This window comes from Serratia sp. PAMC26656, assembly GCF_016469055.2.
GTDB lineage: Bacteria > Pseudomonadota > Gammaproteobacteria > Enterobacterales > Enterobacteriaceae > Serratia > Serratia plymuthica.
Window position 1 is genome coordinate 3,189,659 of the sequence record NZ_CP150486.1, and the last position, 224,845, is coordinate 3,414,503.

The 224,845-nt window shown below is 56.5% G+C and carries 233 protein-coding genes, 1 pseudogene and 1 riboswitch (1 of these 235 only partly in view); of the genes and pseudogenes, 87 read left to right on the top strand and 147 right to left on the bottom strand.

Going from position 1 to position 224,845, the window contains the following annotated elements; genetic code table 11:
* Positions 1–67: 67 nt before the first annotated feature.
* From JEM67_RS16060 to JEM67_RS16130, 15 genes are all read right to left on the bottom strand, one after another.
* Positions 68–598, bottom strand: a complete 531-nt coding sequence (locus tag JEM67_RS16060) for a hypothetical protein (RefSeq protein WP_426406331.1) — start codon at positions 596–598, stop codon at positions 68–70.
* A gap of 94 nt (positions 599–692) precedes the next feature.
* Positions 693–1,166, bottom strand: coding sequence for a lysozyme (locus JEM67_RS16065; protein WP_199634965.1), 474 nt, complete (start codon positions 1,164–1,166; stop codon positions 693–695).
* An 8-nt stretch (positions 1,167–1,174) separates the two neighbouring features.
* Entirely contained in the window at positions 1,175–1,420 is a 246-nt protein-coding gene (locus JEM67_RS16070) for a phage holin (protein WP_126527897.1), read from the bottom strand.
* A gap of 630 nt (positions 1,421–2,050) precedes the next feature.
* Positions 2,051–2,329: a hypothetical protein gene (locus JEM67_RS16075; RefSeq protein ID WP_199634951.1), complete on the bottom strand. Its 279-nt coding sequence runs from the start codon at positions 2,327–2,329 to the stop codon at positions 2,051–2,053.
* Positions 2,330–2,433: 104 nt separating this feature from the next.
* The gene (locus JEM67_RS16080) at positions 2,434–3,126 is read right to left on the bottom strand and encodes a bacteriophage antitermination protein Q (RefSeq protein WP_233527543.1); all 693 of its coding nucleotides are present in this window, start codon (positions 3,124–3,126) and stop codon (positions 2,434–2,436) included.
* Positions 3,127–3,178: 52 nt separating this feature from the next.
* Positions 3,179–4,168, bottom strand: a complete 990-nt coding sequence (locus JEM67_RS16085; RefSeq protein ID WP_199634950.1) for a DUF968 domain-containing protein — start codon at positions 4,166–4,168, stop codon at positions 3,179–3,181.
* A complete protein-coding gene (locus tag JEM67_RS16090) occupies positions 4,156–4,536 on the bottom strand; it encodes a RusA family crossover junction endodeoxyribonuclease (RefSeq protein ID WP_199634949.1) in 381 nt (126 codons plus the stop codon). Before JEM67_RS16090 ends, JEM67_RS16085 begins: the two co-directional genes overlap by 13 nt.
* Positions 4,533–5,081, bottom strand: coding sequence for a phage N-6-adenine-methyltransferase (locus JEM67_RS16095; protein WP_199634948.1), 549 nt, complete (start codon positions 5,079–5,081; stop codon positions 4,533–4,535). The genes JEM67_RS16090 and JEM67_RS16095 overlap by 4 nt, the downstream gene beginning before the upstream one ends.
* The gene (locus JEM67_RS16100) at positions 5,071–5,304 is read right to left on the bottom strand and encodes a hypothetical protein (RefSeq protein WP_199634947.1); all 234 of its coding nucleotides are present in this window, start codon (positions 5,302–5,304) and stop codon (positions 5,071–5,073) included. Before JEM67_RS16100 ends, JEM67_RS16095 begins: the two co-directional genes overlap by 11 nt.
* The gene (locus JEM67_RS16105; RefSeq protein ID WP_199634946.1) at positions 5,301–5,648 is read right to left on the bottom strand and encodes a hypothetical protein; all 348 of its coding nucleotides are present in this window, start codon (positions 5,646–5,648) and stop codon (positions 5,301–5,303) included. The genes JEM67_RS16100 and JEM67_RS16105 overlap by 4 nt, the downstream gene beginning before the upstream one ends.
* Positions 5,645–6,703, bottom strand: coding sequence for a hypothetical protein (locus JEM67_RS16110; protein ID WP_426406332.1), 1,059 nt, complete (start codon positions 6,701–6,703; stop codon positions 5,645–5,647). Before JEM67_RS16110 ends, JEM67_RS16105 begins: the two co-directional genes overlap by 4 nt.
* On the bottom strand, positions 6,700–6,882 hold the full coding sequence (locus tag JEM67_RS16115) for a DUF4222 domain-containing protein (protein WP_072271402.1): 183 nt from the start codon (positions 6,880–6,882) through the stop codon (positions 6,700–6,702). The genes JEM67_RS16110 and JEM67_RS16115 overlap by 4 nt, the downstream gene beginning before the upstream one ends.
* Positions 6,854–7,096: a hypothetical protein gene (locus tag JEM67_RS16120; RefSeq protein WP_199634967.1), complete on the bottom strand. Its 243-nt coding sequence runs from the start codon at positions 7,094–7,096 to the stop codon at positions 6,854–6,856. The genes JEM67_RS16115 and JEM67_RS16120 overlap by 29 nt, the downstream gene beginning before the upstream one ends.
* Positions 7,097–7,294: 198 nt before the next feature.
* Complete coding sequence (locus tag JEM67_RS16125; protein ID WP_199634944.1) at positions 7,295–7,828, bottom strand: YmfL family putative regulatory protein; 534 nt, start codon at positions 7,826–7,828, stop codon at positions 7,295–7,297.
* Between the two features lie 27 nt (positions 7,829–7,855).
* Positions 7,856–8,053 (bottom strand): Cro/CI family transcriptional regulator, encoded by a 198-nt coding sequence (locus JEM67_RS16130; RefSeq protein WP_064290951.1) that lies wholly within the window; start codon positions 8,051–8,053, stop codon positions 7,856–7,858.
* A 99-nt stretch (positions 8,054–8,152) separates the two neighbouring features.
* Between JEM67_RS16130 and JEM67_RS16135 the strand changes: the two genes are divergently transcribed.
* Together JEM67_RS16135 and JEM67_RS16140 are read left to right on the top strand one after the other, a co-directional pair.
* Positions 8,153–8,803, top strand: coding sequence for a S24 family peptidase (locus JEM67_RS16135; protein WP_199634943.1), 651 nt, complete (start codon positions 8,153–8,155; stop codon positions 8,801–8,803).
* Between the two features lie 61 nt (positions 8,804–8,864).
* Positions 8,865–9,269, top strand: a complete 405-nt coding sequence (locus tag JEM67_RS16140; RefSeq protein ID WP_199634942.1) for a zinc ribbon domain-containing protein — start codon at positions 8,865–8,867, stop codon at positions 9,267–9,269.
* A gap of 40 nt (positions 9,270–9,309) precedes the next feature.
* Here the strand turns inward: JEM67_RS16140 and JEM67_RS16145 are convergent, their stop codons facing one another.
* The gene (locus JEM67_RS16145) at positions 9,310–9,513 is read right to left on the bottom strand and encodes a DUF2767 family protein (RefSeq protein ID WP_199634941.1); all 204 of its coding nucleotides are present in this window, start codon (positions 9,511–9,513) and stop codon (positions 9,310–9,312) included.
* A 229-nt stretch (positions 9,514–9,742) separates the two neighbouring features.
* On the opposite strand from JEM67_RS16145, the gene JEM67_RS16150 reads away from it, so the two are divergent.
* From JEM67_RS16150 to JEM67_RS16230, 17 genes are all read left to right on the top strand, one after another.
* Positions 9,743–10,225 (top strand): hypothetical protein, encoded by a 483-nt coding sequence (locus JEM67_RS16150; RefSeq protein WP_199634940.1) that lies wholly within the window; start codon positions 9,743–9,745, stop codon positions 10,223–10,225.
* A gap of 1,005 nt (positions 10,226–11,230) precedes the next feature.
* Positions 11,231–11,761 carry an HD family hydrolase gene (locus JEM67_RS16155; protein WP_199634939.1) on the top strand — a complete coding sequence of 177 codons (531 nt, stop codon included), beginning with the start codon at positions 11,231–11,233 and terminating at the stop codon, positions 11,759–11,761.
* A complete protein-coding gene (locus JEM67_RS16160) occupies positions 11,761–12,381 on the top strand; it encodes a 3'-5' exonuclease (protein WP_199634938.1) in 621 nt (206 codons plus the stop codon). The genes JEM67_RS16155 and JEM67_RS16160 overlap by 1 nt, the downstream gene beginning before the upstream one ends.
* Positions 12,378–12,815: a hypothetical protein gene (locus tag JEM67_RS16165; protein WP_199634937.1), complete on the top strand. Its 438-nt coding sequence runs from the start codon at positions 12,378–12,380 to the stop codon at positions 12,813–12,815. Before JEM67_RS16160 ends, JEM67_RS16165 begins: the two co-directional genes overlap by 4 nt.
* Complete coding sequence (locus JEM67_RS16170; protein WP_199634936.1) at positions 12,815–13,087, top strand: hypothetical protein; 273 nt, start codon at positions 12,815–12,817, stop codon at positions 13,085–13,087. The genes JEM67_RS16165 and JEM67_RS16170 overlap by 1 nt, the downstream gene beginning before the upstream one ends.
* Positions 13,084–13,368 carry a hypothetical protein gene (locus JEM67_RS16175; protein ID WP_199634935.1) on the top strand — a complete coding sequence of 95 codons (285 nt, stop codon included), beginning with the start codon at positions 13,084–13,086 and terminating at the stop codon, positions 13,366–13,368. The genes JEM67_RS16170 and JEM67_RS16175 overlap by 4 nt, the downstream gene beginning before the upstream one ends.
* Positions 13,365–14,072: a hypothetical protein gene (locus tag JEM67_RS16180; protein WP_199634934.1), complete on the top strand. Its 708-nt coding sequence runs from the start codon at positions 13,365–13,367 to the stop codon at positions 14,070–14,072. Before JEM67_RS16175 ends, JEM67_RS16180 begins: the two co-directional genes overlap by 4 nt.
* Positions 14,059–14,565 carry a class I SAM-dependent methyltransferase gene (locus JEM67_RS16185; protein WP_199634933.1) on the top strand — a complete coding sequence of 169 codons (507 nt, stop codon included), beginning with the start codon at positions 14,059–14,061 and terminating at the stop codon, positions 14,563–14,565. The genes JEM67_RS16180 and JEM67_RS16185 overlap by 14 nt, the downstream gene beginning before the upstream one ends.
* Positions 14,558–14,698: a hypothetical protein gene (locus tag JEM67_RS16190; protein WP_199634932.1), complete on the top strand. Its 141-nt coding sequence runs from the start codon at positions 14,558–14,560 to the stop codon at positions 14,696–14,698. The genes JEM67_RS16185 and JEM67_RS16190 overlap by 8 nt, the downstream gene beginning before the upstream one ends.
* Before the next feature lie 207 nt (positions 14,699–14,905).
* On the top strand, positions 14,906–15,388 hold the full coding sequence (locus JEM67_RS16195) for a hypothetical protein (protein ID WP_199634931.1): 483 nt from the start codon (positions 14,906–14,908) through the stop codon (positions 15,386–15,388).
* The gene (locus JEM67_RS16200) at positions 15,388–15,717 is read left to right on the top strand and encodes a hypothetical protein (protein WP_199634930.1); all 330 of its coding nucleotides are present in this window, start codon (positions 15,388–15,390) and stop codon (positions 15,715–15,717) included. Before JEM67_RS16195 ends, JEM67_RS16200 begins: the two co-directional genes overlap by 1 nt.
* Positions 15,710–16,153 carry a hypothetical protein gene (locus tag JEM67_RS16205; RefSeq protein WP_370576126.1) on the top strand — a complete coding sequence of 148 codons (444 nt, stop codon included), beginning with the start codon at positions 15,710–15,712 and terminating at the stop codon, positions 16,151–16,153. Before JEM67_RS16200 ends, JEM67_RS16205 begins: the two co-directional genes overlap by 8 nt.
* The gene (locus JEM67_RS16210; protein WP_199634929.1) at positions 16,154–16,408 is read left to right on the top strand and encodes a hypothetical protein; all 255 of its coding nucleotides are present in this window, start codon (positions 16,154–16,156) and stop codon (positions 16,406–16,408) included.
* A 9-nt stretch (positions 16,409–16,417) separates the two neighbouring features.
* Entirely contained in the window at positions 16,418–16,600 is a 183-nt protein-coding gene (locus tag JEM67_RS16215; RefSeq protein ID WP_199634928.1) for a hypothetical protein, read from the top strand.
* Positions 16,597–17,274, top strand: a complete 678-nt coding sequence (locus JEM67_RS16220; RefSeq protein WP_199634966.1) for a hypothetical protein — start codon at positions 16,597–16,599, stop codon at positions 17,272–17,274. Before JEM67_RS16215 ends, JEM67_RS16220 begins: the two co-directional genes overlap by 4 nt.
* Positions 17,267–17,605 carry a hypothetical protein gene (locus JEM67_RS16225; protein WP_199634927.1) on the top strand — a complete coding sequence of 113 codons (339 nt, stop codon included), beginning with the start codon at positions 17,267–17,269 and terminating at the stop codon, positions 17,603–17,605. Before JEM67_RS16220 ends, JEM67_RS16225 begins: the two co-directional genes overlap by 8 nt.
* Positions 17,606–17,661: 56 nt before the next feature.
* Positions 17,662–17,919 carry a pyocin activator PrtN family protein gene (locus JEM67_RS16230; RefSeq protein WP_064798931.1) on the top strand — a complete coding sequence of 86 codons (258 nt, stop codon included), beginning with the start codon at positions 17,662–17,664 and terminating at the stop codon, positions 17,917–17,919.
* 234 nt (positions 17,920–18,153) lie between these two features.
* Here the strand turns inward: JEM67_RS16230 and cutC are convergent, their stop codons facing one another.
* A complete protein-coding gene (gene cutC / locus JEM67_RS16235; RefSeq protein ID WP_199634926.1) occupies positions 18,154–18,912 on the bottom strand; it encodes a copper homeostasis protein CutC in 759 nt (252 codons plus the stop codon).
* 102 nt (positions 18,913–19,014) lie between these two features.
* Here cutC and JEM67_RS16240 point away from each other — a divergent pair, with 102 nt between their 5' ends.
* Positions 19,015–20,166 (top strand): MalY/PatB family protein, encoded by a 1,152-nt coding sequence (locus tag JEM67_RS16240; protein ID WP_199634925.1) that lies wholly within the window; start codon positions 19,015–19,017, stop codon positions 20,164–20,166.
* Here JEM67_RS16240 and JEM67_RS16245 read toward each other — a convergent pair.
* Complete coding sequence (locus JEM67_RS16245; protein WP_199634924.1) at positions 20,163–20,726, bottom strand: VOC family protein; 564 nt, start codon at positions 20,724–20,726, stop codon at positions 20,163–20,165. The two genes, JEM67_RS16240 and JEM67_RS16245, sit on opposite strands and share 4 nt — an antisense overlap.
* 921 nt (positions 20,727–21,647) lie before the next feature.
* Here JEM67_RS16245 and argS point away from each other — a divergent pair.
* Positions 21,648–23,378: an arginine--tRNA ligase gene (argS, locus tag JEM67_RS16250; protein ID WP_013813342.1), complete on the top strand. Its 1,731-nt coding sequence runs from the start codon at positions 21,648–21,650 to the stop codon at positions 23,376–23,378.
* A 73-nt stretch (positions 23,379–23,451) separates the two neighbouring features.
* On the opposite strand, the gene murJ is transcribed toward argS, so the two are convergent.
* From murJ to rimJ, 4 genes are all read right to left on the bottom strand, one after another.
* Positions 23,452–24,987 (bottom strand): murein biosynthesis integral membrane protein MurJ, encoded by a 1,536-nt coding sequence (gene murJ / locus JEM67_RS16255; protein WP_199634923.1) that lies wholly within the window; start codon positions 24,985–24,987, stop codon positions 23,452–23,454.
* 166 nt (positions 24,988–25,153) lie between these two features.
* Positions 25,154–26,074, bottom strand: a complete 921-nt coding sequence (locus JEM67_RS16260; protein ID WP_199634922.1) for a Gfo/Idh/MocA family protein — start codon at positions 26,072–26,074, stop codon at positions 25,154–25,156.
* Positions 26,067–26,711 (bottom strand): YceH family protein, encoded by a 645-nt coding sequence (locus JEM67_RS16265; protein ID WP_013813345.1) that lies wholly within the window; start codon positions 26,709–26,711, stop codon positions 26,067–26,069. The genes JEM67_RS16260 and JEM67_RS16265 overlap by 8 nt, the downstream gene beginning before the upstream one ends.
* A gap of 14 nt (positions 26,712–26,725) precedes the next feature.
* On the bottom strand, positions 26,726–27,310 hold the full coding sequence (rimJ, locus tag JEM67_RS16270) for a ribosomal protein S5-alanine N-acetyltransferase (protein ID WP_013813346.1): 585 nt from the start codon (positions 27,308–27,310) through the stop codon (positions 26,726–26,728).
* Between the two features lie 343 nt (positions 27,311–27,653).
* On the opposite strand from rimJ, the gene mdtH reads away from it, so the two are divergent.
* From mdtH to JEM67_RS16295, 5 genes are all read left to right on the top strand, one after another.
* Entirely contained in the window at positions 27,654–28,859 is a 1,206-nt protein-coding gene (mdtH, locus tag JEM67_RS16275; protein WP_199634921.1) for a multidrug efflux MFS transporter MdtH, read from the top strand.
* Positions 28,860–28,945: 86 nt separating this feature from the next.
* On the top strand, positions 28,946–29,194 hold the full coding sequence (locus tag JEM67_RS16280; RefSeq protein ID WP_199634920.1) for a hypothetical protein: 249 nt from the start codon (positions 28,946–28,948) through the stop codon (positions 29,192–29,194).
* A gap of 126 nt (positions 29,195–29,320) precedes the next feature.
* The gene (grxB, locus tag JEM67_RS16285; protein ID WP_013813349.1) at positions 29,321–29,968 is read left to right on the top strand and encodes a glutaredoxin 2; all 648 of its coding nucleotides are present in this window, start codon (positions 29,321–29,323) and stop codon (positions 29,966–29,968) included.
* A 30-nt stretch (positions 29,969–29,998) separates the two neighbouring features.
* The gene (locus JEM67_RS16290) at positions 29,999–31,639 is read left to right on the top strand and encodes an ABC1 kinase family protein (RefSeq protein ID WP_199634919.1); all 1,641 of its coding nucleotides are present in this window, start codon (positions 29,999–30,001) and stop codon (positions 31,637–31,639) included.
* 153 nt (positions 31,640–31,792) lie between these two features.
* A complete protein-coding gene (locus tag JEM67_RS16295) occupies positions 31,793–32,356 on the top strand; it encodes a lipoprotein (protein ID WP_004945593.1) in 564 nt (187 codons plus the stop codon).
* 82 nt (positions 32,357–32,438) lie between these two features.
* Here JEM67_RS16295 and yebF read toward each other — a convergent pair whose 3' ends face one another.
* The 4 genes from yebF to dbpA form a co-directional block, all read right to left on the bottom strand.
* Positions 32,439–32,798, bottom strand: a complete 360-nt coding sequence (gene yebF / locus JEM67_RS16300) for a protein YebF (protein WP_199634918.1) — start codon at positions 32,796–32,798, stop codon at positions 32,439–32,441.
* A 71-nt stretch (positions 32,799–32,869) separates the two neighbouring features.
* Positions 32,870–33,178 carry a N(4)-acetylcytidine aminohydrolase gene (yqfB, locus tag JEM67_RS16305; protein WP_013813352.1) on the bottom strand — a complete coding sequence of 103 codons (309 nt, stop codon included), beginning with the start codon at positions 33,176–33,178 and terminating at the stop codon, positions 32,870–32,872.
* Positions 33,179–33,217: 39 nt separating this feature from the next.
* Complete coding sequence (locus JEM67_RS16310; protein WP_013813353.1) at positions 33,218–33,541, bottom strand: YebG family protein; 324 nt, start codon at positions 33,539–33,541, stop codon at positions 33,218–33,220.
* An 88-nt stretch (positions 33,542–33,629) separates the two neighbouring features.
* Positions 33,630–35,012 carry an ATP-dependent RNA helicase DbpA gene (gene dbpA, locus JEM67_RS16315; RefSeq protein ID WP_013813354.1) on the bottom strand — a complete coding sequence of 461 codons (1,383 nt, stop codon included), beginning with the start codon at positions 35,010–35,012 and terminating at the stop codon, positions 33,630–33,632.
* 242 nt (positions 35,013–35,254) lie between these two features.
* On the opposite strand from dbpA, the gene purT reads away from it, so the two are divergent.
* A complete protein-coding gene (gene purT, locus JEM67_RS16320; RefSeq protein WP_199634917.1) occupies positions 35,255–36,433 on the top strand; it encodes a formate-dependent phosphoribosylglycinamide formyltransferase in 1,179 nt (392 codons plus the stop codon).
* A 33-nt stretch (positions 36,434–36,466) separates the two neighbouring features.
* Here the strand turns inward: purT and JEM67_RS16325 are convergent, their stop codons facing one another.
* Both JEM67_RS16325 and JEM67_RS16330 read right to left on the bottom strand, forming a co-directional pair.
* Entirely contained in the window at positions 36,467–36,715 is a 249-nt protein-coding gene (locus JEM67_RS16325) for a YoaH family protein (protein WP_013813356.1), read from the bottom strand.
* A gap of 63 nt (positions 36,716–36,778) precedes the next feature.
* Positions 36,779–37,786, bottom strand: coding sequence for a glycosyltransferase (locus JEM67_RS16330; protein WP_199634916.1), 1,008 nt, complete (start codon positions 37,784–37,786; stop codon positions 36,779–36,781).
* Between the two features lie 526 nt (positions 37,787–38,312).
* Between JEM67_RS16330 and pabB the strand changes: the two genes are divergently transcribed.
* The 4 genes from pabB (at position 38,313) to JEM67_RS16350 (ending at position 43,970) form a co-directional block, all read left to right on the top strand.
* The gene (gene pabB, locus JEM67_RS16335; protein ID WP_199634915.1) at positions 38,313–39,686 is read left to right on the top strand and encodes an aminodeoxychorismate synthase component 1; all 1,374 of its coding nucleotides are present in this window, start codon (positions 38,313–38,315) and stop codon (positions 39,684–39,686) included.
* Positions 39,683–40,261, top strand: a complete 579-nt coding sequence (locus tag JEM67_RS16340; protein ID WP_013813360.1) for a CoA pyrophosphatase — start codon at positions 39,683–39,685, stop codon at positions 40,259–40,261. The genes pabB and JEM67_RS16340 overlap by 4 nt, the downstream gene beginning before the upstream one ends.
* 446 nt (positions 40,262–40,707) lie before the next feature.
* Positions 40,708–42,072, top strand: a complete 1,365-nt coding sequence (gene sdaA, locus JEM67_RS16345; protein WP_013813361.1) for an L-serine ammonia-lyase — start codon at positions 40,708–40,710, stop codon at positions 42,070–42,072.
* Positions 42,073–42,353: 281 nt separating this feature from the next.
* A complete protein-coding gene (locus JEM67_RS16350; protein ID WP_199634914.1) occupies positions 42,354–43,970 on the top strand; it encodes an EAL domain-containing protein in 1,617 nt (538 codons plus the stop codon).
* 19 nt (positions 43,971–43,989) lie between these two features.
* Here JEM67_RS16350 and JEM67_RS16355 read toward each other — a convergent pair whose 3' ends face one another.
* A complete protein-coding gene (locus JEM67_RS16355; RefSeq protein WP_013813363.1) occupies positions 43,990–45,534 on the bottom strand; it encodes a TerC family protein in 1,545 nt (514 codons plus the stop codon).
* A gap of 642 nt (positions 45,535–46,176) precedes the next feature.
* Here JEM67_RS16355 and manX point away from each other — a divergent pair.
* The 5 genes from manX to mntP all read left to right on the top strand — a co-directional run bounded on the left by manX (position 46,177) and on the right by mntP (position 50,361).
* Entirely contained in the window at positions 46,177–47,148 is a 972-nt protein-coding gene (manX, locus tag JEM67_RS16360) for a PTS mannose transporter subunit IIAB (protein ID WP_199634913.1), read from the top strand.
* A 55-nt stretch (positions 47,149–47,203) separates the two neighbouring features.
* Entirely contained in the window at positions 47,204–48,004 is an 801-nt protein-coding gene (locus tag JEM67_RS16365; protein ID WP_004945641.1) for a PTS mannose/fructose/sorbose transporter subunit IIC, read from the top strand.
* A 15-nt stretch (positions 48,005–48,019) separates the two neighbouring features.
* Positions 48,020–48,862, top strand: coding sequence for a PTS mannose transporter subunit IID (locus JEM67_RS16370; protein WP_004945644.1), 843 nt, complete (start codon positions 48,020–48,022; stop codon positions 48,860–48,862).
* Between the two features lie 54 nt (positions 48,863–48,916).
* On the top strand, positions 48,917–49,375 hold the full coding sequence (locus tag JEM67_RS16375; protein WP_013813365.1) for a DUF986 family protein: 459 nt from the start codon (positions 48,917–48,919) through the stop codon (positions 49,373–49,375).
* A 221-nt stretch (positions 49,376–49,596) separates the two neighbouring features.
* Positions 49,597–49,780: riboswitch (yybP-ykoY riboswitch) on the top strand.
* A gap of 11 nt (positions 49,781–49,791) precedes the next feature.
* The gene (mntP, locus tag JEM67_RS16380) at positions 49,792–50,361 is read left to right on the top strand and encodes a manganese efflux pump MntP (protein ID WP_013813366.1); all 570 of its coding nucleotides are present in this window, start codon (positions 49,792–49,794) and stop codon (positions 50,359–50,361) included.
* Positions 50,362–50,429: 68 nt separating this feature from the next.
* On the opposite strand, the gene JEM67_RS16385 is transcribed toward mntP, so the two are convergent.
* Entirely contained in the window at positions 50,430–51,815 is a 1,386-nt protein-coding gene (locus JEM67_RS16385) for an MFS transporter (protein WP_199634912.1), read from the bottom strand.
* Positions 51,816–51,944: 129 nt separating this feature from the next.
* Between JEM67_RS16385 and JEM67_RS16390 the strand changes: the two genes are divergently transcribed.
* Entirely contained in the window at positions 51,945–52,682 is a 738-nt protein-coding gene (locus JEM67_RS16390) for an ArsR/SmtB family transcription factor (protein WP_199634911.1), read from the top strand.
* Here the strand turns inward: JEM67_RS16390 and rlmA are convergent.
* The gene (rlmA, locus tag JEM67_RS16395; RefSeq protein WP_199634910.1) at positions 52,679–53,497 is read right to left on the bottom strand and encodes a 23S rRNA (guanine(745)-N(1))-methyltransferase; all 819 of its coding nucleotides are present in this window, start codon (positions 53,495–53,497) and stop codon (positions 52,679–52,681) included. The genes JEM67_RS16390 and rlmA overlap by 4 nt on opposite strands.
* Before the next feature lie 132 nt (positions 53,498–53,629).
* On the opposite strand from rlmA, the gene pgeF reads away from it, so the two are divergent.
* Positions 53,630–54,343: a peptidoglycan editing factor PgeF gene (pgeF, locus tag JEM67_RS16400; RefSeq protein ID WP_199634909.1), complete on the top strand. Its 714-nt coding sequence runs from the start codon at positions 53,630–53,632 to the stop codon at positions 54,341–54,343.
* A 55-nt stretch (positions 54,344–54,398) separates the two neighbouring features.
* Here the strand turns inward: pgeF and cspE are convergent, their stop codons facing one another.
* From cspE to JEM67_RS16415, 3 genes are all read right to left on the bottom strand, one after another.
* Positions 54,399–54,608: a transcription antiterminator/RNA stability regulator CspE gene (cspE, locus tag JEM67_RS16405; protein WP_002221949.1), complete on the bottom strand. Its 210-nt coding sequence runs from the start codon at positions 54,606–54,608 to the stop codon at positions 54,399–54,401.
* 41 nt (positions 54,609–54,649) lie between these two features.
* Positions 54,650–54,766: a DUF2627 domain-containing protein gene (locus JEM67_RS16410; protein WP_002211058.1), complete on the bottom strand. Its 117-nt coding sequence runs from the start codon at positions 54,764–54,766 to the stop codon at positions 54,650–54,652.
* A gap of 872 nt (positions 54,767–55,638) precedes the next feature.
* Complete coding sequence (locus JEM67_RS16415) at positions 55,639–56,637, bottom strand: MBL fold metallo-hydrolase (protein ID WP_199634908.1); 999 nt, start codon at positions 56,635–56,637, stop codon at positions 55,639–55,641.
* Between the two features lie 224 nt (positions 56,638–56,861).
* On the opposite strand from JEM67_RS16415, the gene JEM67_RS16420 reads away from it, so the two are divergent.
* Entirely contained in the window at positions 56,862–57,152 is a 291-nt protein-coding gene (locus JEM67_RS16420) for a hypothetical protein (protein ID WP_199634907.1), read from the top strand.
* Positions 57,153–57,191: 39 nt separating this feature from the next.
* Here JEM67_RS16420 and JEM67_RS16425 read toward each other — a convergent pair whose 3' ends face one another.
* From JEM67_RS16425 to JEM67_RS16435, 3 genes are all read right to left on the bottom strand, one after another.
* Positions 57,192–58,559 (bottom strand): amino acid permease, encoded by a 1,368-nt coding sequence (locus tag JEM67_RS16425; RefSeq protein WP_199634906.1) that lies wholly within the window; start codon positions 58,557–58,559, stop codon positions 57,192–57,194.
* A 175-nt stretch (positions 58,560–58,734) separates the two neighbouring features.
* Positions 58,735–58,971, bottom strand: a complete 237-nt coding sequence (locus tag JEM67_RS16430) for a DUF4060 family protein (RefSeq protein ID WP_004945669.1) — start codon at positions 58,969–58,971, stop codon at positions 58,735–58,737.
* A gap of 67 nt (positions 58,972–59,038) precedes the next feature.
* Positions 59,039–59,353 carry a phage protein NinX family protein gene (locus JEM67_RS16435; protein ID WP_013813373.1) on the bottom strand — a complete coding sequence of 105 codons (315 nt, stop codon included), beginning with the start codon at positions 59,351–59,353 and terminating at the stop codon, positions 59,039–59,041.
* 170 nt (positions 59,354–59,523) lie between these two features.
* On the opposite strand from JEM67_RS16435, the gene fos reads away from it, so the two are divergent.
* Positions 59,524–59,931: a fosfomycin resistance glutathione transferase gene (gene fos / locus JEM67_RS16440; protein WP_013813374.1), complete on the top strand. Its 408-nt coding sequence runs from the start codon at positions 59,524–59,526 to the stop codon at positions 59,929–59,931.
* Positions 59,932–59,981: 50 nt separating this feature from the next.
* Here the strand turns inward: fos and JEM67_RS16445 are convergent, their stop codons facing one another.
* Positions 59,982–60,254, bottom strand: a complete 273-nt coding sequence (locus JEM67_RS16445; protein WP_199634905.1) for a YebO family protein — start codon at positions 60,252–60,254, stop codon at positions 59,982–59,984.
* Positions 60,255–60,353: 99 nt separating this feature from the next.
* Positions 60,354–60,497: a PhoP/PhoQ regulator MgrB gene (locus tag JEM67_RS16450; protein ID WP_006325944.1), complete on the bottom strand. Its 144-nt coding sequence runs from the start codon at positions 60,495–60,497 to the stop codon at positions 60,354–60,356.
* A gap of 178 nt (positions 60,498–60,675) precedes the next feature.
* Between JEM67_RS16450 and JEM67_RS16455 the strand changes: the two genes are divergently transcribed.
* On the top strand, positions 60,676–60,909 hold the full coding sequence (locus JEM67_RS16455) for a YobH family protein (protein WP_013813376.1): 234 nt from the start codon (positions 60,676–60,678) through the stop codon (positions 60,907–60,909).
* Between the two features lie 40 nt (positions 60,910–60,949).
* Here the strand turns inward: JEM67_RS16455 and JEM67_RS16460 are convergent, their stop codons facing one another.
* Positions 60,950–61,189 (bottom strand): DUF2766 family protein, encoded by a 240-nt coding sequence (locus tag JEM67_RS16460; protein ID WP_004945684.1) that lies wholly within the window; start codon positions 61,187–61,189, stop codon positions 60,950–60,952.
* Positions 61,190–61,388: 199 nt separating this feature from the next.
* Here JEM67_RS16460 and JEM67_RS16465 point away from each other — a divergent pair, with 199 nt between their 5' ends.
* Both JEM67_RS16465 and JEM67_RS16470 read left to right on the top strand, forming a co-directional pair.
* On the top strand, positions 61,389–61,601 hold the full coding sequence (locus JEM67_RS16465; protein WP_013813377.1) for a YccJ family protein: 213 nt from the start codon (positions 61,389–61,391) through the stop codon (positions 61,599–61,601).
* 513 nt (positions 61,602–62,114) lie between these two features.
* Positions 62,115–62,501, top strand: a complete 387-nt coding sequence (locus JEM67_RS16470; protein ID WP_013813378.1) for a helix-turn-helix domain-containing protein — start codon at positions 62,115–62,117, stop codon at positions 62,499–62,501.
* A gap of 28 nt (positions 62,502–62,529) precedes the next feature.
* Here the strand turns inward: JEM67_RS16470 and JEM67_RS16475 are convergent, their stop codons facing one another.
* The 5 genes from JEM67_RS16475 to lysM form a co-directional block, all read right to left on the bottom strand.
* Entirely contained in the window at positions 62,530–62,883 is a 354-nt protein-coding gene (locus JEM67_RS16475) for a DUF1304 domain-containing protein (RefSeq protein WP_199634904.1), read from the bottom strand.
* A 428-nt stretch (positions 62,884–63,311) separates the two neighbouring features.
* Positions 63,312–64,253 carry a pirin family protein gene (locus JEM67_RS16480; RefSeq protein ID WP_199634903.1) on the bottom strand — a complete coding sequence of 314 codons (942 nt, stop codon included), beginning with the start codon at positions 64,251–64,253 and terminating at the stop codon, positions 63,312–63,314.
* 96 nt (positions 64,254–64,349) lie between these two features.
* On the bottom strand, positions 64,350–64,514 hold the full coding sequence (locus tag JEM67_RS16485; protein ID WP_169800866.1) for a hypothetical protein: 165 nt from the start codon (positions 64,512–64,514) through the stop codon (positions 64,350–64,352).
* A 23-nt stretch (positions 64,515–64,537) separates the two neighbouring features.
* Positions 64,538–64,678: a hypothetical protein gene (locus JEM67_RS16490; protein WP_004945701.1), complete on the bottom strand. Its 141-nt coding sequence runs from the start codon at positions 64,676–64,678 to the stop codon at positions 64,538–64,540.
* 288 nt (positions 64,679–64,966) lie between these two features.
* Entirely contained in the window at positions 64,967–65,413 is a 447-nt protein-coding gene (gene lysM / locus JEM67_RS16495; RefSeq protein ID WP_004945703.1) for a peptidoglycan-binding protein LysM, read from the bottom strand.
* 228 nt (positions 65,414–65,641) lie between these two features.
* Between lysM and JEM67_RS16500 the strand changes: the two genes are divergently transcribed.
* A complete protein-coding gene (locus tag JEM67_RS16500) occupies positions 65,642–65,833 on the top strand; it encodes a YebW family protein (protein WP_006325949.1) in 192 nt (63 codons plus the stop codon).
* Between the two features lie 130 nt (positions 65,834–65,963).
* Complete coding sequence (locus tag JEM67_RS16505; protein WP_199634902.1) at positions 65,964–66,188, top strand: biofilm development regulator YmgB/AriR family protein; 225 nt, start codon at positions 65,964–65,966, stop codon at positions 66,186–66,188.
* A gap of 82 nt (positions 66,189–66,270) precedes the next feature.
* Here the strand turns inward: JEM67_RS16505 and JEM67_RS16510 are convergent, their stop codons facing one another.
* The 6 genes from JEM67_RS16510 to JEM67_RS16535 form a co-directional block, all read right to left on the bottom strand.
* Positions 66,271–67,353, bottom strand: a complete 1,083-nt coding sequence (locus tag JEM67_RS16510; RefSeq protein ID WP_304621735.1) for a porin — start codon at positions 67,351–67,353, stop codon at positions 66,271–66,273.
* Between the two features lie 650 nt (positions 67,354–68,003).
* Positions 68,004–68,987 carry a succinylglutamate desuccinylase gene (astE, locus tag JEM67_RS16515; RefSeq protein WP_013813384.1) on the bottom strand — a complete coding sequence of 328 codons (984 nt, stop codon included), beginning with the start codon at positions 68,985–68,987 and terminating at the stop codon, positions 68,004–68,006.
* 11 nt (positions 68,988–68,998) lie between these two features.
* Positions 68,999–70,339 carry an N-succinylarginine dihydrolase gene (astB, locus tag JEM67_RS16520; RefSeq protein ID WP_199634901.1) on the bottom strand — a complete coding sequence of 447 codons (1,341 nt, stop codon included), beginning with the start codon at positions 70,337–70,339 and terminating at the stop codon, positions 68,999–69,001.
* Positions 70,340–70,472: 133 nt separating this feature from the next.
* Positions 70,473–71,957, bottom strand: coding sequence for a succinylglutamate-semialdehyde dehydrogenase (gene astD, locus JEM67_RS16525; RefSeq protein WP_199634900.1), 1,485 nt, complete (start codon positions 71,955–71,957; stop codon positions 70,473–70,475).
* Positions 71,957–72,991, bottom strand: coding sequence for an arginine N-succinyltransferase (gene astA / locus JEM67_RS16530; protein ID WP_013813387.1), 1,035 nt, complete (start codon positions 72,989–72,991; stop codon positions 71,957–71,959). Before astA ends, astD begins: the two co-directional genes overlap by 1 nt.
* Before the next feature lie 52 nt (positions 72,992–73,043).
* Positions 73,044–74,258: an aspartate aminotransferase family protein gene (locus JEM67_RS16535; protein WP_126528244.1), complete on the bottom strand. Its 1,215-nt coding sequence runs from the start codon at positions 74,256–74,258 to the stop codon at positions 73,044–73,046.
* Between the two features lie 660 nt (positions 74,259–74,918).
* On the opposite strand from JEM67_RS16535, the gene JEM67_RS16540 reads away from it, so the two are divergent.
* The gene (locus JEM67_RS16540; RefSeq protein WP_199634899.1) at positions 74,919–75,893 is read left to right on the top strand and encodes an alpha/beta hydrolase; all 975 of its coding nucleotides are present in this window, start codon (positions 74,919–74,921) and stop codon (positions 75,891–75,893) included.
* Here the strand turns inward: JEM67_RS16540 and JEM67_RS16545 are convergent.
* The 6 genes from JEM67_RS16545 to JEM67_RS16570 form a co-directional block, all read right to left on the bottom strand.
* Positions 75,890–76,858, bottom strand: a complete 969-nt coding sequence (locus JEM67_RS16545) for an ABC transporter ATP-binding protein (protein ID WP_199634898.1) — start codon at positions 76,856–76,858, stop codon at positions 75,890–75,892. The genes JEM67_RS16540 and JEM67_RS16545 overlap by 4 nt on opposite strands.
* Positions 76,848–77,834 (bottom strand): ABC transporter ATP-binding protein, encoded by a 987-nt coding sequence (locus JEM67_RS16550; protein ID WP_013813391.1) that lies wholly within the window; start codon positions 77,832–77,834, stop codon positions 76,848–76,850. Before JEM67_RS16550 ends, JEM67_RS16545 begins: the two co-directional genes overlap by 11 nt.
* Positions 77,831–78,781, bottom strand: a complete 951-nt coding sequence (opp4C, locus tag JEM67_RS16555; RefSeq protein WP_199634897.1) for an oligopeptide ABC transporter permease — start codon at positions 78,779–78,781, stop codon at positions 77,831–77,833. The genes JEM67_RS16550 and opp4C overlap by 4 nt, the downstream gene beginning before the upstream one ends.
* 2 nt (positions 78,782–78,783) lie before the next feature.
* Positions 78,784–79,740 (bottom strand): ABC transporter permease, encoded by a 957-nt coding sequence (locus JEM67_RS16560; protein WP_199634896.1) that lies wholly within the window; start codon positions 79,738–79,740, stop codon positions 78,784–78,786.
* Between the two features lie 48 nt (positions 79,741–79,788).
* Positions 79,789–81,432: an ABC transporter substrate-binding protein gene (locus tag JEM67_RS16565; protein ID WP_370576128.1), complete on the bottom strand. Its 1,644-nt coding sequence runs from the start codon at positions 81,430–81,432 to the stop codon at positions 79,789–79,791.
* Positions 81,433–81,613: 181 nt separating this feature from the next.
* Positions 81,614–83,050, bottom strand: a complete 1,437-nt coding sequence (locus tag JEM67_RS16570; protein ID WP_013813395.1) for a PLP-dependent aminotransferase family protein — start codon at positions 83,048–83,050, stop codon at positions 81,614–81,616.
* Between the two features lie 144 nt (positions 83,051–83,194).
* Between JEM67_RS16570 and JEM67_RS16575 the strand changes: the two genes are divergently transcribed.
* Genes JEM67_RS16575 through JEM67_RS16585 form a run of 3 tightly spaced genes read left to right on the top strand, consistent with a single transcriptional unit; the run spans position 83,195 to position 85,769 of the window.
* On the top strand, positions 83,195–84,595 hold the full coding sequence (locus JEM67_RS16575) for a cytochrome ubiquinol oxidase subunit I (protein WP_013813396.1): 1,401 nt from the start codon (positions 83,195–83,197) through the stop codon (positions 84,593–84,595).
* A gap of 2 nt (positions 84,596–84,597) precedes the next feature.
* A complete protein-coding gene (cydB, locus tag JEM67_RS16580; RefSeq protein WP_013813397.1) occupies positions 84,598–85,605 on the top strand; it encodes a cytochrome d ubiquinol oxidase subunit II in 1,008 nt (335 codons plus the stop codon).
* Positions 85,606–85,619: 14 nt separating this feature from the next.
* A complete protein-coding gene (locus JEM67_RS16585; RefSeq protein WP_006325988.1) occupies positions 85,620–85,769 on the top strand; it encodes a DUF2474 domain-containing protein in 150 nt (49 codons plus the stop codon).
* A 10-nt stretch (positions 85,770–85,779) separates the two neighbouring features.
* Here the strand turns inward: JEM67_RS16585 and JEM67_RS16590 are convergent, their stop codons facing one another.
* The 29 genes from JEM67_RS16590 to JEM67_RS16730 all read right to left on the bottom strand — a co-directional run bounded on the left by JEM67_RS16590 (position 85,780) and on the right by JEM67_RS16730 (position 120,800).
* On the bottom strand, positions 85,780–86,046 hold the full coding sequence (locus tag JEM67_RS16590) for a hypothetical protein (RefSeq protein WP_013813398.1): 267 nt from the start codon (positions 86,044–86,046) through the stop codon (positions 85,780–85,782).
* Positions 86,043–86,267, bottom strand: a complete 225-nt coding sequence (locus JEM67_RS16595; RefSeq protein WP_013813399.1) for a hypothetical protein — start codon at positions 86,265–86,267, stop codon at positions 86,043–86,045. Before JEM67_RS16595 ends, JEM67_RS16590 begins: the two co-directional genes overlap by 4 nt.
* Before the next feature lie 122 nt (positions 86,268–86,389).
* Complete coding sequence (locus tag JEM67_RS16600; protein ID WP_199634894.1) at positions 86,390–87,481, bottom strand: fatty acid desaturase family protein; 1,092 nt, start codon at positions 87,479–87,481, stop codon at positions 86,390–86,392.
* The gene (locus JEM67_RS16605) at positions 87,478–88,560 is read right to left on the bottom strand and encodes a fatty acid desaturase family protein (RefSeq protein ID WP_199634893.1); all 1,083 of its coding nucleotides are present in this window, start codon (positions 88,558–88,560) and stop codon (positions 87,478–87,480) included. The genes JEM67_RS16600 and JEM67_RS16605 overlap by 4 nt, the downstream gene beginning before the upstream one ends.
* Complete coding sequence (locus JEM67_RS16610) at positions 88,553–89,686, bottom strand: sterol desaturase family protein (RefSeq protein ID WP_199634892.1); 1,134 nt, start codon at positions 89,684–89,686, stop codon at positions 88,553–88,555. The genes JEM67_RS16605 and JEM67_RS16610 overlap by 8 nt, the downstream gene beginning before the upstream one ends.
* Positions 89,683–90,300 carry a phosphatase PAP2 family protein gene (locus JEM67_RS16615; protein WP_199634891.1) on the bottom strand — a complete coding sequence of 206 codons (618 nt, stop codon included), beginning with the start codon at positions 90,298–90,300 and terminating at the stop codon, positions 89,683–89,685. Before JEM67_RS16615 ends, JEM67_RS16610 begins: the two co-directional genes overlap by 4 nt.
* Positions 90,297–91,583 carry a F390 synthetase-related protein gene (locus tag JEM67_RS16620; RefSeq protein WP_199634890.1) on the bottom strand — a complete coding sequence of 429 codons (1,287 nt, stop codon included), beginning with the start codon at positions 91,581–91,583 and terminating at the stop codon, positions 90,297–90,299. Before JEM67_RS16620 ends, JEM67_RS16615 begins: the two co-directional genes overlap by 4 nt.
* The gene (locus tag JEM67_RS16625; RefSeq protein WP_199634889.1) at positions 91,580–92,386 is read right to left on the bottom strand and encodes an MBL fold metallo-hydrolase; all 807 of its coding nucleotides are present in this window, start codon (positions 92,384–92,386) and stop codon (positions 91,580–91,582) included. The genes JEM67_RS16620 and JEM67_RS16625 overlap by 4 nt, the downstream gene beginning before the upstream one ends.
* The gene (locus JEM67_RS16630; RefSeq protein WP_199634888.1) at positions 92,379–93,395 is read right to left on the bottom strand and encodes an NAD-dependent epimerase/dehydratase family protein; all 1,017 of its coding nucleotides are present in this window, start codon (positions 93,393–93,395) and stop codon (positions 92,379–92,381) included. The genes JEM67_RS16625 and JEM67_RS16630 overlap by 8 nt, the downstream gene beginning before the upstream one ends.
* The gene (locus tag JEM67_RS16635) at positions 93,392–94,399 is read right to left on the bottom strand and encodes a 3-oxoacyl-[acyl-carrier-protein] synthase III C-terminal domain-containing protein (protein WP_199634887.1); all 1,008 of its coding nucleotides are present in this window, start codon (positions 94,397–94,399) and stop codon (positions 93,392–93,394) included. The genes JEM67_RS16630 and JEM67_RS16635 overlap by 4 nt, the downstream gene beginning before the upstream one ends.
* 437 nt (positions 94,400–94,836) lie before the next feature.
* Complete coding sequence (gene narI, locus JEM67_RS16640) at positions 94,837–95,514, bottom strand: respiratory nitrate reductase subunit gamma (RefSeq protein WP_199634886.1); 678 nt, start codon at positions 95,512–95,514, stop codon at positions 94,837–94,839.
* 2 nt (positions 95,515–95,516) lie between these two features.
* On the bottom strand, positions 95,517–96,239 hold the full coding sequence (gene narJ / locus JEM67_RS16645; protein ID WP_199634885.1) for a nitrate reductase molybdenum cofactor assembly chaperone: 723 nt from the start codon (positions 96,237–96,239) through the stop codon (positions 95,517–95,519).
* Complete coding sequence (narH, locus tag JEM67_RS16650) at positions 96,236–97,780, bottom strand: nitrate reductase subunit beta (protein ID WP_199634884.1); 1,545 nt, start codon at positions 97,778–97,780, stop codon at positions 96,236–96,238. Before narH ends, narJ begins: the two co-directional genes overlap by 4 nt.
* On the bottom strand, positions 97,777–101,544 hold the full coding sequence (locus JEM67_RS16655) for a nitrate reductase subunit alpha (protein WP_199634883.1): 3,768 nt from the start codon (positions 101,542–101,544) through the stop codon (positions 97,777–97,779). Before JEM67_RS16655 ends, narH begins: the two co-directional genes overlap by 4 nt.
* A gap of 292 nt (positions 101,545–101,836) precedes the next feature.
* On the bottom strand, positions 101,837–103,090 hold the full coding sequence (locus tag JEM67_RS16660; protein ID WP_199634882.1) for an EpsG family protein: 1,254 nt from the start codon (positions 103,088–103,090) through the stop codon (positions 101,837–101,839).
* 50 nt (positions 103,091–103,140) lie between these two features.
* Positions 103,141–104,043, bottom strand: a complete 903-nt coding sequence (locus JEM67_RS16665; RefSeq protein WP_199634881.1) for a glycosyltransferase family 2 protein — start codon at positions 104,041–104,043, stop codon at positions 103,141–103,143.
* Positions 104,044–104,144: 101 nt separating this feature from the next.
* A complete protein-coding gene (locus tag JEM67_RS16670; protein WP_199634880.1) occupies positions 104,145–105,131 on the bottom strand; it encodes a glycosyltransferase family 2 protein in 987 nt (328 codons plus the stop codon).
* 6 nt (positions 105,132–105,137) lie between these two features.
* Complete coding sequence (locus JEM67_RS16675) at positions 105,138–107,024, bottom strand: carbohydrate-binding protein CenC (protein WP_199634879.1); 1,887 nt, start codon at positions 107,022–107,024, stop codon at positions 105,138–105,140.
* Positions 107,021–107,764, bottom strand: coding sequence for a glycosyltransferase family 2 protein (locus JEM67_RS16680; RefSeq protein WP_199634878.1), 744 nt, complete (start codon positions 107,762–107,764; stop codon positions 107,021–107,023). The genes JEM67_RS16675 and JEM67_RS16680 overlap by 4 nt, the downstream gene beginning before the upstream one ends.
* Position 107,765: 1 nt before the next feature.
* Complete coding sequence (locus JEM67_RS16685; RefSeq protein WP_199634877.1) at positions 107,766–108,824, bottom strand: glycosyltransferase family 4 protein; 1,059 nt, start codon at positions 108,822–108,824, stop codon at positions 107,766–107,768.
* Between the two features lies 1 nt (position 108,825).
* On the bottom strand, positions 108,826–109,731 hold the full coding sequence (locus tag JEM67_RS16690; RefSeq protein ID WP_199634876.1) for a glycosyltransferase family 2 protein: 906 nt from the start codon (positions 109,729–109,731) through the stop codon (positions 108,826–108,828).
* Between the two features lie 141 nt (positions 109,732–109,872).
* Positions 109,873–110,721 (bottom strand): ATP-grasp fold amidoligase family protein, encoded by an 849-nt coding sequence (locus tag JEM67_RS16695; RefSeq protein ID WP_199634875.1) that lies wholly within the window; start codon positions 110,719–110,721, stop codon positions 109,873–109,875.
* Entirely contained in the window at positions 110,711–112,000 is a 1,290-nt protein-coding gene (locus JEM67_RS16700; RefSeq protein ID WP_199634874.1) for a flippase, read from the bottom strand. Before JEM67_RS16700 ends, JEM67_RS16695 begins: the two co-directional genes overlap by 11 nt.
* 6 nt (positions 112,001–112,006) lie before the next feature.
* Positions 112,007–114,184: a polysaccharide biosynthesis tyrosine autokinase gene (locus JEM67_RS16705; protein ID WP_199634873.1), complete on the bottom strand. Its 2,178-nt coding sequence runs from the start codon at positions 114,182–114,184 to the stop codon at positions 112,007–112,009.
* Positions 114,185–114,212: 28 nt separating this feature from the next.
* On the bottom strand, positions 114,213–115,346 hold the full coding sequence (locus tag JEM67_RS16710) for a polysaccharide export protein (RefSeq protein ID WP_199634872.1): 1,134 nt from the start codon (positions 115,344–115,346) through the stop codon (positions 114,213–114,215).
* Between the two features lie 46 nt (positions 115,347–115,392).
* On the bottom strand, positions 115,393–116,442 hold the full coding sequence (gene wecA, locus JEM67_RS16715) for a UDP-N-acetylglucosamine--undecaprenyl-phosphate N-acetylglucosaminephosphotransferase (RefSeq protein ID WP_199634871.1): 1,050 nt from the start codon (positions 116,440–116,442) through the stop codon (positions 115,393–115,395).
* A gap of 167 nt (positions 116,443–116,609) precedes the next feature.
* On the bottom strand, positions 116,610–117,566 hold the full coding sequence (locus JEM67_RS16720) for an NAD-dependent epimerase/dehydratase family protein (protein WP_199634870.1): 957 nt from the start codon (positions 117,564–117,566) through the stop codon (positions 116,610–116,612).
* A 182-nt stretch (positions 117,567–117,748) separates the two neighbouring features.
* Positions 117,749–118,654, bottom strand: coding sequence for a transcriptional regulator (locus JEM67_RS16725; protein WP_199634869.1), 906 nt, complete (start codon positions 118,652–118,654; stop codon positions 117,749–117,751).
* 751 nt (positions 118,655–119,405) lie between these two features.
* On the bottom strand, positions 119,406–120,800 hold the full coding sequence (locus tag JEM67_RS16730) for a NarK family nitrate/nitrite MFS transporter (protein ID WP_199634868.1): 1,395 nt from the start codon (positions 120,798–120,800) through the stop codon (positions 119,406–119,408).
* Between the two features lie 363 nt (positions 120,801–121,163).
* Between JEM67_RS16730 and narX the strand changes: the two genes are divergently transcribed.
* Both narX and narL read left to right on the top strand, forming a co-directional pair.
* On the top strand, positions 121,164–122,948 hold the full coding sequence (narX, locus tag JEM67_RS16735; protein WP_199634867.1) for a nitrate/nitrite two-component system sensor histidine kinase NarX: 1,785 nt from the start codon (positions 121,164–121,166) through the stop codon (positions 122,946–122,948).
* 11 nt (positions 122,949–122,959) lie between these two features.
* Entirely contained in the window at positions 122,960–123,610 is a 651-nt protein-coding gene (gene narL, locus JEM67_RS16740; protein WP_013813428.1) for a two-component system response regulator NarL, read from the top strand.
* On the opposite strand, the gene JEM67_RS16745 is transcribed toward narL, so the two are convergent.
* Together JEM67_RS16745 and JEM67_RS16750 are read right to left on the bottom strand one after the other, a co-directional pair.
* Positions 123,607–125,121, bottom strand: a complete 1,515-nt coding sequence (locus JEM67_RS16745; RefSeq protein WP_199634866.1) for a YchO/YchP family invasin — start codon at positions 125,119–125,121, stop codon at positions 123,607–123,609. The genes narL and JEM67_RS16745 overlap by 4 nt on opposite strands.
* Before the next feature lie 302 nt (positions 125,122–125,423).
* Entirely contained in the window at positions 125,424–125,603 is a 180-nt protein-coding gene (locus JEM67_RS16750) for a hypothetical protein (protein ID WP_199634865.1), read from the bottom strand.
* A 46-nt stretch (positions 125,604–125,649) separates the two neighbouring features.
* Here JEM67_RS16750 and JEM67_RS16755 point away from each other — a divergent pair, with 46 nt between their 5' ends.
* Entirely contained in the window at positions 125,650–126,324 is a 675-nt protein-coding gene (locus JEM67_RS16755; protein ID WP_199634864.1) for a prepilin peptidase, read from the top strand.
* A 165-nt stretch (positions 126,325–126,489) separates the two neighbouring features.
* On the top strand, positions 126,490–127,056 hold the full coding sequence (locus JEM67_RS16760) for a YbhB/YbcL family Raf kinase inhibitor-like protein (protein WP_199634863.1): 567 nt from the start codon (positions 126,490–126,492) through the stop codon (positions 127,054–127,056).
* A gap of 4 nt (positions 127,057–127,060) precedes the next feature.
* Here JEM67_RS16760 and cobA read toward each other — a convergent pair whose 3' ends face one another.
* From cobA to chaB, 16 genes are all read right to left on the bottom strand, one after another.
* Positions 127,061–127,876 (bottom strand): uroporphyrinogen-III C-methyltransferase, encoded by an 816-nt coding sequence (gene cobA, locus JEM67_RS16765; protein WP_199634862.1) that lies wholly within the window; start codon positions 127,874–127,876, stop codon positions 127,061–127,063.
* Between the two features lie 13 nt (positions 127,877–127,889).
* Positions 127,890–130,541: a nitrate reductase gene (locus tag JEM67_RS16770; RefSeq protein ID WP_199634962.1), complete on the bottom strand. Its 2,652-nt coding sequence runs from the start codon at positions 130,539–130,541 to the stop codon at positions 127,890–127,892.
* The gene (nirB, locus tag JEM67_RS16775) at positions 130,538–134,683 is read right to left on the bottom strand and encodes a nitrite reductase large subunit NirB (RefSeq protein WP_426406367.1); all 4,146 of its coding nucleotides are present in this window, start codon (positions 134,681–134,683) and stop codon (positions 130,538–130,540) included. Before nirB ends, JEM67_RS16770 begins: the two co-directional genes overlap by 4 nt.
* Positions 134,684–134,693: 10 nt before the next feature.
* The gene (locus JEM67_RS16780) at positions 134,694–135,482 is read right to left on the bottom strand and encodes an ABC transporter ATP-binding protein (protein ID WP_199634860.1); all 789 of its coding nucleotides are present in this window, start codon (positions 135,480–135,482) and stop codon (positions 134,694–134,696) included.
* A 10-nt stretch (positions 135,483–135,492) separates the two neighbouring features.
* Positions 135,493–136,377, bottom strand: coding sequence for a nitrate ABC transporter permease (ntrB, locus tag JEM67_RS16785; protein ID WP_199634859.1), 885 nt, complete (start codon positions 136,375–136,377; stop codon positions 135,493–135,495).
* Between the two features lie 8 nt (positions 136,378–136,385).
* On the bottom strand, positions 136,386–137,645 hold the full coding sequence (locus JEM67_RS16790) for a CmpA/NrtA family ABC transporter substrate-binding protein (protein ID WP_199634858.1): 1,260 nt from the start codon (positions 137,643–137,645) through the stop codon (positions 136,386–136,388).
* Positions 137,646–137,972: 327 nt separating this feature from the next.
* The gene (locus JEM67_RS16795; RefSeq protein ID WP_199634857.1) at positions 137,973–139,253 is read right to left on the bottom strand and encodes a nitrate regulatory protein; all 1,281 of its coding nucleotides are present in this window, start codon (positions 139,251–139,253) and stop codon (positions 137,973–137,975) included.
* Between the two features lie 54 nt (positions 139,254–139,307).
* Complete coding sequence (locus tag JEM67_RS16800; protein WP_199634856.1) at positions 139,308–140,882, bottom strand: ABC transporter substrate-binding protein; 1,575 nt, start codon at positions 140,880–140,882, stop codon at positions 139,308–139,310.
* Between the two features lie 135 nt (positions 140,883–141,017).
* Positions 141,018–141,689, bottom strand: a complete 672-nt coding sequence (locus JEM67_RS16805) for an ABC transporter ATP-binding protein (RefSeq protein ID WP_199634855.1) — start codon at positions 141,687–141,689, stop codon at positions 141,018–141,020.
* Positions 141,686–142,528 carry an ABC transporter ATP-binding protein gene (locus tag JEM67_RS16810; protein WP_199634854.1) on the bottom strand — a complete coding sequence of 281 codons (843 nt, stop codon included), beginning with the start codon at positions 142,526–142,528 and terminating at the stop codon, positions 141,686–141,688. Before JEM67_RS16810 ends, JEM67_RS16805 begins: the two co-directional genes overlap by 4 nt.
* Complete coding sequence (locus JEM67_RS16815; RefSeq protein WP_199634853.1) at positions 142,518–143,387, bottom strand: ABC transporter permease; 870 nt, start codon at positions 143,385–143,387, stop codon at positions 142,518–142,520. Before JEM67_RS16815 ends, JEM67_RS16810 begins: the two co-directional genes overlap by 11 nt.
* Positions 143,384–144,436, bottom strand: a complete 1,053-nt coding sequence (locus JEM67_RS16820) for an ABC transporter permease (RefSeq protein WP_199634852.1) — start codon at positions 144,434–144,436, stop codon at positions 143,384–143,386. The genes JEM67_RS16815 and JEM67_RS16820 overlap by 4 nt, the downstream gene beginning before the upstream one ends.
* Positions 144,436–146,004 (bottom strand): ABC transporter substrate-binding protein, encoded by a 1,569-nt coding sequence (locus tag JEM67_RS16825; RefSeq protein WP_199634851.1) that lies wholly within the window; start codon positions 146,002–146,004, stop codon positions 144,436–144,438. Before JEM67_RS16825 ends, JEM67_RS16820 begins: the two co-directional genes overlap by 1 nt.
* 388 nt (positions 146,005–146,392) lie before the next feature.
* Complete coding sequence (cbl, locus tag JEM67_RS16830) at positions 146,393–147,346, bottom strand: HTH-type transcriptional regulator Cbl (RefSeq protein ID WP_004945885.1); 954 nt, start codon at positions 147,344–147,346, stop codon at positions 146,393–146,395.
* A 301-nt stretch (positions 147,347–147,647) separates the two neighbouring features.
* Positions 147,648–148,343, bottom strand: coding sequence for a gamma-glutamylcyclotransferase (locus JEM67_RS16835; protein WP_199634850.1), 696 nt, complete (start codon positions 148,341–148,343; stop codon positions 147,648–147,650).
* A gap of 261 nt (positions 148,344–148,604) precedes the next feature.
* Positions 148,605–148,832: a putative cation transport regulator ChaB gene (gene chaB / locus JEM67_RS16840; RefSeq protein WP_199634961.1), complete on the bottom strand. Its 228-nt coding sequence runs from the start codon at positions 148,830–148,832 to the stop codon at positions 148,605–148,607.
* Between the two features lie 129 nt (positions 148,833–148,961).
* Between chaB and JEM67_RS16845 the strand changes: the two genes are divergently transcribed.
* Together JEM67_RS16845 and chaA are read left to right on the top strand one after the other, a co-directional pair.
* Complete coding sequence (locus tag JEM67_RS16845) at positions 148,962–149,780, top strand: siderophore-interacting protein (protein WP_199634849.1); 819 nt, start codon at positions 148,962–148,964, stop codon at positions 149,778–149,780.
* 372 nt (positions 149,781–150,152) lie between these two features.
* Positions 150,153–151,253 (top strand): sodium-potassium/proton antiporter ChaA, encoded by a 1,101-nt coding sequence (chaA, locus tag JEM67_RS16850; protein ID WP_004945895.1) that lies wholly within the window; start codon positions 150,153–150,155, stop codon positions 151,251–151,253.
* Between the two features lie 57 nt (positions 151,254–151,310).
* Here the strand turns inward: chaA and lpxO are convergent, their stop codons facing one another.
* The 7 genes from lpxO to putP all read right to left on the bottom strand — a co-directional run bounded on the left by lpxO (position 151,311) and on the right by putP (position 161,508).
* Positions 151,311–152,213, bottom strand: a complete 903-nt coding sequence (gene lpxO / locus JEM67_RS16855) for a lipid A hydroxylase LpxO (protein ID WP_199634848.1) — start codon at positions 152,211–152,213, stop codon at positions 151,311–151,313.
* A 232-nt stretch (positions 152,214–152,445) separates the two neighbouring features.
* Entirely contained in the window at positions 152,446–153,231 is a 786-nt protein-coding gene (gene phoH / locus JEM67_RS16860; RefSeq protein ID WP_004945903.1) for a phosphate starvation-inducible protein PhoH, read from the bottom strand.
* Between the two features lie 718 nt (positions 153,232–153,949).
* The gene (pqqU, locus tag JEM67_RS16865; protein WP_006326087.1) at positions 153,950–156,097 is read right to left on the bottom strand and encodes a TonB-dependent receptor PqqU; all 2,148 of its coding nucleotides are present in this window, start codon (positions 156,095–156,097) and stop codon (positions 153,950–153,952) included.
* Positions 156,098–156,311: 214 nt separating this feature from the next.
* Positions 156,312–157,610: an iron uptake transporter deferrochelatase/peroxidase subunit gene (efeB, locus tag JEM67_RS16870; RefSeq protein ID WP_199634847.1), complete on the bottom strand. Its 1,299-nt coding sequence runs from the start codon at positions 157,608–157,610 to the stop codon at positions 156,312–156,314.
* 10 nt (positions 157,611–157,620) lie between these two features.
* On the bottom strand, positions 157,621–158,751 hold the full coding sequence (gene efeO, locus JEM67_RS16875; protein ID WP_199634846.1) for an iron uptake system protein EfeO: 1,131 nt from the start codon (positions 158,749–158,751) through the stop codon (positions 157,621–157,623).
* Between the two features lie 18 nt (positions 158,752–158,769).
* Complete coding sequence (gene efeU, locus JEM67_RS16880) at positions 158,770–159,615, bottom strand: iron uptake transporter permease EfeU (protein WP_006321371.1); 846 nt, start codon at positions 159,613–159,615, stop codon at positions 158,770–158,772.
* A 408-nt stretch (positions 159,616–160,023) separates the two neighbouring features.
* Positions 160,024–161,508 (bottom strand): sodium/proline symporter PutP, encoded by a 1,485-nt coding sequence (gene putP / locus JEM67_RS16885; protein ID WP_013813454.1) that lies wholly within the window; start codon positions 161,506–161,508, stop codon positions 160,024–160,026.
* 555 nt (positions 161,509–162,063) lie between these two features.
* On the opposite strand from putP, the gene putA reads away from it, so the two are divergent.
* The 3 genes from putA to JEM67_RS16900 all read left to right on the top strand — a co-directional run bounded on the left by putA (position 162,064) and on the right by JEM67_RS16900 (position 166,827).
* Positions 162,064–166,035: a trifunctional transcriptional regulator/proline dehydrogenase/L-glutamate gamma-semialdehyde dehydrogenase gene (gene putA, locus JEM67_RS16890; RefSeq protein WP_199634845.1), complete on the top strand. Its 3,972-nt coding sequence runs from the start codon at positions 162,064–162,066 to the stop codon at positions 166,033–166,035.
* A 166-nt stretch (positions 166,036–166,201) separates the two neighbouring features.
* Complete coding sequence (locus tag JEM67_RS16895; protein ID WP_013813456.1) at positions 166,202–166,384, top strand: type II toxin-antitoxin system HicA family toxin; 183 nt, start codon at positions 166,202–166,204, stop codon at positions 166,382–166,384.
* A 29-nt stretch (positions 166,385–166,413) separates the two neighbouring features.
* Positions 166,414–166,827 (top strand): type II toxin-antitoxin system HicB family antitoxin, encoded by a 414-nt coding sequence (locus tag JEM67_RS16900; RefSeq protein WP_013813457.1) that lies wholly within the window; start codon positions 166,414–166,416, stop codon positions 166,825–166,827.
* Positions 166,828–166,859: 32 nt separating this feature from the next.
* On the opposite strand, the gene tcyN is transcribed toward JEM67_RS16900, so the two are convergent.
* The 7 genes from tcyN to JEM67_RS16935 form a co-directional block, all read right to left on the bottom strand.
* Positions 166,860–167,612, bottom strand: a complete 753-nt coding sequence (tcyN, locus tag JEM67_RS16905; protein ID WP_013813458.1) for an L-cystine ABC transporter ATP-binding protein TcyN — start codon at positions 167,610–167,612, stop codon at positions 166,860–166,862.
* A gap of 3 nt (positions 167,613–167,615) precedes the next feature.
* Positions 167,616–168,278 (bottom strand): cystine ABC transporter permease, encoded by a 663-nt coding sequence (tcyL, locus tag JEM67_RS16910; RefSeq protein WP_013813459.1) that lies wholly within the window; start codon positions 168,276–168,278, stop codon positions 167,616–167,618.
* Entirely contained in the window at positions 168,278–169,078 is an 801-nt protein-coding gene (gene tcyJ, locus JEM67_RS16915; RefSeq protein WP_013813460.1) for a cystine ABC transporter substrate-binding protein, read from the bottom strand. The genes tcyL and tcyJ overlap by 1 nt, the downstream gene beginning before the upstream one ends.
* Positions 169,079–169,192: 114 nt before the next feature.
* Positions 169,193–170,185 (bottom strand): D-cysteine desulfhydrase, encoded by a 993-nt coding sequence (locus JEM67_RS16920; RefSeq protein WP_199634844.1) that lies wholly within the window; start codon positions 170,183–170,185, stop codon positions 169,193–169,195.
* A 125-nt stretch (positions 170,186–170,310) separates the two neighbouring features.
* The gene (gene fliZ / locus JEM67_RS16925) at positions 170,311–170,820 is read right to left on the bottom strand and encodes a flagella biosynthesis regulatory protein FliZ (protein WP_013813462.1); all 510 of its coding nucleotides are present in this window, start codon (positions 170,818–170,820) and stop codon (positions 170,311–170,313) included.
* 56 nt (positions 170,821–170,876) lie between these two features.
* Entirely contained in the window at positions 170,877–171,599 is a 723-nt protein-coding gene (locus tag JEM67_RS16930) for an RNA polymerase sigma factor FliA (RefSeq protein ID WP_013813463.1), read from the bottom strand.
* 182 nt (positions 171,600–171,781) lie between these two features.
* Positions 171,782–173,023, bottom strand: a complete 1,242-nt coding sequence (locus tag JEM67_RS16935; protein ID WP_199634843.1) for a FliC/FljB family flagellin — start codon at positions 173,021–173,023, stop codon at positions 171,782–171,784.
* Between the two features lie 281 nt (positions 173,024–173,304).
* Here JEM67_RS16935 and fliD point away from each other — a divergent pair, with 281 nt between their 5' ends.
* From fliD to JEM67_RS16960, 5 genes are all read left to right on the top strand, one after another.
* Positions 173,305–174,708 carry a flagellar filament capping protein FliD gene (gene fliD / locus JEM67_RS16940; RefSeq protein ID WP_199634842.1) on the top strand — a complete coding sequence of 468 codons (1,404 nt, stop codon included), beginning with the start codon at positions 173,305–173,307 and terminating at the stop codon, positions 174,706–174,708.
* 27 nt (positions 174,709–174,735) lie between these two features.
* On the top strand, positions 174,736–175,146 hold the full coding sequence (gene fliS / locus JEM67_RS16945) for a flagellar export chaperone FliS (protein ID WP_199634841.1): 411 nt from the start codon (positions 174,736–174,738) through the stop codon (positions 175,144–175,146).
* Positions 175,146–175,514 carry a flagella biosynthesis regulatory protein FliT gene (gene fliT / locus JEM67_RS16950; RefSeq protein ID WP_199634840.1) on the top strand — a complete coding sequence of 123 codons (369 nt, stop codon included), beginning with the start codon at positions 175,146–175,148 and terminating at the stop codon, positions 175,512–175,514. The genes fliS and fliT overlap by 1 nt, the downstream gene beginning before the upstream one ends.
* 347 nt (positions 175,515–175,861) lie before the next feature.
* The gene (locus tag JEM67_RS16955) at positions 175,862–176,728 is read left to right on the top strand and encodes a helix-turn-helix transcriptional regulator (protein ID WP_199634839.1); all 867 of its coding nucleotides are present in this window, start codon (positions 175,862–175,864) and stop codon (positions 176,726–176,728) included.
* Complete coding sequence (locus JEM67_RS16960; protein ID WP_199634838.1) at positions 176,728–176,958, top strand: hypothetical protein; 231 nt, start codon at positions 176,728–176,730, stop codon at positions 176,956–176,958. Before JEM67_RS16955 ends, JEM67_RS16960 begins: the two co-directional genes overlap by 1 nt.
* Before the next feature lie 505 nt (positions 176,959–177,463).
* On the opposite strand, the gene JEM67_RS16965 is transcribed toward JEM67_RS16960, so the two are convergent.
* Both JEM67_RS16965 and fliE read right to left on the bottom strand, forming a co-directional pair.
* Complete coding sequence (locus JEM67_RS16965) at positions 177,464–178,036, bottom strand: hypothetical protein (RefSeq protein WP_233527540.1); 573 nt, start codon at positions 178,034–178,036, stop codon at positions 177,464–177,466.
* A 203-nt stretch (positions 178,037–178,239) separates the two neighbouring features.
* Complete coding sequence (gene fliE / locus JEM67_RS16970; RefSeq protein ID WP_199634837.1) at positions 178,240–178,554, bottom strand: flagellar hook-basal body complex protein FliE; 315 nt, start codon at positions 178,552–178,554, stop codon at positions 178,240–178,242.
* 317 nt (positions 178,555–178,871) lie between these two features.
* Here fliE and fliF point away from each other — a divergent pair, with 317 nt between their 5' ends.
* The 15 genes from fliF to JEM67_RS17045 all read left to right on the top strand — a co-directional run bounded on the left by fliF (position 178,872) and on the right by JEM67_RS17045 (position 191,374).
* Positions 178,872–180,572, top strand: a complete 1,701-nt coding sequence (gene fliF, locus JEM67_RS16975; RefSeq protein WP_199634836.1) for a flagellar basal-body MS-ring/collar protein FliF — start codon at positions 178,872–178,874, stop codon at positions 180,570–180,572.
* Positions 180,569–181,561 (top strand): flagellar motor switch protein FliG, encoded by a 993-nt coding sequence (fliG, locus tag JEM67_RS16980; RefSeq protein WP_013813473.1) that lies wholly within the window; start codon positions 180,569–180,571, stop codon positions 181,559–181,561. The genes fliF and fliG overlap by 4 nt, the downstream gene beginning before the upstream one ends.
* The gene (gene fliH / locus JEM67_RS16985) at positions 181,554–182,252 is read left to right on the top strand and encodes a flagellar assembly protein FliH (RefSeq protein ID WP_013813474.1); all 699 of its coding nucleotides are present in this window, start codon (positions 181,554–181,556) and stop codon (positions 182,250–182,252) included. The genes fliG and fliH overlap by 8 nt, the downstream gene beginning before the upstream one ends.
* Positions 182,252–183,613, top strand: a complete 1,362-nt coding sequence (fliI, locus tag JEM67_RS16990) for a flagellar protein export ATPase FliI (RefSeq protein WP_199634835.1) — start codon at positions 182,252–182,254, stop codon at positions 183,611–183,613. Before fliH ends, fliI begins: the two co-directional genes overlap by 1 nt.
* 21 nt (positions 183,614–183,634) lie before the next feature.
* A complete protein-coding gene (fliJ, locus tag JEM67_RS16995) occupies positions 183,635–184,081 on the top strand; it encodes a flagellar export protein FliJ (RefSeq protein WP_006326110.1) in 447 nt (148 codons plus the stop codon).
* Positions 184,078–185,307: a flagellar hook-length control protein FliK gene (locus JEM67_RS17000; protein WP_199634834.1), complete on the top strand. Its 1,230-nt coding sequence runs from the start codon at positions 184,078–184,080 to the stop codon at positions 185,305–185,307. Before fliJ ends, JEM67_RS17000 begins: the two co-directional genes overlap by 4 nt.
* A gap of 432 nt (positions 185,308–185,739) precedes the next feature.
* The gene (gene fliL / locus JEM67_RS17005; protein WP_199634833.1) at positions 185,740–186,222 is read left to right on the top strand and encodes a flagellar basal body-associated protein FliL; all 483 of its coding nucleotides are present in this window, start codon (positions 185,740–185,742) and stop codon (positions 186,220–186,222) included.
* Positions 186,223–186,227: 5 nt separating this feature from the next.
* On the top strand, positions 186,228–187,229 hold the full coding sequence (fliM, locus tag JEM67_RS17010; RefSeq protein WP_006321424.1) for a flagellar motor switch protein FliM: 1,002 nt from the start codon (positions 186,228–186,230) through the stop codon (positions 187,227–187,229).
* Positions 187,226–187,639, top strand: coding sequence for a flagellar motor switch protein FliN (fliN, locus tag JEM67_RS17015; protein ID WP_199634832.1), 414 nt, complete (start codon positions 187,226–187,228; stop codon positions 187,637–187,639). Before fliM ends, fliN begins: the two co-directional genes overlap by 4 nt.
* A complete protein-coding gene (fliO, locus tag JEM67_RS17020) occupies positions 187,639–188,043 on the top strand; it encodes a flagellar biosynthetic protein FliO (RefSeq protein WP_013813481.1) in 405 nt (134 codons plus the stop codon). Before fliN ends, fliO begins: the two co-directional genes overlap by 1 nt.
* Positions 188,044–188,090: 47 nt before the next feature.
* Positions 188,091–188,816, top strand: coding sequence for a flagellar type III secretion system pore protein FliP (gene fliP, locus JEM67_RS17025; RefSeq protein ID WP_013813482.1), 726 nt, complete (start codon positions 188,091–188,093; stop codon positions 188,814–188,816).
* Between the two features lie 42 nt (positions 188,817–188,858).
* Positions 188,859–189,128: a flagellar biosynthesis protein FliQ gene (gene fliQ, locus JEM67_RS17030; RefSeq protein WP_004946069.1), complete on the top strand. Its 270-nt coding sequence runs from the start codon at positions 188,859–188,861 to the stop codon at positions 189,126–189,128.
* A 2-nt stretch (positions 189,129–189,130) separates the two neighbouring features.
* On the top strand, positions 189,131–189,913 hold the full coding sequence (gene fliR, locus JEM67_RS17035) for a flagellar biosynthetic protein FliR (protein ID WP_199634831.1): 783 nt from the start codon (positions 189,131–189,133) through the stop codon (positions 189,911–189,913).
* A 353-nt stretch (positions 189,914–190,266) separates the two neighbouring features.
* Positions 190,267–190,401, top strand: coding sequence for a stationary-phase-induced ribosome-associated protein (gene sra / locus JEM67_RS17040; RefSeq protein WP_086016604.1), 135 nt, complete (start codon positions 190,267–190,269; stop codon positions 190,399–190,401).
* Positions 190,402–191,044: 643 nt separating this feature from the next.
* Entirely contained in the window at positions 191,045–191,374 is a 330-nt protein-coding gene (locus JEM67_RS17045; protein WP_199634830.1) for a hypothetical protein, read from the top strand.
* 191 nt (positions 191,375–191,565) lie between these two features.
* On the opposite strand, the gene flgL is transcribed toward JEM67_RS17045, so the two are convergent.
* The 11 genes from flgL to flgB form a co-directional block, all read right to left on the bottom strand.
* Complete coding sequence (flgL, locus tag JEM67_RS17050; protein ID WP_199634829.1) at positions 191,566–192,525, bottom strand: flagellar hook-associated protein FlgL; 960 nt, start codon at positions 192,523–192,525, stop codon at positions 191,566–191,568.
* A gap of 58 nt (positions 192,526–192,583) precedes the next feature.
* On the bottom strand, positions 192,584–194,230 hold the full coding sequence (flgK, locus tag JEM67_RS17055; RefSeq protein WP_199634828.1) for a flagellar hook-associated protein FlgK: 1,647 nt from the start codon (positions 194,228–194,230) through the stop codon (positions 192,584–192,586).
* Between the two features lie 274 nt (positions 194,231–194,504).
* On the bottom strand, positions 194,505–195,446 hold the full coding sequence (gene flgJ / locus JEM67_RS17060; protein ID WP_199634827.1) for a flagellar assembly peptidoglycan hydrolase FlgJ: 942 nt from the start codon (positions 195,444–195,446) through the stop codon (positions 194,505–194,507).
* Positions 195,446–196,546: a flagellar basal body P-ring protein FlgI gene (locus JEM67_RS17065; protein ID WP_013813489.1), complete on the bottom strand. Its 1,101-nt coding sequence runs from the start codon at positions 196,544–196,546 to the stop codon at positions 195,446–195,448. The genes flgJ and JEM67_RS17065 overlap by 1 nt, the downstream gene beginning before the upstream one ends.
* Positions 196,547–196,691: 145 nt before the next feature.
* Positions 196,692–197,393 carry a flagellar basal body L-ring protein FlgH gene (flgH, locus tag JEM67_RS17070; protein WP_199634960.1) on the bottom strand — a complete coding sequence of 234 codons (702 nt, stop codon included), beginning with the start codon at positions 197,391–197,393 and terminating at the stop codon, positions 196,692–196,694.
* Positions 197,394–197,468: 75 nt separating this feature from the next.
* Positions 197,469–198,251: a flagellar basal-body rod protein FlgG gene (flgG, locus tag JEM67_RS17075; protein WP_004946081.1), complete on the bottom strand. Its 783-nt coding sequence runs from the start codon at positions 198,249–198,251 to the stop codon at positions 197,469–197,471.
* An 18-nt stretch (positions 198,252–198,269) separates the two neighbouring features.
* A complete protein-coding gene (locus JEM67_RS17080) occupies positions 198,270–199,025 on the bottom strand; it encodes a flagellar basal body rod protein FlgF (protein ID WP_013813491.1) in 756 nt (251 codons plus the stop codon).
* Positions 199,026–199,037: 12 nt separating this feature from the next.
* Entirely contained in the window at positions 199,038–200,270 is a 1,233-nt protein-coding gene (gene flgE, locus JEM67_RS17085) for a flagellar hook protein FlgE (protein WP_013813492.1), read from the bottom strand.
* Between the two features lie 61 nt (positions 200,271–200,331).
* On the bottom strand, positions 200,332–201,009 hold the full coding sequence (gene flgD / locus JEM67_RS17090) for a flagellar hook assembly protein FlgD (protein ID WP_013813493.1): 678 nt from the start codon (positions 201,007–201,009) through the stop codon (positions 200,332–200,334).
* 12 nt (positions 201,010–201,021) lie between these two features.
* The gene (gene flgC, locus JEM67_RS17095; RefSeq protein ID WP_004946094.1) at positions 201,022–201,426 is read right to left on the bottom strand and encodes a flagellar basal body rod protein FlgC; all 405 of its coding nucleotides are present in this window, start codon (positions 201,424–201,426) and stop codon (positions 201,022–201,024) included.
* A gap of 5 nt (positions 201,427–201,431) precedes the next feature.
* Positions 201,432–201,845: a flagellar basal body rod protein FlgB gene (gene flgB, locus JEM67_RS17100; protein WP_013813494.1), complete on the bottom strand. Its 414-nt coding sequence runs from the start codon at positions 201,843–201,845 to the stop codon at positions 201,432–201,434.
* A 159-nt stretch (positions 201,846–202,004) separates the two neighbouring features.
* On the opposite strand from flgB, the gene flgA reads away from it, so the two are divergent.
* From flgA to JEM67_RS17125, 5 genes are all read left to right on the top strand, one after another.
* The gene (gene flgA / locus JEM67_RS17105) at positions 202,005–202,658 is read left to right on the top strand and encodes a flagellar basal body P-ring formation chaperone FlgA (protein ID WP_199634826.1); all 654 of its coding nucleotides are present in this window, start codon (positions 202,005–202,007) and stop codon (positions 202,656–202,658) included.
* Positions 202,659–202,780: 122 nt separating this feature from the next.
* Positions 202,781–203,107, top strand: a complete 327-nt coding sequence (gene flgM / locus JEM67_RS17110; RefSeq protein WP_199634825.1) for a flagellar biosynthesis anti-sigma factor FlgM — start codon at positions 202,781–202,783, stop codon at positions 203,105–203,107.
* Positions 203,108–203,190: 83 nt separating this feature from the next.
* Positions 203,191–203,625, top strand: coding sequence for a flagella synthesis protein FlgN (locus JEM67_RS17115; RefSeq protein ID WP_199634824.1), 435 nt, complete (start codon positions 203,191–203,193; stop codon positions 203,623–203,625).
* A 225-nt stretch (positions 203,626–203,850) separates the two neighbouring features.
* Positions 203,851–204,237, top strand: a complete 387-nt coding sequence (locus JEM67_RS17120) for a type II toxin-antitoxin system RelE/ParE family toxin (protein ID WP_199634823.1) — start codon at positions 203,851–203,853, stop codon at positions 204,235–204,237.
* The gene (locus tag JEM67_RS17125) at positions 204,218–204,520 is read left to right on the top strand and encodes a helix-turn-helix domain-containing protein (RefSeq protein ID WP_063201873.1); all 303 of its coding nucleotides are present in this window, start codon (positions 204,218–204,220) and stop codon (positions 204,518–204,520) included. The genes JEM67_RS17120 and JEM67_RS17125 overlap by 20 nt, the downstream gene beginning before the upstream one ends.
* Positions 204,521–204,524: 4 nt before the next feature.
* On the opposite strand, the gene JEM67_RS17130 is transcribed toward JEM67_RS17125, so the two are convergent.
* The 9 genes from JEM67_RS17130 to tsr all read right to left on the bottom strand — a co-directional run bounded on the left by JEM67_RS17130 (position 204,525) and on the right by tsr (position 214,995).
* Complete coding sequence (locus JEM67_RS17130) at positions 204,525–204,929, bottom strand: flagellar protein FlhE (RefSeq protein WP_199634822.1); 405 nt, start codon at positions 204,927–204,929, stop codon at positions 204,525–204,527.
* Complete coding sequence (gene flhA, locus JEM67_RS17135) at positions 204,929–207,007, bottom strand: flagellar biosynthesis protein FlhA (RefSeq protein WP_013813502.1); 2,079 nt, start codon at positions 207,005–207,007, stop codon at positions 204,929–204,931. Before flhA ends, JEM67_RS17130 begins: the two co-directional genes overlap by 1 nt.
* Complete coding sequence (gene flhB, locus JEM67_RS17140) at positions 207,000–208,151, bottom strand: flagellar biosynthesis protein FlhB (protein WP_013813503.1); 1,152 nt, start codon at positions 208,149–208,151, stop codon at positions 207,000–207,002. The genes flhA and flhB overlap by 8 nt, the downstream gene beginning before the upstream one ends.
* 175 nt (positions 208,152–208,326) lie before the next feature.
* A complete protein-coding gene (cheZ, locus tag JEM67_RS17145) occupies positions 208,327–208,971 on the bottom strand; it encodes a protein phosphatase CheZ (RefSeq protein ID WP_006326140.1) in 645 nt (214 codons plus the stop codon).
* 10 nt (positions 208,972–208,981) lie between these two features.
* Entirely contained in the window at positions 208,982–209,371 is a 390-nt protein-coding gene (gene cheY / locus JEM67_RS17150) for a chemotaxis response regulator CheY (protein ID WP_199634821.1), read from the bottom strand.
* 296 nt (positions 209,372–209,667) lie between these two features.
* On the bottom strand, positions 209,668–210,717 hold the full coding sequence (locus JEM67_RS17155; RefSeq protein WP_199634820.1) for a protein-glutamate methylesterase/protein-glutamine glutaminase: 1,050 nt from the start codon (positions 210,715–210,717) through the stop codon (positions 209,668–209,670).
* On the bottom strand, positions 210,717–211,589 hold the full coding sequence (cheR, locus tag JEM67_RS17160; protein ID WP_199634819.1) for a protein-glutamate O-methyltransferase CheR: 873 nt from the start codon (positions 211,587–211,589) through the stop codon (positions 210,717–210,719). The genes JEM67_RS17155 and cheR overlap by 1 nt, the downstream gene beginning before the upstream one ends.
* A 28-nt stretch (positions 211,590–211,617) precedes the next feature.
* The gene (locus tag JEM67_RS17165; RefSeq protein ID WP_199634818.1) at positions 211,618–213,243 is read right to left on the bottom strand and encodes a methyl-accepting chemotaxis protein; all 1,626 of its coding nucleotides are present in this window, start codon (positions 213,241–213,243) and stop codon (positions 211,618–211,620) included.
* 84 nt (positions 213,244–213,327) lie between these two features.
* Complete coding sequence (gene tsr / locus JEM67_RS17170) at positions 213,328–214,995, bottom strand: methyl-accepting chemotaxis protein (protein ID WP_199634817.1); 1,668 nt, start codon at positions 214,993–214,995, stop codon at positions 213,328–213,330.
* Positions 214,996–215,261: 266 nt separating this feature from the next.
* On the opposite strand from tsr, the gene JEM67_RS17175 reads away from it, so the two are divergent.
* Positions 215,262–215,465, top strand: a complete 204-nt coding sequence (locus JEM67_RS17175; protein WP_199634816.1) for a hypothetical protein — start codon at positions 215,262–215,264, stop codon at positions 215,463–215,465.
* Positions 215,466–215,555: 90 nt separating this feature from the next.
* On the opposite strand, the gene cheW is transcribed toward JEM67_RS17175, so the two are convergent.
* From cheW to flhD, 6 genes are all read right to left on the bottom strand, one after another.
* Positions 215,556–216,056 (bottom strand): chemotaxis protein CheW, encoded by a 501-nt coding sequence (gene cheW, locus JEM67_RS17180; protein ID WP_004946138.1) that lies wholly within the window; start codon positions 216,054–216,056, stop codon positions 215,556–215,558.
* Between the two features lie 173 nt (positions 216,057–216,229).
* Positions 216,230–218,200: a chemotaxis protein CheA gene (gene cheA, locus JEM67_RS17185; RefSeq protein WP_199634815.1), complete on the bottom strand. Its 1,971-nt coding sequence runs from the start codon at positions 218,198–218,200 to the stop codon at positions 216,230–216,232.
* A 4-nt stretch (positions 218,201–218,204) separates the two neighbouring features.
* Positions 218,205–219,170, bottom strand: a complete 966-nt coding sequence (motB, locus tag JEM67_RS17190; RefSeq protein WP_013813511.1) for a flagellar motor protein MotB — start codon at positions 219,168–219,170, stop codon at positions 218,205–218,207.
* The gene (gene motA, locus JEM67_RS17195) at positions 219,167–220,057 is read right to left on the bottom strand and encodes a flagellar motor stator protein MotA (protein ID WP_006326150.1); all 891 of its coding nucleotides are present in this window, start codon (positions 220,055–220,057) and stop codon (positions 219,167–219,169) included. The genes motB and motA overlap by 4 nt, the downstream gene beginning before the upstream one ends.
* Before the next feature lie 157 nt (positions 220,058–220,214).
* Entirely contained in the window at positions 220,215–220,799 is a 585-nt protein-coding gene (gene flhC, locus JEM67_RS17200; RefSeq protein WP_148259211.1) for a flagellar transcriptional regulator FlhC, read from the bottom strand.
* Positions 220,799–221,149, bottom strand: coding sequence for a flagellar transcriptional regulator FlhD (flhD, locus tag JEM67_RS17205; protein ID WP_004946152.1), 351 nt, complete (start codon positions 221,147–221,149; stop codon positions 220,799–220,801). The genes flhC and flhD overlap by 1 nt, the downstream gene beginning before the upstream one ends.
* A gap of 1,422 nt (positions 221,150–222,571) precedes the next feature.
* Between flhD and ydgT the strand changes: the two genes are divergently transcribed.
* The 3 genes from ydgT to JEM67_RS17220 all read left to right on the top strand — a co-directional run bounded on the left by ydgT (position 222,572) and on the right by JEM67_RS17220 (position 224,565).
* A complete protein-coding gene (gene ydgT, locus JEM67_RS17210; protein ID WP_004946155.1) occupies positions 222,572–222,787 on the top strand; it encodes a transcription modulator YdgT in 216 nt (71 codons plus the stop codon).
* Positions 222,788–222,938: 151 nt separating this feature from the next.
* Positions 222,939–223,358 (top strand): universal stress protein UspC, encoded by a 420-nt coding sequence (gene uspC, locus JEM67_RS17215; RefSeq protein WP_013813513.1) that lies wholly within the window; start codon positions 222,939–222,941, stop codon positions 223,356–223,358.
* A 172-nt stretch (positions 223,359–223,530) separates the two neighbouring features.
* Positions 223,531–224,565, top strand: a complete 1,035-nt coding sequence (locus tag JEM67_RS17220; RefSeq protein ID WP_199634814.1) for an NADP-dependent oxidoreductase — start codon at positions 223,531–223,533, stop codon at positions 224,563–224,565.
* Between the two features lie 242 nt (positions 224,566–224,807).
* Here the strand turns inward: JEM67_RS17220 and sbmC are convergent.
* Positions 224,808–224,845, bottom strand: a pseudogene (gene sbmC, locus JEM67_RS17225) (DNA gyrase inhibitor SbmC) (it continues 433 nt past the right edge of the window).

The window sequence follows — 224,845 nt, forward strand, 5'->3', positions numbered from 1 at the left end:
AAATAAGCGATAACCAGAATGGGCATTACCCAGCGGCGCAGCCTGACTTCACATACCAGATTGCATGTCATTGCTTTATCCTTTCCGCGTCTAACTGACGAATCGCCAGCAGTTGGTTGTTCGCCTTGTCGAGCGCAGCCAGCAGCGGATCAATCCACAGCACCGCCTGGCAATATGTCAGGGTGCCGGAGGCAGTGGTGCCAGCACCGGTTGCGTCAGCGTCGCCGGTATCGGCTGACATTGCGCGGGTACGTAAACTGTTCGTGTAGTCGAGCAGCCCACCAGCAATAGCAGCGGGAACAGCCAAATCGCACGTAGGCTGATTTTTGAGGATTGTCCGGTATTCAATTTCTTTCCCCTGGGTGGCCGCGTCGGTGGTTATTCCGTGCTGGCTTGCTGCGGTGCTGATTGCATTGGCACGCTGGAACTGAAACGACTGGGTAGCAATAGTGGTCGCCTGCAGGCTGTTATCGCTCTGAAGCTGCTTAACCTGCTCACCAGCCTTTACCGCGTTACCGTGGAAGTGAAAAGCCAGCCATGCCAGCCCCACGACGATAAGCAGTAGTACTCCTGAAATAGCTACGATTAAACGATTCATGATAGAAGCAACCCCACAGCCAGGAAGAAGGGCCATGCGTCAACTCCAGCCAAAGCCATAAAACCGGCAAATAAAAAACAGATGCAGTTCATGATTATCCCCAGTTGCAGATCTCGCGCTCAATCTCACGCCGGTTAATCAGCCCCTTCCAGACCTTGCCACCAGCTCTATTCCAGCGGCGCATTTCATCGCAAGCGCCAGCGCTATCGCCAGCATTAAGCTTTTTCAGCAACGTGGAGGACTCGAAGGCTTTAACACCGACGTTGTAGCTGAAGCTGATCAGCGCCGCCTTCTGGTGTTCACTGGTCGGCACCTTTACAGAACGCTCAACTGAACGGACGAAAGGCACAAGGTCTTTATTCAGCATCGCCTTGCATTCTGCTTCGGTGTACGTTTTGCCGGGTATGATGTCCGCCCCTGTATGCCCGTAGCAAACCGTCAGCACGCCAACAACGTCACGGTACGGCTTGTACTCCACGCCTTCCAGGGAAGGGATGAGAACCGCGGCGATCGCCATAGCACCACCAGCAACCGCACCTACGAGTTTTTTCTTTAACGACGCAGCAATCGCCATGCTTAGTCCTCCGCCGGCGGTGGTGTGACATATCCGGCCTTGAGGGCTTTCTCATAGGCTTTTGTCTGGCGATTCTTGAAGTAGAAGTTCATCACGGCGGTGATCGCACCGATCACGAAGCCGCCCACTACCGCAACCTGATTCCAGTCGAGGCCATGTAGCCATTGCAAAATGCCGCCTCCACACACCAACGTTGCAGAGGTGCAGTAAGAAATGAATGTGGTGATTTTCTCCGGCATGATTTTCATACCTCCCCCTTCCGGGGTTTAGTCCCGGTACCGGGTGATAGATAAGGATTAGCGCCGCGAATGCGTGGCGACATACGTCAGTGAGTGAGGCATTGGGCGCTAAATATGAGAAAGGCCACGCGGTAGCGCAGCCCTGTAATTGACGAGATTTATCATTTTTACAAATAATAAAGCAAAAATAACCACACATAAGCTAGGCTTAAATTACTGGATAAAATTCCAGAGCACTAAGAGAAAGCCAAGCCTTTCGCCCTGACTACCTTTGCTGGTTCGGGCGATTTTTTCTCTTGCAACAAGCCGTAAACGAGTCGGCTATCCGGGGTGTGTCGGATGTTGGCTGGGGCTGAAATGCAAAAAGGCCACGCATAAGCGCAGCCATTAATGATTGTTGTGACACCAGGGCGCTACCCCTGCTTACTTCCTGCCGCTCTGTTTTGGTATTGGCCGCCAGTTGCTGCGGCTCAGCCGATTTACAGGTCTTTGCGTCGGCCGGCGCTGCAGTGCGCTTACACACATCACAACGGAAAGAGCACTGCTTAATTCAACAGCTATCAGGCATATATGGTTTCTCAGGACCGCCCGATAGCGGCCCATACTCCAGCGCTTGCAGTGCTCTTACCTGTTGTACAGCTACCAGCAGCGCTTCTCTGATTCGAATTTCTCAGCTAGCTTATCTGCATCAGGCAGCAGAGCCCAGGTGATATAAAAATCATGCGGCAGCAGCTCGCTACCCATCCAAGGGTAAATACCAACGTGATAAACCTCGCCGTCCTCTTCTCTGGCACGGACAAATCCATCATGCCAACCATCGCAAGGATTGAACACAAGCACCGCGCGGCCATTCAGATCAGCGGTCGGTAATTCGCTGGCGGGTCGGAAAACGAGACTCTCGGTAACGTGTTTTGACATCCTACCTCCAGATACGAGAAAACCCCGCCGAAGCGAGGTTTTTATTTTGGTGCCGGTCATTACATTTGTGGCACGATATCAAATTAACGCTAAATATGGCCTATTTAATTAACTTTTGCAATACCTTGCTGCGAAAATGTCGATTTTTGTTGTGATCGTGATCTTGAAAGTGCCAAGAGCCCATCACGGTCAAGGCTTCGGAAGATGCCACGCATCAGTGTCCAGTAGGGGTTGTAGTTCTTCGACCAGTTTGGGGGCGAAACCTGAAGCAGCGCCGCGACATCCTGCAACTGGTACACCTCACCGCCTATTGTTTCCGACCGCACATCCTGAGCCGCCAGCCAAATGAGCGCCCTCAACCGCTCTATCGTTTTCCCAGCGATCTTCTTACCCTCTATGCCGGCTTTGAATTCTGACCAGGCCCACTGGGTGATTTCCACTTGGTGGCTAAAGGCCAAATCCCCCGTATAGCACCATGCGAGCCAGGAGCGCTGATGACCATTCAAGGGGTATACAGCCCGGCGCCACGATGTCGCTAAAAATGTCTCTGGCTCTATCAGAGCAATCGCGCCAGAACTTGGCCGCGTTTCTGTACCCGGCACCGGATTACTATGAACAACGATCCGGGTACCGTCTGGCTCTACAATGGTGCGACGCTTGCGCTTCACGCGCGTTGTGCTGACCTGTGTTGACTCAGTGAATGCCTGCAACTGCCCTTTCGTCTTTCCGCTTAGGTCAGCTGTTGCCATCATGAAGCTCTCGCGAATGTACTGCAGATATTGCTGCGTCACGATCATGCTTTAATCTCCAGGCGTCTGGCCCGCATGCCAGCTCGCCTATACTCCACACTTAAGAAATGGCACCGATGGACAACGAGTGGTCAATGAACCTGAACCACACCTCGATCTGAGTGCCGTACTCTTCTTCCCACCGTGACATGTCACGATGCAATTCATCGTGATGTTTTCGACAGAGCGGGATGGTAAAAAAATCGTGTGCCTTGGTGGCCATGCCGCCCTGCCCGTGGCCGATGATGTGGTGTGGGTCGTCTGATGGGTTGCCGCAGCACGCGCACGGCTGAGACTTAACCCAGCGAGTAAATTTTTCGCTCGTCCATCGCTCACGCTTGGGGATCTTGAACAATGCCTTTGGCGGCTCCGGATCGATTACCAACACCTTTGCAGCCTTCTTGGCTATCTCGGCCACTATCTGCCGCGCCGCCGGAGTATGCGTGATATCTGCCTCTCGTTTGACGCCACTCGGGACTGTGTGGGGCTTAATGCGAAGCGATGCCGCCGCCACGTCTTCCGGTATCAGATCGATAACCTCATGTACCCACGCCCACCAGCAAAGCTCTGGCAGCGTCAGTTGATGGCTTTCGTCGAACATGAAGTGGTGCCGGGCGCGGTACACCACAAAATCGGCAATATTCTGCTCTGCCAGCTGCTTCATCTCCGGCAGGCTCTTATCACCGTGGACATGGGAATGGTGCCAGCAAAGGCGGACTGCTCCGCCAAAGACGCGCAACGTATCCATGTTTTTATCGTGATAGGTATCCGGCCACTGGCAATCAAAACTGCGCCCAAGCCAGCTCTCCAGGCTGTTGATGCCACCAGCAGCGGCAAGAACACGTTCATGCATGAAGAACGACTTGAAGCGCGGATCGCTGGCCAGTTGCTGCTGTACCGCCGGCAGTGGGCCTGTTGGCATATCGCGAAACTCAGGTGGTACTGTGGCCACCAGCACCCGGTCACCGAACATCGGCAGCAGTTCTTCGTCTGGCTTCAGGATGACTTGCCCCAACTCGCGGACAACGATCCCTTTCATCAGTCCGCGCATGGCACCACCTCGCTGATCCGAAGTTCGACCTTACCGCCCTTGATTACTGGCCCCCACTTAGCGTCGATATGCTTAATTTGGCTGTCATCGATCCACACGCCAGCCTGCGTCATGGCATCAAACAGTGCCTTGAAGAAATTATCTAAGTCCCTGCGGGCTTTAGTCGGTGGGCAGAACACCACCTGCACTGAAATATCCGCGCTGATAGGCTTCGGTCGGCGGCGCAGTTGCTCCATCACCTGGGCGATAGCTTCTGCCTGAAATGCTCTGCCGCGCTCACTGACCAAAGTACGCCCTCTGGATGATCCTTTGTTCGGAGAACGCCAGTAGCCGTTTACGCTTGGCGGGAATGGCAATGTTAGAATCATGCTGCCACCTCGCGCAGTGCATCAGCGCCGATACTGAGCAGTTCAGCCCGGCTTATTGTCGTGAACTGGCAACGTGGCTTGATGAATGGACGCCAGATCAGAAACATGCTGCCCTTGTTGTTGCCGTTTTTCCCTGGCTGTCCAGTAGCCGCGTTGATGAACGACAGCCGGCCATCGGTGATCAGCCTTATCTCATCGACAGACTGCAGCGCCAGCGAGAACCAGCCCACCGAAATATCTGCCGGCAACAGCATGACGATCGGCTGATTTTGTACGCGGCACTGCTCTTCCGCTTTCTCAACCCATGGCGCCGGTGCGCTGTAAGGTGGATTGCACCAGATGGCGCCGTAGCTCTCCCAGTCAACCGTCAGGGCATTATCCTGCTCTGTCAGGTAACGAGCGCAGAGGGCGTTGCTATGGTCTGCTGCCGCGTCCAGGTAAAACCCAAATTCGACATCCAGCGCGCTGAATATCTCGATCGGGGTCTGCCAGCGGTCTTTGTGCTCTGCAGGTGTTTGGCTGGCGCCAAGGTAATCAGATTTCATTCACCCTCCCTGGCACAAAGCGCGCCCGCAGCTTGATCATGCGATAGTTGTAATCGAATGGAATTTCTCGACGAACAATCTCCCATCCATTTTTCCTGGCTAACCGTTGTAAATCCTGCCTTTCACACCAATCGCGGCGAATGCGACAGATCGACCACCAGCGCCATACCCGGTGTACCACCGCCAGCAGTGGCAAAACATCAATGCCTGATACACACTTCATGCGGCCTGCTCCTCTGCGGCTACCAGGCGGTAGAAATAAACCAGCTTGCCCGTGTCCGGATCCTTCAGCGTGCGTTTTTCTTTCACCAGCCCATGCACTTTAGGGTCTACTTCGCGCAGCCTGGCGCTAATTGCGGCCTGTGTGTCGGCCACGAAAAACATCATGAATACGGTTCGTTCAAGGTCGCGGAGCGTCATCCATGTAGGGCCAGCAGCGGCCTGAATCACACGGCCCATTTGATTTTCAGGGGTATCCTTCAGCATGCCAGCCAAAATTAAACGGCGGATGCCGCTGTTAACACGCTCGCTCTCGAACACGTCTACCGGAATCGATAATTTTCTCATTGTGCCAACCTCGCTAAGTCGTTCTCGCTGGCCTTCGACACTGCCTGCGCCCAGATACCAGTCCATGCCCGACGGGCATCGTAATCACTCATGCGCCCCAATGATCCGGCCATTTCCTTAGCCAGTGTTTCCACCTCGTTTTTTGGTTTACGGCGTTGAGATACCAGGCGGGTGTAGGCATCCTCACGGGCAGCGCTATCAAGCTTCTGAACCTTCGGCATGTCATTGGCTCGCTCCTCCTTGACCTTGAGATAGCATTTCTCGGTGATCAGGTAGTCGAAGTCCTTTTTGCGCCACGTCTTGCCAGTGTTGGTGTCTGGGCGGTCTTCCAGCATCCAGCGGCACTTTTTCGAGATGAAACGCAGGTAAGCGCCCCATTTTTCGAGGTTCAGTTCGTAGTCAGCCCAGAGTTTGCGTAGTTTCTTGCGGCGTTCGTCCGTGATTTTTAGAACGACTGGCAGTTCAGGCAGTGTGGTGTGGAAGATTTCCTGCACGGCCTTGTAATCGATTTTGAGAGAATCCTCTTGCGGGTCGGCTGGCGGAGCCGGCTGACGTACAGGTTTTTTCTCTGTAGTAATCTCTGAAGTATTCTCTGTGTAATCTCCTGTATGAATGAATGCGGGATTTCCCCCATCTGGCTCGGGGGTTTCCTGCAGACTTGTCGGCTGAACTTCCGCATTCTTGTCTGCTGGTTTGTCGCATTCTTGAATGCGGGATTTCCGCATACTGGATTGCTGGTTTTCCGCATACTGAATCAGCAGGGCTTCCAGCTGGTTTTTGTTAACACGGAAGTAGAGTTTTGCCGGTACCCCCCTGCGCTCCTCTTCCAGTACGCCAGCGGCAACCAACTTTTTCCGGGCACCTTCCTGCTCATAGCGTGACAGACCGGTTTCAGTCGTCAGCTCAGCCTGAGTTTTGTAGAACCAACCATCCATGCGGTTTTGCCAATACACCAACTGTGAAAGCAGTACAGCCCCGGTAACGCCAGCGCCCAGCCCAACAAAAGAAGGCTGAAACGCTATTGGGCGATCCAGTAACTGCATTAAGACGCTCATTCCTGCACCTTCTTGAATTTGGTACCAAAGTCTCTGCGCGGGCATGCGCAGTCATACGGATAGCCTGGACGCCGGAAAATGACGCGCTGATTGACCTGATCGACACCAATCACACGGACAATTACGCCGTGACTGTCACGACAATCCATTTCAAACGGCACGATTACCTCGTTTTCCATTGGATCCCCCTTTCAGGTGTTTTGGTGTGTGGAATCGGCAGTATTGCCGGGCTTGAGTGAGACAATCGTCGTAGATGCGCCCCTTCCTGCTGGCTTGAGACATACGGCGATACAGATCGACCGCCTCCTCTGCCCCCCTGGCGACATCCTCGGGGAAACCTTCGCCAACAAGCTGCGTCACGACGTTTTTGCGGATGAACTCGATAGGGTTCATAGGCACACTCCCGGAGCTGGAAGCGCCAAGTATTTGCAGCGGGCCACAACTTCCTGCAGCGCGCTGTGGGTGACAGGCAACCAGCCGCCCGGTATTCTCATCACATAACGCAGCGGCACTAACGGTTTGGCGCAGCTTGAAGCCACACAACGAAATTGCCCACGCAAACGAGATTCTGTTAATCTGTTCATGCGTTAATTACTCCACACGTTTAATTGATGCACTCGACGCCCGGGACCGCATATCCTGGGCGTCACCCTCTCCAAACATCATCACTGTCACGGCGTAGATTTCCGCCACCAGCGATTGGATCCGGTAACCCTTCGCTTTAAGCTTTTTACTTTCGTCGTTGTCCAGCACACCATCAGCTGTAAATTCGTTATGTGCCTTGGCGAACAAGCCCAGCGCAGACATCAGTTCGTTGAACTTCACCAGCAGCTCTTCATTGTCCACCTGCTCGATTTCCGGCAGCCTTACGAAGACTCCACCAGCCCGCTTACACATGGCCTCGGTGATATCACTACGGCCTGAGATTGACTCCATTTCTGCTGCCATACCCAACGGCACTACCTGCCCCGATACTTGACGAACGCGGTTACGTAGTGCGTTTTCAGTGCCGGCTACCGGATCCAACTGCTGCGCCATCGCGCTGTACTTGCCTGGGAACAGCGTGATCAGCTTGTGTATCGCTTCGCTGATGTCGTCCTGGGTGGGAAAGTCTTTGTTATCCACAAGGTTTCTCCGCTTCTGTGGTTTTGGTTAAGCCGCTGGGGCGGTAGACTTTTTGTAAAGAGAGAGATCGACTTTCAGTTCACCACCAGTAATAACTTGGATTTCGAATGCTCGACCTTTGGGAATAATTTTCCCCCAGCCCGATACGGAGGCATGTGACAGCCCTAATGCCTTGGCTGTTTTGCCCACCCCATCGAAGTACGAAATAACATCATCTTTTTTCATGGCTCACTCTTTGGTAAGGGAATGGAACACTTGGATAGTAGGATATCTTACATTAAAGAGTCAAGGAATCCTACATCACTAAATGGTAGGATTGCCTACATGGAAATGAATGACCGAATTCGATCAAGACGCAAAGAGTTAAAGCTAACTCAAGACACCTTAGCCAAGCGTGTAGGGGTCAATCGTGTCACCGTCACTGGCTGGGAGTCGGGTGACTACAAACCTGGTGGTGAGAACCTGCAGGCACTAGCTGCTGCGCTAAGCTGCAATCCACACTGGCTTCTTGAGGGTGGCGATATTGACGAAAACATCACATATGTAGGCAAGGTTCGACCAGGGCTTATCCCTGTAGTTGGTGATGCCGTTTTAGGAGTTGATGGCATGATCGACATGGTCGAATACCGTGGTGGATGGCTGAAAATTTACAGCGATGACCCGAATGCCTATGGGCTTCGTGTCAGGGGTGACAGCATGTGGCCACGTATCCAGTCAGGTGAGTTCGTTCTGATTGAACCTGGCACAACGGTGCATCCGGGTGATGAAGTTTTCGTTAGGACCAGCGATGGCCATAACATGATCAAAGTTCTGAATTACACTCGTGATGGAGAGTATCAGTTCACCAGCATCAACCAGGATCACCGCCCTATCACGATTGCCCGAGCAGAAGTTCAGAAGGTCGAGTATGTTGCCGGCATCCTGAAAGCTTCGCGTCATGTTGATAACGATGCAGTTACAGACGCAATGAACTGAAAGGGAATACGTCTACATAATGCTTTACAACTTATTGATAATTAATAGCTTGGAATAACTGATGGGATTTCTTGTCGTTGCTGCATTATTAGGTTTGATTACAGCGTTTATTGCCCAGAGCAAAGGAAGATCCTTTGCTGGATGGTGGGTGTATGGGTTCTTGCTTTTCATCGTCGCAATAATTCATGTGCTTATCATCCCATCGGAAAGAAAACACTCAACCACCAACTCACCATCATCTGGTGAATCAAGAGATTGTCCATATTGCGCAGAGCCTATTAAACGACAGGCGTCAAAATGCAAGCATTGCGGAAGTGACGTTGAGCCGCTACCTGTATCAATCTCGGTTATGGGCAATATAGAGGGCGATGGAACAAAAATTCATTGGAAGAGAGTGCTCGTCATAGTCCTTTCAGTGACCATTACCTACCTCATTATTACCAAGATTGGTCCGTTAATTAAGTAAAATCCTAAACTGATCTATCTTCCATATTGATTTTTATTACCTACCGTCCATCCTCCAACTGTTCGATCGCCAGCTTGATCGGCAAGTTCGATTCTCCAGTCAATTCCATAATTTTCCAATGCAACAGCTTTAGCTGATAAGCGACCTGTCCCCTGCTTATTTCCTCGCCGCTCTGAGCCTGCATCAAACAACACTGCCCTACAACCCTACACGCCTCGTCGTACGTCGGATCTGAATCTGACATGGTCACTTCCTCCTAGACGCTTTCCTGATAATACCCACACAAGCAAAACGACACACGTTAAAATTTAAATGTAAGACTACCTACCAAAACGCATTGACATAAAATGTCAGATATCCTACATTAAATCCATCGACAGCGAACAGGCAGGACGCCCACGAAGTAGCCGCCCGAGGCACACGAAGATCGGGATGATTCGCTTACCAGGTTCACAGCAGAGGGTTACACGACGATGGAAACAATCTGGAAGAAACCAACAGAGACGCCAGACATTAAGCGTGGCGATGACATTAAGGTGTGGGGACTGGTTGATTTTTACCAGTATTCGCAAAAATGGGGAGGCCTCGGCGCTGACGGTAAGGCCGAATGCAGCCTGACCCTTGAAAAAGTTGAACGCCGCGTTATCGAAATGCGGTTTGCGCTTACCGCCGCTACCAAAGAAGAGCTGGCTGAATTTAATGATAGTGGGGGATTCCCCGAAGGCGCTCCCGGCTGGCCTGATAACTGGGTAAGCGAAGACGGTGATTTCCTTGGCATAAATGGATTCTACCGCGATTACTTCGAAGAAGGCGGCATGTACTACGATTACCTGAAACCAGACGATAGCGGCAGGTTGGTGATTAAGCACACCTACGGACGGGACGAACCGAGCACCGTTTTTCTGGCTTGGGCCGACTTCATGCGCCCATCAGTTCCCGACGCACTACCGGAGTGACACCCAACGCGCCCTACGGGGCGTACTGAGGCAATCATGAGTGAACGAGGCGCATGGTGGTTGGCAGTAACTGTTTTGTGTCTGGATTTTTGGTTGGTTGTTGGTTTTGTCGTAGTGGTGGCAGTCGCCGGGTGACCGGCGCACATCGGAATGCTCACTCGCCCTTTCCCTCAGTTCTGGGAGCGGTGGAGAATCCTGAAACTCATGAGTGAGCAGCCCAATGTGGTTTAAGGCTGGGAACTTCGGGGGCGTTGTTTACCAGCCACCACACCTAATTTGGCGAAAGCCACACCGAGTGGAAGGCGGTTGCCCGGTTTGCGCGCTACACAATAGCGGGGGAAAACCGGGGCGGAGAGCAAACCCCGCGCATTGGGACTTGATATTCCTGATCAGACCAATAAGCCGACTGGCAGCGTTACTGCCCTTTGTTCCCACCCTGGCAAGGTAGCGCTGCCGAACCAGGGTGGGAATATCGCACACAACGTAAAGAGCACTGACGAGCAAGGCATAACGGTGTGTTCAATTCACGCCACCTAGACCAGAACGTTAGGCGATGGGCAACGAAAAGGTCCGTTCGATTCGGACACCGGCAGTGCTCTTTCCGTTGTGGTATCCGGTGATGGGCGGGCTACCTCTCCGCCTGTGGGTTCAACTCCCGCCACCACAACATGATGCGCCGCGCCGGCGGCACTGCAGCGAAAGCAAGCGCAGATATCCGGCGGGAATTTTGCTGTGTGTAGAAGCCTTATGCGGCTGTTCGCTGGTTGGTGTCAGCCGCACTTTTTTCACACATCAGGTGGCGTACTGTTCTGGGTTCCCCTTATCCCTTTACACAGTATAAAGCCCCGGCTCGGTGCGCCATCTGATGTGTGAGTAATTAACCGGGAGCCAGCGCTATGCGGGCGTCTGGCCTCCCTTCTTCAAACCCGATTTTCAATTTGCGGAAAATTGCCAATTTTTGGCAGGGATTCGCTTTGCCGAAAATCAGCGTGTGGGAATTAACGTATGAGCTGGATTACCACTTTTACAGGCCGTCACTTTGACTTTGCGGCGCCTGCAGCCGAAAGCATCTGCATTGAGGATATCGCCCAGGCGCTGTCCCATGAGTGCCGATTTGCCGGCCACCTGCCGAACTTCTACAGCGTTGCGCAACACTCAGTGCTGTGCAGCCAAATTGTGGAGCCAGAGTTCGCCCTTGAGGCGCTGATGCACGATGCCACCGAAGCCTATTGCAAAGATATCCCTGCCCCGCTGAAACGACTGTTGCCGGATTACCAGCGTATCGAAGAACAGCTCGACGCAGTGATCCGCCAGCGCTTCGGCCTGCCACTGCAGATGGATATCGCAGTGAAGTATGCCGACCTGGTCATGCTGGCCACCGAACGCCGGGATCTTGATATCGATGATGGCCAAGTGTGGCCAATGCTGGAAGGTATTTTCCCCGCTGACATCGTGATCACCCCGGTAATGCCGGAGCAAGCGCGGGCAATGTTCATTGCTCGATTCAATGAGCTGACAGAGTGGGGTGTGCTGTGATGATCAACACTATCACGATCGATACCGAAACCCTCGACGTTACGCCGTCGGCAGTACTCCTTTCTATCGGTGGGTTTGCTTTTGACATTGGTGATGTTCACCAGACACAGCAAAACATCCTCCAAGTGGCGCGTGATGGCGAGCTAGCAGACTTTTCAGCCAATGCTTTTTACTGCCTGGCCGATACCTTCGACCAGTTAATGAAGGGGCGTACCGTCAGCGCAGAAACCCAGGTCTTCTGGCGTAAGCAAGGCGAAGACGCGCAGGACGCGTTAACTGGCGACCGTGAACCGCTGCGACAATGCCTCGGGCTGCTGTCCAACTGGATTAAGCAGAATCCTGACGCTCGGATCTTCTTCCGTGGAACCGACTTTGACGGCTCGATCCTTGAGCATGCCTACCGCATGTATGAGATGGAATGCCCGTGGCACTGGGGCGGCAAGCGCGACGTGCGGACATATATCGACGCTATGACCAAGGGCACCAAAGGTTACCTGCCTAAAACCCACCAGCCGTGCTTCGCGATGGTTAAACATCATTCACTGCATGACGCTATGAACGACGCAGAGCAGATGGCCATTGCTTACCAGCTGAATAGCCAACAGGTAGGTGCAGCATGAGCGAAGTGTTGAGCTATGCAGCACTGAAGGAGTCGCACGACCGGCTGCTCGACGAGAACGTAGCGATGAAGGGTGCACTTACCTCCGGTAAGTATCTCGATTTCATCAAGCAGAACAACTGGAATCCAGCCGTGAAAACGGTCAACGGTAATTTTTCATGCTTTATGGATCCAGAAGTCGATTTCGGTTCGATGGTTTATTCGTTCGCAAAAGGGCTGATCGATACGGCTGCAACCCCAGCCACCTCCACTGCCCTTGCCGCTATCCGATCTCAAGCCGTAGATGAATTCGCAGATAGCCAAATTCAAAAAAGCTTAGAGCATAGAGCTATAGGCAATTCTGGTCTGGCCGATGTTTATAACGACAATGCTATGGATGCCAAAGTTTTCGCAATGCGTCTTCGTGAAGCCATCGAGCTGCGGGAGGCCAAATAATGGAAATCTACGACCTCGAAAACGTCTACGACGAGCAGATTAGCCCGCTGATGCAGCAAATCATTGCCATCTGCAAAGAAAATAACATGCCAATGATCGCCTCCTTTGCATTCGAAAACTGTGAAGAGAGAAAGCTTGGTTGCTGTACCACCATCCTGAACAGCTTCGATGACCGCGGGGTTGATAAGTTCGATCAGGCGCTGCGCATCATTCGGAACGAACCGAAGGTGTCCGGGTTCGCTATCACAATCACTTCCGGGGAGGCCAAATGAAACAGGTAATCGCGCAGAAACAGGCAATCGCGCACCTAACTCCTGAAGTGCTAAAGCAAGCTTTTGAAGGCACCAATTTCGGGCGCACTGACTTTGAAGTGATCCTTGCCGATACCATTTTAAAACGCGCAGCCGGGTACCACTCCGGTGGAACCGCGACAGCAATTGCTATGCGCCTTGGTTTACTCAGCATAAAAACCGAGAAGCCGACTCGGGCAGGTCATGAGTGGGCTCTGGAAGTGTTCTATTCCCGCCGCAAGCGCGTAGTGGAGGCCAAATGAAAGAGCGCCCTATCATTTTTAACGCTGAAATGGTTCGCGCCATTCTCGACGGACGCAAGACGCAGACGCGCCGGATAATTCAAGAGCGACATTTGTACAGTGGTGGGCGTGAAGCTGGTAACTGGCCGGTTCACATGCCTGAAGGTGATGAAGGAGAAAAAGCACGCCTGTGGGCTGCAAATAACTCCCCATTCGGACAAGTAGGCGATCGGTTGTGGGTGCGCGAAACATTCGCCATTCTCGGCAACGAAGACGGCTGTCCTATCGATTGGGACGGAAACCTGATTAAGGGCGACGAGAAGCATGCGGCGCGGATTTATAAGGCGTCGTGCTGGCAAGAGCCGGGGAACTACGGCCTGTGGTCGATACCTGATCGAGACATTCAATACGAAGGCACATGGCGCCCATCAATCCACATGCCGCGCTGGGCCAGCAGAATCACGCTGGAAATCACCGCCGTGCGCGTAGAGCGACTAAACAGCATCAGTGAAGAGGATGCCAAGGCAGAAGGCGTAAAACCGGCTGGCGAAATGCTGCCGGATTATCCAGACACATTCCTGACGCCAAAGGGCGACTTTGCTACAGCCAAAGTTGCATTCCAGCGCCTATGGCAATCCATTTACGGGGAAGAAAGCTGGGGCGCTAATCCCTGGGTGTGGGTTATCGAGTTTCGTCGTGTGGAGGTGCGTGATGCCAGCAAATGAACTGAGCCTCGAAGGCAAAAGCATTCTCGACATGTGCTGCGGCTCCCGCATGTTCTGGTTCGACAAGCAGGATGAGCGGGCCGTATTCAACGATAAGCGCAGCGAGAGCCACACCCTGTGCGACGGCAGAAAGCTGGTTATCTCTCCTGACCTGATCGCCGACTTCACCGCGTTGCCGTTTGCTGATTGCACCTTCCCGGTTGTCGTGTTCGATCCGCCCCACCTGGAGCGCGTCGGGCCAAATGGCTGGCAAGGCAAGAAGTACGGGAAGCTCGACCGTGAAACATGGCGCGACGAACTGCGCACCGGATTCGCAGAAGCTTTCCGCGTGCTGCGGCCACACGGCGTGCTGATCTTTAAATGGAACGAAACACAGATACCGGTTAGCCAGATCATCGCCCTAACTGACGAGAAACCAGCTATCTGGCAGCGCACCGGCAAGAGCGATAAAACGCACTGGATCATCTTCGTGAAGGAGGCCCAGCATGGCTAAGCGCAAACCGCGTCTGGTGCGCGGCATCGAATTAACGACAGAACAGGACATGTGGCAGCCGAGCAAGCACTACCGCTGGCGCACTGGCATGTACTACGGGCGAGTCAGATATGCGGAGGTGAGCTGTGGCTAAGCGTAAGAGCAACCCGGTAGAGAAAAATGACCAAGGATGGGGATTCCCGGCGCTAGCGAAGAAAGCGCACTACTTCGCTGACGGAAGCCCGACCAGTCTGTGTGGGAAATGGTTGTTCACAGGTATTCGGATAGACGAATTTCACTACCACCCTGAAAACTGCGTTAAGTGTATGCGTAGACGGGCTGAAGCCCAGGAGAAAGCATTATGACCGACAAAAAATATTGCTATCGCTATGTAGACGGTAATGACAGCCAGGGTCGCCCGATCGTCATGCTGTGGGAGCGCGTCATTCTTCGCGAGACTGAAAAGACCTTCTGGCACGTTCACGACATGCCATATACGTCACTTGAGGGAATGCGCTCATTTCTCTTAAAGCCTGGCAGCAAGCAGGTTAAACGTTGCCTGAAAAATGCGGCTCGCTCCGGATATCACCTGACCAAAGAACAGGCTATGCAGGCGTTCATCTACCGCAAGGCGTTCCAGCTCAACAGGCTTTGGCTGACCGCAGAAACTGTTGAACTTTGCCTTAAGGGGCTGCAAGACGCCGGGCATGTCAGCAATGTAAGCCTTGATGATGGGCTACAGATCAATCGGCGTGGAGAGGTTATCAGCGTTCCTAACGGTGAATTCCTTGCCGCTACGCAGCCTGGGCCGATCGCTTCAACTTATAGCTGGGGTGAGCACTGATGAACAATAAGCTGAGCGAACTGAGCAAGCCAAGGGCATTCGTTGTAACCGGCGGGACGCTGTATCAAGACCGAGCATTCACGGATAAATCAACAGCTGAACGTTCCAAAGCCGATCGGCATGATCGAGCAGTTGTTGAGCCCCTCTACTCGCAAGAGTACGTATCCGCCCTGCTTGTAGACCGTGATGCATGGCAGGCGGCAGCGCAGGCTCTACGTGATGAATTGCGGGTATCTCAAGCCATCGCAAACGAGTACCTGCAACTGGTGTACCACATGGACGCTGGCGGCGACTTCTTCGAATTTCAGCGGGATAAGAACAATGGATAAATTCAGCGAACTGAAAGAGCATCTTCCGGCGGCTATGGCGACTTGGCAGCAAACGAACGGAGGGAAAACAACTGTGGGCTGGCTGCATGTGGCAAACCCCGATGTTATCTCCGCCCTGCTGGCAGAGCTGGAAGAGGCAAAGGCCGAAAACACACTGTTACGCGAAACTGGTGAGTATCTCATTAAGACAGCCTCGGACGCGCAGCAGTGCGCTGATGTAGCCGAAAAGCGCATCGCCGAGTTAGACGCCAGCGAGACACAGCTGATTCAGGAACGGGATGAGGCGGAGATAGCGCTAGCGGACATGTACGAAGCCGCAACTGGCCGCCGTCCTGAGTGGAGTAACTGTTTCGGATTCGCCGATGCTGTAGAAGAGGTTGAACGAGTCTGTGCTTCTGACCTCACCTTCAACTTCACCGTAGAGGGGGATGAGTAGATGGCAAAGCTAACCAAAAAAGAGCAGGCGTGGCTGGACGAGTTGCAGGAGGTGCTGAACCGATGCCCGTCGAAACGGCTGGGGTTCTACACAATGGGTGATAACGACGTATTCGTTTATGACGTTAAAAAGGAAACCGAGATAAGCCGGATTATGGACCGCGATAATGATGATTTTGGTCCTGCGGTGGACAAAGCTAACGCGAACCTTGGTGGGTTATTCTTCCCGGCACAAGTTCACTCAACAGCAGGTTAAGGGGGATGCATGACACGCCTATTTAACTTCATTGGGAAATGGTTGCTCATCGCCGCGGTAATTCTTGGCATAAAGCAGGCGCTAATTTTTGCTGGACTGGCACCTGCTGGGCCCAGCTTGTCAGAGCTGATGAAGCCAGAACCCGCGCCAATTGTGTTTACGATTCAGGATTACAGAAGGAGCCAGCAATGACACAGAAACTAACGACCGAGGTGTTGGCACAAATTAAGGCCGACATTGCAGCACGTAAGGCAATGCCTGAATTCGGTGAAAGTATCGAGGGGAATATTAAGCGGCTGCACGTTATTGGGGCAACGCGTGACCATTTCTCAACCGAGGCAGTGGAGATGCTGGTAAATGCTCTTGATGCTCTCCTGGCTAACCGGGAGGCGCAGCCGGTGGCGTTGGTTGACCGCCGTTCAGCTGCAAGAGGTAGCATCTGTTGGCAAGGCGGTGGCAAAGACCTGCCGCATGGAACCGAACTGTTCACCGCCCCGCCAGCGCCAGCAGTGCCGGAGGAAATTTCCGTCAGCCTGGAAACAATCGCCAATGGATATCAGCTGTCGATTCCGCAAGCAGAGGCTTATCGCTTTGGCTGGAATGAGTGCCGCGCCGCAATGCTGAACCATGTTGGTGACGCCAACGAAAAGGCTCAACCTGTAAGCCAGGGTTACAAGTTGAACTCTCCGGAAACTCCGGATGGTTGCCAGTGGACTTTCGACGAGCACGATTCAAAGTGGGATAGCGGTTGCGGCGAAGCATGGATGTTCTGTGATGGCAGCCCGACTGAAAACGGCGTGAAGTTCTGCCAAAGTTGCGGCAAGCCTGTTTTGCTGGCAGCAGCACCGGAGGGCGGCAATGGCTAAGACAGATGCTGAACGTAAAGCTGCCCAGCGGGCGCGGCAGCGCAAAAGTGGGATCGTCATTCGTGAGTTGCAGTTGGAAGCAGAAGAAGAACAGATGATGCAGGTGCTTTTGTCAGGCCTGCGCCCTGGCCGGGAGCCGTACGAATTCAACGAGGTTGTCGGTCTGCTAATCCGCCGGTGCCATGCCGATTACCAGAAAACTTTAGCCCACCAGCAGAAACGATCATGTAAGAAATGTGGCGATCAATTGCCGGTTACCGAGTGCCCTTGTGTGGGTGAAAAAGCCTGCTGGCTTACCCTCGGATGGCACGAAACGAAATTAACAGTGTGACATGTCACGACTGGATTAATGCCCGTATGCGGCGGGCTTAACGTGTGGAGAAGATCATGAATACAATGTTTTTGTTAATGGCTGAGTTCAACACCGCTTCAATACCTCTTGCCGACGTGTGCGAAAAGTATTTTGGCATGAAGTCTGCCACCGCTGATAAGAAGGCCACTATGGGACAGCTTCCGGTTCCAACGTTCAGGGCTGGAGAAAGCCAGAAGGCACCGCGGATGATTCATATTCAGGACTTGGCAGAGTACATAGACAAACAGCGAGAGCAGGGAAAAGAGTACTTTAAATTGATGCAACACAACTAATCATGCCGGGCAATGTCCCGGCTTTTTATATCTTATTTTTGTTATTTTCTTACCTTTGCATCATCACTCAGCATCCCAATAGCACCCCACAAATAAATAACCGATTGATTAATAAAAAATAAACCCCGACAAAACATCGGGGCCTGGTACTCACGTAATCGCCGAAGATTCGGCGAAACGTTAAAGGGGCTTTTAGCCCGGAAACCGGTAATCAGAACACGGTTAGCTGCGTGTTTATGCGCTTTGCGCCAAAGGGTCAACCAAGGCCAGCGCGTTTTTCATCGCCTCTACCATTTCGCCATCCACGCAATAATGGCTAAATTCATCGAACTCATTGTCTGAACACATGGTCACGCCGGCTTTGCGATAGCGCATGGTCGAAGGCACCGCGTGTCCGGAGGAGCTGTGCACCTCCTGAACGCCAATGTCCACAAACTTGTGCAGATTACTGAGCCTTACGCCGGCACCGGCCATAATCACCGGCCCTTGATTGGCCTGCACCAGATCGCGCAGCAGCGGTAGCCCAAGCTCGGCATTTTGTTGTTGACCGGAGGTCAATATCCGCGCAACCCCCAGTTGCGTCAGTTGATCAAGTGCTACCATCGGGTTCTGACACATGTCGAAAGCGCGATGGAAGGTAACCGCCATATTGCCGCTCAACCGCATCACTTCACGCATGCGCGGCAGGTCGATATGCCCTTCTTCATCCAGCATACCCACCACTACGCCGGCAAAACCCATGTCGCGGATTTGCACGATATCCTGCTTGATCACGTCGAAATCCACCGCGCTGTAGCAAAAGTCCCCGCCGCGCGGGCGGACGATCGGATGCACCGGGATGGATACCCTGTCGCGCGCCAGGCGCAGCGTACCGTAGCTGGGCGTCAAACCGCCCTCGCTCTGGCTGGCACATAATTCTATGCGATCAGCGCCTGCCTGCTCAGCCGTCAGCGCGCAATCGACGCTAAAGCAGCAAACTTCCAGTTTAATCATTGTCACCCCCAGATGACGGCCAAAATGTGACGGCAGCTTGTTAACTTCAGAATTTCTCGCGTAGGCTCATTGATAGACATGAACCGGTTCAGGGTAATAACTATGGCATTCAATTTTGATCAATGGGTAGACCGTAGTCACAGTGGCAGCGTTAAGTGGGATAAATATCGCGACCGCGACATTATTCCTCTTTGGGTCGCCGACACCGACTTCCGCTCACCGCCCGCGATCATCGAAGCATTGCAGCGGCGCGTAGCGCATGGCGTGTTCGGCTACGGCCATCCATCCCCTGAACTTATTGAGGTTTTTACCCGCCGCATGGTAGAGCGCTATGGCTGGCACATCAAGCCCGAATGGCTGATTTTCCTGCCCGGTCTGGTTTGTGGGCTCAATCTGTGCGTCCGCGCCTTTACCGCTGAGGGTGAAGGCACTCTGGCGCCGTCCCCCATCTACCCGCCGTTTCGCAAAGCGGCGAAATTCGCCGGACGCCCACATCTGCCGGTACCGCTCAAGCTGCACGACCGGCGCTGGCTGCTGGATTTCGACGCGATAGCAGGCCAACTCAGCGGCAGCGAAAAATTGCTGTTGCTGTGCAACCCGCAAAATCCGGGCGGTACCGTCTACCGACGGGAGGAGTTGTTGCAACAGCATGAATTTGCCCGTAGCCATGATTTGATCGTCTGCTCGGATGAAATTCATTGTGATCTGTTGCTTGAACCGGGTTGCAAGCACCTCCCCTTTGCCATGTTGAATGAAGACGCCGCCCAGCACAGCATCACACTGATGTCGCCATCGAAAACCTTCAATATTGCCGGATTAGGGGCCTCAATGGCGGTGATTCCCAACGCCGGCCTGCGCCAAAAGCTGGCCCGGGCGCGCAGCGGCATAGTCCCGGAAGTTGACGTGCTGGCTCTGGTCGCTGCACAGGCCGCCTACCAGGACGGGCAAGACTGGCTGGACGCCCAGTTGGCGTATCTGCGCACAAACCGCGATTTGGTGACCGAGCGCATTAACGTCATGCCCGGCCTGTTGCTGCATCCGATCGAAGCCACCTATCTGGCCTGGATCGATTGCAGCCAACTGGCGACCGACAATCCGCACGCTTTCTTTGAGCAGGCCGGGGTAGGCTTAAGCGCAGGCCTGGATTTCGGTGACCGCCGGTTTGTACGTCTGAATTTCGGCTGCCGGCGCGAACTGCTTGATCAGGCGCTGGATCGCATGATGCTGGCCACCCGAGCGCTGATGGCAGGTTAACCTTGCTCGCTGGCAACGATTTCCCGGATGGAATACGGGTGAAACTTAATCGTTACGCTGCCGTCGGTGATCGCCAACGTCGGGTTCGGCAATCGTTCGCCCTCACCCTTCGGCGAGCTCTGTTTCAACTTGATCCCAGGGACCAACAGCGCCTCGTCGGGCAAATGGCTCAGCGCGCGCGCATACAGCGAGGCCGGTTCGCCGCTAAGCACCAATTCCACATGTTCCCATCCCTCGTGCGGATAGCGCTTATCCCCCGGGTAAGGCAGTTCCACGCAGTCAATTAGCCACGGCCCCACCTGCAGTGGCTGATGCAGATCGAACAGGTAAATCGGGCGGCCATTGATCGTCGCTTCAGACAACAACGAGCCGCACTGCTGCAACCCCTGCCGCCAGCGTTCAGCGGTGGTGTTTTGGTGGCAACGAACCGAAATGTGATCCGCGCTGAACTGCGACAAATCCAGATGCAGTTTTTCCGCAAACTGGCTCAGCGCCTGTTCAAAGCGCGGCAGGTCCAACGCCAAGTCATTAAGCTCGGCAATGGCCGGGAAGATCGTCATAGGGGCCTCGATACGAAGGAAAGCGAATTCAAGGGGGCTAATTTACACGGCTGAGACGCGGCTATCCACGTTTTGCCCAGGAAAATGAAACATATGTATCCGTCACATGACCGTCGCGTAAAATATTTTGACTAACGTTGATAAAGAGCACAAAAGAACAAGCGTTAATTACCCTTATTAAGAGCACCGTTAAAATCCGCACCTGATTAATTAAAGATCAGAATCTTCGCATGTCACAGATAGCTTTTTCTTATGACGGAAACATTTCGGAAATTATTAGCTTAACAAGCCGTACTGAATCCAAAAAATCACTCAACCCACTCGAGAACTCGCCATGAAAACAACAAAACTAACAACGCGATACGATGAAAACCAGTAAAAAAATGGCATCAGATTATTGTTTTTACTGGTTTTCACCCCACAAAAAAGTGAGACTTATCTTAAATGGAGTTTTAATAATTGCTTATAAAAACCAATTAAGCTACTTTGGGTAAAATCAAAATTTGAGATAACACCCATGTTTCTTTTAATCATATCTTTACTGTTGGTCGTTATTGCCGCATACGCAATTTACCGTCATTTCAAATCACGCAGCATTAACACCCTGGACTCCCGACGTCATAACAAAAAACGGTAGGCCTGCTTATTTCATTTCCTTATCATCTATTCCTTTTCACTCATCTTGGCCTTCTTGTACCGTACACTCCCCCCTTTGAAACACACCCTCTTTGTTGGCCCGGTATTTTCAAAGCTGCCCTTTCGCCTTCTCCCCCGCGCCAACTGCTGACGTAACACATCAGATCGGTTACAATTACAGGCTGTTTTGTGGTAGGCCGCCGTCTTGACGCGCAGCCAGAAAACCACCTTTGAATCCCGCAGGGGCATGGCATACGGCCCCTCGTTCGTCATTAAGGTAACCCGGTGAATATTCAGGTTCTTCTTTCAGATAAGGTCAGCCAGGCGCTGATTGCCGCAGGCGCGCCAGCCGATTGCGAAGCACAGGTCCGTCAGTCAGCAAAAGCACAATTTGGCGACTACCAGGCCAATGGCGTGATGTCCGTAGCCAAGAAACTTGGCATGCCACCACGCCAGTTGGCGGAAAAAGTGGTACAGCTGCTTGATCTCGGCGACATCGCCAGCAAAGTAGAAATCGCCGGCCCCGGCTTTATTAATATCTTCCTGAACGGCGAATGGGTTGCGCAACAGGTTGATCAGGTGCTGAATGCGCCGAAGCTTGGCATTGCACCGGTTAAACAACAAACTATCGTGATCGACTACTCCGCGCCCAACGTGGCGAAAGAGATGCACGTCGGCCACCTGCGTTCGACCATTATCGGCGACGCCGCTGCACGTACTCAGGAGTTCCTGGGCCATAAAGTGATCCGCGCCAACCACGTCGGCGATTGGGGCACCCAGTTCGGCATGTTGATTGCCTACCTGGAAAAAATGCAGAACGAAAACGCCAGCGACATGGGCCTGGCCGATCTGGAACAGTTCTATCGTGAAGCGAAGAAACACTACGACGAAGATGCGGAGTTCGCCGAACGCGCCCGCGCCTACGTGGTGAAATTACAGGGTGGCGATCAATACTGTCTGAAGATGTGGCGTAAGCTGGTCGACATTACCATGGCGCAAAACCAGCTCACCTATAACCGCCTGAATGTCACCCTGACCGAAGACGACGTAATGGGCGAGAGCCTGTATAACGCGATGCTACCGGGCATCGTCGCCGATCTGAAAGCCAAGGGGCTGGCGGTAGAAAGTGAAGGCGCCACCGTGGTGTTTCTCGACGAATACCAGAATAAAGACGGCGAACCTATGGGCGTCATCATCCAGAAGAAAGATGGCGGCTACTTGTACACCACCACCGATATCGCCTGCGCCAAATACCGCTACGAAACGCTGGGTGCTGACCGCGTACTCTATTACATCGACTCCCGCCAGCATCAGCATCTGATGCAGGCATGGACCATCGTGCGTAAAGCCGGTTACATCCCGGACTCCCTCTCGCTGGAACACCATATGTTCGGCATGATGCTGGGCAAAGACGGCAAGCCGTTCAAAACCCGTGCGGGCGGTACGGTGAGGCTGTCCGATCTGCTGGATGAAGCTATCGATCGCGCCGGCAAACTGATTGCCGAGAAAAACCCGGATATGCCGGCAGAAGAAATGCAGCACCTGGCAAATGTCGTCGGTATCGGTGCAGTTAAATACGCCGATCTGTCAAAAAGCCGTACTACCGACTATATCTTCGACTGGGACAACATGCTGGCGTTTGAGGGCAACACTGCCCCTTATATGCAGTATGCCTATACCCGTGTGGCCTCGGTATTCAAGCGGGCCGGTCTCGATGAGAGCAGCCTGACCCTGCCGCTGGTGATGACCGAAGAGCGTGAGATTGCGCTGGCGACTCGCCTGCTGCAATTTGAGGAAGTTATCACCACGGTAGCACGCGAAGGTACCCCGCACGTGATGTGTACTTACCTGTACGACCTGGCAGGCCTGTTCTCCGGCTTCTACGAACATTGCCAAATCCTGAATGCAGACAGTGAAGAAGCGCGTCAAAGCCGCCTGAAACTGGCATTGCTGACCGCCAGAACGCTGAAAACCGGTCTGGATACGCTGGGTATCGATACCGTCGAACGCATGTAAGCCAACGTCTGAAGACGAAAAAGGGTCGCCGAGGCGACCCTTTTTTTGTGCAGTGGCAGCAGGGAGTTCCCGTTTATGCCACCCGGCGCGCAAAGTCCCGCGGGCGGAAACCCAAACCGGCCAACACGCCAAAATAGGCGACCACGCCGGCCACCACGACCACCGCCAGTCGCAGCAGGCGCTCCAGCATATTGCCCTGATCCCACGCCGGCATCAGCCACATTACGCCAACCAATACCACTGACATCACGATTACCGCAATCACCAGTTTGGTGAGGAACTTTGCCCAGCCAGGCTGCGGGTGGAAAATCTTCTGTTTACGCAACTGCCAGTACAGCAGCGAAGCGTTAAGGCAAGCTCCCAGCCCAATCGACAGCGAAAGGCCGGCATGTTTTAGCGGGCCAATAAACATCAGATTCATCACCTGCGTCATGATCAACGTGATAATGGCAATTTTCACCGGCGTTTTGATGTCCTGTCGCGAATAGAAGCCCGGCGCCAATACCTTCACCACGATCAATCCCATCAAGCCTATCGAGTACGCCACCAGCGCACGTTGGGTCATGGCCGCGTCGAAAGCGCTGAACTTGCCGTACTGGAACAGCGATACGGTCAGGGGTTTGGCCAATATCCCCAAGGCAATAGCGCTAGGCAGCGCCAGCAGGAAGCACAGACGCAGCCCCCAATCCATCAGGTGCGAATACTCATCGTGATTACCGCTGGAAAAACTCCTGGCCAGCGACGGCAGCAGGATGGTCCCCAAGGCTACGCCCAGCACACCGGAAGGAAACTCCATCAGACGATCGGCATAGTACATCCAGGATACCGAGCCCGAGACCAGAAACGAGGCGAAAATGGTATTGATAATCAGCGATATTTGGCTTACCGAAACGCCAAAGATCGCCGGCCCCATCTGGCGCATCACACGCCATACGCCGGCATCGCCCAGCTTGAGGCGCGGCAATACCAGCATGCCGATTTTTTTCAGGTGTGGAAGCTGGTAGCCCAGTTGCAGCACGCCGCCCACTACCACCGCCCAGGCCAACGCCAGCACCGGCGGGTTGAAATAAGGTGCGGCAAACAGCGCAAAGCCAATCATGCTGACGTTCAACAGCGTCGGCGCAAAGGCCGGGATCGAAAAACGGTTCCAGGTATTGAGGATCGAGCCCACCAGCGAAGCCAGTGAAATCAGCAGAATATAAGGGAAAGTGATGCGCAGCAGCGACGACGTCAGCGCGAACTTGTCCGGCGAATCAACGAAGCCTGGCGCAGTAATGTAGATCACCCAAGGGGCAGCCAGCATCCCCAATACGGTGACCACCGCCAGCACCAGCGTGAGTAAACCGGAAACGTAGGCGATGAAGGTCCGAGTCGCCTCCTCACCCTGCTGAGTTTTATATTCGGCCAGGATCGGCACAAAGGCCTGAGAAAATGCGCCTTCGGCAAAAATACGGCGCAACAGGTTGGGCAGTTTGAACGCCACGAAGAAGGCATCCGTCGCCATACCGGCACCAAACACGCGCGCCACTATGGCGTCACGGGCAAAGCCCAGCACCCGTGAAAACATCGTCATAGAGCTCACGGCGGCCAGTGATTTTAGTAGGTTCATGTGGTTGTCTGATGTGTCCCGTAAATGTCGACGCCTGCATCAGCAGGCGTCCGTAAAACTAGCGGATAAGTTTACGCATCCACAGCAGAATAGCTACCGCCATATGTTACATAGAGTTATAGGCGCATTCCGCAATAGCGCGTGCGCCTCACGCGGGGGCGTCGCCTTACAAACCGGCATCCTGCAGCAACCGTTCGATCACCCGCTGAGCGGCGATGGCCTGTTCCCCGGCCGTTTCCGGCACGGTCTGGTTGCTGACAGACGCGATAAAGTGCCGAATAGCGCCATCGAAACCGCGCTGCGCCAGCGTGGTCTGCCAACCCGGGGCCGGTTGTTCTAGCACGCCCTGCGGATCTTCCCGCAACCATTGCCGCATATCGTTCACCTGATACACCGCCCCCTCGGCCACCGCCTGCACGCTTTCACGCTGGCTGCCGGCCCGACGATGCATGCTGGTAGTCACCAGCGTTTCGCCACAGGTAAAATGGTGTTCGGCGAACAGCAGTTCACCGGCGTCTGTGGCGCGCAGGTGGCCGCTGAGTAGCTGCCCCGCGCTTCCTCCCAGCCACAGCGCGGTATCGACCACATGCAAATAATCATCCAACAGGGTAAAGCGCAGGCCGTTTGGCCCTACGCTGTCCGCCCGGTGCTTATCCATGCGAATCGACGCCGGCTGCTGCATTTCCTGTTTCAACTGAAGATACAAGGGCGAGAAACGGCGGTTAAAGCCCACCATCAGCGTTTTGCCCTGCTTCTCCGCCAGTGCGATCAACAGTTCGCCCTGCTCCACGGTCTCCGCCAGCGGTTTATCGACATAAACATGCACACCATGACGCAGCAGCTCGCTTATCACCTGAAAGTGGCTGGCTGTGCTGCTGTGAACAAATACCGCGTCACACTGCTGCGCAAGTCTATCCAGACTGGAAAAACAGGCCATGCGATAACTGTCGCATATCGGCTGCGCTTTTTGCTGATTAGGGGAAAAGCCGCCGACCAGCGTCCAATCCGCTGCCTGAGAGAGGATTGGCAAGTAGGCTTTTTGCGCGATGCCGCCCAGCCCCACGACACCAACGCGTAACTTAGTCATGCTGCCCCCGGGCCAGTAATGCCTGCAACTGCCGTTTCAATTCTGCGACTTCGCTTTCCAGCACGCTGACGCGTTCACTCAAATCCGCATCATCAATCTGCGCAACCTCCGCTGTCGTCTCATCAATCTCGCCGCTGAACAGATGCATAAAACGGCTTTCTCGCTTGCCCGGCTCCCGCGCCAAACGCACGACGAACGGGCCATCCTCACGAGTGCTTAACTGCTGCAGCACCTGCTCCACTTCAGAAACATCGCTGAATTCATGCATGCGATTGGTACGGGTACGCAGTTCACCGGGGGTTTGCGCCCCGCGCAGCAATAACGTGGCTATCACCGCCAGTTCGGCGGCAGACAGTTTCAATTGGCCGAACTCAGAATTGCAAAAACGGTGTTCATACTTGACCACCCGGTTACCGAAACCGCTCAACGTACGCAGAAAATGTTTTTTTAACAGCAGGTCGAGAACTTGCTGCACTTCGCTTTCCGTCAGATCCATCACCGGGTCGCGGTTGGTTTTCTGGTTGCACGCCAGGGCGATGCCGTTCAGGGAAAGAGGATACTGATCGGGAGTGGTGACCTGTTTTTCCAGCAGGCAGCCAATCACTCTGGCTTCTTTAGCGCTTAATTCGTATTTCATTATTTGATTTGGCCTCAGCGTGGCGGTAGCCATTCTTTATTGGTGAATGCCGTCAGGACGTGATCCTGCCACTGCCCATCGATCAGCAGATAATCCTTGGCATAACCTTCACGTTCAAATCCCAGACGAGTGAGCAACGCGCCGCTGCGTTGATTGTGCGGCATATAGTTGGCCATAATGCGGTGCATGCGCTGCTGACGCAGCATGTAGCGGATCGCCGACTGCAGCGCTTCATACATCAGGCCCTGCCCCTGCCATTTTTCAGCCAACGAATAGCCAAGGAAACAGGCATAAAACGAACCGCGCAGCACGTTGCTGAAGTTGGCCACGCCCCGCACTTCATTTTCTTCCGGATCGAGCAGGATAAAATAGTACGCGCTGCCCTGCTTTTGCATTTCAGTGATCATCCCCAGCCGCGCCTGCCAGCCGGAAGGATAACAATGGCTTTCATCCCGCACCGGCTCCCAGGGTTTCAGGAAAGCCCGGTTCTCGGCATAGTATTCCGCCAGACGATAGGCATCGCGTTCATGAACTAAACGCACGACCTGTCGGTCGGTGATGAGACGTACTTTTGGTGATGCAGAGCGGTAGCCAAACATCATTTCCCCCGCAGTCAGAACGGTTCGATAAGAAGTATTTATTGGGGCGCGTCCGGATAATAATCCCGTAACGATCATATCCTGAGCCATTATTTTTCAACGACCGGCGCAGAACGCACTTACCCTCATTTAATATAACCGTAGCCTGCCCCGGAGGTAAAATCCCGACAGCTCAGTAAATAAGCGATTAGTCATTTTACGGCTATTTTCGTGCGGTTTTGCCGCGCAGGTAACGTATTGACGATAAAAAAATATTATCTACCCGGCCCCTATCGGTAGCCGGAGATTGGGTACAAACTAGACGGGTTGCACTCCTCTCCCTCTTAATTGCTCGTGGTGAAGCATGTCTCTGGTATCGCAAGCTCGGAGCTTGGGTAAATATTTCTTGTTACTCGATAATCTGTTAGTGGTTTTGGGTTTTTTTGTGGTCTTCCCGCTTATTTCGATCCGCTTTGTCGATCAACTCGGTTGGGCTGCGGTAGTGGTTGGCGTCGCCCTGGGTTTACGGCAGTTGATTCAGCAAGGATTGGGGATCTTCGGCGGCGCAATCGCCGACCGGTTCGGTGCCAAACCGATGATCGTGACCGGCATGCTGATGCGCGCGGCAGGCTTCGCCACCATGGCGATGGCCGATGAACCTTGGCTGCTGTGGTTCTCTTGCGCCCTTTCCGCACTCGGCGGCACCCTGTTTGATCCACCGCGCACCGCACTGGTGATTAAGCTCACCCGCCCGCATGAGCGCGGCCGTTTTTATTCTCTGCTGATGATGCAAGACAGCGCCGGTGCGGTGATTGGCGCCCTGATCGGCAGTTGGCTGCTGCAATATGACTTCCACTTTGTCTGCTGGGTTGGCGCGGCCATTTTCGTGCTGGCGGCAGGTTGGAACGCCTGGTTGCTGCCGGCTTACCGTATTTCCACCGTTCGCGCCCCGATGAAAGAAGGCATGATGCGCGTTCTGCGCGACCGCCGTTTCCTGACTTATGTGCTGACGCTGACCGGCTACTACATGCTGTCGGTTCAGGTCATGCTGATGCTGCCTATCGTGGTCAATGAAATCGCCGGCTCGCCGGCAGCGGTAAAATGGATGTACGCTATTGAGGCCGCGCTGTCGCTGTCATTGCTCTACCCGCTGGCGCGCTGGAGCGAAAAACGTTTTCGCCTGGAACAACGGCTGATGGCGGGCCTGCTGCTGATGACCCTCAGCCTGTTACCCGTCGGTCTGGCGACCAGTCTGCAGGGTGTCTTCACTCTGATCTGCTGTTTCTACCTGGGTTCCATCATCGCCGAACCTGCGCGGGAAACCCTCAGCGCCTCGCTGGCGGATCCGCGCGCGCGCGGCAGCTACATGGGATTCAGCCGCCTCGGGCTGGCTCTGGGCGGTGCGCTCGGTTACACCGGCGGCGGTTGGATGTACGACACCGGCAAGACAATGAACATGCCCGAACTGCCGTGGATATTGCTCGGGGTCGTCGGCGTTATTACGCTGTTCGCTCTGTACTGGCAGTTCAATCCGCGCAGTGCCGCGCCGGCGATCGTGCGCGGCGGCTGAGTTTTTTCTCTAAGTTGCCAGAAAATCAGCTAAATTATCCACAGCTGCTATCCTGATAGTAAAAATATAAACGGGAGAAGTTGGCGATGAGTGACGAAGATAAATTACCGCAACTGTTGGAACACATGGTACTGAACCTGCGCATGATCTACGCGCGCTCAACCCTGGTAGAAAAAGCCCTGGCCCACATCATTGCGGAAAATGCGACGCTGAAGAGTGACATCATCAAACAGTTGCAAATAGTCAACGCAGCCAACGACCGCGATAAAATCGATTTGGAAGAGGCGCGTACGCACCTGATAGACGTCCTCAACTCCGTGCCCACAAAAAAATAATCTCTGCCCCGGCCCGCGTGTAATGCGCGGGCCACGCCACAATAACGCACCTTCCAACACAACTCTTCGCGACAGCCCCAGTATGCTGTGATAACTATTGCTGTTCAAACCTAAACCGGAGCAAGCATGAAACTGTTTATCTACGATCATTGCCCATTCTGCGTTAAAGCCCGCATGATTTTCGGCCTGAAAAACCTGCCCGTCCGCCTCGTCACCTTGCTGAGTGATGATGAAGCCACGCCCATCAGCATGATTGGCAAGAAAATGGCGCCCATTCTGCAAAAAGATGATGGCAGCTACCTGCCGGAAAGCATGGATATCGTGCGCTATGTCGATAATCTCGACGGCCGGCCGCTGCTGACCGGCAAGACCAACCCGGCGATCGCCGACTGGTTGCAACGGGTCGGCGGTTACTCCGCAAAATTACTGTTGCCACGCATTGCCAACGCCGATTTCGAAGAGTTCGCCACTGACAGCGCGCGCCAATACTTTGCCCACAAAAAGCAGGCTTCGATAGGTGATTTCTCCGAACACCTGGCCAACAGCGCCGATCTCATTGCTGAGCTGGAAGCCGATCTCCAGGCGCTTTCCAGCCTGATCATCACCCCTGATGCGGTGAATGGCACGCTGTCGGAAGATGATATTCAGCTGTTTCCACTGCTGCGCTCTCTGTCGATTGTCGCCGGGGTCACGCTGCCGGAAAACGTGGAGGCCTACCGCAACCGTATGGCGCAACTCAGTGATATTCCACTGCTGCTCGATATGGAACAGTGAATCCTTTCGCAATAAGGATATAGCGCGCCTATGCTAAAAATGGTATTGGTCACCGCCCGCGACCGGGCGCGGCTGAAAGAGATTTCCTCGGTATTAATCCGCTACGGACTGCAGGATATCATTCGTCTGCTGGGCCTGGGCTCCCTGTTGAGCGGGGCCGAAAGTGGCGTTGCTCAACAAGACAATCAAACCCTGCCGGAACGTTTGCGCACCGCGCTGGAAGCGCTGGGCCCGACCTTTGTCAAATTCGGGCAAATTCTGGCTACCCGTTCGGACCTGCTTGACTCAAGTTGGACCGACGAACTTGATCGCTTGCACAGTCAGGCGTCTACCCTGCCATGGAGCGAGCTGGCAGCGCAAATCACGGTCGATCTGGGCAGCGATCCGCACAGCTTGTTTGCCGAGTTTGACAGCACGCCGCTGGCCGCCGCTTCGATGGCGCAAATTTACCGCGCACACCTGCATAGTGGTGAGGCGGTGGTAATCAAGGTACTGCGACCAAACCTTGCGAAAACCATTCACGCCGATTTGCGCCTGCTGACTTATCTGGCGGAAACCGTAGAACAGCAAAGCCCCGCGCTGGCCCGTTACCGCCCGCGCCAGATGGTGCGAGCGCTGGCGACCGCGCTCAATCACGAACTGGATCTGACCCACGAAGGCAATAACTGCGAACGCATTGCCGAATGCTTTACCCAACACCCTGAGGTAGCAATTCCAAAAATTTACTGGCAATGGTCGTCAAAACGCTTGCTGGTCCAGGAATTCTTACCCGGCACCGCGCCGGAGAACCCGCAACAGTTGGCAACTGCCGGTTTTGACGGCCCGTTGCTGGCCCAGCGCGGCGCACAAGCCTTTATGAAAATGGTGCTGGAGCATCGCCTTTACCACGCCGATCCTCACCCCGGCAACGTCATGGCGCTAGCGGGTAATCGCGTCGGCTTTATCGATTTCGGCATGGTGGGGCAACTTTCCGAACGGCGTCGCAACCAACTGTTACTTCTGTTGCAAGCCATCGCTGAACGCGAATCCGGCGGTATCGTCAATACCCTGATTGCCTGGTCGGACAGCGATCCGCTTGATCTGTTGGATCTGGAGTTGGCGGCGCAGAACTTCCTCGATAAGCAGGCTTCTTCCACCCTGACGTTAGGCAAGGCGCTGACAGATCTGCTGGTGATGGCACGTGAGCATCAGTTAGCGATGCCGCCGGACCTGGTGCTGCTGTTCAAGGCGCTGATCACCGCTGACGGCGTACTGCACCGGCTCGATCCCAACTTTGATATTATCGCCACGTTGAAACCCCTGCTTCAGCAGGTGATGTTGCAGCGTTACTCCCCTGACGCGGTACAGCGACGCATGCTGGCGCTGGGTGCAGAAGCGCTGGATGCCGGTGAAGAGATCCCGCAAACCCTGCGGCTGCTGATGCGCCGTTTGAAGCGCGGGCAAATCGGTGCCGACATCAACATCAAGAACATCGATCAATTGAGCAAGGCGCTGGAGCGAGCTGCTGTCACGTTGGCCATCGCCATTGTCACCGCAGCCTTCGCGCTGGGGCTGGCACCTTATCTGATGCACGCTTCGCCACGGCTTTGGGGCATTCCGCTGTTTCCCGCGTTGGGTGGGCTTGCCTGCCTGGGCGGCGTGCTGTTGCTGGCGCTGCGTCTGCGGCGCTGAGCAGTTTCAGCGTTATCCGATAGGTGATGCCCTCTTTCACGCGCACTATCATTCTGCTTGCCACCGTCAGCGATTTCCCTCGCAGGCGGTGGCCGTTTATAATGACAAATCAATTATCTGCAGCATGTTGTTGGCAGTAGCTACGAGGCACAAATGAAGAAGATTCTGATGGGCGCAGCCGCCCTGCTGTTCGCCGGCGTATTGGCCGGTTGTAATCAACTCACCCAATACACGCTCAGCGAGCAGGAAGTGAACGATTACCTGCAAAAGCACAACGATTATCAGAAGCAAATCGGCGTGCCGGGGCTGTTGGATGCCAATATTGTGCTGACCCAGTTAAAAAGCCAGATTGGCCGCAGTGAGCCGGGTAAGGTCACCCTTTCCGGCGATGCCAAGGTGAATATCAGCTCAATCCTCGGCCCGCAGACCGCGGACCTGAAACTGACGCTGAAGGCGCAGCCGGTCTATGACCGTGAACAAGGTGCAGTATTCCTGAAGGACATGGAGCTGACCGACTATAGCGTGCAGCCGGAAAAAATGCAGACGGTGATGAAGGCGCTGACCCCTTACCTGAATCAGTCGCTGAAATCCTACTTCGATCAAAAACCGGCCTACGTGCTGAACCCGGATAACAGCAAGACCGAAGCGCTGGCGAAGAAGCTGGCAAAAGGGCTGGAAGTGAAACCCGGTGAACTGGTTATTCCGTTCACTGACTAAGGCAAACCGCTAAAACTAAAAAACCCGCTGATAAGGCGGGTTTATTCGTTTTCAGGCAGGCGATAGCCTGAAAGCAGTGGCGTTACTGCGGTTCGCTGTAGGTGATTTCACCCGTATTGCAGTTAAGGGTAACGTTATAGGTTTTATCCTGTTTGGTGCCCCTTACCGTCAACGGGACCTGCCAGATCGCGTCCTTGCCGGTGATGGCTTCCGGGCTGATCCAGGCTATCGGGGTGGCTGTGCCCAGCAACTTTTTATCCGATGCCCAGCGCGTGATGCGGTTCTGCAGATAATCGCGTTTTACCTGAGCGGCGACGTCTGCAGGTTGCAGACCGATGCATTGCGCCACTTTGGCCGTGCGTTGTTCTTGTGCTTGTACCGCCGTCGTCAAACCTGCCATGGCCAACAGCGCTACGGCCAAACTCAGTCCCGTTCTTTTCATATGCCCTCCAGTTGTGATTGACACTATCCATGGGTATTTGCCCCCTGGCTCACAACAGGTCTGGCAAAGGATCAGCGTTTTACAAAGCTGATGACAAACAGCTCATCCAGCCCCGGATAGATTTCCTTGATCACCTGCTTCAGCTCGCTGAGCGACATATTTTCTTGTTTGGCATGCTGTTCGGTTAGCGCATCCAGGTGAACCGGTGTGACTGACAGCACTTCAATAAAACAGAAGAATACGTCGTCTTCATTACGGCTAACGCGCAATACCTCACCGGGCTGAAAGTGGGATTCACTGGCATCCCGGAGAGTTATGGTCTTGAGCCCGGCCAGAATGTCTTGCTCAAAGCGACTGAAGAAAGTTATTCCACGCGTCATTCTAGATCCTTTTTCATCACATTGCCGCAACATAAGTCATTATGCTGCCTGCTTTTCTGACGCAGATCCCTCTTTTGAGGTAGCGACGGATTTTTCCGTTTTCACTTTGGTCGGTTTCTTCGGTGCTTCCGCCGGCGCGGCGCCACGCAGAATCTGCCCCAGCACCTCTTTATGCTCCGCCAGGAAGAAGCTCAGCCCTTCACGTTGCTCGTCGTCCAGGTTCAGAGGCGCCTGCTGCAGCCATTCACCGAGACTGTCAGCCAGGTCCAGCATTTTGTCGTATGCATCGGCTTCTTTCTTGGTTGCGAAAGTCATCTTTTCCTCACCGTTTCTCACCACCACATATTTTACTTCGACCGCCATGTGTGCATTCCTCAAAGGTTAGAATACTGTATTTATATACAGTATACGGTGATTTTACGCAGGGATGCAAGCGCACCCCTGACGCGGATTATTTCAACAACCGCACCTTGCAGTTCTTGCCTTTGATTTTGCCCTGCTGAAGCTGTTGCAGCGCCTTGCGAGCACTGGCCTTGCGGATCGCCACATAGGCGTGTACCGGGAACATGTCGATTTTGCCCACTTCAGCGGCCGTCAACCCGGCGTCGCCGGTCAAAGCACCGAGAATGTCGCCAGGGCGAATTTTGGCTTTGCGCCCGCCGTCGATGCACAGGGTGACCATTTCGGCCTCCAGCGTGGTATTGGAAGCACCGCTCAGTTCAGACACTGGCGCCCAGTTGACCGCCTTGCGCTGGTACTCCTCGACCGCATGCGCACGCTCCATCTCCTGCGGCGTACACAGACTGATCGCCAGGCCGTTCAGGCCCGCGCGGCCAGTACGGCCAATACGGTGTACGTGTACTTCCGGATCAAACGCCAGCTCATAGTTGACTACCAGCTCCAGCTCTTTGATATCCAGCCCGCGAGCGGCAACGTCGGTCGCTACCAGCACCCGGCAACTGCGGTTGGCAAAACGCACCAGCACCTGATCGCGATCGCGCTGTTCCAGATCGCCGTGCAACGCCGATACGCTGATACCACGGGCTTCCAGCGCTTCATATACGCTCTGACAATCGCGTTTGGTATTGCAGAACACCACGCAGGAAGAAGGTTGGTAATGGCGGATGGCGGATACCAGCACCGCCGGACGCTGATCGCGGGTGGTTTCGTAGAAGCGTTGTTCAATGGAGGTTTGATCATCGCCATCGTCCACTTCCACATTCAAGGGTTCACGCTGCACGCGGGCGCTGATGCGCTCGATGCCGCTCGGGTAGGTCGCGGAGAACAACAGAGTCTGGCGCTGCGGCGGGGTGTAACTGATCACATCGTCGATGTCATCGGCAAAGCCCATGTCCAGCATGCGATCGGCTTCGTCCAGCACCAGCACTTTCAGTTCATCCAGCACCAGCGTTTTCTTGCGCAGATGCTCTTGAAGACGCCCCGGTGTGCCCACCACGATATGCGGCGCATGCACCAGCGAATCGAGCTGTGGCCCCATCGGTTGGCCGCCGCACAGGGTCAGAATTTTGATGTTCTGGGTAAAGCGCGCCAGCCGACGCAGCTCTTTGCTTACCTGGTCAGCCAGCTCGCGTGTCGGGCACAAGATCAACGCCTGTGCCGCCACCTGGGAAACATTGATTTTATCCAGCAGGCCGATACCGAACGCAGCCGTTTTACCGCTGCCGGTTTTTGCTTTGGCTCGTACGTCCTGCCCTTTCAGGATGGCGGGCAACGCGGCGGCCTGCACCGGCGTCATTTCGGCATACCCCAGTTCGTTGAGGTTGGCCAACTGTTCGGCTGGCAGCGGCAGGGAAGAAAAAGATACTGTGCTCACGGCGATAACTCTTATATGGCAAATGGAATGGCGGCGCGCCCACGGGCTGGCGCCGAATCAACCGCAGATGATAACAGAGATAGTAGGAATTACGGATTTCACGCATAAAAAAAGCCGACGGATGCATTTTTTTGGCAATAACATCGCCGGCCCCATCCCCCGCCTGCACGCGCAAACGTTTTCGTATATACTGCTCACCCGTTATCAGACCGCCTTAAATCCACAGATCCAGGTACGAGACTATGTTAACTATTGGAACCGCCCTGCGCCCGTCCGCCACTCGCGTTATGCTGCTCGGCGCAGGCGAGCTGGGTAAAGAAGTTGCCATCGAATGCCAGCGTTTAGGACTGGAAGTGATTGCCGTAGACCGCTATGCGGACGCACCTGCCATGCACGTGGCGCACCGCAGCCACGTCATCAATATGCTGGACGGCAACGCGCTGAAAGCCCTGATAGAACAGGAACGTCCCGATTACATCGTACCGGAGATCGAAGCCATCGCCACCAGCATGCTGGTTGAGTTGGAGCAACAAGGGCACCGCGTAGTGCCCTGTGCCGAAGCAACGCGCCTGACCATGAACCGCGAAGGCATCCGCCGCCTGGCCGCGGAAACCCTGGGCCTGCCAACCTCCAGTTACCGCTTCGCCGACGGTGAAGAAGCCTTCCGGCAGGCCGTCGCCGAAATTGGCTATCCGTGCATCATCAAACCGGTCATGAGTTCTTCCGGCAAAGGCCAGAGCCTGATCCGCAGCCCGGAACAGCTGAAAACCGCCTGGGATTACGCCCAACAGGGCGGCCGTGCCGGCGGCGGCCGAGTGATTGTCGAAGGTCTGGTGAAATTTGATTTTGAAATTACCCTGCTGACCATCAGCGCGATCGACGGTGTCCATTTCTGTGCGCCAATAGGCCACCGTCAAGAGGACGGTGATTACCGTGAGTCGTGGCAACCGCAACGGATGAGCGAACTGGCGCTGAACCGCGCGCAGGAGATCGCGCAAAACGTGGTGCAGGCATTGGGTGGATTTGGCCTGTTCGGCGTTGAATTGTTCGTCTGCGGCGATGAGGTGATCTTCAGCGAGGTGTCACCGCGCCCGCACGACACCGGCATGGTGACGCTGATCTCGCAGGATCTGTCCGAATTCGCCCTGCACGTTCGCGCCTTCCTTGGTCTGCCCATTGGCGCTATTCGCCAGTTCGGGCCTTCGGCCTCGGCGGTGATCCTGCCACAAATGACCAGCAGCGATCTGCGCTTCAGCGGTTTGGATCGCGCCTTGAGCGGCCACAATCAGTTGCGCCTGTTCGGCAAACCGGAAATTAACGGGCAACGTCGGATGGGCGTGGCGCTGGCAACGGCGGAAAATGTGGAAGAGGCGGTGGCGTTAGCCAAGCAGGCTGCCGCTGCGGTAGTGATTGAGGGATAACACGTTGGGGCCGGCTTGCCGGCCCCTGCAACATCAATAGTTTTCGTCTTCTTCCGAATCGTCGTCAGCCTGTTCGTCCGGCCTTTCCTGATAGTCTTCGTCGTCTTCGTCTTCATCATCAAACAGAACGGTAACCTGGTCGCCCTGGTGTTTTTCGCGGATTTCCTGCGCGACGCGCGCGATGGCTTCACCACTGCTCATGCCTTGTTCCATCAACAGATGGATACGGTCCGCAGCGTCCTGCTGCTCTTGGTGACTCAATGACGGCATACCTGCAAGCATGTGTTTCTCTCCGGCAAAATGGAGGGGGATTATACGCCTTAAACCGGCGGATCCCAACGCCTGTTATTCGGCAGCGGGCTGCGAGCAATGATCGCAGCCCCGCAACTGCTTCAGGCGATGCAACCACAACGTAACGTGCCAGAGCTGCTTGAGGCCGCGAGCGTTAGCCGCCATCGTTCGATCAATGCCACGCTGATAAAACTCACCGGTGATTTGGCACTGCGCCGCCAGCTCGGGCTCTCGCCGAATACTGTGGCAAATACCCAACGCCTCGCGGGCGATCTGCCAGTGGAAAGCCGGCCGAATAACCATTTTTCCGGCATAGCGTTGGTTAAGCACCACCAGCATTTCCACTATTTTCATATAGTGTCGCTGGTATTCCACGTTCGCCTTGCCGGTGCGGCGGCGATTGCTGATGGATTGATCGTGCACCCGTTGCCGGTACAACGCTTTGCTGAGGTACTTGACCCGCTGCGCATTAAACATCACCTCGGTAGTCCACGGAATATCCTGGTGATGTAAACCCGGTTCGAAATACAACTGATGCTGCTTAATAAAATCAAGACGATACACCGCCAACCAAACCACATGAATAAATTTTCTTGTTTTCAACGCCCGCTCTAGCCATTGCGCTCCGCTAATAACGCCGGTGTCGCCCAGTCGATTTTGCGGAATAATCGCTTGCAGTTCATTTTCTCGGGAAAAATAACGCTGACCGTTACACTGCATGACATCTAATTGTTCTTGCTCGGCCAAAGCCACTAACGTTGAATACATCTCAGGCACCAATAAATCATCCGCATCCGGAAACGCCACATATTTTCCCTGCGCAATGGCCAGGCCCGCATTGCGCGCGCAGGAAACGCCGGAATTAGGCTGATCGATCACGGTAATATGCGGGTATTGCCGCGCATAGCGGTGGGCGATAGCGCCAGAGCCATCGGTGGAGCCGTCATTAACGATGATCACCTCCAGCCGTCGCTCATCCTGAGCCAACAGCGACGCCATAAAAGGCTCAAACAGTGCTCCCGCGTTATGCAACGGGACAATGACACTCAACATTAAGGGCATAGGCAGCTCTTCGCAAAAAGTAACGAATAAATATTTCTATTTTCTAAAAAACAGTGCGCAGTTAAATGGGTCGACTCGAGGTTAAATAATCAAACCAGGCCCTCGAGTGCGTTTTTTCAACGACATTTATTTAATCTGCATTCCCCACAGATAGCAGGTAAAGGGGAACGCCACGACGGTGCGAGACATCAAAGTCTCGTATGTAACGTTGTTGGCAATAAAGCATATCGTCCCCACCATTTTTGATGACGCTCAGAAATAATAACAAGGTTAAAACAATAAATTGCTTTTCCTTCAATCAATGCCTGCAGATTAAAATTGATTTAACCTCGACCTGAATTTATTATTTTCTAACACATAAAATTATCGTTAATGGGGCAAAAAATGCTTCATTACAAAATCGTTTACTCACCGTTTATGTGAAGTGTGCTCTGGAACCCAACGCCAGAACATGCACCCGCCGGCCGAATATGGCAGAATAGCGGGCAGAAACAGCCGTTCCCGTCAGTCAGGTTTATTGAGGCCCATGAGCGCAACCGCACCGAATCTTAAGTCTTTGCCTTACACCCGTACCGCCCTGCTGGAGCATTTTACTCCGCTGGCACAGCAGCCGTGGGCGATGTTGCTGCACTCCGGGTTTGCCGAACACTCGCATAACCGTTTCGATATCCTGGTTGCAGATCCCTGCACAACGCTGACCACACGAGGGCAAATCACGGAGATCCGCCACTGCGAAGATTGCCGACAGTCGCGTGAAGATCCCTTCAGCCTGTTACAGCAACAGTTGGATCGTCAACAATGGCACCCTGCGGCAGATCCCAACCTGCCCTTTCAGGGCGGCGCGCTCGGGCTGTTCGGTTACGATTTGGGACGCCGAGTGGAAAAGCTGCCGCAATGGGCGCAGGCGGATATCGCGCTGCCGGATATGGCGATCGGCATTTATGACTGGGCGCTGATTGCCGATCACCACCGGCAGACGTTGACGTTACTCAGTTACGGCGACACGGAACAGCGCTTGCGGTGGCTTAACGGACAACGCTCGGAACCGCAGCAGGCATTTACCTTGACCAGCCGCTGGCAGACCAATATGACGCGCCAACAGTACGGCGAAAAGTTCCAGCGCATCCAGCATTACCTGCGTAGCGGTGATTGCTATCAAATTAATCTGGCGCAGCGCTTTTCCGCAAATTATCAGGGCGATGAATGGCAAGCCTTTCAACAATTGAACGCCAGCAACCGCGCGCCCTTTTCCGCCTTTTTGCGCCTGCCGGACAACGCTGTACTGAGTGTTTCGCCCGAGCGTTTTCTGTGGCTGGAGAACCGGCATATTCAAACCCGTCCGATCAAAGGCACCTTGCCGAGGCTGGCCGATGCCGATCAGGATGCGCAACAGGCGCATCGATTGGCGAATTCAGCGAAAGACCGTGCGGAAAACCTGATGATTGTCGACCTACTGCGTAATGATATCGGCCGTGTCGCCGAACCGGGCAGCGTGCGCGTCCCCGAATTGTTCGTGGTCGAACCCTTCCCCGCAGTCCATCATTTGGTCAGCACCATCACCGCCATCCTGCCGGAACGCACCGCAGCAACCGAACTGCTGCGCGCTTGCTTCCCGGGTGGCTCCATTACCGGCGCGCCAAAAGTGCGGGCGATGGAAATCATTGAGGAACTGGAGCCGCAGCGGCGCAATGCCTACTGCGGCAGCATCGGTTATATCAGCGCCTGCGGCACCATGGACACCAATATCACCATCCGCACGTTAATCACCGAAAACGGTCGCATTTACTGTTCAGCGGGCGGCGGCATCGTAGCCGACAGCCAAGAGCAGGCGGAATATCAGGAAACCTTTGATAAGGTCGACCGTATCTTGCCGCAATTGGGAGAGGTTACCCCGTCGTGAGCCAACCGATTTACCCGACCTCGCTTACCGCTTTTATCAGCCGCTTCCAACTGCAGTTGCCGCAGGCGTCGCAGATTTCGCACAATACCCGCCCGGCGGCGGTGCTGATCCCTATTATCTGCCGCCCCGAGCCCACGCTGCTGCTCACCCGCCGCGCCGACTCGCTGCGTAAACATGCCGGCCAAGTGGCGTTTCCAGGCGGTAAAACCGATGCCGAAGATGGCTCGGCGATTATCACCGCACTGCGTGAAGCGCAGGAAGAAGTGGCGATCCCGCCCCAATCGGTGACTGTGCTTGGCCAACTGGCGCCGCTTGACAGTAGCACCGGGTTCCAGGTCACGCCGGTGGTCGGCTTGATCTCGCCCGATGTGCAATTCAGCGCCAACGAAGACGAAGTGGCCGACGTTTTTGAGATGCCGCTGCATGAAGCGCTGACGCTGTCGCGCTATTATCCGCTGGATATCCACCGCGCAGGCCACTCGCACCGCATTTATCTTTCCTGGTATCAGAGTCAGTTTGTTTGGGGATTGACCGCCGCCATCATTCGCCGGCTGGCGCAGCAGGTCAGTATTTAACGCCAGATACGTGACACGGATCACAAGCCAAACGGTTACCTGCACAACAGGCGCGGGTAAAGCGATCGGCATCACTTCATTCATCTGCTTTTTCAACTACATTTCTGGCCATGAGAGTTTTAAAAAAACTGTAAACCCTCTCTTCAACCTTACGAAATACCTGTAAAATACTGCCGTCCGGAATAAACCACTATCAATATAGGGATTAAGCCGGCAGCGTCCCGCAACGGAAGCTGGCGCGATTGTCATTAACTGAGTTTGGGCAACGGAAGGTTCCACGGCTGACCGACTGCCAGAGACAATCAATAAGTGAGCTAACACCACGGATTATTTTATTTCATGCGAAAAAGGCAACCGAACCCGTACGGGCCTTTTACAATATCGCTGTTCCCTGCGCGGTTTTTAACCGATGCAGCCATAACAACATGCCTCTAAGGAGTTTTAGCGTGATTAGCGTTTTCGACATGTTTAAGATCGGCATCGGCCCGTCCAGCTCTCATACGGTTGGACCGATGAAAGCCGGCAAACAGTTTGTCGACGATCTGGTAAGTAAAGGCCTGATGCCTTCTATCACGCGTGTAGCTGTAGATGTTTACGGCTCACTCTCATTGACCGGTAAAGGTCACCATACCGATATCGCTATCATCCTCGGCCTGGCGGGCAATATGCCGGATACCGTTGATATCGATAGCATTCCGAGTTTTATTCGCGATGTAGAACAACGTCAACGCCTGATGCTGGCCAGCGGCCTGCATGAAGTCGATTTCCCGCGCGACGGCGGCATGGTTTTCCGCAGCGACAACCTGCCGCTGCACGAAAACGGCATGCAGGTTCATGCCTTCGCCGGCGATAAAGAAGTTTACAGCAAGACCTACTACTCCATCGGCGGCGGTTTTATCGTCGATGAAGAGAACTTCGGCAAAGCCGACGAACATGAGCTGACCGTTCCTTATCCGTTCAATTTTGCTCGTGAAATGCTCGATCACTGCCGCGAAACCGGGCTGTCTTTATCTGGCATGGTGATGCAGAACGAACTGGCGCTGCACAGCAAGCAGGAAATCGAAACCTACTTCGGCAACATCTGGCAGACCATGCGCGCCTGTATCGATCGCGGTTTGAACACCGAGGGCGTGCTGCCTGGGCCGCTGCGGGTGCCGCGTCGCGCTTCCGCGCTGCGCCGCTTGCTGGTTTCCTCCGATAAGCTGTCCAGCGACCCGATGAACGTTATTGACTGGGTCAATATGTTCGCGTTGGCGGTTAACGAAGAAAACGCCGCCGGCGGCCGTGTAGTCACCGCGCCAACCAACGGCGCTTGCGGCATCGTTCCTGCGGTACTGGCCTACTATGACCACTTTATCGAATCCGTCAGCCCGGACATTTACATCCGCTACTTTATGGCTGCGGGTGCCGTCGGCGCACTCTACAAAATGAACGCTTCCATCTCTGGCGCCGAAGTAGGCTGCCAAGGGGAAGTAGGCGTCGCCTGCTCTATGGCGGCGGCAGGCCTGGCTGAATTGCTGGGTGGCAGCCCGGAACAGGTTTGCATCGCGGCGGAAATCGGCATGGAACACAATCTGGGTCTGACCTGTGATCCGGTTGCCGGGCAGGTTCAGGTACCTTGTATCGAGCGTAATGCGATTGCGTCCGTGAAGGCGATCAACTCGGCGCGCATGGCGTTGCGCCGCACCAGTGAGCCACGAGTTTCTCTGGATAAGGTGATCGAGACCATGTACGAAACCGGTAAAGACATGAACGCCAAATACCGCGAAACCTCGCGCGGCGGCCTGGCAATAAAAGTGCAGTGCGATTGACCCCACACCCCGCCTTCACGGCGGGGTTTTTCTTTGTATAAAATCTTGATAATCAACTCCCTACTCACCATACGTGACGCTGTCACTCAAAAAAACCTTTACAATATCGCGCCGATCCACCGGTTAACCTGCAATTTAGCCCTTTGTTTCGCCAAATTTAAATAATTTACTGGGTTACCATCACTCTTGTATAACGACAGGCTAGAATTAGCCGAGTATCATCCCATGGCAGTTTGGCCTGACGAGGATTCTGGGCTAGCTTACCGAACAAGGATTTACCGATGTTGATGACCCAACTTGCCGTGACTAAATACCGCTATTACCGTTGGCTTCTGGCCGGGGCGGTTGGGTTGGCTATTCTGCTGCTCTCGCTGTACACCCGCTACTATCAGGAACTCGGCACCATTGAGCAAAGCCAGCGGGTGCTTGCCACCCGTACCGTCACCAAGATCAATAACCTGCTGGCGCCTGCGGAGCTCCAGGCCGGACGCTCCATGTCGTTGCTGGACCAACCCTGCCAGACCGCAATGCCGACGCTGCGCTTTCGCGCTGCGCAAAATCAGGCGCTACGGGCCATGCTGTTGGTCAAAGACGGGGTTATTTACTGTTCCAGCCTGTTCGGCGTGCGTAACTATGTTTTCAGCGCCATTTTGCCTACCCTGGCAGACGGTAGCGCGAAGTTAACCCTGCGCCCTTCTCTTTCGGTCGCCAAAGGGGTGCCAACGCTGATCATGTGGACGCCGGGAACGGCCGACAACAATCTCAACGGCGTGCTGCATGTTTTCAATATTGAGCTGTTGGCCAATTTCCTGCTGGAACCGCAAGAACCCTATGCACAACGGGTAGTGCTGAACGTCGGTGACAACAGCCTGGAATACGGGCGACGAGAGATCCTGCGCAGCGATTCCCTGACTACCGGCCTTCTCTATACCGCAAAATCAGCGCAATACCCTTTCTCCATCTCGCTGTTTGGCCCGCAGGCAAGCCGGCTCGCCCTGGCTGCGCTGCCGCGCCATATTCCGCTGGCATTGCTTATCAGCCTGCTGGCAGCCTATGTCGTGTACCTGCTCACAGCCAACCGCATGAGCCTGTCCTACCATATTGGCCATGCCATTACCCACCGCGAATTCCGCGTTTACTGTCAGCCGATCATCAACGCCGAAACAGGCCGCTGCATCGGAGTGGAAACCCTGCTGCGCTGGAAAAACAAACGCCAGGGGTGGATCTCGCCGGACGTATTTATTCCCCTCGCGGAGCAACATGGGCTGATCATCGCCCTGACCCGCTACCTGATGGGCACCGTGGTGGAAAATCTGCCGTTGTTCCCGCCACGTCCGTCGTTTTATATCAGCATTAACGTCGCCGCAGAGCATTTCAACGCGGTCACTCTTATCGACGACATTCGGCGTATCTGGCTGCCGGCCCAGCCGATGCCCTCGTTGATGCTGGAGCTCACCGAACGCACCGCACTGTCTGAAATTCAGTATGAACAAATCAAGACATTGAAAGAAATGGGGATCATGCTGGCCATCGATGATTTCGGCACCGGGCACAGTTCACTCAGCTACCTGAAAAAGCTCAGCCCTGACGTATTGAAAATCGATCGCGGTTTTACCGCCGCCATAGGTACCGATGCGATCAACGCCACCGTCACCGATACCATCATTACTCTGGCGCACAAGTTGAAGCTAAAGCTGGTGGCGGAAGGCGTGGAAACCGCTGAACAGGCGGATTACCTGCGCTCACGCGACGTGAACGCGCTGCAAGGTTTCTATTTCGCCAAGCCGATGCCAATCAACGTATTTCCGCTGTGGTTACAGCAGTATGAATCGCGGTTGCGAGCGGTGAGTGCCCGTGAGGAGCGGCAGAAAGAAAAGGAAAGCAAGCCGGAGGCGTGATTGCCCCCGGCTCGTCATGTTACTGCTGTTCCTCGTCGTGAGGCGTCACTTTACTGATACGTACCAGCTCGATGCGATACTCCGACACGTCAATAACTTCGAAACGCAGCTGGTTTAGCTCCACCACATCCCCCGCAGCCGGCATCTGGCCGTAATGAGAGAGCAGGAAACCCGCCAGTGTGGCGTAATCCGCCGTCGGGCTGACCAAATCTTCGCAGTTCAGCGCCTGCTCCAGCGAGTGCAAGTCGGTGCCGCCCTTCGCCAGCCAGCTTTCGTCTTCCACCACGATATCCGGCGTCTCATCTTCGTCCGGGAATTCGCCGGCGATGGCCTCCAGCACGTCCAGCGGCGTTACCAGCCCCTGCACCACGCCAAACTCATTGGTCACCACCACCAGACGCCCCTTGGCGCGACGCAATACCGCCAGCAGATTAATCACGTCCATGGTTTCCGGCACCACTATCGGCGGCGTGCGTGCGGCAAACTCGGCGATATCATCACCCTGTTCCACGGCAACCAGCAGATCCTTGGCGCGCACCACGCCGATAATCTCATCCAGCGAGTCACGGCAAACCGGGAACAGGCTATGCGGCGTATCCAGCAATTGCTCGCGTACCTCTTCACGTGAGCGATCGCAATCCACCCACGAAATTTCGGTGCGCGGTGTCATGACGCTGCGCAATGAACGCGAAGCCAGCGTTAGCACGCCGCTGATCATATAGCGCTCTTCAGCGGCAAAAGTCTCGTTCACCGGCTGCGGTACGGCTTCGTCCGTTTGCTGTGCACGCTGTTGACCCATCAGACGCATAATCGCCTCTGCGGTACGCTCGCGCATCGGGCGGTGCGCCTGGTGTTTGATAAAGTTACGGCGGGCAATCTGGTTAAACAGCTCGATCAGGATCGAGAAGCCAATCGCTGCGTACAGGTAACCTTTAGGAATATGCATGCCAAAACCTTCGGCGATCAGGCTCAGGCCGATCATCAGCAAGAAGCTCAGGCACAGCACCACTATGGTCGGATGGGCATTCACGAAGTTGGTCAGCGGTTTTGACGCCACCAGCATCACCACCATGGCGATCACCACCGCAGTCATCATTACCGGCAGGTCGTTCACCATCCCCACGGCGGTAATCACCGCATCAAGCGAGAACACGGCGTCAAGGATCACAATCTGCACCACCACCGCCCAGAACTTGGCGTAGCCACGGTTGGCGCCATCCTGGTGCGTCTGCCCTTCCAGCCGTTCATGCAGTTCCATAGTGGCTTTGAACAACAGGAAGACACCGCCGAACAGCAGGATCAGATCACGACCGGAGAAGCTGAAATCCGCCACGCTAAACAGCGGCGTAGTCAGCGTAACCATCCAGGAAATGACCGACAACAGGCCCAGACGCATAAACAGCGCCAGCGACAGACCGAGTATGCGCGCTTTATCGCGCTGCTTCGGCGGCAGCTTATCAGCCAGAATGGCGATAAACACCAGGTTGTCGATGCCCAGTACAATTTCCAATACCACCAGTGTAAGTAACCCAGCCCAGATCGAGGGGTCCATTAAAAATTCCATATCAGACTCCGGAAAAAAGACAGGATTGCCGAGCGGGGCTCAGGCGTGACGATGCTGACGCAGAGGGCGCGCAGAGAACAACAGCAAGATAACGGGATTGCAGTACCGGGGGATGGCCGAACGGCCGTGTGACTTGTGTTACGCCAGCAGGTGGCGGGTGGAACCTTGAAAAACAGTAACTTCGGTGACAGTCCATAGGGTGGGCTGAGGCCCTTCACTCCTAAATATGAAAGAGCAAATACTCTAGCAGGAATTTTTTTTACGGCAAAGAAGCTTTTTTACCTTCAGCATCGTCTTGTAACAGGTCTGTTGTTTAATTCTGCAAACGCCGGATTAAGCGTTATCTGAGCGCTCAATAACAGAGCAATGTCACAAAATTTATTTTTTCACTCACTAAAATAAATGACGCCAATGTGAATTAACGCGCACAGGCTTTTGAAACTGCGCGAGAAATGTTAAGCCCGCGTTTCTGATTTTCTACCATAATGTATCTGAACCTGTATCTGAACCACGGAAGTGACTGCCAGATAAGGAAATCAAGAACGACACAATCCGTGCATATACCCTATAGCTTTCACGTTGCAGCCAACAACGCTGCGGCTTGAAAGATGACGGGTATGAAGTTTAATGAGGAGGTAGCGAGTGGCAATAGCTATTATCATCGGCACACACGGGACCGCAGCGGAACAATTGCTGAAGACGGCGGAAATGCTATTAGGCGAGCAAGATAACGTCGCTTTTATAGACTTCGTCCCCGGTGAAAACGCCGAAACGTTAATCGAGAAATATAACGTGAAAATCAGCGAGCTAGACACCAGCGGTGGTGTCTTGTTTCTGGTGGACACCTGGGGCGGCAGCCCATTCAACGCGGCCAGCCGCATTGCCGTCGATAAAGAAAACTATGAGGTCGTCACCGGGGTTAACATTCCCATGCTGGTGGAAACGTTCATGGCGCGGGACGATAACCCAGGCTTCGACGAATTGGTCGCACTGGCGTTGGAAACCGGCCGTGAAGGCGTAAAAGCGCTGAAAAAACCGCAAGAAGAGAGTGTTAAGCCCGCGGCACCACAGAGTTCCCCCGCCGCCAAACCCGCCGCACCGCAGGCACCGCTTGGCCCCAATGACCGTATGAAGATCGGCCTGGCACGTATCGATGACCGCTTGATTCACGGCCAGGTAGCCACCCGTTGGACCAAGGAAACCAACGTCAGCCGCATCATTGTCATCAGCGATGAAGTCGCCGCCGATCACGTCCGTAAAACCTTACTGACCCAAGTGGCCCCGCCGGGCGTTACCGCGCACGTGGTCGACGTGGCGAAAGCCATCCGCGTATGGAACAACCCGAAATACGCCGGTGACCGCGTCATGCTGCTGTTCACCAATCCGACCGACGTTTGGCGCCTGGTCGAGGCCGGCGTGGAGATCAAATCGGTGAATATCGGCGGCATGGCGTTCCGCCAGGGGAAAACTCAGGTCAACAACGCCGTGTCGGTCGACGAAAAAGATATCGAAGCATTCAAGAAATTAAACGATCGCGGTATTGAACTGGAAGTTCGTAAGGTCTCGTCCGACAGCCGGTTAAAAATGATGGACCTGATTAACAAACTCAATTAATGGCGCAAGCCAATAATTATTTTACTCAGAGCTCTTTGGTCATAGGAGAAGTGCAATGGAGATCACCACTCTTCAGATTGTGCTGATATTTATCGTTGCCTGTATCGCCGGGATGGGATCCGTCCTCGACGAATTCCAGTTCCACCGTCCGCTGGTCGCCTGTACCCTGATCGGCTTTATTCTCGGTGATATGAAAACCGGCATCATCATCGGCGGTACGCTGGAGATGATCGCCCTGGGCTGGATGAATATCGGTGCTGCGGTCGCGCCAGATGCGGCGTTGGCTTCCATCATTTCCACCATTCTGGTTATTGCCGGCGGCCAGAGCGTCGGTGCCGGTATCGCGCTGGCCATACCGCTGGCGGCGGCCGGGCAAGTGCTGACCATCATCGTGCGTACACTGACCGTGGCCTTCCAGCACGCGGCAGACAGCGCAGCGGAACGCGGCAGTTTACGCGCCATCACCTGGATCCACATCTCCGCCCTGCTGCTGCAGGCGATGCGTATCGCTATCCCGGCGGTTATCGTGGCCATCTCGGTGGGCACCGCAGGCGTTCACGCACTGCTTAACTCGATCCCTGAAGTCGTCACCAGCGGCCTGAACATCGCCGGCGGGATGATTGTGGTGGTCGGTTACGCCATGGTGATCAACATGATGCGCGCCGGTTACCTGATGCCCTTCTTCTACCTCGGTTTCGTTACCGCCGCCTTCACCAACTTTAACCTGGTGGCGCTCGGCGTCATCGGCGTGGTGATGGCCGTGCTTTATATCCAGCTCAGCCCGAAATACAACAAGTCTCAGGTTGTACAGGCGGGTCCGGCTAATGCCAACGATCTCGATAACGAACTCGATTAGGAATAGGTGAGAGACATGGTTGATACAACAGCTCAAAAGAAACTCACGCCGGCCGATATTCGCGGTGTGTTCCTGCGCTCGAACCTGTTCCAGGGCTCATGGAACTTCGAACGCATGCAGGCGCTGGGTTTTTGCTTCTCTATGGTGCCGGTAATCCGTCGCCTGTACCCGGAAAATAACGACGACCGCAAACAAGCAATCAAGCGCCACCTGGAATTCTTCAACACCCACCCTTACGTGGCGGCACCGGTGCTTGGCGTTACCATGGCGATGGAAGAACAACGCGCCAACGGCGCACCGATCGACGATGCGGCCATCAACGGCATCAAGGTCGGTTTGATGGGGCCGCTGGCCGGCGTGGGCGACCCGATCTTCTGGGGCACCGTACGGCCGGTATTCGCCGCGCTCGGCGCCGGTATTGCCATGAGCGGCAGCCTGCTTGGCCCTATTTTGTTCTTTGTCTTGTTCAACCTGGTGCGCCTGCTGACCCGCTATTACGGCGTGGCCTACGGTTACCGTAAAGGGGTGGATATCGTTAATGACATGGGCGGCGGCTTCCTGCAAAAACTGACGGAAGGAGCGTCCATTCTTGGCCTGTTTGTGATGGGAGCATTGGTTAACAAGTGGACGCACGTGAATATCCCGCTGGTGGTGTCGAAGATCACCGATCAGACCGGGCATACCACGGTGACCACGGTGCAAACCATTCTCGATCAGTTGATGCCGGGTCTGGTGCCACTGCTGCTGACCTTCGGCTGTATGTGGCTGTTGCGCAGAAAAGTGAATGCGCTGTGGATTATCATCGGCTTCTTCGCCATCGGTATCTTCGGTTACTGGATTGGCCTGCTGGGCCTGTAAAGTTCGTCACAGCCGGGGGGAAACCCCCGGTTTTTTTATTTGTGGAGTTGAAAGATGTCACTGACCGATGGCGTATTGCTGATTTTTACCGCGCTGATGCTGCTGTATGCGATTTACGACGAATTCGGCATGAACCTGCTGAAGGGCAAAACGCGGCTTAAAGTGCAACTAAAACGCCGCAACCGGATCGACTGCCTGATTTTTGTCGGCCTGATTGCCATTTTGATTTACCGAAACGTCACCACTAACGGCGCAATATTGACCACCTACCTGCTTATTTCTTTAGCACTGATCGCCGTCTACATTTCCTATATTCGCTGGCCAAAGATGTTGTTTAAAACGCAGGGTTTCTTTTATGCCAACACCTTCATTGAATATAACCGCATTAAAGCCATGAATTTATCCGAAGATGGCATCCTGGTCATCGATCTGGAGCAGCGCCGGTTGCTCATTCAGGTTACGCAATTAGACGATCTGGAGAGGATTTATCACTTTTTCGTTGAAAATCAATAAACAAATAACACATTAGCTTTTACGCCCACCGCTAACACGCGCTGTATATGGATAATTAATCAACAACCCCAGCGCTTATCCGTTTATTATTTACGCAACATTGTTGCATCAGCCTACATTATATTCCCTCTTGCAATTCTTTAATGAAAACAATTCTCAATTCCAACAAGAATATTCTCAAGTAATTAAGGTTGTCGTCGTCAGAAATATTATGGTATGGTTGCGCCGTCATTGGGGAGTAGCCGGTTTCTGGGCAATAAAACGCCAGAAACGCCCGTATCAACATACTCGTTTCGGACTCTGAAACGTGGTGCGGGCAGCCAGGTAAGGTTGGCGAGACCATAGACACGTAACTCCGTCGTATGGTTGGGGGTGGGTTACGTGTATATGGAGCCGCCCGGCCGAGGCTATTTAACATGAATATTTCCGCTACACTCATTCTCGCTTTTGGCATGTCTATGGATGCGTTCGCCGCGTCGATCGGCAAAGGTGCCAGCCTGCATCAACCCCGTTTTCGTGAAGCCCTGCGTACCGGACTTATCTTCGGTGTGGTCGAAGCCATTACGCCGATCATCGGCTGGGCAATCGGCCTGTTCGCCAGCCAATACATCATGGAGTGGGATCACTGGGTAGCCTTCTCGCTGCTGTTTATTCTCGGTACGCGCATGATTGTCGAAGGCATCAGAAACCGGCCGGACGAAGTGGAAAAAGTGAAGCGCCACGGCTTCTGGCTGTTGGTGGCCACCGCTATCGCCACCAGCCTTGATGCCATGGCGATCGGCGTTGGCCTGGCCTTCCTGCAGGTCAATATTGTGCATACTGCCATGGCCATCGGCATGGCCACCATGATTATGGCAACGCTGGGTATGATGATTGGCCGCTTTATCGGGCCGCTGTTGGGCAAACGCGCAGAGATCATCGGCGGCGTGGTGTTGATCGGTATCGGCATCAATATTCTGCTGGAGCATTTGGGCTATCTCGCCTGATTGTCGCTGAACGCAAAAAACCTGCCAATGGCAGGTTTTTTCGTTTCTGGCATAAGCATTCACCTTAGCTATCGCCCGGTCGGTTGTCGCTCTCCTGCGCGCGCGGCAAACCTGATCGCCAATCCCCATAGAACAGCCGTGAGCAACGACAAGCCTATCGCACCGCACACGGCAAACTTGATCCCGCTTTCCAGCGGATGAAATACCGTCATTAGCGCGCCAAAAATCGCCACGCCAAACGCGGAGCCGCTTTGCCTACCGGCATTGAGCACACCGGCTGCAATGCCCGCCCGTTCACTCGCCACCTCATTCAACAACGCCGCCGTGGCCGCAGGCGTAATGATCCCAGCCGCCAGGCCAAGCAAAGGGAAACACAGTGCAATACGCCAATAAGGCGGGCTTTCAGCCAGCGCCAGCAAACCACCAAAACCCAGCGCATACAGCAGCAAACTCCAATAAACTACCCACCCCGCGCCGAACGCCTGAACCAGACGGCCGGAAACAAAGCTGCCCAGCGTGACCATAATGGTCAGGGGAAGAAATGCCAGGCCGGACTGCAGCGGCGACCAACCCCGTACCTCTTGAAAATAAAGATTCAGCAGAAAGAACGCCCCGTAAAACACCAACGCAGAAACCAGCGAAACCCATGCCGAGGCGGAAAAAACCGCGCTGCGGAAAAGTGTCGGCGGCAGCATCGGCTGCCGGCCTCGTCGCTCTATCACTACAAACATCAGCCAGCTCAAGGCAGCCACGGCGATACCGCCCAACACCCAGCCAGAGTCCCAGCCAAGCTGGGCGCCTTCAATCAACAAGGCCACCGAAGTGGCTAGCGCCACAATCACCGTCCCCTGCCCGGCGTAGTCCATCTGGCGCAAGGACAGTGACGGGCGAACGGCCGCAATACGCAGAGTAAGCCCTATTCCCAACACGATCACCGGGATATTGATCCAAAACAGGCTGCGCCAGCCCAGCAGTTGGATCAGCACGCCACCGGCCAGCGGCCCCGCCGCCATCGCCACGCCGCCGCATCCGGCCCATACCCCAATGGCACCCGCCCGCTGTTTCGCCTCGGGGAAGGCCGCGTTAATCAGCGTTAAGGAACTGGGTACCAGCAAAGCGGCCCCAACACCTTGCAATAGTCTGGCGGCGACCAGTACGGGTAATGCCCCCGCCAACCCGCAAAGGGCAGAAGCGCAGGCAAAGATCGCCAACCCAGCAAGGTAGACTTGCCGTCCGCCTAACCTGTCGCCCAACGTCCCGCCACTGAGCAACAGGCTGGCGAACGCCAACGTATAGGCGTTCACTACCCACTGCAGGCCGGTAATCCCGGTCCCCAGATCGGCGGCGATCGGTGGCAAGGCGACGTTAACGATCGACGTATCCAGGATGACAATGACATAGCTGAGGCTGGTCGCCATCAGTACTCGTTTTTGTTGTTGATTCAAGCTTGCCACTCGTTACGGATCCAGGCTGATGAAACAGGCATTGACTATAAACCGCTATTAGCCTGGAATACTTCGAAGCATATCGAAGTGTGTATTGAGCGATGAAAACATCGCCTGCTATCGATAAAGGAGAAACTCGTGGGCCAACATAATATTGCATCCGTTGCGCATCTGATCGCCGAACCGGTACGGGCGGTGATGTTGATCACGCTGGCCGACGGCAACGCGCTATCGGCCAGTGCGCTTGCGGAGACGGCAGGCGTCACCCCGCAAACCGCCAGCTCGCATCTGGCAAAGTTGTTGGGCGGCGGCCTGCTTAGCGTCGAACGGATTGGGCGCTATCGCTATTACCGTCTCTCGGGGCCGCACGTTTCGCATCTGCTGGAAAGTCTGGCGTCGATCGGGCCGGTAACGCCGGCCTGGCGCAATACGCCCAACCGTTCTGCGCGTGAGATGCGTTTCGCGCGCTGCTGTTATGATCATCTGGCCGGGAAAGTCGGCGTCGCTGTAACGCGCAGCCTGCTGAAACAAGGGCTAATCGTCGAAAATGGCGCATGCGAATATGTGCTGACGCCGGCCGGCGCTAATTGGTTACAGGCGTTGGGCGTTGAGGCGGCCACAGTCGAGCCAGAGGGGATTGGCAAAGGCCGCCAATGTCTGGACTGGACCGAGCGGCAATATCACCTCGCCGGGCCGCTGGCGGCTTATCTGCTGGACGCGTTTTGCCATTGGGGCTGGCTGCAGCGTTTGCCGGCAACCCGGGCGCTCAGAGTAACCCCACAGGGCTGGACGGCGTTGAAAACGCACCTCGCCGTTGAGCGCGCAGATCTGGGGGATGATTCGGTCAATGGCGAAGCGGCATATCCGGTGGTTTAATCGGCTTGACGACGGTACAGGCCTATAACGAAATCCGTTTCACAGGCGAATGTTTCGCTGGCACTCAGGCGCTGTTGCACCTCTGGAGAAGCCCGCCAGGCGAAAGGCGTCATCTGCAGCAGGTTGGCCGCCTGCTCGCCCGGCAGCGTCATCGGGTACGCCAGTGTCTCGAGCCGCTCACAGTCAAACCCCGTCAGTTGCTCATCGGATTCCGCGTGCAGTTGCACCTGCTGATAAACCTGTTCTTTCAGTTGATACAGATGGCGCGGGCCAGGTGATACCGTCACTACCACGCCGCCGGGTTTGACCACCCGTGCCAGCTCTTCGGCTTTGCACGGCGCGTAAATGCGCAGGATCGCGTCCAAAGAACGGTCGGCAAAGGGTAAACGGTGGCTGGACGCCACGCAGAATGGCACCGCAGGGTAGCGCTTGGCCGCATAGCGGATCGCCACTTTGGCAACATCCAGCCCATAAACGGTGATGTCGCGCGGCGCCAAACGTGCCGCCACTTCAGCGGTGTAATAGCCTTCGCCACAGCCAATATCCAGCAGCGCCTGCGCCTCGCTCCCCAATGCCTGCTCCAGCAGTTCCGCCACCCGTTGCTGCAGCGGTCGATAAAATCCGGCGCCGAGAAAAGCGCGCCGCGCCTGCATCATTTCCGCGCTGTCTCCCGGCTGCTTCGAGCGTTTATGCTGCACAGGCAGCAGATTGACATAGCCTTCTTTGGCACAGTCAAACTGATGGTTGGCATCGCAACGCCATTGCAGGTGAGAAAGAAGAAGCGGCTGGTGACACAGAGGGCACTGATAAGACATGGTTGGATTCCAGAGAGATACGGCGCAGGTAGTCTAAAGAAGGCTTCCGCACGATGCAAGGCAGGCCTAGCCAACGGGTAAAAAAGCTGGCTACACTGACGATATGTTTTCTGACGCAGGCAAAGACGTTATATGACCGACTACTCCCCGCTTCTCAGCACCGTTCCGGCCATTCAGCACGGTTTCGGCCACAAAAGTGCCCTGCTGCCCGGCCACCTGCAACCCTATCGCGCCACGCTGCCGGAAAAAAAACAGGTGCACGGAACCCGCATCGTCGACATTCATCATGCGGCCCAAATTTGCGGTGAAGCCGACGGTTTCTACACCACCCAACCCGGCATTTTGCTCAGCGTATTGACGGCAGATTGCCTGCCGGTCATTTTCAGCCGCAATGACGGCTCGGCCATTGCGGCCGTGCATGCCGGCTGGCGCGGCTTGCTGGATGGCATTCTTGAGCAATTGGCGGCGCGTATCAGCCGCGATGACTCAACGGAAAACTGGGTGGCCGCCATCGGCCCGGCTGCCGGCCCGTGCTGTTATGAGGTGAACGAAGAGCTGGTTGCGCGCTTTAAACAGCAGTTGCCGCTGCCTGCCGCCTTGATCAGTCCAAGCTATCGCCACCTGGATCTGGCCGCCATCGCCGAATACAAACTCAGCGAACTGGGATTTGCCGCCGTTGATCGCGCCGGGAGTTGCACCATCTGCACGCCGAATACCGACTCGCGGCACCCGCAGCGCTTTAAATACACCAGCTACCGCCGCAACAGCCACCGGCGCGAGCAGGATCCTGGGCACCCAGGCATTACCGGCCGCAATCAGTACGCGGGTATTATTATCGCCGGCTGAGCGCAGACACGAAAAAGCCCGCACGAAGGCGGGCTTTTTGTACAGCTGACGCTGATTAGATAGCAGTAACGTTCACTGCAGATGGGCCTTTCTGGCCATCTTGGATTTCGAACTCAACGTTCTGGCCTTCAGCCAGGGTTTTGAAGCCGTTACCCTGGATTGCAGAGAAGTGTACGAACACGTCTTTGCTGCCGTCAGCTGGGGTGATGAAACCGAAACCTTTAGACTCGTTGAACCACTTAACTTGACCTTTGATCTTTGCCATCTTGAGTATTTCCTTTGGATTGTTTAAACCGCCCGTAGGCGTTACATAGACAAACTAGAGTCGTTACTGCTTGAGGCACTAAGATAAGGATCGGCAGAGAAGCGGTATTCAACGCTAACGTCTTTACTCAGAACTTCTTTACTGAAAATGCCACACATATACAGAACTGTACCTCGTTTTACCCAGATGCGTTATCACATACTCTGTATTCGATGGCAAGCCATTTTTAATCACTGATGGACCTGTCGCACATATTTGAAACGGTCGATAGCAACATAAGCTTAAATAGGCTAAAAGATGTTGAAGCCTTAGCTATTTTCTGCTTAACGCTCACACCGCGCTACACTCCGCAGCCTGACTGAATTTTAACAATTCTTTCATCCGATCGCTCCTCTGCGATACAACATATAACCGCCATCGGGCGCTTAGAACGTTAAAAAATTTGAATCTTTATGGAATTTCTTATACAACATTTGAATATCGATGAACGGGTGCCTTTGATCTCCAACTCATCAGACCACCAAGCTGCCATCTGGATGGCCCAACGCCGGTGCCGCCGCCTGTCTGATAACCTTTCCGTCGCCGGAGAAAATAATACCGATGCTAATTATTAATATTAGTGATCGTGAATACCCTTTGCACAATCGGATCCCCGGAAAAAAACAAATGGCGCTGCCGCTTTAAGGTGCATAAGCATGCAACGGGGGAATTTACGCACCATCATTGTGCATAACCGGATAAATATCCTGCTGACGACGGGATTAAATAACGGCAATAACCCTGACATCCGTGAGAATGTATAACCGAATTAAATCTTAAAAAGACAGGGGGTATTTACTCTGCCGATAAAGCCAACTCGTGGGTCTAATTATTTTGTCTTTTTGCGCACCTCGCTATTTACACCCACTCATCAGGCCCGGCACCGGATAACGCTCTCCGCCGTTCCCCCGGATAACGGCAGCCCGCAACCGGGCGGCCTTGCAGGCGGTTCAATCCGAAAAGCCGTCCCTCACGGGACGGAAGTTACCCCTTAAGAGTTAGAATCAAGTGCAATGCGCTCGCCAATTTTGATGGGCAAGAACTGATGCCGCTCTATTCCGGCAGAACTCAACGCCAGATTTAATTGCTGTGGCGGTTCATCCAACGACTCATCGGCCAATTCAAAAACGCCCCAATGAATCGGAATAACCCGCGGCGAATTTAATTGCTGATACAACGTCACCGACTGCTGCGGATCCATATGTTGTTCCTGCATGAACCAACGCGGTGCATAAGCGCCTATCGGCAACGCCGCCACGTCAAACGGCCCCAGGCGCGCGCCAATATCCGCCAGCCGCTCCGAATAACCGCTGTCGCCAGAAAAATAGAAACGCAGTGCCGGATGATGAATAACCCAGCCGCACCACAAAGAGCGGTTGCGATCCCACAAGGTACGCATGCTCCAGTGGCGCGCCGGCGTACAGTGGAACGTTAACTCGCCCAATGACAGACTGTCCCACCAGTCCAGTTCCTCCACACGCTTGAGGCGATAACGCCGAAACCAGTTTTTTAACCCCAGAGGCACGATAAAGGTCGCGTTGGGAAAACGTTGCGCCAGTTGGCGCACAGTGCGCCGATCAAGGTGGTCATAATGGTTGTGAGAAATCAACACCACATCCACCGCCGGTAATTGTTGCACCGTCAAGGGCGGCGGCGTTTTGCGTTTAGGACCGTAGAAACTCAGCGGAGATGCGCGTTGCGAAAGCACCGGATCGATCAGGATATAGCGGCTATCCAGACGCAGCAGCATCGAAGCGTGCCCCAGCCACCAGATGCTGTCATCGCTGCCGCTGAGGTCGGCAGGCTGCCACCAGCGCTGGGTAAACTGCTGATACCCCAACTGCGGCGGTTTGGGCAACCCTTGCTGCTTGCGCTCATTCTGCCAGCGTCTCAGATCCCCTTCCTGACGCTGAGTCGGTTCCGGATTGCGAAACCCTTCCGGAGTGTGATGCGCTTTAGCGGCATCATAGTAACGATTGGTTCTCTTCATCCTGCTGTTCTCCCGACCACTGCGGACACCCTGCACGGGCACTGTCGCCAGCTTAACAAGATAGCCTGCTACCGCGCTTTGTGAACCGTGCGCAAACGCGACTGACCTTTTCGCGTATTTTGTTGTCACAGTCCCTATGAGCATGCCAGGGCCATAAAGAGCCTGTTAAGCATCTCTTAAGATCTTTATGATTTACTTATAGGACATTCAGAAAAGGAGAAGTTATGAGCCGTTCTACATCACGCAAATCACGTGTTCGTATGGGCCGTATCCGTAGCGCGATGCGGTCACAGAGGCAGTATTGGAAAATGTACGCGGCGATGAAGCTCCGCCGGGTGAGAGTGCCGGCACCTCTGGTGCTGTTGTTTGGCGCGCTGGTGAGTTTTTTCATGTTAGGCGTGCTGATGCTTAGCGTGGTCGCTATCGATATCGTCACCACCCTGTTCCTGCTGTGCAGGAAGCTGTTGGGGCTGGGCCGCGGCAATCAGGGCACTGCCTTTATGCCACGTAGCTAGAGCCTGAACCGGAGGCGCGCAAGGCGCCTCCGTTATAGATTAACCCCGCACTTTGGCACCTTTACGGCGCGTCAGCATAAAACCCACCCACAACAGCAGGATCCATACCGGCATCAGCAGTACGGAGATGCGGATCCCCTCGCTGAAATACATGATCACCAGAATCAGGCTGAGAAACGCCAGGCACAGGTAGTTGCCAAACGGATACCACAACGCCTTGAAGCTCGGGATCACCCCCTGGCGGTTTTTCGCCGCACGGAACTTCAGGTGCGCCAGGCAAATCATCACCCAGTTAATCACCAGCGTAGACACCACCAGCGCCATCAGCAGCTCAAACGCCTTGCCGGGCATCACGTAGTTGATCAACACGCCGACAGAGGTCACCAGCGCCGACAGCGCAATGGACAGCACCGGTACGCCGCGCTTATTCACCCGGGTCAACATCTTCGGCGCATTCCCCTGCGTCGCCAAGCCAAACAGCATGCGGCTGTTGGCATAGACTCCGCTGTTATACACCGACAGCGCCGCCGTCAGCACCACCACGTTAAGAAGGGTCGCCACCAGACTGCTGTTCAGCGCGTGGAAAATCATCACAAACGGGCTGCCGCCTTCCACTACCTTGTCCCATGGGTAGAGAGAAAGCAGTACGGTCAGTGAGCCGATATAAAAAATCAGGATGCGGTACACCACCTGGTTGGTGGCTTTCGGAATGCTGCGGCGCGGATCGGCGGCTTCCGCTGCCGTGATGCCGACCATCTCCAGCCCACCGAATGAAAACATGATCACCGCCATCGCCATGACCAGCCCTTCTATGCCGTGCGGCATAAAGCCCCCCTGCTCCCACAGGTTGCCGAAACTGGCTTGCGGGCCGCCATTTCCGCTGGCCAACAGCCAAGCGCCGAAGACGATCATGCCGACAATCGCCACCACCTTGATGATGGCGAACCAGAACTCCGTTTCGCCATACAGGCGCACGTTGACCAGGTTGATCAGATTAATCAGCACAAAAAATACCGCAGCGGAGACCCAGGTCGGAATGTCCGGCCACCAATACTGAATATAAATCCCTACGGCGGTTAACTCGGCCATGCCGACCAGAATGAACATGGCCCAATAGTTCCAGCCGGAAAGGAAACCGGCGAAATCGCCCCAGTATTTATAGGCAAAGTGGCTGAATGAGCCCGCGACCGGCTCTTCAACCACCATTTCACCCAGTTGGCGCATAATCAGAAAAGCGATAACGCCACCGATTGCGTAGCCCAGCAGCACGGAAGGACCGGCCATTTTAATGGTCTGCGCGATGCCGAGAAACAAACCGGTGCCAATGGCGCCCCCAAGGGCGATGAGTTGTATATGTCTGTTTTTTAAACCGCGTTTTAGCGGAGTATCCTGTTGCTGACCGCCCATCTTACCCTCATATGGCGTTGAACCTCGTCGCTTTTGCACAAGATTTCGCCAATCAATAAATGTATCTGCGGGCGGCTTTTTAACACTTAACCCCGGGAGCATCAAGGAGAAGCACCCCGGTAACAAGGACCTGGATGCTATTTCATGCAAAGAATGGCGCCGGAATGGCTGGGATTCAGCCTGGCAGGCCGCATAACTTGGTCAGATTGCGTGCGCCAATCATCAGCGTCGCGACGTAGGACTGGCGACGCGTGACCACTTCCACTGCCACGCGATCGTTTTGATATTTTATCAGGTAGGTTGAGGGCCAGCCCTGTCGGCGCTGCCCAAAGCTTTCGGCATGACGATCGATTGCCGCATGGGCAATCACCAGATGAGACAAGTTTTTATCACCTTTAATAATTCGCTTCATAAACAGGCTCCGCCAGAGACAGTTCTGTTGTCATAAAAAGGGAAAAATCATCAGTATTTCTGGTGGTTCAACGGGCCATCTCGGTGGTTTGCTGGCTCAGCAGGAAACAGATCATCGCGGCGCGCAATGGGCTGTTGCTGTCTGCCTGCCACTCACCGCTCTGGGTGATCATGCGGGCCTGCCACAACGGGTTATCACTTTGGCCGTCAGCATTCAAACTGATTTTATTGGCGCAGATAATCGGCCAGGCATCGGAGGGATTCTTGCAATAATCTTTACCTTTCACGCCGCCATAAGGATACCATTTTTCCGGGTTTTCTCCGGTGATCAACGCAATGCTGCGGTTCACCTCGGCGTCGCTTTCTTCATACCATTTAATCATCGGCTTCATCCATCTTTCGTAAGGTTGGCGCTACATTACGATGCCAATACGACAGATTTATGACAAAACGACGGCTTTTCATATTATCCATACTAATGTTTTTTCATCTTTATATTCCCCATTAGGATGATTACACTTTTTACCTGTTTCTTTGCCCGGAAATTATCGCCATGTTGAGCGGCCTTAACCACTTGACGCTCGCGGTACGTGACGTCAACCGCAGTTTCGATTTCTACACCCGTCTGTTGGGATTCATCCCGCATGCGCGCTGGCAAAATGGCGCCTACCTGTCCCTTGGCGAACTGTGGTTGTGTCTGTCATGGGACAGTTCGCGAGCGGTGGACACACCGGGCGACTATACCCATTACGCATTCAGCGTGACGGAGGAAAATTTTGCACCCGCCGCATTAAAGCTACGCCAGGCAGGAGTAAAAGAGTGGAAAAACAATCGCAGCGAGGGGGAATCACTGTATTTTCTCGATCCCGACGGGCATCAGTTAGAAATTCACGGTGGCGATCTGGCCAGTCGTCTGGCAGCATGCCGTGCTCAACCTTATCAGGGGATGGAGTTTTTCTGAGGAAGGTGGGTGGCACAAAGTGTGTGAAGCGCCACCCGGCAGGCATCTGATTAACGTTCGGGGATAAAACCCTTGAAATCCAACGCCGGGCTGAGATCGTCATCGTCCGCCACGCTGCCGCCGCGAGCGCTTTGCGCCAGGCTCTTCAGTAACGCCGTTTGCTGGCGCTGCTGCTCGGCGATTTCCTGCAACAGGCGAATCTGTTCATTGGCACGCACGCTGGCGCGGTTCACCAGGAACCAGCCCCATAATCCCACCAGCAGCGCCAACGCTGCGATGGCCAACGAAACCAGGCTATTTGGACCAAAACCTAAATCGTACATGGACAACCCTATCTACTGCTAAAATCAGGCGGACATCTTAGCACTCCGGGTATGGGCACGAACATCTCCGCAGAAAATTGTTGCGCACCACCGCGCACCTCACCAGGGAACAAAACGAGTGATTGAACAAATTCCCAACGCAAACCTCTCCCCCTCGTCACAATAACTGTCCAGTGCCAGCAGATAAAAAAACAAACAGGCAGCCAGAGCCGCAATTATCACGAGGATTTTTTTTCGCAACAAATTTTAGCAGCCTCATTGTTATCTTGGTAATTGGTTTCTCAGCCTATCACGGCTAACTTAAACGAAGTTTAACCGGTCGTTTAGAAATCTCACCTGGGTTTATTTTTCAGAATGTTACCGTTGCGCCCTGCTCTGGCTCGTGGCTATATCGCTACGACAATCAATAACAGGAGTCAAAATGGGCAAACTGATTAAGTGGATCGTAGCGCTGGCGGTGCTGTATGGCGCATTTCTGTTTTCGGGGTACGGGGTGCTTATCGGCAGCAATCAAAACGTCGGAGGGCTGGGGTTGCAGTGTAAATACCTGACGGCGCGGAATGTGGTGATAGCGCAGTATCTGCACGGTGACAACGGCGTGATTGGCATTGCCGACTGCCCGCTGTTCAAAAAGATCGAAACGGTGGTGGATTGATCACCACCGTCCGAAACCGCCGTCAAACGGCGGTTTCACATCAATTACGCGTGAATTTCATCTCAATCAAAGCAATCGCTTTTTCAATAGCCCGCCGCGTCACCGGATCGGCGCCGGCAGGATGGGTGGAAAAATCGATGCTTTTCAACTGACTTGCCATTTTGTCCCGCACCTCGGTAGGTGCGATAACGTCAATGACATCCAGAATTTGTTTGATGACCAGTTGGCAGGCGACCAGATCGGATGCCAATTCCTGGTCGTTGCTCAGCATGTCGGACATAGTGACTTTCCTTCTTAGTTCAGACGCCGCACAGAATACCATGCCGCCTGCCGCTTTTCCGCCCCCCTGCCGTTTGCCGCTGAATTTTCAGCGCTAATGCGCATTGACCATCAAAACGCCCTGCCGAATTGGCCTATACTTGGGCTTGAGCGTTGCGCTTGGCGGCGCATTGCAAATCCTAACCTGACGGGAGAACGTAATGGCAAACCACAATGTGAAATCCTGGGCAACAGTGCGCGAAACTTCGGTTGAAATTGCCGAGGCGATTTTTGAGCTGGCGAAAAACGACGAGATATTGGCGCAAAAAATCTGGGAGGAAGGCAGTGACAAAGCGCTGGAAATGGCCTTCGCAAAAACCAGTGCCGATCAGCTGTACTGGGGCGAAGAAACCGTAGAACGCAAAAACGTCTGATCGGGCATTATCAACAAAAAGCCTAGATGAACGATGCCCAGTGCATTTCAGGCTGCAGCCAAAACGCGCAGGCTTGAAACACGACGGGTATGAACATCCAGGCTTTTTCGGTAGTCTGTCACATCCCACAGCGGGTTATATTGTGGCCTGATATCACGGCTCTTCACCTCCCACACCTTCCGCATTATTCATTCTCATCACCGGTGTCACCATAAAAGCGGCAACGCCCACGATTACAACCAGAGTAATAATCACTGTCATTAACATGCGATCACCCCATCAACGCTGAGTTGTTACGGCTGACTCTGTCTAGGCGGTTTATTTCCTGCGGCCTGAACCACTTTAGTATCAGCGGTAACAGGCAATCTCAGATTAGCCGTTTTTCCTTCCGGCTGACAAGCCACCTGATGATGGTTTTTCCGAATAATTTCGCCCTGGAGCTGGTGGGCTTTTTGTCCGGGGCGGCAAGTTGTGTATACTTCACCGCTATGTAGATCTCACACAGACGCACTGATGATACAAGAACATCACCTCTCATTGGTCTGCGCCCTCAGTAAATGGGTCGAAACTCACCTAGGTAGAGTGATCCATCTCGAAGAGCTGGCCGAGTACTCCGGCTACTCCCTGTGGCACATGCAGAAGCTGTTCAAAGAAGCGACCGGGATTTCGCTGGGCAAGTATATCCGCGAACGCCGCCTGGCCGGTGCGGTTTATCAATTGCGCAGCAGTGACGCTACCATTTTTGACATTGCACTGGATTTTGGTTTTGGCTCGCAGTCACATTTTACTTATATGTTCAGAAAACGGTTCAACATTACGCCTTATGATTTCCGCCAGGATTTAAGCGTAGATTTGCACATCGCCCCGCCGTTGCACGTCATCCATCAAAAAACTGCCTGACCGCTCTCCCGCCGTACCCAGCGGCGGGCTAATGGGCCCAAATAACCACCAATATGGCAATCAACGCAGGGAGCGCCTGGACCTTAAGAATTTTACGGCTCGCCGTCAGGCCGCCGAAGATGCCCGCCACCAGCACGCAGCCGAGGAAAAACAGTTGCACCGTCGGGTCAGCACGCCAGACTCCCCATGCCAGCCCGGCAGCCAGGAAACCGTTATACAACCCCTGGTTAGCGGCCAGCACGCGCGTTGCAGCCGCAAATTCCGCCGTAGTGGCGAACACACGTCTGCCGGTCGGCATCTGCCACAGGAACATTTCCAGGATCAGGATATACAGATGAATCGCGGCTATGAATATCACGATAACATTAGAAAAAATTACCATTATATTTATCAAGGTTAATTAAGGGATCGGTTTAATAAGTATAACTGCATTCAAAAAGTTGCGAATAATCAAACATAAAAAAACCCGCCGCAGCGGGTCTATTACCTAATCATTCGGTGTTAGCTTAGCGCAACAACCAGCATAGCTGCGATAGAGATCCAAAAAGCCGCCGTTGCAATAACAACATGGGATAATCTTGCACGATAGAGTACTTGGCTCATAATGACCTCACAGGCTTCTGACTAGCGGTTAGATAACAACACTTCTTGAAAGATATCTTAATCCACTGCTCCGACCAATTATTTGCGCCAGATCACTATTTACCAGATAAACTATATTCGATCTAAAACATGGACTTTCGATCACATTAATTCAGCGTTAATAGAAAGAAATGAATAAGATCATCCCGCCGTTATAGCCAGAGGGCATCAAACTTCGCTCCAGGGCAGGTGTGGTGCGGTCATACGCGGCCCGCTATAACCACTCACATCCGGAAAACGGCTATTCCCCTGCTCCCAGTCATGCTGCGCCTGGGTAATATCTTGCTTACTGTGGCCGACAAAGTTCCACCAAATGAGAATCTCTTCGTTTAATGGTACCCCGCCGATTAATAATGCCCGGCTGCCCTTCTTGGCATTTAACCCGATTTGGTTAATATTCATCCCTAAATAGGCGAACTCATCAGGTGAAAATTTTTCATCATTAACCTCAATTGCACCAACAAGGGGCAAAAAACCTATTTCATAGTCTTCCCGCAAGGGTAAAGGTAAATAGCCGTCGCTCTGCCACTCCAAATCAATGGCGATTAATGGCGAAAAAGTAAACACCGGAGAACGGTATTCCTCAAACTCCCCCACCAGCAAAGTATGTCTAACCCCATTTCGTTCCCAGGACGGCAAGTCGGGATAATGATCGAAGCGCGGCGCCATATCGGCATCGTCGGCAGGGAGAGCAATCCACAGCTGCGCGGCATGTAAACGCCGCTCTTCTCCCGTTGACTGTTCGGTATGGGCGATACCGCGCCCTGCCGTCATCAGATTGACCTGGCCCGGACGAATCACCTGCTCGCTACCCAGGCTGTCGCGATGCAGCACCTCTCCTTCAATCATCCAGGTAAAGGTTTGCAAGCCAATATGCGGGTGCGGACCCACGTTCATACCTTTAGAGGAGCCGCTGAAGACCGAAGGTCCGGCATGGTCGAGAAAGCACCAGGCGCCCACGGTACGGCGTTCGCGGGTAGGTAAGGCACGATTGATCGGGATACCGCCGACTTCGGCATTGCGTGCGGTAATGCGTTGTATCTGACGCACACCTTCGACCGTAGGGCAGTCACGGGAAGAAGAAGAATGGGTTGGGCGGGAGTTGCTCATAGTAACGCCTCCAGAACGGCACACAGGTTGAATTAATGGCAAAGCCAGCTTATCACACAGCTGGCGGCCTCAATGCAACCTGGGAGGCGGAGTGCGTCAGGACGTCTTGATATAGCAGCCTTTTACATCAACTTCGTCACGTGCATGCTTCAAGTCGGAGAAATACGTCACACCAAAGAGTATCGATACGACCAGCAACACGGAAACCAGCAGGCCGATAACAGCCAGCAGTTTGGTTTCATCGTGGAGATTATGCTCCATTTTATCTCCTGTACAGAACGACATCATGTCAGCCACAGGGTGACTGACAGCGTAAAGATGATCAGGGAGCAGGACGCGATCGCCAACACAATGATGGCAAACTGCGCATCTCCCAGAGTTTCACGGTAGTTTTTGTCTTGTGAGGCATTACGTTGTTCTTTCACAAAATCTATCTTAACTCATCACGCGTAAACGCTACTGTTATGGGATGGTCGATAAAAACTCGCTACTGCGGTTTTCTTAGATTCTGCGTCAACGCCATTCGGACCTCAATAGTGGCAAGACGCTATCAACTTTCCTCGCCAGGGTCAACATCCCCCGGGAGCTGAGGCGGTGGTGAGTATAAAACATTCACAACTTTTATTAAAAGTAAAAAATAATCAGTAAAACTGATAGTAAATGCGATAAAAAAAGCCCGATATCACATCGGGCTCCTGGATATCTTATCTTCTTTACTGCGGAATGCGCAGAACCTGTCCTGGATAAATCTTGTCCGGACTGGACAGCATGGGTTTGTTCGCTTCGAAGATCTTGTTGTACAGATTGGCGTTACCGTACACCTCTTTCGACACCGCGCTCAGCGTGTCGCCCTTCTTCACGGTATAGAAACGGCTCTCGGCTTCAGATTGTGCAACAGACACCTTATCTTCCACACCGCTGATACCCGCCACGTTACCGATCGCCACCAGGATTTTTTCTTTCAGTTCCTGGCTGACGGCGTCCCCGGTCACCACGGCTTTGCCATCCACCACCTGCACGTCGACCTTATCGGCACCCGGCAGCCCGATTTTATCCAGATGCTCCTTCAGTTTGGCACTTTGGTCTTCGGCAGTCGCATTGCCGGTCACTGTGTCCCACAGTTTTTCGCCAGCTTCTTTGACGAAGTTAAACAAGCCCATATTCACTCCTTTCGATGGTTACAATGTTGCGTTCACTTAAGGCTTGTTAAGCTTAGCACTGCAAAACGGATATTCAATTGCTCCTGCGGCATTCAGCCGTTGGAGTAATCCGAAAGTGCACCCTTTTGTTGCCAATCCATCACTTTGCACCGATTCTCGGGCTGAAAGCCCCCCGTTTTTACCTACAATAAAGGTATGGAGAGATTTGGGTAGAGGACGAAAGACGCTATGTACGCACTGGTGATGTTTGTATGTTATCTGGATGGCGGCTGCGCCGATATCGTGGTTGACGTGCTGCGCAATGAACCTCAGTGTCTGGTCGTCATGAAGGAACAAAATCTGCGCCACGCCGGGTGTTTTCCGGTGGAAGATTTTATCGATGGTTTCTGGCTGCCTGCCAGTGAATATGCGCCGTTGTAGAGCGGCCGTCCATTTTTCCGCTACTTACCTCTGAGGAATTTCTGAATTCATCGGAAAAGTGGTGTATCTGCGATATTTTATCCCGCCGCTTTGCTAAATTGCTTCACCCGAACGATATGGAGACGGCGTCATGCCCGTATCTGCTCTCTCAGACGAATATTATGAAACCCTGTTACGCGATGTCAGCCTGGTGCTCGGTGGCGCGGTGATCCAACTGATCAATCTCAACAAGAAAGTGTCCGGCAATAATATTCTGGCCCATTTGGTCACCGAGATTGAACATGAGAAAAATCAGCAGCGCTTTGAAACCCTGCGCTCCGCTATTGAAGTCGTGGGCCTGGCAGCCAAAGGATAGTGTCCCAAATAAAGAAGGCAGAGCTTGCGCCCTGCCTTTTGACCGTTATCCCGACACAGGATGAAGGTAATAGCGTTGAAACTTAGAAACGATAAGTCAGGTTGACCGCGACGATATCGTCTGTGCTCAGTTTCAGCTTGTTGTCGTCATTCAGCTGGTTGATTTTGTAATCAACATAGGTGTACATGTTTTTGTTGAAGTAGTAAGTCGCGCCCACTTCCACGTATTTCACCAGATCGACATCGCCAAGCCCTTCGATATCCTTGCCTTTGGACTGCACGTAAGCCAGAGAAGGACGCAGGCCGTTTTCAAACTGGTACTGAGCGACCATTTCGAAGTTCTGAGTTTTGTTGGCGAAGCCAGACACGCCGTTGCCGCTGATTGGCGTCATGTTGCGGGTTTCCGCATACATTGCCGCCAGGTAAACCTGATTGGCGTCGTATTTAACCGCAGTGGTCCAGGCCGTCGCGCTGTCGCCTTTGCCGTACTGCAGTTTCTTTTGATCGCTGGTGCGGTTCGAGTCAGAGAATGCCGCCGCCACACCGATACCTGAGCCGCCGATATCCTGGTAATCCAATGACAGACCGTAGCCGTCACCGTTCTGCTTGGTCACGCTGCGACTGTCGCCGTCGTTTTTGCCCTGGTACTGTACTGCCAGGTTCAGGCCTTCCACCAGACCGAAGAAGTCACGGTTACGGTAAGTCGCCAAGCCGTTGGAACGCGCGGTCATGTAGTTGTCGGTGTAGCTGTAGCTGTCGCCACCGAATTCCGGCAGCATGTCGGTGTAGGCTTCCGCGTCGTACACCACGCCGTAGTTACGACCGTAGTCGAATGAACCGTAGTTGGCGAACTTCAGACCGGCAAAGCCCAGACGGGTTTTGGTGCCAGTAGTGCCCTGCGCTTCGTCGTGGTTGGCCTGGACATTATATTCCCACTGGCCGTAACCGGTCAGTTGGTCATTGATTTGCGTTTCGCCTTTGAAACCCAGACGGACATAAGTCTTGTCGCCATCTTCAGATTTATCATCGCTGAAAACATGTTTGGCGGAAACGCGACCGTACAGGTCAAGTTTATTGCCATCCTTATTATAAATTTCAGCCGCGTTGGCAAAGGAGGTCATTGCCGCAAGGGCAACAGCTAAGGCTAATACACTGCGATTCATCATTTATTTTCCTAGATATTATAATTAAAAACCTGCCCATCACGCCCAATTTATGATTTGGGCTGTGATCTTTATCATTTAGTATTTTATGAGCGCCCCTAATCAGGGGCCATGTGACATTAGCATCATGAATCCAAACTTCAAAAGAAAAAGTTCATAAAATACCGTGGGTAAAGCATGTTTATTTGTAACTTAATATTACAAACAAAGCCAGCATCAAATCATTGATTAATATTGATATTTGACACATAACATATAACCAAATTGGTGCATTGCACTCATTTAGTGCAAATCACTTTCTTTTTGCCTACTTTCTAAACGATACGTAAATAACATGAAACTTAGCGTGGTTACTAATAACGTTACTTATTTCACATTTTTATCTGAACAAAGTCGCTGCGTTGATTTAGACCATTACCCGAGTTTTAATCAGATCTTTTACGGGTTCTCATAGTCAATACGATTCAAACCGTCAAAACAGTAATACCGGGGGAAATTAAATTTAAGAAATGGCAACAGTGAATAGCGGATATATAAACAGAAGGGAATGAACAAATACCACAGAATAATACACCAGATTAATTCCAGGTTGCAGCTGACAATGCTACAACCTGGCGCATACCGCAAATGAAAACCGCCACATGGCTGACAGATTAATACAGCGTGCTACGCGGCACCTCAGTCAACACCATACCTGCACGCAGCCCAAGCGCCACGCCAGGATTGGGGAACAAAATCCACTCGCTGGCATGTTGAACCCGGTACTCCTCACCCGGTTGTTCGCACAACAAAGTGCCCTGCTTAAGCTCGGTAAAGTTGGCGGTGTCGTCGCTAAGGTGCAGCCTGAAATCCTCGCTTCGCTTAATCAACGACTGTTCTACGCGGAACAGGCGCAGCGCCTCACCCGGCCGCAAAGGTAAAGGCTCAGCGCTCACCACCCCCTGCAACGCACGGTTAATGGCGGCAAACTGTTGCAGATCGTTGCTGCCGAAGGGTTTCGCCTTGCCCAGCTCCAACGTACAACTTGCGGCGTCGGCGTGCTCGCTGGAAAAATGGCTAAAGGTGCCGCCAGGCGCACTGTGGATCACCAGCGCGTCAAGATCGGCGGCATCCAGCACTCCCAGCATCTCCGCACTGTAAGGCCGCGTCTGGAAGGGCAGAATGCCAAAACGCGGCAGCCGCGATTCACGTATCGCCGTGTGCAGATCATAATGGAAACGCGCGGCCTCTTCCCCGTCGAAAAACGCCGTTATCACCTGCTCCAGCTGCTGCGCCCGCGCGGTTTCACCGCTGTGGTTAAACTCGCGATAGCGGCCGCCGAACATGCGGTTCATGTCACTGTGCAGATAACGTTTACCTGCGCGTATCGCCGCCGGGTTACCCAGCACCACCAACAGCCGCACCGCCAGCGGCCTTTCGCCCGCCAACAACGCATTGACCAATTGGTTCAGCAGTTCAATCGGTGCCGTTTCATTACCGTGGATCCCGGCGGAAAGCACCACCGCCTGCCGGTAAGCCTGGTGTGGGGTGATTTCCAACAGGCCTTCCCCCTGCCAGCGCCAATGCACATTCAGGTTATCACCCTGCTGGTTGGTCGGGGCTTGCCCCGCCAGCGTCAGGGCCAGCAAATCAAACATGGCAGCTCCGTCTATTGTTGGAAAGGATAAACCGAGCCCAGCCCGAGGATAGACGTCAACGCGTCCAGCGCATCGCGCCCCTCGCGCAGCAACTGCGGATCGGCCAAATCGTTTTGCGTCAGCCGATCGCGGTAATAGCAGTCGACCCACTCATTGAGCGTAACGAATAGCGTATCGTTCATCATCGCGCGCGGATTCACAGCCCGCAGTTCCTGTTCATTCAGCGCCACACGCAGTCTCAGGCACGCCGGCCCGCCGCCGTTACGCATGCTCTCACGCAGATCGAATACCTTGATTTCATCGATCGGCCCGCCGCCGGTCACCATCTCGCTCAGATAGCGCCACACACCGCCATGCTGGCGTGACTCTTCCGGCACCACAATCATCATCTTGCCGTCAGGTTTGGTTAAAATCTGGCTGTTGAACAGATAGGTCGATACCGCATCCGCCACCGAGACCTGCGCCGTCGGCACCTCAATCGCCGTCAGTTCGCAGTCCAGCGTCGCCATCTTGCGGCGCACCTCGTCCAGCGCTTGCTGCTGCTGATGAAACGCCTGCTGATGATGGAACAGCACGTTCTGGTTACTGACCGCAATCACATCGTTATGAAACACGCCCTGGTCGATCACCGCCGGGTTTTGCTGCACAAACACGGTGTGCTGCTCATCCAGTTGATGCAGACGAGCAATCGCCTCGCCAGCCTCACGCGTCTGGCGTGCCGGGTAGCGTGTCGGAGCGGTTTCGCCACCGAACTCCTGGCGCCCATAGACAAACATCTGCACGCTGCGTTTGCCATAGTCGCCGCCCAGCCGGTTGTGGTTGGCCGCGCCTTCGTCGCCAAACAACGCCACCTGCGGCAAGGCTTCGTGATGGGCGAAATGGCGTTCATCGTTGAAAATCGCGCGCAGCACGCCGGAAGTGGTCTCGGCCTCAATCGCACGATGGAATTTATTGTTCAGGTTGGCGGCGGTGAAATGCACCTTGCCATCTTTACTGTCCGCGGAAGGCGAAACCGTCGCCGCATTGGCGGTCCACATGCAGGAGGCCGAACTGAGCGCCGACAACAAACGTGGTGACTGACGCATCGCCTGCGCCAATACGGCCTCATCGCTGCCGCTGAAGCCCAGTTTGCGCAGCATCGGCACATGCGGCCGCTCCTGCGGTGGCAAAACGCCCTGCTGGAAGCCAAGATCGGCCAGCGCCTTCATCTTCAGCAACCCCTGCTTGGCCGCCAGTTTCGGGTTGGACACGCTGTTTTGGTGCTGCGTAGAGGCTTCATTACCAAACGATAATCCGGCGTAATGATGGGTCAGGCCCACCAGACCATCGAAATTGACTTCATATCCTGACATGCTGTTCTCCCGGGCCGAGCAAGCTCGGCCCTATTCAAAAAACATACCCTATAAATTTCGCGTTGGCCGCTCAAGCCGCGTCCCTGCGCTCAAAGGTCGGCTAACCTGTAATGCCCCCCCACCGGCCTCAAATTTAGGGTGTATCGGTCTTAAACGACAGTCCTGGCGACAGACTTGCCGGCAGCGTCAAACTTTCGCTTTCCAGCGACGCCATTGGCCAGGCGCAGTAATCCGCCGCGTAATAGGCGCTTGGGCGGTGGTTGCCCGAGGCGCCCACGCCGCCGAACGGTGCGGCACTGGAGGCACCGGTCAACGGCTTGTTCCAGTTGACGATACCGGCACGCGCTTCCAAAAGCAGTTGATCAAATCGCTCACGTTGCGGCGACACCAGGCCGACAGACAGGCCATAGCGCGTCTGGTTGGCGATGCGCAACGCCTCGTCAAAGTCGTTATAGCGAATGACGGTGGTCAGCGGGCCGAAATATTCTTCATCCGGCACGTCTCGTACGCCAGTCACATCAATAATGCCGGGGCTGAGCAGCGCACTGCCGCTTTCCAGCCGCTGCATGGTCAGCAAGGCTTTGCCACCCAAAGACAACAAATGATGCTGCGCCGCCAGCATTTTTTCCGCCGCAGCAGGAGAGATCACCCCACCCATGAACGGCTGCGGTTCAGCATCCCAGCGACCGACGCGCAGAGCGCTCGCCACCTGCACCAAACGTTCAATAAAGGCATCGCCCTCGCTGCCGCGTTTCACCAGAATGCGGCGCGAACAGGTGCAACGCTGGCCGGCGGAGATAAACGCCGACTGAATCGCCAGATTAACCGCCGCATCGCGATCGTCAATCTGATCGACAATCAACGCGTTGTTGCCGCCCATTTCCAACGCCAGCATCTTTTCAGGCTGCCCCGCCAATTGGCGATGCAGGTGATAACCGGTCCCTGCGCTGCCGGTAAACAGCAGACCGTCGATATCTGCACTGGCGGCCAGCGCTTCGCCGGTTTCACGTCCGCCCTGCACCAGGTTGATCACCCCGTTTGGCAAACCGGCCTGTTGCCACAGCTTCAGCGTTTCCTCGGCGGTCAGCGGCGTCAACTCGCTAGGTTTAAAGACCACCGTATTACCCGCCAACAGGGCCGGCACAATGTGGCCATTCGGCAAATGGCCCGGGAAGTTATAAGGCCCGAATACCGCCAGCACGCCATGCGGCCGGTGGCGCAGCACCGAAGCGCCGTCCGCCATCGCGGTTTCACTGATGCCGGTGCGTGCCTGGTAAGCCTGCAGGGAAATCGCCACTTTGCCGATCATCGCCTGCACTTCAGTCAGCGTTTCCCAGCGCGGTTTGCTGGTTTCACGGCTGATCACCGCCGCCAAATCCTGTTTATGCTCTTCCAGCAGGGCAGCAAAACGCTTTACTAACTGCTCACGCTGTTCAAACGGGGTACGGGCCCAGGCCGGGAACGCGGCGCGAGCAGCCTCGCAAGCGGCGGCAACATCACTGCCATCGGCGGCATTGGCCTGCCACAGCGTCTGGTTGTCGACCGGATCGGCCTTGCCGAATTCAGCGCCCCGGCCCTGTTGCCAGGTGCCGTTAATAAACAGTGCAGGATGTGACATTAGGCTTTCTCCTTTGAAATAAGGGGGATGACCCGCACCAAGCTGCCTTGCTCAACGCCCAGCGCCGCAGCGGTTTCCGCATTGAGATGCAGACGCTCGTCATACAGATCGGCATTGACCAGCAGTGCGCGGTAGGACTGATAATGATCGTTGGCCACCAGAAGAGCCGGCGCATCGGCGCGCATTGGCGTCTCGTCCAGCACCACTTTCACCGTGCGGCTCTCTTTGACCGCACGGATATGGTCGATTTCCGCTTCCAGCGTCGGGCCGCCGTCGAAGATATCGACATAGCCCTGATAGCGCAGGCCCTCAGATTCCAGCACCCGGCGGGCAGGAACGGTCTGTGGGTGCACTTGGCCAATCACCTTCTGCGCATCCTCAGCCAGGAAATCGACATACAGCGGGTGTTTCGGCATCAGCTCGGCGATAAACGCCTTCTGTCCGGTACCGCTCAGGTAGTCCGCCTTGGCGAACTCGATGGAAAAGAAATGGTTTCCGACGCTCTCCCAGAACGGCGAACGGCCCTCTTCGTCGGAGAAACCGCGCATTTCGGCAATCAGCCGCGCGGAAAAACGCTCACGGAAAGCGGCGATAAACAGGAAACGCACTTTCGACAACAGCTTGCCGTTTTCGCCGTGACGGTAGTCCGGATCGAGGAACAGCGTACACAGCTCGGAATGGCCGGTGTGATCGTTACTGAGAAACAGCGTCGGCACCGATTTATAGACGTTCAACTGTTTGGACGCGTGCACCTGGGTACCGACGCGAAAGCTGTACCAGGGTTCAGTCAGCCCAACAGCCACTTCAATCGCGCAAACCCCTACCGCCTGCTGCCGCTCGCTGTCCTCCAGCACAAACAGATAGCACTGCTCGCCGCGTGGAAGTTCGCCTTGCCAGGTTTTTAACGCCCGCTCAATGCGCGCCGACAACGTATCTTCATCTTGCGGCAGGGAAGTGAGACCGATGCCGGATTTACCGGCAAGCGTCAGTAAATCAGCCAAATCGCGACGCTCTATAGGGCGAATAATCATCATAATGCGAACCTCGTCAGAATCAGGCTGCGCCGGTTAAGGCGCAGCCTGTGTATTAGCTGCAAATCCGCGCCACAGCACGCGCGAATCGCGCCAGCCCCTCTTTCACATCCTGCTCTGGAATGATCAGTGAAGGGGTGAAACGCACCACATCCGGGCCGGCGATCAGTGCAATCACGCCCTCTTCGTTGGCCAGTTGGGTGATCTGTTTTGCCTTGCCGGCATAATCCTTATTCAACTGGCAACCAATCAGCAGGCCGCCGCCGCGAATTTCAGAGAAAATCGGGTATTGCCGGTTAATCTTGTTCAAGCCGTCGATAAACCACTGGTGGCGCTGCTTCACCCCTTCCAGCACCTCTGGCGTGTTGATGATCGAAAACACCGCGCCCGCCACCGCCGTCGCCAGCGGGTTGCCGCCGTAGGTGGTGCCGTGGGTGCCTACGCTCAGGGTTTTGGCCAATGCGTCGGTGGTCAGCATGGCGCCAATCGGGAAGCCGCCGCCCAGCGCTTTCGCGGTGGTCAGCACGTCCGGCACGACGCCGTATTGCATGTAGGCATACAGATGACCGGTACGGCCCACGCCGGTTTGCACTTCGTCGAAAATCAGCAACGCATCGTGGCGATCGCACAGCTCACGCAGGCCCTGCAGGAAAGCGGCATCGGCCGGCAGCACGCCGCCTTCGCCCTGAATCGGCTCCACAATCACCGCGCAGGTCTGGTCGTTGATCAGCTCAGCCGCGGCAGCCAGATCGTTAAACGCCGTGTGGCTGATACCGCCCGGCAGCGGCGCAAAATCTTTTGAATACTTCGGCTGGCCGCCGGCAGACACGGTGAACAGCGTCCGGCCGTGGAAAGCGTTATTGAACGCCACAATCTGGTTCTTGCCGGCGTTGCCGTTGTCCAACGCACGTTTACGCGCCAGCTTCAGCGCCGCTTCGTTGGCTTCCGCCCCGGAGTTGCAGAAAAACACCTTGTCGGCAAAGGTGGCGTCAATCAGCTGTTTTGCCAACAGCAGTACCGGTTCGTTGGTATAGCCGTTGCCCAGATGCCACAGTTTCCCCGCCTGCTCCACCAGCGCCGCCTTCACCGCAGGATGCGCATGCCCCAACGCATTCACCGCGATGCCGCCGGCAAAATCGATGTAAGACTTACCCTGCTGGTCCCAGACCTGTGACCCCTCACCCCGAACCAGAATAAAATCAGCGGGGGCATAAACCGGGACCATCCAGTCGTCGAAAGACTGGCGGGTAACTGCGATTGGCTGTTCCATAATGACCTCATAACCTCAGCAAAGGCTGAATTTTGACTGTAAGGGCCGTTCCTGCCCGGATATTCCGCAACAAAACAAAAAAACCGCACCGTTGATTCCGCTTTTCGCCCGGTGATAACTCTGCCATCTACCGGCTATTCAGAAACAAATCTGTTACATAAAATCGGTTTTCCACTATTTCTGCCGCGTATCCGGTTTCTGAACGGGGAATAAATGTTAACGAGCAGTTAAAATACATGCCGTTTGATAAAGAGTGTAGAGCAGCTATCGTGCCAAAACGGGTTTTCTGGCGAATATCGCGTTTTTTTTCGTTAAAACAACGGCTTACAATGCATACTTATTCAATAATTATGCATTGGTAATGAATAGTTGGAAAAATAAGGCTAAAAATCATCATTGGCCGCGAAATCCTATTCAATTGCAAAAAACTTCAATATTTCTGATCGCGCTCGCAAAAATAATTTGGCCCGATTTGCGCCCGATCACACTTTCGCCCCATTTGAGTGCAGCGAATGCACCAGAGGCGAACAATCCCGCGTCAGTTAAGGCTCTGCCGGGCCATGCCTCTTCCCGCCGGCGGTTCATCCACACGCCAGATCACCTATTTGTTAAGCAGCAACTACACTGTGATTTCGACCACCCCGCGCTTGAGGAGCCATGATGTCTAAAAAAACTGTTGATCCCACCCAACCGGCAGCACAAAAGGATATTCGCGTATTCCTGGATGCGTTAAATGCCGGCGGCGGCAAACCGATGGAACAGATGAAACCGAAAGAGGCGCGTAAAGTGCTGGAAGGGGCACAAAGCAGCGTTGAGGTGCCGCTGTACGAAGTCGAAATCAGCGAGAAGACCATTCACGTTGAGGGGCAGGATGTCCTGCTGCATCTGGTGCGACCGGCCAGAGTTAAAGAAGCGCTGCCGGTATTCATGTTCTTCCACGGCGGCGGTTGGGTGCTGGGTGACTTCCCGACTCATGAACGGCTGGTGCGCGATTTGGTGCACAGTTCCGGTGCCGCGGCGGTGTTCGTCAATTATACCCCTTCACCGGAAGCGCATTATCCCACCGCCATCAACCAGGCCTATGCCGCCACCGAATGGGTGGCCGAATACGGCGAAAAAATCAACGTCGACGGTTCCCGACTGGCGGTAGTCGGCAACAGCGTAGGCGGCAATATGGCGGCGGTGGTCAGCCTGATGGCCAAGGAAAAAGGCACGCCGGCGCTGCGCAGCCAGATCCTGCTGTGGCCGGTGACCCACGCCAGCTTTGATACCGACTCCTATCACCAGTACGCCGAAGGCCACTTCCTGACTCGCAACATGATGAAATGGTTCTGGGACAACTACACTACCGACAAAGCACTGCGCAAAGAGATTTACGCTTCGCCGCTCAATGCCACGCTGGAACAACTGAAAGGCTTACCGCCGGCGCTGGTGCAGACTGCGGAGCTGGATGTGTTGCGCGACGAAGGCGAAGCCTATGCTCGCCTGCTTAACGCCGCCGGCGTGGAAGTCACCTCCACACGCTACAACGGGTTGATCCACGACTATGGCTTGCTGAACCCGATAGCCCACGTCCCGGCGGTGCACTCGGCCATCCACCAGGCCGGGCGCGCGCTGAAACACTATCTGGCCTAATCGGCATAATGGCAGGCCACCCGGTGCCCTGCAGCCAGGGTACGTAACGCAGGGGCCTGTTGCCGACACTGAGCGGTAGCCTGCGGACAACGGGGGTGAAAACGGCAGCCGTGCGGCGGTTGAGCCAGGTTGGGCAACGCCCCCCGGGCCATCGTCTGCGGTTGCCGCAGTGGATCCAGGCTGAGCACCGCCGCCAGTAATGCCTGGGTGTAAGGGTGCCGCGGCCGGCGAAACAGGCTGTCGCGATCGGCGCTCTCGACAATCTGGCCGAGATACATCACCGCCACGTCCTGACACAGGTGTTCCACCCCCCCAAGATCGTGCGAAATAAACAGGAAGGTTACGCCCTGCTGCTCCTGGAGATCGGAAAACAGGTTGATGATTTGCGCCTGAATCGAGACGTCGAGCGCCGAAATCGGCTCATCGGCGACGATAAACTCCGGCTGCAGGATCACCGCACGCGCAATGCCGATGCGTTGCCGCTGGCCGCCGGAGAACTCATGCGGGAAACGCCCATAGTGCTGCGCCGACAGCCCGCAGATTTCCATCGTATCGATTACCCGGTCGCGTAATTCACTTTTAGTCGCCAGACCGTGCTGTAGCAAGGCCTCGCCAATCGCATCGCCAACGCGCATTCTCGGATTCAGCGAACTGTAGGGATCCTGAAACACCAGTTGCATTTTCGGCCGCATGGCACGCAGTTGGGGTGGACTGAGCGCATCCAGCGCCTGCCCGTTAAACAACACTTCGCCGGCAGTTTTATCATGCAGCCCCAGCAATGTGCGCCCAACGGTGGTTTTACCGCTGCCGGATTCGCCCACCAAACCGAAAATAGTGCCCTTGCGAATGCCGAAACTGACGTCATCCACCGCCCGCAGTTGCCCGGTCGTTTGGCCGAACAGGCCATCGCGCAGCGGGAAATATTTCTTCAGCCCCTTCACTTCAACCAGTAGTTCAGCCGACATAAATACGCCCTCCCGCATTCAGAAAGCAGGCAGACTGGCGTTGCGCATGGCCGTACAGCGGCGGAATACCGTCACGGCAGCGTGCGCTCACCTGTGAGCAACGATCGGCAAAAGCGCAATGGTCGGGCAAGCGGGCCAAATCGGGCACCTGGCCGGGGATCGAATACAGTCGACGCCGCCGCTGTCCGGCTACCGGCCGCGAAGCCATCAACCCCTGGGTATACGGATGCTGCGGGTTATCCAGCACCTCTCGGGTGGGCCCCTGCTCGACAATCCGCCCGGCGTACATCACCACCAGCCGGTCTGCCATCTGAGCGATGACCCCAAGATCGTGGGTGATCAGCATCATCGCCATATTGTGCCTTTGCGCCTGTTCACGCAGCAGCGCCAGGATTTGCGCCTGCACAGTGACGTCGAGCGCCGTGGTCGGCTCGTCGGCAATCAGCAGCGCCGGGCGGCAACTGATGGCCATGGCGATCATGATACGTTGCAGCATGCCGCCGGAAAGCTGGTGCGGGTAGCTGGCCATCAGCTGTTCTGCGCGCGCCAATCCCACCTCCGTAATCAACGCCGTCGCTTCCCGCCAGGCGGCCTTTGGCGCCGCCCCCCGGTGGCGGATAAGCGGCTCCACCAGTTGCTCGCCAATGGTCAGCACCGGGTTCAGCGCGCTCATCGGTTCCTGGAAGATCATCGCCAGCCGGTTGCCGCGCAAATCGGCCATCTGCTGTGGACGCAGTTTCAGCAAATCCTGGCCGTCAAAATGAATCTCGCCGCCGTCGATCTGTGCCAGCGGCTGCGGCAGCAACCCCATCATCGCCAGGGCGGTGACACTTTTGCCACAGCCGGACTCGCCAACCACGCCCAGCGTCTGCCCGGCGTGCAGTTCGAAACTCACCTGTTGCACCGCCCGCACCCGGCCTTGTTCGCCGTTGAAGGCCACCGACAGTTGATTAAAGGCTACCAACGGTTGGCTCATCGTCTTACTCCGTTCATTTTCGGATCGAGCGCGTCCCGCAGGCCGTCACCCAGAATATTAATCGCCACTACGGTGATAAAAATCGCCAGGCCCGGCGGCATCCACAGCCAGGGGCGGCGCTGAAAATCGATCAGGCTGTTGGCAGCATCCATCATGTTGCCCCACGACGGCGTCGGCGGTACCACACCCAGCCCCAGATAGCTGAGCGCCGATTCGCTGAGAATGGCATTGGCCACCCCCATGGTTGCCACCACCACCAGGATCGGGATGGTATTCGGCAGCAGGTGGCCGAAAATACGTCGCCGTGTGGACAGCCCCAGCACTTCGGTCGCCAGCATGAAATCACGCTCGCGCAGCGACAGGATTTGGCCGCGCACCAGCCGCGCCAGCGACGGCCAGCCCAACAGGCTGAGCATGATCATCACCATGTAGATACGGTAATCCGGCGAGACGTCCAGCTCGGACAACATCGCTCCCATAATGATCAGCAGCGGCAGGCTGGGGATGGTCATCAACAGATCGGCAAAACGCATGATCAGCTTGTCCACGATGCCGCCCAAATAGCCGGATAACGCCCCCAACAGGTAGCCGAGCGTCACCGACAGCAGCATCGACACCAGGCCGATGGTCAGCGAGATGCGCCCCGCCAGCAGCAGCCGGGTGTAAATATCACGGCCGAGAAAATCCGTACCCAACCAGTGTTCGGCATTGGGTGCCTGGTTAATGTTCAGCGCATCGCCGGCATCGTCCTGCCACGGCGACAGCATCGGCCCCAAAATGCACAGCACGGCCAGTATCAGCAGCAACAACAGCGAGGCCATCGCCAACCGGTGGCGCCGCAACCGTTGCCAGGCCTGTGCGGCCGGCGGTGGCGACAACTGCGCCAGCGCCGGGAGTTGCGCCTGCCGCCAGCGGCGACGGCGACCAAAAAACAGCGTTGCCAACATGTTTACCTCAAACGAATTCGTGGGTCGGCATAGGCGTACAGAATGTCCGCCAGCAGGTTGCCCAAAATGGTCAACACCGCCAGAAACAGCGTAAAGCCCATCAGTACCGGATAATCGCGCGCGGCCAGCGAGTCGATGTGAATATGCCCCGCCCCCGGCCAGTTGAAGATCTTTTCGGTGATCAGCGCACCGGAAAACAGCGCCGGCAGCTCAAACCCCAACAGCGTGATGATCGGCAACAGCGCATTGCGCAGCGCATGTTTGACGATCACCGTTTTTTCTTTAAGCCCTTTGGCGCGCGCGGTGCGGATATAGTCCATGCGGATAACGTCCAGCATGCTGGCGCGGAAATAGCGCGTCAGGGTGCCGGCCTGCAACATCACCAGCGCCAATACCGGCAACAGCAGGTGCGCCGCCACTTCCAGCACCCACGCCAGCCCGGTCGTCTCGCTGCCGGTACGCAGCATGCCGCCCGCCGGCAGCCAATGCAGATCGACGGCGAACCATTTAATCAACAGCAGGCAGAGGAAAAACGTCGGGAACGACATGGCACCGAACACCGCCACCGTGACCAGATGATCGAACAGCGAATAGGGTTTCATCGCCGAAGCTACCCCCACCGCCAGCGCGATGCCCCAGTACAGCACCAGCGCCACCGAAGCCAGCAGGAACGAGTTCCAGATGTACTGGTTCAACAGCGCGCTGACCGGGATTTGGTATTGCAGCGAAAAGCCAAGATTGCCTTGCAGCAACTGGCCGAGCCAGTGCCAATAGCGGATGAGCAACGGCTGGTCCAACCCATACAACGCCCGCAGTTCGGCGGCACGCTGTGGCGTCAGGTTGATGTTGCCGTCGATAAAGTCGCCGGGGGTCAGCGCGAAGATAAAGAAGATCAGAAGTGATGCCAGCAGCATCATCGGAATGGTTTGCAGCAGGCGGCGCAGGATAAAATTTCTCATGGTGTTTTCCCTCACCGCCGCGCGGAATGGCGCGGCGGTGTCTTGCCGTTACTGAACCCGTTTGACGTCCGGCAGGCTGCCGGTCAGGCCGTTGTAGACGTCCGGTTTAAAACCGGTTACGCGGGCGCTGCTGGCGCTGAGGATTTTGCGGTTGCCCAGCAGGATCACCGGCGGATCTTCGGCCAACGTCTGATACAGTTGGTGATACAGCGGCTTGCGTTGCTCGATATCCAGCGTAGCGTTGGCCTGGCCAATCAACTTGTCCACCTGCGGGTTGTTATAGCCGGTTTCACTCACCTGACTGATGTAATCGCGCACCCCATCATGCGGGTCATTCAGGCTACTGGTGCTGAGCGACGCCAGGTCATAATTGCCTGCCTTGCGTTGCGCCAATAAGGCGTTGAAATCCAGCACCTGCGGCTTCAACAGCACGCCAATCTGCCGATAGTTGTCTTTGGCGATCGGCACCAGCGCGTCATTCAGCAGCTTTTTGGTCACCAGCAGCGTCAGCTCCAGCTTTTTGCCGTCTTTTTGGCGAATGCCGTCCGCGCCCGGTTTCCAGCCGGCCTGATCCAGCAATTGCTTCGCTTTGTTGACGTCGTAGGCGTACGGATTAATCCCCTGTGGATCGTAAGCCCAGGAAACGGGAGAGATCGGCTGATTAGCCACAGTGCCGTACCCCTGATACACCACGGTAATCAGCTTTTGGCGGTCCAGCCCGTAGATTAAGGCCTGCCGCACGCGTGCATCCTGCAACGCCGGCCGCTTAAAGTTGAAATCAATACGGCTGTAGTCGCTGGAGCTGTAGAGATTGATGTTGGCAAAGCCGAGCAGCTTTAACTGCTCAATATCGTCCGGCTTGGCAGTGAAGGCGTCGTAATCGGTTTCGCCGGTCTGGAACAGCTGGAAGTTGGTGGCGGGGTTGGTCACGCGGTAAATAAAGCGCGCCACGGCTGGCTGACCGAGGTAGAAGTTCGGGTTGGCGTGGAAACGGATCTCCTGCCCCGGCACGTATTTATCGTAAATATAAGGCCCGTTCCCCAATGGCTTGCCGTTCAGTGCACGTACGCTCTCCAGCTTGCCGCGCTGGTAATCCTTGCCGTAATAAGCCTTCGACAGCACCGGCCCGCCAATCAGTTGCAAGGTAGTCGCCCCCGGCTGGGTGGTGGTAATTTGAATGGTGCGATCGTCGACCACCTTCAGCCCGCTGATGCTGGGTGCGGTGCCATTTTTGTATTCCGCGCCGCCCTGGATGTGCGCCGGGGCAATGTCGGTGTCACCGTCATAGGCCGGATCGTGCAGCAGCGTCAGGGTAAAAGCGATGTCTTCAGCCTTCATCGGCGAGCCGTCGCTGTAGACCAGGTTCGCGCGTAGCTTGAGGGTATACACCCGGTTGTCCGGGCTGATCTGCCAGGATTCTGCCAACCGCGCTACCGGTTTGCCCTGGCTGTCCAGGCCAATCAGCCGTGTGAAGATCACGTCGGTAACGTTCTCGTCCCAACCGTTGGTAAACAGATAAGGGTTAAAATTGCCCTGAGGTTCGAGAATACCGGCCACCACAGTGTCTTTACGCAGCTTGGCGGCCGCCGGCACCTGGCTTGCATCGGTCGCCGGGGTAATGCCTTCCGTCAAGAGTTCAGCCTGAGCGCTGAAGGCCAGGCCCAGGGCACAGGCTATCGCCAATGGTGCCAGCCGTTTTTGCAACAGTTTGTTTATCTTGTTTTTTATTCTGCTCACTCACTGCCCCTTGTCTGCCCGTTGATAAAATGTGACAAAATTTATCGCAGAGTAATGGGCGGCCGGAGGGCTGTCTAACAACGAAACCGGCATTCCATTGCCGGATAAAGCATTATGAATTTTTCTATTGCGATGCTTACCGGCGCGGCGCTGTACAGCCTGCTGGTTCGAGCTGCCGGATAAGTTTGGCTAAGGTTTTGATCGCCGCCTCATGCTTGTCGCTCCAGTCAAAAGAGGCGTTCAGGCGGAAGCAGTGGTTGAAATGATTGCCGGTGGTGAACATTCTGCCCGGCGCGATGCTCACCCCCAGCGCCAGTGCACGCTGGTACAGCTCCATCGACGACAGCGCAGGATCCAGCTCCAGCCAAAGGAAATAGCCGCCGTCGGGCTGGCTGACCTTCACGGTGGGCGGAAAATGATGGGCAATCGCTTGACGCATCATGCTCTGGCGCTGGGCCAGCAGCCGCCGCAAACGCCGCAGGTGGGTATCGTAGCCACCGTGTAGCAGGTAGTCGGCGATCGCCATCTGGGTCGGCACGCTGGTCGATACGGTGCTCATCAGTTGCAGCCGCTGGATCTGCTGCGCGTAGCGCCCCGCCGCCACCCAGCCGACGCGAAACCCCGGCGCCAGGCATTTGGAAAACGACGAGCAGTGCAGGATCTGGCCGCCGTTGTCCAGCGCCTTGGCCGGCAGCGGCCGTTCTGCGCTGAAGTACAGCTCACCGTAAACATCGTCCTCAATCAACGAAATCTGCCGTTCGCGCAGCAAGGAAACCAGCCGCTGCTTGTTCTCGTCCGGCATCGTGGCACCCAGCGGGTTCTGGAAGTGGGTCATCAGCCAACAGGCCTTGATCGGATACTGTTCCAGCGCCTGCTCCAGCGCGTCCAGATCGATACCGTCCTGCGGATGAGTGGCGATCGCCACCGCCTTCAGCCGCAACCGTTCGAGCGCCTGCAACGCGCCGTAAAAGGCCGGCGATTCAATCGCCACGTAATCGCCCGGCTGGGTCACCGCCTGCAGGCTGAGGCTCAGCGACTCCATTGCCCCGGCGGTAATCACTATCTCGTCCGGAGCCACCTGCATGCCGCTCAGCGCATAACGCTGGGCGATGTTACGCCGTAACGCATCGTTGCCGGGCGGCAGATTGGCCAGTGAGCTGTGCGGCGTAAACTTGCGCGCCACGCTGCTCAGCGCCCGTGCCAGTTTCGGCTGGGCAAACAGCGTGGCGTCGGGAAACGCCGAGCCAAAAGGGACGATTTCCGGATCCTTGCACGCCTGCAACACATCGAAAACAAAGGTGTTGATGTCCACCTGCTCGCTCAACAACATCTTCTCGCCGCGCACCGGCTGCGGCAGCGGCTGCGGGCGCGCCGCCACGTAGTAGCCGGACTGAGGCCGGGCGACGATCCAGCCCTGGCTCTCCAGCAACTGGTACGACTGCACCACCGTCATCAGGCTGAGACCGGCCCGCTTGCCGCTCTCTCGCAGTGAAGGCAGCTTGTCTCCCGCCCGCCACACCCGGTTCTGAATTTGTTCGCGAATCTGTTGCGCAAGCTGCTCGTATCTGGTCATAAGCCCTAACTGTTATATGAAAAAGTGAAATAACTGTCACTGTTATAGTCACTGTACTCCGTGCTTAACTTGACGCCAAGCTTTCCACAAAAAAATTACAGCTATACTGAAGAGGTTATTTTATGTCCACCCCAAGGAGGCGCCATGCTGGGTCTTGATGCACTGGAACTTGCCAGAATACAGTTTGCCTTCACCGTGTCTTTCCATATCCTTTTTCCTGCGATTACCATCGGCCTGGCCAGTTATCTGGCCGTGCTGGAAGGAATGTGGCTGAAAACACGCAATGAAGCCTATCGCGACCTGTACCATTTCTGGTCCAAGATTTTCGCCGTCAACTTCGGCATGGGCGTAGTTTCCGGTTTGGTGATGGCCTACCAGTTCGGCACCAACTGGAGTTTCTTCTCCGAGTTCGCCGGCAGCATAACCGGCCCGCTGCTGACCTACGAAGTACTGACCGCCTTCTTCCTTGAGGCCGGTTTCCTGGGGGTAATGCTTTTCGGCTGGAACCGCGTCGGCCCTGGCCTGCACTTCTTCGCTACCTGCATGGTGGCCCTCGGCACGCTGATTTCCACCTTCTGGATCCTGGCGTCCAACAGCTGGATGCAAACCCCGCAGGGACACGAAATCATCAACGGCCAGGTGGTGCCGGTCGACTGGCTGAAGGTGATCTTCAACCCGTCATTCCCGTACCGTCTGCTGCACATGTCGACCGCTGCTTTCCTGTCCTCGGCCTTCTTTGTCGGCGCTTCCGCCGCCTGGCACCTGCTGCGCGGGCGCGACACGCCGGCAATGCGCAAAATGCTGTCGATGGCGATGTGGATGGCGCTGATCGTCGCGCCGGTGCAGGCCATGATCGGGGATGCCCACGGCCTGAATACGCTGAAATATCAGCCGGCGAAGATCGCCGCCATCGAAGGCCACTGGGAAAACCCTCCGGGCGAGGCCACGCCGCTGATCCTGTTCGGCTGGCCGGATATGCAGCGCGAAGAAACGCGTTTCAAGTTGGAAGTGCCCTATCTCGGTAGCCTGATCCTGACCCACAGCCTGACCGAACAGGTGCCGGCGCTGAAATCCTTCCCGCCGGAGGACCGCCCGAACTCCACCGTGGTGTTCTGGTCGTTCCGCATCATGGTGGCGCTCGGAATGCTGATGATCCTCGCCGGGGTATGGAGCCTGTGGCTGCGCTGGCGCGGCGGACTGTACCGGTCACGGCCTTTCCTCTATTTCATTCTGTGGATGGGACCCTCCGGGTTGATAGCGCTGCTGGCGGGCTGGTTTACGACCGAAATCGGCCGACAGCCGTGGGTGGTGTATGGCCTGCTGCGCACCAAGGACGCCGTTTCTGCGCACGGCGACCTGCATATGAGCATCAGCCTGCTGGCGTTTATCGTCGTTTACTGTTCGGTGTTCGGGGTGGGGTATTCCTACATGATGCGCTTGATCCGTAAAGGACCGCAGCAGAATGAACACAAAGAAGATGACACCGAAGGCCGGCCGGCGCGTCCGCTGTCTGCGGTGAAAGAAACTCTGGATGACAGGAGCTGAGCATGGGCATTGATCTTCCGCTGATTTGGTTTGTGATCATCGTGTTCAGCACCATGATGTACGTGGTAATGGACGGCTTTGATTTGGGTATCGGCATCCTGTTCCCGTGGGTTAAGAACAGCCATGACCGCGATGTGATGATGAACACCGTCGCCCCGGTCTGGGACGGCAACGAAACCTGGCTGGTGTTGGGCGGCGCGGCGCTGTTCGGTGCCTTCCCGCTGGCTTACGCGGTGATCCTCGACGCGCTGGCTATCCCGCTGACGCTGATGCTATTCGGGCTGATCTTCCGCGGCGTGGCCTTTGAGTTCCGCTTTAAAGCCAAAGAAGAGAAACGCCATATTTGGGACAAGGCGTTTATTTGGGGGTCGCTGTTCGCTACCTTCAGCCAGGGGGTCGTCGTGGGCGCCATCATCAACGGTTTCCCGGTTAGCGGCCGCAGCTATGCAGGTGGTGCGCTCGACTGGCTGACGCCTTTCGCGCTGTTTTGCGGGCTGGGGTTGGTCGTGACCTATGCCCTGCTCGGCTGCACCTGGCTGGTGATGAAAACCGCCGGTGACCTGCAAGCGCGCATGTACCGGCTGGCGACGCCGCTGCTGGTAACGCTGCTGCTGGTGCTGGCGGTGGTCAGTATCTGGACGCCGATTGCTCATCCGGAAATCGCCAGCCGCTGGTTTACATTGCCAAACCTGTTCGTGCTGCTGCCGGTGCCGGTACTGGTGCTACTCAGCGCCTGGGGCATCCAGCGCGGAGTGAAAAGTGCGGCGCACTACTCGCCGTTCTTGCTGACGTTGCTGCTGGTGTTCCTCGGCCTGAGTGGATTGGGCATCAGCATCTGGCCGCTGCTGATCCCGCCGTCCATCACCCTGTGGGACGCCGCTGCCCCGCCGCAAAGCCTCGGCTTTATGCTGGTTGGCGCGCTGTTTATCATTCCGATTATTTTGGTTTACACCTTCTGGAGCTACTACGTGTTCCGGGGCAAGGTCAGCCATGAACATGGCTATCACTGATGAGGGAGGAGAGCATGAACGATAAAACCGCAACCGCACCCACTCCCTGGTGGAAACGCGTCGGCTGGCTGGTGATCATCTGGAGCGCCAGCGTGCTGGGGTTGTTTCTGGTCGCCTCGCTGTTCCGACTATTGATGACTGCGGCGGGCATGAAGTCGCACTGACCGATAGTGTTTATCGGGTCGCGCTGTTAGGAAAGTAAAAGGAAATCACCAGCGTGACCAAAGGCAAGGCACCGATCTTCAACAACTCGAACACTTGCCTGATAGGCTCGCTTTGATCCCAATAAGCGTGGGCAATAAAAACGCCCACGCTTATCACAAAAATCCCGCACAGCACCTGACGCGCCAACCGCAGCCGCTCCATTTCGTCAAACACCAACACCTGTTCCAGGTAAACTCTGCCGGCCTCATCCCGCAGATTTGTGTCTGCTGCGCTCATGGGAAGATCCCCACGACTTGCCCTACGGCCTCCAGCTGTTCTCCCTTCTCTCGCACGATGCCAAGGGACGTCCCATCCTGTTTCATCCAGTGCTTGTCGGCAATGGCGATCAGCGCAAAAGCCATCTTGATCACATCGGTTTTCTCCATCCCATGACGCCGGGCTATATCGTTTAGATCATCATCAATCTTATTTGATAAACGAATCGGCAAACTACGCATATTCCACCTCCTGTGGCTGTCCGTCAGTGATATAGAGTCTACTTTACCGGCACGCATCGTTCAATTAGTGAACTGCGTAACGTCTCGCAAATTCAGCAGGTTGCGACAACATAATCCCTCAATCATGACTGCGGCGGTTTTCGCCCCATCTCGCTGAGAAAACGCTGCTGTAACCGCAGCAACTCCCCCAGTTCAAGCACCCGATAGTCGATACCATAGCGCGGCGCCACCTCGGCAATGATGCGGCTCAACGCAGGATAATGCCGGTGGCTCCAGTGCGGGAACAGGTGATGCGTCAGATGCAGGTTCGCCCCGCCCAGCCAATACCCCAGCCAGCGCGGCCGGGTGCGCCAGTCAAAGGTGGTGGCGAACACGTGGCGATATCTGCCGTGCGGCAACGCCCCCTGCTCCGGCGCCTGATAAAATTTCGCCTTGGCCCAGTGGGTGCCGATGATCAGCATCACGAACAGCAGCGAAGAGAGCATCTGGCTCAGCAGATAAACCAGCAGGATCTCGCTGATGCCGATCTCCGGTGGCAGCAGATAACCCGGGATCGCCAGCGCCAGAAGAAAATGCGCCGCTTTGCCGGCCAGAAAAATGCCCCAGCCGCGCGCCCCTTGCTGCGCCATCCGTGCCGCCACCCGGGTTCTTCCTGCCCGATCCAACCAGTCGAACAACCAGATGTAATACGGGAATGTCATGGCTGCCACCAACGGCCAGTAATATCGCTGTGCGCGCATAAAGGGTTTCCAGCGCTGGAACGGCGTCTGACGCAGCACGCCGTTGGCGTCGATATCGGGATCGTAGTGTTCGATATTGTTGTGCGCATGATGAAAAATAACGTGCCGCACTCGCCAGCAATCAGAGTCCAGCCCGAGCGGGATGCTGACCAGGCCGTTCAGCCAGCGGTTGGCCCAGGGCCGTTTGAAAAACGCGTTGTGCGAAGCATCGTGCACCACGTTTACCGTCAGAAACATGCCGATAAAGATAAAGCCGAAATAGCAGGCGAAATAGGCCCAGACGTTCTGCTGCTGCAGGCCAACAACATAACAGAGCGCACACAGCGCCAGCAGCACCGCCACCTTCGCCAACATGCCGACATCGGCGAAACGGTGGTCGCGATTGCCGGCCAGATAGTCATGGGCCGCCTGCATCAATGCACGATGCAGCCCGGCATCATCACGCCGGAAAGTCAGCGGACGCAGCGGCTTCATGGCTGCCCCATGCGGCGTAAAAACTGCTGTTGTTGCGCCAGCAATTCGCGATAGCCGATACAGCGGTATTCCATGGCGTGCTGTGCGGCCAACTGCGCCACAATGTTGGCCAACGCCGGATAATGGCGGTGATTCCAGCCGGGGAACAGATGGTGGGTCAGGTGATAATTCAGCCCACCGGTCAAATGCTGCAGCCAGTGCGGGGACGTCAGCCAGTCACAGGCGGTGGCGAAGTTGTGACGATACCAACCGTGCGGCATGCTCGTCCCCTCAGGTACTGGGTAAAACTCGGCCTGCGCCCAGTGGGTGCCCAGTAACAAGAACACCACCAACAGCGAGGCGCACATCTGGCTGAGCGTGTAGGTCAGCAATACCCACGGCCAGCCAATGCCATTGTGTTGGCACAGCACCAGCGGCACGCCCAGCACCAACAACAGATGTCCAATCTTGCACAGGATAAACACCGCCCAACCGCCACGCCCCGGTAAAATGTTCTTTTCATGCAGCGGGGTTTTGCCCAGGCGATCCGACCAGTCAAAAATCCAGGCGATATAGGGCAAGGAGAGCGCGGCGATCAGCGGCCAGTAAAGATGCTGATAACGCATATGCTTGCGCCAGCGCTGGAAAGGCGTCTGGCGGAAGAAACCGTTCTCCTCGGTGTCCAGATCGTAATGTTCAACGTTGGCGTAAACGTGGTGATACTCCACATGGCGTACCCGCCAGTAATCCGGATCCACCCCCAATGGCAGCGTCACCAGCCGCCCCACCAGACGGTTCGCCCAGGGGGCGCGCAGAAAGGCATTGTGCGAGGCGTCGTGATTCACATTCACGTTAAGCAGCATCCCCATCATCACAAACAGGAAATAGCAGCCGAAAAACGCCCACGCCTGCTGCTGCATCAGCGCCAAGGCATAAAAACCGCCGCACAACGCCAGCAGCAGTGCCGCCAACGCCAGCCGTCCAGCGTCGGCATAGCGATGGTCATCCGCCAGATAAGCATGCGCCGCACGCTTAAGCGCGCGATGAAACGCCTGTTCCCCGGCTGCGGGGAAACTCAGCGGCGAAAGAGTGTCAGCCATCGGGTTCTTCCTCCGGTGCAAGCGCTACTTTCCGCCCCCAGCCCAGTGCCACGCACAGGGCATGCAGCGCGGTAGCCGCCATGGTGATGTGCCAATAGCGTTGCGGCCAGCCAAGATACCCCATAAACAGCAACACAATTCCCAGCGTCACCAGCAGCCAGGCGACAATCGCCCAGCCGCGTCCTTCCGACATGCCACCCAACGCGACCGATCCCAGCGCCAGCAACGCCAGCAGCGCCATTTGCGGCCAGTGAATATCAGCGTAGCCGTAGCCATACTGGTAGACATAGCCAATCACCAAGGTAAATAACAGCATCGCGCCGCTGAACACGCTGAATGCCGAACAGCGGAAGCGAACGTTCGCCGCAGCCGGCCGCCACGCAAGGCGGAAATAACGCAGGAACGGCAGATTACTGGCCCAAAACGGGTTAGCGGACGCTTTATCCCCACTGACACCGTAGACAAACGGCGCTTCAGGCAGGCTCGGGCAAAAAGTGCCGAACAGCTTGTCCCAGAAAATAAAACTGCCGCCGAAGTTCTTGTTCGAATAGGCCAGGTCTTTGACATGATGTACCCGGTGGTGGGCCGGAGTGACCAGAATTTTCTCCAGCACGCCAAGCCGGGGCGTCAGGGCATTATGGTTAAACAGCTGGATGCTGTAATGCAGGATCGAGACCGTGACAAACACCGTCAGCGGTACGCCCACCAGTGCCAGCAGTAAAAAGAACGGTATCGAGGTCAGCGACGAATACCAGGAGTTACGGACCCCCAGCGACAGATTGAAATGCTCGCCCTGATGGTGCACCACGTGTACCGCCCACAACACCCGCAGATAATGGTGCAAGCGGTGCAGCCAGTAAAAACCGAAATCCCATGCCAGCAACGCAAACAACCACATCAACAGCGGCGGCCAGGCATCCAGCAGGCCCAAGCTGAAATGCGCGGCCACATAGCCGTAGCAGGTGATCTCCAGCCCGCGGAACAGCCACAGCATGATATGACCGGAATTCAAATTGAACACCACGTCATGCCAGTTGACCCGCTGCCGTTGCCCCCACTGCAATACCCCGGCTTCGCCGACGACGACAAACAGCATGAACACTATCGGCATAGCTAAATCGTTCATCCTGCCTCTCCTTTTATCCTATCTCGCCGGGCGCCTTTAATGTGCAGGGCCAGCCAGCCGGCCAGCCACGCCAGTAGCGCCCCGCTCGCCAGATCGACAAACAAATGGCGGCGCAGTTGCAAAATTGAAACGGCGATCGCCGCCGCCCAAACCACCAAAAGCACCGTCCTCACCTTACGCTGCCGGTCGCTGAGCGCCCAAACCGCCAGCAACGTCAGCGCCATATGCAACGAGGGCAGACAATTTTGCGGTGAATCTACCCCAACCAGTGCCGCCAGCACCTCAGAGCTTAAACCGGTGCCGCTATCCACCGGATATGCCATCGTGGTCGGCCACAGCAGGTATATGGCGCCGGCCCCCAAAGCGGTCAGTTGCATGGCCGTTGCCAGCCATTTGACCCGATGAGCCGGTGCCAGCAAATACCCCAGCGGAATGAGAATAAAGAAAGACAGATACAGCCAAACGGCAGCCGGGCTAAAGGGGATCCAGCGATCGATCGCCGAAGGCGATATCAGTTGCCCCGCCCCTTGCCACCGATCGGCGCTGGAATAAATAACCCCAACAAATCCCCAGCCCAACAACATTTGCCCTAGCCGAAACAGGAGTATTTTCATGCCATCCCCGCCAAACGGATGATCCGCCGTCTTTTTCTGTCAAATTCCGGCATCACCGCCTGTACCGTTAATTGCCACTCCAGCAGGTCGGTAGCAATGCCCTGTTGGCCGAGCACCTCGACCAGGTGCACCTGACAATGCGCCAACTCAGCCTGGGTACAATCGGCAATCAATTGCAAACGCCGTTGCGCGTGTTGAATCAGCCGATAGTCGCTGGTTAGCGGCAGCGCATTGGCTATCGCCCGGCTGCACAAGTCGGCAAAGACCACCTTGGGTTGCCGCTGCCTATCCGGCAGAATCAGTTGATCGTCCCTGCGCCCTTCAATACGGGCTAGCGCCATCGTCGGCTGCCCGCACGGGCAGGGTTCGGGTCGCCTGACCAGCACGTCATCCAACCGATAACGCACTATCGGCTGGGTGCTGCGGGTAAAGTCGGTGATCAAGGGGGTAAAACGGTGCTCATCGATCCACTGCGGTTCAATATGCAAAAACTCTTCGTTCAGATGCAGCGTGCCGTGCGCACAGGTGGCGGCCAGGAATCCCTCGGTGGCCTGATACACTTCGCCCACCGCCGGAAAAACCTGTGCCAGCAAGCGGCGATCCTGTTCCTCCAACACCTCCGCCACCGAAATCACTTTTTTCACGTTGAGGACGATCTGTTTTTTCATCACCGCCAACGCCAACGCGCGCAGTACCTGAGCCGGCGCCACAATCAGGGTGGGCGCCTGCTGCTCCAGGCGCGGCAACTGCGCGGAAAACGGGGCAAACAGATCGTAGAACGCCAGGCTCAACCAGCGATTATTGACGCTCTGATAGAGGTTATTGTCCGCCCGCAGAAACAGCGCGACGCGTTCGCCGGCAAACAACCCGTCCGGCAGCATCTTCGCCAACATGCCGCCGGCCCAGACTTGCTGCTCGCGCAGGCTGACGACAAATATGCCGCGCTGCCCAGAGGTGCCGGAAGACAACCCAACGCTGTATTGACCGATTTTTGGCGTGAAATCCCGCTCCTCCTCGCTGCGCTGCGCACAGGCAAGCAACACGTCACGCTGCAATCCGGCGGTATTCATTTGGTCGAACTGCGCCATCATCAGCGCCTTGTCCATCCGCGGCCAGGTGGCGATCGGTTGCCGGCTGAAGCGCCTGAAGTGGGGGCTTCTCGCCAGTATCCGGCGGGCGAAGACCTTAAGCCGTTTAGCCTGGTGCGCCTCCAGTGCCGCGCGATCGGCAAAGATTAAGCGCCGGGCGCGGAAATAGTGCCACAGCGTCATTAATGGGATCATAGATCCCCCTCGTGACACAGAAGAATGTTCACGTTGCCACCCGCCCACAGTTGGTTCAGCCGTTCCAGCGTGCGGTAATAGCCTTTGGGATCGTCCATCACCAGATTGGCCAGCACTGAAGGCCCTCGCAGTTGCTGATAGCTCAATGGCGACCAAGCGGCATCGCTGGCCAACAGCGTCCAGCCGCTCTCGGTAAGAATAAACGCGCCGATATGGCCCGCCGCATGACCGGGTAACGGCACCAGCAGGATCTGCCCTTTGCTGCCCGGCAGCACATATCCCCGCTCAAAAGGGGCCAGCAGCGCAGGCAAGCTCACCTGCGGAAAGCCCTCGATAAAGTGCAGGCCACTCTCGAAATCGTCGGGGATCAATCCGGGGATAAAAGCGCGTTTTAACGCAGCGAAGCCACGCAGAGTGCGGGTTTGCTGCCAGCCTTCACCGGAACAGATAAACTCGAGTTGGCTAAAATCGCGCAACCCGGCAATGTGGTCGGCGTGAAAGTGCGAAACAATCAGCCCCTGAATATCATCGGCGGCATAGCCGGCGGCGCGCAACTGCTGCGCCAGCGACTCTGCGGGATCGAAATAGACCGGCGTCATATGGCGGTAAAGGCGAAAAATGCCCGACTGCGTTTGCTGCTGGAAATAGCGCGCATAGCCGGTATCCCACAGCCAGCGGCGGTTCCCCACCTCAAGCAGGTAGGCGCGCGCCGGGAATTTACACACCCGGAACCCCGCCCCGCGCAGCGCCATGCAGCCAATGTGGGTGCAATAGCCCACTTCAAAGACCCTGACCTTAGCCATTGTTCGCCCCTCGCGGGTTTTTAAGCCACTCGCCGGTCAGGCGGATCCCCTCTTCCATCGAATAGCGCGGCCGATAGCCCAGTTCTTCAACGGCGCGGGTTTGGCTCAGCGTCATATCGAAATGCACCGCCGCCACGCTGTAGCGCGTCAGCAGCGGTTCTTTGCCGGTAAAGCGAGCCAACAGTTCAAGCCCGCCGGCCAACGCGTAGAGCAACGGGTACGGCACCGCTTGCAGTCGGTAATTCAGCCCTAACTGCTGGTGCAACAAGGCATGCAGCATGTCAGCCAGCCGCTGCGGCTGGTGATTGGTGATGTTGTAAACCGCGCCGGATACCAATCGGGGCCGGCAACTGGCCAGGTCCATCGCATGCACCACGTTCAACACAAACGTCAGGTCCAGCATCGCCCGCCCTCCGCTGGGTAAGCGCAACACGCCGCCGTCGCGTTCGAGCTGTTGCAACACCCTCGGCACAATCACCCGGTCGTGCGGCCCAAACAGGCCCCTGGGGCGCAGAATAACGTAGGTGGTTTGCGGGTAGCGCGGCACCAGCGTCTGCAACCGCTGTTCGGCGGCATACTTGCTGCCTGCGTAATGGTTGGCGAAGCGGCGGGCGCGGTAACCCTCATCAACATCCTGATGCGGGCGAAAATCGAAGTAAATCGCCGGGGTGGAAATATGAATAAAACGCCGGATGCCGCACTGACCGGCCGCCTCCGCCAGTTTTTCCGTCGCGGTAGCATTGGCCTGATAGAACTCGTTTTTGTCGCCCCAGGGTGAAGATTTTGCCGCGCAGTGCCAGACCCAATCGCAGCCGGCCATCAGTTGTCTGCATTGCTCCACCGTAGCCTGCGCCAAATCCAGCGGGGCAAATTCGGCGCCCATCTGACGCAACCCCTGTCCGGCCTGGCTGTCGCGCCCGGTGGCGCGCACCTGATGACCCGCCTCCAGCAACCACTGCGCCGCATTGCGCCCCAGGCCGCTGGTGGCCCCGGTAACCAGCACCTTCATGGCAGCAGCACCATGCCGGCCAGCGACAGCCCGGCGGCGGTACCGATCAGCATCACCGGCTTGCCGGGGTTAAAGCGGCCTTGAGTGACCGCAGCGTGCAGCGCCGTAGGAATGGATGCCGCGACCTGATTGCCGTGGTAGGGATAAATATCCACCAGCATCTCGTTGGAAACGTGCAGGCGCTTGCGCATGTGTTCGAGCGAAAGATGACTCGCCTGATGCGGCACCACGGTGGCGATTTGCGCCAGTGTCAGCCCGCCGGCAGCCAGCAGGCGGGCAAGATAGCCCTCGATTAATGCCGAAGCCTGCCTGAACAGCTGTTTGCCCTGCATATGGAACAGGAAATCGCTGCCGGTCATGCCGGCACGTGGGTTGCGGCGGGTACCACCCGCGCGGATCTCGCACAGCTCGCTGCCCTCCGGATAGGTTTCCACCCGACTCGCCAGAATGCCGCTGGTGCCGTCACCGCGTTCGACAATGGCACAGGCCGCACCGTCGCCAAAGATCAGCGAGGACTCCTCGTGCTCCCAATCGATGCCGCGCGAAGCCAAATCCGCCGACACTATGGCAATGCGCCGGTAGGTGCCGGCATTCAGCAGTCCGGCAGCCACCTGTAGGGCGGAGATAAAGCTCACGCAACTGCTGTTGATGTCAAAACCTGGGGTGCCCGGCGCCAGTCCGGCCACCTTGAGAATGTGCGCGGCGGTGCAAGGTAGCGCCTGGACAGAAATCGCCGAAGCGGAAATCAGCAGGTCAATCGAGTGCGCGTGAAGCGAGTTGCAGGCCAAGGCGTCATGCAAAGCGGCAGCGGCCAGTTCGGCCTGACTGGCGTCGTCGGTGGCGTGAAAACGGTGAACTATCCCCGAGCGCTTTTCGACATAGCCGGCCGGTTTGCCCAGCAGGCTGTCCAGCGCGGAGGATGCTACGCAGTTTGGCGGTAAAGCCACGCCGGTGGCGATGACTTTGAGAGGTAACAAAGCGGGTGAACCAGAGTGTATTGTCATTATTATTAATAAGTAACCTGAATATCCATAAAGCGACCTCCCGACGCTGTCGGCATGGCGACGGCGGCAGGTCATCCCCGGTTTTAAGTCCCAAAATACCCCTCGGCAGAGGGATTATTGATTGTAATTATGATAGCTGTTAACCGGCATCCGCTGGCAGTGAATGTCACAATACTGAGATATTGACGTCAGGGCAAGAAAGCAAAAATGCACCGATTAAGGTGCATTTGAGGTTGATGACAAAGTGGTCTTTGAGCCCGAGATACTCGGGCCTAGCGCACCGAGGGGCGCTCCGACGGCCAAGGCCGTTACGACCCCTTCGGCACGCTCTCCCTAATAACAGGCTTTGTCAGCAGTCTGAAATGCACCGATTAAGGTGCATTTGTGTTTGATGACAAGTGAGGGATCTTGCCGTATTGATTCTGGTGTTGCGATGCTTAGCGGCGGTTGCGCACCAGTTGGTAACGGCGAGTCAGGTATTCCACCGGCACGCTCCAGACATGCACCAGGCGGCAGAACGGGAACAGCACGAACAGCGTCATGCCCAGCACCATATGCAGTTTAAAGATCGGCGCTACGTCCGCCAGGTAATGTGACGCTCCGGCATGGAAAGTCACCACCGCCTGCGCCCAGGCCACCAGCTTCATCATCTCGCTGCCGTCCATATGCTGGGCGGAGAACGGAATGGTCAGCAGGCCAAGACACACCTGCATCACCAGCAACGTCAGGATCATAATATCGGCAAAGCTGCTGGTAGCGCGCACCCGCGGATTGGTCAGACGGCGTTTCAGCAGCAGCGCGCCGCCGATCAGCGTCATCACGCCGCAGGCACCACCGGCGATCATCGCCAATTTCTGCTTCACATCGATAGGCAGGAAGGACTCATACATCCAGTGCGGCGTCAGCATACCGAGAAAGTGCCCGGCGAAGATGCCCAGAATACCGATGTGAAACAGGTTGGAGGCCAGGCGCACGCCTTTTTTATCCAGCATCTGACTGGAACCGGCGCGCCAGCTGTATTGCCCGTAATCGTAACGCAGCCAACTGCCGATCAGAAAAATCGCCCCCGCCAGATAGGGGTAAATATCGAAGAAAAACAGATTCAAAAATTGCATGATTAGCGTCCTTGGGTTCCGGTTAGCGCCTCTGTCAGGTCCAGATACTGCGGTGCCACGGCACCGGCAAAACGCCGCTGGTGCGCCGTCTGCTGTGCCGAAGCGCAGCCCTGCTCGCCCAGAAACTTGATCTGTTCCTCTTCCCACACCGCATCCAGCGCCTGCGGCGTATCGTCCCTGGCCTCACCCGCCACCTGGCTCTCCAGGCTGGCGCTGTTGACGCCGGTGCCGGACAGCGTCAGTAACAGCTCAAACAGCACCGCATACGGGCTTTCGCGCTGCTGCAACCGGGCGCCGAGCAGCGCCAGAATCGGGGCGATGTCCTGCAACCCCTCAACGGCCTGCGCCTGGCTGCGGCTGGCGAGATACTCCAGATACAACGGCAGGAAATCCGGCAGCTCGCGGCTGTCGATCTCCAGCCCGGCGGTGCGGTATTGCGCCATCAGATCGACCATCGCCTGACCGCGATCGCGCGATTCGCCGTGCACATGTTCAAACAGCAACAGCGAGGTCGCGCGGCCCCGATCAAACAGTTCGCAGTATTCGGCCTGTACGTCCAGCAACGGACGGGCGCAGAAACGGCGAATAAACAGAATCAGCTGCGCGCTGCGGTGCAAATCCAACTCGTTTGCCGGCTCCAGCGCCTCGATCAGCGCCTTCTGGTGGTCAAACAATGCCTGTTCCGGGTAATCCAGCAGGCGAGCAATCACTTTCAGGCTAATCATGAGATATCCTCCTGACGGCCGGTTTTTTGCGTCACATCGATAGCGTCGATGCGGCGGCTGTTGAACAGGTTGAATTTACCGTCGCTGCCGTGGCAACCGTCGCCAAAGCTGAAACCGCAGCCTTTGCTTTCCGGGAAGGCTTCACGCGCCAGTTCGCGGTGGCTGGACGGGACAACGAAACGGTCCTCATAGTTGGCGATCGCCAGATAGCGATACATTTCCTGCGCCTGCGCTTCGCTCAGCCCCACCTGCTCCAGCGCGCTGATGTCCACCACGCCGTCCACGGTTTCCGCGCGTTTGTAGTGGCGCATCGCCAGCATGCGTTTCAGCGCCAGCAGCACCGGCGCCGTATCGCCGGCGGTCAGCAGATTCGCCAGATATTGCACCGGGATACGCAGGCTTTCCACGTCCGGCAGGACGCCGCTGTGCGCCAGCTCACCGGCATCTGCGGCAGATTGAATCGGCGACAACGGCGGCACGTACCACACCATCGGCAGCGTGCGGTATTCCGGGTGCAGCGGCAGCGCCAGCTTCCAGTCCATCGCCATTTTGTACACCGGCGACTGTTGGGCAGATTCGATCACGCCTTGCGGAATGCCATCCTTCAACGCCTGAGCAATCACCGCCGGGTCATGCGGATCGAGGAAGATATCCAACTGGCTCTGGTAGAGCTCTTTCTCATTTTCGGCCGCGGCGGCCTGTTCAATGCGGTCGGCGTCATACAGCAGCACGCCCAGATAGCGGATACGGCCGACGCAGGTTTCCGAACAGACCGTCGGCTGGCCGGACTCAATGCGCGGATAACAGAAAATGCACTTCTCTGACTTGCCGCTCTTCCAGTTGAAATAGATTTTCTTGTACGGGCAACCGGTCAGGCACATGCGCCAGCCGCGGCATTTATCCTGATCGATAAGCACAATGCCGTCTTCGCCCCGCTTGTAGATCGCCCCGCTCGGGCAGGTGGCGACGCAGGCCGGGTTGAGGCAGTGTTCGCACAGGCGCGGAAGATACATCATGAAGGTGTTTTCGAACTGCCCGTACATCGCCTTCTGCATGTTGTCGAAGTTTTTGTCCTGCGAGCGTTTTTCGAATTCACCACCGAGGATCTCCTCCCAGTTCGGGCCGTTTTCGATCTTCTTCATGCGCTGGCCGGTGATCAGCGAGCGTGGCCGGGCGATCGGCTGATGCTTGCCCTGCGGCGCGGTATGCAGATTCTGGTAGTCGTAGTCGAACGGCTCGTAATAGTCGTCCAGAGCCGGCACATCCGGGTTGGCGAAAATCTTCGACAGCAGCCCGACGCGGCTGCCCATGCGCGGTTCCAGTTTGCCGTTGATTTTACGGATCCAGCCGCCCTTCCATTTGTCCTGATCTTCCCAGGCGTGCGGATAGCCGACGCCCGGTTTGCTTTCCACGTTGTTGAACCAGGCGTATTCCATGCCCTCACGGCTGGTCCAGACGTTTTTGCAGGTCACCGAACAGGTGTGGCAACCGATGCATTTGTCCAGGTTCAGCACCATGCCGACTTGCGAACGAATTTTCATTTTGCTTTCTCCTGCCGGCTGCCCTGCGAGTCGTCGTTGCCTTCACCGTCTAACCAGTCGATCCGGTTCATTTTGCGTACCACCACGAACTCGTCGCGGTTGGAACCGACGGTGCCGTAATAGTTGAAACCGTAGGCCAACTGCGCATAACCGCCGATCATGTGGGTCGGTTTCGGGCAAACGCGGGTCACCGAGTTGTGGATACCGCCACGCTGGCTGGTAATTTCCGAACCCGGAATATTCACGATACGCTCCTGCGCGTGGTACATCATGGTCATGCCCGCCGGAATGCGCTGGCTGACCACCGCCCGCGCGGTCAGCGCGCCGTTGGCGTTAAAGGCCTCGATCCAGTCGTTGTCCTTGATGCCCAGATCCTGGGCGTCGTCTTCACTCATCCAGACAATCGGCCCGCCGCGCGACAGGGTCAGCATCAGCAGGTTGTCGCTGTAGGTGGAGTGAATGCCCCATTTCTGGTGCGGCGTCAGGAAATTCAGCGCCTTCTCTTTGTTGCCGTTCGGCTTCCGGTTCAGCAGCGGCTGCGCGGCGCGGGTGTCGATCGGCGGGCGATACACCAGCAGGCTTTCGCCAAAGGCACGCATCCATTCGTGATCTTGATACAACTGCTGGCGACCACTGAGGGTGCGCCAAGGGATCAACTCATGCACGTTGGTGTAACAGGCGTTATACGACACATGCTCATCTTCCAACCCTGACCAGGTGGGACTGGAAATGATTTTGCGCGGCTGGGCCTGGATATCGCGGAAGCGGATCTTTTCATCTTCCTTGTTCAGCGCCAGATGGCGGTGATCGCGGCCGGTAATGTTACCCAGCGCTTCCCACGCCTTGACCGCTACCTGCCCGTTGGTTTCCGGCGCCAGCGACAAAATCACCTCAGCGGCGTCGATCGCGCTTTCAATCTTCGGCCGGCCCACCGCCGGGCCTTCGGTTTTCACGTAGTTGAGTTTTTTGAGGAAATCGACTTCGGTCTGGGTATTCCAGGTGATGCCCTTGCCGCCGTTGCCCAGCTTGTCCAGCAGCGGCCCCAGCGAGGTAAAGCGCTCGTAGGTAGCCGGGTAGTCACGCTCCACCACCATGATGTGCGGCGCGGTTTTCCCGGGAATCAGGTCGCATTCGCCCTTCTTCCAGTCTTTCACGCCATAAGGTTGCGCCAGCTCTGCCGGGGAGTCGTGTTGGATTGGCAGCGTCACCACGTCGGTTTCCTGGCCCAGATGCCCAACGCACACCTCGGAGAAGGCTTTGGCGATGCCCTTATAGATCTCCCAGTCGCTCTTGGAATCCCAGGCCGGATCGACCGCCGCCGACAGCGGGTGAATGAACGGATGCATATCCGAGGTATTCATGTCGTCTTTTTCGTACCAGGTAGCGGTCGGCAGCACGATGTCAGAGTAAAGGCAGGTGCTGGACATGCGGAAATCGAGCGTCACCACCAGATCCAGCTTGCCTTCACCGCCGTTATCCCGCCATTCCACTTCCTGCGGTTTGGCACCGCCCTGTTGGCCCAGATCCTTGCCCTGAATACCGTTTTCGGTGCCCAGCAGGTATTTGAGCATGTACTCATGGCCCTTGCCGGAGGAGCCCAACAGGTTGGAGCGCCAGACGAACAGGTTACGCGGGAAGTTCTGCGGGTTGTCCGGTTGCTCGGCGGCGAAGCCAAGCCGCCCCGTTTTTAGCGCGTCGACGGTGAAATCTACCGGCGTCTGCCCAGCGGCTTTCGCCTGTACCGCCAGATGCAGCGGGTTAACGCCCAGCTGTGGCGCAGAAGGCAGCCAACCCATACGTTCGGCACGTACGTTGAGATCGATCAGGCTGCCGCCAAAGCGCGACTTGTCCGCCAGCGGCGACAACAGCTCTTCGGTTCCGACGGTTTCATATCGCCATTGGCTTGAGTGGTTATAGAAGAATGAGGTGCTGTTCATGTGGCGCGGCGGGCGTTGCCAGTCGAGACCGAACGCCAGCGGCAGCCAACCGGTTTGCGGCCGCAGTTTTTCCTGGCCGACATAGTGCGCCCAGCCGCCGCCGCTTTGGCCAACGCAACCGCAGAAGATCAGCATGTTGATCAGGCCGCGGTAGGTCATGTCCATGTGGTACCAGTGATTGACACCGGCCCCGACGATAATCATTGAGCGGCCACGGGTTTTCTCGGCGTTGTCGGCGAATTCGCGGGCGATGCGGATAATGTTGTGGCGCGACACGCCGGTGATCTGCTCGGCCCAGGCCGGCGTGTAAGCTTTGATGTCGTCGTAGTTCGCGGCACAGTTGACGTCGTCCAGACCACGTTCCAACCCGTAGTTGGCCAGGGTCAAATCGTAGACGCTGGCGACCAACGCCTCGCTGCCGTCCGCAAGACGCAGACGTTTTACCGGCAGCTTGTGCAACAGAATCTCGTCCAGTGCCACGCTATTGAAGTGCTCGCCCTCGGCTTTTATTCCGCCAAAATACGGGAAGCCCACCTCGGCTATCTCGTCATGAGCGTCCATCAGGCTGAGCTGCAGATCCACTTCCTGTTGGCCCTTGCCTTCACGCTGTTCCAGGTTCCATTTGCCCTGCTCGCCCCAGCGGAAACCGATTGACCCTTGCGGCGCCACCAGTTCGCCGCTGCGCTGGTCGATAGCAACGGTTTTCCACTCCGGATTGTTTTCCTGCCCCAACCCGTCCACCAGATCGGCGGCGCGCAGCAGGCGGCCGGCGGCGTAATACCCGGCTTCACGCGGTTCCAGTACGACCAGCATCGGCATATCGGTGTAGCGGCACACATAGTCGCGAAAATAACCGACCTCGCGATCCAGGTGGAATTCTTTCAACATCACGTGGCCCATCGCCAGCGCCATAGCGCTGTCGGTCCCCTGCTTGGGGTTCAACCATTGGTCGCACAGCTTGGCCACTTCGGCGTAGTCCGGCGTCACCGCAACGGTTTTGGTGCCTTTGTAGCGCACTTCGGTGAAGAAATGGGCATCCGGAGTGCGAGTCTGCGGCACGTTAGAGCCCCAGGCGATGATATAGGAGGAGTTGTACCAGTCGGCAGATTCCGGCACGTCGGTCTGCTCGCCCCAGGTCATCGGTGAAGCCGGTGGTAGATCGCAATACCAGTCGTAGAAGCTCAGACAGGTGCCGCCAATCAGCGACAGATAACGGGCGCCGGCGGCGTAGGACACCATCGACATCGCCGGGATCGGCGAGAAACCGATGATGCGGTCCGGGCCGAAGGTTTTAGCGGTATACACGTTGGAGGCGGCGATCAGTTCATTCACCTCCTGCCAACTGGAGCGCACAAAGCCGCCGCGCCCGCGGGCGACCTTATAGCTATTGGACTTTTCGGGGTCGGAGACGATAGAGCCCCAGGCATCGACCGGATCGCTGTGCAGCGCCTTCGCCTCACGCCACAGTGCGATCAGGCGTTTACGCATCAGCGGATATTTCAGTCGGTTGGCGCTGTACAGATACCAGGAATAGCTGGCGCCGCGTGGGCAACCTCGCGGTTCATGGTTGGGCAGATCGGGGCGAGTGCGCGGGTAATCGGTCTGCTGGGTTTCCCAGGTCACCAGGCCGTTTTTGACGTAAATCTTCCAGCTGCATGAGCCGGTGCAGTTCACTCCGTGGGTCGAGCGCACAATCTTGTCGTGCTGCCAGCGGCTGCGGTAGCCGTCTTCCCAGTCGCGGTTGGTGTTAAGCGTCTGGCCATGATCGCCAGAGAAGGGTTCCGCCAGTTGCTTAAAATAGCGGAAACGGTCTAGAAACTTGCTCATCCGGAGTTCTCCTGAAGGGCTTTGATGCTTTATCGTTATAAGGAATGACGTTGCTCAATCTGCCGCCAGCCTACTGATGCGACAAAGGCGGCAAATTGATTGCGATCAAGGGAACGGAGGGAGATAAACGGGGACGCAAGCGTGACTACCCCTAAAGTATAATCAGGAGAAGGAAGGCTAGTTTATTGAAAGTAAAAGCAAAAAATGAGGGATTGCATTTGATGGGGGGAGCGACAAGTCGGGCTGGAGTATTTGGGGGTAGGATGCGGGGCAGCCCCCGCATCCGGCAGTATTAACCGAGATCCATTTCGTGCCCTATCCACTCGCCGCTGTCGCGGTTGATAAAGCGCAGATACTGCTCGTACTCTTCTTCACCGTAGAACAGGTTCAGTAATGGCGTTTTGTAGAACGACTGCCACATTTCCCCCAGCAGGATGGGGCGGCGCGGAACATAGATATTCTCGATGAGGTTGTAGCCGGTGGCCATCAGCATGAAACACAGGAAGAAGTAGTTGAACCTGCCGCGCAGGAAAGACCCCTGATGGGCGACGTAGTAAAACAACAGGAACACCGACGCCACGCTCGCATAGCGGCTCGCCGCCTGCAATGAGCTGGAACACAGGAAGACAAACACCACCAGCCACGCCGCAGCGTTTTTGATATCCCCGGTCTGGTTGCGCATCGGGTTGCCCAGCATATACCCGCCGAGGAACAGCGCCGGGAACAGGATAATCAGGAAGTTAATCATCCCGTTGGCGTTACCGCTGGTTAGATAGTCGCTGGCATACATGCCCGAGGTATAGACGTCCGAGTAGCTATTGATGCCGGAAATCGTAATATGCGACAGGATAAACGGCAGTGCGAGCTTGGCGGTCACCAGCGCAATGGCGCTGAACAATACCGTCAGCGGGCGGTTCAGGCGCATCAGCCTGCTGCACAGGAAAACACCGACCAGCAGCATGCTGGAAAAGTGTGTCAACATGGCGAAAAGCATCAAGCAGATGGCAAGCGTTTGATTTTTCTTATGGCAAAACAGCGTCATGGCGAGTGTCATCACGGCCATAGAGAAACCAAAGCGCAGCCCCATGGCGATGATAAACGGGTTGATCAGAAACAACACCGCCAGGTGCAGCAGGACAAACTGCCGCGAGGAAAACGTCTTGCCGGAGTGCAACATGACAATATTCAGCGCGGTGAGATAACAGTAGACCGACAGCGCGGTGTAAAGCCCCGGAATGACGAAAAAGGGAATGCCCAGCGTTTTAAAAATGTAAAAGTTGGCATAAAGAACGATGTCCACCTTGCCCTGGATCACGTCACCCAGCGTAGTGGCCGAGGTGATGGCCGCGTAATTGGCAAAGTGGCGATAGAGATCCGCCAACGGCGGGATCTTGATGAAAAAGAAAAAAAAGCAAAGCGCTATCAGCAGATAGGCCATCGAGTTTTTCTTTCCTGGGCGCAGCGTGGCGATACTCTGTATCAAAGCAAATAGCGGTACCGTCAACAACAGCACGCTGCCGATCACCGTAGAACGTTCAAAGCGCATAATCTTCCTCTGGATGGGTTCGCCGTTCACCGCACATCACACATGGCCCTTCAGAAGGGGACGCCGCGGAAAAACACGTTGCGGATGATATTTTTCATGTAAACCCCGGCCATCAGGCCGCTGTTCACGTAGACAATGCCCTTAAGACCGTACACTACGCCCGCCAGCCGGCTCTTGCCGTCGGTAATGATGCGTGAATCAATACAGGTATGGCGCAGGCGCATAACCTTGCGCGCCCGGGGCGATATCTGCGGCATCAGCCGCCTTTCGAACTGCATTTTGTTGCGATACCCGATAATGCCTTTCGGGCTGGAGGTAATGCGTTCGCCGTCATGATCGTTATGTACCGCCAGGCGTTCATGCAGCGTGCCGATGCGCGCCCCGGCCGCCAGCAGCCGATACAGGAAAATATGGTCCTGGTAGCGCGGGGTGTTGAAAAAGCCGCGCACCGCAATCGCCGTGCTGCGCCGCATCATGATCATCGGCGTATAGGCTACGCCGGCCAACATAAAGTCCTCCAGGCCGTCGCAACGGGCGCGGTAATAATGGTCTGCGTTAATCTGGCCGTTCTTCAGAATATCCATATCGCACAGGTTGACGTCATAATCGCTCTGGCGCATGAACGCCAGTTGGTGGGCAATCTTCTGCGGGTGGTAGTAATCGTCGTCATCCAGAAAAGTGATGTACTCCCCGCTTGAACGCAGGATCCCGCTGTTGCGCGCCAGCGCCCCGCCGCCGTTGTGCCGACGCGGATAATAGATAATCTGCCCCTTATCAATATAGCCTGCCAGGCATTCGCGGGTCGCCAGGCGGTGCGCATCGCCTGGCGGATTGTCGTCCACCACGATGATTTCCAACGTGCGGTGGGTTTGCGCCAACACGCTGTCAATGGCGCGCGTCAGCAGCTCGCTGCGGCCATAGGTGGGTATGATAACGCTGACTTTGATGTCCATTGTCTTATTCTGCCTGTAGGGGGCGAATACATTCACCCCGTTTAACATGGGCGCAGCATGCGGCGCCCTACTCGATCCGGGAATGGGTAAATACAGCGCCGCTATCCGCGCAGGCTATAAAGCCGGGCCATCAGGTAATAAGCCAATGGACTGCGATAGAACAGCCGGTTCTTGCGGCTCAGCAGTTTGCGCTCCTCTGCGCGTAAACCGGAATAGCGGCGTTTCAGTTCGCCGGTTTCCCGCAACGCGTCGCGCAGCCCGAAAAAATCCAGCCCCACCAGCAGACGTGCCTTCAGCGTGGTGACATAAAGGATCGAATACAGCCCATTCCCCGTTCCCTGGAGCCGTCCGCTGTCGGCGCCGGCGATGGCATAATCCAGGTCATCCAGATCGCGCCGCTTTGGCGCACGCGTAATGCCGTTCGGGTTGGCGCGGTATCCCACCAGCGGCGTATCGCACATCACGATGCGTTCCGCCTTCAGGTACAGCTGCGGGATTAGCTGAATATCCTCAAAATTGCGTCCCGGCGGGAAACGCATCTCGTCGAATAACGTTTTGCGGTAAATACGCGCCCAGGCAAACCACAGGCTGCGATTGAAGCTGTCCGCCAGCAGCGCCATATGCGTGTCGCGATCCTGCGGGGCAGCATTGCCGGGCACAATGGCCAGGGTGCAGTCAGGCTGGATTTGGCCGTTGTTCATCACGGAAAATCGCTGGGCATTGAAAGCCACGATGTCCGCCAGCGGGTTATCCGCCAACAGCCGGCCCAGAATGCTGAAATACCCTTCCAGCAGCACATCGTCAGAATCCAGGAAACCGATATGCCGCCCCTCGGCATGCGCAATGCCGCTGTTGCGCGCCTCGCTCAGCCCTTGGTTATGCTGCCGCAGGATGCTGACCTGCGGTTTCAGTTGCGGGTAACGGCACAACACCTCTTCGGCAATGTCGATGGAATCGTCCGGGCTGCCGTCATCCACAATGATCACCTCCGCCCAATCAGGCAGTTGTTGCAGTACCGAGCAAAGGCACGCCTCAATGTAAGCCTCGACCTTATAGACCGGAATAATCAGGCTCAGGGTGGTTTTCATGATCGGTTATCCTTTCTTTTCTGTTTGACGTTGCACCTCTACCGCACTGCTGCCCATCGATGACAACTGCGCGTCGATCTGCGTCTTCCCTTGCGCTCGCCAGCCCGCAGGCAGATCGAAACGCGCCGACATCGGCCGATAGTAAGGGTTGGCGATCAACACCAGGCCGCGCTCGCCGTTGATAAACAGCCGCGCCGGGATGGCGGTATTGTTGCCCTGCAGCAAGAGGCTTTCGCCAGACAGCAGGTAGGGGTTAAAGCTGACAATCTGCTGCGCTACGCTGGCGACACTTCGCCAGACAGCATCGAATTCCCGCTGGCTGAAGCCACCGCGTTGGCGCTTGTAGAACAAGTCGGTATAGGAATAAAACAAGATGCCCTTCGCGCCGCCAATCAAGCCCAGCCAGGCCTGATTGCGCATCTCCGCCTCAGTGGGCTGGCGCGGTTTACGTTTTGGCGCGTAAGCGGCGTGATCCATGATCTGCATCACCAGCCAGGCTCCCTTGACCTGGCGCGCCACCTGGCTGGTGATACGCGTGTATTCCAGGGTTCGCGTCAGATCGGCGTCTCTACCGACCGGGTAAGGATCGCTGGCCAGCACGTCCGAACTGTTGAAATAGGCGTTGAGCGTGCCGGTCTTGTCCAGCACCTGGAACGTCAGGTGATCCGGATCCAGCCGTTTCACCTGCAGGTGTTTTTCTTCAATCTGCGGCACATACTCCGGCCCCAGCTCATCGTTGATGTACCAGGCCAGCAGGTTCGGTTCATGTTTGAACTTTTCGACGTAATTCGCCGTCAGTTGCGGGTAACTCAGTTTGGTTTGCGGCGCGAACCGGGTACCGGGATACAGGTCTTTCAGCGAAAAAATCACCTGCAAGCCATACTGCTGCGTTTTGCGGAAATAACGGCTCGGATCGCCCACGGTGCCATAGTTGTAATTCAGCAGCGTGTTGAAACCGGCATCGCGGATGCGCGCCAGATGCTCATCCGTCGCCATCTCACCGTACATGTAAATGCCGAGCGGGAAGAAACGCTTCCCCTGTTTCAGGGTATAGCCCTGCGCATCCAGCGCCACTCTCGGTTGCGGGCGGCCGACGCTGATCGGCATCTCGCTGCGCTGGCTGCGCTGAGTCGCCACGTCCGTCACCTGCTGCTGCAGGCGGTATTCCCCGGCGGCCAGCCCGGCCGGCAGCCTGAACTCTACCTGCTGTTTCCCTTCTATGCGGTAACGGCGGCTGTCGCTTTTCACGGCGGCACTTTTTGCGTCGACCAGCGTGCTGTCCACTTGCACCTGCTGCGGATCCACTACCTCGATCAGGCTCGATGCCGCGCCGTTGCCTGCGCGCATCTGGTACAGCGCCGGCGCAACCGGCTGCCGACAGGCGTAAACGTCGTCAAACCAGGCGCTGCCGGTCGTACCGCGGCGCAGATAAACCCCCAGCACCACCTTTACCGCCCGCGCCGGTACCCTGAAATCGCCGGTGACCGGTTGCCAGCCGCTGGTGCCCAGCACGCCCTGCGGGTAGCTGCCCGCCAGAAAGTGCCCCTGATCGTCGTAGCTTTCGACAAACACCGTCGCGCCCTGGTTGTCGCCCTTGCCCTTCAGGTTCTCGCCACGCACCCAGGCGCCGAAAGCCAGCTGTTGGCCCGCTTTGACCGATAGCGTCTGCAACATGTTGTGATAGTTGGCCGGATTGTGGTTTTGATAAAACAGGCTGGCCTGGCCGGTATGGCCGCCGGACACCACCTCTGCGGAAGTCAGCGACCAGCCCGCACCACCTTGCTCAAAGCCGGGGTTAGCCAACAGGTTGTCGCCGCAAGGCGCGGCATGGGCCTGCACGGCCAGCCCGACGCCCGCCAACAGGCAGGCGAAAGAGAGCTTGCTGATATTCATTGTCGTTTCATCACTGCGCTGTACAAGTAGGAGAAGAACAGGTAGCAGGACTTCTGGTAGGACAGCCCCAAATGGCGACGATAGATTTGCCACTGCCAGTCCGCCGCCTTGATTTTGTTGCCCGACAGCGACTGGGCGGAAAGACGGTAAAAAGCCAGCGGTTCAGGAATACAGTACGCCAGACGGTTGCGCGCCTTTTCCAACACCGACAACCACATCACATAATCCTCATGCCCTACCTTCCTCTGGTAGATCTTGCCCACCCGGCGCTGGTTGTACATGCCGGTCAGGTTGCCGATCCAGTTGCTTTTCAGCATGTCCTTGTAGGCGATAATCTCGCCTGCGCCACGGTAGTTTTTCACCAGCGCCGGATCATTTTCGAAGGTGTAATAATGCGAACACACCACGTCGTAACGGTTTGTCTTCAGGACGCTGACCTGGCGCGCCAGTTTGTTTTCGCGCCAGACGTCGTCGCTGTCGCAGAAAGCGATGTAGTCACCGCGCGCCGCCTCAATGGCGATATTGCGGGTTTCGGCCACACCCTGGTTGGTGTTGTTGCGAATGTAGGTCAGACGATCGTGAATGAAGGGTTTAACCACGTCTGCGGTGTTGTCCGTCGAAGCATCGTCGATCACATACAAATGGTAATCCTGATAAGTCTGGTTCAGCACACCCAGGATCGATTCTTTGATAAAACCGGCGGCGTTGTACGCCGGCATGATTACTGACACCTTTTCCATCTTAACCTCCAGCGATAAGCTGTTGCCATTGGGGATATATACGTTCAGGAATGTACTGTTGCGCCCGATCCAGCGAATGCAGGGAGAAGCGCTTACGCAGCTCGCCGTCAGCGATCAGTGCCAGGGTGCGTTGGCTAAAGGCACCGATATCGCCTTCCGGCACCAGATAACCGTTGCCGCCATCGTCAATCAGCTCGGCAGGGCCGGTCTGGCAGTCAAACGCCACCAGCGGCAGGCCAAAGCTCATCGCTTCAATCAGCACCATAGGCAACCCTTCATAACGGGACGTCATCAACAGCATTCCGGCCTGCCGGTAGTGACTGGCGATATCCGGGGTCGCCGGCAACAACTTCACCTGTTCGCCAAGGCCTGCTGCATCGATTTGCTGCTGCAATGCGGCGCGATCCGGGCCGTCGCCGACGATATGCAACTGCCAGCCCGCCGTTTGTGGCGCCGCCCGCTGCCATGCCGCAATCAATCGGTCAAAGCCTTTCTGGTAACACAGTCGCCCCACCGCCAACGCCACCGGCTGGGGCGCCTGTTGCGGCGGTCGTATCGGGAACGGTGAGACGTTCTCGATCACCCGGCATTTATGCTCGGGCACCCAGCGGCTGATGGTGGCCAGATCTTTCTTGGTCAGCAGCACGGTGCGGTCGCCCAGCCGGTAGACCAACACCTTCAGCCACTTCATCGGCCAGGCATACTGATGGAAACTGACGTGTTCGCTCAGCAGCAGGCGGCTGTGCGGGCACAACAACCGCAGATACGGCACCATGATCGACGAGAGTTTGCCCATAGATACGGTGACTATCACGTCATAGCGGCCGCGCCGCAGAAACCGCGCCAGCCGCCAGGGCCACAGCGGTGACCTGCCGGACATGAAGCGCAACTTCACTTCGGGTTCGAGCGGGTAAAACGCCCGATCGCCGCTGATCGACACCAGATCCACCTGATGGCCCAAACGCGCGGACAGCGCATTGGCCAGGCTGCTGGCCACCCGCTCGGTACCGCCTTTTTCGGCGATGTTCTCAATCACGATCGCTACTTTCCGTTGCTGCATGTCATCTCCGAAACCCCTCACGGGCTGTACGCAACAGGCGCCCCCCTAACGGAAACAGACCCAGTCTGGCCAGGCAGTCGCCATACAGTTTGATCGCCTTGAACTTGCTGCTCAGAGCGTGGTGCTCCGTGCGCGATGAGTAATAGTTGAATGCCTGCAGATTCTCGCTGTACAGCGAAGCCAACAGATGCTTGCTGGCAAACCCGCTGATATAGCGGCCGCTGGCGTTCAGGTAAGCGTCAATAAACTGTTCACTGGCGTCGATGTTCATCCGGCTGCGATCCGTCGCGGCATCGCCGCAACGGATGAACACTCCGAGCCCCTCGTCGAAGGCCACCTTGGCGCCCAGATTGGTGGCATTGACCAAAAACCCCCAGTCCTGGTATTTGTAAAGGAACTCGGGAAACAAAAAACGCCGGTCATCTTTTTTACGCAGGCTGATGGCGGAAGTGCGAATATCGCCCATATCGAGAAATAAAAAATCCGCCCCCGTCGCCCCCTCTTTGTAATCAAATCTATAGCTGCGGATATTCTTGTCATTCACCGTACTGTAATTGCCGAAAACAATGTCCAGACGGGTGTCATGGTGGCGTTTCAGTCGGCGAATAATATAATTGGTGCTGAAGAAATCCTCCGGTTCCAGAAAGAAAACCACCTCGGCACGCGCCAGTCTGAAGCCGGTATTACAGGATGCTGCCGTGTTACTGCGCACTTTATTTTCATGCAGGCGTGCCCGACGATTGGCGGCCAATAAACTGCGCATTTTTTTCAGCTCTTCTGGATCTGATGCATCATCAACCACAATAATTTCATAATCGAACCCGAAACAGGCGTTGGTCATACGGACTAATGTTGCGGCCAGACTGGCTGAATTATTAAAAGCGGGCATGACAATTGATAAGTCCATTTACTACCTCAACAATATATTATCATCTGGCAAAACAGCGGTAATGCCAGCGGAATAGTTTGTTATCCCAGCATATCCTTGCCCGGTTATCCCCCCCCATCCTGCAGCGATTAAAATACGCGCAGCCTACCGGTCATTTAATTAATCCTGAAAATAACTGCCCCACTCCTGTTCAATGGTTTCTGGCATCAGCCTTTGCAACCCGGCCCCCGGGGTAAACGTCAGTTCGCCAAAATAGATACGCTCTTGCACCTGATAAAAATCCACGCGCACATAAGAAAACTGCTCCGCCACCTGCCGTGCCAGGAGTAGCATTTTCCCCAGCCTGCAGGGTTTATCCATGGGCACTTCACTGTTTGGCACGCCCATGCGGATCTCGGTGCGGTTCCAGTCGGCGTCAAAAAAATCTCGCCGATGGTCGATAAAACGCTGGTAATCTATCTGGATGAAAAACCGAATATCTCCCCCCTGATTAAAGCAGTGGATCTTGATATCATTCGGCGTTTTTCCCTCTTCCAGCAGCATTCTTTCAACCATGATGCACGGCGGGATATCCTTATAATGGCGTTCGCGGTAAACCTGATAAAAACTCTGCCGCAGCCAGCTGTTGGTTAACACCCGTAACTCATTGAAGCTGGTTTGGCTTTTATCGAACACCAATTTGTTATAACCGCTGCCGTGGTTTGCCTTGATCACGAAGGCGTCAGGTAATGCTTGATACATTTCCTCGGTTAATTGATTGCCGTGCGCATAAAGATCGATCAGGTACTCTTTCCCCCACAGCTTTTCAATATAGTCACGCACCCGATATTTGTCGGACAGTTGAGTATATATCGCCAAAGGATAGACCTTCCTGCGCATTAATTTTTCGCTATATCTTTTCGGCTGATCCAAATGCGGTATTTTCCGAAAAAACAGAGCGTATTTCAACTGATGATATAACGCGTCGGGTATATTACGGTAAAAACCCTTCACCAGATTATTTAGCATAGATTTCTCGCACCTTCCCTATTAACTGAGGTAAACAACGGTAGCAGGTCAACTGCAATCTCGTAATTTGCCCTCTTCTGAAGAAGCCATTAAGTACAAAAAATGAAATAAACTCCGTTATCAGGGTTGAAACCGCCGCACCTACGATGCCGTAACGCGGTATCAACACCAGATTCATCAGCACGTTGGCCAACGCGGCCAGCGGCATTTTTATCGCTATAAAGCGATACCCTCCAAACAGCACTATCGCCCGATAGGACACGGTGCCCATCACCGAGAACAGCGACGTCACCGAACACAGCGCCAAAATGGTGGCCGTTCCGCGGTAGCTGTCGCCAAACATCAGCGCCACGATCGGGCCTGGGAACAACGACAGCAGCAAAATCACCGGCATGGAGAGCGACAGCACCACCAGATACAGCAACCGGATACGTCCTTCCTGTACGGCCAATGTGCGAGCATTCGCCACGCCCGGCATCATTGAGGTGATCAAGGCAATAGGGACGAATATCCACCCCTGGCTCAGGGTAATCGCCGCACTGTACAAGCCGACGCTGTGCTCGCCCAGAACGTTGCCGATCATGATCTGATCGATACGCGTGTAGACAACAATCGACAGCCCGGAGACCGCCAGCGGCAAACCTACCTTTAACAGATAACGACCATAGCGCCGCTTGTGACGCCCGCTGATCGCCCGCATACCGCCCTGCTCGCGGCGAAACAGTACCCAACGCGCGGCGTACGGGATCAGGCTGCTCACAACATACGGCACGGCAAACCATTCCAACGGCAATTTGGCATGCACCAGTGCCAGCCGCAGAATGATTGACAGCAACAGGGCCAGGTTGTTGATCAGCGTGTTCAGCTTCGATTTCAACAGCGCGTCGTAATAAATCTTGTAGACGTCCTGAATAGAGAAATACGCACTGGCAAGCATCAACAACATCATGATCTGGCTGGTACGATCCTGCGTCAGCACAGCCCAGGCCATCAGCGGCACGGCGATCAGCGCAAAAAGCTGGCGCCGCAAACGCATCGAAGCCATCATCAGCCGAATACCGCTGCGCCGCCGCTTGGCGACGCGGTTAAACAACACCGCATCCGCCCCCAGTTGTACCAGCGGCACGGCAATGGCGATCACCGACAGCAGATAGTTAATCAGCCCGTATTGCGCCGGCCCCAGATAACGCGCTACGTACACCGAAACGAAAATCCCCGAAAGGCTCAGCGATATCCGTTCCAACATCAGCCACAGGGAGTTCATCAGCATCGCTTTCATGCGCGACTACACCTTTTCCTGATGGCTGGGGTAAGCAAAGGCGTAGTAGCCGGCATCGGTGGCGGTTTTTTTCACCATGCCGTTCAGGATCACTCCTTTAATCGCCACGCCGTTCTGCTCGAAACGACGAATGCTGGTTTCGATCTGCCGGACGGTGTCGATCTCAAAACGCACCACCATCAGCGCGGTGCCGACATGGTGACCCACGATGGCGGCGTCGGTCACCGCCAGCACCGGCGGTGTGTCGATCAGCACCAAATCGTAGTTCTGCCTCGCCCACTGCAGGAAGTCGGCAAAACGCTGATGCATCAGCAGTTCGGACGGGTTCGGCGGCACCTGGCCCCGCGGCACAAAATCCAGATTGGCGATAGCGGTTTTCTTCACCGACTGATCTGGCGCAATCAACCCGGACAGCATGTCCGACAAACCGCCCTTGGCGCTGTTGTTGAACCAACGGTGCAGGAATCCTTTGCGCATGTCTGCGTCGATCAACAGTACTCGTTGGCCTGCCTCGGCGATTACCACCGCCAGATTGGTGCTGGTAAAACTTTTCCCGCTGGCGGGGCTGGCGCCGGAGACCATCAGGATGTTGTTTTTGGCCTCCATCATGGCGAAATGCAAACTGGTACGCAGGCTGCGGATGGCTTCGACGGACAAATCCCCCGGCTCTTCCTTGGCCAGGATCGGCAGCTTGTCCCCGCTGTTTTTGAGCAGTAGCTGCTGTTGAGTGCGGTTACGTTTTTGCTGCCACGGCGACAGCGGAACCGTGGCATACACATTGATACCGCGCTTTTCCAACGCCTCGGTGTCACTGACGCCGCGTTGGAGCGCCGCGCGCAATACCACAACCGACGCCGACAGCACGCCCCCCATCAACAGCGCGAAGAGCACGATCATCGCTTTTTGCGGTTTTAGCGGCCGCAGACCGCTTTCCGCCTCATCGATAATGCGGATATTGCCCACGGTGCCCGCTTTGCTGATGCTCAATTCCTGCTGTTTGTTCATCAGTTGCATGTATACCTGCTGATCCACCTGCACATCGCGGGTCAAACGCAGAATTTCCTGCTGCGTTTTCGGCAGCGTCTGCACCTGTTTGCCGAGCCGTGCCTTTTCCGCCTCCAGCGTGGCGCGCTTTTCCAGCAGTGCACGATAGGCCGGATGCTCGCGGGTATAAAGTTTTGAGATTTCCGCTTCTTTGAAGGTCAGCTCATTCAACTGGGCCTCCAATTGAACCTGAGTATCCAGCACCGATTTGGCTTCCAGCGTCAGGTCCACCGAGTCGTTCTGCTGGCGGAACTGGTTGAGCTGATTCTCGGCATTGTTGAGCGACGTCTGAGTGCGCGGCAGTTGTTCGTGCAGGAAAGCCAGCATGCGCTGCGCTTCCTCGGTTTTACGATCCACATTCTGTTGCAGGTAGTTATCGGTGATGCTCTTGAGCACCGCTTCGGCGCGCTGCGGATCCTCGCCGGCCAGGTTGAACGTCATAATGCCGCTTTCCTTGCCGCCAGGAGCAACGTCAAGCAGGTTGCGAAGATCGTCCACCGCCTGCTGGCGCGGCACGTTGACCACGCTAAACTCGGTGCCCGGCAATGCCTCCAGCGCAGTGACGTTCATCGCCCAGGCGCCTTGCTTCAGCGGTTGTCCGACGGTGCCGCTGAACAAGTTCTTCCCTTCATGGCTCAGGCTATAACGTTGCTTATCCTGCACGGTCAGGGTCAGTTCCTGGCCCTGTATCGCCGCCGGTACCGTCATCCCTGAGATGAGCAAGACCGGTGGCGGTTCGCCGCTCAGGCGGGCCAGCCCCTTACCGAACAGCGGAAAGTAATCCGGGCTGATACGTACCGTCAAACCGAGATCGTCCACGGTTTTGCCAATCACGTAACGTGATTTCGCCAGCGAAACTTCATCTTGCGTCGCCGAATTCTGCCCAGCCGACCCGAGCGAGTTGTCCAGCGTTTCGCGCAGCAGCGAATCGCCCGAAAGCTGTTTTTCCACCTGCACCAGCGCGGTCGCCTGATAGATCGGCGTCGCCATCAAGGCATAGGCACAGCCCAGGACACCGGCGACGCCGGTCACCAGCAAAATGCGCCAGCGGTTGTCCCACAGCGGGCCAATCAGCCGTTCCCAATCCAGTTTCTCGTCCTGCTCGGCCATCACAATCGGCATTGCATTATTCTTCATCATCGGTGTTCCTTAAGTCAGCGTGGCGGGGTTACCAGTTACGCACCCGCAACGTGGCCTCACTGAGGTCGTTAAAGCTGGAAATCGTCGGTACCAGCTGGCTTATCAAGCGGTTCCAGCGCGCAATCGGCGCTGCGGTGACGTACACCACGTCGTAAGGTTCCAGCTGAAATTCTGTGCCCATCGCCAGTGCAGCAGCATCAGACAGGTCGAACTGGTACAGCGACGCCAACCGCTGCGGCTGTTTGCCGCCGTTCGGGCGGATCACGAACACGCCGGTGGCATCGGCCACCGTCTGGCTGATGCCTTCTGAACTGCCCAACGCCTCCGTCAACGTCATGCCGCTGCGGTCCATTTTCAGCGTCGCCTGTTTACCGACCTCACCCATCACAAACACTTTCAACTCGTCATTGCGCGGCACATACAGAATGTCGCCCGGCTGCAGCAGTTGGTTCTGGCTGGTATCACCGCGCTGCATCAACGCCTGCAAAGAGATTGGCTGTTCCTTGCCCTGGTGAGTCAGCACCACGTTGCGCCAGTCGGCGTTGTCCGTCAGGCCGCCGGCGGCGTTAATCGCATCGAGAATGGTCAGCGGCACGTTGGTCACCGCCTGCTGTCCTGACGTTTTCACTTCGCCGGTCACATACACTTTCTGCGAGCGGAAAGCGGCAATGCTGACGTCCACCTGCGGGCTTTCCACATAGCGTGCCAGCCGGTTGGCGATCTGATTGCGCACTTCGGTGACGGTTTTTCCCGTCACTTGCACCCGGCCGATATACGGGTAGAAGATCGCCCCGTCGGCATGCACCCAGTTGCCGGTATCGCTGGCGCTGCGGTATTGGCCGGCAGGCGTTGTCAGTTCCGGATGGTCCCAAACGGTGACGTTAAGCACATCGCCGACGCCGATACGGTATTGGTAACTCTGCAAGCGCTGGTCCAGCGCCGGGTTTGGCCGGGCCACCGGCTCCACGCGGCGCATTTTTTCCAGCAGCATCGGCGTTACGCGATACACCGGGACCTGCTTATCCAAATCGAAGTCTTCATCCTGCTGGATAACTTTGGCTTTCCCTTGAGTAGGCAGGTGTGAACCTGGAAACGTCGTGCAACCGCTGAGCAACGCGGTGGACAACACCAGCGGCATCAAATGAGGTAAGTGAAGGTTCATGACAGTACCGTGAAAAAACGGGCCGCCGTTGCGGCCCGTGGGAGGATTAACGATTGGCGGTAGGGTTATCGGTAAAAATCGGTGCCTGGCGCGGTTCATGCAACATGACAAAATAACCGAAGAAGCAAAGTACAAAGGCCACCAGCATCTGGTAGTCCGGCAGTTGCAGGACCTCGCTGCAGATACCGACGCAGGCCAGCGTCACCGCCAACATGCAGCTCATCCCCAGCGCCTGGCGCGCATTGAGACCACGCCGCATCAGGATGTGATGCAGATGATCGCGACCGGCCTTGAACGGGCTCTGACGGCGCAGCAGTCGGCGTACCATGACCGTCACCATGTCCATCAATGGGATAGCGATCAACCACAGGGCGGTCACTGGCCGTATGACAGCGTCCTGCCCCTGGGTGGCGACGATCAGCAACCACAGCACGCTGAAACCAATCACCATGCTGCCGGCATCGCCCATGAAAATTTTGTTGCGCGGACCGAACATACTGAGGTTAAACAACAGATACGCCGCCAAGGCCGCGATCAGGCTCAGGCACCACATCGCCAGTTCTTCCTGCCCCGCCAGACCAAACAGAATCGCCAGTGCGATAAAAGTGACGCAAGACAGCGCGCCAAGCTGGCCGTCGATGCCGTCAACCATGTTATAGGCGTTAATCGCCCCCCATACCGCCAGCGGCGTGATCAGCAAGGCTATGTAACCCAGCATCAGCTCCTGATGACCCCACAGATAGCCGAAGGAAGTAAGTTGCATCCCTGCCACCAGCATCATCGCCAGCGCGATCCCTCCCTGCACAATGACGCGCGGCGCCACCGGCAGATCAAAACGGTCATCAAGCACACCCAGCACCACTAACGCCGTGACGCAGAACAGATAGATATTGCTGTGCGGCAACCATTCCGGTTGCCAAAACGTCACCAGCATAATGGTGAGATAAATGGCTATTCCACCAACCAGAGGTATATGCCCCTGATGACGCTTGCGGGCATTGGGTTTATCCACTAATCCCACCGCCAGCGCAGCACGGCGTGCAATAACCACCAGCGTCAGCGCCAAAATAAATATCATGCTAAGTTGATATAACATTATTCCTCCAGCGAATAAGCACGCTACCGCCCTTGAGTTACAGCTCCCAATGCGCTATTAACAAAAACAAAATTGACATCGCCAGGATATAAGTCAGCATAAGCTCATCCTGTTAACTACAGATTTATCCGAAAAATAAAAGGCGTTAGCGCATGAGAAATATATCTCTAGGAAAACTCATGCTTAATGGTTCTTTCGATTGCCAAATTAAGTTCAACCGGCGCCTCGAAATTGTTTTGCACATTGCTTTTAAATTGTGTTCTGGCGCAGAATTTTTGTACTCTAACCCGGCTAATAGGGAATTTACGGTGACTTATTTTACTCACCACATCCAATGCCGTAGCGCCGCAGATCCCAAATATATAAGGGATCCGAATAGTCTTGTTCTCTCTGCCCAATGAAGACGAAATAACGTCGACCAGTTGGTTCATGGTGAAATCCGGTTTATCAACATAATTGCTGACCTGATAACTGGCCTGCTGGTCAAGCGCATGCTCCAGCCTGGCTGCAATATTCTCGACATAAGCCATGGATTTCATATTATTGCCGCTGCCAATCATTACGAAACGGCCGCTGGCGATCTGACGGAACAGGTTATAAACGTTGCCGCGATTATTTTCGCCGAATACCACGGTCGGACGGATAATGGTCAACTTATTGTCACCGTCGGCCTTGCGCCAGGCTTCGTAGACATACTCCGCTTCCAGCTTGGATTTACCGTAATGGTTAAAGGGTTCAAAACGCCCTTCTTCGCCGGTTTCCTGGGTAACGAACCCGTAGACCGCCACGGATGAGGTAAAAATAATCTGCCTGATATTCAGCGAAGATGCCGTCATGCAAACATTACGCGCGCCATCGACATTAACCTGATAATACAGTGAGATCGGGTCAACATTATCCTGATGTTCTGCCGCAAGATTAATCACGGCATCACACCCCGCCAGTGGTTGCAGCAAGGTCTGCGGCTGGGTTACATCGCCAAACTGATAGAGTTCCGGAAAATGTTCGCTTTGTTTCTTGTCTACAATCGTCAAAATCAGATCGTTACGCACACTCAGGCGCTTAACCAAACGCGTTCCGATAAAACCGGAACCCCCGATGATAGCTACTTTACGCTTATCCATATTTGTCACTCAGCCAAGTTTTCCATTAATTCCCACCGCAGAATTGAGGCGAGACGCTTAATACGCGTTAGATCATGGAAACCAGACTGGACAAATCGGCCCAAGCTTTCAAATAACAAATAATGAAATAACAATATTTGCTGAATGTAAAATTATGGGGAAAGATGAAATGTCGGCGTAGACTAATTTTTAACTTCGTAAGCAACCTGATATTGAATGCTTTTATTCGGCAGAATGAGATTAATCTTACCTTTACCCTTGGCCTCTGAAATTTCGTATTTCACCGGCTGTTTAAACTTCCCCTGTTTGGGATCGACGCACTCGATGGTCGCCTGCTCCAGGCTTTCGCCCTGATAAAGGCAAAGCAGCGTTTGCGGGCCGTTAGATTGGGGGTTGTTCAGCGTCAGCGTAAGCACCACGCGGGTATTGTTTTGTATATCATTGATGATCGGTGGACGAGTTTGGTTCCCCAGTACATAGGAAAAATGTGAAATAATCAGCAGTGAGACAAATACCGACAGATACTTCACCACTCTGACGGCAGGAACGGAGAAAAAACCCGCCGACGCAGTCATTTTATTTCTTATTGTCGTATTTTTCAGCGGTACTGATACCACAGCAACAGGTGGCCCGGAACTCGTAATCGCTTCCTTGTGCGTGTCTATTTTCTCGGCGCTAATTTCATCATCTTTATTTCCACTTTCAGAAATTTCCGCTTGAAAATCTTCGTTAATACTCCCAGAAACGCTCCATATTTCATCAGCACCATATTCATCCTCCTCCGATATAAAGTGAAAAGCGGCCTTGTTTTCCACCTTATAGCCCAGGCGCGGAATCGTTCTGATAAGCGTATGTTCAACATCACCTATTTTCTGACGAATTGATTTAATTGTTTGATTTATCGTCGAATCTGAACAATAAGTCCCTTTCCATATATTTTCTATAATTTCCGTACGACTAACCAGTTCAGGGGATCTGGCGACCAGAAGTGAAAGTATCTGATACTCCTTCCAACGCAGGCGGAACTTTTCCCGGGAAGGTGTCAGAACATCTAGATTCCTAATCTTTATTCTTTTATCAAGATTCACTTTTAATTTCCTTAACGTGCCTGTCCTGCACACTTTGTATAGAAATATGAAAAAATGTTCAAGAAATTAAATGTAAACTCAACAGGTTGCATTCATTCGATGTTTATTTTTATAAAAATTCGCTGATTTCATTTTTTACATCACCTCGAATACCAAAGATCCGATTCTCAGAATGTTCTCTTTTTCCCTGTTGGTAACATGGTTTCTTTGCATGTTTACCGGCAATAAAAATCAGCCAACAGACTGATTTGAAACAAAAACTCTATATATGTTATAACTTTGTTGGTTAAGTGAAATTGTGAAATTCACCCGAAAGCCTGTAAGTATCACCTGTTTTTCCACCTAATCCGATTGCCAGATAGCCTACAAAAAGCCAGCGAAAACAGAATGAGAGTTATCTGATTTAATCACTCCATGAAACAAAGCACCAAATACAAAGACATATTTTCAATTTGGCTACACAACCTTCAAATAATGAAGATATCTGTCACTCACCATAACAGGCTATGTCACCAGCATGCTTTATTTCTGTAAAAATTCCGACAATAAAATGAAAATCACGCTAACAATAATACTGTGGGGTATTCTTCATTGAAAAACATGAAGTGAGAGATGCACCTATTAAAAAAGGGAAATTCAGCATGGGGAAATAAGAATATTACCTAAAGACGGGAAATTTCACTGAGGAAAAACAAACTACGCGGAGAGAAAAAGAGACAGTCCCTCCCCTGTCGGGGAGGAACAAACCTCATCAGGCCGTTTTTTTACGACCGTACACAGCCCAGGTAATCACCACGCATAACAGGTAAAACACCAGGAAAATTTTCATCGCGCCCGCCGGTGAACCGGTCAGCGCCAGGGAAGTGCCAAATGCTTTCGGAATAAAGAAACCGCCGATGGCGCCAATCGCCGAGATAAACCCCAAAGCGGCTGCGGAATCGGTTACCGCTTCGCGCTGTGCGCTTTCGTCGCTCCCGCCTCGAGCCTTAACGCGCTCAAGGGTAATTTTACGGAAGATCACGGCGATCATCTGGAAGGTCGAGCCGCTGCCCAAACCGGCGGTAAGAAACAACAGCATAAAGACGCCGTAAAACGCAATAAAGGAACCCGCATGCCCGGCCCCCGGTAAGGTCAGGAACAACAGTGCAGCAAACACCGCCATCAACACAAAGTTAATCAGGGTGACGAGAATACCGCCAAACCGATCGGAAAGCGCACCGCCTACCGGCCGTGCCAGGGCGCCGAGGAACGGGCCGAAGAAGGCATAATGCAGGATCACCACGTCCGGAAACTGCGTCTTCGACAGCATGGCGAAACCGGCGGAAAAACCGATGAAGGATCCGAAAGTGGCAAGATACAGCAAGCTCAGCATCCACAGATGGCCGCGCTTGAGCACCGGCAACTGTTGTCTGAGCGAGGCCTTCGAAGCCGCCAGGTCGTTCATGCCGAACCAAGCCGCCAGCGTGGCGACCAACAGAAACGGCACCCAAATCCACGCGGCGTTCTCCAGCCACAGTTGGCTGCCGTCCGGCTGAACCTGACCCGTACCGCCAAAAACACCGAACATGGCGATGGAGATCGCCAACGGAGCCACCAGTTGCATCACGCTGACGCCCAGATTGCCCAGCCCGCCGTTCAAACCTAATGCGCCGCCCTGCCTGGCCTTTGGAAAGAAGAAACTGATGTTGGCCATACTGGAAGCAAAGTTGGCGCCGCCGAAACCGCACAGCAGAGAGATAATGACAAAAACGCCATAGGTAGTGGAGGTATCCTGAACCGCCATCCCCAACCACAGGCAGGGCACCAGCAGGAAACAGGTGCTGATTGCCGTCCAGCGGCGGCCGCCGAACAGCGGGATAACGAACGAATAGGGCACACGCAGGATGGCGCCCGAAACGGAAGGCAGCGCGGTGAGCAAAAAAAGCTGGTCGGTGGTGAAATTGAAGCCAACCTTGTTCAGATTGACCGCGACCGCGCTGAACAACATCCAGACGCAGAAGGCCAATAACAGACAAGGAATGGAAATCCACAGGTTGCGGCTGGCGATAGCCTGGCCACGCTGTTGCCAGAACGCGGCGTCCTCAGGCTGCCAGTTCTGAATAACCGCACCTGTTTTTTTTGATGATGACGTTGCAGATTGCGACATAAAAACCTCAGAGACAGGATGATAACTTCGCACACCCTAGGTGGCCCCCTCCCGAGCAAAGTTGATGTAAATCAACCCGGATGCAGGTAGCCCTGTGCGGGAAAAGTACCAACATCCCTTTATGAGTAAGCGGCGATTCCAGATAATATTTCTATAAATCAATTTGTTAAAATTTAGACTACGCCTGTGCCGCCCACCTGTAACGGCGTATGGAAACTAAGGGGTACTTCGTTAGAGGTATGGGGTTGCCTGCAAGGATGGTGAAAAATGACGCCAAATCGTTACCGCCTTCGCTGGCACGGCCTGCTTTCGCCCTCTGGTTTCCAGCCGTAGCCACACTCTACCTCCGGGGACCCAAGCAACATGAAACGCCTGTTAGCTCCACTTTCCATCGTTAATCAGGTGGCCATGCTGATGATACTGCTAGGCATATTGGGCATTGCCGGAATGGGCATTTCCGCCTGGATGTCGCAGAGCATTCAGGGCAACGCGCATGCCATCAATAAGGCCGGATCGTTGCGTATGCAGAGTTATCGCCTGCTGTCGCAGGTTCCGCTGGATGCTCGCAGCGAAGCGCTGATCCGCGAACTGGATCAGGATCAAGACAGCCCCGATCTTCAGCGTTCGCTGGAACAAGAGGAGATGACTGAACAATTTCAGACGCTGCATGATTATTGGCAGCTAACCCTGCTGCCGCAGTTGCGTCAGGTTCGGCACCCGGACGAGGCTGCGCCGCAGGTCGCGCATTTCGTCACCCTGCTGGATAAGCTGGTGTCCGACATTGACCACCAGACCGAACGGCGGCTGTTGATGGTGACGCTGGTCCAGGCAGGATTTATCGCTCTGACCCTGCTCTTGTTGGTCGGTACCATCTGTTACCTGCGCCGTCGCCTGCTGCATCCTTGGCGGCAACTGGTGGCGATGGCGCTGTCGGCGGGCCGCGGCGATTTCAGCCGGCGTTTTGCCCAACGCGGCCACCAGGATGAGATGGCCTCACTCGGCGGCGCGTTAAATACCATGTCCGACGAACTTTCCGCCATGTACAGCGGGCTGGAGCAGCGGGTGGCGGAAAAAACCGCCGACTTGCAACAAAAAAACCAGGTGCTGAGCTTCCTCTATAAAGCCAGCCGCCAGTTGCACAGCAATGAACCGCTGTGCAGTCGCCTGACACCGATACTCAATCAACTGCAAAGCCTGACGCCGCTGCGCGCCATTCAGGTTCGCCTGTACGAGAACAACAGTCAGGAACAATTTGTACAATTGAGCGGCAACCTGCCGCTACGGCCGGAATATTGCACCAACCCGGTCTGCAGCGCCTGCCTGAACGATGACGGCCAACAACACGCCCATCATCCTTCCCTGAGCTGGCGTTTAAGCGACAAACTGGGCGATTACGGGGTGATCGTCGCACAACACTCGCCGCAACGGCCGCTAAATGACGATCATCGCCAGTTGGTTAACACGTTGGTAGAACAGCTGACCAGCGTGTTGGCGATTGAACGCCAGGTCGATCATCAGCAACAGCTGATGCTGATGGAAGAGCGCGCAACGATAGCGCGCGAGCTGCATGACTCCATTGCCCAGTCGCTGTCGTGCCTGAAAATGCAGACCAGTTGCCTGCAAATGCAGGGTACGGAGCTCTCGCCCGCCAATCTGGCGCTGGTGCAACAGATGCGCGAAGAGCTGAACATCGCCTACCGCCAACTCCGCGAACTGCTGACCACGTTCCGCCTGCGGCTGACCGAGCCGGGGCTGCTGGCGGCGCTACAATCAACGGTACAGGAATTTAGCCAGCGGCTCGGCGTTGCCATTGATCTCGATTACCAGTTGACGCCACGCACGGTGCCTTCTTATCAGGCTATTCACCTGTTGCAGATTGCCCGCGAAGCGTTAAGCAACATAAATAAACATGCCCAGGCCAGCCGGGTAAGCATTCAGGTGGTCAATCGACGAGGCGAAGTTACCCTGAGCGTCTGCGATAACGGACGCGGGCTGCCGGAAGAGACCGCCCGCCCCGATCATTATGGCCTGATAATTATGCGCGATCGCGCCAAAAGCCTGCACGGCCACTGCGAGATTTTACCCTGCAGCGGCGGCGGCACTGAAGTCCGGGTGGTATTCAAACCGGACAACCACGCCATCGATTAATGAGAGAAACCATGACGACTGAAACCGCTGCCACCATTTTACTGATTGATGACCATCCGATGCTGCGTAATGGCGTAAAGCAGTTGATCGCTATGGACCCACGCCTGCAGGTGATTGCCGAAGCCGGCAATGGCGAACAGGGCGTTGCGCTGGCCGAAGAACACGATCCTGATCTGATCCTGCTCGACCTGAACATGCCGGGCATCAACGGTCTGGAGACGCTGGATCGCCTGCGCATGACCGCGTTATCGGGCCGCATCGTGGTGTTTAGCGTCTCAAATCACGAAGATGACGTGGTCAGCGCTCTGAAACGCGGTGCCGACGGCTACCTGCTGAAAGACATGGAGCCGGAGGATCTGCTGAAGGCCATGCATCAGGCGGCGGCGGGTCAGATGGTGTTAAGCGAAGCCCTGACGCCGATCCTGGCCGCCAGCCTGCGTGAGAACCGCCCCAGTGCCGAACGCGATATCCAGCAACTGACGCCGCGTGAGCGCGATATTCTGAAACTGATCGCCCAGGGTCTGCCGAACAAAATGATCGCCCGCAGGCTGACGATCACCGAAAGTACCGTCAAGGTGCACGTCAAACACCTGCTGAAAAAAATGAAGCTGAAATCGCGCGTTGAAGCCGCCGTCTGGGTGTTGCAGGGGAAAAACGGTTAATCGTCGCCGTTCAGTGGCCCGGTCTGCGCCGGTATCGCCGGCGTTTGCAAGGTTTTCGCCGGCGGCAACCCCTCGTCGGTGCCGGAAGACAGCGTCAGGGGCTGCGTCACGTGCAGTTGGATCCAGTTGGATGTCACTAACTGGTGTTTATCGTCTTCCAGCGTAACCGATAAAGAGTAACTGTTGCTTGCGCCCGAAGAGGCATCCCACTTAGGCACAATCAGGCTCCAGCCGTGCGGATCGTTACCGTTTTGCGGCGGCGTCAGGCTCAGAGCATGGGTATCCCCCTGCCAACTGACGCGGGCGATTTTGTTGGCCGCTTTAATTTCAAGCGCCAGCGGCAGCGTTTCCCCTTCCCTCAGGCTCCACGGTGGCGTAGCCAAAAACACCTGCAGCGTTTTACGTTGTCGGAACGCCAACACCGGGACATTTTTGCGTTCGATATTGTCATAACGGCTACCGCGCAACGACTTGGCCTGCGCAACGTACTCTGGCGATATCTGTTTCACCAAGGGGACACCAAGCCGGTAACTCAGCGCCAGCTCGACCTGATCCTGACTCACCCCGCCCTCGCCCATCTTGTGCAGCGCTTTCACCGTCACCAGCGGCACCGGCGTGTAATTCACCCCGAACTGCATGGCGCGCGGATCGCTTTGCTTTTTTCCGCTGCCGAACAGATCGACATTCTCCCCCCAGTACTGCTCGTAGCTGAGAGAACCGCCAATCTGGCGGTAAAACGGCAGGTACCCTTGAGTGGTAATGTCATAACCGCTCGCCGGTCGGCTGAGGAACACCGCGTCATTTTTCTGCTGCGCCAGCGCCGACAACGGATAGTAATAATTGGCGGAAAAGCGCAGGAAATCGCCCCAGGCTTCGGCACCCACGCTGGCACGGTTATGCCGGCGTTCAAAATCGCTGTCGAGCACCGTGTTATACCCCAGCAGCCAATCCCCGGCGACCCAGCGTTGCCCGATCCCCAGGTTGCCCAGCGAACCGTCGTTTTGCTGCAAAAGACCGAGCTGGCTGTAGGTCAGCAAGCCGTTGACGTCATACAGCGGGCTGAACAACTGGCCGCTGCTGCCGGCAAAATCCCCCTGGTTGGACACCGCCAGCGACAATTTGGCAGTGCCCAGCGGCGATAACAGCTCCTGCGCTTGCTGCTGCAAGACGTCGTTTGCCTGGCCCAACACATAGTTCTCGGCACGGGTGCGCACCTGCTGGCCGGAAACGTTATTCAAATTACGTTCACCCAGCTGTTTGGCCATCGTGGCCCACTCTTTCTCACGCGCAGCATCGTCCTGGGCGTTGCCGCCAAGCTCGGGTAAATCATTGCCCGATGAATGAGCGAGGGAATCGGGTGCCGGCGGGGATTCAGCTTGGGCGGGCAACGCGCCGCAAAACCAGACGAGTGGCCACATCAGTAGCGCCGCCGGTAAACTGCCGGTGAGGCGAGGGAGAAAATGAACGGCTTTTTTCACTCTGTAACGTGTTTTTTGTATAACGTCAGTCATTACTCTGTCGCCATCCCCTCATCCGGAGGGCAAGGCGCATCAATCCTTTTTTGCTGCGGCCACTCCAGGCGGCAGACAACTCAACCTTCACACACTCTAACACAGGGCATTTATCCCCTTTCAAGGGCCCTGCGCCAAAGCGCATCATGAATACCCAAGCTTAGTGGATTTGTGATGAGAAACCATCGGATAAACCTCAGTTATTCATGTGACAACGTAACAAAATCATCACCTCCGCAGAGGCGATAGCATCAAGCCATAAAAATGCCCGGTTCCGAGCCACCAAAAGGAGTGAATTCACTTTATTTCACCTGAAATTTTGCCGAAAAAAACTTCAGACGGAAATCAACGGGACCAATAATGTCTTGATTATGCGTAGCAATACGCAATTTTTTGCTATCCCTCTTTTGGCTGAACAATGCTTTGCGGCCAAGCTCGCAATGCCAACCATTGATGGCATCATTTTTCCCTACCAACCGCATTTTGCCGTTATTTTGAACGCTAACTTCAGCTCGACAAGGATGTTTTATGCTCGATGACGCGCAACACGATCTCTGGCATCGCTGCCTGTTTATCCCGGCCCTGCTGCTTGCTGCAGCCATCGCTACGCGGTTGATTCACTGCGTATCGGCAAGCCTGTTGGGGCCCTCACCAAAGCAGGCGCGCTGGATAATGGGGGCTGCCGTTTGCGCCGGGCTGGCGGCATTGCCTTTCGGCATGCCGCTCCTGCACCGCGTGGTATTGCTGCCGGTGGCGGCGGTATTGATCGCGTTGGCGTTTATCGATTGGCGGCACCGTTTGTTGCCGGATCGCCTGACACTGCCGCTGCTATGGGCCGGGCTGTTGGTTAACCAGCAAGGCTATTTCACTTCGCTGGCGGAGGCGGTGTCAGGGGCCGTCGTCGGTTATTTGTCGCTGTGGCTACTGAACGCGGCCTATCGCCGCCGTCATCAACGGGATGGGATTGGACAAGGAGATTTTAAACTGTTGGCGGCATTAGGCGCCTGGGTCGGCTGGCCCGCCCTGCCGATGTTGGTCACCGGTGCGGCGGCGACGGGATTATGCGCAGTGGCCATTGCCGGCCTGATGCGTAAACCCGGCTGGCAAACTCCGCTGCCGTTCGGCCTGTATCTGGCGGCGGCAGCCTGGCCGTTGCTGCTGTCGACGGCCGGCAAGGGAATAGCGCCGTTCAACGGGGTATAACGCTAAATTTCACCTTATTTCACTCGGGCGACAGATTGGCACAGGGCCATTTTACCGCTGTTATAGCCCACTGTCGGTACGGCTGTTATGGCGATGCTTCACCTGCACCGCTATCCTTTGGCTAAGCCAAAACGGGGTTTTGCCTAAATCAATACGGGAGGTTATATGATCGGTCATGGTTTATCCGCACTCGCGCTCGGCGTGGCGTTACTGACGGGGTCACTGTCATTCGCGGCGCAGGCAGCCGGCACCTTTACCCTCACCTCGTCGGCGTTTCAGGATGGCGGAAGGCTGGCGCAAAAATATGCCGGCGCGACGCCGGGCAATGCCAGTTGCACTGGCGATAACGTTTCACCGCCGCTGAACTGGGCCAACCCACCGACAGGCACCCAAAGTTTCGCGTTACTGCTGTCCGATCCCGAAGGGCGCAGCGGCCTTGGCGTCAGCCATTTGGTAGCCTACGGCATTCCCGTCTCGGCCAGCGGCTTCGCCGAGGGCGACCTCACCCTGGGCAAAGGCTTTGTTGGCGGCAAAAACTCGCCAGGAACCGGGGTTTATCACGGCCCTTGTCCTCCGGCCGGTTCAGGGTTGCACCACTATACTTTCGTGCTGATCGCCACCGATCTCCCGCCCCATGCATTTGGCCCGGGCTTAACGCGCGAACAACTCCTGGAAAAACTGCAAGGCCACGCCAAGGGTGGCGCGGGCCTTATCGGCCGCTTCGGCCAATAGTCGTTCAGACCGCCAACGCCTCTGCCGGGGTCTCTGCGGTAACCGCCGCAGCGCGGTACAGACTGACCACCTCGCCGATCACCAGCAGACTGGGTGAAACCGGCCGCTGTCGAGCTATGATCGCCGGCAGTTCGCCCAGGGTGCCGATCAATACCCGCTGCTGCGGCTGGGTGCCGCGTTCAATGATCGCCAACGGCATCTCCGCCGCCATACCATGACGCAGCAGCTGTGCGGCGATGGTTTCACTCAAGGCCAGGCCCATATAAAACACCAGCGTCTGCCCCGAGCTGACTAATCCCCGCCAGTCCAGATCCACCTCGCCGTTACGGCAGTGGCCGGTAACAAAACGTACTGACTGCGCATAATCCCGGTGGGTTAACGGAATACCGCTTGCCGCCGCGCAGCCACTGGCGGCGGTAATGCCCGGCACGACATGGCAGACCACGCCATGACGCTGCAACCAGGCCATCTCCTCGCCGCCACGACCAAAAATAAAAGGGTCACCGCCCTTCAACCGCACCACCCGATTGCCGGCCTGCGCCAGCTCTACCAGCAGTTGTTCTATCTCCGATTGCGCCAGAGTGTGGCAACGCAGGGATTTACCCACGTCGATACGCAACGCCTCCGCAGGCAGCAGCGCCATCACCGCCGGAGAAACCAGGCGATCAAACACCACCACGTCCGCCTGCTGGAGAACCCGCAGCGCCTTCAACGTCAGCAGCTCGGCATCCCCCGGCCCGGCACCGACCAACCATACTTCGCCCCGGCGCACCGGCTGGCGACGATCCCCAGCCAACATCAGCATTTCAAGTGCCTTCATTGCATCTCCTCCGCTATGCCACCCGCTGGGCCGCATGTTGTTGAATCAACTTTTTCAGTTCCGGCAAACAAGAGCCACAGTTAGTGCCGCATTGCAGACGCTCGCCCAATTCACTGGCGCTGTGGCAGCCAGCCTGAATTGCTGCAATAATGCGATTCTCACCCACGCCGAAACAGCTGCAAATCGTCGCCCCGGCCGCCGGCTGCCCCGCAACCCCTCGCCCCGCTAACAAGGCCAACCGCTGCGGTCCACCGACCGGCGGCTGTGCAAAAGCGCTCAGAATTGCCGGTCGATCGAGCATCGGAGCCTGTTGGCGAACATAAAACGCCAGTTGCACCTCGTTCTGACGCCAACCAATGACGTGCAAACCGCGTTGGGCCAGTTGCGCGGTTTGCAGCGTCAGCCCCGCCAAGGGAAAATGCCGCCGCAACCAGCCCTGCCAGTCTTCGATCGGTCGTTGCCCGGCCATGATGTAGTGGGTCAGGCCGTCCTGCGCTACCCGGCTCCAGTAAATGCCCGCCGGTGGCGCTACCTCGGCGCGCAGGAAAATCTCCGCCTGCCAACTCGTCGGCCACGGGCTGACCCGTACCGGCGCATGTTTGCTTTCCGGCTGGCCGGAATGAGCATCGACCACCGGCGGGATCAGGCTGTCAACCCGGCCCTGAACGGTAAACTGGCCATTCCAGTGCATAGGAGCGAATACGCTGCCGCGCCGCTGCCCCGGATGGTACTGCGCCCGCGCCAACATCCAGCCGTGGGGCGAACTGAGCCGCACCAGGGCGTTATCGGCAATGCCCAACGTCGCAGCATCCTGTGGGTGCATTTCACAAAACGGCTCGCTGAGATGGCGCATCAGGCGCGCGGCTTTGCCGGTGCGCGTCATGGTGTGCCACTGATCGCGGATACGGCCGGTGTTCAGCACCATCGGGTAACGCGGCGATACCGCATTTTGCGGCAGGCGCGGCATTACCGGCAGCAGTTGCGCTTTGCCGTCCGCATGGAAAAAGCGGCCATCGCTGAACAGGCGCCGACACCCGCCAGGATGCTGGGTATTGACCGGCCACTGCACCGGTGCCATGCGCGACCACTGCGCCTGATCCGCCTGTGCCAGAAGGCTGATATCGAACGCACGCGTTCCGTTATTCTCAAACCCGGATAACGCGGCGTGCTCACTGAAAATCTCCGAAGGGTGCCGGTAGCCGAACGCCGCACCATAGCCCATGCGCCGCGCCACCTGGCTGAGGATCCACCAGTCGGCCCGCGCCTCTCCCGGCGGTGGCAAAAACGCGCGCTGGCGGGATATGCAGCGTTCGGAGTTGGTGACGCTGCCCTCTTTTTCGCCCCAGGCCAGCGCCGGCAGGCGGATGTGCGCCAGTTCTGCGGTATCGGTCACCGCCATCACTTCCGACACCACCACCAGCGGGCACCGTTTCAACGCCTGTCGCACCGCGTCCGCATCCGGCAACGACACCGCCGGGTTGGTGCCCATGATCCACACCGCCTTCACCTGCCCGGCGGCCATCGCCTGGAACAGTTCTACCGCGTTCAGGCCGGGTTGCCTGGCAATGCCCGGCGACTGCCAGAAACGCTGTACCCGGTCGGTATCCTCGTCGCTGAACCCCATATGCGCCGCCAACTGGTTGGCCAGCCCGCCCACTTCACGCCCGCCCATCGCATTCGGCTGGCCGGTAATCGAAAACGGGCCGCTGCCCGGCCGGCCAATGCGCCCGCCCGCCAGGTGCAGATTGATGATTGCGTTGCATTTATCCGCACCGCTTGAAGATTGGTTGATGCCCATGGAATAGAGCGTCACCCAGTCGCGCGATGTTTTCAGCAAGGTGAAAAAGGCCAGTACGGCGCTGAGCGGCAGCTCGCAAAAATCCGCTACCCGCTCCGGTTCCCAGTCGGCCACCGCCGCCAGCGTTTCCTCCACGCCGTTGGCATGCCGTTGCAAAAACGCGTTATCCAGGCCGTCGTGCTGCGCCAGCCAGCACAGCGCTCCGGTAAACAGAGCGGCGTCGCTGCCAGGGCGCAGCGGCAGATGCAGATCGGCAATATCGCAGGTCGCCGTTTCTCGCGGGTCAATCACCACCACCCGCATCTGCGGCCGCTGCTGGCGCGCCTTCACCAGCCGCTGATACACCACCGGGTGCGCCCAGGCGGTGTTGGAACCGGCCAGGATCACCAGATCCGCCTGTTCGATGTCCTCATAGCAGCAAGGCACCGCATCGCCACCGAACGCCCGCTTGTAGCCCACCACCGCCGATGCCATGCACAGCCGGGAGTTGGTGTCGATATTGGCCGCGCCGATAAAGCCCTTCATCAACTTATTGGCGACGTAATAGTCCTCGGTCAGCAACTGGCCGGAAGCGTAAAACGCCACCGCCTGCGGGCCGTGCTGCTCAATCACGCGGCTAAAACGCTGTGCCACCTGCTCCAGCGCGTCGTCCCAGCCCACCGTTTGGCCGTCGACCTGCGGCTGAAGCAACCGGCCCGCCAAATCCAGGGTTTCTCCCAGCGCACTGCCTTTCACGCACAGTCGCCCCTGATTTGCCGGGTGGGCGACATCGCCGCTGACCGTCACCACGCCGTCGCTGCGCTTTTCGACGGCGACGCCGCAGCCAACGCCGCAGTAAGGACAGGTGGTACAATGCGCGGCGGTCATGATGCGACGTCCGTCGCTTCCTGCATGGCGGCCTGCACCGCCAACGGTTGGCTGCACACCCAGACTCTGCCCGCCGTCACCCGCACCGGCCAGGCAGTAACACCCGATTGCGCATTATCCACACAGCCGCCGTCGCTCAGACGGAAACGCTGCTTGTACAACGGGGAGATCACCACCGATTCACCCGCCACGTCACCCAGCAATCCACGCGCCAGCACGTTGGCATCGCTGTCCGGCTCCTGATTCGCCAGCGCATAAACGCCGCTGCCCGGCAGATGGAACAGCGCAATCTGCCGCTGCCCCAAACGTGCGGCAATGCCTGCGTTGGCGGGAATGTCCGCCAACGCGCAGACATCCAGCCACTGATCGCCTGCGGCCGGGGCCGGTTGCACGTCGATAACCTGCCCGCGCTCCCCTCCGCTGGCCGGGCGACGCTGCCCGCGCTCCGGCTGCCAGACAATGGCTTCGTCCGGCCGATCGCTGTTCACAAAAGCGCGGAACAACTTAAGACGATCCGGGCTGGCGAGCGTGGTCTGCCATTCACACTGGTAGCTGCCGACCACCGCCTGCATGTCGTTCTCCAGATCGGCGGCGATGCCCAGGCTATCCTCCAGCACCACCTCACGCAGGTAATCCAGCCCGCCCTCGAGATTATCCATCCAGGTGCTGGTGCGCTGCAGGCGATCGGCGGTGCGGACATAGAACATCAGAAAACGATCGACCATGCGAATCAGCGTGGCAGTGTCGAGATCGCTGGCGAACAAATCCGCATGTCGTGGCTTCATACCGCCGTTGCCGCACAGGTACAGATTCCAGCCTTTGTCGGTGGCGATCACCCCAACATCCTTGCTTTGCGCTTCTGCGCATTCGCGCGTGCAGCCGGAAACCGCCATCTTGATTTTATGCGGCGAGCGCAATCCCTTGTAACGGTGCTCCAGTTCAATCGCCAGCGCGGTAGAATCTTGCACGCCATAACGGCACCAGCTTGAGCCGACGCAGGATTTCACCGTACGCAGCGACTTGCCGTAGGCATGACCGGTTTCAAACCCGGCGTCGACCAGTTGCTGCCAGATTTCCGGCAGCTGCTCCAGGCGGGCGCCAAACAGGTCGACCCGCTGGCCGCCGGTGATTTTGGTGTACAGTTGATAACGCTGAGCAATTTGGCCGATGGCGATCAGGCCCGCGGGGGTAATTTCACCGGCCGGCACGCGCGGCACCACCGAATAGGTGCCGTCTTTTTGGATATTGGCGAAGAAACGATCGTTGGTGTCTTGCAACGGCAGGTGCTGCGGCTTGAGCAGGTATTCGTTCCAGCACGAGGCCAGAATCGATCCCGCCAGCGGTTTGCAAACTTCGCAGCCGTGCCCATGACCATGCCGGGCCAGCAGATCGTCGAAGGTGCGAATGTTGCCGACCCGCACCAGGTGATACAGCTCCTGGCGCGAATAGGCGAAATGCTCGCAAACGTCCTTTTTCACCACCACGCCACGTTGCTGCAGTTCGTGCTCCATCACCTGTTTCACCAGGGCGACGCAACCGCCACAGCCGGTACCGGCTTTGGTGCAGGCTTTCACCCCCGCCAAATCACCGCAGCCCTGCTCCACCGCACCGCTGATATCGCCTTTACTGACGTTATGGCAGGAGCAAATCTGCGCCGTGGCCGGTAACGCCGATACGCCCAGCACTTTTGGCGCGCCACCGGCCAAGGCCGGGAGAATCAGGCTTTCCGGTGCGGCGGGCAGCGGCAGATCATTGAGCATCATTTGTTGCAGCGTACTGTATTCGCTGCTGTCGCCGACCAATACCGCACCCAGCAGCCGTTTGCCGCCGGCATCAACCACCAGTTTTTTATACACTTCCGCCGGGCCGTCGACCCAACTGTAGCTTTGGCTACCGGGCGTATGGCCGTGCGCATCACCGATCGACGCCACCTCGACACCCAGCAGTTTCAGTTTGGTGCTCATGTCTGCGCCGCAGAACACGTTTTCCCGCCCGGCCAGCAGATCCGCCAGCGTACGCGCCATTTGATACCCCGGTGCCACCAGCCCGAAAATTTGGCCGTTCCATAGCGCGCACTCGCCGATGGCGTAAATAGCGTCATCGCTGGTGCGGCACTGGCTGTCAATCACGATGCCACCGCGTGGTCCTACCTCCATTTCGGCGGCGCGGGCAAGCTGGTCACGCGGCCGAATGCCGGCGGAAAACAGAATCAAATCAGCGTCCAGGGTTTCACCGTCAGCGAAATTCATGCTGTGACGGTGTAACGAACCCTCGATAATCGCCTGCGTTTGCTTGCCGGTGTGTACGCTCACGCCCAGCGCCTCAATCTTTTTGCGCAGCATCGCCGCGCCGCCTTCATCCAGTTGCACCCCCATCAGGCGCGGCGCAAATTCCACCACGTGGGTTTTCAGCCCAAGCTGCTGCAAGGCGTTGGCGGCCTCCAGCCCCAACAGACCGCCGCCGACCACCACGCCCACGCTGGCACTGGCGGCGCATTCGGCAATCGCCGCCAGATCCTCCAGCGTACGGTAAACCAGGCAGCCGGGGCGATCGTTGCCGGGGATCGGCGGGACAAACGGATAAGAGCCGGTCGCCAGCACCAGGTGGTCATAGGCCGTTTCGCGCCCCCCGGCGTCGATCACGCATTTGCGCCGGCGATCGATGGCGCAAACCGCCTGCCCCAGCCGCAGTTCAATGCCGGAACGTTCGAAAAAGCCCGCCTCCACCATTGACAGAGAGTCAGCGCTGCGGCCGGAGAAAAACTCGGACAGATGAACCCGGTCATACGCCGCCACCGGCTCTTCGCCAAAGACCACGATGTGATACTGCTGATGCAGTTCGCGAGCGACCAGCTGTTCCAGGAAGTGATGACCGACCATGCCGTGTCCGGCAACCAGCAAAACGGGCTTATGCATATCAGATGTCCTCTCGTCAGACGCCTGCGGCGCCTCGGGTTCGCTACTGCCAAACAACAGGGCTTCCGGTTGACTCACCGGCTGACCTAGTTGCCGCAGATAAAAAGGGCTGTCCTGGGCGTCGCCGTACAACACAACGCCCTGTAATCTGCCGTCGCGCACCAGCAGGCGGCGGTAATGCTGCGCCTGTGGGTCTTCGGCATGGTGAAGATCGGTTTGCGCGTCGGCGATCATTTCACCGGCGCTGAACATCTCGATACCGCTGACTTTCAGGCGGGTATGCAGCGGCGTCGGTCGGTAGCCCGGTACCTGCTCACCGCTCAACCGCCGCGCCAACAGCTCCGCCTGTTGCCAGCAAGGTGCCACCAGACCGAAGGTGGTGGCATCTAGCTGGGCGCATTCGCCGATGGCGAAGATCGCCGGATCCTCAGTCTGCATCCGATCGTCGATCAAAATACCGCGCTCACAGCCCAGCCCGGCGGCCTGCGCCAGGCTGATTTCGGGCCGCACCCCGGCGGCGATCACCACCAGATCACAATCGGGCTGTTCGCCATTGCTCAGCGTGGCGGCCTGAACCTGTTCTGTGCCGTGGAACCGGCTGACCTCGCAGGCCAGCCGACACTCGATACCGCGCTGCAGCAGGTTGCGTTGCAGCATCCGCCCGGCGCGAGCATCCAGTTGCCGCTCCATCAGGTGCGTGCCACGGTGCACCACGCCGGCGGTCATGCCGCGCTGCGTCAGGGCCGCCGCCGCCTCAATTCCCAGCACGCCGCCCCCCACCACCAGCGCAGGCCGCCCTGGTCGGCAGCGGCCAAGCATGGTTTCAACGTCGTCCAACGTGCGAAAACCGTAAATGCCGTTCAGCGTCACGCCGGGCAGTTGCGGTATCAACGGACGCGAACCGGTGGCGAACACCAGCAGGTCATAAGGCACCTCATGCCGGGCAGTCATCACCCGCTTTTGCTGCCGATCCACCGCCAGCGCCGGTTCACCGGCCAGCAGCCGCACGCCGTGCCGGTGATACCAGTCAAGATCGTGCAACAGGGTCTCGCTGAACGCCTTTTCCCCTGCCAGCACCGGTGACAATAGAATGCGGTTGTAGTTGCCGCGCGGCTCCTCGCCAATCACCGTGACGGCATAGCGCGCGGGTGCCAGCCGGCAGAGCGTTTCCACCAGTCGCATCCCGGCCATGCCGTTGCCAATCACCACCAGTTGGGTTTTGTCCATCATTCGGCTCTCATGCCGCTTTCGCGTGCTTCTCGTAGAGGAACTTCAGCACCTGGCGACGGTAATGGTGATAATCCGGGTCGTCCGCCAGCGCTACTCGTGAACGCGGACGCGGCAGCTTCACCTCAAGAATCTCACCGACAGTGGCCGCCGGGCCGTTGGTCATCATCATCACCCGGTCGGACAGCAGCACCGCTTCATCGACGTCATGGGTAATCAGCACAATGGTGGTGTTCAGCCGTTGCTGGATTTCCATCACCGCATCCTGCAGATGGGCGCGGGTCAACGCATCCAGTGCGCCAAAGGGCTCGTCCATCAGCAGTACCTTGGGCTTCATCGCCAGCGCGCGGGCAATGCCGACGCGCTGTTTCATGCCGCCGGAGATTTCATGCGGCCGCTTGTGCAACGCGTGGCTCATATGCACCAGCTCCAGGTTGTGCTCGATCCACTCGCGCATTTCGCCGCGCGTCATTTCGCGCCGGAATACCTGATGCACCGCCAAGGCCACGTTTTCGTAGGTGGTCAGCCACGGCAGCAGCGAATGGTTTTGGAACACCACGCCGCGCTCTGGCCCCGGCCCGGTGATTTGCCGGTTATCGCACAACAACACACCGTCACTGGGCACAGTCAGCCCGGCGATCAAATTCAGCAGCGTCGATTTGCCGCAGCCGGAATGGCCGATCAGGCTGACGGTTTCCCCTGCTTGGATATCGAAACTCACCCGTTCCAGCGCGATAAACTCCCCCTGCAGGGTGGCAAAGCGCTGGCTGACGTTCTGGACCTGGATAATCGGTTTCATGGCGAGTTCCTTAACGGTTCTGATAGCTAAAACGTTTTGCCAGTAACATCAGCCCCTGCTCGAGCAGCAGCCCCACCACGCCGATCACGATGATGGCGATGATGATGTTTTCGACGTTGAGGTTGTTCCATTCATTCCAAATCCAAAAACCGATGCCGACGCCGCCGGTCAGCATTTCCGCCGCCACGATAACCAGCCAGGCGATGCCGATGGACAGGCGCACCCCAGTCAGCACATACGGCAGCACTGCCGGGAACAGGATTTTGCGCATCACCGTCCACTCAGACAGCTTCAGCACCCGCGCCACGTTGAGGTAGTCCTGCGGAATGCGCGTGACGCCCTCTGCGGTGTTGAGGATCATCGGCCAAATGGAGCAGATGAAAATGGTCCAGGTTGATGCCGGTTCCGCGCGCTGAAACAGCAGCAGGCCAATCGGCAGCCAGGCCAGCGGGCTGACTGGGCGCAACAGCGAAATGATCGGGTTGAGCATGTTCGCCAGAAAGGCAAAGCGCCCCAGCAGGAACCCAGCCGGAATACCGACCAACGCCGCCAGCCCAAAACCGGTGGCTACGCGCTGCAACGAGGCCAGCACGTTCCAGCCAATACCCTGATCGTTCGGCCCGGCGGAATAAAACGGATCAGCAAACAGCGTCAGCGCCGCTTGCCAGGTCGCCAGGGGCGTAGGAAAGCCCTTGCTGTTGAGCGCGGCGATCTGCCAGATGACCAGGATCACCCCCAGCCCCAACGCCGCGGGCACCGCACGGCGAAAAGCGTTCTGCAAAGGCAAACTCCAGCGCGCTTTGGGTTGCGGCTTCACGGCGACCGGGATTTTCAGCGGCACGACTTCCGCACGGGTCGGCGTTGGCATATCAATACGTTCAGCGAGATTTTTCATCGGTTACCTCAGCGCTTTAAAGAGAAACTGTTGGCGTATTCCGCCGGATTGCTGCCGTCCCAACGTTTACCGTCAAACAGCGTGCTGGCGCGCAGGTCGCTGCCAGGAAGATTCACCCCGCCCACCGCGCTTGCCGCCTGTTTGTAGATCTCGGTACGGTTGATTTTTTGCGCGACGGCCAGGTAGTCCGGCTCGGCGCTCAACAGGCCCCAGCGGCGATGCTGGGTCAGGAACCACATGCCGTCCGACAGGTACGGGTAGCTCACCTCGCCATCATGGAAAAAGCGCATCGCATGGGCATCCTGCCAGGATTTACCCAGGCCGTTTTGGTATTGACCCAGCATGCGGCCGGTGATCACTTCCGGTTTGGTATTGATGTAGGCGCGGCCTGCTACCACCTGGGCGGTCTCCTCGCGGTTGGCGTCGGAGCTGTCTATCCAGCGGGCGGCGTCCAGCACGGCGGCGGTCAGCGCACGAGCACTGTTCGGGTTGGCTGCCACCCAGTTCCCCGTGGTACCCAACACCTTTTCCGGGTGATCGGGCCAGATTTCCTGGGTGGTGACGGCGGTAAAACCGATGTTTTCGGCGATGGCGCGCTGGTTCCACGGCTCCCCGACGCAGAAACCGCTCATGTTGCCGATCTTCATGTTCATCACCATCTGCGGCGGCGGCACCACCACGTTGCGCACGTCGTCAAACGGATGAATGCCGGCGTTCGCCAGCCAGTAATAGAGCCACATGGCGTGAGTCCCGGTCGGGAAGGTTTGGGCGAAGGTGTAAGTGCCCTTGGCGCTGGCGTCGACGTGTTTTTTCAGCGCGGCCGCATCGGTGACGCCGGCCTGCTTTAACTGGTTGGAAAGCGTGATCGCCTGACCGTTGTTGTTGAGCGTCATCAGCACCGCCATGTCGTGCTGCGGCCCGGCTACGCCCAATTGCAGCCCATAAACCATGCCGTACAGCACGTGCGCCGCATCCAGCTCGCCGGACAGCAGCTTGTCGCGTACCGCCGCCCAACTGGCTTCTTTGCTGGGAATGATTTTGATGCCGTATTTTTCGTCAAACTTTTTCACCGCCGCCATCACCACCGAGGCGCAATCGGTGAGCGGAATAAAGCCCACGCGGATCTCTTTTTTCTCCGGTGCGTCAGAGCCTGCCGCCCAGGCCGTATTCATCAGGCCAGGCAGCAACATGCTGCCGCCCAGCGCCGCGCTGCCGGCCAAAAAGCGGCGGCGCGTCAACTCAAGCCCAGAGTGTTTGGTGTGCGTCATCAGCAAGTCCTTCAATCAGGCGATAAAAATAAAAAAGGCGTCCCATCAGCACATTCCACCATTGGGGTGAACATGCTGAAAGGACGCCTTTATCCAAATTCTTGTTGGCAACCCGGCCGCCATTGGCCGGGCTACGTTTTAGTTAATGCAGCTTGCGTGCCAAATCTGTCGATAACCCCAGCCAGCCCCTGCCAGACAGGCACGCTGCACTCCACACCCGCATAATTCGGGGCGAATACATTCACCCCCTACTGCCGATGGGGGTACACAGGGCATCGTTTGCACAATCTCAAGGCATTAACTGCACTGACTGTGTGCATATACTCCTTAAGGAGTATTCCCGGTGGGCGGTAAAATATCCGCCACCGCCAGCATGGCATTGGCGATATCAATCAGCCGCTTGTTTTGGTTCATGGCCATCTTGAGCAGCAGCCGGTGAGCGTCCTCCTCGGTCAAGCCGCGATGCCGGATCAGCAGCCCTTTGGCGCGTTCAATTTGCTTGCGCTCATGCAGCGTCGCCCGCGCCGTCGCCAACTCTTCTGACAGCACCTGCAACCGCTGCGACTGCTGCTGAATCAACTCCATCATGGAACGGCCCAGACGCGGATTGATGCCGTCCCCCATCAGCGGCGACGCCTCCCCCAGCGAGGTGGCCACAAACACCGCGTAGCTTTCTCTCGTCTGTTGCGGTACGTAATCGGCGTAATCTAGCTCCAGCGAGCGCTGGGCCTCGGCCAGGCTATGACGGCAACTGGCCATCAGCGCCTCTTCCAGCCGATCCTCTGTCTGTTTCATCAGGTCGATGCGCGCACTGGTGATCTCGAACCAACGCAGGCTGGTGTCGGCACGATCGCTCAACTGCAATTGAGTACAGGCAATGCGACGCAGGCGTTCAAACTCGCGATCATCCTGTTGCTGTATGCGCCGCCACTGGGCCAGCGACTGTTCATCGGCAAACTCGCTGAAGGTATGAAAACAGCGCTCCTGTCCTTCGATCAGCATCAGTAACCGTTGATGGGAGGTTTCACTGAAATGCATGGCGGCAAAACCGGCCGCGCCGATTGCCCGCTCTTGCCCGGCCAGTTCCTTGCCCTGCATAAAGCTGAACATGGCGATCAACGCACGCGTCATGGCGGGTTCAACGCAGGCATCCGCCGCCTCGAATACCAGCGCCAGCAGGCTGTGAATGATGTTATTGAAGGTGTCCATGGCGGCAGGCTGCGAGACCTGCTGCTGCCGCACCTGCCGGCGCAGTGCGGGCAAGGCGGTGAGGTTGTGCAACGCGCAGGCGATACGGCTGAACAGGCGGCTGGCGCTGGCCAGCGGTGCCGTGGCGGCATCCAACTGCGCCAGTTGCCGCTGTACCGCCAGTTCGGCCTGCTCCACGTCCTGCGTTCTGCCGGCCAGCCGTTCGCCGAACAGCGCGCCCTGCGAACACAGATAAATATTGACGGTGCCGCGCTCCCGCTGGAGCACGTGGATCAGTTGGCTCACCCGGCCAACCAACTGGCCCATCTGCAGCAGCTGTTGCAACACGGTGATTTCGCAGCGTTTGGACGCCAGCAGAAAATCGCCGGCACTGGGCGGGAAAGCGCTATTACGGCTCATGACAGGATCCCGTTACGGTAAATAGGCGGATCCTGCAAAAGCCATGCCGTAGCGTTACTTACTCACGCGATCCAGATAAAGCATGCTGTTGGCGATATTCAGCGTGGCCCCCTTGATGTTGTCACGCAGCGCCACCAGCGTTTGCCCTTGCAACGCAACGACGTACGGTGAGCTGGCCTGCACTTCATGCTGCAAGGCTGCATAGCGCGCGGCGCGTTTTACCCCATCGCCTTCTGCCGCCGCCGCACGGGTTTCCGCACTCAGCGCCGGTATCGTCCACTGGGTGCGCCAGGCCAGGGTTTTCGGGCCGTTCGGCACGTTGTAAGCAAAGGCACTGGCGTTGGTGTTCGGGTCCAGATAGTCGGCGCCCCAATAGGTGAAGATCGCCTGGAAATCGCGACCGCGCATCTTGCCCCACAGATCGCTCTCCACCACTGGATGAATATCCAGTTGTAAACCGGCCTTGGCGAAGCTGGCCTGCAGCGCCTGAGCGATATCGGTATAAGGCGGTTGGTTGATGACGATCAAATCGATACGCGTCCCTTCAGCGATACCGGCGTCATGCAAAATCTGCCTGGCCTTTGCCACGTCAAGTTTGAACGGCTGGTCCGAGACGGCACCGTCCAGCCCGACCGGCAGAAAAGCCTGATGGACGCGGTATTGCCCTTTCAGCAGATTTTTCGCGATGGATTGATAATCCACCAGCCAGCGAGCCGCCTGCCACAGCGCCGGATTGCTCAGCGCCGGCTGCTGTTGGCTGCCGGTATTGAAGCCGAGGTAATACACTTTTGCCGAATCATGCTGCTCAATACGCACGCCCTTTTCATTGCGCAACGAGTTGAACTGATCGGCTCCCAAATCATAGGCCACGTCGGCGTCGCCCTTCAGCAGCAGCAGGCGGCGGGTGCCGGCGTCGCTGACGTTCTTCAGCAACACCGTTTTCAACTGCGCTTTGGGCTGAGCGTAATCGTTACGGCTGAACAACAGCGCCTCGTGCGGCACATAGTTGCTGACCCGGTAAGGGCCGGCACCGGCGGAGTTCGAACGCAGCCAGGCATTGCCGAAATCCCCTGCCTGGCTGTGTTCGCTCAGCAACTTCTTATCGACAATCGACGCCACCGGTGCGGTCAGCAACCGCAACGCCAGGTCGCTGCCGATATTCGCCGGCCAGCTCAGTTGCAACTGGTTGTCGTTGAGTTTTTTCAACTGGCTTTCGACGTTGTCCGGCGTCCAGCCGAATTCACCGAGAATAAACGACGGCGCCTTGTTCAGTTTCACCGCACGCACCAGCGAGAAGATCACATCTTCAGGCCGTACCGGATTGCCGGAGGCAAAGCGCTGGTTGTCATACAGGGTAAAAATCAGGCTGTGGCCGTCCGCGCCCGCCTGCCAGCCGCTGGCCAGCTCCGGTGCCAGCTTTTCCGGCGTTTCACGATCGGGTGCCAGCAGGCGCTGGTACAGATTGACCAGGTTGGCTGAACTGACGGTTTCAAAACTCTCGGCCGGATCGAGGCTGATAATCCCCTCCAGCGAACTGACCACGACCAACGTGTCTTGCGGAGTGGCGGCCTGCGCGCCGAAACTTGCTGCCAGCGCGCTGAACACTAAGGTTGGGATTAGACGTTTCATTGATGCACTCTCCAGAATCACGCGGATGCGTTATTTTTCGAGTGTAGGGGGGTGAACTTATAAGAAGAACGACTATAAATTGCTTTATTTATTACACAGATGAATATACCCGCCGGAGCCACGGCGGGTATTGCCTCAATTCACCAGCCGGCCGTGCGCCATCGCCACCGAGCGATCGCACATATGGTCGATGACGTCGGCATCGTGGCTGACCAGGATCATGGTCAGATCCCCCGTCTGCTTCAGATCGTTGAGCAGGTTGAGGATTTCTGCCTGTACCGACATGTCCAGCGCCGACGTCGGCTCGTCCAGCAGCAGCAGTTTCGGTTTCAGCAGCAGCGCCCGCACTATCGCCACCCGCTGGCGCTGGCCGCCGGAAAGCTGGTGGGGATAGCGATCCAGCAAGCGCGGGTCCAGCCCCACCTGCCGAAAACCGGTGCTGATTTTCTGCTCGATATCGCGCTCTTTCAGCAACTTCAACGGCTCCGCCAGCGTGCGCAACAGCCGGTGCTTGGGATGCAACGAAGCATAAGGGTCCTGAAACACCATCTGCACCTCACGCCGCAACGTGCCGGTGAACGGGCGACCGGGCTTCAGATCCTGGCCCAACAGCCGGAAACCGCCGCTCCAGTTCTCGTTCAACCCAGCCAGCACCCACAGCAGCGAGGATTTACCGCAGCCTGAGGGGCCGACCAGCCCGAAGCATTCACCCTGTTCGATATGCAGATTGACGTCATGCACCACCCTGCGCAGCTCATAGCCCTGACGGTGACTGACGCCGAGATTTTCCAGAGTAATCAGGCTCATTTCAGCGCCTCCAGCAACGTGCGATCCAATACCGGCAGGGGTTTGCCGTGGGTTTCCCGGCTCGGCCGGCACGACCATAGCGTGCGGGTATAAGGATGCGTGGCCGAGGCCAACCGATCGGCGGGCAGCTGATCCAGCAGTTCGCCCTTGTACATCACCAGGACCCGTTCGCAGTAGTGCGCCACCTGCTGCAAATCGTGGCTAATCAGAATCAGCCCCATATTGCGCTGCTCCACCAGATTTTCGATCAGTTGCAACACCTGATCGCGCATCTGGTGATCCAGCGCGGAAGTCGGTTCATCGGCAATCAACAGCTGCGGATCGTTAATCAGCGCAATCGCCAGCATCACCCTCTGCCCCATGCCACCGGAAAGCTGATGCGGGTAGCGCTGACGCAGCGCCGCCGGATCGGGCAAGCCTACCGCCGCCAGCATGTCCAGCACCTTTTCCCGCCGTTCGGCCCGGTCCAGGCGAGTGTGCAGCAACAGCGGCTCCTCCACCTGCTTGCCTATCGGCTGGGTGGGGTTCAGCGCATGCTTGGGATCCTGCATCACCATCGCCACTTTTGTACCACGCAGCCGGTTCCACTGGCGCTCGTTCAGCCGCGTAAGTTCGTCCCCGCCCAACGTCAGGCGCTGCGCCCGCACTTGCAACGGCGGGGGCAATAGCCCCATCAACGCACGGGCAGTCAAGGATTTGCCGGAGCCGGATTCACCGACCAGCGCCAGCCGCTCCTGCCCCATACTGAAAGAAATCTCTTTTACCAGCGCAACCGGCTGTGGTGCCGGCAGCAGCACCGACAATCGGTCGGCGATTAATAAGCGGTTATCAATGCCCATGACGAGGATCCATTTTATCGCGCAGGCCATCGCCCAGCAGGTTAAAAGCCAGGCTGGCGAACAGGATCGCCCCGCCCGGTACGGCGGCAACCCACCACTGATCGAAAATCACTTTACTGCCCTCGGCCACCATTGACCCCCATTCGGCAGTCGGCGGCGCAACGCCCATGCCGAGAAAACCCAAACCGGCGGCGGACAGGATAATCCCGCCCAGGCTCAGCGCGGCGCGAACGACCGCGCTCGGCAGACACAGTGGCAAAATATGGCCGACCATCAACCTCAGGCCGCCGATACCCTGCATGCGCGCCGCCGCCAGATAGTCGCTGCGACGTAATGCCAGGGTTTCCGCCCGCGCCTGACGAGCGAAAGCGGGCCAACTGGTCAACGCCAACGCCAGCGCGCCGTTCATCAACCCAGGGCCCAACACCGCGACAAACGCCAGCGCTATCACCAGGCTGGGCAGCGACAGAAAAATATCGGTCACGCGCATCAAAATACGCTCCGCCCAGCCGCCGAGATAACCGGCGCTGATGCCCACCAGCAGGCCAATAGGAATGGTCAGCAGCAGGATCAGGGACACCAGAATCAGCGTCGGGCGAGCGCCGTAAATCACCCGCGACAGCAAGTCGCGACCAAAACCGTCGGTGCCCAGCCAATGGCCGGAAGAAGGCGGCAGCAAGCGCAACTCGATATGTTGCAGATTGGGGTCGAACGGTGCCAGCCACGGGGCCAACAGCGCGGTCAGGATCAGGATCGCCACCAGCGTCGCGCCAATCGTCAACGTCGTCAGCCGACGGCGTGAACGGTAGCCGGTAGCAGGTGCACCCTGAGGCTCATGTTCTGAAAGGTATTGGCTCATCGGGTTCGCGGGTCCACTAAATAAGTCAGTGCGTCGGCCAGTGCGTTAAGCACCACGAAACAAGTGCCGATCAGCAGCGTAGCGCCAAGAATGGCCGGCGTATCGGCGGCAAACAGCGCGGTGGTCAGATAACGCCCGACGCCCGGCCAGGCGAACACCGTTTCGGTCAGTACCGCGCCTTCGAGCAGGCTGGCGTAGGACAGCGACAAAACGGTGATCAGCGTGCCGAGCACGTTGGGAAACACGTGACGCACCAGAATACGCACGCGGCTGGCGCCTTTGGAACGCGCCAGAGTGACGTACTCTTTGTTGCACTCTTCCAGCATCGCCGCGCGCAGCAGCCGGGTGATGCCCGCCATCGACAGCAGCGCCAGCGCCACCACCGGCAGCCACAGATGGCTGATGGCGTTGTAAAACATCTCGCGATCGCCGGACAGCCAGCTATCAATCAGCACAAATCCGCTGCGCGGCTCCATGCTGTAAAGGTAGATATCATCCAGCCGTCCCGGCCCCGCCGACCAATGCAGCGTGGCATAAAACAGCAGCAGGCCCAGCAGGCTGAGCCAGAAGATCGGTACCGAATAGCCTATCAGCGACAGCAGGCGCGCCGCGTTATCCAGCCAACTGCCCGGTTTGATCACCGCCAGAAACGCCAGCGTAATGCCGCCGAGGGCGCCGATGATAATGGCGCAGGTGGCCAGTTCTACCGTCGCCGGGAAGGTGCGCAGCAGATCGCTCAGCACCGGCTGCGAGGTGATGCGGGATATTCCCATATCGCCGTGCGCCAGATGCACCAGATAGCGCCAGAACTGCACCGGTAGCGGCTGATCCAGCCCCAAATCGTGGCGCACCTGGGCGTAAGTGGCTTCGCTGGCGTGATCGCCGGCAATTTGCAACGTTGGGTCGATCGGCGCCAGATGCGAGAGCATAAAGGTGAACAGCAACAGGCCGAACAGCGTCAGCGCCAGGGACAGCACGCCGGTCAACAGCCTGCGGCCCCAGCGCCAGCTATGCCGGGCGAACCCGGCAGAGGAAGAACGGGTTGTCATTACTTGCTGACCTTGCTGTAGAACACCATGTCGGGGTTGATGCCCTGCACGTAGCCTTTCAGATTGTCACGCACGGCGATCAGGCTGCGTGCCTGCAAACCGATAACAAATGGCGAGCTTTGCTGAACGGATTTCTGCAACTGTTGGTAATCCGCCACCCGTTTGGCGGTGTCATTCTCCGCCGTGGCCGCCAGCGTCAGTTTATTCAGCGCAGGAATTTGCCAGTTGGCGCGCCAGGCCAGGGTTTTGCTGCCGTCTTCCGGGTTATAAGCGAAGGCGGCGGCGTTGGTGTTCGGATCAAAATAATCCGGCCCCCACGAGGTCAGGACCGCGTCATAGTTAAGAGTTTTGACCTTGGTGGACACCTGAGCGCTAAGCCCCGGCACCAGATCCACTTTCACGCCACCCTGGGCGAAGCTGGCCTGCAACGCCTGGGCGATATCCAGGTACGGCGGCTGGTTGTTGACGTCCAGCTTAAAGCTGACGTTTTTCAGGCCGGCCTTCGCCAGGATTTCTTTGGCTTTTTGCGGATTAAAACTGTACGGCCGGTCCTTCAGCGCACCCAGATACCCATCCGGCAGGAAAGCCTGGTGGTTCTGGAACTGGCCTTTCAGCAGATCGTTGGCAATGCCGTTATAGTCAAACAGCCAACGTGCCGCTTCCCAGAACGCCGGATTACTCAGTGCCGGCGACGCCTTGGCATTGAACTGCAAGAAGTAGAGTGAGGCGTACGGGATCGCCAGTGGTTTTACGCCCGGCTTGTCTTTCAGCGCCGCCATCTGGTCTGCGCCCAGGTTGCGCGCAATATCGGCATCGCCCTGTTCCAGCAGCAAGCGACGCGCAGCCGGATCCGGCACGTTCTTGATCAAGACGGTTTTCAGCGTTGGCGCGCCTTCCGGTGAGGTCGGGTTGGCATCCAGCACCACCACTTCATGCGGCACATAGGTGCGGATTTTATACGGGCCGCTGCCGGCGGAATGGCTGTTCAGCCACTGATGCCCCAAATCATCGCCCTGCTGGTGCGCCAGCGCTTCTTTGGCATCGACAATCGACGACACCGGCGCCGACAGCAGGCTGAGCACGAACGCCGGGCTGACGTTTTCGCTCCAGCTTATTTTCACCTTGTGGTCGTCCACCTTGCTCAGGTGCTGGTCGACGTTTTTAGCGTTCCACCCCAGTTGGGTGAGGATAAACGACGGTTCCAGGTTCAGCTTCACCACCCTTGATAGCGAGAAGATCACGTCCTCCGGGCGCAACGAGTTGCCGCTGGAGAATTTGGCGTCCGGTCGCAGGCTGAAGGTCAGGCTGCGGTTATCGCTGCCCGCCTGCCATTCGCTGGCCAGTGTAGGCTTAAGGTCGATAGGGTTCTGCGGATCCGACTGAATCAAACGCTGATACAGGCTGTTGAACGATTGCACCGTGGTTAATTCAAAGCCCTGGGCAGGGTCAAAGCTGACAACGTCATCGATTGACTGGGCAATCACCAACGTATTCGCCGGAGTCGCCGCCTGCGTGTTGAAACTGGCCGCTACGGCCAAAAATAGCAAAGAAGGAACGAACGCTTTCATCAGAAACTCTCCAAGCGGATGGAATTTATAGTAATTTCGCGAGTGTAAGTGAGAGCATTCGGCAGGCGAAGGTACTTAAATAACTATAGATATTCTTTTTATATCTATAGATGAGGTTTTGATTATTAAGCAGGCTAAGTTCTGCGGCGTTGCCCGCAATGGCATGCGCACATTTTGTCGCTAATGACTTCTCTTGCGTGATGATTCGCATCTGCACAAACAACGCTTTGCGTTGCCCTTTGCCAGCGATTAGCGTACGGCCAATCAAGGCCCGTGATGATCAAATGAAAAAATGCAAACGCCGTCTGGTTAGAAAACTATTGAAAAAGCAGCTTTAGGCTCCTCCATCGCCGGGCAACCTGCCCGGCTTTTTACGTTCCTCGTCGGGTCAAATCTGGTAGTCGATCACCGCATCCAACTGTGAGGAGAACACCTTGTCCTTGATTTCGGTCAGTGACAGCGTCGGGTTGCACAGCTGGATAAACCGCCAGGCATAGTTACGTTGTAACTGGCTGCGTTTCAACCCCAACCACACGGTATTGGGTTCGAACAGGTGCTCGGCATTAAGGCTGACCAGGCCGTGGTCGCGCTCTTTCTCGTACGACATATCCGCCAATACGCCCACCCCCAGCCCCAACTCGACATAGGTTTTAATCACGTCGGAATCCTGTGCGCTCAGAGCGATATCCGGCGTCAGGCCTGCAGCCTTGAAGGCGGCATCCAGCCGTGAGCGGCCGGTAATGCCCTGCCGGTAGGTGATCAGCGGCAGCGTGCTGAGCATCTCCAGCGTGACCTGTGGCTGACGCGTCAACTCATGCCCTTCCGGCACCAGTATGGTGTGATGCCAGCGGTAGTAGGGAAACGCCGCCAACGATTCGTCGCTCATCAACCGCTCGCTGGCAATACCGATATCGGCTTCGCCGGAAGCCAGCATGGCGACAATTTCCTCCGGGCTGCCTTGGTTCAGCACCACTCTCACCCGCGGATATAACGCACGGAACTCTTTAATCACCCCCGGCAGGCTGTAACGTGCCTGAGTATGAGTCGTAGCGATATGCAGTTGACCGGAGTCGTTGCTGCTGAATACGTCTGCCAGGCGGCGAATATTATTGGCATCATTCAGGATACGTTCAGCCACCACCAACAACTCTTTACCCGGTTCGGTCATGCCCAATAAACGCTTCCCGCGGCGGATAAATATCTCAATGCCCAGCTCTTCTTCCAGCTCACGAATATGACGGCTAACCCCAGATTGCGAGGTAAATAACGTGTTGGCGACCTCGGTCAGGTTGTAGTTGCAACGCGCCGATTCACGAATAATTTTTAGTTGTTGAAAGTTCATCCCTTCCCCCTGTCGAGCAATAGTGTTAACAACAGTGATACTGAGTCTGGCAGGAGGGAACAAATAAGAAATAACCTTTACTTATGCATTTTAATGCTAAGTGGATTTTTCATGGCCGTGAATTAACTATTTCCTCAAGAGAAAATAAATAACACCTTTAAAATTAACGACATATAAAACCACTTAATTATTATGGATTAAATATTACGGCGAAATAAAGTTATTAAATATAGGCATTGGTTATATATAAAAAGGCCCTGCATGCAGAGCCCGTTTGGAAAGGATGTTTCGGCAGAGAGAATCAGGCGATCGCTTCGCCGCCAATAGGGCCGGACGTATTCTGTTGCAACCACTGCTGCACATAGTTGACCAAATCGCCGATGCAGTCGTCCTTCATGCCGTGGTTTTTCAGCTCATTATCCAGTGCAAACAGGTATTGAGCATTGGTGCCCAACGGCCCGCTGGCGCTGGCTATCAGAGGCGCTATCACCTGGTGGCTGGTGTCTTCTTCAAACAGCGGGTGTTGCGGATTCATCACGAATACCAGCGCGGTGACCACCTCGCCATCGGCAAGCTGGAGATCGCACCAGGTCGGCAGGTAACAATCGGTCACCATTTCGCGTTTCCACAGCAGTTCCAGCTCTTCGCGCAGCTTCTCTTCCGGCAAGCGGAACGCCAGCCCGGTAGTATGACCGCCCTCTTTCAGCGCCAGCATGCGCCCAGGCTGATGCAGGGTACCGCGTCCGGCGGTTAACCGCAGGCAAAACGCACGGTGCCACCCCTGCAACGTAGCTGGCCGCACCTCGTCGGATTCGAATACCGGGTTCCACATCAGTGAACCATAGCCAAATACCCACACCGGGCTGTTATCTGGACGACGGGATAAAGTACAACTCAGCGAGGCCGCACGCTGCTCTGATGTCAGTAACAGCGACTCCTCAATTGTGCCGAATGCTGTTTTGCAATCTGCCTTTTGCAGAAAATCTCGCGTTAACATCTTAACAACCTCCTGGGAATAGGCTACTCATACTCCCTTGCCACTGCGATCTCTGGAATTTTTATTTTTTGGATGCGGAATTTTATTAATTCAATAGTCACTCCACGATAATAATGACCTTATTCTTTTCTCGATCCGCAATCAAGTTTCAAAACGTAGATAAAGTGAAAAAGTATTTGTACGCGGAAGCAATAATATTAATTGTATGCGTAGCTATGCAGATATTGTGATTTTACCGGCACCCGCAGCCGGGTTTTAAGGTCACTTTTTGTGCCAATGGTCGTCGTCGCCTTTGCGATAGACCTGCTTTACCGCCGCCCAGGCGACTTTATGCGCCGTTTCTTCGCGGCTGTCATCGCCGCAGCGGTCATCAGGATCACGGTATTGATCCCAGGCGCTGTTAAACGCTTCTTTATAGATCTCTTGTGCATGATCCGGCAGCACATTTTTCACATTGTCAGGTAAGGCGCTCTTGCTGTTGTACGGCATCATTTTTCTCCATAACGACGTATTAATCTATAAGCCTAGTCAATATCGCCTGCCGCCTCAACCAGCAAACGATTCTCATTATCAAATGACATGATATACTCGGCGCCAAACGAACATAAGGAGATCACCGTGAATACCGATGCCCCCCGCTCACGCGCGCCTTACCTGATTGAAGTCGCCGCTGTCCGTGACATCACGCCGCACCTGCGTCGCATCACCTTTAGCGCGCCAGACCTGCGCTATTACCCGGCGCAAGCCGCTGCCGCGCACATCAAGGTTTTCCTGCCGCTCGCAGGCCAACAGCAACCGGATCTCCCAACGTTGACCGCTAACGGCCCGGTTTGGGCAGCGGACGCGGTACGCCCGATTATTCGCACCTATTCGGTGCGCGCCGTGCGCCCGGAACTGGCCGAGATCGACATCGAATTCGCCATCCACGACCATAGCGGCCCGGCGGTAAACTTTGCGCGCCAGGCCAAAGCGGGCGACAAAATTGGCATCAGCAACCCTGGTGGCCCCAAGCCGATGCTGCCGCCGGCCGATTTCTACTGCCTGGCCGGCGATCCTTCCTCTTTACCCGCGCTGGCGGCGTTACTGGAACAGCTGCCGGCGAACAGCGAAGGCCATGCTTTTATCCGCGTGGATACTGCCGCCGACGTTATCAGCCTGAAAAAACCTGCCGGTGTCGAGCTGAGCTGGATTATCGGCGGCACCGATAAAACGCCGGAGCTGATAACCCGGTTTTGCGCATTGCCCTTGCCGCAGGCCGCAACCCAGTTCTGGCTAGCGGGTGAAGATCGCCTGGTGGTTGAGCTGCGCCGCTACCTGCGCCGCGATCGCCAATGTGATCGTAATCAGCTTTATGCCGTACCTTACTGGCGTGAGGGGTTAAATGAAGAGGGTTATCATAATAAACGGCATGAAATCATGGATAATATTGACGGCTAATGGGAATTTTTCCCTTTATTAACCATGCAATGCGTGTATAACTGCAATTTACGCGCCATTGATGCGAAAAATTAATCCCACTACGTAAAAGTAAGTAAATAAAACCGCATCCCATGCGGTTTTTTTGTTAACCTTGTCACACAAAGCAAGCAATTGCTTTTTCAAGTAAAACAACATCACATCATTACCCGACACAAGACACTGGGTGTATCCTATTATTATTAAATATAAATATGCCCAATGGATTTCAAGCTGCGGCCAACAATGCGGCAGCGTGAAAAGCGGCGGGTAAACATTCTGGATACGCGAGTTGCCGTACTGCGGCAGTCAGCGATGACGGGTCCACGCTGTTTGAGAAGGAGTACCATCAAAATGAAGTCGCAACACGATCCTGGCCGATCCAAATCCCGCCACACCGAGTACTCGCTGATTTTCCCGATCGCCGCCCTGGTAGTCCTGAATCTGTGGGGCAGCACCAGCAACTTTCCTTTGATCGTCGGCATTAACATCATCGCCCTGATAGGTATTCTCAGCAGCGCCTTTAGCGTGGTGCGCCATGCGGACGTGCTGGCTCATCGTTTGGGGGAACCCTACGGCTCGCTGATCCTCAGCCTGTCGGTCGTTATTCTGGAAGTGAGCCTGATTTCAGCATTGATGGCTACCGGCGACGCGGCCCCTGCGCTGATGCGCGATACGCTTTATTCCATCATCATGATCGTCACCGCCGGGCTGGTAGGCGTTGCGCTGCTGCTCGGTGGGCGCAAATTCGCTACCCAGTACGTTAACCTCGGCGGCATCAAACAGTATTTGATGGCGATTTTCCCGCTGGCGATCATCGTTCTGGTGTTCCCGAGTGCGCTGCCGGGCGGTAACTTCAGCACCGGTCAGGCACTGTTGGTCGCGGTGATTTCTGCCGCCATGTATGGCGTGTTCCTGGTGATCCAGACCAAAACCCACCAGAGCCTGTTCGTGTACGAGCATGAAGATGACGACGGTGACCCGCACCACGGCAAGCCTTCCTCGCACAGCAGCGCCTGGCATGCGGGCTGGCTGGTCGTGCATCTGATTGCCGTGATCGCGGTGACCAAATTCAACGCCAACCCGCTGGAAGGTTTGCTGACCAAAGTGAACGCCCCAGCACAGTTTACCGGCTTCCTGGTGGCGCTGCTGATCCTGTCGCCGGAAGGTCTGGGCGCCCTGCGCGCCGTGTTGAACAATCAGGTGCAGCGCGCTATGAACCTGTTCTTCGGCTCGGTATTGGCGACCATTTCCCTGACGGTGCCGGCGGTAACCATCATCGCTACCCTCACCGGCCAGACGCTGATCTTCGGCCTGCAGACACCGCATATCGTGGTGATGTTGACGGTCTTGCTGCTGTGCCAGCTGTCGTTCTCCACCGGGCGCACCAACGTGCTGAACGGTACCGCGCACCTGGCGCTGTTTGCCGCCTACATGATGACCATCTTTTCCTGAATGACCGAGGGGCGCACTCTGCGCCCCTCTTCTTATACCGCCTTGTACCGCCAGGATTTATACCGCGAAGAAAATGCCCGCCGCGATCCCGCCAAACAGAATCCATTTAATGATGTAATAACCGGTGCGGTTCCACGCCTTTAGCCGTTTCCCCACTTTGCGCACCGCATAAATATACTTGAACAACTTATTAACGCCGCCGGTGCGATCGCCCTCTTCGTTTGGCGCAGTAGCCGCGCTCATCAGGTTGCGCCCCAGCCAGTGGTTGATACTCTGCGCCCAGCGATAACGCATCGGCCGCTCGATATCGCAAAACAGAATCAACCGATTTTGCCCGCTCTGGTTCTCGGCGTAATGCAGATAGGTTTCATCAAACATCACCCCTTCTCCGTCACGCCAGCTGTAACGTTGACCGTCGACTTCAATAAAACAACGATCGTCATTGGGCGTAATCAACCCCAGATGGTAACGCAGCGAACCGGCGTAGGGGTCACGGTGACGCGGCAGGCGGCTGCCGTCCGGCAGTTCGGCAAACATCGCCGCCTTGACCGAAGGCAGGCTGCGCAGCAGCGCGGTGGTCTGAGGGCACAGGCTCATCGCCGACGGGTGGTTGTCTTCATACCATTTCAAATAAAAACGCTTCCAACCGGTTTTGAAGAACGAGTTGAAGCCGGCATCGTTGAATTGATCCGACGCTTTAATTTGCTGGATCGCCATCAACTGCTGCCCTTCGTCGCGAATGGTTTGCCAATTATCCCGCAGCACCCCCAGTTCGGGAAATTGCTCCGGTTGCAGATAAGGCGTTATCGGCGCGCGCGAGAACAAATACATAAAAACGTTCAGTGGCGCGGTAAAAGTGGAATGATCGGAAAGCTGCCGCCAGAAGGTATAACGCACCCGGCCGCGATAATGGATATAGACCACACATAAAATAAATAAAATTAAAATAATATATTTCATGACTGAACCGCTGTGAGAAGCCCAACACCTGTGCGCCAAACCGGCGCACAACGCAACTACTTCCGTTTGCCAGGTAAAGGCTGGCGCCAATTTGGAACACCATTAATCATTAACGCTAATGCAACGAAAATCCATACAAAAACCTACAATAATTTACACAAAGGATAAACAGGCGTGGATTTCCGGCAGAAATAAAAAAGGCCGCCGAAGCGGCCTTGTAGTAGTAGGCAGGTTAACTGTAGGCGTTGAGCGTGCGCTGGCACAGGGCGGAGCGGACGCAGTCTTGTTTATCAAAGCGGATGATGCCGATCATTTCATCCTCTTCGAAGCGCTCCATCGCATCGCTGAGGCCGGACTTCACGCCGCGCGGTAAATCGCACTGGGTTACGTCACCATTGACGATTACCGTTACGTTCTCACCCAAACGGGTCAGGAACATCTTCATCTGGCTGGCGGTGACGTTCTGGGCTTCATCCAGGATAACGACCGCATTTTCGAAGGTACGCCCGCGCATGTAGGCGAAAGGCGCGATCTCTACCTTGCCGATTTCCGGGCGTAGGCAGTATTGCATAAAGGACGATCCCAAGCGGCGCACCAGAATGTCATACACCGGGCGGAAATAAGGGGCGAACTTCTCAGAAATATCCCCGGGCAAGAAACCGAGGTCTTCATCCGCCTGTAAAACCGGACGCGTAACAATAATCCGATCCACTTCTTTATGTATAAGGGCTTCTGCCGCCTTCGCGGCGCTGATGAATGTTTTGCCGCAGCCGGCTTCGCCGGTGGCAAATATCAACTGCTTTTTATCTATGGCGATTAAGTAATGACCCTGAGCTTCGGTTCTAGCCTCGATGGGAGAGCTATCGCGCTTGTCTCGCGCCATGCCGATAGACTCAACTCCACCCATTTGTACCAGCGAGGTTACGGACTCTTCTTCCAGCTGGCGATGACTACGAGCGTCACGACGAATAACGCGTTTCGCTTCACGACGTGCTTTGATCACTGCTTTTTGTCTCATAGTGGCACCTTACAGTTTGTTTCACCTACCGCAGCGGCCTGGCCGCGCGATTATGTTTCACACACGGATTAGGTTTTGGCTTCCTTCAGAGCCAATAAAAGCCAATAGACGAAGTGAATACGCGGGCGTTGTAGCGCACCGTTTCTTCACGGGAGAACGCGATTGCGTAATTAATTGTGGAGTAAAAAGTGACAAGAATTTGTCATGCCGAGAATGCGGAGTTGCCAGGAAAAGAGAGTCGGAGAGAGAACCCTCGTTACAACGAGAAATCAGAGAAGGTGTATTGTTTTTTCTTTCCAGCCCAACCAAGGACTTTACCATTAGCGATCCCCGCAGTGTTATTTACAGCTTCCGCTGTGCACCTTGTGAAAACTACCGCCAGATGATTACAGTATAATGACATTCAAACCCATCGCGTTACTAAAATGTAAAAAAATTTAATCTTTTTTGTTTTCAGATAACGCCAGAACACTATATCACGCTGTTTACGCCATTCCAGAGAAATTTTATCACCCAGCCAGATCAAATAGTTATGATTAAAAGTGGCGGATGACATTTTGGTTTCCTGATTAAATTTCGCACAAACAAAAACGCGATTTTATCCGCAATGTCAGCGGCACGCCTTCCCCCTGGCGCTGTACTTCATTAATAAAAAAGGCGGGAAATCTCCCGCCCTGAAGTACCAGGTATACGCGCCTAAGGTGGGCCGAAAGTGCTTTTACTCGAAGGAGTAAGAGACGCTCACGCCACCGCCCCAGTTCCTGCCCGGCGCCGGTTCGTAATAACGGCCGTTGCCTTCATTGACGATGACCGAGCCAACATATTGGCGGTCAAACAGGTTGTCCACGCGGCCGAAAACGTTAAGCATCCAGTTCCCTACCGGATAGCGGTAGCCGGTATTCAACCCCACGGTGGTATAGGACGGTGCCTGTTCGGTGTTTTCATCATTCACCTCGATGTCGCTCATGTAGCGCACCTCCGCGCCGGCATACCAGCCTTCCGGCGGGGCCCAGGCGAAGGAGGCAAACCCCATATTGCGTGCAATGCCCGGCATGCGGTTGCCGCTTGGCACCTTATTGGCCGCCGTACACTGGCTGTCACCGCACACGTCATCCCGGTAGCGCGCATCCAGCAGCGTCCAGGCCAGTTGCAGCCGCCAATCGTAGGCAAACTGCTGGTCCAGCGCCAACTCCAGCCCGCGCCGACGGGTTTGCCCGGCGTTTTTGTAGCTGGTGCGCCCGTTGCTGCTCTCATCGACGACAATTTCATTCTTGGTGTCGGTCTGGAAAACGGCGGCGGTCAACAGACCGTTGCCGATACGCGTTTTACTGCCAAACTCCACCGTATCGCTGGTTGCCGGTTTCAGGCCGAAATTGAGCCCGCTTTGGTCGCCGGGGCGATAGGACAACTCGTTGATGGTCGGGGTTTCGAAACCGCGACCGGCGGAAAGATACAGGTTCCAGCCGCGGCTGACGGCATAATTGAGGGAGCCGGCTGGCAACCACTGATGGTAGCTGGCGCTGCCGCTGTCATCGCCATTGCTGCCGGTGACGTAGTGATCGTTGGAATCAAAATTAACGGTGCTGTAACGCGCACCGGCATCCAGCGTCAGTTGCGGGGTCAGTTTCCATGACGTTTGCAGATAAGGGTCCACATTCCACATCAGATTGCGCTCGTTGCGGCGCAGCGCGCCCTGGGTGCCCAGTTCGGTCACGCCGTTGGACTGGGTAAAGTTTTCATACCCTTTGCGCTGTTCGGTCATGGTTTCATAGTCCAGACCGCCGGTCAGAGTGTAAGGCACCGCCACCAGTTCGCCACGGTGGGTCCAGCGCGTATCAATCCCCTGATAATGACGCGTCAGGTCAATCACCCCGCCCGGATGCTGTGCGCTGCGCTGCTGTACCGCGACCGGGATCGACTGGTACTGAGTGGTTTCGCGCTCGCCGGCGTACATCATCACGCTCAGGTCATCATTGACGCCCATCTGGCGTTCATAGTGCAATCCGGCCTGGGTCTGCGAGGTGGTTTTGCGCGTATTGTATTGATCGGCTCGCGGTGCCTGCCGTGGGTTGTCGTGCCATTCGGCAGACGTCAGCCCGCCGGGATCGTTGGCATTGATATCCACGCTGTTGAACAGCAGCGTAAGCGTGCTGACATCGTCGATACGCACGCCCAGCTTGGCGTTGCCGAGGTTTTTTTGCGCACCGCTGTGGTCCCGGAATCCTTGAGTGGTAAACCGCGTGCCGGAAATGGTGTAGTTAACGTCGCCGGCATGGCTGCCATCCCCGGTTGCCCCGGAGGCTTTGATGCCATTGCGCCAGGTGCCGTAGCTGCCAAAATAGCTGCCCGCCTCAATGCGGTTGGGCTGTTGGCCGGTTTCGGTTTCCACGTTCACCATGCCGCCGGAGGCGTTGCCGTAAAGCGCGGAAAACGGCCCGCGCAGCACTTCCACCTTGTCGACCGAGTTCAGGTCGATATTCGAGGTTTGCCCCTGCCCATCCGGCATGGTGGCCGGAATGCCGTCCACATAGATCCGCACGCCGCGCACGCCATACATAGAACGTGCGCCAAACCCCCGCACCGATAACTGCAAATCTTGCGCATAGTTCTGGCGATTTTGAATTTGCAGGCCAGGCACGCTGCCCAGGCTTTCAGACAGGTTGATCTGAGGCTTGGCGTCACGGATTTGATCGCCATTCACCACGCTGACGGCGGCGGGCGTCGAGAGTTCGGAAAGGCCGCTGCGTTTGGCGGTCACCACCATGGTCTGTTCCCCCTCGCTGTCTTGCGCATAGCACAATGAAAGGGGCAGTAAGGCGGGAATGACGATGGCGGACGCCAGCGTGTTTTTACGGGTGTTTTTCATCAAGAGAATGCCGTTAAAGGGATCGGGAAATCTGAACCGTCTGGAACAAAATGGCTGGCATGTTAATACTTTTAACAAACAAATGAAAACAGTTAGCCATAATTAAAAACCCGGATTCCCGGTTGCGCAAGGCCACGGAATATTTAAATAAGATCGGTTCGCTGCGGAGGGCCGATGAAAAAAGGCGGGGAGACCCCGCCAGATTGAACATTGACTACGCTTTCAGCAAACCGCTGCCAAGATAGTCATTATTGTCTTTCACCCCCGGCAGAGCAAAGAAGTACCCGCCGCCGATCGGCTTCACGTACTCTTCCAGCGCCTCCCCGTTCAGGCGTTTTTGCACCGTCAGGAAACCTTTCTCCAGATCGGCCTGATAGCAGACGAACAGCAGCCCCATTTCCAGTTGGCCGGAATTGGACACACCGATCGAATAGCTGTAACCGCGGCGCAGTAACAGATTGCTCTGGGTTTGCGGTGTGCGTGGGTTCGCCAGGCGGATATGCGCATCCATCGGAATGGTTTTACCCTCGGGATCTTTAGCGTAGTCCGGCTCGTCGTGCTCATGCTTCATGCCGAGCGGCGCGCCGCTGTGCTTTTCACGGCCGAAGATGGTTTGCTGCTCCTGCAACGGCGTGCGGTCCCAGAACTCGACATGGAAACGGATAATCCGCAGCGCCTGATAGCTGCCGCCTACCGCCCAGGCCGGCTCCCCGGCGTCGTCCGCCACCCACACCACCTTATCCATCAACGGCTTGTCGCCGGTTTTCGGGTTGGCGGTGCCGTCTTTAAAGCCCAGCAGGTTGATCGGCGCTTCTTTGCCTTTGCTGCGCGCGGCGTGGGCGGAAATAAAGCCTTCCCGCTTCCAGCGCACGCTGAGCAAGTCCGGCGAATGCTTGATGATATCGCGCAGCGCGTGGATTACCGTTTCATTGGTATTGGCGCAAATTTGCAACACCAGATCGCCATGACACAGGCTGGCGTCCAGCGAGTCGTTGGGGAAACGCGTCATCTTTTGCAGCCGCAGCGGTTTTTGCCCCTGCAGGCCAAAACGTTCGTCAAACAGCGAAGTCCCCACCGACACGGTGATGGTCAGGTTGTCGGGATAGATCTCCGGCCCCATGATGCCCGAGTCGAGCGGCGGCAGCTTGGGATCCACTTCCGGCGCCTTGCCGCCGCTGGTCAGAAACGCAATGCGGGCAGTCAGCAACCGGAATAAACGCTCCAGATCCTGCTTGTTGCTTGCCAGCACGTCAAAAGCCACCAACATCATCGCCGCCTGCTGCGATGTGAGGATCCCGCTCTGATGCGCGCCATAGAACGGCTGTTTCTGCCAGCGCTCGTCCTGCGACGTCGCCAGCGGATCGGCCTCCTTCTCTGCTGCCTGTGTCAAACGGCTGCTGCCCAGCGCCAGAACACCCAACCCCAGCCCCTGCAGCAAACGACGGCGCGACGGTGACGCCGCGCCTGTTGATTCCGGATGCGGCCCGTTGCCTGGGCCGATCTTGTTACTCATAGTGCTTGCCTCAATCCAGACCCAGTACGCCACGCAGTTGTGACAGGTCTTCCGCCAGGGTAGTGATCGGCCCTTTCATTGCGTTACGATCGGCGTCGGTCAGCTTCTCGTAAGACTCATAGCCGTCTTTGGTTTTGTATTTTGCCAAAATGCCGTCAACGGTTTTGAAGTTGGCGTCAATCTTGTCAAGCAAGGGTTTATTGGCCTTAACCAGCAGCGGGCGCAGCAGGTTAACGATTTTTTGCGCACCGTCCACGTTGGCCTGGAAATCCCACAGGTCGGTCCGGCTGTAACGGTCTTCTTCACCGCTGATTTTGCTCGCCGCCACTTCCTCGATCAGGCCGGCCGCGCCCCCTACCACCTTGCTTGGCGGGAAGGTCAAATCGCCCACGCGCTTTTGCAGTTCAAGGGTATCGTTGTACAGGCGATCGGCGTATTTGCTCATGTCTTTGGTGGTGTTGTCGGCAAACAGCGCTTTCTCCAGACGGTGGAAACCGGTGAAGTTCGGATCTTCGACTTTCTTCTCGTAGTCGTCTTCGCGGGCGTCAATGCTGCCGTCCAGATCGGAGAACAGCTCGGCGATCGGCTCGATACGCTCGTAGTGCTGGCGGGTTGGCGCATACAGTTTGCGCGCTTGCGCGACATTGCCGGCTTTTATCGCGTCGGTGAACAGCTTGGTCTGCTTGACCAGCCCTTCCACTTCTTTAGTGACGTAAACCTTGTACTCGGCAATCGGCCCAACCAGATCCAGCGCGTTAGGTTTGCCGTCGGTAGCCGCACCCGCCGTAACGATCAGTTTGCCTTTCGGGTTACTGAGCAGCCCGCAGGTCATATCGTATTCGCCCGCTTCCAGATTGGCGGTCATCTTCTGGGTGAAACCCGGCGCGATGTTTTCGCGCTCTTCCACGACCATCACCCCTTTCAGGATTTCCCATTCCACGTTTTTCTGGCTGGTGTTGTGCACCACAAACTGGGTTTTGCCGGCCGGTACGGTCAGTTGCATCGGCTCGCACTGCTTGTCGTTAACGGTAATCTTCACCTGCGGCACGTCCGCCGCCAGGGCATCGATGCTCAGCGCGAATGCCGGGATAGCCAGTAATGCTGCGTGCAGCGCCTTGCGGCGAAATAACGGAGTAGACATACAAGATTCCCTATTAAATTAGTGATTGATTTTACGTTGCGCCGAAACCGCTGCCGGTTCCGCACGCTGCGGCAGGAAAAAGAAAATCAGCGCCGGGATCAGATACAGGAAATAGACCGCCACTTCGCTCACCGTCGGCGCTTCCTGGTAGCCGAAGATACCTTCAAGCAGGGTGCCAAACAGCGAATGGGTGGACAGATGGTTGCTGAGATCAAACGCGATATCCTGGAAATGGTTCCACAGCCCGGCTTCGTGGAAAGCGCGGATCGCCCCAGCGGCCAGGCCGGCGGCCACGAACAGGATAAACAGGCTGGTCCATTTGAAGAATTTGGCCAGGTGCAGCTTCACGCCGCCCCAGTAGAGAGCCATGCCGAGCACGATGGCGGCGACCAGGCCGAGCACCGCGCCAATTGGCGCTTCGATGCCGACGTCCTGCTGGAAGGCCGCCAGCAGGAAAAATACCGACTCCAGCCCTTCGCGGGCCACGGCGAAGAACACCATTGCCACCAGCGCCCAGCCTTGACCTTTACCGGAGTTGAGCGCGCTGTCGATGGCGCCTTCCAGATGCACCTTGACCGATTTGGAGACCTTGCGCATCCAAAACACCATATAGGTAAGGATCAACACCGCAATCACCGCGACGATGCCTTCGAACAGTTCCTGCTGTTTCTGCGGGAATTCGCCGGTAGTTTCATTAATGAAAATGCCGAGCGCCAGGCACAGGGCAGCGGCGACAATCACCCCTATCCACACCACGCCTAGCCATTGACCGCGCTGGGTGCGTTTCAGGTAGCTGGCGATCAGGCTGACGATCAGCGCAGCCTCCAGCCCCTCACGGAACATGATAAGGAAGGGAACAAACATAAGTAATAACCCCTAAAAAGGCTTCTGCCGCGAAGCGTCCGCACGCCAGGAATGGCCACAGCGCTAATGTAAAGAAAAGTAAAACACAACGATAGTGATTATCATTCTGCCAAAAAGAAATACAAGGGGAGCAAGGGTGATTTTTTCTAATCAAATGTCGCGAGGTGTTTCCGGCAGATGACAGACAGCGACGAAGCAAGAAATGATAAAGGGCGCATTAAGCGCCCTCAGACTGCTGACAAAGCCCGCTATTAGGGAGAGCGTGCCGAAGGGGTCGTAGCAGCTTTAGCTGCCAGCTGCCGGAGCACCCCTCGGTGCGCCAAGCCCGGGTATCTCGGACTCAAAGGCAAATTTGTCATCAACCTCAGGGCGCATTAAGCGCCCTTTGAGACCCGTACTGCGAGAGGGTTAAACCGTTTTGAACTCAGCTTCCGCCTTGTCGAAACGTTCGGTCATGGTGGCAGAAGGCTGGCGGCCCATCAGGCTCACCACCACAATGGCGATGCAGCCGAACAGGAAGCCCGGGATGATTTCATACAGATCCAGCCAAGCGAAATGTTTCCAGACAATCACCGTCGCTGCACCCACCAGCATGCCGGCCAATGCGCCGTTGCGGGTCATTCGTGACCACATCACCGAGATCAGCACTACCGGGCCAAAGGCGGCGCCGAAGCCGGCCCAGGCATAGCTTACCAGGCCCAGCACGCGGTTTTCCGGGTTGGCGGCCAACGCGATCGCCACCAGCGCCACGACCAGCACCATGATGCGACCGACCCATACCAACTCGCGTTGGCTGGCCCCCTTACGCAGGAAAGCTTTGTACAGGTCTTCGGTAATCGCGCTTGAACACACCAGCAATTGGCAGCTCAGAGTACTCATCACCGCCGCCAGGATCGCCGACAGCAGAATGCCCGCCACCCAAGGGTTGAACAAAATCATCGCCAGCTCGATAAACACGCGCTCGCCGTTTTGCGACACGTTGCCCGCCTGATCCGGGTTGTTGGCGAAGTAGGCAATACCGAAGAAACCGACGGCAATGGTGCCCGCCAGGCACAGGATCATCCAGGTCATACTGATGCGACGTGCGCTGCGTATGGTGCGGTGGGAATCCGCCGCCATGAAACGCGCCAGGATGTGCGGCTGGCCGAAGTAACCCAGCCCCCAGCCCAGCAGCGAAAGAATAGCTACAAAGTTCAGGCCTTTCAGCATGTCGATGTTGGCCGGGTTCTTCGCCTCAATCACCAGCATTGACGTGTCGATACCGCCTACCGCCAGGATCACGAACACCGGCGTCAGGATCAGCGCGAAAATCATCAGGCTGGCCTGCACGGTATCGGTCCAGCTCACCGCCAGGAATCCGCCGATAAAGGTATAAATGATAGTGGCTGCCGCACCTGCCCACAGCGCCGTGCCGTAACTCATGCCAAAGGTGCTTTCAAACAAGCGCGCACCGGCCACGATGCCGGATGCACAGTAGATGGTGAAGAACACCAGGATAACAATGGCGGAAATCACCCGCAGCAGTTTACTGTTGTCTTCAAAACGGCTGGTGAAGTAATCCGGCAGCGTCAGGGCATTATTGTTGGCTTCGGTATGCACACGCAGCCGCCCCGCCACCAGTTTCCAGTTAAGGTAAGCGCCGATCGTCAGGCCAATGGCAATCCAGCTTTCCGAGATGCCGGACAGGAAGATGGCGCCCGGCAGGCCCATCAGCAACCAGCCGCTCATATCAGATGCGCCGGCGGAGAGCGCGGTCACCACGCTACCCAGGCTGCGGCCACCCAGAATATAGTCGTCGAAGTTATTGGTTGCCCGGTAGGCAAGTAAGCCGATTAACACCATCCCGAAGATATACACCAGGAAGGTCACCAGCATAGGTGTGCTCATTGTCATGAAATTCTCCACTCTCATTATTATTTCGCGCTGTATTGCGATATTTGCTACTTGCCGATCCGCCGGAACGAGGCGAAATGACGAACAGGCCGCGAGTGAAAATAGTTTCCTCCCGCAATTGTCTGACCGCCGGCTATCCTAGATGACCCGTTCGTTATTCAACAAGATATTTAACAACAAAGTTACACAAAGTTTACCCTGCGTCACATTTAACCGCTTTTACGGTTGCACCACCCCCCCAAATAAAGTTGCACCTCCAACAACCCTGCGCTTACCCCTTATATTGCTGAGGATAACGGACTCACACAGCCAACCTCTGCACTCTTTGGCAGAGAACCCAGCAAGAATCATGCCGGTTGCCGATGTTAAAAAATCGATGAAACTCACACTTCGTTCATCAGCCTGATTTAACACGGTTGCACAAAGTTGCAACATGCTGGATATTGTCTGCATTCTTCACACCGCATAACGTACGAACCTATCCCAACAGCCTATGTGGCCCATAGTTTGTATAGCCTGATGGGATAGGTTCTTTAACACAGGAGTTGGATTGGCATGGGCACTACCACAATGGGCGTGAAGCTCGACGAAGCAACACGCGACCGGATTAAAGACGCGGCGCAGCGTATCGATCGCACGCCGCACTGGCTCATCAAGCAGGCCATTTTCAATTACCTCGAGCGTCTCGAGAGCGGTTCCGATATTCCTGAAATTCCAGCACTTGCCGCCGCGGCCCAAGCCGAAACGGACGACATTATGCCGCAAGCACTGGAAGAGTCCCACCAGCCATTCCTTGAATTTGCAGAACAAATTTTGCCGCAGTCGGTCAACCGGGCCGCCATTACCGCCGCTTATCGTCGCCCGGAGACCGAAGCGGTGCCGATGTTGCTCGAACAGGCGCGATTACCCGCCGATCTTGCCAAAGCTACCCATAAGATGGCTTACGACATCGCCGAGAAGCTGCGTAACCAAAAGAGTGCAAACGGCCGCGCCGGCATGGTGCAAGGTCTGCTGCAAGAGTTCTCGCTCTCCTCGCAGGAAGGCGTGGCGCTGATGTGCCTGGCGGAAGCCCTGCTGCGCATTCCGGACAAGCCAACTCGCGATGCGCTGATCCGCGATAAAATCAGCAACGGCAACTGGCATTCCCACCTCGGCCGCAGCCCGTCGTTGTTCGTTAACGCCGCCACCTGGGGCCTGCTGTTCACCGGCAAGCTGGTATCGACCCATAACGAAGCCAATCTGTCCCTTTCGCTGAACCGCATCATCGGCAAAAGCGGCGAACCGCTGATCCGCAAAGGCGTGGATATGGCGATGCGCCTGATGGGCGAGCAGTTCGTGACCGGCGAAACCATCGCCGAAGCGCTGGCCAACGCGCGCAAGCTTGAAGACAAAGGCTTCCGCTACTCCTACGACATGTTGGGTGAAGCGGCGCTGACCGAAGCCGACGCGCAGGCCTATCTGGTATCCTACCAGCAGGCTATCCACGCTATCGGCAAAGCCTCTAACGGCCGCGGTATCTATGAAGGCCCGGGTATTTCGATCAAACTCTCCGCCCTGCACCCGCGTTACAGCCGCGCCCAGTACGAGCGCGTAATGGAAGAGCTTTACCCGCGCCTGTTGTCGCTAACCCTGCAGGCGCGGCAGTATGACATCGGCATTAACATCGATGCCGAAGAAGCCGATCGTCTGGAGATCTCGCTCGATCTGCTGGAGAAGTTGTGCTTTGAACCGCAACTGGCCGGTTGGAATGGCATTGGCTTCGTGATCCAGGCATATCAAAAACGTTGCCCGTTCGCTATCGACGCGGTTATCGACATGGCACAACGCAGCCGTCGCCGCCTGATGATCCGCCTGGTGAAAGGCGCCTATTGGGACAGCGAGATCAAACGCGCCCAAATGGACGGGCTGGAAGGCTATCCGGTATACACCCGCAAGGTCTACACCGACGTGTCTTATCTGGCCTGCGCCCGCAAACTGCTGGCGGTGCCAAACCTGATTTATCCGCAGTTCGCCACCCATAACGCCCACACATTGAGCGCGATCTATCATCTGGCGGGCAACAACTATTATCCGGGTCAGTATGAGTTCCAATGCCTGCACGGCATGGGCGAACCGCTGTATGAGCAAGTGGTGGGCAAAGTGGCCGACGGCAAACTGAACCGCCCTTGCCGCATCTATGCGCCGGTCGGCACCCATGAAACGCTGCTGGCGTATCTGGTGCGTCGCCTGCTGGAAAACGGCGCCAACACCTCGTTCGTTAACCGCATTGCCGACGCCACCCTGCCGCTCGACGAACTGGTCGCCGATCCGGTCACCGCAGTCGAGGCCCTGGCCGCAAGCGAAGGCCAGATTGGCCTGCCGCACCCGCGCATTCCGCTGCCGCGTGAGCTGTATGGCGATAAGCGCACCAACTCCAGCGGCCTGGATCTGTCCAACGAACAACGTCTGGCCTCGCTGTCCAGCGCACTGTTGACCAGCGCCACCCAGCCGTGGCGTGCAGAACCCATTATCGACGCCGAGCTGGATCAGGGCGTGGAACAGCCAGTGATTAACCCGGCCGAGCCGGGCGATGTGGTCGGTTACGTGCGTGAAGCCACCGAAGCGGAAGTCAGCCGGGCGCTCGACGCCGCCGCCGCCGCCGGCCCAATCTGGTTCGCTACCCCACCTTCCGAACGCGCCGCCATTCTTGAGCGCGCCGCAGAACTGATGGAAGGCCAGTTGCAAAGCCTGCTGGGTATCCTGGTGCGCGAAGCGGGTAAAACCTTTAACAACGCCATCGCCGAAGTGCGCGAAGCGGTCGATTTCCTGCATTACTACGCCGGCCAGGTGCGTGATGACTTCGCCAACGACAGCCATCGCCCGCTGGGTCCGGTGGTCTGTATCAGCCCGTGGAACTTCCCGCTGGCGATCTTCACCGGCCAGATTGCCGCGGCATTGGCGGCAGGCAACAGCGTGCTGGCCAAACCGGCCGAGCAAACTCCGCTGATTGCCGCACAGGCGGTGCGCATTCTGCTTGAAGCCGGTATTCCCCAAGGTGTGCTGCAACTGCTGCCGGGCCAGGGTGAGAGCGTCGGTTCGGTGCTGGTCAACGACGCCCGCGTGCGCGGCGTGATGTTTACCGGTTCCACCGACGTCGCAGGCATCCTGCAACGCAGCATCGCCGGGCGCCTAGATCCGCAGGGCCGCCCAACGCCATTGATCGCCGAAACCGGTGGCCTGAACGCCATGATCGTCGACTCTTCCGCCCTGACCGAACAGGTGGTGACGGACGTGGTCGCCTCGGCCTTCGACAGCGCCGGCCAGCGCTGTTCCGCGCTGCGTATCCTGTGCATTCAGGAAGACGTGGCGGAACATACGCTGCAAATGCTGCGCGGCGCGATGGCCGAATGCCGCATGGGTAACCCGGAACGCCTGTCTACCGACATCGGCCCGGTGATCGACACCGAAGCCAAAACCGGCATCGAACGTCATATCCAGGCGATGCGCGCCAAGGGCCGCAAGGTCTATCAGGCGGCGAAAGGCAATGCGCAGGATGAGAAAGAGTGGTCACGCGGCACCTTTATCAAGCCGACGCTGATCGAACTGGACAGCTTCGACGAGTTGCAAAAAGAGATCTTCGGCCCGGTGCTGCATGTGGTCCGCTTCCAGCGTACCAATCTGGAGTCGCTGGTCGATCAGATCAACGCCGCCGGCTATGGTCTGACGCTGGGCATTCACACCCGCATCGATGAAACCATTGCCCGCGTTACCGACCGCGCCAAAGTGGGCAACCTGTACGTTAACCGCAACATGGTTGGCGCGGTCGTCGGCGTGCAACCCTTCGGTGGCGAAGGCCTGTCCGGCACCGGACCGAAAGCCGGTGGCCCGCTGTATCTCTACCGCCTGCTGGCCAACCGCCCGGACGACGCCGTTCAGCGCACCCTGAACCGCCAGGACGACGAGCGCCCGCTGGAAGCCACCGCGCGACCGCTGCTGCTCAATGCCCACCAGGCGCTCGAGCAGTGGGCTGTTGCCGAGAAACACAGCGATCTGGTGCAGTTGGCGCAACGTTACGCCGAGCTGGGCCAGGGCGGCACCGTTCGACCGCTGCCGGGCCCGACCGGCGAACGCAACACCTACGCCCTGCTGCCGCGTGAGCGCGTGCTGTGCCTGGCGGACAACGAAACCGATGCGCTGACTCAACTGGCAGCCGTGCTGGCGGTTGGCAGCAGCGTGCTGTGGCCTGAAGCCGAATTGCAGCGCACGCTATACCGCCGCCTGCCGGCAACGGTTCAGGCGCGTATCAGCTTCAGCAAGGACTGGCAGCAGGATAAGGTGGAGTTCGACGCCGCCATTTACCACGGCGACGCCGATCAGCTGCGTACCCTGTGCGAGCAGATCGCCCAACGCAGCGGTGCGATCGTCTCGGTACAGGGCTTTGCCCACGGTGAAACCAATATCCTGTTGGAACGCCTGCTGATCGAACGTTCGCTCAGCGTCAACACCGCCGCCGCCGGCGGTAACGCCAGCCTGATGACCATCGGTTAACGCTTAAAGAGGGATTGCAGCCGTTTGTAATCCACTCTGCTGTCACCCTCGCAAACCCTGCACCCGTGCAGGGTTTTTTATTGTCTGCACAAAAGCGGCGCGCTAGCGTATTAATCCTGTTGCCATAAAGTGTGTATGGTGTGTATCATAAAGGGACGGTAAGCGCGTGAAAAGTTCAGAACTGATCAGGCTGTTAGAACGAGAAGGTTGGGTTTTAGAGCGGATAAAGGGAAGCCACCATCAGTTTAAACACCCGAGATCTCGTTTGGTGATCACCGTTCCACACCCGCGTAAAGATCTGAAGCCGGGAACGCTGCGCCAGATCATGAAAGATGCCGGGCTGTGCTAACCCGGTACCATGAGTTAACAGGAGAAATTATGTTCTACCCTGCTTATGTACATTCAGACCTCGACGGCAGCGCCAGCGGTTTCTTCCCCGATGTGCCGGGTTGTTATTTTGCCGGCGATACCCTCGATAAAGCCTTTGAAGATGCCAAAGGCGCGCTGGACGCGCATTTCGAACTTCTGAGCGAAGACAACCAGGCCATCCCACGCCCACAGGCCGTTTCCTTCCATCTGGCACAGGAAAACGACACCCTGAACGGCGGACAGTGGCTGCTGGTCGATATCAATATGGATAAGTTCGATGGGCGGGCGGAACGTATCAATATCACCCTGCCGCACCGCTTGTTGAACCGCATCGATTCACTGGTGCAGCAGCATCCTGGCTATGGGAGCCGCAGCGCCTTTTTGGCCGCCGCCGCCCGTAATGAATTATCGAAAGCCGGTTAGTCGAGAGTCAGGGGGCAAAACGCCCCCCTTTCTCATTGATTCAAAAACTTGTCGAGGAATTGCTGGGTGCGCTGGTGTTGCGGGTTGGCGAACAGTTGTTTGGCCGGCCCCTGTTCGACGATGCGTCCGTGGTCCATAAAAATGGCACGGTCGGCAACGTCGCGAGCAAAGCTCATTTCATGCGTCACGATCACCATGGTGCGCTTCTCTTCCGCCAACGAGCGAATGGTGTTGAGCACCTCGCCCACCAGCTCTGGATCGAGCGCGGAAGTGGGTTCATCAAACAGGATCACTTCCGGCTGCATCGCCAGCGCGCGGGCAATGGCTACACGTTGCTGCTGGCCGCCGGAAAGCCGGCGTGGATAAGCGGACTCTTTGCCGCTCAGCCCGACTTTGGCCAGCAAAGCACGGGCGCGCTGTTCGGCACTGGCTTTGCTCTCACCCTTAACGATGACCGGGCCTTCAATAATGTTCTCCAGCACCGAACGGTGCGGAAACAAGTTGAAGTTTTGGAACACGAAGCCCACCTGCTGGCGCAATGCCCGCACCTGTTTTTTCTGTTTGCTCAGCGGCTTTGAACCGTCGATCTGAATATCGCCGACGCGAATGGTGCCGGAATCCGGAACCTCCAGCAGATTAATGCTGCGCAGCAAGGTGGTTTTCCCCGAGCCGCTCGGCCCGATAATCGCCACCACTTCACCGGCGTTAACCTCCAGATCGATCCCATGCAGCACCGTTTGGCCGTTGAACTGCTTGACCAGCTTTTTCACTTCGATGGCACTCATGCGTTACTCCTGATCCTGGCGGTTAACGTGGGCTTCCAGGCGATTTTGCAGTGCCGAAAGCAGGGTCGCCATCACCCAGTAAATCAACGATGCCGCCAGATACATGGTAAACACTTCCAGCGTACGCGAGGTGATCAGCTGCGCCTGACGGAACAACTCAGGGACCTGAATGGTCGCCGCCAACGAGGTGTCTTTCACCAGGCCGATGAAACTGTTGCCCAGCGGCGGCAAGGCGGTGCGCGCCGCCTGCGGCAGGATCACCCGGCGCAAGGTTTGCCAGCGCGTCATGCCAATGCTGGCTGCGGCTTCCCACTGCCCTTTTTCAATCGACGAAATCGCCGCACGCAGCGTTTCCGAGGTATAGGCTGCGGTGTTAAGCGACAGGCCAATCAGCGCCGCCGGGAAGGGATCAAATTCGATGCCGAACTGCGGCAGGCCGTAGTAAATCATGAACAGCTGAGCGATCAATGGCGTGCCGCGAAACAACGACACATAAATGCGCGACAGCCATGACAGCGGCCATAACGGCGAAAGGCGCATCAGCGCCAGCAGAAAACCAAGCAGTAAACCGAGCGCCATGCCCCCCAGACTAAGCTGGAGGGTAAGTATCGCGCCCTTCAATAAAAATGGCGCTGAATCCAGCGCCAGTTGAATACTTTCGTGCATTATTTAGTTACGTCCGCGCCAAACCATTTCTCGGAGATCTTCGCCAGCGTGCCGTCTTTTTGCATCTCGGCAATCGCCTGGTCAATCGCTGCCAACAGTTCCGGGTTGTTTTTACGCACCGCGACGCCAGACTCCTGACGAGAGAACGCCGGGCCGGCAACCGCCAGCGTATCGCCGGTTTTCTTCACCAGATCCAATGCCGCCAAACGGTCAACCAGAATGGCGTTGATGCGGCCAACGCGCAGATCCTGGTACTTGGTCGGGTCGTCATCATAGGTACGTACGTCGACGCCCTGCACGTTTTCACGCAGCCATTGCTCATAGTTGGTCCCCAGGCCAACGCCGACCTTTTTGCCCTTCAGATCGTCCGGCTTGGCAATGGTGCCTTCGTTGCCCTTCTTCACCAACGCCTGAATACCGGAAACGGTATAAGGCGTTGAGAAATCATATTTCTTCTTGCGCTCGGCGGAGATCGTCACCTGGTTGATCACCACGTCGATGCGTTTCGATTCCAGCGATGCCAGCATGCCGTCCCATTTGGTCGGGTTCAGCTTGGCCTTCACGCCGATGTGCTGTGCCAGCGCGTTGGCGAAATCCACTTCGAACCCGGTCAGCTTCCCGTCTTCGCCCTGAAAGCTGAATGGCGGATAGGTGCCTTCCAGCCCGACAATCAGCGTACCGCGCTGCTTAACCTGTTGGAGCAGATTGTCGGCGGCATAGGTTTGTGCGCTTAAACCGGCGGTCAGCGCAACGGTCATCACGCCCAACAGCAATTGACGACGAAATTTGGAAAAGATCATAAACACCCCATATTCTGTTTATCTTTTTTGATATCAGCACTTTACCAGTGCGTTTGACTGCATAAAGGAATATAACTTTATAAATATAGTTCAAAATGGAATAACAAGCTGCCGTCACACCTGCGGATGATAGGCAAACAGCGCCGGCGCACCACCGGTGTGAATAAACAGTATCGGGCCATCGCCGCAAAAACGCTGCTGGGCAATGCCGTCGATCAGGCCGGCCATCGCTTTGCCGGTATAGACCGGATCCAGCAACACCCCTTCCTGCTGCGCCAGCAACTGCACCGCCGCCGTGCCCTCTTCGTTGGGCATGCCATACTGCGGCGCAAAATACTCGTCCCACAGTTGGATCGGCGCCAGAGTGTCGATGCCTAACGAGCAAGCCAGCGCCTTTTGAATCAGCTCAACCTTGGGCAATTGGTCGATCACTTTACGCGAAACCGTAACGCCAATCAGTTCAGTCTCCGGCAGCAGTTGCTGAAGGCCGACCGCCAACCCGGCATGCGTGCCGGCACTGCCGGAAGCCACCAGCACTGAACTGAAAACGACGCCGCTACGCCGACTCTGTTCGGCAATTTCCAGCGCGCACTGCACGTAACCCAGCGCACCCAACGCGTCGGAGCCGCCCACCGGCACCACATAAGGCCGGAAACCCTGCCCTTCGAGACGCGTCGCCAGGTCGGCCAATTGCTGCTGCGGATCGTGCAACGCTTCGCACATCACCACTTCGGCATTGAACAGCCCGAGCAGCAGACGGTTGCCATTGGTGAGGTAGTTTTCCGCTTGGGTGTCGATCGGGTTTTCCAGCAACGCCACGCAGTGCAGGCCGAGTTTTGCCGCTACCGCCGCAGTTTGACGCACGTGGTTGGATTGGATAGCACCGGCGGTCACCAGCGTATCCGCGCCCTGTCGCAAGGCCTCGGCAGCAAGATACTCCAGTTTTCTCAGTTTGTTGCCGCCCATCGCCATCGGCGTGACGTCGTCACGTTTGATGTAAATTTCACGGCCAAGGTAGTCTGAAAGGCGAGACAGTTTTTCGAGCGGTGTGGCAGAGCCGACTAAATCGAGGCGCGGGAATTGCGCCAGTTGCTGTTGCAGATTCACAACGTCCCCCAGGGAACAGGTATCAACATCTAAAGCATAGATTTATCAGATGTGGGCTGAATAATCACTCTTTTTGATGAGATGTAAAGCGGTAAACCCCCGGCCGGCGCGCCGGGGAGACGGGATCAGTAGGTCTTCTGCCAGGCGATATATTGGTCGTATTTACGCAGGGCAATGCGATAATTATTGTGTGCGGCGCTGGGCAAGTCTTCAATAATGCGCTGATGGTTATTGTTGCTGGCGAACTTGTCCGCCGGATAGTTGCGCGCCACCAGCATTTCATCCAGCCGACGCAGACGCACCACGTATTCGCGGATAGTGCTGTGGCTCATCTCGGTCTGCTCAAACAGATACTGTTTGAACGCCATGATATCGAAATAGCTCGGATGGCTGTTGCAGGAAATCTCACTGCAAAAACGGCATAGCGCGGTCAGCTCATTTTGCACATTCAGCCAGACGTTATCGTCAATCGGCTGGTCCATGCGCGCAATGGCATCTTTGTTAATGATCTTGCCTCGGAACACCAACGCCATGCGATCCAATAATTTACTGCACTGGGAGCAGTGGGTTTGGCTGTGTTTGTAATCTTTCAAATAACGACTCAGCGGCCGTTTTTTCAATAATATTCCTGGCATAAGACAGTCCGGTTATCGCAACGGTAATCAGGTTGAAGGGTAAGAGTTGACTCGCCTCAATTTTCGGCCGCCAGGCGGGCGCGCAGCCGCTTGATCGCCTGACTGTGCAGTTGGCTGACGCGCGATTCCCCCACGTCCAGCACGGCGCCGATCTCTTTCAGGTTCAACTCTTCCTGGTAATACAGCGTCAGCACCATTTTCTCGCGCTCCGGCAACGCGTCGATAGCGTTGATCACCCGCTGGCGGAGGTTGCCCTCCAGCAGATGATGCAGCGGGTTGGCCTCTTCGTGCCCTTCCAGCAGCGGCTCTGCGCTTTCGCCATGCTCTTCACGCCATTCGTCGTAGGAGAAAAGCTGGCTGTTATTGGTGTCCAACAGTATTTGACGGTACTCATCCAGCGGGATATTCAGCGTCTGCGCGACTTCCACTTCACTGGCCGGGCGGCCGAGCCGCTGTTCCAGTTGCCGCATCACCTGTGCCACTTCACGCGCATGCCGACGTACGCTGCGCGGCACCCAATCGCGGCTGCGCAGCTCATCGAGCATTGCGCCGCGAATGCGCTGCACCGCATACGTGGTAAAGGCGGTTCCCTGCAGGGCGTCATAACGCTCAACGGCGTTCAACAACCCGATTCCCCCGGCCTGCAGCAGATCGTCGAGCTCCACGCTGGCGGGCAACCTGACCTGCAGGCGCAACGCCTCGTGGCGCACTAACGGAACATAGCGCAGCCAAAGAGAATTTTTGTCCATCACGCCTTCGGCGGTATACAGATCGCTCACTATGTCTAAAACCTGCGGATAAGAGAGTCAGCGCTATTATCCGTAGGGGGCAAAATGCCAATCGGCTGAACAGTCGCACAAAATAGGCTTTATTTGCGCCATGCATTAACTTCTGGGCGCGCACCATAAAAAAACCCTGCCGAAGCAGGGTTCTTTACGACAGGTTAATCGCGGAGAATCGATTAACGCAGCAGGGTCAACACGTTCTGGGTAGACTGGTTAGCCTGTGCCAGAACGGAGGTGCCTGCCTGTTGCAGGATGTTGGCACGGCTCATGTTGGACACTTCGGTCGCGTAGTCGGCATCCTGAATACGGGACTGAGAAGCGGACAGGTTGTTCACGGTGCTGTTCAGGTTGTTGATAACAGAATCGAAACGGTTCTGTACCGCACCCAGAGAAGAACGCAGCGAATCAACCTGAGACAGCGCTTTGTCCAATACGGCCAGCGGATCATCCGTTGTTGGCGTGGTGCTCATTTCTGCGCCTTTGCTGACTTTACCCGCAGAGTCTACGTTAGCTTTGAAGTATTTGGCATTTGCGCCAGTGCCTTCCTGGATAACGTAAGACTTGCCGCTGTCATAAGACTTCAGGTTAGCCGCGTCAGCGCCGGTTGCAGTCACTTCCTGCTTAACGGTGGTGGTCGCGCTGGTGCCGGTCAGACCGGTAGTGTCAGTCGCTGCGATCGCAGTGATGTCACCTGAAGTTTTGTCAACGGTGGCCAGGTAGTTCTTGCCATCGGTGCCTACCGCGTAAACGTCGCCGGTCGCGTCATCTTTGATAAAGCTGGCTGGTGCAGCACCGTTAGCCTGCTTGTTAGTGGTGTTGGTGATGGCGATATCTTTGCCGTTTGGTACCGTCGTTGCCGCGCCACCCACTTTGGTAGGATCGATGGAGGTCGCAACGCTGAACTTGTCCAGGCCCAGAGTAGAAGAGTTGATGTTTTTCAGGTCGATATCGATAGTTTCGTTATCGTTGGCACCCACCTGAATGGTCAGCTTCTGGTCGCCGCTCAGCACTTTCACGCCGTTGAAATCGGTTTGCGCAGAGATACGGTTGATCTCGGACATACGCTGGGTGATTTCGTCCTGGATTGACTGCAGGTCGCTGGAAGAGTTGGAGCCGTTCTGGGACTGTACGGTCAGACGACGGATGTTTTGCAGGTTGTCGTTGACTTCGTTCAGTGCGCCTTCGGTAGTCTGCGACAAAGAGATACCGTCGTTAGCGTTACGGGAAGCCTGAGTCAGGCCTTTGATGTTAGCGGTGAAACGGTTAGAGATCGCCTGACCCGCAGCATCATCCTTCGCGCTGTTGATACGCAGACCAGAAGACAAACGCTCGATCGCAGTGCCCAGAGTAGATTGGGATTTGTTCAGGTTATTCTGCGCCATCAGCGACAGGCTGTTGGTGTTAATTACTTGTGCCATTGTATGCTTTCCTTACGAATCAGTTGCGATATTCGCATCACGGTTAAAAGGTTCGGGCTTCGTTGCCCACGGCGTCAACCACCGTCCCATCAGGTATCGGCCCTCCCCCTGCAACCTTTAGAAATTTTTTATTTTTTTTTCGCTTTCCGGCAATGGCATAAATAACGCTGTTTTTCCTTCTTCTATTGCGCCATCGGTTTTTTATTTTTTCAGTAAACTTTTTCTCCACTGGGCCGATAAACGCGTAAAGCGAATAACGTCATTATCAAGGAGAATTACGAATGGCATCGATCAGTTCATTAGGCATCGGCTCAGGACTCGACCTCAACGGCTTGCTGGACAAGCTGACCAAAGCGGAGCAGCAACGCCTGACGCCCTACACCACCCAGCAGACCAGTTACAACGCCAAATTGACCGCTTACGGTACTCTAAAAGGCTCGCTGGAGAAGTTTGATACCCTGAGCAAAGACCTGGCCAAACCGGATTTCTTCAATAACACCACCGCCAGCACTCACGATCAGTTCACCATTACCACCAATGCCAAAGCGGTACCGGGCAACTATGTGGTCGAAGTTGAACAGCTGGCGCAGCCACAGACGCTGACGACTCAGGCGACCATTAGCGATCAGACCACCGAACTCGGCACCTCCGGCGCCAGCGGCCGCACCATCAGCATCACCCAGGGTAACCCGGCCAAGACCGTTAATATTCCTCTGAATGACGATCAAACCTCGCTGCTGGAAATGCGCGATGCGATCAACGGCGCGAAAGCGGGCGTCAGCGCCAGCATCATGCGCGTTGGCGATAACAAGTATCAGTTGGCGTTAAGTTCCTCGGCCACCGGCGAAAGCAACAAGATGTCGGTCAAGGTCAATAATGACGATGCGCTGAACGACATTCTGAGCTACGACTCCAGCATCCCCAGCGGTGCCATGAAGCAGACGGTTCCCGCGCAGGATGCCAAAATCAAGGTTAACGGTACGGAGATCCAACGCAGCACCAACACTATTGCCGATGCCCTGCAAGGCGTAACGCTGGATCTGAAAACCAAGACCAAGGTCGATGAACCGCAAAACCTGGTGATCAGCAACGATAAAACCGGCTCCGCCGATAAAATCAAAAGCTGGGTCGACAGCTATAACTCGCTGCTGGACACCTTTAATTCGCTGTCCAAGTTTACCCCGGTGAAAAGCGGCGAAGAGCAATCGGCGAAAAACGGCGCACTGCTGGGCGACAATACCCTGCGCGGCATTCAATCCTCAATCAAAAGCGCGCTTAGCTCGGCTCAGGACAACCCGGAGCTGAAGGGACTGGGCAATCTGGGGATCACCACCAATGTGAAAACCGGCAAGCTCGAGCTCGATAGCGAGAAACTGAAAAAAGCCATCGATGAGAAACCCGCCCAGGTAGCGAATTTTTTTGCCGGCAACGGCACGGATACCGGCATGGCGACCGAAATCCACAATGAAATTCAAAATTATATTAAAGCCGGCGGTGTGCTCGAGAATGCGACCAAGAGTATCAACACCAATCTCGATCGCCTGAATACGCAAATTACCCGCGTGACAGAAAGTATTCAGAACACCATTGACCGCTATAAACAACAGTTTGTTCAACTCGATACCATGATGTCCAAACTTAATGGCACCAGTAATTATTTAAACCAACAGTTCTCATCCAAATAAGAACTTTTTAACCAGGTAATAAATCGCATGTATAACCGTAGCGGAACTAAGGCCTACGCCCAGGTCAGTTTGGAAAGTGGCGTAATGAGTGCCAGCCCGCACCAGTTAATCGTGATGCTTTTCGACGGGGCGCTCAGCGCCCTGTTACGCGCACGCATTCTGATGAATCAGGGTGATATCGCCGGCAAAGGGCTGGCTATATCAAAAGCCATCAACATTATTGATAACGGCCTGAAAAACGGTCTCGACCACGATCAAGGTGGCGAGATGGCCGATAATCTGGCCGCGCTGTATGACTATATGAAACGTCGCCTGATGCAGGCCAATCTGCATAATGACGAAGCGGCGATCGCCGAAGTGGTCAAGCTGCTGGATAATATTGCTGACGCCTGGCGCCAGATTGGTCCCAATTATCACCCTTCTCAGGACGCCGTATAATGGAACGTCAACAGCAACTGCTAGCCGCGTATCAGCAAATTTATAGCCTGAGCAGCCAAATGCTCGCGCTGGCGCAAACGGAAAGATGGGAAGACCTGGTCGAGCTGGAGCTGGCCTACGTTCAGGCGGTAGAGAAAACCACCGTTTTTACCGACAAAGCGGGGCCATCGATGGCGCTGCAGGAATTGTTGCGCAATAAGCTGCAGCAGATCCTGGACAACGAAAACGAGCTGAAGCGCCTGTTGCAACGCCGCATGGACCAGTTGAAAGAATTGATTGGCCAATCGACGCGCCAAAGCGTGGTCAACAGCACCTACGGTCAGTTTCACGATCGCGCCCTGCTATTAGGAGAACCGCAAGTCAGGTGACCCGGTTATAATAACGACATTTTATGCATAAATAGCACCATACGCTATTTACACCCGATTAAGTCAGGATATTAATCCATGATATTTGAATTATTCATACCCATCATATTCATCATCCAGACTCCGTAGGGGCGAATATATTCGCCCCGGCTAACGCGGGGGTGGCATGCAGCGCCCCTAGGATACGGATAAATATCGCTCCGACACGGACGTTTTCTGTTCAGCAGGAAATTGATTTTTGATAGATAAAACACGTCGTTGTGTTTCACAACGCATGGAAAAATGTTGCTCCGACGCCCATCAAAGCGTAAAGATATTCCCAGATAATGGCTGCGAAATGAATATCGATGGAACGTACAATTAATCTTTGTCCTGGGATTGGTGCCTCTGCGCACATCATTCAGCATACTGAATTATTATTCCCTTCAGTTTATTTTGAGCAACCCCATCTGTATCTGGTACAGCAAGGCCACAAACGCGTGCGCTGGCAACAGCATGAAGTGGTGGCCCATGCGGGAGAACTGTTGATTATCGGCGGGGGGCAAACCGTGGATATAATTAATGGCCTTTCCAATGAGGGCATATTCAGTTGTCAGTTGCTTATCTGCGATCCTCTGTTGTTCCACGTACAGCAAACTCCCGCTGAAACCGCCTCTCAGCCCCCGCTCGACGCGGTGTTGGCCTTACGCAACCTGCCCTGCGCGCTGATGCACAGTTTTGATACCACCAGCCTGGCGATGGCGCTTAAACACCGTTTCCCGCCGATCATCATCCGCCACAAGATGCTGGAAATCCTGCTCTGGCTGAAGCAATTCAACGTAAGCTTTATGCATAACGAGGCGCGCGATTTAACGCAGCGGGTACGCCGCTGCCTGGCAACCGATCCGCATAACATCTGGACAGCGGCCAAAGTGGCGGAAAGTCTGTCAATGAGCGAGGTCATGCTGAGACGCAAACTTTCTTTAGAAAACACCGCGTTGCGCGATTTGATGATCGACGTGCGCATGAGCAGCGCGCTGGCGTTGCTGCAATCTACCGATTGGCCAATATCCGCCATCTCCCAGCACGTCGGTTATGAAAGTTCTTCGCGGTTTGCCGAGCGTTTCCGCAAACGTTTCGGTTTTGCGCCAACGGCCATTCGCGGGCATCAGCGGATCATGGAGCCCGGCGCGATCCAACCCTATCGCCTCAGCCTGATGGAGGACCCGGAGTGATGTCCATCCTGCAAATTAAATCATTGCACAATGAACTCACCGTTTATGCACCCGGCGTTAGCGGAAAATGGCCAAGTACGATAGCATCGGCGAACCTTAATACCGCCAGAGGCGAATCAACGGTGCTCAACGAAAAATGGCTGCTTTCCCTTGCCGTGTTGCTTGTCGGCCTGTGGCTTATGGGTCTGTTGTACGAAGAAGACGCGATGCGGATGCTGGCGGGGAAATAAATCAGCAAGGCCACGCGCAGTGGCCAATGATGATTTAACTTTGTTTAATTAATACCGTGATCAATCCAACTAAAACGATCAGTATTAACACACTGAAAAACCGCCATCTGCTCTCACTTTTACTGCTCATTTTTATTACCTGATAATTAAAGTGTCTTAAACTCGCACAATTATAATCCAGCAATAAGTTCAGCAATTTGAGACAAAGCATGTTTTTTATACGTTTACTCAGGCGATTACCGAGTGCGGTTTTCGGTTTTGCCGTTAAAAAGCAAAAAAAACCACCATCGGTGGTTTTTTAAGTCAGGCCTTAACCTGCCGTTCTCTCTTCAGGAGAGAATCAAGGCTTTCCAGGCTGACCTCAAGCTCCGGGATTTCGGCTTCTCTCGGTCTACCGATATATCCCATTGAGGCGGCAGAAGTATGCGTGAACCCTTTACCCTGCCTATCAGTGCTCGCTTCCCCAGGATGCTCCACAGGCACGCTTTTATGTCGCACGGTCATATCAACCTCCAGAGTTACAGAAAGCTAATGCTACTACAAGTATAACAAATACCAAAAAGCTCCATGCCGTAAACGCCATCTCCCTGAATGATAAGCCGATCAGCTTAGCCTTATCACCCTGCGTTTCTTCGATCTTCAATGTTGCCTTAGAGTACTGTTTTGCCAATCCTACGTACGTTGAATCTCTTGGGTTATCCAGAAAAACGCTTTCCATTTTCTGATGGTTGGTTGGCAACTTGGGGATATCTTTTAGCAAGACAGCTCTGAAAACAAAGCTCCATGCGCTACAAAGGCAAAGAAAGGTAAAAAAACCAGCTATACATATGAGCATGTTAAGTGCGGCAAACTTCTGATTCAGCAGCAATGCCGCTGTAAATCTGACGATCAAGATAAACGCAGTAACTATCACGCTCAAAGATGCAAAAACCTTAAGTCCCTTTTCCTCCAGCTTTCGTATCCTGTCCAAAGCCGCTGCATATTGAGTCTCTTGATACTCAAAGTACAATTTGCTCCTTTCCAGGAGTTCTACGGCAATATCATTTTCAAGCGATTTCATCGCCTTCGCTTTTTCCATTTTCACCTGCCAACGCCAATTAGATTCCATTCATAATGGGAAAAATTAGCACGGTAGCCCTGGAAAATAAAATTATTAAAATCAATTAATTAGTAGAATTAAATCACTATTTAAAATGTTTCCGCATTAGCATTTTCCCCAGCCTTGCCCCGAGACTCTCGGCGGGCATGAAATTTGTTCACGATTTCAAAGACCTCAACCAATCACACCGCCATATTCATCACTTCCTGATAGGCGGAAACCAGCTTATTACGCACCTGCACGCCCATTTGCAGCGAGATGGACGATTTTTGCAGATCGACCATCACGTCGTTCAGGCTGACGCCCGGCGCGCCCAGTTCGAAGTCTTGCGCCTGTTTGCGCGCAGCCTGCTGGGTCTCGCTGATCTTGCCGATAGCCGCTTTCAGCTCGCCGGCAAAGCTGACACCCTGCGACGCTGAGCCTTGGTCAATCTGCCCCGCCTGAATCGCCGTGGCCTGCAATTGTTGCAATACCCCTTCAATCCCCTGAATTGCCATTATGACCTCAATAAAGACTCTGCTGCCGGATGTGTTTTCATCAGGCACTACTTTGATGCTGAGGAGCCTACCACAGCATTTTTATCCTAAAGCGGTTAATTAACTGCAAAAAACCCGGCTTATCGGCCCATCAAAATCGCCATTACGGGCAAATAATGGCACGCCCAGAAATGGGAGCGCCGCTATTTAGAAGATATGTGTATCAGGGAGTCTGTTTTGTCACCACACAACGCTAACCACACCGTTCATCAGCCTGGCAGGGAGCTACGCCGTGGCTTGTACCGGATACTGAGCGACATTGAAGGACACGGGATAAAATGAGTGCTTCAATAACCGCCACCGAAGGTCGCGAAAATGGCCTGCAAGCCCTGTGGAACCGCCTGCGCGCCAACCCGAAAATCCCGTTGCTGATCGCCGCTTCCGCGGCAATCGCCATTGTGGTCGCGTTGCTGTTATGGGCGAAAAACCCGGATTACCGCGTGCTGTACAGCAATCTTAACGATCGCGACGGCGGTGCCATCGTTACCCAATTGACGCAGATGAATATCCCTTATCGGTTTGCCGAAAACGGTGCTGCGTTGATGATACCGGCCGATAAGGTCCATGAAACCCGCCTGCGTCTGGCGCAGCAGGGATTGCCGAAAGGCGGTGCGGTGGGCTTCGAATTGCTGGATCAGGAAAAATTCGGCATCAGCCAGTTTAGCGAGCAGATTAACTATCAGCGTGCGCTGGAAGGTGAACTGTCCCGCACCATCGAGTCACTGGGGCCGGTACAAAACGCCCGGGTGCATCTGGCGCTGCCCAAGCCTTCGCTGTTTGTCCGCGAGCAGAAATCCCCTTCCGCCTCCGTCACCCTGACGCTGCAACCCGGCCGGGCGCTGGATGACGGCCAGATCAACGCTATCGTTTATATGGTCTCGAGCAGCGTGGCCGGATTGCCGCCGGGCAACGTCACGGTGGTCGATCAGGCCGGTCGCCTGCTGACCCAGTCTGACGGCGCCGGTCGCGATCTGAACGCGGCACAACTGAAATACGCCAACGAAGTGGAAAACCGCTACCAGCGCCGCATCGAGGCGATTCTGGCGCCGATGGTCGGCGGCAATAACGTACGAGCCCAGGTCACCGCGCAGATCGATTTCGCCACCCGCGAGCAAACCGACGAAGAATACCAGCCAAACCAACTGCCGAATCAGGCCGCCGTGCGCTCTCAGCAAATGAGCCAGAGCGAACAGCTTGGCGGGCCGCAGGTCGGCGGCGTACCGGGTGCGCTCTCCAATCAGCCTAGCGCGCCGGCGACTGCGCCGATAGAAACCACCAAACCCAACGCTGCCGGCAATAACGCCACCGGCGCCAAACCTAACGCCACCGCCACCCGCAGCACTGCAGCCAACGGCAGCGGGCCACAGAATACCCGTCGCGATGAAACCACCAACTATGAGGTCGATCGCACCATCCGCCACACTCAGCAGAAGGCCGGGACGGTACAGCGGCTGTCGGTGGCGGTGGTGGTCAACTATCGCGGCGTCGATAAAGACGGCAAACCCTTGCCGATGAGCAAAGAACAACTGGCGCAGATCGAATCGCTGGTGCGTGAATCCATGGGCTTCTCCAGCAGCCGCGGCGATACCCTGAACGTGGTCAACACGCCGTTTACCGATACCGAAGTCACCGGTGGCGAACTGCCGTTCTGGCAAACCCAGAGCTTTATCGATCGTCTGTTCGATGCCGGTCGCTATCTGCTGGTCTTGCTGGCGGCCTGGCTGCTGTGGCGCAAGCTGGTACGCCCGCAACTGCAAAACCGTCAGGCGGTGCAACAGGCCGCGCTCGCCGCCGCCAACGCACCGATGACCAAGCCGGCTGACAACAATAAACCGAGCAATGAGGAGCTGGCGCAGCACAGAAAATCGCAGCAGCGCGTCAGTGCAGAAGTCCAGAGCCAGCGGATCCGTGATCTGGCTGATAAAGACCCGCGCGTGGTCGCTCTGGTAATCCGCCAATGGATGAGTAACGAATTATGAGTCTGACCGGAACCGAAAAAAGCGCCATCCTGCTGATGACGCTGGGTGAAGATCGCGCCGCCGAGGTGTTCAAACACCTCTCCTCGCGTGAAGTGCAGCAGCTCAGCGGCACCATGGCCAGCATGAGCCAGGTCTCGCACAAACAGCTGGGCGAAGTCCTGAGCGAATTCGAAGACGATGCCGAACAGTACGCAGCGCTGAGCGTCAATGCCAGCGACTACCTGCGCTCGGTGCTGGTCAAAGCCCTGGGTGAAGAGCGTGCCTCCAGCCTGTTGGAGGACATTCTCGAATCGCGCGAGACCACCACCGGCATGGAAACCCTCAACTTTATGGAGCCGATGAGCGCCGCCGATCTGATCCGCGACGAGCATCCGCAAATCATCGCTACCATTCTGGTCCATCTGAAGCGCGGCCAGGCGGCGGACATTTTGGCGCTGTTCGACGAACGCCTGCGCAACGACGTGATGCTGCGCATCGCCACCTTCGGCGGTGTGCAACCGGCGGCGTTGGCGGAACTGACCGAGGTGCTGAACAACCTGCTCGATGGCCAGAACCTCAAACGCAGCAAGATGGGCGGCGTACGCACCGCAGCCGAGATTATCAACCTGATGAAAACCCAGCAGGAAGAAGCCGTTATCGATGCCATGCGCGAATACGACGGTGAGCTGGCGCAGAAGATCATCGACGAGATGTTCCTGTTCGAAAATCTGGTGGAAGTCGACGATCGCAGCATCCAGCGCCTGTTACAGGAAGTGGAAGGCGAATCGCTGCTGGTGGCGCTCAAAGGCGCGGAGCAGCCGTTGCGCGAGAAGTTCCTCAAAAACATGTCGCAACGCGCCGCCGACATTCTGCGCGACGATCTGGCCAACCGTGGCCCGATGCGCATGTCGCAGGTGGAGAACGAACAGAAAGCCATCCTGCTGGTTGTCCGCCGATTGGCAGAGAGCGGCGAAATGATTATCGGCGGTGGCGAGGACACCTATGTCTGATCGCATTAACACCCTGCCCTGGCAGCCCTGGTCACTCAACGATCTGCTGGAGCCCAAACCGGCAATCGCACCTTTGCCGCCCATTGAAACGGACGCCGCGCCACTGGACGAAGGCGCTGAACGGCAACAGCAGTTGCTCCAGTTGCGCCTGCAAGCGGAGCAGCAAGGCCAACAGCTGGGCTATGCCGACGGCCAGCAAAAAGGCTATGAAGCGGGTCTCCAGGCCGGCATGGAAGAGGGCCGCCAGCAGGGTTTGCGGGAGGCGCAGCAACAACAACAGCCACTGACCGCGCACTGGCAGCAACTGATCACCGAATTTCAGCACACGCTCGATGCACTCGACAGCGTGATCGCCTCGCGTTTGATGCAGTTGGCGCTGACCGCCGCCAAACAGGTGCTCGGTCAGCCGCCGGTATGTGACGGTACCGCCCTGCTGGCGCAGATCCAGCAGTTGATCCAGCAAGAGCCGATGTTCAGCGGCAAGCCGCAGTTGCGCGTGCACCCGGACGACTATCAACGTATCGAACAACAACTGGGTGCCACGCTCAGCCTGCACGGCTGGCGGCTGTTGGCGGACGGTCAACTGCATCCCGGCGGCTGCAAGGTCAGCGCCGAAGAAGGCGATCTCGATGCCAGCCTGGCGACGCGCTGGCACGAACTCTGCCGCCTGGCTGCGCCGGGAGACGTGTAATGACCGCTCGCCTCGGCCGCTGGCTGTCCTCGCTGGATACGCTGGAAAAACGCATCGCTTGCACACCGACGGTTCGCCGCTACGGCCGCCTGACACGTGCCACCGGGTTGGTACTGGAAGCCACCGGGCTGCAATTGCCGATCGGCGCCACCTGCCTGATCGAACGTCACACCGGCGGTGAGGTGCAGGAAGTGGAAAGCGAAGTGGTCGGTTTTAACGGCCAGCGGCTGTTCCTGATGCCGCTGGAAGAAGTAGAAGGCATCGTGCCCGGCGCTCGGGTTTACGCCCGCATTGCGCCGGAAGGGCAAAGCGCCGGCAAGCAACTGCCGCTCGGCCCGGCGCTGCTGGGCCGGGTGCTGGACGGCAGCGCCAAACCGCTCGACGGCCTGCCCGCGCCGGAGACCGGCTATCGCGCGCCGTTGATCACCGCCCCGTTCAACCCGCTGCAACGTACGCCGATCGAACAGGTGCTGGACGTCGGCGTGCGCACCATCAATGGCCTGCTGACCGTCGGGCGCGGCCAGCGCATGGGGCTGTTTGCCGGCTCCGGCGTCGGCAAAAGCGTCTTGTTAGGCATGATGGCGCGTTACACCCAGGCCGACGTGATTGTCGTCGGTCTGATCGGCGAACGCGGCCGCGAGGTCAAAGATTTTATCGAGAATATCCTCGGCACCGAAGGCCGAGCGCGCTCGGTGGTGATCGCTGCCCCAGCGGACGTCTCGCCGCTGTTGCGTATGCAGGGCGCCGCCTACGCCACACGCATCGCCGAGGACTTCCGCGATCGCGGTCAACACGTGCTGTTGATTATGGACTCGCTCACCCGCTACGCCATGGCGCAACGTGAAATCGCGCTGGCTATCGGCGAGCCACCGGCCACCAAAGGGTATCCGCCCTCGGTGTTCGCCAAACTGCCGGCGCTGGTGGAGCGCGCGGGCAACGGCATCAACGGCGGCGGGTCGATCACCGCGTTTTATACCGTACTGACCGAAGGCGATGACCAGCAAGATCCGATAGCCGACTCGGCGCGCGCCATCCTCGATGGCCACGTGGTGCTGTCGCGTCGGCTGGCCGAGGCAGGCCATTACCCGGCGATCGACATCGAAGCCTCTATCAGTCGCGCCATGACCTCGCTTATCGACGAAGAACATTACCGTCGGGTGCGCAATTTCAAACAGATGCTGGCCAGTTATCAGCGTAACCGCGATCTGATCAGCGTCGGCGCCTACGTAGCAGGCAGCGATCCGCTGCTGGATAAGGCCATGACGCTGTACCCGCAGATGGAAGCCTATCTGCAGCAGGGCATTTTTGAACGCAGCGGTTACGACGACGCCTGTCAACAGTTACAGCAGTTGATCGTTTAACGTCACAAAAGGCTGAACCCGATGAAACCACAGTCACCTCTGATTACCCTACGCGATCTGGCTCAGGATGCGGTGGAACAGGCTACGCAACAGTTGGGCCAGGTGCGCAAAGCGCAACAGGCGGCCGAGCAACAGCTTTCCATGCTGCTCAATTATCAAGACGAGTACCGCCAGAAACTGAATCACCAGTTGAGTGACGGAATGGACTCTTCACACTGGCAAAACTACCAGCAGTTTATCGGCACGCTGGAGCAGGCCATCGATCAGCACCGCCGACAACTGATGCAGTGGGGCCAAAAGGTAGACCACGCAATGAAACAGTGGCAGGACAAACAGCAGCGGCTGAACGCCTTCGACACTCTGCATACCCGCGCCCAAAGCGCAGAACGGCAGGTGGAGAACAAACGGGATCAAAAACTGATGGATGAGTTCGCTCAACGCAGTTCACAAAGGAATCTACACCCATGAACCTGAATGCCTTGCCGGGCAGCATAGCGCCTGGCGATGCCGGCGTGCTGCCGGACGCGCAGTTGCCAATGGATGACTCGCAGTTGTCCTCGGCCTTTGCCCTGCTGCTCGGCGCACGTACGCTGCCGGCCGACAAAGATGAGGGCAAGCTGCCGCCGACGTTGCTGAGCACAGAAGCAGAAGATGACAACACGCCGGCGCTGAGCCGCACCCCGCTAAACCCACTGCTCGCCGCCTTCAGTGAACGCTATGGGCTGCTGGCGCCCTCCTTGTTAAGCGACATCCAGCCGCCAGTCGCGGCGGGCGGCGATGACAAGACGCAGGATAAAAAACCGGATGCCGCCTTGCGCCCCGCCGGTGAAATAGACGCCGCCACGCTGCAGGCGCTGTTCGCCATGCTGCCGCTGGCCGTTACCCCTGCCACGCCGACCACGGCCGCAACGGGGCCAAACCTTGACGGCGAACAGGACCCGGCGCACCCTGCCGCCCTGCTGAGCGCCGCGCTGAACCAACAGCCCAATGCCGCAGTCAACCCGATGACGCCGCCCCCAAAAGCCACGTCGCCAGTGACCGAGAAACCACTGAACGTTGACGCGCGCACCGATGGCCCACAGCCAACCGCGCCCGCCCATGACCAGCCGGATACAACCGCACTAAAACTCAGCGCCGATACCCAGCCTCAGGCACCGGTCAATCACCTGATGGTGCCGCAGATATCGAGCCCGGTCGTGGCGACAACGCCGAGCGCTTCCCTGGTCACCGCCCCGCCGACGCCACAATTGAATGCTCAACTTGGCAGCCCGGAGTGGCAACAGGCGCTGAACCAGCAGGTACTGATGTTCCATCGCAACGGTCAGCAAAGCGCCGAACTGCGCCTGCACCCGCAGGAGCTGGGCGCACTGCAAATCACCCTCAAACTGGACGATAATCAGGCGCAGTTGCACATCGCTTCAGCGCACGGCCAGGTGCGCGCCGCCGTGGAAGCCGCCATGCCGCAACTGCGCCATGCCCTGGCGGAAAGCGGCATCAGTCTGGGGCAAAGCAGCGTTGGCGGCGAGTCCACGCCACAGTGGCAACAGGCACAGCAGCAGACGGCGGACGATCAGGGCCGACCGTCCTACCGCGATAGCCACGGCGAGCGCGATCTGGCTGCCGAAACCCTCATCGCCCCGACACAATTGCAGGCGATGGCCCGCGCCGTCAGCGGCGTTGATATTTTCGCCTGAGCGGCGGCAAACGTCCAAGCTGGCACGCTTTTCCCCGCCTATTCTGGCTATTGCACGCCGGAATAGGCGCGATAATACCTTTACCCGTCATACTTGAAGCTGCATCTGTGTTGGCTGCGTTTGCGCGCCCCAGTCACATAGTTACCTATGCTCCTGGGGACTTACAAACTTGCCGTCGCGATGCCACTCCAATTATTTGGGGTAAATATGTCGTGCGTGCGGCTTTTACACACGCTAAATACCTACGAGATCTTAGGTTGCAGCTTGAAAAATAAAGGATATATACCCTATGGATTTCAAGTTGCAGTTAGGCGGCCAGCGCATGAGTCCCCAGGAGCTTACTCAAGTAAGTGACTGGGGTGAGTGCGAGCAGCCAACAACGCTGCGGCCTGAAAGACGAAGGGTATGTCACTACAGGAATTTGATTTAGCTATGTCTCAAAATACCCTACCGGCAGCACCGAAACGCCCTCTCCTGGTCATCCTGCTGGTGTTGATTGCAGTCCTCGCCTGCGGCGCGGCAGGCTACAGTTGGTGGCAACTGAAACAACACAAAGACGGCGCTCAACCCGCCGCCAAAACACTGCCGCCGGCTGCGCCGGTGTTTATGCCGTTGGACACGTTTACCGTCAATCTGGTTACGCCGGATAACAACCCCGATCGCGTGTTGTATATCGGCCTGACGTTGCGCTTACCGGACGAAAACACCCGCCGCCAGATGAACGATTTTCTACCGGAAGTACGCAGCCGCCTGTTGATGCTGCTCTCCCGTCAGGAAGTGGGCCAACTGAGCAGTGAGCAAGGGAAACAGCAACTGGTGGCGCAGATTAAGGACGTGCTTAGCCCGCCGCTGGTTAAGGGACAACCGAAGCAGGTGGTCAGCGACGTGCTGTTCACCGCCTTCATATTGCGGTAATCACTATGGGCGACAGCATTCTTTCACAGGCAGAGATCGACGCCTTGCTCAACGGCGACAGCGCGGGGGATGAACCCGAAGCGGTGGTCAGCAACGAGAGCGAGGTCAAGCCGTACGATCCGACCACCCAGCGCCGAGTGGTGCGCGAACGGCTGCACGCGCTGGAAATCATCAATGAACGTTTTGCCCGGCAGTTCCGCATGGGGTTGTTCAACCTGCTGCGACGCAGCCCGGACATCACCGTCGGCCCGATCAGGATCCAGCCGTATCACGAATTTGCCCGCAACCTGCCGGTGCCCACCAACCTCAATCTGGTGCACCTGAATCCGCTGCGCGGCACTGCGCTGTTCGTGTTCGCGCCGAGCCTGGTGTTTATCGCCGTCGATAACCTGTTCGGCGGCGACGGCCGCTTCCCGACCAAAGTGGAAGGCCGCGAGTTCACCCCAACCGAACAACGGGTGATCAAACGCATGCTGCGCCTGGCGCTGGATGCCTATGGCGACGCCTGGAGCGCGATTTACAAGATCAACGTGGAATACGTGCGCGCCGAGATGCAGGTGAAATTCACCAATATCACCACCTCGCCGAACGACATCGTGGTCACCACACCGTTCCAGGTGGAAATCGGTGCGCTGAGCGGTGAATTCAACATCTGCATTCCGTTCGCGATGATCGAACCGCTGCGCGAACTGCTGACCAACCCGCCGCTGGAAAACTCGCGGCAGGAAGACAGCCACTGGCGTGAAACGCTGGTGAAGCAGGTGCAACATTCCGAGTTGGAGCTGATTGCCAACTTCGTCGATATCCCGATGCGGCTGTCAAAAATTCTGAAGCTGCAACCGGGTGACGTATTACCGATTGATAAACCGGAACGCCTGATCGCCCATGTGGACGGCGTACCGGTTTTGACCAGCCAATATGGCACGTTAAACGGGCAGTACGCCCTGCGTGTTGAACATTTGATTAACCCTATTTTGAATGCTCTGAGTGAGGAACAGCCCAAATGAGTGATCCTAAGCAACCGTCTGGCGAAGGAAAGGAATCCGTGGACGATCTGTGGGCTGATGCGTTTAACGAACAGCAAGTGGCCGACAAAACGTCCGCAACCGACGCGGTATTCAAATCGCTGGAGGCGCAGGATGTCGTCGGCAGCCTGCAGGATATCGATCTGATCCTGGATATCCCGGTCAAACTGACCGTGGAATTGGGCCGCACCAAAATGACCATCAAAGAGCTGTTGCGCCTGTCGCAGGGATCGGTGGTGGCGTTGGACGGGCTGGCGGGTGAACCGCTGGACATTCTGATCAACGGCTATCTGATCGCCCAGGGCGAAGTGGTGGTGGTGGCCGACAAGTTCGGTGTACGCATCACCGACATCATCACCCCATCCGAACGCATGCGCCGCCTGAGCCGCTGATGAACCCAGGTACCGCCGTGCCCGGCCAGGGCACACTGCAACCCGCCGCACCGGCGCTGCCGGCCGGTTCGGTGCTGACGCAGGTCAGCACTGCGCTGGGCGGCATTCTGCTGCTTATCCTGCTGGCCGGCTGGCTGTTCCGCCGCCTGGGGTTTGCCCCTCAGGCGCGCAACAGCAAACTGCTCAACCTGCGCGCCAGCTGCCAGGTCGGGCAGCGTGAGCGGGTGGTGGTGATTGAAGTGGATAACACCCTGCTGGTGCTGGGCGTAACCGCGCAGCAAATCACCCCGCTGCATACGCTGCCGGCTCCAGCACGGGATAGCGAAGCAGCCGACGCCGCGCCACCGGCTGATTTTCGCCAACTGATGCAAAAAGTTCTGAAACGTCCGGAAAAATCGGCATGAAACCCATCGCTCATTGTGTCGCCTCGCTTTATCGAAGCGGGAAGAATATGCCCTGGCTGGCTGCCACTCTGCTGCTTGTCAGCCCGACGGCATTGGCACAGTTGCCCGGCCTGATCAGCCAGCCACTGGCCAACGGTGGCCAAAGCTGGTCGCTGCCGGTACAGACGCTGGTGCTGCTGACGTCACTCAGCTTCCTGCCCGCCATGCTGCTGATGATGACCAGTTTCACCCGCATCATCATCGTGCTCGGGCTGCTGCGCAACGCGCTCGGCACCCCCTCGGCACCGCCGAATCAGGTGATGCTCGGTCTGGCGCTGTTCCTGACCTTTTTCATCATGTCGCCGGTCTTCGACAAGGTCTATCAGGACGCCTATCTGCCGTTCAGTCAGGACAAAATCAGCCTGGACGCGGCGTTGGATAAAGGTTCCCAGCCGCTGCGCGAGTTTATGCTGCGCCAGACGCGTGAAACCGATCTGGCGCTGTACGCCAGGCTCGCCAACCAGCCGCCGCTGGCCGGGCCGGAAGCGGTGCCGATGCGTATTCTGCTGCCGGCTTACGTCACCAGCGAACTGAAAACCGCGTTCCAAATCGGCTTCACGGTGTTTATTCCGTTTCTGATTATCGATCTGGTGGTCGCCAGCGTGCTGATGGCGCTGGGGATGATGATGGTGCCGCCCGCCACCATCTCGCTGCCGTTCAAACTGATGCTGTTTGTGTTGGTGGACGGCTGGCAATTGCTGCTCGGCTCGCTGGCGCAGAGTTTTTATTCGTAAATTTATTCAGGTGGTCACCACGCAACCACTGAGGAACTCACAATGACACCCGAATCGGTCATGGCGCTGGGCACCGAGGCGATGAAAGTGGCGCTGGCGCTGTCCGCCCCGCTGCTGCTCGCCGCGCTGGTCAGCGGCCTGGTGGTCAGCCTGCTGCAGGCCGCCACCCAGATCAACGAAATGACGTTGTCGTTCATTCCCAAAATTCTGGCGGTGGTCGCCACTATCGTGGTTGCCGGGCCGTGGATGCTGAACCTGCTGCTGGACTATATGCGCACGCTGTTCAGCAACCTGCCGAATCTGATTGGTTAGCCATGCTCACCGTTGACAGCGCACAGTTCGGCGTCTGGCTTAGCCACTATTTCTGGCCGCTGCTGCGCATTCTGGCGCTGATCAGCACCGCGCCGGTGTTCAGCGAAAAACAAATCAGCAAAAAGGTGAAAATCGGCCTCGGCGGGCTGATTGTCATCCTGATCGCCCCCGGGCTACCCACCAGCGCAGTTCCCATTTTCTCCGCCGCCGGTTTGTGGCTGGCAGCCCAGCAAATCCTGATTGGCGTGGCGCTCGGGCTGACCATGCAGTTCGCCTTTGCGGCGATACGCCTGGCCGGCGAAGTGATCGGCATGCAGATGGGTCTGTCCTTCGCCACCTTCTTCGATCCCAGCGGCGGACCGAACACGCCGGTGCTGGCGCGGCTGCTCAATCTGCTGGCGATGTTGCTGTTTTTGAGCTTCGACGGCCACCTGTGGCTGATTTCCCTGCTGGCCGACAGCTTCCACACCCTACCGATCCAGCCCGCCCCGCTGAACGGCAACGGTTTTCTGGCATTGACCCAAGTGGGTTCGCTGATTTTTATCAACGGCATGATGCTGGCGCTGCCGCTGATTTGCCTGCTGCTGACGCTGAACATGGCGCTCGGCCTGCTCAACCGCATGACGCCGCAATTGTCGGTGTTCGTCATCGGTTTTCCGGTCACCATGACCATCGGCATTATGACCATCGGCATGATGATGCCGATGCTGGCGCCGTTTTGTGAGCACCTGTTCGGCGAATTCTTCGACCAGTTGGCAGGCGTTATCGGCGGCATGGCTTTCTGAATCCCCACCGGCTACTCACAACGCCCCCGCCCGCCACAAGACAAAATGGCAATAAACCGGCTTTACCGGGACAAAAGCGTGATAAAGCCCTTTTGTCCAGATTAAGGTCCAAATGTCCGTCACGGCTTGAATAAAAAAATACCCGACCTAGAATAGACCCATCGACAAAATATAATCGACTATTAACTTTTGGAGGAAAGGGCATAAAAATCCAATAGGTGAATTATTAAATCACTGAATGATTAACCCACGTATTTATTAATTACGCGCAGGACCCGGCACGTCATAAAAACATGCGCCCGGCCTGGCTGCAGGGCGAAGCGTTGACCTCTGATAACAACAGGAGTGATATCATGATTAAGGCTAAAACCAACCGCAAGGCAAGACGTTTATTTGGCATGACCCACTGGACCAGCAACCGTTTTAGAGTGGTTTTTAACGAAACGTCGAATGGCGGCGAATGGCAAGTGGAAAAGAAAAAGAAATAAGGCCTTTATTTATAATCTGGCAGAGTAATATCCTCGCGCTGCTTTTCGCGTACGATATCCATAACGCCGCTGCGCGTTACATCGAACCAGCAGCCTGTTACTCTGCTAGCTGCCAAATACACAATCGACATCCCCCTGGTTAATTCCCCCTATATTCCAATGCCGACACAACGTTCATTATATAATTGCATGCCCTGCTTTATTACTAAAACCAGTTAAAATAAAAAATAACCATAGCGCATTAAACAAAGCACTTATATAAACACACAATTAACCTCAAAAAATACTCTTGAAAAAACAATAAAACGAAAGTATGTTATTTCAATATCAAACAAAGGCAATCATATTTCACATAGAAAGCTGGTATACACATGAAAATAAAATTGACGATTGAAGGCTTGATAATCGGCATCGTCAGCGTATTACTGATGACAAGCATATTGAAAACTCAGGGCCTGTCATGGGGACTGTTTACCATGCCAGTGGAGTTGAGCAACGCTTTTATCTATATGTTCACGTTATACGGTTCGATAAAAATGACAGAATATCTCTATCGACCTATACGCTGGTTGTTAATGCAAAGCAGTAACTCAAAACAGTCGTAAAATAGACACGATAAATAATTACCAAAAGGACAGTGCTCATGTTAAAGGAAATGACCAAAGCAGAAATGCAACTTATCGGTGGTGCCGGCGACGGTAACAACGGCGGCGATCGTGACCATAGTCGAATTTCTTATGGTGCTCAAGCAAATGGCTTTCAACCCAACTGGGCGGCGAAAGGGCATGGCCTATTCCAGGATGCCTCACGCCCCTGCCCAAGTGCCATCATTAACGGTGTGCTTGGAGTCGGTTCTGCATTGGCAAGTCGCAATGCTACAGCAATAGGAATTATGGCTACTGCCGCCTTTATCAATATAGGCGGTCAATGCAATAAAGACTCCGGCCGCGATCGCGGTGTGCCCTTCCGCTAACGATTAGCGTAAATAGAAAGAGAATGGCGGAGAAAAAAAAGGCACGTCACTCAAGCCTATTGTGGGAGAAAGAGTGACGTGCCCAACAGTGCGCCCGGTTTCAAGAAGCCTCTATCTCTGCGCAGCAGCGATGGCATTTTCTAAGCGCACTAAAGGGAAACCCGTCGCGGTAAAGCAACGGGGTAGTGCTCTTAACGATTCATTTGGAACAGCGACATCCCCTGCATATCACCGAAGGTTTTGTACGATGCCTGCAAGGCCGCCTGCTGCATGAAGTAGCTCGAAATCGACTCGGTCAGATCGGCATCCACCAGCACACTCATTTGCGTTTGGTTGATCATGTCGCGATCTTTGCCAATACTGTCCAACGTATCCATTTCCTGCAGTTGGTTACCCAACTCGGCGCGCACGCTGAGCACCTTGTTATAGGAGTTATCCAGCCCGCGGTTGGCCTTGGCCATCGCGTCGTTCACTTGCTGTTTGGTGGCGTCGTCCGCGCCATCGAGCGGGGTTTTCAACGCTTTCAGCGCGATATCGATGCTTTCAAACACGTTGGACACCGATGCGCTGCCGTCCGGCTCCGGCTTGGGGTTGCTGGTCAGCGACATGAATACCGTATCGCCGGTATGGCCGACCGTCATGGTGCGATTGGCATCCACTTTCTGCTCGACCGGCGTATTGCCACCCACATAGCTGACCGAACCGCTGTTGTTCGCAAACGGCGGCTTGTCATTCTCAAAGCCGCCAAACATAAAGCGGCCATTGCCGTCGGTACTGTTGGCCTGGTTAAGCAATTGGTCTTTCAACCCCTGCAACTGGGTAGCCAGCGAATCGCGGTCGTTGTCGCTTTTGGTGCCGCCGGCATTGACGATCAGCGCTTTCATATCCGAAATGGTGCTGGTCGCCCCGGACAGTACCGTCTCTTCCATCGACACGCTCTGGCGGGCAAAGGTACGCGCCAGCGCATATTGGGTGTTTTCCGACTGAGACTGGGCCAGCATCACCGCCTGCGACGCCGCCAGCGGATCGTCGGACGGGTTACTGACTTTTTTGCCGGTAGAAAGCTGTTCTGCCGCCTTCATAAACAACGACTGATTACCGGTAATGCCGGTCATGTTCTGCTGGTACATCATGCTGGTGCTCATGCGCATGGTGCGGGTTCCTCAAAATCAGCGGCCGGAGCCGCTGGGGCTCCGGTTAAAATGAAAATTAACGAATATTCAGCAGCGTATCGAACAGCGTGCTGGCGGTCTGAATCACCTTCGAGTTCGCCATATAATATTGCTGGAAGCGCAGCAGCTCGCCGTATTCTTCGTCCAGGTTGACGCCTGAAATTGACTGCTGTTGGTTTTCCAACTGCTTGACGATGTTGCCCTGCGAGGTGGCGCTCACCTTGGCGGACGCGGTCTGATTGCCGACGCTGCTGACCAGGCTGGCGTAAGCGCCGCTGAAAGTGGCCTTGCCATCGACCAATTTTTGGGTTTGCAGATCAAGCAGCTTCTTGGCGTTTTCATTGTCGCCACGGCCGCTGTCATCTTTGCCTGCGGCAGCGATGTTGGCGGAATCGGTGATGGCGACCTTCAGGCTGCCCGCCACGTCGCTGACCGGCTTGACGGTAAAGCTGTCATTCTTTTGCGCCGTGCCGTCGATACCGACTTTCAGGCCGTCAAAACTCAACGTCGGGTTGCCGGCGGCGTCAGTGCCCGCCGTGGCGTTAACTTTGACGTTATCCGGCAGGCGGCTCACCTGCCAGTTGCTGCCGTCAAATTCCACCCGGTAATCATTGGCCTTCACCTTGCTGGTGTCGGTGTAGGACACCGACAGCGCGGCATCGCCGGTATTGCGGCTGTTGTCCACTGCGCGGGCGCCGCCAAAGCTGAAGAAATCCGTGCCGGCATCGCCGTTGAGATCGAACCCGGCGCGGTGCTGTTGGTTAAAGCTGTCAGCCATCGCCAATGCGAGTTGCCCCAGTTGATTGCGGGCGCTGTCCAGCGATTCGCTGCGGAATTTCAACACGCCGCTGACGCTGCCGCCGGAGATTTGGCCTTCCGGTATTTCGCTGGCGCCGTTGCCGCGGTCATACCCCATCGTCAGACGGGAAGGATCACCGCTGGTGGGCACCGCCGCGACCTGGTAAGCATTGTTGCCCTGCACCAGCGTCAGGCCGTTGGCGAAAGAGACGGTGTAGGCATCGCCGTCCTGCTGAGTCACCTGGACGCCAACCACTTTGTTCAGGTCGGTAACCAGTTGATCGCGCTGGTCCAGCAGCGCATTGGGCTCGCCGCCGCTGCCGCGCAGGCGGGTGATCTCTTCGTTCAGTTTGGCAAGCTGCTGGCTGTAGCTGTTGATCTGCTGCGCGCTGTCGCTGAGCTGCTGATTCACGCCGCTGTCCATGTCGCGCAGGTATTTGTCGGTATTGTTGAACTGATTGACCAGGCCATTGGCCTTGCCCAACACCGTCTGGCGCGCGGCGTCATCACCGGCGTTGCTGACCAGATTTTGCAGGTTGCTGAAGAAGTCCTGCATGTTGGTCGATAAGGTGTTGGTCTTGCTGGCCAACAGGTTATCAATCTGCGAGATTTTTTCGAAATAGGCGTTCTGCGCCCCGGCCTGGCTCTGCGCACCGCGCAACTGGCTGGTGATGAACTGGTTATATTCCCGGTTGACACTGGTGACGGTGACGCCGTTGCCAATAAAACCGCTCATGGTGCTCATGCCGCCGTTTTGCGCCAGAATCGCCGTCTGACGGTTGTAGCCCGTCACGTTGTAATTGGAAATGTTGTTACTGACGGTGCTGAGCGCCACCTGCGCCGCATTCAGCCCGCTCATGGCGGTATTGATTAAGCTATTGGACATAGAAGTTCCTTTTACTGCGGCGCCGGGGCCCACAGGAGTCAATGAATCTGCCGAGTCGTTCGCCCAGCCTGTCTCTGTTATCGGCAAAAACGGGGGAAACTTAAGGTGTGAAATAGCCGATCTGGCTCTTTTGTTTTTCATTTACTGAAGTCCCCAAAATCATTGGCGTTGTAGCCAGGCGGCAAGCAAGGGGATCCCCGGGAGCTTGGTCAATCAAGTGACCGGGGTACGCTTGCACAGCCAACGCCGCTAGAGCGTCAAGAATGAAGGGGATTTAGAACAGATCCTTCAGGTCGTGGGTATAAGCTTTCACCACCTGCTCGCCGGCGTTTTTCATCTGCTGGATCACGCTGACCAACTTGTTGGCGTATTGCGGATCGGTGGCGTAACCAGCCTGTTGCAGCGCATGAGCCGCCTGCTCCGGGCTGCGGGCAGCGGCTACGTCGGCGTAGCGCGGATTATGGGTCAGCAGTTTGACGTAGTCGGCAATCGCCTCGACGTAAGAGCCATAAACCCGGAACCTCGCCTTGATCTTCTTCGCCGCCCCCTGCTCAAACTCGGTGGTGGTGATCTCGGTCACCGGGCCGTCCCAGCTGCCGCCCGCCTTGATGCCGAACAGGTTGTAACTCGGCGAGCCGTCGGCGGTCGGGATCTCGCGTTGGCCCCAGCCGGATTCCAGTGCCGCCTGCGCCACAATCAGCTGATGCGGAATGCCGCTCTGCTGGCTGGCGACGCGTGCCGGGATCGACAAACGGGCGACAAAGTTGCCGCTGTTGAGCGACAGCGGCGCGGCCATCGGCGCTTTCGGCACCGCACGGCGGAGAATCTGATCCAGCGCCTGATTCGGCAGCGTTTGCAGCACTTCGTTGTCTAACGCCATCGGCGACATACCCGCCGTTTCGCTCGGAACGGCGTTGGCATTGGCCATCTGTTTCACCATCATATCGGCCAGCCCCAGCCCCTTCTGCGACATCTGCTGGGCGATCTGCTGGTCATACATCGAGGTGTATAGCCGCGACTGATCGCTGCTCAGCACCCCATCCTGCGGCAGCGCGGCGCGCATGCTTTTCAGCATCATCTGCACGAACATGCCTTCAACCTGTTGTGCCACCTGCTTCAGGTTGCCCTGCGGATCGGCCGCTGCGTCGCGTTTCAGGCCGTTCAGCGCCTGGGCGTCATAGGCGGCGCCCGACATCGCCATCAGATCGCCGGCCATCAGATAATTTCCAGCTTGGCGCGCAGACAACCGGCGCTTTGCATCGCCTGCAGGATCGACATCAAATCGATCGGCGTGGCACCCAGCGCGTTGAGCGCGCGGATCACGTTGTTCAGGCTGGCGCTGGCGTTCACCTTCTGCAGCGAACCGCCCTGCTGCTGCACCGAAATCTGGGTATTTGGCGTCACCACGGTTTGCCCGCCGCCAAACGGCGTGTTCGGCTGGCTGACGGTATTTTGCCGATCGACCACCACCGACAGGTTGCCCTGCGCCACCGCACAGGAATCCAGGATCACGTCGCGGTTCATCACCACCGATCCGGTGCGTGAATTGATGATCACCTTGGCGTCAATTGCCCCGACGCTGACGTTGATGTTCTGAATTTCCGCCAGGAAACGCACCTGCGAGCTGTTGCCCTGTGGTACCAATACCTGAATGGTGCGGGCATCCAGCGGTGAGGCGGTGCCGCCGCCGCGCTGGCGGTTGATGGCGTCACTGATCTGCTGCGCCAGCGTGAAGTCTTCGCTATTCAGTTGCAGGTTAATCACCCCGCCGTTGCCGAAGGTGGTCGGCAACTCACGCTCGATAGTCGCACCGTTGCTGATGCGCCCACCCGCCAGCTGATTGACCTGCACGCTGCTGCCGCCGGACGCCGCGCCTGCGCCGCCCACCAGCACGTTGCCTTGCGCCAGCGCGTAAACCTGGTTATCCACGCCTTTCAGCGGCGTCATCAGCAAAGTACCGCCACGCAAGCTTTTGGCGTTGCCCATCGAGGACACCACCACGTCAATGTTCTGCCCGGTGCGCGAGAACGGCGGCAGCTTGGCGGTAACCATGACCGCCGCTACGTTTTTCAACTGCATATTGGTGCCCGGGGGTACGGTAATGCCCAATTGCGACAGCATATTGCTCAGGCTTTGGGTGGTGAACGGCGTCTGCATGGTCTGATCGCCGGAACCGTCCAGCCCCACCACCAACCCGTAACCGATCAGGGCGTTGTCACGCACTCCCTGCACCGTCACCAGATCGCGGATGCGTTCCGCCGTCGCCGGCAGACTCAGCGCACAAATCACCAGCGCCATTAGAAATTTCTTTAACATTGGAACCTCATTCGCCTTACCCACAAGGCGTTATTGTCGCAGGCAGTTTGGGGGCGGACAGCGCACAGGCGGCGGAGCGTACACGCAGTACGTGACGGCGCCGAGCACTGCCCAACCGCAAAATGGCAAGTAAAATAGCCGGTACTCAAAACGGGGAGACATTTAAGAAGAAGCGTTGCAACCACCCCATGGTCTGCGCTTCGTTGATATAGCCGTTGCCGACGTATTCAATGCGCGCATCCGCCACCTGGGTGGAGGTGACCGAGTTACTGCCGCTGATGGTGCGCGGGTTTACCACCCCGGAGAAACGGATAAATTCGGTGCCCTGGTTGATAGCGATCTGTTTTTCACCCACCACGTGCAGGTTGCCGTTGACCAGCACCTGATTGACCGTGACGGTAATGGTACCGCTGAAGGTATTGTTGGCGTTGGCCCCGCCCTTGCCGCCAAAGGTGCTGTCGCCGGAGATATCCATGTCGGCGCGCGCGTTGCCCAGCAGGCCGTCGAGATAGCGCGGCGACGTGGCGACGCCGAACTTGCTCGCCCCATTGCGGCTGGCGTTGGCGGAGGAACTTTTGCTGGCGCTGACGTTTTCCTGCAGCACGATGGTCAGGGTATCGCCGATATTGCGCGGCCGGCGGTCTTCAAACAGCGGCTGATAGCCGTAGTTCATCGGCTGCACCGTCTGGAAAATCGATCCGTTCGGTACCGGAGCGCCCGCCGGCGCCGGCTGCGCCGTGGTAACGCCATCAACCAGGGGTTTATGCGGAATATAGGCGCAGCCGCTCAACGTCAGCATCGCCATCGCCGCCAGCCAGCGCTTTCCTTGGTGCGGCTCGTTTGCCATCAGATATGTGGTTACCACAGGTCTCGCCTTTGTTTCACGAAATAGGGTGACGGGCGCACCGGCGGCGCCCATCAATTACAGTTGCGTCAGTTTTTGCAGCATCTGATCGGACGTTGATACTGCTTTGCTGTTGATCTCGTAGGCACGCTGGGTCTGGATCATGTTGACCAGCTCTTCAGCCACGTTGACGTTAGAGGTTTCCACGTAGCCCTGATAAAGCAGGCCCGCGCCGTTCAGCCCTGGCGTGCTTTCGTTCGGCGCGCCGGAGCTCTCGGTTTCCTGGTACAGATTCTCGCCCACGCTTTCCAGGCCGCTGTCATTGATAAAGGTGGTCAGGGTCAACTGGCCCACCTGCTGGGCGGCGGTCTGCCCCTGCTGGGTGACGCTGACGATGCCGTCACGGCCGACGGTAATGCTCAGGGCGTTGGCCGGAATGGTGATCGCCGGCTGTACCTGGAAACCGCTGGCGGTCACCAATTGACCGTTCTGGTCGATCTGGAAAGAGCCGTCGCGGGTATAAGCCTGGCTGCCGTCCGGCAACATCACCTGGAAGAAGCCCTGGCCTTTAATCGCCACGTCTTTGCTGTTGTTGGTCTGCGACAGGTTGCCCTGGCTGTGCAGACGCTCGGTCGCCACCGGGCGCACGCCGGTACCGATCTGCAGGCCCGACGGCAAGGTCGTCTGCTCGGAGGACTGCGCGCCCGGCTGACGCATGGTCTGGTACAGCAGATCTTCAAATACCGCACGCTGACGTTTGAAGCCGTTGGTGCTGACGTTTGCCAGGTTGTTGGCGATCACGTCCATATTGGTCTGCTGCGCATCCAGACCGGTTTTGGCAATCCATAAAGAGGGGATCATGGGTTATTTCCTTGCTGCTTAACTCAGTGATAACAACGAGTTGGCGCGCTGTTCATTTTCATCCACGCTGTGGATGACCTTCATCTGCATTTCAAAGCGACGGGCGTTGGCAATCATATCGACCATGGTTTCCATCGGCTTGACGTTGCTGCCCTCCAGCACACCCGGCATCACCCGCACCAGCGGATCGTTTTGCAACTGATTGCCGCGTTGCTGCTGGGTTTCCGGCGTCAGGCGGAACAGTCCGTCGTCGCCGCGCATCACTTCACGCGCATTGGCCTTCACCAGTTTCAACCGCCCTATCTGGGCGATGGTGTTCGGTGGGTCGCCGGCGTTCAGCGCCGAGATGGTGCCGTCGGCCGCGATGGTGATCTCTGCCGACGGCGGCACTTCGATCGGCCCGCCATCGCCCATAACCGGCCTGCCCTGCACCGTCAACTGCCCGGTGGAGGAAATCTGAAGATTGCCGTTGCGAGTGTAGGCTTCGCCGCCATCCGGCAGGCTTACCGCCAGAAAACCGTCCTGCTGCAGCGCGACGTCCAGCGGGCGCGCGGTGTAGTTCAGCGCCCCCTGGCTCATGTCGGCCCCCGGCGTCGACGCGGCGACCAGCGTACGCGTCGGCAGGCTGGGCCCGTCCACCGGCACGGCACGCAGCGCCGAAAGTTGAGCGCGAAAGCCCGGCGTCGATGCGTTGGCCAGATTGTTGGCGGTGACGGATTGTTGCTCCAGCGTCTGTCGCGCTGCGCCCATCGCGGTATAAATCGCGTGATCCATAAATCAATCCTATTAGCGCAGGCTGACCAGCGTCTGCAGGATGGAGTCCTGCGTTTTGATGGTCTGAGCGTTCGACTGGTAGTTACGCTGTGCGACGATCATGTTCACCAGTTCCTGGCTCAGATCGACGTTGGAGGCTTCCAGCGCACCGCTGGTCAGCTTGCCGAAACCGCCGCTGCCCGCCAGCCCTACGCGCGGTTGGCCGGACGCGCCGGTTTCCTGCCACACGTTATCGCCCTGTGAGGACAAACCTTCCGGATTGGAGAAGTTGGTCAATACGATTTGGCCCAGCAATTGGGTTTGCTGGTTGGAATAGACCCCTACGACGCTACCGTCGTTATTGATCTGGAAGTTGGTGTACTCACCGGCGGTATACCCGTCCTGCGACACCTTACTGACCGAGTCGCTGCTGACGCTTTGCTGCATGCTCTTGGCAAAGCTCAGGCTGAAGTTCTGCGCCGGGGCGCCGTTGGTGGCAGACATCGGGATCAGCATGCTGAATGCGCCGGTGGTGCCCTGCTTGCTGGTGGTGCTGACCAGGTTGCCGCTGGTATCGAACGCCATCGTACCGGCATCCGTCACCGGGGAGCCGGGGATGTTGCCTTCCTGGGTGTACACCTGCCAGTTGTTGTCGGAGGTCTTCACAAAGTAGGCATTGATATTGTGCACATTGCCCAGCGAATCATAGGCGGTAATCGAGTTGACGTAGTTGTAGGAATCCTGCTTGGCGGGATCGAACGTCTTGTTATCCGGGACCTTATGGGTGGACTTCAGGTTGGCGACCATGGTGCCCGAGGTGGTGGACTTGGCGGTCATCATCCCTTCCGGAATGCTCAACGGCACCGGGTTGGCGCCCTGTTGAATGGTCGGCGGTGAACCGGCCGCCGGGAAACCGGTCAATTGCAGGCCCTGCATATTGGTCAGGTTACGGTTTTCATCCAGCTTGAACTGGCCGTTGCGGCTGTAGAAAATGCCGCCGTCCTTGTCCTGCAGGCGGAAGAAACCGTTGTCGGAAATGGCGACGTCGAGTGCGCGGCTGGTGCCGGTCGTGGTGCCGCCCTTGAAGTTCTGAGTGATCCCCGCCACCTTGACGCCCAACCCGACCTGCGAGCCGGCGAACATGTCGGCAAAGGAAACGGTGCCTGATTTAAAACCGGACGTGGCGGAGTTCGCGATATTGTTACCGATCACGTCCAGGTTGGTTGCTGCTGCGTTCAAGCCGCTTACTGCCTGAGAAAAGGCCATGTCATTCTCCGAATAATGTGCAGGCTATCGTCCGATAACGCCTGAGAAACAAATGATAGAGTTATAAAATCTGCCGAACGTCTTCCAGCGTCGCGCTGCCCGCCAGGCCCAGATCCAGCTTCGTGCCGTCTGAACCGCGGATAACGCCATTGACCATGCCAAAATGCAGGCTGCGCGCCACCAGCTGTTCGCCATTGCCCTTGGCGTTGATCGCCACGGTGTAGGCGCCGTCGGGGGCGGTGGTGCCGTCTGTCAGTGAACCGTCCCAGGTAAATGAGTGCACGCCGGCGGTCAGGCCGCCGATATCAATGGTGCGCACCGCTTTGCCGGTGGCGTCGGTGATGGTGGCGGTTACCGTATCGGCGGCGCGCTCCAGTTCCAGGCCAAACGGCGTGGTGCTGACCTTGCCGTCTTTACTGCCGACCAGAATGTTGCTGCCGGGTATCATCACGCCGTGACCAATCAGCGCAGTTGCCTGCAATGACTGATTGCTGTTGATCTGGCCGGAGATCGACCCCAGCGTGGTATTGAGTTTTTCGATGCCCTGAACGGTGTTGATCTGCGCCAGTTGCGTGGTCAGTTCATTGTTCTGCATCGGGTTGGTCGGATCCTGGTTTTTCAACTGCGCCACCAACAGCGTCAGGAAGTTGTTCTGCAGATCCTGGCCGGTGTTGCTTTTGGCGTTGACGCCGGTGACGGTGTTATCCAGCGATTCATTGGTGGTTGCGGCAATAGCCATGCAAAGCTCCGGTTACTGACCCAGCGTCAGGGTTTTCATCATCATCGACTTGGTGGTGTTGAGCACCTCGACGTTGGCCTGGTAGCTGCGCGAGGCGGAGATGGTATTGACCATCTCGCTCACCACATCCACGTTCGGCATGCGCACATACCCTTTGCCATCCGCCAGCGGATTACCCGGTTGATACACCAGGCGTTCCGGCGCCGGATCGTCGACCACCTGAGATACGCGCACCCCGCCGGTGGGTTGCCCGGCGGCTGCGGCCACTTCAAACACGACCTGTTTGGCGCGATAGGGTTCGCCATCCGGGCCGGTGACACTGTCGGCATTAGCCATGTTGCTGGCGCTGACGTTCATGCGCTGCGACTGGGCGGACAGCGCCGAACCGGAGATATCGAAAATATTCAGTAGCGACATGCACCTTATCCTTGTTGTAACACTGACATCATCCCTTTGATCTGACCGTTGATCAGCGTCAGGTCGGTCTGATACTTCAGGCTGTTATCGGCGAAGTGGGTACGTTCGCGATCCATGTCCACCGTATTGCCGTCCATCGCTGGCTGATCCGGCACGCGGAACAGTAAATCGAGCTGCGGCGGCTGCATGTTTTGCGCAGGAATGTGGCGTGCAGACGTCATATTCAGCGCGATGCCGCTGCCGCTGACGCGGCCCTGTGCCAGTACCTTGTTCAACTGGCCGGCGAAATCGATATCCCGCGCCTGATAGCCCGGGGTGTCTGCGTTGGCGATGTTGGCGGCCAAAATTTCTTGCCGCTGGGCGCGCAGATTCAGCGCCTCTTGACCAAAGCGCAGAGCAGCGTCCAGTTTGTCGATCATGCTCCCTCCGCGAGGTTAGAATTTGGAGCCGACAGCATAAACGTCCCTACCGCCAGCCTATCGCGGGAATAAGGGCAAAATGCGTCGCTATTTGTCTGCTTAGCCTGCGCGCAGTCCGGGTAAACTTACCCGCACCCGATGGCGCTTGAGGAAGCGAAGATGAAAGGTAAAATACTGTTGTTCGCCGCCCTGCTGTGCAGTCTGAACGCACAGGCCGACGATCTGGCGGCACAGATCGACAGCTTCATCAGCGGCCAATTCAGCGGCAACCCGGTGCAGGTTAAGGTGCTGGTGCGCACGCCGGCGGCACAGTGGCCGCAGTGTGAGTTTCCGCAGTTGTCGCTTGCGCCGAACGCCCGCCTCTGGGGCAACATCAGCATTTCGGCGCGTTGCGGCCAGGAACGGCGTTTTATACAAACGCAGGTGCAGGTGATCGGCAACTACCTGGTGTCGGCGCGTAGCATCAGCGCCGGCAGCCGGCTGACGGCCGCAGACGTGAAGCTGAAAAGCGGCCGGCTCGACACCCTGGCACCACGCACCCTGACCAATGCGGGCAAGGCTGTCGGTGCGGTCAGCCTGCGAAATATCAGCCCCGGGCAGCCGCTGACCTTCGCCATGCTGCGCCGCGCCTGGGCTGTCAAGGCCGGCCAGCCGGTGCAGGTAACGGCGCAAGGCACCGGGTTTAACATCAGCGGTGCAGGCAAAGCCATGAACAACGCCGCCGCCGAGGACAGCGTCCGCGTACGCATGGCTTCCGGGCAAATCGTCAGCGGTATTGCCGATGATGACGGTACGATTCGCATTACGTTATAAAAAGGTAAAGGTTTATAAAAACCTGCCGATAAGAAAAACATAAGCAGTAATTATCTGGCCGCCAGGGCCGCAAAAAATGTCAGCCATTGCCCGTCGGGCCGCGGCATTGATGGAGATTGACCATGAGTATCGATCGCACCCAGCGGCTGCAGCCCGTGACAACGGTGCAGCCGCGTGAAACACCGGCAGAAAATCAGCTTCAGCCGCGCAAGGCTGTTCAGGCGGAAAGCGCCGTCAGCGGCACCCAGGTAAAATTGAGCGACGCGCAGGCACGCCTGATGCAACCGGGCACTCAGGATATTGATATGAACCGGGTGGACGCTATCAAGCAGGCAATCCGCCGCGGCGAATTGAAAATGGACGCCGGTAAAATTGCCGATGCGCTGCTGCAAGACGCGCAGAGCGATGCCCAATGGATGTCAAACAGCAGTCGAACGCCGAAGGCATAATCGCGTGATGCAACCTGGCCTGCATTGCCCACACGGCGGCGGCGTGAAAGATCAAGGGACACTCTGAAAGGTGATGAATCGCAATGGAAAATCTGCCACAGCTGCTTGATGATTTGCTGGAAACCCTGAATGCACTCGATACGGTGCTGACGGAAGAACATCATTTGCTCTGCTCCGGCCAACTGCCGGGCGTAGCGTTGCAGCGCGTTACCGACGTCAAGAGCCAGCTGTTGGCTACGGTGAACTACCTGGAACAGCAACGTCTGGGGCTGGAGCGCGCGCAAAGGCAACAGGCACCCTATCCCGCTCACCCGCGTCTGGCCGACGCCTGGCAGCAAGTACAGTTGCTCAGCCAAAAGTTACGCGAGAAAAATCAGCATAACGGCCTGTTGCTCAATCAGCAGATTGATCATAACGCCCAGGCGCTGGCGATCCTCGGCAAGAACAACAAATCGCTTTATGGCCCGGATGGCCAGTCGCGCAGCGGCAGCCTGCTGGGGCGTAAAATCGGCGTCTAATCAAAGACACTTCACCCGACCAACCTAAAGTCGGGTGCATCTCTTACGCTCAAACTCACTCGCACTTTGAACAGCCCCTTGCCTACACGGCAGTTTTTATTTGCACAACACTGCGCATACCCAAAATTGCCCCCTTCGCCCTCCCATTCAACTCCGCCACTCTGTGTTGGTTTTTAAACCACTTGATCTATACCCTCAAAGGGTATAGTTTTGCAAGGAGAGTGAATGACCGATATTTATCTCACCAAAACGTTTCAGGCATTTGCCGCCCATGAACGCATTAACGACGCCACGGTGATCAAGGCTGCGCAAGAAATACAAAGCCAACTGTACGATGCCAATTTGGGCAGTTGCGTTTATAAGAAACGGGTCGCACAAGCGGGTGGTGGTAAACGCGGCGGCTACCGGGTGCTGATTGCCTTTCGAGATGGGGATCGATTTTTTTTCATGCGCGGTTTTGCCAAAAATGAAATGGACAACATTTCCAGTGATGAATTGCTGGGGTTAAAACGCCTTGCCGCGCTCTATCTGGACTATTCCCCTTTCAGGCTTTATCAGTTGGTTAATGACAAGAGGTTGAGGAGACTAACCTATGAGCAAGATCCTTGCTGAAATCCACCAAGAAGTGCAGGAGCTGTATCAGGCCGGATTTGTCGACGCTGGCACTATGCGCACCTTCGACATGCTGTGCTTACACCCGGTCAAACAATATACCCCTGCGGACATCCGCGCCCTGCGCGAGCGCGAAAACGTCAGCCAGCCGGTGTTTGCCTTGCATCTGAACGTCAGCAAAAAAGCGGTGCAAAAATGGGAGCGTGGCGAAGCCGTTCCCAACTCCGCCGCGATGAAACTGCTTTCGCTGGTCGATCGCAACGGTCTGGCAATCCTCGCTTAAACCGTTATTGGTAATTCACAATCACCTGATTGCCAATCACCCGCAGCGGCGGATTCAATCCGCCGCGCGCCTGCACGTAATAGACAAAGCGCAATTCGGCATTAGCCGGTTCCCCGTTCAACCCGTTGCTGCTGCCACTGCCGCCGCCCAACGCAATGCAACGGGTCAGCGTACAGAGCTGCACCTGCAAGCCAGCCGGTTCGGCGGCCAGCAACCGGTAGCGCCAACTGACGCTGGTGATGCGCGCATCCGAGTCCGGCAATGCGTAAGGCGTGCGCAGACCAGGCGATTCGCCGCGTATGCCGCCATATTCCAGCGTAGCGCCGACGCTGTCGGCCACCCAGGATCCCGACACCGCCTGCGCGCCAAGCGGCACCAACAGGCAGAGCAACGGCAAACAGTGTTTCATTATGCAGCTCCAATGGTCGACGTCATGCGGATTTGGCGGTCGTCGTTGATTTCCAGATTAGACAGCACCACCATTTGCGGCAGGCTGCGGCGCAGAAAGCGCGCCAATAACGCCCGCAGCGCGTGGTTTACCAGCAGCACCGGTGGCGCACTGAGCATTTCTTGCCGTTGTAACGCCTGTTTGGCCTGATCCAGCAGACGGTCCGCCAGCCCCGGCTCCAAACCACCGCCGCCCTGCAACGCCTGTAGCAACAGACGCTCGAGCTGGGTGTCCAGACCAATAACCTGAATTTCGCCGTTGCCCGGGAACCATTGCTGGGTGATCGCTCGACCCAGCGCAACCCGTACCACGGTGGTCAGCTCATAGGGGTCGGTTTGCGACGGGGCATGTTCCGCCAGCGTTTCAATAATGGTACGCATATCGCGGATCGAGACCCTTTCCGCCAGCAGGTTCTGCAACACCTTATGCAGCGTGGTCAGGGACACCACGCCAGGTACGAAATCTTCGGTCAATTTCGGTATATCCTGCGCTACGCGATCCAGCAACTGCTGGGTCTCCTGCCGGCCAAACAGTTCGCTGGCAAACTGGCCAATCAAATGATTGAGATGGGTCGCCACCACGGTGCTGGCCTCCACCACGGTAAAGCCTTGGATCTGCGCCTGTTCGCGCAACGCACTGTCAATCCATACCGCTTCCAGCCCAAAGGCCGGATCGACGGTTTTATCCCCCGCCAGTTCGCCCACCGCATTGCCGGGGTTAATCGCCAGCCAACGCCCCGGTTGCGCTTCGCCGCTGCCGATTTCCACGCCCTTCATCAGGATCCGGTAGCTGGCGGGCGGCAACTCGAGGTTATCGCGGATATGCACCACCGGCGGCAGGTAGCCCATCTCTTGGGCGAATTTTTTACGGATGCTGCGGATCCGCCCGAGCAGTTCGCCGTTTTGCTGGAAATCCACCATCGGGATCAACCGGTAGCCCACCTCCATTCCCAGCGGATCTTCCAGCTGTACGTCTGACCAACTGGCTTCTACCGCCTGTGGATTATCCTGTGCCAGCGGCATCTCCTGTACCTTCGGCGCTTGTTGATCGCGCCCCCGCAGCCACCAGGCCAACCCCAGCAAGGCAGCGGTGAACAACAGGAACACCAGGTTCGGCATCCCCGGCACCAGGCCCAGCAGGCCGAGCACTGCGGCACTGAGCAACATCACGCGCGGGTTGTTGAACAGTTGGCCAACCATCTGTTCGCCCACGTCCTGATCGGTCGCCACGCGAGTCACGATAACGCCGGCGGCAGTCGAAATGACCAGCGCCGGGATCTGCGCCACCAGGCCGTCACCGATAGTCAGCAGGGTGTAGGTTTCCGCCGCCGTACCCAGCTCCATACCGTGCTGGATCACACCGACCAGCAGGCCGCCGACCACGTTCAATATCATGATCATCAGCCCGGCGACCGCATCGCCGCGCACGAACTTGCTGGCGCCGTCCATCGAGCCGTAGAAATCGGCTTCCTGCGTTACCTCTGAACGGCGTTTTTTCGCCTCTTCCTCGCCGACCAGACCGGCGTTGAGATCGGCGTCGATCGCCATCTGCTTGCCGGGCATGCCGTCCAGCACGAAGCGCGCCCCCACTTCGGCGATACGCCCGGCGCCCTTGGTGATAACCATAAAGTTGATCAGCACCAAAATGATAAACACCACGATGCCGATGGCGAAGTTGCCCCCCACCAGGAAGTGGCCAAAGGCCTCCACCACGCGGCCGGCGGCGGCGGAACCGGTATGCCCTTCCATCAGGATGATGCGCGTCGATGCCACGTTGAGCGACAGGCGCAGCAGGGTCGAGAACAGCAATATGGTGGGGAATGCAGCGAATTCCAGCGTGCGCTGGGTAAACATCGCTACCAGCAATACCATGATCGACAAGGCAATATTGAAAGTGAACAACAGATCGAGGATAAATGCCGGCAACGGCAGCACCATCATCGACAGGATCATCAGGATCAGGATCGGGCCGGCCAGTACCTGCCACTGCGTATCTTTAAAACTGCCCGGCAAACGAAGCAAGGCGGCCAAATTAGCCATTAGAGTTACTCTCTCCAGCAAAATCCAGTGCTTCCGGCACCGGTAAACGTTCAGGTTTTTTCGGGATCAGACCGCCCTCGCGCCGCCAACGTCGCAGTTGGTAAACCCAGGCCAGAACTTCGGCCACGGCGGCATACAGGGTGGCCGGGATGTGTTGTCCAATCTCACTGTGCCGATACAGCGCACGCGCCAGCGGCGGCGCCTCCAGCATCGGAATGCGGTGTTCCGTGCCGAGTTCACGGATGCGCAGCGCAATTTCGCCGGCGCCTTTGGCCAGCACTTTCGGCGCACTCATTTTTTGGTCGTTGTACTGCAACGCCACGGCGTAATGTGTCGGGTTGGTGACTATCACGTCGGCCTTCGGCACGTCGGCCATCATGCGGCGTCGGGCGATAGCGCGCTGCTGCTGGCGGATACGGCCTTTAACGTGCGGATCGCCCTCCTGATCCTTGAACTCGTCGCGAATGTCCTGCTTGGTCATTTTCAGTTTTTTAAAATGGCTCCACAGTTGGTAGAACACGTCAAACGCCACCATCGGCGTCAACCCGAGCACCACCAGCAGACCGCAGAAAATGATCATGCGCAGCGCATTGCCGAGCGCATCGAGCGGCTGTTGCGTCACCAGATGCAGCATCTCCGCCCAGTGGTGCCACAGGTATAAACCGGTGATCCATCCCACCAACGTTGCCTTCAAAAGGCCCTTCAGCAGCTCCGCCAGCACCTGACTGGAAAACATTCGTTTCAGCCCTGACAGCGGGTTCATGCGTTTTACATCGAACTTGAGCGATTTACCGCTTAACAACAGGCCGCCCAGCAGCATAGGCGCGGTGATAGCCACCAATACCAACCCCGCCATGATTGGCAGCAGTGCCCACACCGCCTGCCGCAGCAGCATGCCCAGTTGGCGCAGCATCTGTTTGTCGTTGCTGACCATCGTATGATCGAAATTCAGCCCCTGGGTCAGCATCGCCGCCAGTTGCTGCGCCATGCTGCCGCCGGCAACCCAGATGATCGACAGCCCCGCGACCAGCATCAATACCGACGTCAGCTCACGCGAACGCGGGATCTGGCCATCCTCGCGCGCCTTTTCCACCCGGTGGGCCGTGGGGGCTTCGCTTTTTTCCAGATCGCTGTCTTCAGCCACGGGCGCGGTTCCTGTGCCGGGGGGAATAAAATTGCGGCCAGCATGCCAAAAAAACGCTGATTTCATTGATGGAACAACGGGGGAAAAGGCGGGTTATTTGGGGGATGAGGAGGAAGCGCAGGCATTGCGCCCACATGCGGCATCTGGGGCGCAATAATGTGCGCCCCAGAAAACGTCAGAAACCGAGGCTGTCGAGCAGGTCATCCACCTGCGCCTGGTTGGCGATAACGCCGGCGCCGTTTTGATCGAGCTGCGGGCCGTTGAGCAAGCTGTCGTTCGGCTTTTTCTCCTTCGCCGGCTGCTCTGGAATATTTTCCATCAACACCATCAGCAGCTGCTTTTCGATCTCCTGCACCACATCCATCATGCGTTTGATCACCTGACCGGTCAGGTCCTGGAAATCCTGCGCCATCATGATTTCCAGCAACTGGGCGTTGGTGAACGCCGTATGTTCCGGCACCTGTTCCAGATACTGGCGGGTATCGGTGACCAGCGCGCGCGCGTCGGCCAGTTCGATCGGGTCGGCAAACCAGTCGTCCCAGCGCCCTTTCAGCGCTTTGGCCTCTGACTCCAGTTCCGCCTGACGCGGCTGCGCCGCCTCCACGCAGTTCAACGCCCGTTCCGCCGCCTGCGCCGTCATGGTGACCACGTAATCAAGCCGATCGCGTGCATCCGGGATTGCCTCTGCCGCTTGGGCGATAGCCTGATCTAGCCCCAGTTCACGCATGCTGTCGCGCAACATGCGCGTCAGTTGACCAATGCGGGAAATTATCTCTCCCGCAGTCGCCGCATCGCTGGCAGGCATTGGAATGTCTCTCATCGCCCTCTCCTTACATGCCCAGTTTTTCAAAGATCTTATTGAGCTTTTCTTCCAGCGTCGCCGCCGTAAAAGGTTTCACCACGTAACCGCTGGCACCGGCCTGCGCCGCCGCGATAATGTTTTCTTTCTTGGCTTCCGCCGTCACCATCAGCACCGGCATCGCCGCCAGCGCGCCGTCGGCGCGAATGGTTTGCAACAGTTCGAGGCCGTCCATATTCGGCATGTTCCAGTCTGATACCACGAAATCGAAACCGCCGGAGCGCAGCTTGTTCAGCGCATCCGCGCCGTCCTCAGCCTCTTCAACATTGTTAAAGCCCAACTCTTTCAACAAATTTCTGACGATGCGACGCATAGTGGAGAAATCGTCTACCACCAGAAATCTAAGGTTCTTATCTGCCATGTTCACTCCCAAGGTGCTAACTATCCATACCCGTCGTCTTTCAAGCTGAAGCGTTGTTACCTGCACTCAGTTATGTGACCCGTCCATGGGCCACACCCCTTCGGGGCCGCTGCGAGCAGCGTTCAAATCTGCTCCCGGCAGATTTGTCACCCCAGTCACTTACTTAAGTAAGCTCCTGGGGATGAGTGAGCTGGGCGCCTAGCTGCAACTTGAAATCCATAGGGTAAAGCTCTTCCAAACAACAACTCGTCTCGCGACAGCTGTTAACCATGATCCCTATAATTTAGGGCTTAAAATCAAATGCGCAGCGCCTGCCCGCCGGCAATCTGCGCCAGCATGCGTTGGCTCATGCGATCCAGCTCCACCACCTCACTCACCCCGCCAGTGGCGATAGCCTCGCGCGGCATGCCGAACACCACGCAGCTGGCCTCGTTCTGCGCCAGGGTATAAGCGCCGGCGCGGTGCATTTCCAGCATGCCCATCGCCCCGTCATTGCCCATGCCGGTCAGGATCACGCCCACCGCATTGCGCCCGGCGAACTGCGCGACCGAACGGAACAGTACGTCCACCGAAGGCCGGTGACGATTGACCGGTGGCCCGTCATTCAACTTCACCTGATAGTTGGCGCCGCTGCGCGACAGTTCCAGATGGCGATCGCCCGGCGCGATATAAGCATGGCCCGGTAGCACCCGCTCACCGTCCTCGGCCTCTTTCACCGTGATCTGGCACAGTTTATTCAGCCGTTCGGCAAACGATCGGGTGAAACCCGGCGGCATATGCTGAGTGATCAACAGTGCCGGGCTGGTGGCAGGCAGCGGCTGCAGCACCTGACGTATCGCTTCGGTGCCACCGGTGGAGGCGCCGATGGCAATCAGCTTCTCGCTGCTCAGCAACGGCGTATGGCTAAGGATCGCCGGCGCCGGGCTGTTGGAGCGCTGCGGCAACCGCGCCTTGGCCGCCGTACGGATTTTCTCGGCGATCAGTTCGCTGTAAGCCAACATGCCTTCGCGGATGCCAAGCTGCGGTTTGGTGACGAAATCCACCGCCCCCAGTTCCAGCGCACGCAGGGTGATCTCCGACCCTTTGCCGGTCAGCGACGACACCATCACCACCGGCATCGGCCGTAAGCGCATCAGCTTCTCCAGGAAGTCCAGCCCGTCCATGCGCGGCATTTCAACGTCCAGCGTCAGCACCTGCGGGTTAAACTTTTTGATCATATCGCGCGCCACCAGCGGATCCGGCGCGGTCGCCACCATCTCCATATCGGAATGGCTGTTCACAATTTCGGTCATCAGCTGCCGCATCAGGGCCGAATCGTCTACGCTCAATACTCTGATTTTACTCATTACTTCTCCTTGGTCAGGCCATACACGGTCTGCCCACGCAAGTAGAAATCCCGGCTGATCTGGCTGAAGTTCTCGGAGTGGCCGGCAAACATCAGCCCCCCCGGTTTAAGCAAGGGCACAAAGCGACGCAGGATGCTCTCCTGTGTCGCCTTATCGAAATAAATCATGACATTGCGGCAAAAAATGGCGTCAAACTGCCCTGGCAGCGCCCATTCCGGCGCCAGCAGGTTGAGCGATTGGAAATTCACCCGCGCCGCCAACTCCGGCCGTACCCGCACCAGCCCCTGATGCGGACCGGTGCCGCGCAGAAAATAGCGCTGCATCTGCGCCGGCGTCAGGGTGCGCAGATCCTCGTGGCGGTAAACGCCCGCCTCGGCCTTTTCCAGCACCTGAGTATCGATATCGCTGGCCCATACCTGGCAGCCGCTGGCGCGTTGCCCCAGCACTTCGTTCAGGGTGATGGCGATCGAATACGGCTCTTCCCCGGTCGATGCCGCCGTACTCCACACGCAATAGCCGTTGGGCCGCTGGCGTGCATGCTCCGCCAGGATCGGGAAGTGGTGCGCCTCGCGGAAAAATGCCGTCAGGTTGGTGGTCAGCGCATTGATAAACGCCTGCCATTCGGCGCTGTTCGGATCGCTTTCCAGCAGCGCCAAGTAATCGCCGAAATCGTTCAATCCCAGCAACCGCAGCCGGCGCACCAAGCGGTTGTAAACCATCTCGCGCTTGTGCTCCGCCAGCACAATGCCGGCACGCTGGTAAATCAGTTGGCTGATACGCCGAAAATGCACGTCCAACAGCGGCAGGCGCTGGGCCATCTGCGTCAGTAAGGACCCAGGATCCCGGTTAGGGGTCGACGGCGCCTGTTTCATACCCTCTCACTCATAAAAAACGTGCTGCTTATGCGGTTTGACAATCTGAGGCTTCCTTTACCACGGGTGAAACTGCGTCTTGATTGTTGCCCGGCGCGGCGAAGTTATCGTCCGCCAGGCGGAATACCGACACCGCGTCGGCCAGGGTTATCGCCTGATCTTCCAGTGCGGCCGCCGCCGAGGCGGCTTCCTCCACCAGCGCGGCGTTCTGCTGGGTTACCTGATCCATTTGGGTCACCGCCTGCGTGACCTGCTCGATGCCGCGGCTCTGTTCATCAGACGCCGAAGCGATTTCGCCCATGATGTCGGTAACCCGGGTGACCGAGCGCACGATGTCCTGCATGGTCGCGCCGGAGTTTTCCACCAGCAGCGAACCCTGTTTCACGCGGCTGACCGATTCGTCGATCAACCCTTTGATTTCTTTCGCTGCCTGCGCGCTGCGGCTGGCTAAATTGCGCACTTCACCGGCCACCACCGCAAAACCTCGCCCCTGTTCACCGGCACGCGCCGCTTCTACCGCCGCGTTCAACGCCAGGATGTTGGTCTGGAAGGCAATGCCGTCGATCACGCTGGTAATGGCGCCAATTTTCTGCGAACTGTTGGCGATATCCTGCATGGTGGTCACCACGTCGCCAGCCATTTCACCGCCCTTGGCTGCCGTGGCGGAGGCATCGCGCGCCAGTTGTGAGGCCTGGCGTGCGTTGTCGGCATTCTGCTTCACCGTGGCGGTCAACTGTTCCATGCTGGCGGCGGTCTCCTCCAGCGAGGCGGCCTGTTGCTCGGTGCGCGAAGAGAGATCGTTGTTGCCCTCGGAGATTTCCTGCAGGCCAATCAGGATGGATTCTGCGCCATCGCGCACTGCGCCGACGGTGCCAATCAACGAACGCTGCATGTGCTGCAGACTGGCGAACAGCTGGCTGATTTCATTGCGGCCATAAACCTGGATCGGCGTAGCCAGATCGCCGGCGGCGATGCGGTCAAAATGGCGACGCATGATATTCAGCGGTTGCACCAGCATATTGCGCAGCCACCACAGGGCGCAGCCGGTTACCAGGATAAGCATCAGCACCGCACCGCCCACCAGCCAGCCGGACAACGAGAAGGATTGCTGATTGGCGGCGTTGGCCGCATCGACATTGGCATTCACCAGTTGCAGATACTGGACAAAATCGGCCTCGAACAGGTCCTGGGTTTTCTGCGTCGGCTGGTCCATAAACGCCTGCAGGTTGTTGTTCTCCAGGAAGCCAATCAGCTCACGCAGCGCGCTGCGCAGCCGGTTATAGCTGGCTTGGGTGGTTTCGGTCAGTTGCTGTTCCTGTTCGCTGTGACGCGGTACCGCCAGGAACTGGTTGAAATAGAGATCGGCTTTCTGCAGTGAACTGCGCGCATTGCCCATCAGCGCATTCACCTGCTCTTGCGGCAGCTTAAGCGCCGAACGGGTACCGGCGCGGTTCAGCGTATTGCGGGCCTGTAGCAGCGATACCCAGCTCAGGCTGAGGGCATCGCGCTGCTGGCTGCCGAGCGTGATCAGGTTCAGGTTGTGGTGATCGGAACGGAAAGCGGTGTACGACAAGCCGCTGGTGGCCAACTGCATAACACAAAAAGTCATCAACAACAGAAACAAACTGGTAGAGACGCGGATTCGGTTAAACACTGTGAACCTCCTTGCAGCCGGCCGACGGCCAGCTTACGACGGGGAATAAGCCTCCCGCAGAACTGCGAGGAGGCCCAATGTCGGTTAGAACGTTTCCCAGTTATCCTGCAGATCGCTGGCGTTCGTTTTTTTATGATTGAGTACCGGGAGAACGGTGGCTTTGCCGGCAGGCATTTTGAATTCGTCCTGACCTTCCGCTTTCAGGCGGAACACCGCCACCGACTGAGTCAGCATGCTGGCTTGCTCTTCCAGAGCCGCCGCCGCAGAAGCGGATTCTTCTACCAACGAGGCGTTTTGCTGGGTGACGCGGTCCATTTCCGCCACCGCCTGGCCGACCTGATCGATACCGCGACTCTGTTCGTCGGAGGCCGAGGCGATTTCCCCCATGATGTCAGTGACGCGGGTGACCGCGTTTACGATGTCGCCCATGGTCTCGCCAGCGCTTTCCACCAGCACCGAGCCCATATCGACACGGCTGACGGAGTCTTCGATCAGACCCTTGATTTCCTTGGCTGCCTGCGCGCTGCGCTGGGCCAGGTTACGCACTTCACCCGCCACCACCGCAAAGCCACGGCCCTGTTCGCCGGCGCGTGCCGCTTCTACCGCCGCATTCAACGCCAGGATATTGGTCTGGAAAGCAATACCGTCGATCACGCCGGTAATGTCGGCAATTTTCTGTGAACTGTCGGCAATGTCGTGCATGGTCTGCACCACGTTGGCCACCACTTTGCCGCCCTTCTGCGCGGTTTCGGAGGCGCTCAGCGCCAGTTGGCTGGCCTGACGGGCGTTTTCGGCGTTCTGTTTCACCGTGGCGGTCAACTGCTCCATGCTGGCGGCGGTTTCCTCCAGCGAGGCGGCCTGCTGTTCGGTACGGGAAGAGAGATCGTTATTGCCGGCGGCAATTTCGGAGGCACCGCTGTAAATGGCGTCCGCCCCCTGACGCACACCGCTGACGGTCTCGATCAGTTCGTTCTGCATGTGTTTGAGGCTGGCGGCCAGCACGCCCATTTCATTGCGGCTGGTCACGGCGATCGGTTGGGTCAGATCGCCGGCGGCGATCATTTTGATGTGCTCGATCATGCGGTTGAGCGGACGCACCAGAATGTGGTGGATACCGCTCCACACCAATACGATCACCGCCAGCACCACGACCAACACCACGACCAGCGTCCAGATAGCGAAGCTGAATGAGTTGTTGCTGTCTTCCACCGCGCTTTGGTAGAGCTTGTCGTTTTGCGCCAGGTAGGTGTTGTAGATGTCTTCAAAGCCGTTCTGATAGCTTTGCGTCGGTTGGTCGAAGAAGGCGTTGATCTTGCCTTCGCCCAGCAGTTGAACCAACTCGGACAACGCACCGTGCAAAATACCGTATTGCTGTTTGAGCTTTTCGGCAGACTGCGCGTCCTGACGAGGACTTAAAGGGATTTTGTCATAGGCGGCATAATGTTGTTCCGCCACCAGCAGGCTGTTCTTGGCCCCAGCCAGCAGTTCGGTAACGCTGGCGCCGCTGCCAATCTTATTGGCATCCATCATGTAGCGGATCCCGGCGCGGTTCAGCGTATTGCGAGCCTGCAGCAGGTTAACCCAGCTTTCGTTCAAATCGGACTGCTGCTGGCGAATGGTCTGCAAAACGGTAAAGTTTTCTTTGTCATTCTTTAGTGAGGAGAAAAAAAGCCCGCCCGAAACCAGCTGCAAGGCGCCAAATAACACCAGTACCAGCAACAAGCTGGTGACCACCTTCATACGATTAAACATGTTTTCCCTTGTTGAAAGCCCGCGCGGACAGGCCCGAAGTCTGTTGATTGACAGAGTTATCGGCGCTGCGGGGCAGAACTTTATGCGAGGAGGTAACTATTTTTGGTTGGGGTTTTGGGCGCACCGTGCAGCGTCCCTACGGCGGAGATCAAGGGCTGTACATATGCAGGGTTCGGCACGCTGACCCCGTCTCACCACAGGACTTGGCTCGTACGCCTGCCAGGCGTAATATCCTGCCATCATCGGAAAGCATTTGTGAGGACGAGATGGAGAATCGACGAATCAAACGGGCGGCGTGGGTATTTGCGGGACTCTTGGTCGCCAACCTGCTGAGCAGCCTGTTGAGCTCAACGACGCAGGTCAACCCTTTGCGCAGCGCCACGGTTGCGGCGCTGTTCGCTGCCGGCTACCTGCTGGTGACCAGCCGTGTCTGGAAAAAATATGTGCTGCGGTTGAAGGATATCGATTAGTCGGGCAGTGCATCATCAGGCGCTACCCGTTTTTGAGCGCAACATGCGGCGGAGATCCATTGCCGCATGCTGAACCCGTCGCATCGTAAATCAGGCGCTTTTCGCCACGCTGTCGACCAGCGACATCTCTTCGCTGCTCAGCAGCTTTTCGATATCCACCAGAATCAACATGCGATCGCCCAGCGACCCCAGGCCGGTCAGGTATTCGGTCGCCAGCGTCACGGCGAACTCCGGTGCCGGGCGGATCTGTTCGGTGGTCAGCGACAGCACGTCGGATACGCCGTCAACCACAATACCCACCACCCGCAGGCCAAAGTTCAGCACAATCACCACGGTGTTTTCATCGTAGGACACGTCCTGCTGGGCAAATTTCACCCGCAGATCGATAATCGGCACAATCACGCCACGCAGGTTGGTGACGCCCTTGATAAAGGCCGGCGTATTGGCAATGCGCGTAACCTGATCGTATCCGCGGATCTCCTGCACCTTGAGGATATCGATGCCATATTCCTCATTGCCCAAGGTAAAAATCAGGAACTCCTGCCCTACCGTTTCGCCAGCCAATTTGCTGACGGTTGCCAGTCCTGCCATATCATTCACCTCTACACCAATCGATTAGTTATTATCAGACGGCTGCCAAAGTCCGTTATTAGGGAGAGCGTGCCGAAGGGGTCGTAGCAGCTTTAGCTGCCGGAGCGCCCCTCGGTGCGCCAGGCCCGGGTATCTCGAACTCAAAGACAACGCTGCCATCAACCTCATTATTATTATGCAGCCGCGTCCGTCAGACGTTGTTCTCGGTTCAGCGTTTGCAGCGCCGACACGTCGACAATCAGCGCCACGCTGCCGTCGCCCAGAATGGTCGCGGCGGAAATCCCCGGCACTTTGCGATAGTTGCTTTCCAGATTCTTCACCACCACCTGATGCTGGCCGATCAACTGATCCACCAGCAGCGCATAGCGGCGGCCGGCGCTTTGCAGGATCACCACAATACCCTGAGTAGCATCGGTTTTGGCACCCGCCACCTCAAACACCCGGAACAGTTCCACCAACGGCAGATATTCGCCGCGCACCTGCAGTACCCGCTCGCCGCCGGCCAACGGATGCAAGTCTTCGGCTTGCGGTTGCAACGATTCCATCACCGCATTGAGCGGCAAGATAAACACTTCGTCGTTCACCTTGACCGACATACCGTCGAGGATCGCCAGCGTCAGCGGCAGCAAAATGCGAATGGCTGTGCCCTTGCCTGCCTGCGAGTGGATTTCTACGTGCCCACCCATTTCCTGAATATTTCGCTTCACCACGTCCATGCCGACGCCGCGGCCCGACACATCGGTCACCTGCTCTGCGGTGGAAAAACCCGGCGCAAAGATCAGCATGCCGACCTCTTCATCGCTCATGCTGTCGCTGACCGGCAGCCCCTGCGACGCCGCCTTGGCGAGAATTTTTGCCCGGTTCAGCCCGGCGCCGTCGTCGGTAACCTCAATGCAGATATTGCCGCCCTGATGCTCCGCCGACAGAACCAGATTACCCACAGCGGATTTACCGGCGGCAACGCGCGTGGCCGGGTCTTCGATGCCGTGATCCAGGCTGTTGCGCACAAGGTGCGTCAGGGGATCGATAATGCGTTCGATCAGACTCTTGTCCAACTCGGTAGAACTGCCCTGCAACTGCAGCTCCACCTGCTTGTTCAGCTTGCCGGCCAGATCGCGCACCAGACGCGGGAAGCGGCTGAATACGTACTCCATCGGCATCATGCGGATCGACATCACCGATTCTTGCAGATCGCGCGCGTTACGCTCCAGTTGGCTCATGCTGTTGAGCAGATCGCCGTGGTTGACCGGATCCAGGCTGCCGGAACGCTGCGCCAGCATCGACTGGGTGATCACCAGTTCCCCAACCAGGTTGATCAACTGGTCAACTTTTTCCACCGCCACGCGGATGCTGGTCGACTCGCTGGCCTTGGCGCGCGGCTTCGGCGCGTCAGCAACCGCAGGCGTCGGTTTGGCTACCGTCGGCTCTGTAGCCTGAACGGCAGGCGGTGTCGGCACCGACGGCAACTCGGCCTGCGGCGGCTTGGCGAAGCTGATTTGTTCCGGCTCCAGCACGAAACACAGCACTGCGCTGATGTCATCTTCGCTGGCGGAGGTCAGCAGCGTCACTTCCAGGCTGCTTTCGGTCTGCTGCGGATTTTTCACCTCGCCCAGGTTGCCCAACTCTTCCAGCATCAGCGGGATTTCATTCGGCTTCAGACCACTCAGGCAAACCCGCATCCCGCCCTCTATCGCCGAAGGTGCGGCGACGGCCGGCCCCGTCAATGCAAGCGCAGCGGGAGCATCCTGCTGCTGTGCGTCCAGCGCAAGCTGCCGCAACGCCTGACAGATGTATTCAAAGCTGTCGGCGTCTGGCTTTTGCGACGTTTTATAGGCGTCCAGTTGCTCCTGCATAATGTCTTTGGTTTCCAGAAACAGGTTGATAATTTCAGTGCTCAGGCTCATCTCCTGACGCCGCGCACCGTCCAGCAGGTTCTCCAGCAAGTGGGTGGTTTCCTGCAGCACCGAAAAGCCGAAGGTCGCCGCACCGCCCTTGATCGAGTGCGCTGCGCGGAAAATGGCGTTCAGCGGCTCAATGTCCGGGGCCAGCGGATCCAGCTCCAGCAGGTGTTGCTCCATATCGGCCAGCAACTCATCTGCTTCATCAAAAAAGGTCTGATAAAAAGCGCTAATATCCATGCTCACGGGGTCACCTCTGCTGTGAGTCGCTGTTAGTCGGTGAAGGGACAGCCGTCGGCTGCTCCGGGGCGATAAGGGTCGCCGGTGCCGTTGCCGACGGCGCCAGAGGCTTCAGGTCAACCGGCCGGGCGATGCCCATCGCGTTGCTTTCGCCATTTTCGTGTTCAATGCCCTGTTGGGTTTGCTTGTTCAGCACCAGCACGGTGATGCGACGGTTGATGGCATCATCGGCACCGTGCTGTTTCAGGCTCATGGTGGCGGCCATGCCTACCACCCGCAGCACCTTGCCCTCCGACAACCCCCCGGCGATCAGCTCGCGCCGCGAGGCGTTGGCGCGATCGGCCGAAAGCTCCCAGTTGCTGTAGCCGCGCTCGCCGGTGGCGTAGGGAATATCGTCGGTATGACCGGACAGGCTGATTTTATTCGGCAAATCATTCAGGATCGGCGCAATGGCCCGCAAGATATCGCGCATGTAGCTTTCTACCTGTGCGCTGCCGGTTTTGAACATTGGCCGGTTCTGGCTATCGATGATCTGAATGCGTAATCCTTCATCCATCATGTTGATCAGCAGATGCGGACGCAGCGCTTTCAGGCGCGGATCGGATTCAATCAGCTCATCCAACTTTTCCCGCAGCTTGTTGAGCCGCAGTTCCTCGTCACGCTTCTCCAGCGTCTCGATCTGTTTTTTCACCAACCCATCCTGCTTAGTGGGGTCATCCCCTCCCCCCGGGATCGGGCTGCTTTCCGAACTGCTTTTGTCGCCGGTGGTCAGCGCCACCTTCAACGGCGTGCGGAAATATTCGGCGATTTGCGTCAGCTCCTGGGGGCTGGCTATCGCCAGCAACCACATCACCAGGAAGAACGCCATCATGGCGGTCATAAAGTCAGCATAGGCAATCTTCCAGGAGCCGCCGTGATGCCCCGCCTGATGCGATTTGCGTTTTCTGACCAGAACGACCGGGTGATTCTGTTTCATGCCTGCTCTTCTTCCGTCGCCTGCTGCGCCGGCGCCTTAACGCGACGCACGTGTTCTTCCAGCTCAACGAAGGATGGCCGCTCGGTGGTGTACAGTGTTTTACGACCGAATTCGACCGCAATCTGCGGCGCATAGCCGTTCAGGCTCGACAGCAGCGTGACCTTGATGCATTGCATCATTTTGACGTTTTCCGCGCTTTTCTGCCGCAGCAGGGTCGCCAGCGGCGAGATAAAACCGTAGGCCAGCAAAATGCCGAGGAAGGTACCGACCATCGCGTTGGCGATAAGCGCACCCAACTCGGCCGCCGGGCGATCGGCTGAGGCCAGCGCATGCACCACGCCCATCACCGCCGCCACAATGCCGAAGGCCGGCAACGAGTCGCCGACCATCGCCAGGCTGCCGGCCGGCACTTCGCTTTCCTGTTCGAAGGTTTCGATTTCTTCGTCCATCAACGCTTCAATCTCAAACGCATTCATGTTGCCGCTCACCATCAGCCGTAAGTAATCGGTAATAAATTCCACCAGGGTGTTATCGGCAAGGATGCGGGGATAATTAGAAAAAATTTCGCTTTCCTGCGGGTTATCGATATCGAACTCGAGGGACAACATGCCCTGTTGACGGGATTTGGCCAGCAGGCGATACAGCAACGCCATCAGATCCATGTACAGATCCTTACTGTACTTCGAACGGCGCATCAGTTTGGGAATAGCGCGCAGGGTGGATTTTATCGCCTTACCGTTGTTACCTACGATAAAAGCGCCGATGCCCGCACCACCGATAATCAAGAACTCCGACGGTTGATAAAGCGCACCGAGATGGCCCCCCACCATCATGTACCCCCCAAAAACCGCCCCCAATACCACGAGATAACCCAAAATAACTAACACACGCATTCCTTAAATTAACAATGTGGATGGAAGGTGGGATAAGCGCGCCTTGAGCCGCAACGGCGCAGCAGGCTAGGCTGCGCCGACGGGTTCGGTATACCGAACCCTGCGTTTCACAAGTCGATTTAGGTCTGGATGAACCGGCGTTGCCGCCGGCTCAAATTGCGCGTTTAACCTGCTCGTCCGGCTGTTGAGGAATAATATCGGCCAGTTGCGGCGAAAGTTTACGTCTTTTTACTGCGCGGGAAGGGGGCTGGCATAAACTGCAAACAAAACTGTTCAAGGGTTGGTGCGCGTGGGTGATAAAAGTGCCGCCACAACAGTTGCAGGCGGAGAGCTGCAACATGCCGCTATCGACGAAACGCACCAGCGTCCAGGCGCGGGTCAGCGCCAGCAACGGCGTCTCCCCCGCCGGATGCGGGCACTGTTCCAGATACAGACGATAGGCTTTGATCACCGCCTCGACACCGGTGCAATGCCCGCTCTTCATCAGAAAGCTGTAGGCGTTGTAAAACATGGATGAATGGATGTTCTGTTCCCAGGTCATAAACCAGTCGGTAGAGAACGGCAACATTCCTTTCGGCGGCGGGCTGCCGCGCAATTCCTTATAGAGTTTGATCAAACGCCCGCGGCTGAGCTGAGTTTCACTTTCCAGCATCTGCAAACGCGCACCCAGAGTAATCAATTCCATAGCCAGCTGGATGTCCTTGGCTTCCTGAACAATACTTTTCTCTACCATCATCAGGCTCTTTTCTTCGTAGCACTACCGTCTTTCGCCGATAGTTCTTGCAGTAAATGGCTTGATAGCAAAATACCCGTATGGATTTGCTGCAGATCGTCCACACGTGACTCTTTCGTCAGGCGTTCGATAGTATGGCTTTCGTTAAAACGGAAGTGACAGACCAACTGGTTAGTCTCAGCCAGTTTGACCATTTGCGGTAACGTGAGTTGAGCGAGCGCATCGGCCATGGCTTCGTCGATACCCAGACGGAACATCGCCGATGCTTTTTCATCATTAATCAGACGCTGTGCTAAAAGTAAATATGACAAATTTATGTCATAAATATGCTTAAGTAATTCAGACGTACCCATATTCCCCATCCCGACAGACTATGTTTAAAAACATACGCTGGGTGATAATTTTTATCGCCCGTGACCTGGGTTTGTTCCCGAAGTTGGCAAATGAATCCCTGAATAACGGCCGTTATAAATTTTTCAACATCTCTAAATTCGGACCATCATTCAGTATTTGATACGTGCGCAAACCAATGTGTATGGATGTACAGCATTTTGCTTCGATAGTGTGTAGTCACCATGAAACTATTTTTACAAAATTAATAAGATTATTCCTAAAGCAGCGCAACTCTACCCCCGAACCATTAGCACACACAACGTAAGTAGGCGGCAATTTTAAATACAATGTGACATAGATCACAAAAATAAAAAATAATTAAGCCAAATACCCCTCTATACGTCCATTTTTTAATCGTGTTTTTGCTTAAAAATCAGTCATAAGTAAAAAAACGTCTTAAAAACAATGCATATGAGCCAAAAAAATATCATTTTTAGATCAATTCGAACAAAAGCATCACCAAACCAAAATAACAGAACAAAAATCTGTTCGTAGCCGGTAAAGGCAGTATAAATAACCATTTAATTAACAATAAACTAGCAACGCCAAAAAAATAACACAGAGAAACTACAAGGCCATTAAGTTTCAGATTTGACTTAAAGAACGGCTCAGCGCCTGTTTTAATTTTAAGCGAAAGGGCATATTAGGTTAACAATGGGTTGCTTGGGTTATGAACAAGAAAACAGACGTAACGACATGTTTCTCGATTTGCAGAGTTAAGGCGGCAGATTTAGGCTTGTGCCTCCCCGTAACGTTTTATCGGCAGCGATAATTAAAACTTTAATCATTTTTTTCATTGGCAAAAAATTTAAATATCGGTGCGTGCTTATTTTTCGATAAAACCTACCCGCGCATTTTTACTGCCTTATAAAATAAAACGCAGTTTTATTTTACTTTCGCTCTCCGGGCGAGCTATTTCATTAATCGCTGCTGCCAGAAAACCAACGCATATAACGTCGGTCATATTGTCATCGGCTGCTATGAGGAAATTGAAAACTCCCTGCGGAGGATTTCAGGTGAATGCGCCCGACCGCCGGAGAGCCTCAACGCGTGAAAAAAACCTCGGGGGGATGCTACTCGGCGTTCACCGCCCCGGTTTGGTCCCGCCCCGCAGGCCGCTGCCGACGCTGTGCCCGCCTCCAGCGACCTGAGACTTTCCCTATTTAGTGTATTTACCGGCAGGATGACATTGCCGATACCGCGTGGGCATATTATTATTCTTCATGCAAAGGCGCTGGCAGCGCAGCCGATTATTACCCTATTGCAATTTATTCATTTGAAATTGATTTTTCAGGTCGAACATCACGCTTTTGACGCCTCTCTGCGTGACCGTGTGATGTTTCTTCGTCCGGCCACTACTCTTAACAGGCTATATTTTAATCATGAATGATACCTTCGATTACCTGATGACGTTCCGCAAATGCTCCAGTCTGGACAGCGTGGAAAAAGTGTACGACAAGCTTAACTATTCCATTGATAACGATATTGAAATGAGCAATATGTACCGTGCGGCCGATCACCGTCGTGCCGAGCTGGTTGCCGGTAAATTGTTCGATTTGGGCAAGGTACCAAAAACGCTGTGGGCGCAGGTGCTTTAGTTTTCCTTCATTACGCGCGAAAGCCCCTTTATCTTTTATTGCTAAATAGCGGCAATAATCCCCGATTTATTGTCGCGCGTGATACAAAACACATTTATCAAACGCACCAGGCTCTACTCTTTATCTTAAGCATGAGAAACGGGGGTGGAAGATGGGATATCAAAATGTTCTGGTTACTGTTGCCGTAGCGGCTGACAGCCACCGTCTGGTTGAAAAAGCCGTCTCCATCGTGCGCCCCTCTAATGGCAAAATTACTCTGCTGAGCACGATTGCCAACCCGGAAATGTATAATAACTTCGCCGGACCGATGCTGGGTGATTTGCGTGCACTGATGGAAGAAGAAACGCTGCTGTTTATGGAGGAACTGCGGTTGCGGGCCGATTACCCAATAACCGATACGCTGATCGTTCATGGTGAACTGAGCGACAGCCTGAGCTACGCACGCCAGCGCCAGCCGTTTGATCTGGTGATCTGCGGCAACCACTGCGACAGCCTGATGAACAAGATCTCCTGTTCTGCGGCGCGCTTTGTCAATACCAGCCATATCGACGTGCTGATCGTCCCGCTCTGATATCCGGCGGTTTGCCGCACGGCCGCCACTTTTGCCCCTTCCGTCTTCGTGACGCACTTTTAGCTCTGTGACAGTCCTGCCGATTTAAGGGACAACGCCGAAGCACATTAGGCCATTCCCCCTTACCGAGGATTGACTAGACTTAGGGTTCTGTCCGCATAAGGAGTTCCTGATGTCTCAATCTGAACAACAAAACCGCCGCATCCTGCTGGCCTCACGCCCGCACGGTGAACCTACCGCTGACAATTTCCGCCTGGAAACGGGAGCGATACCGCAACCCGCCGCCGGCCAGGTACTCTTACGCACCGTCTATCTGTCGCTTGATCCCTACATGCGCGGCCGTATGAGCGATGCGCCTTCCTACGCACCGCCGGTGGAGATCGGCCAGGTCATGGTCGGCGGCACGGTGTCGCGCGTTGTCACGTCGCAACATGCGGATTTCAAACCCGGTGACTGGGTGCTTGGCTATGACGGCTGGCAGGATTATGCGCTGTCTGACGGCAGCGGCTTGCGCAATCTTGGCCCGCAACAGACACACCCTTCCCGTCTGCTCGGGGTCTTGGGCATGCCGGGCTTTACCGCTTATATGGGCCTGCTGGATATCGGCCGACCGCAACCCGGTGAAACCCTGGTAGTCGCCGCAGCCAGCGGCGCCGTCGGTTCGGTCGTTGGCCAGATAGCCAAACTGAAAGGTTGTCGCGTGGTTGGCGTGGCGGGCGGCGCGGAAAAATGCCGCTATGTGGTGGAAGAACTGGGCTTCGATGCCTGTGTCGACCACCGGGCTGCCGACTTTGCCGAACAGCTGGCCGCAGCTTGCCCGCAGAGGATCGACATTTATTACGAGAACGTCGGCGGCGCGGTGTTTGATGCGGTAATGCCGCTGCTCAACGCCAAGGCGCGTATTCCGGTCTGCGGCATTATTGCTCACTATAATGCCACCGGTTTGCCCGACGGCCCGGATCGGCTGTCGATGCTGCAGGGTCTGATTTTACGTAAACGCATCCGCATGCAGGGGTTTATTATTTTCGATGACTATGGTTCAGAGTACGGTGACTTCCTGCAGCAAATGGGCGAATGGGTCGTGCAGGGAAAAATCAAGTTCCGCGAAGATGTGGTCGACGGGCTGGAAAATGCGCCGCAGGCGTTTATCGGCCTGTTACAAGGGAAAAACTTCGGCAAATTGGTGATCCGCGTCGCCGACGAGTAACCGAAAGCCAGGGCGCAGTTCAAATCTGCCATGCCCTGGCATTACCTCAATGCAGTCGCCTCAGTGCAGCACGCCGCCACCGATCGTCAAGTCCTTCTTCAAACGGCTCGATACCGCTCACCAATACCCTCTCCATCGCCGCACCTTATGCCGTGTTTAAATTCGTAGGGTACCAGCCTAAACGGGGCAAAATGATTATGGAGATATGTTATCCACATATGCCGGTTCACAAGGGCCTGCGGTTATATTTTTTTCACCGATTGATAAATATCGAGATCAA

Excerpts from the sequence above, each read along its gene's own strand:
- JEM67_RS16120 (WP_199634967.1), bottom strand. The coding sequence starts at position 7,096 with ATGAACCCTATCGAGTTCATCCGCAAAAACGTCGTGACGCAGCTTGTT.
- flgE (WP_013813492.1), bottom strand. The coding sequence starts at position 200,270 with ATGGCCTTTTCTCAGGCAGTAAGCGGCTTGAACGCAGCAGCAACCAAC.
- rimJ (WP_013813346.1), bottom strand. The coding sequence starts at position 27,310 with ATGTTTGGCTACCGCTCTGCATCACCAAAAGTACGTCTCATCACCGAC.
- phoH (WP_004945903.1), bottom strand. The coding sequence starts at position 153,231 with ATGAGACAAAAAGCAGTGATCAAAGCACGTCGTGAAGCGAAACGCGTT.
- JEM67_RS16190 (WP_199634932.1), top strand. The coding sequence starts at position 14,558 with ATGGCTAAGCGCAAACCGCGTCTGGTGCGCGGCATCGAATTAACGACA.
- JEM67_RS16455 (WP_013813376.1), top strand. The coding sequence starts at position 60,676 with ATGGGCAAACTGATTAAGTGGATCGTAGCGCTGGCGGTGCTGTATGGC.
- JEM67_RS16200 (WP_199634930.1), top strand. The coding sequence starts at position 15,388 with ATGAACAATAAGCTGAGCGAACTGAGCAAGCCAAGGGCATTCGTTGTA.
- efeO (WP_199634846.1), bottom strand. The coding sequence starts at position 158,751 with ATGTCTACTCCGTTATTTCGCCGCAAGGCGCTGCACGCAGCATTACTG.
- JEM67_RS16060 (WP_426406331.1), bottom strand. The coding sequence starts at position 598 with ATGAATCGTTTAATCGTAGCTATTTCAGGAGTACTACTGCTTATCGTC.
- JEM67_RS16585 (WP_006325988.1), top strand. The coding sequence starts at position 85,620 with ATGAACGATAAAACCGCAACCGCACCCACTCCCTGGTGGAAACGCGTC.
- cspE (WP_002221949.1), bottom strand. The coding sequence starts at position 54,608 with ATGGCAAAGATCAAAGGTCAAGTTAAGTGGTTCAACGAGTCTAAAGGT.
- JEM67_RS16210 (WP_199634929.1), top strand. The coding sequence starts at position 16,154 with ATGGCAAAGCTAACCAAAAAAGAGCAGGCGTGGCTGGACGAGTTGCAG.
- fliQ (WP_004946069.1), top strand. The coding sequence starts at position 188,859 with ATGACACCCGAATCGGTCATGGCGCTGGGCACCGAGGCGATGAAAGTG.
- JEM67_RS16240 (WP_199634925.1), top strand. The coding sequence starts at position 19,015 with ATGGCATTCAATTTTGATCAATGGGTAGACCGTAGTCACAGTGGCAGC.
- lpxO (WP_199634848.1), bottom strand. The coding sequence starts at position 152,213 with ATGAAATATATTATTTTAATTTTATTTATTTTATGTGTGGTCTATATC.
- JEM67_RS16540 (WP_199634899.1), top strand. The coding sequence starts at position 74,919 with ATGTCTAAAAAAACTGTTGATCCCACCCAACCGGCAGCACAAAAGGAT.
- JEM67_RS16435 (WP_013813373.1), bottom strand. The coding sequence starts at position 59,353 with ATGATTAAATGGTATGAAGAAAGCGACGCCGAGGTGAACCGCAGCATT.
- JEM67_RS16700 (WP_199634874.1), bottom strand. The coding sequence starts at position 112,000 with ATGAAAGCGATGCTGATGAACTCCCTGTGGCTGATGTTGGAACGGATA.
- JEM67_RS16610 (WP_199634892.1), bottom strand. The coding sequence starts at position 89,686 with ATGAACGATTTAGCTATGCCGATAGTGTTCATGCTGTTTGTCGTCGTC.
- JEM67_RS16795 (WP_199634857.1), bottom strand. The coding sequence starts at position 139,253 with ATGAGCCGTAATAGCGCTTTCCCGCCCAGTGCCGGCGATTTTCTGCTG.
- JEM67_RS16805 (WP_199634855.1), bottom strand. The coding sequence starts at position 141,689 with ATGAGCCTGATTACTCTGGAAAATCTCGGCGTCAGTCACCGTCAGGGC.
- JEM67_RS16820 (WP_199634852.1), bottom strand. The coding sequence starts at position 144,436 with ATGACAACCCGTTCTTCCTCTGCCGGGTTCGCCCGGCATAGCTGGCGC.
- fliR (WP_199634831.1), top strand. The coding sequence starts at position 189,131 with ATGCTCACCGTTGACAGCGCACAGTTCGGCGTCTGGCTTAGCCACTAT.
- JEM67_RS16720 (WP_199634870.1), bottom strand. The coding sequence starts at position 117,566 with ATGGATAAGCGTAAAGTAGCTATCATCGGGGGTTCCGGTTTTATCGGA.
- efeU (WP_006321371.1), bottom strand. The coding sequence starts at position 159,615 with ATGTTTGTTCCCTTCCTTATCATGTTCCGTGAGGGGCTGGAGGCTGCG.
- JEM67_RS16955 (WP_199634839.1), top strand. The coding sequence starts at position 175,862 with ATGGAACGTACAATTAATCTTTGTCCTGGGATTGGTGCCTCTGCGCAC.
- cobA (WP_199634862.1), bottom strand. The coding sequence starts at position 127,876 with ATGAAGGCACTTGAAATGCTGATGTTGGCTGGGGATCGTCGCCAGCCG.
- JEM67_RS16430 (WP_004945669.1), bottom strand. The coding sequence starts at position 58,971 with ATGAAGCGAATTATTAAAGGTGATAAAAACTTGTCTCATCTGGTGATT.
- JEM67_RS16510 (WP_304621735.1), bottom strand. The coding sequence starts at position 67,353 with ATGATGAATCGCAGTGTATTAGCCTTAGCTGTTGCCCTTGCGGCAATG.
- JEM67_RS16680 (WP_199634878.1), bottom strand. The coding sequence starts at position 107,764 with ATGGAAAAGGTGTCAGTAATCATGCCGGCGTACAACGCCGCCGGTTTT.
- JEM67_RS16420 (WP_199634907.1), top strand. The coding sequence starts at position 56,862 with ATGAGCCGTTCTACATCACGCAAATCACGTGTTCGTATGGGCCGTATC.
- JEM67_RS16415 (WP_199634908.1), bottom strand. The coding sequence starts at position 56,637 with ATGAAGAGAACCAATCGTTACTATGATGCCGCTAAAGCGCATCACACT.
- narH (WP_199634884.1), bottom strand. The coding sequence starts at position 97,780 with ATGAAAATTCGTTCGCAAGTCGGCATGGTGCTGAACCTGGACAAATGC.
- fliE (WP_199634837.1), bottom strand. The coding sequence starts at position 178,554 with ATGGCAATTCAGGGGATTGAAGGGGTATTGCAACAATTGCAGGCCACG.
- JEM67_RS16130 (WP_064290951.1), bottom strand. The coding sequence starts at position 8,053 with ATGAAAAAAGATGATGTTATTTCGTACTTCGATGGGGTGGGCAAAACA.
- JEM67_RS16465 (WP_013813377.1), top strand. The coding sequence starts at position 61,389 with ATGGCAAACCACAATGTGAAATCCTGGGCAACAGTGCGCGAAACTTCG.
- yqfB (WP_013813352.1), bottom strand. The coding sequence starts at position 33,178 with ATGACGCGTGGAATAACTTTCTTCAGTCGCTTTGAGCAAGACATTCTG.
- JEM67_RS16810 (WP_199634854.1), bottom strand. The coding sequence starts at position 142,528 with ATGGGCATTGATAACCGCTTATTAATCGCCGACCGATTGTCGGTGCTG.
- JEM67_RS16670 (WP_199634880.1), bottom strand. The coding sequence starts at position 105,131 with ATGAAAACCACCCTGAGCCTGATTATTCCGGTCTATAAGGTCGAGGCT.
- JEM67_RS17125 (WP_063201873.1), top strand. The coding sequence starts at position 204,218 with ATGAGCAAGATCCTTGCTGAAATCCACCAAGAAGTGCAGGAGCTGTAT.
- fos (WP_013813374.1), top strand. The coding sequence starts at position 59,524 with ATGTTGAGCGGCCTTAACCACTTGACGCTCGCGGTACGTGACGTCAAC.
- JEM67_RS16770 (WP_199634962.1), bottom strand. The coding sequence starts at position 130,541 with ATGACCGCCGCGCATTGTACCACCTGTCCTTACTGCGGCGTTGGCTGC.
- JEM67_RS17130 (WP_199634822.1), bottom strand. The coding sequence starts at position 204,929 with ATGAAACACTGTTTGCCGTTGCTCTGCCTGTTGGTGCCGCTTGGCGCG.
- JEM67_RS16195 (WP_199634931.1), top strand. The coding sequence starts at position 14,906 with ATGACCGACAAAAAATATTGCTATCGCTATGTAGACGGTAATGACAGC.
- cbl (WP_004945885.1), bottom strand. The coding sequence starts at position 147,346 with ATGAACTTTCAACAACTAAAAATTATTCGTGAATCGGCGCGTTGCAAC.
- JEM67_RS16245 (WP_199634924.1), bottom strand. The coding sequence starts at position 20,726 with ATGACGATCTTCCCGGCCATTGCCGAGCTTAATGACTTGGCGTTGGAC.
- JEM67_RS16150 (WP_199634940.1), top strand. The coding sequence starts at position 9,743 with ATGGAAACAATCTGGAAGAAACCAACAGAGACGCCAGACATTAAGCGT.
- cheW (WP_004946138.1), bottom strand. The coding sequence starts at position 216,056 with ATGGCAGGACTGGCAACCGTCAGCAAATTGGCTGGCGAAACGGTAGGG.
- JEM67_RS16625 (WP_199634889.1), bottom strand. The coding sequence starts at position 92,386 with ATGGCTAAGGTCAGGGTCTTTGAAGTGGGCTATTGCACCCACATTGGC.
- JEM67_RS16225 (WP_199634927.1), top strand. The coding sequence starts at position 17,267 with ATGGCTAAGACAGATGCTGAACGTAAAGCTGCCCAGCGGGCGCGGCAG.
- astE (WP_013813384.1), bottom strand. The coding sequence starts at position 68,987 with ATGTTTGATTTGCTGGCCCTGACGCTGGCGGGGCAAGCCCCGACCAAC.
- uspC (WP_013813513.1), top strand. The coding sequence starts at position 222,939 with ATGGGATATCAAAATGTTCTGGTTACTGTTGCCGTAGCGGCTGACAGC.
- JEM67_RS16620 (WP_199634890.1), bottom strand. The coding sequence starts at position 91,583 with ATGATCCCATTAATGACGCTGTGGCACTATTTCCGCGCCCGGCGCTTA.
- JEM67_RS16365 (WP_004945641.1), top strand. The coding sequence starts at position 47,204 with ATGGAGATCACCACTCTTCAGATTGTGCTGATATTTATCGTTGCCTGT.
- lysM (WP_004945703.1), bottom strand. The coding sequence starts at position 65,413 with ATGGGCTTGTTTAACTTCGTCAAAGAAGCTGGCGAAAAACTGTGGGAC.
- JEM67_RS16105 (WP_199634946.1), bottom strand. The coding sequence starts at position 5,648 with ATGAGAAAATTATCGATTCCGGTAGACGTGTTCGAGAGCGAGCGTGTT.
- JEM67_RS16550 (WP_013813391.1), bottom strand. The coding sequence starts at position 77,834 with ATGAGCCAACCGTTGGTAGCCTTTAATCAACTGTCGGTGGCCTTCAAC.
- JEM67_RS16410 (WP_002211058.1), bottom strand. The coding sequence starts at position 54,766 with ATGTGTGGCATTTTCAGTAAAGAAGTTCTGAGTAAAGACGTTAGCGTT.
- JEM67_RS16760 (WP_199634863.1), top strand. The coding sequence starts at position 126,490 with ATGATCGGTCATGGTTTATCCGCACTCGCGCTCGGCGTGGCGTTACTG.
- JEM67_RS16155 (WP_199634939.1), top strand. The coding sequence starts at position 11,231 with ATGAGCTGGATTACCACTTTTACAGGCCGTCACTTTGACTTTGCGGCG.
- JEM67_RS16170 (WP_199634936.1), top strand. The coding sequence starts at position 12,815 with ATGGAAATCTACGACCTCGAAAACGTCTACGACGAGCAGATTAGCCCG.
- JEM67_RS16265 (WP_013813345.1), bottom strand. The coding sequence starts at position 26,711 with ATGAAATACGAATTAAGCGCTAAAGAAGCCAGAGTGATTGGCTGCCTG.
- cydB (WP_013813397.1), top strand. The coding sequence starts at position 84,598 with ATGGGCATTGATCTTCCGCTGATTTGGTTTGTGATCATCGTGTTCAGC.
- JEM67_RS16755 (WP_199634864.1), top strand. The coding sequence starts at position 125,650 with ATGCTCGATGACGCGCAACACGATCTCTGGCATCGCTGCCTGTTTATC.
- JEM67_RS16825 (WP_199634851.1), bottom strand. The coding sequence starts at position 146,004 with ATGAAAGCGTTCGTTCCTTCTTTGCTATTTTTGGCCGTAGCGGCCAGT.
- JEM67_RS17175 (WP_199634816.1), top strand. The coding sequence starts at position 215,262 with ATGGAGAATCGACGAATCAAACGGGCGGCGTGGGTATTTGCGGGACTC.
- putA (WP_199634845.1), top strand. The coding sequence starts at position 162,064 with ATGGGCACTACCACAATGGGCGTGAAGCTCGACGAAGCAACACGCGAC.
- nirB (WP_426406367.1), bottom strand. The coding sequence starts at position 134,683 with ATGGACAAAACCCAACTGGTGGTGATTGGCAACGGCATGGCCGGGATG.
- JEM67_RS16085 (WP_199634950.1), bottom strand. The coding sequence starts at position 4,168 with ATGCGCGGACTGATGAAAGGGATCGTTGTCCGCGAGTTGGGGCAAGTC.
- flgM (WP_199634825.1), top strand. The coding sequence starts at position 202,781 with ATGAGTATCGATCGCACCCAGCGGCTGCAGCCCGTGACAACGGTGCAG.
- JEM67_RS16295 (WP_004945593.1), top strand. The coding sequence starts at position 31,793 with ATGAAGAAGATTCTGATGGGCGCAGCCGCCCTGCTGTTCGCCGGCGTA.
- fliH (WP_013813474.1), top strand. The coding sequence starts at position 181,554 with ATGTCTGATCGCATTAACACCCTGCCCTGGCAGCCCTGGTCACTCAAC.
- JEM67_RS16180 (WP_199634934.1), top strand. The coding sequence starts at position 13,365 with ATGAAAGAGCGCCCTATCATTTTTAACGCTGAAATGGTTCGCGCCATT.
- JEM67_RS16960 (WP_199634838.1), top strand. The coding sequence starts at position 176,728 with ATGTCCATCCTGCAAATTAAATCATTGCACAATGAACTCACCGTTTAT.
- JEM67_RS17000 (WP_199634834.1), top strand. The coding sequence starts at position 184,078 with ATGAACCTGAATGCCTTGCCGGGCAGCATAGCGCCTGGCGATGCCGGC.
- JEM67_RS16205 (WP_370576126.1), top strand. The coding sequence starts at position 15,710 with ATGGATAAATTCAGCGAACTGAAAGAGCATCTTCCGGCGGCTATGGCG.
- murJ (WP_199634923.1), bottom strand. The coding sequence starts at position 24,987 with ATGAACCTACTAAAATCACTGGCCGCCGTGAGCTCTATGACGATGTTT.
- flgK (WP_199634828.1), bottom strand. The coding sequence starts at position 194,230 with ATGTCCAATAGCTTAATCAATACCGCCATGAGCGGGCTGAATGCGGCG.
- flgD (WP_013813493.1), bottom strand. The coding sequence starts at position 201,009 with ATGGCTATTGCCGCAACCACCAATGAATCGCTGGATAACACCGTCACC.
- JEM67_RS17115 (WP_199634824.1), top strand. The coding sequence starts at position 203,191 with ATGGAAAATCTGCCACAGCTGCTTGATGATTTGCTGGAAACCCTGAAT.
- pgeF (WP_199634909.1), top strand. The coding sequence starts at position 53,630 with ATGACCGACTACTCCCCGCTTCTCAGCACCGTTCCGGCCATTCAGCAC.
- JEM67_RS16375 (WP_013813365.1), top strand. The coding sequence starts at position 48,917 with ATGTCACTGACCGATGGCGTATTGCTGATTTTTACCGCGCTGATGCTG.
- flgH (WP_199634960.1), bottom strand. The coding sequence starts at position 197,393 with ATGGCAAACGAGCCGCACCAAGGAAAGCGCTGGCTGGCGGCGATGGCG.
- JEM67_RS16090 (WP_199634949.1), bottom strand. The coding sequence starts at position 4,536 with ATGATTCTAACATTGCCATTCCCGCCAAGCGTAAACGGCTACTGGCGT.
- JEM67_RS16355 (WP_013813363.1), bottom strand. The coding sequence starts at position 45,534 with ATGGAATTTTTAATGGACCCCTCGATCTGGGCTGGGTTACTTACACTG.
- JEM67_RS16095 (WP_199634948.1), bottom strand. The coding sequence starts at position 5,081 with ATGAAATCTGATTACCTTGGCGCCAGCCAAACACCTGCAGAGCACAAA.
- flgG (WP_004946081.1), bottom strand. The coding sequence starts at position 198,251 with ATGATCCCCTCTTTATGGATTGCCAAAACCGGTCTGGATGCGCAGCAG.
- flhA (WP_013813502.1), bottom strand. The coding sequence starts at position 207,007 with ATGGCTAATTTGGCCGCCTTGCTTCGTTTGCCGGGCAGTTTTAAAGAT.
- JEM67_RS16350 (WP_199634914.1), top strand. The coding sequence starts at position 42,354 with ATGTTGATGACCCAACTTGCCGTGACTAAATACCGCTATTACCGTTGG.
- JEM67_RS16635 (WP_199634887.1), bottom strand. The coding sequence starts at position 94,399 with ATGACAATACACTCTGGTTCACCCGCTTTGTTACCTCTCAAAGTCATC.
- JEM67_RS16160 (WP_199634938.1), top strand. The coding sequence starts at position 11,761 with ATGATCAACACTATCACGATCGATACCGAAACCCTCGACGTTACGCCG.
- JEM67_RS16485 (WP_169800866.1), bottom strand. The coding sequence starts at position 64,514 with ATGGAGCATAATCTCCACGATGAAACCAAACTGCTGGCTGTTATCGGC.
- tcyJ (WP_013813460.1), bottom strand. The coding sequence starts at position 169,078 with ATGATCTTTTCCAAATTTCGTCGTCAATTGCTGTTGGGCGTGATGACC.
- JEM67_RS16675 (WP_199634879.1), bottom strand. The coding sequence starts at position 107,024 with ATGAATATCAGCAAGCTCTCTTTCGCCTGCCTGTTGGCGGGCGTCGGG.
- fliN (WP_199634832.1), top strand. The coding sequence starts at position 187,226 with ATGAGTGATCCTAAGCAACCGTCTGGCGAAGGAAAGGAATCCGTGGAC.
- JEM67_RS16685 (WP_199634877.1), bottom strand. The coding sequence starts at position 108,824 with ATGCAGCAACGGAAAGTAGCGATCGTGATTGAGAACATCGCCGAAAAA.
- JEM67_RS16605 (WP_199634893.1), bottom strand. The coding sequence starts at position 88,560 with ATGGCTGACACTCTTTCGCCGCTGAGTTTCCCCGCAGCCGGGGAACAG.
- JEM67_RS16705 (WP_199634873.1), bottom strand. The coding sequence starts at position 114,184 with ATGATGAAGAATAATGCAATGCCGATTGTGATGGCCGAGCAGGACGAG.
- efeB (WP_199634847.1), bottom strand. The coding sequence starts at position 157,610 with ATGAGTAACAAGATCGGCCCAGGCAACGGGCCGCATCCGGAATCAACA.
- JEM67_RS16665 (WP_199634881.1), bottom strand. The coding sequence starts at position 104,043 with ATGGACATCAAAGTCAGCGTTATCATACCCACCTATGGCCGCAGCGAG.
- JEM67_RS16615 (WP_199634891.1), bottom strand. The coding sequence starts at position 90,300 with ATGAAAATACTCCTGTTTCGGCTAGGGCAAATGTTGTTGGGCTGGGGA.
- astD (WP_199634900.1), bottom strand. The coding sequence starts at position 71,957 with ATGTCACATCCTGCACTGTTTATTAACGGCACCTGGCAACAGGGCCGG.
- fliM (WP_006321424.1), top strand. The coding sequence starts at position 186,228 with ATGGGCGACAGCATTCTTTCACAGGCAGAGATCGACGCCTTGCTCAAC.
- JEM67_RS16900 (WP_013813457.1), top strand. The coding sequence starts at position 166,414 with ATGTTCTACCCTGCTTATGTACATTCAGACCTCGACGGCAGCGCCAGC.
- JEM67_RS17120 (WP_199634823.1), top strand. The coding sequence starts at position 203,851 with ATGACCGATATTTATCTCACCAAAACGTTTCAGGCATTTGCCGCCCAT.
- JEM67_RS16290 (WP_199634919.1), top strand. The coding sequence starts at position 29,999 with ATGCTAAAAATGGTATTGGTCACCGCCCGCGACCGGGCGCGGCTGAAA.
- JEM67_RS16185 (WP_199634933.1), top strand. The coding sequence starts at position 14,059 with ATGCCAGCAAATGAACTGAGCCTCGAAGGCAAAAGCATTCTCGACATG.
- fliI (WP_199634835.1), top strand. The coding sequence starts at position 182,252 with ATGACCGCTCGCCTCGGCCGCTGGCTGTCCTCGCTGGATACGCTGGAA.
- JEM67_RS16710 (WP_199634872.1), bottom strand. The coding sequence starts at position 115,346 with ATGAACCTTCACTTACCTCATTTGATGCCGCTGGTGTTGTCCACCGCG.
- JEM67_RS16110 (WP_426406332.1), bottom strand. The coding sequence starts at position 6,703 with ATGAGCGTCTTAATGCAGTTACTGGATCGCCCAATAGCGTTTCAGCCT.
- flgA (WP_199634826.1), top strand. The coding sequence starts at position 202,005 with ATGAAAGGTAAAATACTGTTGTTCGCCGCCCTGCTGTGCAGTCTGAAC.
- JEM67_RS16230 (WP_064798931.1), top strand. The coding sequence starts at position 17,662 with ATGAATACAATGTTTTTGTTAATGGCTGAGTTCAACACCGCTTCAATA.
- motB (WP_013813511.1), bottom strand. The coding sequence starts at position 219,170 with ATGAAACAGAATCACCCGGTCGTTCTGGTCAGAAAACGCAAATCGCAT.
- JEM67_RS16140 (WP_199634942.1), top strand. The coding sequence starts at position 8,865 with ATGGGATTTCTTGTCGTTGCTGCATTATTAGGTTTGATTACAGCGTTT.
- JEM67_RS16790 (WP_199634858.1), bottom strand. The coding sequence starts at position 137,645 with ATGACGCACACCAAACACTCTGGGCTTGAGTTGACGCGCCGCCGCTTT.
- JEM67_RS16780 (WP_199634860.1), bottom strand. The coding sequence starts at position 135,482 with ATGAAACCGATTATCCAGGTCCAGAACGTCAGCCAGCGCTTTGCCACC.
- JEM67_RS16175 (WP_199634935.1), top strand. The coding sequence starts at position 13,084 with ATGAAACAGGTAATCGCGCAGAAACAGGCAATCGCGCACCTAACTCCT.
- astA (WP_013813387.1), bottom strand. The coding sequence starts at position 72,991 with ATGATGATTATTCGCCCTATAGAGCGTCGCGATTTGGCTGATTTACTG.
- astB (WP_199634901.1), bottom strand. The coding sequence starts at position 70,339 with ATGTCAGGATATGAAGTCAATTTCGATGGTCTGGTGGGCCTGACCCAT.
- cheY (WP_199634821.1), bottom strand. The coding sequence starts at position 209,371 with ATGGCAGATAAGAACCTTAGATTTCTGGTGGTAGACGATTTCTCCACT.
- fliS (WP_199634841.1), top strand. The coding sequence starts at position 174,736 with ATGTATAACCGTAGCGGAACTAAGGCCTACGCCCAGGTCAGTTTGGAA.
- chaB (WP_199634961.1), bottom strand. The coding sequence starts at position 148,832 with ATGCCGTACAACAGCAAGAGCGCCTTACCTGACAATGTGAAAAATGTG.
- pabB (WP_199634915.1), top strand. The coding sequence starts at position 38,313 with ATGAGCGCAACCGCACCGAATCTTAAGTCTTTGCCTTACACCCGTACC.
- JEM67_RS16260 (WP_199634922.1), bottom strand. The coding sequence starts at position 26,074 with ATGACTAAGTTACGCGTTGGTGTCGTGGGGCTGGGCGGCATCGCGCAA.
- JEM67_RS16655 (WP_199634883.1), bottom strand. The coding sequence starts at position 101,544 with ATGAGCAAGTTTCTAGACCGTTTCCGCTATTTTAAGCAACTGGCGGAA.
- cutC (WP_199634926.1), bottom strand. The coding sequence starts at position 18,912 with ATGATTAAACTGGAAGTTTGCTGCTTTAGCGTCGATTGCGCGCTGACG.
- JEM67_RS16215 (WP_199634928.1), top strand. The coding sequence starts at position 16,418 with ATGACACGCCTATTTAACTTCATTGGGAAATGGTTGCTCATCGCCGCG.
- JEM67_RS16595 (WP_013813399.1), bottom strand. The coding sequence starts at position 86,267 with ATGCGTAGTTTGCCGATTCGTTTATCAAATAAGATTGATGATGATCTA.
- mntP (WP_013813366.1), top strand. The coding sequence starts at position 49,792 with ATGAATATTTCCGCTACACTCATTCTCGCTTTTGGCATGTCTATGGAT.
- JEM67_RS16425 (WP_199634906.1), bottom strand. The coding sequence starts at position 58,559 with ATGGGCGGTCAGCAACAGGATACTCCGCTAAAACGCGGTTTAAAAAAC.
- fliP (WP_013813482.1), top strand. The coding sequence starts at position 188,091 with ATGCCCTGGCTGGCTGCCACTCTGCTGCTTGTCAGCCCGACGGCATTG.
- narL (WP_013813428.1), top strand. The coding sequence starts at position 122,960 with ATGACGACTGAAACCGCTGCCACCATTTTACTGATTGATGACCATCCG.
- flgB (WP_013813494.1), bottom strand. The coding sequence starts at position 201,845 with ATGATCGACAAACTGGACGCTGCTCTGCGCTTTGGTCAAGAGGCGCTG.
- JEM67_RS16560 (WP_199634896.1), bottom strand. The coding sequence starts at position 79,740 with ATGAGAAATTTTATCCTGCGCCGCCTGCTGCAAACCATTCCGATGATG.
- JEM67_RS16165 (WP_199634937.1), top strand. The coding sequence starts at position 12,378 with ATGAGCGAAGTGTTGAGCTATGCAGCACTGAAGGAGTCGCACGACCGG.
- JEM67_RS16695 (WP_199634875.1), bottom strand. The coding sequence starts at position 110,721 with ATGCTAAATAATCTGGTGAAGGGTTTTTACCGTAATATACCCGACGCG.
- flgC (WP_004946094.1), bottom strand. The coding sequence starts at position 201,426 with ATGTCGCTACTGAATATTTTCGATATCTCCGGTTCGGCGCTGTCCGCC.
- JEM67_RS17080 (WP_013813491.1), bottom strand. The coding sequence starts at position 199,025 with ATGGATCACGCGATTTATACCGCGATGGGCGCAGCGCGACAGACGCTG.
- wecA (WP_199634871.1), bottom strand. The coding sequence starts at position 116,442 with ATGTTATATCAACTTAGCATGATATTTATTTTGGCGCTGACGCTGGTG.
- tcyN (WP_013813458.1), bottom strand. The coding sequence starts at position 167,612 with ATGAGTGCCATCGAAGTGAAAAAGCTGGTCAAGCAGTTCAACGGCCAA.
- JEM67_RS16815 (WP_199634853.1), bottom strand. The coding sequence starts at position 143,387 with ATGAGCCAATACCTTTCAGAACATGAGCCTCAGGGTGCACCTGCTACC.
- JEM67_RS16570 (WP_013813395.1), bottom strand. The coding sequence starts at position 83,050 with ATGACCAGATACGAGCAGCTTGCGCAACAGATTCGCGAACAAATTCAG.
- JEM67_RS16600 (WP_199634894.1), bottom strand. The coding sequence starts at position 87,481 with ATGAAGCCGCTGCGTCCGCTGACTTTCCGGCGTGATGATGCCGGGCTG.
- JEM67_RS16690 (WP_199634876.1), bottom strand. The coding sequence starts at position 109,731 with ATGGACTTATCAATTGTCATGCCCGCTTTTAATAATTCAGCCAGTCTG.
- cheZ (WP_006326140.1), bottom strand. The coding sequence starts at position 208,971 with ATGAGAGACATTCCAATGCCTGCCAGCGATGCGGCGACTGCGGGAGAG.
- JEM67_RS17220 (WP_199634814.1), top strand. The coding sequence starts at position 223,531 with ATGTCTCAATCTGAACAACAAAACCGCCGCATCCTGCTGGCCTCACGC.
- JEM67_RS16100 (WP_199634947.1), bottom strand. The coding sequence starts at position 5,304 with ATGAAGTGTGTATCAGGCATTGATGTTTTGCCACTGCTGGCGGTGGTA.
- JEM67_RS16590 (WP_013813398.1), bottom strand. The coding sequence starts at position 86,046 with ATGAGCGCAGCAGACACAAATCTGCGGGATGAGGCCGGCAGAGTTTAC.
- JEM67_RS16800 (WP_199634856.1), bottom strand. The coding sequence starts at position 140,882 with ATGAAACGTCTAATCCCAACCTTAGTGTTCAGCGCGCTGGCAGCAAGT.
- JEM67_RS16280 (WP_199634920.1), top strand. The coding sequence starts at position 28,946 with ATGAGTGACGAAGATAAATTACCGCAACTGTTGGAACACATGGTACTG.
- JEM67_RS17155 (WP_199634820.1), bottom strand. The coding sequence starts at position 210,717 with ATGAGTAAAATCAGAGTATTGAGCGTAGACGATTCGGCCCTGATGCGG.
- JEM67_RS16660 (WP_199634882.1), bottom strand. The coding sequence starts at position 103,090 with ATGCGCTTTGAACGTTCTACGGTGATCGGCAGCGTGCTGTTGTTGACG.
- JEM67_RS16500 (WP_006325949.1), top strand. The coding sequence starts at position 65,642 with ATGTACGCACTGGTGATGTTTGTATGTTATCTGGATGGCGGCTGCGCC.
- narX (WP_199634867.1), top strand. The coding sequence starts at position 121,164 with ATGAAACGCCTGTTAGCTCCACTTTCCATCGTTAATCAGGTGGCCATG.
- JEM67_RS16630 (WP_199634888.1), bottom strand. The coding sequence starts at position 93,395 with ATGAAGGTGCTGGTTACCGGGGCCACCAGCGGCCTGGGGCGCAATGCG.
- fliL (WP_199634833.1), top strand. The coding sequence starts at position 185,740 with ATGTCTCAAAATACCCTACCGGCAGCACCGAAACGCCCTCTCCTGGTC.
- flhC (WP_148259211.1), bottom strand. The coding sequence starts at position 220,799 with ATGATGGTAGAGAAAAGTATTGTTCAGGAAGCCAAGGACATCCAGCTG.
- flhD (WP_004946152.1), bottom strand. The coding sequence starts at position 221,149 with ATGGGTACGTCTGAATTACTTAAGCATATTTATGACATAAATTTGTCA.
- grxB (WP_013813349.1), top strand. The coding sequence starts at position 29,321 with ATGAAACTGTTTATCTACGATCATTGCCCATTCTGCGTTAAAGCCCGC.
- JEM67_RS16475 (WP_199634904.1), bottom strand. The coding sequence starts at position 62,883 with ATGGTAATTTTTTCTAATGTTATCGTGATATTCATAGCCGCGATTCAT.
- JEM67_RS16445 (WP_199634905.1), bottom strand. The coding sequence starts at position 60,254 with ATGTACGATTTAGGTTTTGGTCCAAATAGCCTGGTTTCGTTGGCCATC.
- fliJ (WP_006326110.1), top strand. The coding sequence starts at position 183,635 with ATGAAACCACAGTCACCTCTGATTACCCTACGCGATCTGGCTCAGGAT.
- JEM67_RS16325 (WP_013813356.1), bottom strand. The coding sequence starts at position 36,715 with ATGCTTGCAGGTATGCCGTCATTGAGTCACCAAGAGCAGCAGGACGCT.
- tsr (WP_199634817.1), bottom strand. The coding sequence starts at position 214,995 with ATGTTTAATCGTATGAAGGTGGTCACCAGCTTGTTGCTGGTACTGGTG.
- narI (WP_199634886.1), bottom strand. The coding sequence starts at position 95,514 with ATGCAATTTTTGAATCTGTTTTTCTTCGATATTTACCCCTATCTGGCG.
- JEM67_RS16545 (WP_199634898.1), bottom strand. The coding sequence starts at position 76,858 with ATGTCGGCTGAACTACTGGTTGAAGTGAAGGGGCTGAAGAAATATTTC.
- JEM67_RS16750 (WP_199634865.1), bottom strand. The coding sequence starts at position 125,603 with ATGCGGTTGGTAGGGAAAAATGATGCCATCAATGGTTGGCATTGCGAG.
- JEM67_RS16505 (WP_199634902.1), top strand. The coding sequence starts at position 65,964 with ATGCCCGTATCTGCTCTCTCAGACGAATATTATGAAACCCTGTTACGC.
- chaA (WP_004945895.1), top strand. The coding sequence starts at position 150,153 with ATGAAGTCGCAACACGATCCTGGCCGATCCAAATCCCGCCACACCGAG.
- flgJ (WP_199634827.1), bottom strand. The coding sequence starts at position 195,446 with ATGGCCGGCGATCTGATGGCGATGTCGGGCGCCGCCTATGACGCCCAG.
- fliF (WP_199634836.1), top strand. The coding sequence starts at position 178,872 with ATGAGTGCTTCAATAACCGCCACCGAAGGTCGCGAAAATGGCCTGCAA.
- JEM67_RS16730 (WP_199634868.1), bottom strand. The coding sequence starts at position 120,800 with ATGTCGCAATCTGCAACGTCATCATCAAAAAAAACAGGTGCGGTTATT.
- JEM67_RS16070 (WP_126527897.1), bottom strand. The coding sequence starts at position 1,420 with ATGAAAATCATGCCGGAGAAAATCACCACATTCATTTCTTACTGCACC.
- fliD (WP_199634842.1), top strand. The coding sequence starts at position 173,305 with ATGGCATCGATCAGTTCATTAGGCATCGGCTCAGGACTCGACCTCAAC.
- ydgT (WP_004946155.1), top strand. The coding sequence starts at position 222,572 with ATGAATGATACCTTCGATTACCTGATGACGTTCCGCAAATGCTCCAGT.
- mdtH (WP_199634921.1), top strand. The coding sequence starts at position 27,654 with ATGTCTCTGGTATCGCAAGCTCGGAGCTTGGGTAAATATTTCTTGTTA.
- JEM67_RS16145 (WP_199634941.1), bottom strand. The coding sequence starts at position 9,513 with ATGTCAGATTCAGATCCGACGTACGACGAGGCGTGTAGGGTTGTAGGG.
- JEM67_RS16370 (WP_004945644.1), top strand. The coding sequence starts at position 48,020 with ATGGTTGATACAACAGCTCAAAAGAAACTCACGCCGGCCGATATTCGC.
- JEM67_RS16115 (WP_072271402.1), bottom strand. The coding sequence starts at position 6,882 with ATGGAAAACGAGGTAATCGTGCCGTTTGAAATGGATTGTCGTGACAGT.
- JEM67_RS16575 (WP_013813396.1), top strand. The coding sequence starts at position 83,195 with ATGCTGGGTCTTGATGCACTGGAACTTGCCAGAATACAGTTTGCCTTC.
- JEM67_RS16835 (WP_199634850.1), bottom strand. The coding sequence starts at position 148,343 with ATGTTAACGCGAGATTTTCTGCAAAAGGCAGATTGCAAAACAGCATTC.
- JEM67_RS17065 (WP_013813489.1), bottom strand. The coding sequence starts at position 196,546 with ATGTTAAAGAAATTTCTAATGGCGCTGGTGATTTGTGCGCTGAGTCTG.
- opp4C (WP_199634897.1), bottom strand. The coding sequence starts at position 78,781 with ATGTTGGCAACGCTGTTTTTTGGTCGCCGTCGCCGCTGGCGGCAGGCG.
- JEM67_RS16220 (WP_199634966.1), top strand. The coding sequence starts at position 16,597 with ATGACACAGAAACTAACGACCGAGGTGTTGGCACAAATTAAGGCCGAC.
- JEM67_RS16535 (WP_126528244.1), bottom strand. The coding sequence starts at position 74,258 with ATGGAACAGCCAATCGCAGTTACCCGCCAGTCTTTCGACGACTGGATG.
- fliZ (WP_013813462.1), bottom strand. The coding sequence starts at position 170,820 with ATGCCAGGAATATTATTGAAAAAACGGCCGCTGAGTCGTTATTTGAAA.
- rlmA (WP_199634910.1), bottom strand. The coding sequence starts at position 53,497 with ATGTCTTATCAGTGCCCTCTGTGTCACCAGCCGCTTCTTCTTTCTCAC.
- JEM67_RS16460 (WP_004945684.1), bottom strand. The coding sequence starts at position 61,189 with ATGTCCGACATGCTGAGCAACGACCAGGAATTGGCATCCGATCTGGTC.
- putP (WP_013813454.1), bottom strand. The coding sequence starts at position 161,508 with ATGACAATGAGCACACCTATGCTGGTGACCTTCCTGGTGTATATCTTC.
- flgL (WP_199634829.1), bottom strand. The coding sequence starts at position 192,525 with ATGCGCATGAGCACCAGCATGATGTACCAGCAGAACATGACCGGCATT.
- JEM67_RS16935 (WP_199634843.1), bottom strand. The coding sequence starts at position 173,023 with ATGGCACAAGTAATTAACACCAACAGCCTGTCGCTGATGGCGCAGAAT.
- cheR (WP_199634819.1), bottom strand. The coding sequence starts at position 211,589 with ATGAAACAGGCGCCGTCGACCCCTAACCGGGATCCTGGGTCCTTACTG.
- JEM67_RS16330 (WP_199634916.1), bottom strand. The coding sequence starts at position 37,786 with ATGCCCTTAATGTTGAGTGTCATTGTCCCGTTGCATAACGCGGGAGCA.
- fliG (WP_013813473.1), top strand. The coding sequence starts at position 180,569 with ATGAGTCTGACCGGAACCGAAAAAAGCGCCATCCTGCTGATGACGCTG.
- ntrB (WP_199634859.1), bottom strand. The coding sequence starts at position 136,377 with ATGAAAAATCTCGCTGAACGTATTGATATGCCAACGCCGACCCGTGCG.
- tcyL (WP_013813459.1), bottom strand. The coding sequence starts at position 168,278 with ATGCACGAAAGTATTCAACTGGCGCTGGATTCAGCGCCATTTTTATTG.
- fliT (WP_199634840.1), top strand. The coding sequence starts at position 175,146 with ATGGAACGTCAACAGCAACTGCTAGCCGCGTATCAGCAAATTTATAGC.
- JEM67_RS16470 (WP_013813378.1), top strand. The coding sequence starts at position 62,115 with ATGATACAAGAACATCACCTCTCATTGGTCTGCGCCCTCAGTAAATGG.
- JEM67_RS16135 (WP_199634943.1), top strand. The coding sequence starts at position 8,153 with ATGGAAATGAATGACCGAATTCGATCAAGACGCAAAGAGTTAAAGCTA.
- JEM67_RS16965 (WP_233527540.1), bottom strand. The coding sequence starts at position 178,036 with ATGGAAAAAGCGAAGGCGATGAAATCGCTTGAAAATGATATTGCCGTA.
- sra (WP_086016604.1), top strand. The coding sequence starts at position 190,267 with ATGATTAAGGCTAAAACCAACCGCAAGGCAAGACGTTTATTTGGCATG.
- JEM67_RS16480 (WP_199634903.1), bottom strand. The coding sequence starts at position 64,253 with ATGAGCAACTCCCGCCCAACCCATTCTTCTTCTTCCCGTGACTGCCCT.
- narJ (WP_199634885.1), bottom strand. The coding sequence starts at position 96,239 with ATGATTAGCCTGAAAGTGATTGCTCGCCTGCTGGATTACCCGGAACAG.
- JEM67_RS16075 (WP_199634951.1), bottom strand. The coding sequence starts at position 2,329 with ATGTCAAAACACGTTACCGAGAGTCTCGTTTTCCGACCCGCCAGCGAA.
- pqqU (WP_006326087.1), bottom strand. The coding sequence starts at position 156,097 with ATGAAAAACACCCGTAAAAACACGCTGGCGTCCGCCATCGTCATTCCC.
- JEM67_RS17045 (WP_199634830.1), top strand. The coding sequence starts at position 191,045 with ATGTTAAAGGAAATGACCAAAGCAGAAATGCAACTTATCGGTGGTGCC.
- fliO (WP_013813481.1), top strand. The coding sequence starts at position 187,639 with ATGAACCCAGGTACCGCCGTGCCCGGCCAGGGCACACTGCAACCCGCC.
- JEM67_RS16080 (WP_233527543.1), bottom strand. The coding sequence starts at position 3,126 with ATGATCGTGACGCAGCAATATCTGCAGTACATTCGCGAGAGCTTCATG.
- yebF (WP_199634918.1), bottom strand. The coding sequence starts at position 32,798 with ATGAAAAGAACGGGACTGAGTTTGGCCGTAGCGCTGTTGGCCATGGCA.
- JEM67_RS16745 (WP_199634866.1), bottom strand. The coding sequence starts at position 125,121 with ATGACTGACGTTATACAAAAAACACGTTACAGAGTGAAAAAAGCCGTT.
- purT (WP_199634917.1), top strand. The coding sequence starts at position 35,255 with ATGTTAACTATTGGAACCGCCCTGCGCCCGTCCGCCACTCGCGTTATG.
- JEM67_RS16310 (WP_013813353.1), bottom strand. The coding sequence starts at position 33,541 with ATGGCGGTCGAAGTAAAATATGTGGTGGTGAGAAACGGTGAGGAAAAG.